The organism is Mammaliicoccus lentus, from assembly GCF_947036595.1.
Classification (GTDB): Bacteria; Bacillota; Bacilli; order Staphylococcales; family Staphylococcaceae; genus Mammaliicoccus; species Mammaliicoccus lentus.
This window is the reverse complement of the sequence record NZ_OX344834.1, coordinates 115,344-346,029: the sequence shown is the minus strand read 5'-3', so window position 1 is coordinate 346,029 and position 230,686 is coordinate 115,344. Positions and strand designations below refer to the sequence as shown.

Below are 230,686 nucleotides of genomic sequence, written 5' to 3'. Positions count from 1 at the left end.
TCTTCATTGCTGGTCTCAAATATGCTGTTGATGCAGAAACTCTTCTACCATTGTGAATTTGGCTGTCAAAAGGTCCAAATCCTTCTTGTCTAAATCCGTTAACATCAGGTGTTTTGTTATATCCCGCTTGTACACCTGCATCAAAGAATGCTTGGAATAATGGGTTCTTTGCTGGGCCTCTTCTTAATTTAATTGGACCATTTTTTCCTCGGAATTGATCAGACTTATCGGCACCAAATGTTTTTTCTAATTTTTTAAAGTAAGGAAGACAGTTAGCATATTTCCATGTTTCCATTCCTTCAACTGAACCCCAACCTTCATAGTCTAATGGGTTACCTCTTTGATAAATCATACCATTGATAGAACTTGATCCACCAAGCACTTTACCTCTTGTATGTGATACTTTTCTACCACCCATATGAGGTTCTCCTTCAGTTTCATACTTCCAGTCGTAAAAACGATTACCTGAAGGATACATTAATGCTGCTGGCATTTGAATAAGTAAATCCCAAGGGTAGTCACTTCTTCCTGCTTCCAAAACTAAAACTGTTTTATCTTTATCTTCACTTAATCTACTTGCTAATACTGAACCGGCACTACCTCCGCCGATAATAATGTAATCATAAGATTTTTTCATCATGTTATCCTCCTGCATTTTACACTTCATTGTTGTATTTTATTTACTAAACCAATTAACCGGTTCAGGTTTTGTATTGGTAAATATATGTTTTGAAATTAAATATTCTTCTAATCCTTCTTTACCTAATTCTCTACCAATTCCTGATTGCTTATAGCCGCCCCACGGTGCTTGAGCAAAATATGGATGGAAATCATTTATCCAAACTGTTCCCATTTTCAATTTATTAGCAACTCGATTTGCTTTAGCTATATCTTCAGTGAATACACCACCAGCTAAACCATAAATAGAATCATTTGCTAAACGTATAGCTTCACTTTCATCAGAGAACCCTTCGATTGTAACGACAGGTCCAAACACTTCTTCTTGGACAATTCTCATAGAAGTATCACAGTTTGTTATAACTGTCGGTTCAAAGAAGAAACCATCCTTTAAGTCTTCTCTATCTGGTCGCTTACCACCAACAGCAATTGTTGTACCTTCTTCTTTAGCGACTTCTATATATTTTTCAACTTTATCTCTATGTTCACTAGAAATAAGTGGTCCCATTTCTGTATCTTTATCAAAACCATTACCTAGTTTGATTTTTTTCACGCGATTAATAAAAGCTGTTTCAAATTCATCTTTAATGTCGTTGTGAACAATAATACGAGAACCCGCAGAACAAACTTGTCCAGCATGGAAATACCCGCCATTTAATGCTTGATCTACCGCTAGTTCAATGTCAGCATCTTCGAAAATAACATTAGGATTTTTGCCGCCAAGCTCTAACGCAATGTTTGTAACATGATCTGCAGCTTTTTTCATAATATGTTTACCTGTTTCAATTCCACCTGTAAATGAAACCAAATCTACATCTTTATGTGATGTTAATGTATCTCCTACTTCTGAACCTTTACCAAGAACTAAATTGATAACACCTTTTGGAATATTAGCTTCTTCCATTAATTCGAAAATTTTAATAGTCGTTAACGGTGTGATTTCACTTGGTTTGATTACTAACGAACAACCCGTCACGAGTGCCGGAGCTATTTTCCATGAAGCTTGTAGTAATGGATAGTTCCAAGGTGTAATTTGAGTTACAACCCCAACTGGCTCTTTCACTACTTTACTTTCTGAATTAGGGATAGGTGATTCGATAATTTCACCACCATCATTACCTCCTAGACCAGCAAAATACATAAACACATTATGAATATCATCCATGTCAGCATATGATTCTTCTAATGTTTTACCTGTATCTAATGTTTCAAGCTCTGCTAATTCATCTTTGTTTTCTTTAATTAAATCAGCGATTTCTCTTACTTTTTGACATCTATTTTCACTTGTTTCATCAGCCCACACACCAGATTCAAAAGCATTTTTAGCTGCTTGAATAGCTTTAGCCGCATCTTCTGCTGTACCTTCCGAAACAGTTAGAATTACTTCCTGATTATATGGATTTACGATGTCGCGAGTAGCATTATTTGAAGCTTCTACCCACTGGCCATCAATATATTGACGCGTAGACAAATTATTTACATATCCCATAAAACTTACCTCCGTTAACTTTGTTAAATTTTTATTTAACGAACTTTACAAACTTATGTTAGCATATAAATTGAAAGGTCGTCAAATTACCTTTTAATATTTGAAGCATGGCGTATCACTGTATTTCAAATAGACAAGCTAAACAAAAGCAACTACAATGTAAAAGAATTCATGATACAATTAAAGTAATTATTGGAGGTGTAGGTAGTGGCAAGTTCAGATAACTACAAAAAACAATTAGACCAAGCTAAAGATATCGTAATAAATGGCATCGGGGAGACGATGGATTTATACGGTGTTAATAGAAGTGTTGGCAACCTATATGGCACAATGGTTTTCCAAGGTAGTATGACACTAGATGAAATGCGGGAACAACTTCAAATGAGTAAACCGAGCATGAGTGCCGGCGTGAAGAAACTACAAGAGTTCGATCTTGTAAAACAACAATTCACTAGAGGCAGTAGAAAACAACACTTCATGGCTGAAAAAGATTTTTTCATATTCTTTAACAATTTCTTCCCTAAAAAATGGGATAGAGAAATTACGATTAATATGGATTCACTAAAAGAAGCAGTGGTATTACTCCAAAAAATTATTGATGCAGATGATGTTGACGCAGAAACTAAAGAGGATGCGATTGCTATTCACACACAACTAATAGAGTCCAAAAATTATTACAAGTGGCTCTCAAATATTAGTGAAGCCTTCAAAACAGGAGAAATTTATAAATACTTCCCAATACCAGAAGACGAAAACGAAGATTAATTTCAAATAAAAGCTCTACCCATTAGTTCGGATATCTAATGAGTAGAGCTTTTTTTATGTATCGTCTCAGTGTCGCGAGATATTGAATATTGCACGTGATACTCGGCTTGCAACTTAGACACCCAGTATGTTGCACGTGATGACCGTCTTGCAACTTAGGACACCAAAATGTTGCACGTGATACCCGTCTTGCAACTTAGGACACCAAAATGTTGCACGTGATACCCGTCTTGCAACTTAGGACACCAAAATGTTGCACGTGACACTCGTCTTGCAACTTAAGACACCAGTATGTTGCACGTGACACTCGTCTTGCAACTTAGACACCCAGTATGTTGCACGTGACACCCGTCTTGCAACATTACATCCCATTACATTCTGAATCCAATAAAAACAGAGAACATCCTTTACCGTCTCAGGAGGTCCTCTGTTTTCTATCTTATGGATTATTATTTAATATATTATTTAAGGGTTGCTTACTTGCCTAGGGGTATGGTTTCGTCTCTCAAGCTTCTTACTTACAAATATTTATGTTCTTTCAAATAAGCTACTATTTCTTCTACCGCTTCTTCTACGCTATGTTGTTCTGTATCTATTATAATTTCTGGATTAGATGGTTCTTCGTATGGTGCGTTGATTCCAGTAAATTCTTTAATTTCTCCGCTTCTTGCTTTTTTGTACAAGCCCTTTGGATCTCTTGCTTCACATTCGTCTAAACTGCATTTTGTATATACTTCTATAAACTCTCCATCTTCTAATATATCTCTCACGATATTTCTATCTTCTTCGTAAGGAGAAATAAATGCTGTCATTGTTACCACTCCTGCATCGACCATCAACTTCCCTACTTCGCCTATACGTCGTATATTCTCTTTTCTGTCTTCAGGACTGAATCCTAAATTTTTATTTAAACCGTGTCTAATGTTGTCGCCGTCTAAACGATATGATGTAATCTTCTGTTCAAATAGTGCTTTTTCTAACGCTACTGAAACTGTAGATTTTCCTGATCCGGATAATCCTGTGAACCATATTACGACGCTTTTATGTCCGTTTCTTTCTTGTCTCTCGGCTTTTGTAACTTCGGAATCATGCCACGTTATGTTAGTAGATGTACTCATACTTTTTATTCGCTCCTTGCAAGATTAATTTTCTTTCAAACCTCTAATTAATACTTCAGCTACTTCTGGTCTTGAAAATTCTTTCGGCAATTGTTCACCGTTGCGTAATTTCTCTCGAACTTTAGTACCGCTAAGATGTACATGATTTGATTTATCGTGAGGACAAGTTTTTGCTGTTGTCATGTTTTCACAAATTGTGCAGTAAAATGCATGTTCGAATTTGAATATATTAATATCTATTTCATCTTCATATTGTGTGATTAATTCTTGTGCTTCGTAAGTGCCATAATAGTCACCTACACCAGCGTGATCACGACCCACTATAAAATGCGTACAACCATAGTTTTTACGTACTAAAGCATGTAAAATCGCTTCTCTAGGACCTGCATAGCGCATTGCTGCTGGGTATATTACCAATCTTGCTCTATCTTCTGGGAAGTAGTGTTTTAAGATAACTTGATAACTTTCCATTCGAATGTCCGCTGGTATGTCATCTGACTTTGTTTCTCCAACTAATGGATTTAGCAATAAACCGTCTACCGATTCTAAAGCTATTTTTTGAATATATTCATGTGCGCGATGCACAGGATTTCTCGTTTGGAATCCTACTACTGTCTTCCATCCTAATTCTTTAAAAAGTGCTCTAGTCTCTGTAGGATCTAAATGAAAATCATTAAATTCGTCATGTTTAGGACGAGCCACTAATTGAATAGGACCAGCTAAATAAACATTTCCTTTTTCATATACACGTTTAACGCCTGGGTGGTCCACTTCTGTTGTACCATATACATTTTGTGCTTCTTTAGCTTTATCGTAAGTATATTTTTCCTCAAGTTTTATAACACCGTATAAATGGCCATCTTCACCATAAAGTGCAACGTCATCTCCAATTTCTAATTCATCAGCTTCTTCTTCTGTCACTGGTAAAGTAATAGGGATACTCCACACAAGTCCATTTTCCAGGCGTAAATTGTCTACTACACTTTCATAATCTTTTTGTCCTAGAAAACCTGTTAATGGACTGAAACCGCCTATAGCAATTAATTCCAAATCAGAGATACTCCATGGATTTAAAGTTATCTTCGGAAATGTTTGTGCTGCTTCTATTAATTGTTCTTTTTCGTTACCTTCAACTTGACGATTAATTAATTGACCACCGTGTGGCTTGATCGTTTCTTCTACAGTTTGAGTTGTTGATGTCATCATGCTTCACTCCTATTAGTTAATTTGATCTACTTTACTAGATTTTTGAGTTTGTACATTGAACGGGAATTTTTGATGTTGGTAAAGTGTAAATAATACTAAACCTGCCCATACTATAATGATGCCGATTTTGACGATTGTTATCGTTACAGCACTGTCTACAAAAGCATTTAAAAGTAAATTGCTATTTGTAAATATAATTAGCCCACCTACACATACAGCAAGTATGTATACAGGTAAAGTTTTTACTAACCATGCTGCGAATGGTGCCGCAACTACACCGCCTAAAGCTAAAGCCGCTACAAGTGCGATGTTAATCTGACTCCACCCAAGGAATATAATAAATCCAAGTGAAGTAGAAATCGTGACAAAAAATTCGCTCGTTGAGACTGTTCCAATAACATATCTCGGTTCTATTTTATTTCTAGATAATAGTAAAGGAGTGTTAACTGGACCCCAACCGCCACCACCAATCGCATCTAAAAAACCTGCAATAGCTCCTTGTGGAACAAGTAAAAATCCTGATAATTTACCTTCATTGAGCTCATTATTTTTTTGCTTTTTAAATACGAATTGATAAATGATATAAATCCCCATAGAGAGTAAAAATATTGCGATAAACGGTTTAATAAATTCACTGTGCAAATTGCTGAGCACGGCAGCTCCAATAAACCCTGTAATTGCACCAGGTAAAGCGAGTTTTAAAATAATCGATTTATCAACATTCTCAAACTTTAAATGTGATAGCCCTGATGCTGCAGTCGTTGCAACTTCTGAAAAATGTATCGTAGCAGAAGCAATTGCTGGTGCGATTCCAAATGTTAACAGCAATGAAGACGAGGTAGCTCCAAATCCCATTCCAAGAGATCCGTCAATCAATTGTGCTAAGAACCCCACGATTGCAAATATCGTTAATTTTCGCATATGTTACTCCTTTCTTTAGTCATTTTCGGTTGTAACGTTAACCACTCTATAAATTCTCGCTGTTTATTTTTATCAAAATATTTATCTGAAAGTATGATTTCTAATAAATGATTTTGTTCTAAACGTTCTATATTTAGTCCTTTAATGATTGATCGACAATTACTTAAAAAATCTACATATTCACCATAATCATCTGGATAATCATCTTCTAAATTTCTTAATATCGACGATACAAGCTTAGGGCTTGCTCCTCCGCTTGAAACACTTATAGTCAATTTACCTCTTTTAAATGTCCCGGGAAATATAACATCTCCCTCTTGAGCGTTACTCGTCATATTAAGCAAAGTGTGTTTAGGTACTTCCTCTTTCAGACGATTGTTTACATCTGCTTCATCTGTTGCGACAACCACTAAATCCGCATTCGTTAAATCGGTAGACGTTATTGCTTTTTTGTGCCAAATAATTTTTTGTTCACTTTGCATTCGATATATATAATTAGAAACGTCTGGGCTAATAACGTGAATTTTTGCGCCACTATTTATTAACTTTCTAACACGGCGTTCAGCAATGGTCCCACCGCCTGCTATAACAACTGTCTTATTGGATAAATCCATCAATATTGGCACGTAAGCCATCTACATCATCCTTTATTTAATGCAAATTCTCGAATTTCTTCATGGTGTATCGTTTCAAGCACTCGATCTTTCAATGCTTCTTGTATCGCTTCATGGTGACCTAAATGCTCACAAACAATGATATCGCTATTTGATTTATGATTTTGAACAGTGCTCTCAATATGTTTTTCCAGTACGCCTGTAAACCATAGATAAGGCGCAATATATATTTGAGAATGACCTTCATCAAGTGCGGATTCTAGCGCATCTTCAAAAGATGGTTCACATGCTGCTAAGTAACAAGCCTCTACATCATCAAATGGAGTCGTTTGATATAATGTTTCAGTTATTGCCGAAATATCAATTTTAGTTTGAGGATTATAACTACCCCGTCCAACGACTAACAGTTTTGCATCCGAATGAGGTAACACATGCGTTTCTTTAAGACGGTCATTAATGATATTCGTTAATCTAGGTTGAACGCCTAAAGGTTGACCATATGTAAACACTACATCTGGATGCTTCACTTTAATTTCGTTTAAAACTTCAGGTATATCTTTAAAATAATGACCAGCACTTAATAAAAGAACTGGTATGACAGATATTTCTGTCGCACCTTTTTCAATTAATTTATGCATACCTTGATGAATTGTAGGTTCTGCTAGTTCTAAGAAACATATTTCTTGAAGAGATACATCTACCTTCTCTTTCACTGTTTCAATAAAAGAAATTGCTTCTTCTGTTGCTTCTTTTATTCTGCTACCGTGACTGACGTATAGTACACCTTTCATTGTATCCCTCCGATTTAATGCATGAGTTCTGGAATATGTTTATCTTGAGCGACTTCTTCGAACCAATTTATTTTTTCTCTTAATTTAACGACTTCACCAATTACAATCATTGCTGGATTTTGGATTTCTCTTGCTCTATCAACAATATCTTTTAAAGTTCCTGTTACCGTAATTTGTTGATTGGATGTTCCGCAATGAATTAAAGCAACTGGCGTATTAGGATTTCTACCGTGTTTTATTAATATATTTTTTATTTCCGGGAGTTTTTTTACGCCCATATATATACATAATGTTTCCGGTCCCAGTGCTAGATGTTTCCAGTATTCATCTTCATCTACTGAGTCTTTAATAACGCCTGTTACAAAAGCAACTGAAGAACTATAATCTCTGTGTGTGACAGGAATACCAGCATATGCTGGAGCTGCTACACCAGCTGTTATACCTGGAACTACTTCAAATGGTATGTCATGAGACTTTAAAGTTTCCGCTTCTTCTCCACCTCTACCAAAGATAAAAGGGTCTCCCCCTTTTAACCTTGTGACTGTCTGGCCCTCTAAAGATAAAGTAACAAGTAATGCATTGATTTCTTCTTGTTTTAGTGAATGATTATCTGGGCTTTTACCACAGTATATGAGTTTCGTATCTTCAGACGCATATTCGAGTAATGCTTTATTTACTAGTCGATCATACATAATGACATTTGACTGTTTAATTGCTTTAATACCTTTAATTGTGATTAAGTCTGGATCACCCGGACCGGCGCCAACCAAATATACTTTGCCCATTTTTCCACCTCTTTTTATTGACTATGAAAATCTTGACCTGAGTATGTTTCTTTAATAATATCTTTACGAATAACAAAGTCTCCAAAATGTTCGCCTTCATCTTTTTCTTTTCCATACTGGATAAGAATTGGTTTTAGACTTTCTAATATTTCATCTTCACCAATATTTTCTTTAAATAATTTGTTTAAACGATCTCCTGCGAATCCACCGCCAAGGTACATATTATATTTACCTGGCGCTTTACCGATAAATGCAATTTCTGCTAGTGCTGGTCTTGCACATCCATTAGGGCAACCCGTCATACGAATTGTAATTTCCTCTTCATTTAAGCCAGCTTCATCTAACAGTCCTTCTATTTTATTAATTAAAGTTGGTAAATAACGTTCAGACTCTGCCATCGCTAAACCACATGTTGGAAAAGCTACACAAGCCATAGAATTTCTTCTTAATCCTGTGTAATGTTCACCATCAGTAATACCATATTCATCAATAATTTTTTGAATGTTATCTTTATTTAATTCATCAACATTAGCTATGATTAAATTTTGGTTTGGCGTTAAACGTAAATCACCGTCGTGAATTTCAGCGATTTTTCGAAGTGCTGTTTTTAACTGATAATCTTTAGTATCTTTAACTCGACCATTTTGTACAAACAGCGTAAAGTGCCATTTACCACTACCTTCAGTCCAACCATAACGATCACCATTATGTTCAAATTCAAATGGTTTCACTTCTTCAATTTCCCAACCTAAACGGTTATTCAGTTCATTTCTAATCCAATCAACACCGTATTTATCCACTGTATATTTGAAACGAGCGTTTAATCTGTTTGTTCTGTTACCATAGTCTCTTTGAATCGTTAAAATAGCTTCAGATACTTCTACCGCTTTATCTTTATCAATATAGCCTAATAATCTTCCAACTTGTGGGTATGTGTCTGTATTACCGTGCTTCATTCCCATACCGCCACCAACTGTTACATTAAATCCGACTAATTTATCGTCTTCAATGATGGAAATTAGACCAATATCTTGAGAATAAACGTCGATATCATTTGAAGGTGGAACTGCAATGCCAATTTTGAATTTACGTGGTAAATACGTTTTTCCATACATCGGTTCTACTTCTTCTTTTGTATCAACTACTTTTTCACCGTCTAACCATATTTCATGATAAGCACCAGTTCGAGGTGATAAATGATCGCTAATTTGGCTAGCTAATGTATCTACCTCTTTATGTACATCAGATTGATAAGGGTTTGGATTACACATTACGTTTCTGTTAACGTCACCACAAGCTGCTAGTGAGTCCATAACCGCTTGGTGAATACTTTGCATAGAACTTTTTAGATTTCTTTTCAAAATGCCATGAAACTGAAATGCTTGTCTTGTCGTTAACTTAATTGTTCCATTTGCGTATTGATCGGATATATCATCCATTGCAATCCATTGATCTGCCGTTGCTGTACCGCCCGGAACTCTTACTCTAATCATAAAACTATAAGCTGGTTCTAATTTCTGTCTTCTTCGTTCGTCACGTATATCTCTATCGTCTTGCATGTAACTACCATGGAACTTCAGTAATTTTGTATCATCATTTGCGATAGCACCAGTAATTTCATCATCTAAACCTTCTTGTATGCTACCTCTTAAGTAATTACTTCTATATTTTATATGCTCTAATTCATCTAATTTCTCAGATAGTTCTGTGTGAGTGCTCATATATTTTGCCCCCTCTTAATAAATATCTCTTTGATACTTTTTATCTTTCTTTAATTTCGTTAAAAATGTTTCCGCTTCTTCTTCGTTATAATGACCTTCTTTTTGGATAACGTTTAATAGAGATTGATGTACATCTTTCGCCATATTTTTCTCATCTCCACAAACGTATATTGCTGCACCTTCTTTAATCCATTGATAAAGTTCTTCGCCATTTTCTTCAATGCGATGTTGTACATAAACCTTTTCTTCAGTATCCCTTGAAAATGCTAAGTTCATCTTAGTTAACACACCATCTTTTAACCATGTTTGCCATTCTGTTTGATATAAGAAATCCGTTGTAAAGTGTTGTTCTCCAAAGAATAACCAAGATTTATTTCCGAGCTCTAATTCTTCTTTTTCTTGAATATATGATCTAAATGGTGCAATACCAGTACCTGGGCCAATCATAATAACTGGTGTATCTTCTGTTTTAGGAAACTTAAAGTTTGGATTCTTTTTCAAATAAATAGAAACTTTGTCTCCTGGCTCTAATCTTTCAGCAAATTGAACAGAGCATACACCTTTGCGATCTCGTCCATTGGCATGATATCTAACGGCTCCTATTGTAAGATGAACTTCATCTGTATTTGCTTCGTAACTGCTAGCAATCGAATATTCTCTCGCTGGTAATTTTCTAAGAATTTTATGCAGTGCTTCAGGTTGTAAATCTTCTGGTGGGAAATCATTGATTAAATCTATAAAATCTCGACCTTCTACATATCCATATATCCATCTATCTTTTTTCACTTTTTCTGATAGCACACCGTTTTCAAAAATGTCAGCTGCCTTTTTAATAATTGGTTTTGTTAATTTTGTAATTTCAAAGTAATTAGTTAAAGCATCACGTAAACTCAGCTTATCTCCATCTTCGTTAATCGGCACTTCTTCATCTGCATCCCATACGAGTGTTTCGATCAATTCTTCAACAAATTCCGGGTCATTTTTCGGGAAGATACCAATACAATCACCCGGTTCAAATGCTTCGCCAAAACCTTCTAACGATAACTCAATGTGTCTTACTTCTTTATTAGATCCACGTCCATTTAAATTAATGTTCTCAAGAATTTCAGCCTCGTAAGGATTTGTTCTAGAATAAGTCTGAGTTGTTGAAATATGTTCTGGATCGACTTGAGCTGGTATATCTGATGTATTACCTGCTTCCACTGCCAAAGCATTTAATATATCTTCCATCCATTTCTCAGCTGGTTCATCAAAATCTAAATCACAATCAATACGTGGATGTAACCTTTCAGCTCCTAATTCTTCTAACTTTTTATCGAAATCTTTTCCTGTTTGGCAGAAAAATTCATAAGATTCATCGCCAAGTGCAAGTACAGAGAATCTAACGTCATTTAACTTAGGCGCCTTCCTACTATGTATAAATTCATGGAATGTGATGGCATTATCTGGAGGGTCACCTTCACCGTGAGTAGCAGTAATAATAAATAAATCTTCTACTTTCTTTAAATTCTTTGGTTTGAAATCTTCCATACATTCAAGCTGAACATTAAATGACTGTTCTTTTAATTTATTTTCTAATGTTTCAGCTAATCCTTGTGCATTTCCTGTTTCAGAACCGTATAACACTGTAATATCTCTTTGTTTCGGTAGCGTTGCAACGCTCGTTTCTGTTGTAGGTTCTAATACTGCTTGATTTGAATCATTTTTAAATTGTGAAGCTGTCAAATAACCACTCAACCAAACTTTCTGTTCTGGTGTAAGTGTTGAAAGTAATTGAGTAATGCTTTCTGACTGCTGTTGATTAAATGGGCTATTCGTTACTGTTAACTCCAAAAATGTCACCTCATCCTGTCCAATTTTTATTTGAAAAACTAATTAATCTTATTGGTATACTATGTTTTAATGTTAAAAATTTTAGCTTGCAGTTTTACTTTGTGTGCAAGCCACATTCTGTTTTGTTAAAGTTTGTCCATCTACCTTCTCTAGAATCCCCTGATGAAGAAACTTGTGATGTACAAGGTATGCAACCTATACTCGGATATTGAAAATCATGTAGTTCATTGTAAGTTAAATCATGTTTTTCGATGTATTCCCACACATCATCCCATGTCCAATAAATTAATGGGCAAACTTTAATTGATTTAAATCTTTCATCTTTATTAATAAAATTTGTGTTTTGTCTGCTTGGAGATTGTTCTCTTCTCAATCCAGATACCCATGCAGTAGCACCAGATAGCACTTCTTCTAAAGGTTTTATTTTTCTAATATAACAACACTGATTAGGATTACTCGTCCATAAAGCAGGTTCATATTGATCAGCTTGTTCCTCTAGTGTGAGATCTGGTTTTTTAAGTTCAATATTTAGTTTTGGATATCTCTCTTTAACACGATCAATTAAGTCGTAAGTTTCTTGAAAGTGTAAGTCTGTATCTAAAAATACGATTTTAGCATCGTTTTTCACTTTAGATATTAAATCAATGAGAATCATACCTTCAGCACCAAAACTACATGAATAAACAATGGAATCTCCATAATGTTCATACGCCCATTTAATAATATGATAAGCGCCTTTTGTTTCGTCATCAGCATTTAAATTTTCAAACGGGTCCGTTTCAAAGCGTTCATAAGTTAACACTTCAGTCATGACTTAAATAACCTCCCTTTACATAAAAATGGTTTATTTTTAAACATAGCTATTTTCGAAAAATATTTTATTCTGATATGTTTACTAGGAATAATAAATTATGATGATTAGCTTACCCGATAGTTACATACATGTCAACAGTTCTTTTTTTAATTTTCTGTTAATTGAAGATTAGTAATACAAAAAAAGATTGTCAATAAGCCAATGTTTGACTTATTAACAACCTTAATTATTTTACAAATTATCATCTTCTCTTTTTTCTCTAACCTGTACAATCCTTAAAGAACGTCTTTCAACTTCTTTCAATTTATCAGCACGTTCTTCTAGTTTTATCCGATCGCCTGATAAAGTCCTTATAAAGGATATCATCATCATCACAAATATACCTATTAAAGGAACACTTGCTAAAATGGAAGCAGTTTTTAAAACTTCTAAAGCTTTTTCTCCTCCTACAAGCATTAAAGAGAATGGTAATAGACATAAAGCAAATGCCCAGAAAAGACGGTTCGCTTTAAGTGGTTCGTCTATAACTTTTTTCTGTGTTGCAGCAGCTAAAATATAAGAACCCGAATCAAACGTAGTTGCTAAATATAGAAACGCTGAGATTAAGAACAATACAACCATCACTTTAGGTAATGGTAATTGATGCATCACTTCAATAATGGTAGCTTCAGGCGTATGTTGATTTAAGAACTGAATAACATCGAATTGTCCTGATAATTGAAGGAATACTGCATAGTTACCTAAAATACCAAAGAATAATACGCACCCTAAAGTTCCATAAATAATTGTTCCTAAAATGACTTCTTTCAAAGTACGTCCTTTAGAAATTCTTGCAATAAATAGTCCTATGAATGGTGCATATACGAGCCACCATGACCAGTAGAACACAGTCCAGTCTTGTGGGAAGTTCGTTTCTTTTCTTCCTCCTATGCCACCAAATGGCTCTAGCCAAGTACTCATTTGGAAGAAGTTTTTCAACATATTACCTAAACTAGAAACTGTTGTTTCCATTATAAAGACTGTTGGTCCGATAATAAGCACGATACCTAAAATAATAAATGTTAGCCAAACATTTATGTCACTTAATTTTTGAATACCTTTCTTCAAACCAGTATACGAGCTAAATGCGAATATGACGGTAATGATGAGTAATATAATACTTCGCATCACCATGTTCTCTCCGTCTAGCCCTGTCAGTCGCTCTATACCAGCCGCAATCATTGGCACACCTAGCGCAAGTGATGTTGCCGCTCCGCCAAGCAAACCAAATATAAATAAAATATCTACTGTTTTACCAAGAAATTTATCAGTCTGACCTTTCAAAATTGGTCGACAAGCATGACTAATTTTATAAATGGGCTTTTTCTTAACGAATACTAAATACCCAATAGGCAATGCTGGTAATACATATATTGCCCAAGCAATTGGACCCCAATGGAACATGCCATACATCGTAGCATATTCTAACGCTTCATCAGTCATACCTCCTGCACCATAAGGTGGTACTTGATAATAATAAGCCCACTCTATAACGCCCCAATAAAGTATATCGGAACCTATTCCAGCACAAAAGAGCATAGAAGCCCAACTGAAATTATTGAACTCTGGTTTATCGCTAGCTTTCCCAAGTGTTACTTTTCCGTACTTACCAAAAGCTATGTATAACACAAATCCAAATACTACTAATCCTAGTAATAGATAGACCGAGCCTAATGAATTAGAAATCGTTTCATTAATCTGTGTAATAACATACTGACTCGTTTTTGGGAAGACTATCATCGGTACTACGGCAAATAATAATACTGCTACCGTACCAAGGAACGTCCACCAGTCCATAATTTTATATTTTTGCAATCCTGAACACCCCTCGTTGTCGGTTATTATGTATCGTAAATTGAAATCATGATCAATGATTAATGAATACGACAAAACAAATCACAATGATGAGGTTATACAAGTTTTAATAATAATGCAAATTTCATACAATCTATTTCTGATGTTATTTTGAATAATTATATAAATTACATTAATTAAAATGTGAACAAATATCGCTACAACAACTGTGTTAAGTTAAAATTTAACGTACTGAACAAATTTAATTAACTTTAATAACGTATTTTTATGCATATTATATGAATAAAAATTTATATTAAAAAAGAGCTAGAAAATGAATTTCCAGCTCTTTTATTCTGCTTCTGAAATTTCTGAACCTATATTATTATAATCAATATCTGCTTCTAAAAATGATTGATTATCTGAAGGTAAATGTTGTTCAAATGTATCAAAGTTTTGTATTTCGATACTACCTACTTCTAATTCAAAATCTAAAACATGTCCACCAAAACTTTCAAATTCATCAATAAAATGAACGTGAAAACCACTAGCTCCAATTCCATGGAATAGTTCTGGTGTATAGAAACCTATAATTGTTCCTCTAACTTCAGGAACTACTTTTTCAGGTTGGCGTCTTGCGGATTCTATTAAGCGTTGATATGGCGGTTCTTGCTTAGGCATCCATCTTACATGCATATTCTTAAATGTTCCTGTTATTTTTATAGCAGAGAACAAATTTTTACTTTTCATGTTGTTCAATATTTCATCAAATACTTGGTCAGATTTTTCGTGTGCAGCGTAATAAGTCTTATCTGCGCTGAATCTTGTAATTGTAGAAAATGGTGTCATTTCATTACCTTCTAATGCTTTAAACTCTCCAAATTCATTTGCATGAAATGCTCTTCCGTCTAAATATATAACTTCTCCATCTGATCCAGTTAATGTCCCTATACCTGAATCACCATGTTGTAAAATCTCATCAATTGTTGCTGTTCCTTCTAAGTGACCAGCCATCAAAGTAGCTAACGTGCCATGCTGATATAAAGTTTGCATAAATAAGACACCTCCTCTTTCGTACTATTTATATATAAGTTGTGATTAAATACATTAATGGCAGTATGACAGAACTGATTACAGCAGTTAATATCATACCAATCGTACTGAAAGCTCCTGCCTCAAAATTAGCTTCTAAAGCTTTTGCAGTACCAAATGCATGAGAGGCATTGCCGTATGTCATACCTTTTGCTAAATCACTTTGAAAACGTCCTTTTGTAATAAAGAAATTCCCTAATATACTACCAATAAGACCAGTAGCTATAATAAACATAACAGTTATCGTATCTGTTCCACCCATTTGTTCTGAAACTTCTATACCGACTGCCGCTGTCATAGATCTTGGTAGTACTGTCACAATCGTTTGACTAGGGTAACCCATTATATATAGCGCACCGTAAATGACTATAAAATTCATCATAATGCCTGTCATTACACTTGTAATAATAACTTTGAAATTTGCTAAAATGAGTTTTCTAAATTTATATAAGGGATAGGCTAAACTTACAACAGAACAATCCAAGAAATTATGAATCCATGTTCCGCCTACCATATAATCAGTGTAGTTCAAACCGAATATAAGTAAAACAAAAATGATTACGATTGAAGCAATTAAAGCAGGGTTCAATAGCGGATGCTTATATTTAACTTGCAGTTTCTTAGCTGCAATATAAGTTATTAATGTTAGTACAATCATGCCTATCGCTTGAATAATCATCACATGTCCTCCTTACTTGATGGTTTAATTTTTAATAATTTTTCACTAACATAACCTGAAGATAATGCCACTAAACTTGTACTAATAATGATTAATATCGCTAGAAAAATATATGTGGGATCAATTTGATTTGCGATATCCATTATGCCAACAATTGAAGGTACAAAAAAGAGCACCATCACATTGATCAGTTTATTAGCACCAACTTCTATCCAATGTTCAGGTATCACTTTAAATAGTAACAAACAAAATAATAATGCCAATCCGACAATACTACCTGCTATAGGTATATGAAGTAATTCTCTTAACCACATGCCTAATAACGTGATGCCATATATTAACGTGACTTGTAATATTATCTTTATAAGTCGTCTCATCATATTTAATCAATCCCTTTTACTTTAAACTCTTAATCTATATTATATGAGGTTACTATGTATTAATAAAATACATAATATCGATTTCTAGTATTCCGTTATGGAATACTTAAGTTTTAAAGAAATATATAAGGATAATAAACAGGACTAATGAAAGCGTTAAACCTATTGATGTATAAAGGTTTAACTCAGAGTTATAAAGTACATTTAAATTATCATATAATAATATTTTTTATGTTAGAAAAAATAAAAAAGAACTTAGGAAATAAACTCCTTGCTCTTTTTTTGAAGATGGAACTAATAAAAGTAAGAGCTGACACTGCTTTATTGGATTAAATATTGCACAAACTCACATAGAGCACTTCTAGTTGGATTAATGAGGTAGAAAATCCAATAAAAGTTGTCTATTTGGATTATTGTTATAGTAAATCCAATAAAGGTATATGTAGTTGGATTATTGTCGTAGTAAATCCAATAAAAGTGTGGTTAGTTGGATTATTGTTGTAGTTAATCCAATAAGAGTATAGTTAGTTGGATTATTGTTGTAGAAAATCCAATAAAAGTGTGTCTACTTGGATTATTGTCGTAGTAAATCCAATTAACCATTTCGTAAACTAACGAATTCACTTTTATTCTGATACAAATTTAAAAATAAGAGGCTGAGACATAAATACATGTCTCAGCCTCTTATTTTTAAAGGTCTTGCTTTAAGAATGCCATCCACTCTTCTGTTACTTGATTCATATATGAACCTTTTTTCCATATTAGGCCGAGGTGCCAATATATTTTCTCGCCTGCGAGTTCAATGGCTCTAACTTCGTCTCCCATTTGATCTGCGATACTCTTTGGTACAATCGAAATTCCTAGACCTCTTTTAATCATATTATCTATAAAAGTTAACTGTGAGATTTTAGCTACCGTTTTAGGATAAAATCCTGCTTTACGACAGTTTTCAATTATCATATCTCTTAAATAATAATCGTCGTGTAATAAAACGAACTCTTCATCTACAAGTTCATGTATAGCAACTTTTTTCTTATGAGAAAGTTTATGAGATTGATTTAGCACTAAAAAGAGTTCTTCTTTATAAAGCGGCATACTATTAAATTTTGAAGAGTCTACTGGTAAAGCAGTCACACCGATGTCTATTTCATCTTGGCTCAAGTAATTTTCGACTGCTTTACCGCCTCCTTCAAGCACTTCGTATGTTACATCAGAATATTTTTTATGGAATTTTTCGAGATTATCTGTAATCAAATTCACTTTTATCATAGGAGATAATCCTAACCTGATATGGCCTTTTTTAATTTCAAATATATCATTCAATTCCATTGTTAATTTATCAAATAATGTAAGGAATTCAACTGCTTTTTCGTAAAAAACTTCACCTGTATCTGTTAATTTGATATGGCGTTGTGAACGATCAAATAATGTAATATCAAATTCATTTTCTAAATTTTTAACGGCTTTACTTATTGTAGATTGAGCTACAAATAAATGTTCAGACGCTTGTGTCATACCACCATTTCTAACTATTTCTACAAAATATTTTAACTGTTTAAATTCCAAATTTTACACCTCATTTTTGGCATAACATCACGACTTTATAATGAGAAAATAAATACAATTATAATAATAATCGGTATAATATATCTCATTAAAACTCTCCATAATTTAAACCATTTTACAGATAAATGATTTCCCATACGGAATTCTTTTTCCACAAGTTCTGGATTCATTCTGAAAGATATAAATATTGCGATTAATAAACAACCTATTGGTAATAATATATTACTCACTAAATAATCTGTCGCATCAAATATAGATTTCCCAAATATTGATATGTCACTTAAAACACTATAAGACAATGTAGAAGGAATACATGCTATAAACGTCAGTAATCCTAATATCCAAACAATCTTCTTTCTAGAACGTTTACCATCTTTTTCAAATGCTGAAATAATGATTTCGAACTGACTGAATGAAGAAGTTAAAGTCGCGAATAAGAATAATAATAAGAACAATGTTAAGAATAAAGTGCCAAATGCCATTTGCCCAAAAACATTTGGTAACACAATAAATAACAATCCTGGCCCTTCAGTAGGTTCTAATGAAAAAGCAAATACGACTGGAAAAATAGCCATACCAGCTAAAATAGAAACTAAAATATTCATTCCTGATACTAATGCTGCTGATGTCGGTAAGCTTTCTTTCTTACTTAAATAAGAACTATATGTAACCATACAAGAAAATCCAACTGCTAGCGCAAAGAACGATTGACCAAGCGCAAATAGTATACCTTTTGCACTAAAATCAGAAAGATTAAATTTAAAGAAGAACGCTAATCCCTCAGATGCACCTTCTAATGTTACTGCTCTTACAACTAAAATAAGGAAAAAAATTAGTAGCAATGGCATTAAATATTGATTCGCTCTTTCGATACCATTTTTAATACCAAAATTTAATACGAGTACATTCATTAATATAAATACAAGTACACCTAATAATGCAATAAAGGGATTCCCAATAATTTCTTCGAACATTTTCCCGTAATTTGCACCATCTGAAATTAAGTTACCTGTGATACTCATCGTTGTATAAATCGTTATCCATCCACCTACAACACTGTAGAACGATAACAATAAGAAACAACCAATAACCCCTAATCTTCCTGTTATACGCCATGGTGACTTAGGTGCTAATGTGTCGTATGCCGATACAGCCTCTTTATTCGTTGAACGACCAATGATGAATTCTGAAATCAACATTGGTAAACCTATAAATAACGTAAAAATGATAAATATAAGTAAAAATGCGCCTCCGCCATACTGACCAGCAACGTATGGAAACTTCCATATTGCACCTATTCCAATCGCTGCGCCTGCTGCTGCCATCACAAAACCTAATTTAGAAGACCATTGATCTCGTTGTTCATTCATCTCATCACTCCATTCAAATCTCTTAGTAGAAGTATAACGTATAATCGTATACTACACAGTAAGAATTTTTATGAATCAATAAATATTTATCCTTCTAGCTTTAAATTTCACGTTTTTATAAAAAAGACATATTCATTCTCAAAAAGGTATATATAAATAAATCTCCTAATCCGTAGCTTTCCAACGAATTAGGAGATTTATTTTGAGTAAGGGATTGTTTAACCAAAACCATATAGAATTATGTTTAGAATAAATTAAAATATACGATAATATAATTAACTAACATAACTATTGCAATAATGGAATTGTTAATCATATGTACCATCATACTATCTTTAATATTATTTCTTCTAGTATAACTTAAATATAAAATAAGCCCCATTGTGAAATAAATTCCAAATGAAATTAAATTATTACTAACATGCATACCACCAAACACGATTGAAGTAATAATAAGTGGTAACCAGAACATTTCTCTTTTAAATAAAGTTTCTTTAAATATACCTCTATAAATAAGTTCCTCCATGAAAGGAATAATGATACCAATAGATAGTAAAAATACGACGAATGGAATGATATGCGCTAATTCTCCGCCCTTTTCATTTAAATCGCCCATTAATACTTTATCATTTTCAGTTTGAATATCTCCTGTAACCATAAACATCACATACGATCCTAGCGCAACAACTAGTCTCAATAGTACGGCCCAACCAATATTAATCCAAATGTCTCTTCCATTAAATTTAAGAGGTTGTTCCACGGAATGTTTTAAATAATAACGACGGATTAGCCATGCTATACCTAAAACAATAACGAGATAAATCGCAGTTAAAACGATATTAGTCCATAAACCCATTTGAGATGACATTCCAAGAATTCCGATAATAGCTATTAAAGGAATTTGACTTAAAATCATCCATCCAATTAAAATAATTGCACTTACGAATTTACTTCTTTTCTCCATCATCTCACTCCTTATATTTCAATTCTTTTATTATGTTATCATAGTTTCCACAAATTACCATTATCATTCAGTAAATTTTTACAATTTTATGTATTTTTTATGGAATTCCCTTATATTGATAATCATTCTCATATAATATAATTGAAATATCAAAATTGTAATTATTTCAAAGGAGGGCTTTTAAATGATCACTAAAGAACGCCATGTTGCAGATGTAGTAACAGATATACCACAATCCGCTGATGTTTTCCGAAAATACGGTATTGATTTTTGTTGCGGTGGTGATGTTTCAATCGAAAATGCAGTTTATTCTAGCAATAATGTTGATTTAAATACTTTATTAAACGAGTTAAATAATATTCGTCAATCAAGTATTAATGATGGATTTGATATAAAATATTTAAACGCACCATCACTTATTCAATATATTCAATCTCGTTATCATGAAACATTAAGATATGAATTAAAGAAACTTACCCCATATATTACAAAATTATCTAAAGTACATGGTGCTAACAATCCATATTTATTAGAATTAAAAGATTTATACTCTCAATTGAAACAAACACTTTTAACACACATTGAAGAAGAAGATCAATACTCATTTCCAAAACTACTTGATGCTTATTCTGGTCAACATGTAGATAATCTTTCTGAAACTATTATGTCTCTTATCGATGACCACGAAGAAGCAGGTCAATTATTAAGTAAAATTCGTTCAATCACAATTGATTATCAACCACCATTAGAAGCATGTGGTACATGGAGGCTTGTATACCAACGATTAGAACAATTAGAACGCGACACACACGCACATGTACATTTAGAAAACCACGTCTTATTCAAAAAATACAAACAATTTTTATGATTATTAAAGGAGTGAAAGAAATGAGGAAAGAAGCCGGACATACTTTTTTAGCTAAGTTAGGCAAAAAACGCTTAAGACCAGGAGGCAAAATAGCAACAGAGTGGTTAATTAATCAAGGACATTTTTCAAAAGATAAAAAAGTATTAGAAGTCGGATGTAACATGTGTACAACATCTATACAATTAGCTAAAACATACGGCTGCAAAATTGAAGGCGTTGATTTAAACTCAAAAGCTTTAGAAAAAGGTGCGCAAAATATAGCATACGAGCATGTATCACACTTAATTCATCTGCAAAAAGCAAATGCGATGAACTTACCATTTGAAGATGAGCAATTCGATATTATTCTTAACGAAGCAATGCTCACTATGTTACCGATAAAAGCAAAAGAACAAGCCTTAAAAGAATATTATCGCGTACTAAAACCAGGAGGTGTAGTACTCACACACGACATTGCTATTATTAACATCGATTCTAAAGACGAAATCATTCAGAATTTAAGTGACGCAATCAATATTAAAGTAACTCCATTACCAACTGCAGAATGGTACAAACTCTATAAAGAAGCAGGATTCAATAATATCAAATCTAAAGTTGGAGCATTAACACTTATGACACCATCAGGAATGATTCGAGATGAAGGTATTTTAGGAACATTAAAAATCATCAAAAATGCATTAAAAAAAGAAAATCGCTCAATGTTCATAAAAATGTTCAAAACAATGAAAAGATATAAAGCTGATATGAACTACATTGTTCATGCTGTTAGAAAATAAATTACACTTAAATATTCGGCTGAAATAAAAATCACTTGTTAAATCGACAAGTGATTTTTTGTCTTAAATAAATTAATATTATATAATTATTGTAAAAAAATAGGAGGTAGGTATATGGAATATGCCACTTATTTAAAAGCGCTAAACGGTCGCTTAGAACAAAATGAAACAACTCGAGAATTATTTAGACAAATAAAAGGAATAGAAGGCGAAGAATTAATTAAACAAATATTAGATCAAGAACTTAAGTTAAATTATGTGCATGATATCGAATTGGATATAAACAATAAAGTTCAAATTGATTTTTTAATTGTCGACGACGAAAAAATTATGAATTTAGAAATTAAACACTACAAAGGTGACTACTATATAATTGATAACCAACTTAAAAATAGCTATGGAAATATATTTCAAACACCTTTTCAGCAGATGAAGCGGGCTGAGTTTGAACTGGAACTTATGAAATCTAAACTTGATATCAAACGCACAGTTGAATCCTATCTCATCTTTACTAACCCTACATTTACGCTTCATACAGAAATCCCTCATCGCAATCAAGTACTACTACCTACAGAATTACACAAAATCCCAAAATTAATTAAAAATTATAAAATAGAAGAAAATAAAATTATTTTGAATAGAATAAAGACCTTGAAGAAAGATTTTTCGAAAATCTATCCAAAGAATTTATTACCTTTTGACCAAATAAATCCTGGATTAAGGTGCCCACAATGCAGAAAAATAGGACACATACAATTAAATAGTCATAAGAGGTTTGGAGAATGTATGTATTGTTCGAAGAAAATTGCAAGACAATTACTATATTTAGAAAACTTAAAAGAATTATATATATTGAAAAACGAACCTTTTACTTTGAAAGAAGCTCAAATATGGTGTGATGGAAATGAATGGGCAATTAGAAAATTATGTAACCAACACTTCAAAAAAGAAGGTCAACGAAAAATTCAATATTATATTTGATGTGTTCAATAAAAAGCACCATTGTTGTAAGAGCAGCATTCTTATTGGATTTTCTATCTCAATAATCCAAGTAGACATACCTTTATTGGATTTTCTATCTCATTAATCCAACTAACCACACTCTTATTGGATTTACTACAACAATAATCCAACTAACCACACCTTTATTGGATTAACTACGACAATAATCCAACTAACTACACTTTTATTGGATTTTCTACCTCAATAATCCAACTAACTACACCTTTATTGGATTTTCTACCTCAATAATCCAACTAACTACACTTTTATTGGATTTTCTATCTCAATAATCCAAATACACACCCTCTTATTGGATTTTCTATCTCAATAATCCAAATACACACCCTCTTATTGGATTTTCTATCTCAATAATCCAAGTAGACATACCCTTATTGGATTTTCTACCTCAATAATCCAACTAACTACACTTTTATTGGATTTTCTACCTCAATAATCCAACTAACTACACTTTTATTGGATTTTCTACCTCAATAATCCAAATACACACGTCTTTATGAAGTGCACCCAAAATTTCAACCTAAAATAAAACCATGACCTTAGCGAGTTTTACACGAGCTAAGGTCATGGTTTTCATCATGCCCACCAAATATTTTCGAGTTTTTCGTTTATATTTACTGATTGTAGATTTTGTACTGCTTTTTGGAAGCCTTCTTCTACGGACATTATAGGATCTTCATGTTCAATACTCACGACGTAATCATATCCATTGATTCTTAATGCGCTTATTATATCACCCCATACTTGAGGGCTATGTCCATAACCGACAGATCTAAATGTCCATGCTCTAGATTGTACGGAGCCATATGGTTGCATGTCTGTTAATCCGTACATATTTACATTTTCCTGATCAATGTATGTGTCTTTTGCATGGAAGTGATGAATAGCGTTTGCTTTGCCCAGTATTTTTATAGCAGCTACAGGATCAATACCTTGCCACCATAAATGACTTGGATCTAGATTCGCTCCTATTGCATCGTTAGTTGCTTCTCTTAATTTTAATAACGTATGTGGTGTGTGCACCGAAAATCCAGCATGTAATTCTATTCCGATTTTAACGTTATGATCTTTAGCAAATTGTGCCGCTTCTTTCCAATAAGGTATAAGCTTCTCTTCCCATTGCCATTCATAAATTTCTGAGTATGCTGTTGGCCATGGTGTAACTGGCCAGTTTGGATGTTTCGCATCTTCATCTGATCCTGGTATACCTGAAAATGTATTGACTACAGGCACTCCTAAAATCGATGCAAGTTTCACTGTTTTAATAAATGTATCGTGTGCTTGTTTAGCATGTTCTTCATTCGGTGAAACTGGATTATCGTGACAACTAAACGCACTAATTTCTAATCCGCGTTGTTTAATCGCATCCATGAAAGATTCACGTTTAGCTTCACTTTCTAATAATGCATCAACATCACAAAAATGATTTCCCGGGTTACCACCTGTTCCGATTTCTACCATCTTCAAACCTGAATTCGCGACATAATCTAACATTTCCTCAAATGATTTATCTTGAAAAAGTACTGTAAACACACCTATTTTCATATGTATCGCTCCTTTATATTTGATATTAAGTTAATCTAACACTACGTCCTTCTTCACTGCTTCTATATATTGCATCTATAATGAGACTGACTTTTCGAGCTTGTTCTGGTTGTACAATTAAAGATTCTAGTCCTAAACAACTGTTTACAAAATTCATGGCTTGTCTCTGTGCTGCTAAATCCTCATTATGTTCTGCTACAGCTTTTTCATTAAAAAAGTTACCAAATTTAGGTTGATATATTTCAAATGGATACACATTCAATCCTCCATCAACGCCTGAAATACTTAAATGTATGTTATCTTCTTTAATGTTCGCTGACCAAGAACACTCAAATTGCATAGTAGACTGATCGTCAAATGTAATAAAACTAGAAACATGATCGTCCACTTCAAAAGTACTACTATCAAATGTTCCCCAGTCATTAATTTGATTAGGTGTTTTACTTAATCGGTTATAAGTTTTACCTAATACTTCAACAGGTTGAACATCCTCAAGTAACCAAAGTGATAAATCTAATAAATGACAGCCGTAATCTATTAGACTTCCACCGCCTTGTAGTTCTTTATTTGTAAAAACTCCCCATCCAGGTACTTTACGTCTACGCATTGCTTGAACTCTTGTAACAAGAGGACTCCCTACAGTGCCACCTTCAATTGCTTTATGAGCTGTAATAGCAGCATCTGTAAATCGATAATGGTATCCAATAGCTAACAATTTATTTGCTCTATTAGCCGCTTCAATCATCGCATCACATTCTTCTTTATTCATGGCCATTGGTTTTTCACAAAATACATGAACACCTGCATTTAACGCCGCAATACTTATCTCTGCATGAAACTTATTCGGTGTGCATATTACAACTGCATCTACTTCGTTAAACATTTCTTCATAATCTTTAAACACATGAGGTATCATATGTTCTTTAGCTACTTGTTGTGCTAAATCATAGTTAATGTCTTGAACACCTACAATTTGAGCAGTACCTTTTAATTGTTTAAATGCAGGTATATGTCTGTTTTGAGCAATACCTCCAACGCCTATCATACCTAATTTTAATTTGTCCATAATTCACTCACCTATTTCTCACTGATATGCTCTAACGGTTGAGCATTACCATATTGATGTTTAGGAGTGTTACGGTTTTCAGCCCATTCCACTGCATTTTTAATAACGTGCTGTATTTGTGAGTTATAATATGTAGGATAGCTTTCATGTCCAGGTCTAAAATAAAATATTTTTCCGTTTCCACGTTTGAAAGTTGCGCCACTACGGAATACTTCTCCGCCTTCAAACCAACTTATAAATACTGTTTCATCTGGTGCTGGTATATCAAAGTGCTCGCCGTACATTTCTTCTTTTTCTAATTCGATATATGAGTCTAAACCTTCTGTTATTGGGTGAGTAGGATCTACAACCCAAAGTCTTTCTCTATCATCTGCTTCACGCCATTTTAAATCACATGTTGTCCCCATCAAGCTTTTAAATATTTTAGAGAAATGTGCTGAATGTAAAACAATTAATCCCATTCCATCTAGTACGCGCTGCTTTACTTTTTCAACAATTGAATCTTCTACTTCATCGTGAGCTTTATGTCCCCACCAAATTAAGACATCTGTCTGATTTAATACATCATCAGTTAAACCGTGTTCTCGTTCATCCAATGTTGCTGTTTTAACATTGTGTTTTTCACTTAAAAATTCAGCTATGACATTATGAATGCCTTTTGGGTAAACTTTCTTAATTTCTTCGCTTTCTACTTCGTGACGAAATTCATTCCATACTGTTATATTCATTTAGACATCCCCTTTAGTTATTATTCAAAATAAACAGCTTTTCCTGTTTTCGCAGATTTATATATACCTTCTAATATTTGAGTGATGACAATAGCTTCTTCAGGTTTTACGACAGGATCAGTATCATTCAAAATACTATCAATCCATGAACGCGCTTCCACTTCTGCTTCGTCAACTTGTTCTCCTTCATAAAAGTCCACGCCTTTATTTTCAAGTTCAACTTGAGTTGTATATAGTGAACCAAAGTCTTCACCATGTATTCTTAAGCCATCTTTCATGTCTGCTCCACCTTCAGTTCCTGAAAGTTCACATTTAGCTTCATCTACATTAAGTGAATTAAGCGCCCAACTTGATTCTAAAACGATTGTTGCACCATCTTTCATCTTGATAAATCCAAATGCAGAATCTTCTACAGTAAATTCCTTAGGATCCCATGGCCCCCAAGCATTTGCTGCATTTTCTTTTTTACCTAATTTATGAAAAGTTGACCCCATTACTGATTCAGGTTCATAGTTATCCATCATCCATAATGTTAAATCAAGTGCATGTGTTCCAATATCAATTAACGGGCCTCCACCTTGTTGTTCTTCATCTAAGAATACACCCCACGTAGGCACTGCTCTTCTACGTATAGCATGTGCTTTACCATAATATATATCCCCTAAATCTCCACGTTGTGTTACTTGACGTAAGTACTGGCTATCTGGTCTAAAACGATTTTGATAACCAATCGTTAATTTCTTACCTGTTCTTTTAGCTGCTTCAATCATTTCTTGTGCTTCTTCAGTTGTCTTAGCCATTGGTTTTTCACACATCACATGCTTGCCTGCTTCCAATGAAGCAATTGTTAATTCTTTATGCGAACTATTTGGCGTACAAACGTGAATAACATCAATCGTTTCATCTTTCAACAACTCTTTATAATCTGCATAAGCCTTTGCTTGTTCAGTACCGTAATAGTCTGCTGCTACTTCAGCCTTCTCTACATCTATATCACAAAATGCTACAATATTTACTTCTTCAATTTTCTGCAAGCTTGGTAAATGCTTGCCATTCGCTATACCACCACAACCTATAATACCTACATTTAATTGCATCGCTATTTCCCCTTTTCAATTATAATTAATTTTCATTTTAGCAAACGCTTACATTTAATGTTATAAAAATTTATAAATATTACTCTTTATACATATCGTAAATTAAATAATGATAAACACCAATCAATAACACTTGTTTAGAAACTTATTGTTCGTATTAGAATATATTTTCATCTGATGAAAATATTTCCGCGATTTTTTAGCTTATTCTCAATATTCTCGGACATAAATTCTAACTCAAAATAAATAAGCATATCACTTTTAAACTGAAATAATCAGTTAAGTGATATGCTTATTTTTATAATCTTACTTCAGATGTTTGAGTATACGTATCTTCTCCAAGGTTAATCATTGATTCTGAAATGTTCCTTGAATGATACCCTATACGCTCTAATATTGAAATCATATCTATATATACAAGACTGCCTTCTGGTGAACATTCGCCAGAACTTAAACGTTTAATATGTTTCTTTCTTAAGTCGTGTTCTAATAAATATGAATCTTCACTTCGTTTTACAACCTCATCTTTTTTAACATAATCATATACATCAAATGCTTCGAATGTTTTTTCATATGAAATTTTAACATGTTCATAAAGTCTATCTATACTTTGCTCAGCTTTTTCTGAGATTCGAATATCAGATGATTCTTTTTTCTGCAGTTCATCTAAATAAGATTCTGTTAGTGCTGATACTTTCAAAATTGTTCTATTCACATCATATAATACAGATAGACGTTCTCCGTCTTTTGCTGATAATTTTTTCTCTGACAATTTATTTAAATATTGTCTAACATTATCATACATATTCTCGATGGCAGCGTGTTTTTGTTTATGTTTTTTAACAGCTTTATCATCTGTGTGATCTACTTTTTCAAGCATAGACATTGATAACTTTCCGATGTTTCTAATTTCATCTTGCGCTTCTTGCAATGCAATACTCGGCGCTCTATTGATTAAGTTATTATCTAAATATTTAGGTTTATATTTTTCATTTAAATCTTCACCAGGAATAATTTTTGTAACTAACCACGCTAATACAAAAATAAATGGTAATTGAATCAATGTGTTTGTAATGTTAAATGTACCATGTGCAAATGCGATTACCATTTCTGGATTTAATCTAAATGCACCTTGCATCCATGTAACAGCCGCTTCATAAATCGGTAAAATTAATAAGAATATTGCCGCACCGATTAAGTTAAACAGTACATGTGTAACCGCAACGCGTTTAGCTGCTAATGAACCTGCTAAACTCGCTAATACAGCTGTAATTGTTGTACCTATGTTATCACCTAGTAAAATAGGTAACGCTCCGTGTAATGATATTAAATCATTCGCAAAGAATCCTTGCAATATACCAATTGTTGCACTAGAACTTTGAACGATTAATGTTACAAATGTTCCTGCAGCAACACCTAGTATCGGTGAATGAGACATACTTAGCATAATATCATGGAAACCATCTAAATTAGCTAAAGGTTTTACTGCGCCACTCATCAGCTCTAACCCATAGAATAAAGACCCGAAGCCAAAGAATATCATACCAACGTTCTTAACTTTACGTTTTTGAACAAAGAATATTAAAAATGCACCAATTGCTAAAATAGGTAAAGAATATTCCCCAATATCAATACCAATAATAAATGCAGTAACTGTTGTACCGATATTTGCACCCATTACGACACCAATTGCTTGTCTTAGCGTCATAAATCCTGCGCTTACTAAGCCTATCGTAATAACTGTTGTACCTGAACTACTTTGAATCAAAATTGTGACAATCATACCAGCTAATACACCCATTATTGGGTTGCTAGTAAATCTATTTAAAATACTTCTCAGTCTATCTCCTGCTGCAGCTTGTAACCCGTCTCCCATTTGCTTAATACCATAAAGAAATATACCTAAACCACCTATAAAAGTAAAGATAATTTCTAGAGCCGACAATTCCATAAGACACCTCAATTAAATTTTTTGTAACCATTGTGAATATTAAACGATAATTGTTAATCTAATGTAAATTTTATATTAAGTTTCGTTTAATTCAACTATTTTCTTTTAAATACAAAAGAACTATGAAATTGTCGCAAATAAACATGTACAAATCAACCCTATTTATTAAATAAATCTTCCACATTATTGTACATTTTAAAAATCATCATACGTTCGCCAGTACGGGAACTTAAATCAGTATGAAAACTATCAACTTTTTCATTAGTTATATTAAATATTATGTCATAAAGATGTGAAATATCTGATTCTACTAAAGTAGATCTTGTACGTTTGATGGAAAGTAAACCTTCCTTTGTTTCAGAGACTTTGTATTCAGCAGGTGTTAAAATACCTTGTAAATCTACAATAATCATATCTCTTAAAATATCTGTCTTCACTGACAATGAACCTCTACCTAAATATTCTTTTTCCCATTGTGTGATAGCTTTACTTATTGTAGATTCACAGTATCCTTTCGTCATGTCCATATCTTTCATCTCCTCACAAATTGATAAATACTCTTTAAGTTGTTTCTTGAATAATTGTTTCTGCATCATTTTCTTTGAATATTATCCCGGAAATTTTAATATTTTCCGGTACTAATGGATGGTTATAAATCTGGTTAACACTTTCTTCAATTCGTTTATGAACATCACGTTCACCATTTAACCAATCTATAATACTTTCACCATTCATTTCTGGCTTACAATTCTCAAATAAATAGTCTATCGTTTTTAAACGACTTTCCATGCTTTTAATCTTTTTAGGTAAGTCAATATTAGGTAAATTATAAGCCTCGTCTTTACCAATGATGTATATTTCTCGAATGTCTTTCTGATAAATCGATATAATGATTGATCTCATAACTTCTCCATATGCTTGCGCTATTTCTGATTGATAACTATTTATAGTAAACACATGAGCTGTCTTATCAAACACTTGTCTAACAAATTCGTCTTCTGAATGTGTATTTAATTCACCTAATATCAATATATTATTTTCTTCGTTCATCATTATACATCCTCTCAGCAAAAAATTGCTTTCTATCTGTTTACCATTTAATCCATTCTCCATGTTCATTAATACTTGAAATTAATAACCAACCATTTTTCAATTTGGTGTTTAACACTTCATTTTTATTTAATAAACGTTCAATGTAATGATTAGGTGCTTGTATAACGATTAATAGTCGAATTGGTGAATGATAAAAATCTTCATCTGATTTCATAACAGATTGCCACGGTAACCCTGTTAATAAATCACTAGCATTACCTTGCATTACACCAATGCCCGAAGTAACTGTTTGAGTCGCTTTACTGCCACTTCCATAAAAGTGTGGAGCAACTGTCGAAGCGTAATATTGTAGGTTTATCCATTGGGAAACAGTCGCTGGTCCTGTCAAAATAGTATTCAATAAAACGCCATCTTGATCCTTTCTCCAATCATAATTGTGCAAGAACGACCTTCCATTTAATTGTCGCTTCTTAGTTAATTGTCTTTGACCAATTATAAATGATGCATTTCGTGCTAATCCCCATTCAGGACGCACTTCACTCCAGTCACTAGATATTTTCTTAGCTTCTTTAGTAGCATTTTTCTTATCGTAATGAATGCCTGGTAATTGTGTTAATCTCAACTCGTTAGCTTTGCGACTCACTTCTGGAATTGTATTTTTTAATAATATATATGATTCTTCAGCTTCTTTCGATAATTCCGGAACATATATCCATTCAAGCTCATCAATTGTTGTACAATGTTCTGCTGCGATAAACACTGTCTCTTCAGGTATAAAAATATGATGTTTAAGCAGTCCTGTTCTAACTTCAGGTAAATTACATAACGTCGCTAGTACTTTAGCATTGAAACCACTTGCTGAACCGCCACAAGCACCACAATCTAGAGAAGCTGAATAAGGGTTGTTAGCTGTGTGACTACCATGACCGCATATCACAACTAGCGGAGCAAAACCTTCAGTTAAACTCATTAATTTTAAAGCTTCTGCCGTATAATTGATTTTTTCTTTTTCTGTAAAACCAATTGGCAAACTATCTTGTTGTCCATGATTATGTTCATGCTCGTTAATTGTTAATGTTGTTTCAGGTTTTTTCAAAAATGTATCGTTAAATTTATTAATGATACTACCTGAACTTTTCGGCATAAAGCTTCTTGTAATAGTTTGAATACTAAGCCATGGTCCAGTTAGTTCCGGTAATAATAAACTAGGTAATACATTTTGTTTCATCTTTTTAAAAGTATAAATTAAGGAAGATACTGTTTTCTTCTTATCCACATAATCATTTTCATTACTGTTCGCTTCAAATTCTTGAATTTTATGTAGCGGTTGGTTCATAACCGGTAATGAATTATGCGTATGTTGATGCCCTAATTCACATTTTTCTATTGGTAAACCGAAAAAACCCGCGATACCAATCGTTTCAAATGGTCCTTCCATTTCTAACTGTCTTCTGAAAGGTTCTGATCTTGTATCTATACAGAATGCCAATTGCGCTTTCGTTTCTTGTATTGGCATGTTATTAACATGTTGAGAGTTAATTTCTTGTCTTAAACTTAATTCATAAGTATCTTCCCATGCTTCTAACAATATTTTCTTACGTGTAATCTCATCAAAATCAAGAGAAAATCGTATATATTCCTTTTGTTTATCTTTTGGTAATGCTAGCCATTTTTCTAAAGTGAAATCTCCCCACTCTAACCATGCAACTATTGAAGTGTAATCAACTTCTTGTTCTAATAAATCTTCAGGTACGAGATTTCCGATTAGTGACCATTCTAGAGCTAGTCTAATCGTTAAATATTCTTGTAACAGATTTTTTGTTTGATTAGATTTTTCATCATACCAAAGCATCATACCAGCCCATCCTGGTAATGAGATTAAATGCGATTCTAAATAAGATTGAATATGTTGTTGTTCAATATTCAAATTATCTAAGCAACATTCCATTGCTTCAATTGAATCTTCAGGTAAATTTTTAAATTGTTGACGTATATTTTTATTTAATGCAGGATCCAATACGACCATCTTTTTCCAAGCATTATAAAAACTTTCATTATGTGTTGGCATCGACCAACCAGATTGAGCATTATCTAAATATAATTTGCACCATTTTATAATATGATAGTTCAATATATCACTGTATGGTTCACCTGATTTACTTTGTTGATAAGCACTCAACATTTTAACTTTCTTATTTTTAGATAGATTAAATTCATCTACAGTATAATGTTGTTTTAATTCTTTTTCGTATTGCTTAACTACTTCATCTTTTAAAGTTATGCCTTTTAAAGCTTTCTGTGCAAATTGGAGTAATTCTTCTTTATCAATTTTATAGTCTGCTTTTTCTAACCAATCTTCTAATTTATTTGAAATAAAATATTCATTGATTTCTTCTTTTTTAATAGCAGATTTAATAATATTTTTATTGGCATACATGTTAATTTCTTGTGTTTCTTTTATCCATCTTGCGACTTCTTCAAAAGTTTGTTCTTCCATATTAGCCCACGGGTGTCTAGCAGCAAAAATTGAAATCGGTGATAACGGCACGATAACTCGACTTGCTGATTGTATGATATTTTTTATATTTTGCGTATTTAAGATTACATTAACCATGTTTATAACCACCTTTTACAAAATGATCTTTCAAATATCTTGGATGACTTTCAACAGAGTGATATTTTGCTTCTCCGAGATGTACAAGCCATAAATATGTCATTAAGAATATGCGAGAAGATTTATTTCTTCCTATCCACATGCTCATTAAACTGCCTAACACCAACATTGCAATCATGACAGTGACAACAAAGAAAGGTGGTTCTGCAAGTTGAAATTCAAATTGTTGTAACCAATGATGAAAGAAGTTATGAATAGCGAAGTATACAACACCGATAGAGACTAATGCTGCTAAACCTATTATTCGTCCTAATTTTCCTTCTCCAAATGCAACAAGCTGTGTCCATGATACAGATAAGGACCAAGCTAATATAAGTGCACTTATGAATTGATAACTACTATAAGGGGTAATCAACCAAAAAGTGATACCTATAAATACAGCTAAGAAACGACCGACTAACACCCAAATATAAGATATGCTTTCATTCATTCTTGTAGGCACTTCAAAGTGTCTCACAGCCGATCCTGAACGTAAGAATAAAGTTGCTTTAAACAATCCATGTAATATGAGATGAATAATTGCAGCTGAATAAGCTCCTAAAGCACATTGAATAAGCATAAAGCCCATTTGCCCCATCGTAGATCCAACTAACTGCCTTTTATAATCTACATGGACTAAGCTGATGCCTGAACCTATTAATACAGAAACACTTGCAATAATAAGTAAAATTGATAACGTCCACTCGTTCATAAAAATCGGTGAAAATCTTGTTAAAATAACGCCACCCACATTTACAATTCCAGCATGCATAATTGCTGAAACAGGTGTTGGTGCTGCAACAGATTCTATAAGCCATCTATGGAACGGCCATTGAGCGGCAGGAATAATCACTGATAATATTAATAGAAGCTGTATGATAACACCTTGCCACGAATTAAATGATTTTAAATTTTCTACAGTAAATATTGCTGAAATTGCCCATTCTCCAGATAAATAATTCACGAATAATATCGCACATAATAAAGAAAGCCAACTCACTAAGAACAAAATACCTGTTATTTTAGATGCTTCTTTTGTCACTTTCCATTGTTTGTTCAATTTTATTAACATTGTTAAACAAAGTAGCGTGATGCCCCACAGTCCTGTCATAATTCTCAAGTCATCACTCAACCATGCTACAGAGGCGAAAGTTGTCATTATCGTAAACAATGTAAAATACTTTCGATAATGTGCATCTCCGTATAAATATCTCAATGAAAACCTTTGGATAATTAATCCAATCATCAATATAAAGAATGCAAGTAGCCAAGATAATACATCTAAATGCCATGGACCAATTTCTAGATTTTCTCGAATAAAAATCGTCCCAATTAAAGCAATAAATGTAGGAACCGAAAAAATGATTAAATGATATTTAGCGTAACGTAATGGTACTTTATGTATAAGAAATAACAATCCGCTTAAAATCGCTATAACTAATGTGATGAAAAATAATACTAATAAACTCATCATATTGACTACTCCTTTATATATGACTTAAAAATAAAAAAGCCGACAATTTAAAACAAATCATTCATAATGATTTGCTATAATTGTCGGCTTCAACCAAACATACTTAACGTTGTTTGTATTGCTTCCTTTATTATTAAAATATAGAATAATATTTATTATTTCCTGAGAAATAGTTCATTTTTTATTAATAGTTTTAGTAAACTTCTTTTTCAATTAACCAATATATATTAGCCAATTGCTAAAGAATCTATACCCAAGCTATTTTTTATATACTTTTATAACATATATTTATTTTGTAAAATTGTCAATAAAAAGTCCTAAATTATATGTTATAAGTTTTATTTATTCGTATTAAATAGTAATCATTGTTAAAATGTATAAATAATCTAAAGATATAAGGAGATAGTTATGGACAATTCAAATTTAATCGCACCTGAAACTTATAATATCGTTAATGAAATAGAAAAATATGCAGTGGAGCAAACAAAAGAAGCCATTGTTTTTGAAGATATATCAGGTGATGTACAACATATTACATATTCAGATTTAATGAAAAACGCAAATAAAGTCGGAAATGTTTTTAAAAACAACGGGCTTAAAAAAGGTGACAAAATATTAATACTGATGCCTAGATCGATTGTGACTTACGAAATTTATACTGCCGCATTAAAATCAGGGCTAATCATCATTCCAAGTTCAGAAATGTTAAGAACTAAAGATTTACAACATAGAATTACACACGGTGAAATAGATGCAGTCGTTTCAATCTCCAATTCTACAAATGAATTTTATAATATTAAAGAATATGAGCAATTAACGAAATTCATCGTCGGTGATGAAGAAGAAAATTGGATTCCTTTAGACAAAGAAAAAGCTGACGCGAGTGAAACATTAGAAGTAGACAAAACAAACCGCGATGATATTGCGCTACTTTCATACACGTCAGGTACAACTGGGCTTCCTAAAGCAGTCGTGCATACACATGGTTGGGGATATGCTCACATTCAAACAGCACCTAAACATTGGTTAAGCATTAGTGAAGGCGATACTGTTTGGGCAACTGCTGCTCCAGGCTGGCAAAAATGGGTATGGAGCCCATTCTTATCAATTTTAGGTTCAGGTGCTACAGCTCTTGTATACAACGGTAAATTTGACGCTAAAAAATATTTAGATTTACTAGAAAAACACGAGGTTAACGCGCTTTGCTGTACACCAACTGAATACCGTTTAATGGCTAAACTTCCTAACTTAGCTGATTACACTTTAAAAAATCTACATAGTGCTGTTTCAGCAGGCGAACCATTAAACAAAGAGGTAATAGAAAAATTCCAAGAAAACTTTAACATTAAAGTTAGAGACGGCTACGGTCAAACTGAAAATACATTGCTAATCGCATTCTTAAAAGACACTGAAAGCAGAATCGGTGCAATGGGTAAAGCAATTCCTGGCAGTAATGTCGCAATCATTGATGAAGATGGCGAACCAATTACAGACGGTTCAACAGGTGATATCGCTGTGTCATTAGATTCACCTTCTTTATTCCAAGGTTATTATAAAGATGAAGAACGTACTGAAGCTTCAAAAAGAGGCAACTACTATGTAACAGGCGACCGCGCAAGATTAGATGAAGATGGATACTTCTGGTTCAAAGGAAGAGAAGATGACATTATCATTAGCTCAGGATATACAATCGGGCCATTTGAAGTTGAAGACTCATTAACGAAACACCCTAAAGTACAAGAGTGTGCAGTCGTAGCTAGTCCAGATGAAATCCGCGGTAACATTGTGAAAGCTTTTGTTATTTTACAAGAAGGTGTTGATGGTGATGATGCACTTGTAAAAGAACTACAAACATACGTAAAACAAGACGTGGCACCTTATAAATATCCAAGAGCGATTGAATTTGTAAATACATTACCTAAAACTAATTCAGGAAAAATAAGACGCGTAGAATTAAGAGAAGCAGAACAAGAAAAATATAATAAATAACTAAATCTTATATAAACAAAAAGCTCCTAATCCATTAATTAAACACAAAGGATTAGGAGCTTTATTTTGTAACATATTATTTAGTTCTCAAATTTAATTTATCTTACATATTCAAAGATACCTGCTGCACCCATACCTACTCCAATACACATTGTGACCATTCCATATTTAGAATCTGGTCTTCTCTTCATTTCAGATAAGAGCTTAGCAGTTAGCATTGCACCTGTTGCCCCTAGTGGGTGACCTAATGCTATTGCACCACCGTTAACGTTTGTCTTGTTAACATCTAGACCTACTTTATTAATTGAAGCAACTGTTTGAGAAGCAAAAGCTTCGTTTAATTCAACTAAGTCAATATCTTCTACATTAAGATTTGTAAGTTCAAGTACTTCTGGAATTGCGTATGCTGGGCCAATACCCATTATTTTAGGATCAACACCTACTGCTTTAAACCCTACAAACTTAGCAATTGGTTTAACACCTAGTTCTTTCACTTTATCACCAGACATCAGCACTACAAATCCTGCTCCGTCTGTTAAAGGTGCTGATGTTCCAGCAGTTACCGTTCCATCTGCCTTGAATACGGTTCTTAATTTGGCTAATGATTCAAGATTTGTTTCTGGTCTGATTAACTCGTCTTCTTTGAATGTTTCTTTTGATACGACAGGACCGTTTTGGTCATAACTTACTTTATGAATGTCTAGCGGTATAATTTCATCATCAAATTTTCCCGCTTCACGTGCTTCATTAGCACGCTTATGACTTTCTACTGCATATTTATCCTGTTCTTCTCTAGAAACATTAAATTCATCTGCTACCATTTCAGCCGTTAATCCCATCGGATAAGAAACACCTGTATCTTGTTCTTGCAACTCTGGATTGTTCGTTGGCTCATTACCGCCCATTGGCACGGCGCTCATTAATTCTACACCGCCAGCAACTAACACATCTGCTTGTTCTGACATAATTTCATTAGCTGCTATTGCGATTGTTTGTAGTCCTGAAGAACAGTAACGATTCACAGTTTGTCCTGGCACTTCTTTAGGAAGACCAGCTAACAACGCGATTGAACGCGCCATATTTTGTCCTTGTAAACCCTCTGGGAAAGCATTGCCGAGTATTACATCGTCTACCATACTGTAGTCGAATGATCCTTCTATTTTATCTAATACACCTTTTAAGACTTGTGCACCAACTTCATCAGGTCTTTCATGGAATAACGCGCCGCCTGGCTTTGCTTTACCTGCTGCTGAACGTCCGTATGCTACTATATATGCATCTTGCATTGATATCCATCCTCTCTTTTTCAACTCATCATTAATTGCGTAAAGGTTTTCCTTTTTCTAACATATGTGAAATACGGTCATATGTTTTTTCGTTTTGTAAGAGTTGTAAGAATCCTTCTCTTTCTAATTTTTGAAGGTATCTTTGGTTTATAAATGTGTTGCGTGGCAAGTCTCCGCCAGATAATATATGTGCAACTTTCATTGTAATTTCGTAATCATAATCACTAATAAAGTGGCCTAAACGTTGTGCGTCCAATTGACCTTGAGCTAGCGCTTTAAAGTCTCTACCTAATGCAGTATATTGCGCTTTTGGTTTTGGAATATAATTTGTTTCTGATTCATATCTCGCTTTATTTAACGCTACTTCAACACGTTTTTCTTTATTGAATATGATAGAGTCTGTATCTCTTAAATAACCATAGCGTTTAGCTTCATATGCATTTGTTGAAACTTTAGCTAAACCTACGTTCATTAATACTTTTGAAATAGACTCTTGCTTATCATTTTCTTTATGATTTGTTCTTAGCACTCTATCAGAAAGCTCAGCTAATCCACCACCACTTGGTAATAAGCCTACACCTGTTTCAACTAATCCTATATACGTTTCACTTGCTGCTACCACGAATGGCGAGTGAAGCACAACTTCACAACCACCACCTAAAGCTCTACCATGCACGGCAGTTACGATTGGTTTAAGTGAATATTTCATTCTGTTGAAACTCTTATGCAAGTTATCAATGGCTGGACCAACTAAATTTTCCACATCTTTAGATTCGTGCGCTTGCTTCATTAAATATAAATTTGCGCCAACACTGAAATTATTACCATCAGCGTATATAACCATACTTGTATAATCTTCTTCTTCTAATAAATCTATAGCTTCTATTAAATCTTCAGCAAAACCATCTGATACGATATTATTTTTACTTTGTAATTTAAATAACAATTGATCTTTGTTTGCCACAGATAAATTAGAGTCTTCTTTATTCCAAATTTCACGGTCAATAAATTCCGATGTAGGCGTTACACGTTCTATTGTTTCTCCTTCTTTATAGAAACTTTCAGTTTGATTTTCAATCCACTCTGGTAACTCACCAAGCTCATCTTTCATACGTTTTTTAACTCTTTCGAAGCCCATTAAATCCCAAAGTTTAAATGGACCTGCTTTCCAGTTAAATCCCCAAACTAAAGCTCGATCAATATCTTTAAAGTCAGAAGCAGCTTTTGGTACATTAATTGCTGAATAATAGAAATTATTTCTTAATGTTTCCCATAAATATAATCCTGCTTTATCTTCTGCATTAAATATCACATCTAAATTTGATTTTAAATCTTTACTGAATTTAGATAAAATTTCTAATTGTGGTGGTTCAGGCTGTACGTATTCATCCGAATCTATATCATAAACTAAACGTGTCTTTTTATCTTTTTTATAAAAGCCTTGTTTTGTTTTACGACCTAACGAACCGTTTTTAACGAGCGTTTCTGCAATTTTTGTATCTTTGAAATAAGGCTCTTCTTCTGGAATTTGTTGTAGCCCTTTAATAACAGTGACCGCAATATCTAATCCGACTAAATCTGATAATCCGTAAGTTCCCGTACTCGGTCTACCGATAGCACGTCCTGTTAAAGCATCGACTTCAACAATTGAAAATCCTTGTTCTTCCCCTCGATACATAATGTCATTCATCGTTTGTGTTCCGACTCTGTTTGCTACAAATCCCGGAACATCGTTAGCGACAACAACACCTTTACCTAATATTTCTTCAGCAAATGTTTGTGTTCTGTCTATAACATCTTTTGAAGTATCTTTATTCGGTATAACCTCTACTAACTTCATAATACGAGGCGGATTGAAGAAGTGCATACCTAAGAATCGTTCTTTATCTTTTGGTTCAAACACTTTTGATATTGCTTCAATAGGAATACCAGAAGTATTTGTCGCAAATATTGCATCATCTTTAGCTACTGATGTTACTTGTTTCCATACTTGATGCTTAATCTCTAGTTCTTCTTTCACCGCTTCAATATAGATATCAGCATCATCTTCACCATTTAAATCATCTTGAAAATTACCGTAAGATAAGTTAGAAGCAAATTCTAAATTAAACAATAACGGTCTTTTTTTGTCTGTTATCGTTTCATATGCTTTTTTAGAAATTTTATTAGGATCTTGCTCATCAATTACTATATCTAATAGTTTTACTTTCAATCCTGCGTTTACTAATAGAGCAGCTATTTGACTTCCCATTGTGCCTGCACCTAGAACGGTTGCTTTTTTTATAGTCATAAAAAGTCCTCCAATATATTCTGTATTTCTTTACTTGTTATTGAATTAAAGAAAGGCTGAATCACCTGTTAATGCGCGCCCTATAACTAAAGCGTTTATTTCATGTGTACCTTCATATGTGTATACTGCTTCAGCATCCGAGAAGAATCTTGCAATATCATATTCAGCGAGAATACCGTTACCACCTGTAATACCTCTACCCATTGCAACTGATTCTCTAAGTCTCAATGAATTCATCATTTTTGCTGTTGAAGTTGCAACTTCATCATACTCACCATGGGCTTGCATTCGCGCAAGTTGTGCACAAGTTGCCATCGCTTGAGCTAAGTTACCTTGCATCATAGCTAACTTCTCTTGAATTAATTGATATTTACTAATTTCTTTACCAAATTGCTTACGCTCAGTCACATAATCCAATGTAGCGCGAAGTGCACCTGCTAATGCTCCAGTAGCCATGTACGCTACACCAGCACGTGTTGAATAAAGTACTTTTGCAATATCTTTGAAGCCATTAATATTTTGTAATCTATCTTCTTCTTTAACTTCTACATTTTTTAAACGAATTATTGTATTTGGTATAATTCTTAACGCTATTTTATTTTCAATAATTTCAATATCTACACCTTCTTGTTCAGGCTTAATAATGAAACCTTTAGGCTTACCTGTTTCAACATCTACTGCATAAACTGGTATAACATCAGATAAGTTTGCACCGCCTATCCACTTCTTCTCACCATTGATAATCCATTTATCTCCTTCTCTCTTTGCTGTTGTTTCTAATCCACCAGCAACGTCTGATCCATGTTCAGGCTCAGTTAAAGCGAAACATGTTCTCAATTCGTGAGATTGTAATTTAGGAATATAATAAGCGATTTGTTCTTTGCTTCCGCCAAACAAGAATGAATTGTGTCCTAAACCTTGATGTACACCTAATAGCGTAACTAGTGAAACATCAAATCGTGCTACAACATATGACATGAAAAATTGGAATAATTGACTCGGTGTTTTAGCACCTTCACGGCCTTCAAATAATAATGGATTATTAAAATAATCTAACTTACCCATATCATCAAAGAAATCTTCTGGGACTGTCGCATTTATCCAATGTTCATTAATAGTTGATCTATATTTTTCTTCTAACAAATCATTTAATTGTTTAAGAAATTTCAATTCACCGTCTGTTAAGTCTTTAGAAATATTGAGTATATCTTCTGGAAATAATTCTTTTAATGTTTCTTCTCTGTTTGTCATAATAGTAACCTCCATTTAAAATGATAACGCTTACAATAAGATTTAAAAAAATATAATGCTTTATTCTAAGTCATTTTCTTTATTATTTTGTTTCGCTTTCTTATTCATCATTTTTTGAATTTCTAATTTATCGGGTTTTGAAGTAGATGTTAATGGCATTTTCGTAACTTTCAAATACATTTTCGGAACTTTATATCCTGCTAAATGCTCCTTCATATGTTTATCTAATTTTTCTTCATAATCAGGATCATCTTCTGATAGTAACACAGCTGCAGATACGGATTCGCCAAATTTCTCACTCTCAAACCCTACGACTACACCTTGAGCTACTAGAGGATGAGATGCAAGGACCGCTTCAACTTCAGAAGGTAACACGTTTTCGCCGCCTGTAATAATCATTTCTTTTTTGCGGTCTACAATATAAATATCTCCATCTTCATCAACTCTCGCCAAATCTCCTGTTAAGAAATAACCATCTTTAAAGTTTTTCTCGGTCGCTTCAGGTTTATTCCAATAACCTGGCGTTACTTGTTTACCCTTAATTGCAAGCTCTCCGATTTCTCCTACTCCAACTTCTTCATAATCATCATTGTATATGCGTACTTTAACGTACATGACAGGTTTGCCAATACTCATTGGTTTCTTCACTGCATTTGTAGGTGTATTAACTAATGCCAACGGTGCTTCTGTTAATCCATAACCATTAATTAAATTTAAACCCATGCTTTGGAATTTTTTCTGCACGCCTGGAAGCGGAGCAGACCCACCTTGAACAAGAAAGTCTATATTTTCAAAGCTTTTCATATCAAAGTTTGGTGCTACTAACATCGCATAATACATCGTCGGAATAAGTGTTAAATAATTAGGTTGATACTTCTTCATTAAATCATTTAACTGTTCACCTTCAAAGTAGCGATGCAGTACAATTGTGCCACCTGCCATCAATAATGGAATTGTTAAATCATTAAAACCAAATACATGGAACATTGGTAATGATACGATAGTAGAGAAATCAGCGTTTACTTTATAAGTTAAAATCGTATTTACAGCATTTGTTGTGAATGATTCATACGTAAACATAACACCTTTAGGTAATCCTGTTGTTCCACTCGTATACATTAATGATGCTAAATCATCTTGCCCCACATCTACTGATTCAAATGGTCGATGATTTTTCGGATCCACTATTTCATCATATTCTTTAGAATCTATATCTAAATGTAAATACTCATCTGCTATACCTTGTAAACTACTCAGATGCCTAGTGGAATAAAATATCATTTTAATATTTGAATCTTCTATCACACTTTCGATTTCATTTGGTTTTAGACGCCAATTCATCGGAAAGTATACTGCGCCTATTTTAAATGAAGCAAACAATAAATCTAAAATTGACACATCGTTTGGCGCAAAAATACCAACGACATCACCACGTTTAACCCCTTGTTCTTGTAGGTGATTCGCTAAGTTTTCTGCCCTTATATTCAATTCTTGGTAAGTCCATTCCGTGCCTTTTAACGGATCGATGACTGCTGGTTTCTCTTCATCAAATTGCGCTCTCGTTTTTATCCAATCGTAATTCATATTAAACGCCCCCCTTAATAGTTTGAACTATTATCTTGAATACTTCTTTGCAAGCCTCCCCAATTTTCTTGATAAATGTCTCGATTTATCATTTTAAGATCATCAGCGATAATCGGTTGAAATGCCAAGTTAGCGAGTACATCTTTTTCTAAATCTAAACCTGGCGCAATTTCAATCAATTTCAGACCATCATCAGTTAATTGGAATACAGCACGTTCAGTAACATAATAAACTTCTTGTCCTAATTTCCTAGAATATGCAGCATTGAAGTCTAAATTTTTAACTTGTTCTACAAATTTCTTTGTATGACCTTCTTGTTCAATGACCAACTCATTATTGCTACAAGTAGACTGACTTCCTACTACCATCGTCCCTGAAAATACAATTCTCTTAACTGTTTGGCTAATATCAACGAATCCCCCACAGCCATTCATTCTATCGCCATACATCGAGACATTAACATTTCCATGTTGGTCGATTTCAGCAAAGCTTAAATATGCTACATCCAGTCCACCGCTATATATAAAGTCCCAAGTCATTTCATGTCTCATTCTTGCATCTAAGTTATAGTTCATACCGAAGTATTCCCTACTTCCTACCATTCCACCAAAGTTACCAGTATCAACGTTTAACTGCACTAAGTCATGTGCTTCTTCTTCTACTAGCATATTTGATAGTTCATTGTTGATTCCAAAACCAATACTGACTACATCATCTCTTTGTAGAAATTGTGCAGCTCGACGGAGAATAACTTTACGTGTATTAAACTCAATAAATGGTTCAAGCATTTTATTGATTCTGTATTCACCTGATAAAGCAGGGTCATAATATGCTTGTGGAAGTTGTCGATGATATTTCGGATTATCGTTCACAACTACATAGTCTACAAGTTCACCTGGTATAAATACTTCAGTCGGCTTGAAACTACCACTTTCCACAATTTCTTTAACTTGTACGATGACTTTCCCACCTTTACTATGAGCTGCTGCTGCAACGCCATAACCTTCACCTAAGTGTGCTTCATGATTCATAAAAATATTACCTTCACTATCTGCATATGTACCACGAAGAAGTGCAATATCGGTTTTAGGAAAATCATAATGTAAGTATTCTTCATGATTCACTTCTAGTAAACTAACGATATCTTTTTTAGTCACTTCATTCACTTTTCCACCTGAATATCTTGGATCTATGTTCGTATTAAGTCCTATTTTAGAAATCGTGCCAGGAAACAATTTTGAATCTCGTCTATAATGCGTCGCCATTAAACCTTGAGGCAACATGTAAGCTTCAATTTCATTGTTTTTTATCGCTTCAATCGTTTTAGGTGAACCAATAATAATACTTGCAATCAGTCGTTTAACCATCCCACGACTAACAAATGAATCTAAATCATAACCATCCCCACGGTAATCACTAATATCATTTGCCAACATAATAGTTAAATCATCAATTTGCCCAGTTTTCTCATGAGCCAAAGCAATATGTTTTAAAACATTAACCGGTAAATTAGCAACTGATAATGCAGCAATAGATATTACATCACCGGACTTTACAATATCTTTTAAATCATTGAACGAAATAATTTTCATTAGACTAACCCCCAACTATCTATGATGCAAACATTTCATAAAAGACCCCCTCAAATAAATGTAAGCCCTTACATTTATAAATATAACACATTGTAAATATAAAACAAAAGTAAAAAGGTATACGACAATATCTTTTCAATTATTAAATAATTGCTTATAACTAGAACTTAGTACCACATCACATACTGTAGTGATAATGCTTTTAGAAACAATTTTATTCCGCAGAAAAACGTAACTAAAATACAAAAATTAAATTATCAAAAATCACTTTTATATATGAATATAGTAATAAATTGATTTATAAAAAAATGAACTTATTAAGTTTTATATCAGAACGATTGATATTATAAGCATCATTTTTATAAATATTTAATAATATTCAGTATTTTTGTTTGATATATGAAGTAATTTTTTTCCTTAAATTATTTTATCGCTTTAATGGTAATATTTTACATATTATTACAATATTTTGTTATAATAAATTATAAATAAACTTAGGAGGAAACATTATATAATGAAATTTATTCAATTAAATCCAAATGAATTCGACGCATTTGCTCAAAAAAATTTATCTCATTATACTCAATCAAAAAGTCATTTTTTAAACAGGAAAAAAGTACAAAGGGGTTGTCATATAGTTGGTGTTAAAAATAATAAAAATGAAGTTATAGCAGCTTGTCTATTAACTGAAGCACGTTCTATGAAAGTATTTAAATACTTTTATACACATAGGGGTCCAATTATGAACTATGCTGATGTCGAACTTGTCACTTTCTTTTTTAAGCACTTAACAAAATATTTAAAACAAAATAATTGTTTATTTGTTTTAGTAGACCCATATATTATTGAAAACATAAGAAATCATGATGGTGAAATACTAAAAAGTTATAATAACCAACAATTGTATAAAACATTAAATAAATTAGGGTATGCACATCAAGGTTTTAGTGTAGGATATTCAAACAAAAGCCAAATAAGATGGCTATCTGTTTTAAATCTTGAAAATAAAAATATCGATGACATATTAAATAATATGGATTACAAAACGAGACGTAATATCAAAAAAACAGAGGAAATGGGTGTAAAAGTAAGAACCCTTAAAGAAGAAGAAATCCCTCTATTTTACAAACTTTTTCAAATGGCAGAAGAAAAACACGGATTTTCCTTTAGAGATGAATCATATTTCAAAAATATTAAAAACATTTATCCTGAAAATTCATTCTTTAAATTAGCTTATATTGATTTACAAACATATCAGGAAAAATTATTAAGTCAAAAAGAGCAAGCCCTCCTCGAATATCGTATCCTTACCGATAAAATAAAAGAGAATCCTAACTCTAAAAAGAGTAAAACAAAAATAAATCAAATCGAAAAACAAATAGAAAATATAGAAACGAATATCGATAATAGTAATCAGTTAATTCAACAACATGGTAATATATTAAATTTAGCTGCTGCGCTTTATATCTATAATCAGCATGAAGTCTATTATTTAGCAAGCGGCTCTAACCCCGAATTAAATAAGTTTATGGGTGCATATAAATTGCAGTGGGAAATGATAAAATTCGCTAAAAATAATAAGATAAATAGGTACAATTTTTATGGAATAACGGGTGATTTCTCAGATAAATCGGAAGATGCGGGCGTTATTAAATTTAAAAAAGGTTTTAATGGTCATGTTGAAGAACTAGTCGGAGATTTTATAAAACCTATTAGACCAATTTTCTATAATATTTATAAAAAGTTAAATTGATATGTTGCACGTGGTACCTCTCTTGCAACATGCGAGGACGTTAAAACTTCAATAAAAAAACAGCAATTCGTTTATAAGACGAATTGCTGTTTTTTATTTTCTTATGTTACTTTTACGCTTTATGATTCTAATTCAAGATCTTTGCTTGTAGCTTTTCTTGTTTTCTTCAATAAATCAGTATCTTCAATTAAAGATTCACCGTATGAAGGGATAATTTCTTTGATTTTTGGTTCCCATTTTTTGATATATTGTGGGAAGTTCTTTTCAAATACTTCTAAAGCTACTGATACTGATGTTGAAGCTCCTGGTGATTCACCTAATAAAGCAATGACAGTGTTATCTTTAGAGTTTACAACTTCAGTACCGAATTGGATAAAGCCTCTACCATGTTCTTCTGTATCTTTAATAACTTGAACACGTTTACCAGCAATGTGTAAATCCCAATCCTCATCTTTAGCATTAGGAACATAGCGGCGTAATTCTTTCATACGATCTTCTTTGTTCATAAGTACTTGCTGAATTGAGTATTTAACTAATGACATGTTTTTAACACCAGATGATAACATCGTTACCACGTTACTTGGATTAATAGATTTGAATAAATCTAAGTTAGAACCATTTTTCAAGAATTTTGGTCCAATTGCTGCGAATGGTCCAAATAAAAGACTTTCTTTACCTTGAATGTAACGTCTATCTAAGTGTGGAACTGTCATAGGTGGTGTGCCTGGTGGTTCTTTACCATACACTTTCGCATCATGTTCATTAACAATTTTCGGATTATTACAAACTAAGAATGCACCACTAATTGGGAAGCCTCCAAGATGTTTACTTTCAGGTATTTTAGTTTTTTGTAGTAATGGAATTGCATTACCACCTGCACCGATGAAGATATAATCAGCAACATGTGTTACAACTTCACCTGTTTCTAAATTACGTACTTCAACTTCCCATTTGCTGTCTTCACGTTGTTTGAAATTCACAACTTCTTGACGGAATTGTACTTCTGCATTGTCATGCTTTTCGATGTTTTTAACTAATTTACGTGTTAATTCACCGAAGTTTACGTCTGTACCTTCATCAATTTTACTAGCAGCTAGAGGTTCGTTAGAATTACGACCTTCCATGATTAATGGCATCCATTCAGCTAATTTTTCATGATCTTCTGAGTAATCTAACCCTTCAAACATCGGTAATGATTTTAAAGCTTCATAACGACGTTTTAAGAAATCAACATTGCGCATACCCATAACAAAACTGATATGAGGTAATGGACGGATGAATTCTTTAGGATTCTCTATCGCTTTGCTTTTAACTAAATGAGACCAAAATTGTTTAGAAATCTCGAATTGTTCGTTAATTTCTTTAGCTTTCTCTACATCGATAGAGCCATCTTCTTGTTCTACTGTATAGTTCAATTCACATAACGCTGCGTGACCTGTACCAGCATTATTCTTTTCATTTGAACTTTCAATAGCCGGTTGGTCTAAACGTTCAAAGATTTTAAGGTTCCAATCCGGTTCTATGTCTTTTAAGAAAGAAGCAAAAGTTGTACTTAGAATACCAGCGCCAATTAATATGACGTCTTTTGGTTGTGTATTATCCATTCATAATCACCTTTCTAAATTATAATCAATTATATTCTAAAATTTTTATTTGAATATAACGATAAAAAGCTTAAATAAATTATTGATTTACATAAGAAATGTATAAATAAAGCGCTTTATAAGCTAATATTAAAACAATAGTAAGGAAAAGTAAATTATAACATTTTTAATGATAGTAATATTTCCCTAACATTTTTGGGATATTATGGTTTTGAAGAAATCTATACATTATATGTTCCCTGTATATCGAAAAAATAACGTTTTTTATTATTTTGAGCAAAGGTATTGTGTTTTCTTCTGTGTAATAATACACTAGAATTACTAATAGTATTGAGCAGGTGATTATTTCTAAAGCACATTATGATTATTTTTCTTCCTCTTGTTTTAACGATATGAATTTTGTACGGATTTCGATCATTTCAAGGAGGTTTTATTATGGTTATTAAAGGTAAAAATTTAATTAAAGTGAATCGCCAAAATGAACAAAGATCATCCGGAATTTCAGTCATGATTGAAGAAGGTGGCTTAGGTGCTGATAATTACTACCAAATTATTAAATCTAACCCTGGTCATGAGGAATCAGAAGAAAACATTTTTCAATTTGAAGATGAAGTAAGTAATAAAAGTAATACAGCACTTATTGATTTGCTTATTTTAAATGCTCAAGAACACAACGCGGAAAATTATAAGGAAGCATTAAACATTATTAAATCTGAACTTCTTAAACGTATGGACTAAATTATTATAATTAAGTTCAAACCGCCTAGCAATTGCTAGGTGGTTTTTTTATTATAAATACGCAGCCTTTTATTTCCTTTTAATGTATAAATATGGTAAAAAATGATATAATTTTGTCTATTAAGGTTATTTTATATATTAAGGAGATTCGGAAATGATTTCTAAGAATCCAAAGACAGCTATGTCATTAAACACTAGGTATTTGCCTGGTTTGGACGGGTTACGAGCCATTGCTGTTATCGCTATAATTATTTATCATTTAAACCCTAAATGGTTGTCTGGTGGTTTTATCGGCGTTGATACTTTCTTCGTCATTTCTGGTTATTTAATTACAAGTTTATTGTTAAATGAATTTCAGCAAAATGGGTATATTAATTTATTACATTTTTGGGAAAAGAGAATTAAAAGATTATTACCCGCAGTATTGTTTCTCATTGCTAGTGTCTGTATTTATACATTATTATTTGAACCATCTATTATAAAAGATGTAAGACACGATGCTATAGCAGCAATATTTTATGTTTCGAATTGGTGGTATATTTTTCATCATGTAAGTTACTTTGATAGTTTCAAATTAATGCCTTTAAAACATTTATGGAGTTTAGCTATAGAAGAACAATTTTATATCATATGGCCAATTTTCCTTTCGTTGTTTTTTAAAAATGGCGTGTTTAATAAGAAGGCAGTCTTATGGACTTTTATTGTTTCTATTATATCAGTATTAATCATGATATTTTTAGCACAGCCTAATGCAGATAACTCTCGTGTATACTTCGGTACTGATACTAGATTACAAACATTATTACTTGGAGTGTTGTTAGCTTATATTTGGCCGCCATTTAGATTAAAGCATCATGTCACTATTCCATTAAAGTTAAGTATAGAATTCATTGGTTTAGTATCTTTATTTATTTTACTTTTCTTCATGTTCACAGTATCTTCAAGTGATAATTGGTTTTATTTTGGCGGTATTTATATAATATCTTTATTAACTTTACCAGCTATAGCAAGCAGTGTTCACCCAAGTACGTTGTTATCTAAAGCACTAGGTAATCCATTATTCTTATGGATTGGACAAAGATCTTACAGCTTATACTTATGGCATTATCCAGTTATAGTTTTTATAAATCGTCACTTTGTGCAAGGGCAAATTCCTATATACATCATAATAATAGAAATTTGTTTAACGATTTTATTTGCTGAATTTTCATATCGTTATGTGGAGATTCCATTTAGAAAATATGGGTTTAAATATTTAGTAATACCAAAAGGGCACCTCAAGTTTATATTTATGCGTATTACTATAATCATTTTATTAATCGGCGTAACATCTTTAACATTATTTGGACATTTTGATTACTTACATCAAAATAAAACGAAAGAAAATTTAACTTCTTTTCAAACTTCAGGTAAAGAAACCAATGATAAAAGTATCATCAAGCCTGTTCCACCAATTTCAGTAAACAAAGAACTAACTGATCACAAAAATACGAAATCTAATAAAGACGAGCCCGCACCATTATTTATAGGAGACTCTGTAATGGTCGATATCGGTAAACAACTTCATCAAAATTATCCTTCTTCCATAATAGATGGCAAAGTTGGTAGAAATTTAAATGACGCCATCCCATTGGTTAAAGACAAATACAGTAAATACACGACATCAAAACATAAAGTCGTAATTGAACTTGGTACAAATGGAGATTTTACATATGAAAAATTAAAAGAATTGGTTAATAAATTCGGAAAATCACAAGTCTATTTAGTAAACACACATGTACCAAGAGATTGGGAAGACGATGTAAACAAAAAATTAGACAAGCTTGCAAGTCAAAAAAATAATGTTCATCTAATAGACTGGCACAGCAAAGCTAAAGGACATTCTGACTACTTTGCATACGATGGTGTTCATCTTGAATATAAAGGCGTGAGGGCTCTCGTAGAAGAAATAGATAATCACCTCAATGATAAATAGATATAATTATAAAAAAATGAGTCTGGGACATAAATAATTGTCCCAGACTCTCTTTTTGTATTGGCAGTAGCTGACTGGTATGAAAATGCGCTTATAACAAGCTTTTTTCATACTTAGTCATCCTTGCCGGGGTGGGACTACGAAATCTTTTTAATAAAATGAGATTTCTGTCCCACTCCCATTTTTTAATTATTTCTTTGGGATAAATACTTCCGCTTCACTGTCAGAAGGATAATAAAACCCTTCTGGTACTGTTTGTAACTCTATCAAACTGCCCCATGGCGCTTTAACATAAACCGTTTTATTACCTGCAGTGTCTTCGTATTTTGTATTGTCATGTGGTTGTGAAATGGGTTCTCCACCTGCTTTTTGAATTTGTTCAAAAGCTTTTTCAAAATCATCTACATAAAATGAAATATGCGTAAAACCAATATCTTGCAACGAATCTGGTTTTGCTTGTTTAGCATCTTGAAATTCAAACATTTCTATATTCGGACCATTGCCAAATACCATCATTCTTTTTTTTATAATTTTTGCCCCTTCTTCTAACCCAAGAATATGTTCTACATGTTCTCCATCACGGGGGCTTTCATCTTTCTTCTGACTATCATAAGCAATTTTACCGTCTAGTCCTTCTTTAAAGAATTTTGTAGCATCTTCAATATTCGGGACCGTTAAACCTATATGATTTATACCTCTCGATATATCCAAAATGTATCACTCCTTATGAATTCATTCCCATTTATCATAACAATAAATATTATTTAATTAAAATAAAGTATTATAAATCTTTGTTACGTTCTTTTTTCTTTTTAGACCGTATTGTTTCTTCTATGATTGAGCCAACAACAAGCCCTACTGAGATGATTATTTTACCTATTAAAAGTAACATGCTCATCACCATCCTATTTTGATATTCATATAGCAAAATAATGAATACCTTTATAATAATACCTCTGCTATTAAACAATAAGAATTAAATTTATCATCTGGAGAATACGTTACCGTGTTTATCATAATTTCATCACACTCATATTCTTTTTCAAGTGCTTTTAATTGAGTCTTCACTGTTTTTTGGTCACCGATAATCATTTGTCGTTTCATATTTTCGATTTTTTCTTTCTCTTTATCAGTGAGTTCATATTGCTTAGCCGCTTCAATTGAAGGTACGCCATTTTCATCTTCTAATTTTTCTTTTTGAATAGACCAAATTAAACTGCTTAATGCCATTTCCTCCGCCTGTTTATTCGTTTCAGCACAAACAACTGATACTGTAAGAATGACTTCTGGTTCTTGGTTCTCATATCTTTTCACGAAATTGTCCTTATACGTTTGAATAATTTCAGTACCTTTATTGTCACTCATAAAATAACCAAAAGTATATGGCAATCCATTTTTAGCAGCAAGCTTCGCACTCTTTTCACTTGTGCCTAACAACCATGGTGTTGCAGACTTTTCTGGCTTAGGTAACGCTGATAAAGATTTAAACTCATGTCCATCTGGAAAACTACCATCTAAAAAATTCAACAGTTCTTCTAACAATTCAGGTAAAGCAAAGACTTTCTGCAAATAATTTGTAGACAAAGCATTAGTCGCTTCTGCTGAACCACCTGGTGCTCTACCGATACCTAAATCTATGCGATTAGGAAATAAAGTAGCTAAAGTATTGAATATTTCTGCCACTTTATAAGGTCTGTAGTGTGGCAGTAAAATAGCACCCGCTCCAATTCGAATCGTTTCAGTATGTCCACCAATATAACCTAACAACACTTCTGGCGTTGAACTTGCAAGATGTTGTAAATCGTGATGTTCCGTTAACCAATATCTCGTATAACCAAGTGACTCACCTATCTGAGCTAACTTCAAAGAATGATTTAAAGCTTCACGTGACGTTTGATTTGATGAAACTGGCGATTGATCCAATATGCTTAACCTCATAAACTCAGTCCTTTACTTCTTCTGGTACTTCAGTTAACACTAATCTATATTGCGCAATTTCTCCTTCTTTATACAAGTTTGTAAGTGAAGTTGAATAGTTATAAATCTTACCTCTAAACGAAATATCCTTTTCAGGAATACGAATATCGAACACTTCTTTATATAATAAAACGGCTATATCATGATATTCCTCACTCGTTACGTCAAATTCAATTGAAACCGTATAAGCACCGTTATCTTTCGAATCGTCAAAATGCGTTACTGAAATTAAAGTATCATCTATATATATTTCTTTAACCACATTATCTCTCCTTTTGTAGCCGCTTGACTATGTGCAGTTTGTTAATTAGTTTGCACATTACTTCTATATACTCAGTATAATATTTATATACCCTTATTACTTATATTTTGTTTATGGTGAATGAATGACACTACTTTTTATATTTTCAAATTTCACAAATATAAATTTATATATTTATTAACTTAGCTTGTTAAATAGAAAATTAATGATTAAAATTATATTGAATATGAAATATTTAAACATATTTAATTTAAAAGGAAACAAAGGGAGATGTAAATATGAAGATATTGGCTATAACATCTTGTCCTAACGGGATAGCGCATACTTATATGGCTCAAGAAAAATTAGAGCAAGCTGCTAAGGACATGGGTGTAGACATTAAAGTCGAGACGCAAGGTGGCGTCGGTGCTGAGAATGTACTTACGTCGAAGGAGATTAAAGAAGCTGACGGTATTATTATTGCTGCTGATAGACAGGTTGATTTATCAAGGTTTGATGGCAAATTATTAATCAACGAAAATGTTAGAGAAGGTATTCATAATCCACAAGGTCTCATTCAACGTATTATTGATAAAGATGCACATGTACATCATGTAAATCGTGATGAAAATGAAGAATATGACGAAGACGACAACAATAAAAGTGGTCTTCAAATGGTCTATCAACATTTAATGAATGGTGTTTCCTTCATGGTCCCATTTATTGTTGTTGGGGGTCTTCTTATCGCTATATCTTTAACTATCGGTGGTGAAACGACTCCAGGTGGTTTAAAAATCCCTGACGGCTCATTTTGGAAATCAGTTGAAGATATAGGTACTTTATCATTTAGTTTCATGGTCCCTATTCTCGCTGGTTATATCGCCTATAGTATTGCTGATAAACCTGGTTTAGTCCCTGGTATGATTGGTGGGGCTATTGCAGCTGACGGTAGTTTTTATGGAAGTGAAGCTGGTGCTGGTTTTATAGGTGGTATTATTGCTGGTTTCATCGCTGGTTATATAGCAAAATGGATTAAAAACATCAAAGTTCCTAAAGCGATGGCACCAATTATGCCTATCATTATTATTCCAATTATTTCATCCTTTATTGTTGGGCTCATATTTATATTCTTAATAGGCGCACCTATTGCGAGTATATTTGAAGGATTAACTTCTTGGTTGAAAGGCATGCAAGGCGCAAACATTGTTCTACTAGCCCTCATTATAGGTGCTATGATTGCATTTGATATGGGTGGTCCAGTAAACAAAGTAGCATTCTTATTTGGTTCAGCGCTGATTGCTGAAGGTAACTATGCTGTTATGGGTATGGTTGCTGTTGCGGTATGTACTCCACCTATTGGTTTAGGTTTAGCAACATTTGTAAACAGACGTAAATTTAACAAAAGTGAAATCGAAATGGGTAAAGCTTCATTTACAATGGGATTATTCGGTATTACAGAAGGCGCAATACCATTTGCTGCTCAAGACCCGTTACGTATTATCCCTTCAAATATGATTGGTGCAATGGTAGCTGCTGCTATCGCTGCAATTGGGGGCGTTGGTGATAAAGTGGCTCATGGTGGACCAATCGTTGCAGTGCTTGGTGGAATCGAACAAATATTATGGTTCTTTATAGCAGTTATTGTAGGTAGCCTTGTAACTATGACCGCTGCTTTAATGTTGAAAAAACCTGATAATTTAGCTACAGAAACAGCTGGTGTTGCCGACACAAGTGGCAGTACAAATGAATTTAGTCAAGAACAAAACACGACTCAAACGAATGAATCGACTGAAGATAGTAATGATGAAATGAACGTGTTTGATAAAAATATTATTTCTTTATCTGATGAATCAATGACGAGAGATCAAGTAATAGAAAACTTAATAACTCAATTAAAATCTCACGACTACATTGATGATGAACAAAGTTTACTTTCAGCAGTATTAGAAAGAGAATCACAATCTACAACAGCAATAGGTATGAACGTAGCCATTCCACATGGTAAATCATCAGCAGTAAAACAACCTGTTGTAGCTGTATTAAATAACAAGCATGGTGTAGATTGGGAAAGTTTAGATGGCACATTACCAAAATTAGTCTTCTTAATTGCTGTTCCAAGCGATAGTGATGATACACACTTAAAATTATTACAACGTTTATCACGTGCTTTAATGAATGATGACATCCGTAATAGTTTAATAGAAGCAAAAGATAATCAAGAAATTTATAATATATTACAAGAAATATAAAAATAAAGGATTAAGACAGAAAATTAATTTTCCTATACAGATATCTTAGTCCTACCCCGGCAATCCTGCCAGCTACTGCCAATATAATAAAAGAGCCTGAGACATTGATTATGTCCCAGGCTCTTATTATATATAAGGAAATTAGTCGGTTTTAACGGCGGGCTATAGTTCGTAAACAAGCACTTTAGCGCTGTAATGGTAATGATAATTTAATACATATACTTTTGATTTTATAAGTATATACATTTTAATACCGACATATAAATATTCCAAGACTGTTTTCTGTTAATCTTATTGTCACTTCTCACCAAACGTGTCAATAACGGTAGTCTTATTGCCACTTCTCACCAAACGTGTCAATAACGGTAGTCTTATTGCCACTTCTCACCAAACGTGTCAATAACGGTCCACATATTTCCATTTTTATTAAGAATATTGCAAATAAAAATAAGAGTCTAGGATTAATATCTAGAACTCTTATTATATTTTATGAAATTAGTAGTCTCTATGTTCTTAAAAAGGCTAACGTTTAGATAGATAGTCTACGTAAAAGACTATTAACTCGATTCATAATCTATGCATACTTTTTGAAAATCTTAAATATTTTTAATTTTTTACGAGCTCTTTTATTTCTGAATATTTTTCTCCAATTTTCTTAGCCGCTTCTCTTCCACCCATTATATTTCTAGCAAATGGTCCTAACTCTAAATCAGCAAGTCCGCCTGAAACAAATAAATTTGGTAACCATTCTAGATTTTTAGAAATTTCAGGATATCCGCATTCATTTAATGGTGCTTTATATTCATGAATCAATGTGTTTAGTATAGGTTGAGTTAATAATGTATTATCGAATCCTGTAGCTAATAAAATATGGTCATAATATATTTTTGTTCCGTCTTTAGTATGGATATGATGCTTTTTAATTTGTTCAATTTCATTCTCATGTATTGTTAACCTACCCATTTTAATATACCTTTTTAGTCTAAGGTATAACTCTCTAGGCATTGAACCTTTATGTCTTTCTTTTAATATGATATCCATCTTTTTATTAGCACAATTTACTTTCGAAAATTCCGTCATGTTTTTAGGGCCCAACCAACCTGGATCGGCATCAAAATCATGAACTTCAAGCGGTTTGTTCGTCCATAAATGTACATGTTTATCCTCATCATTATAAATCAATTTTAAGGTTAAATGAGCAGCTGAAATACCACTACCTATAACATGAGACGTTGATTTGTATTGAATATCTGTTTCTTCAAATATGTGTTGTATATCTTCTTGTCCTTTATACATACTAGGTATTTTAGGCTGATGATTACATCCTGATGCTATAACAACTACATCCGAATTTATTGCTTCACCGCTCTCTAGTCTAATTAACCAAGTTTCTTCAGTTTTCTTTATATCGACTGCTGAACCTTTAATATGACATTCAGTTAAATTGTAATGTTCTATCAGCTCATAAATATGATGCATGAACATTTCACGTTGTGGCCTTTTATATTGACCGTACACGCCTCCTGCATAATCATGCTTCTTATAATATTGTTTTAAATGAAAAGGATTTGGATGCACATGATGTACAATCGGAGATCTTAAGAACGGCATACTGATATCATTTGTTCGTTTATCAAATTGATGACAAAAGACATCGTGAGGATCTATAATTTTTAAATCTTTGTTGTTTAAACCTAAAGTCTTCAATTTAAGTGCAATTGTTATCGCATGTATACCTCCGCCAACAATGGTCCATTTCATATTATCACCTTTATTCCATTTATAATTACCTTTAAATCGTAACGATTATGATTTATATAATACCTTATTATATAAGCAATTTGCAAATGATTTTCAGAATAACGAAAAAGTCCGAGACTATTCTTTATGTCTCGGACTCATCTTCAATATTTTATTTTAAAAAATCATATGTGATAAATATATAACGATTACAACAGTGATAGCACTGAATAACGTTGATAAGAAGACCAATTCTGCAGCGAGTTCAGGATAATTATCATATTCTTGTGCGATAACTGAACTGTTAACTGAAGTCGGCATTGCAGAGGCAATAAATAACGTTTGACCTACAACACCATCGATTCCCATAATTTTAATAATAGCTAAAGCAATTAAAGGTCCTATAATAAGTCTAATAAAGATATAAATATAAGAAGATGTCCACTTAAAACTAAATTTAATATTAGCAATTTGAGCACCTAATAATATAAGTGCAATTGCAATCATTGCATCTGAAAGATAACTCACAGTAGTCCAAATAAAATCCGGAACAGCAACATCGTTATAATTTAAAATAACTGCTAAAACTAACGCGTAAATGATAGGCATTTTAAAATAATTTAACAATGCTTTTAGTTTACCAATTTGAACAGATTGAATCGCAAACACACCATATGTAAATGTAAAAATATTTTGCATCGTTAAGACAATAACTTGTGCAGACATCGCGACCGGATCACTTTTAAAGACTAAATCATTAACAGGCGCCCCATAATTCCCAGAGTTGAAAAAGAGAACACTATTATTAAGCGTTGTCGCTTTAGTTTTATCGAGATTTTGAACTTTAGAAATGGAATACGCAAACACATATAATAAGGCTACATATATAATGAAGAAAACCATAACGTAAAAAAGCATGTCTAGTGCCAAACTTGTTTTATAAAATTTAACAAAAATAAATCCTGGAACAAATACATTTATATTTAATTTAGCTAATGTACTTAAATCCAATTTAAATCGTTTTTGTAAAACATACCCCAATGAAATCATAATAAAAATAGGCAATAAGACACTCTTTAAAATAAAAATCATTTCAGCCATCCGAACACCCCTTTAAAACACATTAAATCCATAATATCATTCTTAATTAGTATAATGTAAACTTATTAGAAGAAATTTCATTTTAAAAGTATATTTACTTAAATGAAAAATAAATATAAAGTTTGCATTGTCATATGTGTAAAAACGTGTGCGAGCATGGCACTTTCTAAATAGTATTTATAATAAAGAAAACCATAAACTGTTCCTGCAAATGTATTAAGAGTAATAACTTTAAGAATGATTATAAAATAATGTTCATCTATTCCTACTAATGCTGAAGGAAGATGACCTAAAGAAAATATCACTGCTGATAATATGATACTTATTATATAAATGAAAGTTGTTTTTCTTTTAAAAATCTTAATTAACATAAATGTTATAAACGTCATTAACCCGAATCTCGTGATAAGTTCTTCTATTATACCTCCGTAAGATATCCCGCCAAGTAAATTAATAAAAGAAGCTTTTTCTACAATCATATCTTCTGGGCCACTATTAAAAACCAAATTCCCCATACCTAAACAAAAGCCAACTAACGCTCCGCTTATCACACTTACTAGTATCGTATCTTTAAAGTTCCCCTTTTCATAAATAATAGATTTTAGCTCTGTCTTTTCATGCAAGAAATGGCCTATTAATAAAGCTATTAAACTTAAAATAAGTGGATTAATCATGCTTAAATTAGTTAATGTTATCTCTGACAAATCTGGATCAATATGCATCATTTGAATTTGCATATTCACTAACTTATTAAAAAAAGGCCAACTAACTAAGAAACTTAAAATAATAATTGAAACATAAACTAGCAATGGTTTTAGATTGATTTTCATTTATAACACTCCTTGTCGAAATTTAAGACAAGTATAATTTATGACGTTACGTCATAAGCAATAGTTTTTTTAAATCACAAATAAAAAAGAGACGCCTGCTTATACAGGCGCCTCTTATACACTAGATAGTTATTATACTCATTATATTAATAACAGCTAATTCATATTATAACACCACTTTCCATTAAATACCAATTAAAACATATCCATACTTTTCCGATACTAATAATGTAGAAATATTATAATAAAGTTACTTATATTTCATTTGTAAGATGAGTCTTTTTTCATAATCTAATTCGCTTTTTTATTAAATTTCCAATATACTATTTATTAAATAACTTTTTAGAGTTTTTTGTAAATTCAGTTAATTATATTGAATTATTTTTTTATTCGTATTATTATTTACTTTAGTATGTTTTTTCTAGACAGAGAATAGGAGAGTCAACTATGAATGAAAATAGTAATTTAGTAACTTCTACACAGAGTATTGTAAAAGAGGCATTACATAAATTAGGTTACGATGATGGCCTTTATGAATTAATCAAAGAGCCAATGAAATTCTTTAAAGTTCGTATACCAGTTAGAATGGACGACGGTTCAGTAAAAACTTTTACAGGCTATCGTTCTCAACATAATGATTCGGTTGGACCTACAAAAGGCGGTATTCGTTTCCATCCAGATGTCGATGAAAATGAAGTTAAAGCATTATCTATGTGGATGACATTAAAATGCGGCATTGTTAATTTACCGTACGGTGGTGGTAAAGGTGCCATCCAATGTGACCCTCATGATATGAGTAAGACTGAGGTGGAACGTTTATCACGCGGTTATGTTAGAGCAATTTCTCAAATCGTCGGACCTACAAAAGACATCCCTGCACCTGATGTGTATACAGATGCACAAACTATGTCTTGGATGATGGATGAGTATAGTTTAATGAATAAAGTAAACGCGCCAAACTTTATTACAGGTAAACCACTTAGTTTAGGCGGTTCATTAGGACGTGAACAAGCAACTGCATTAGGTGCAGTCATCACTATTGAAGAAGCGGCCAAACGTAAGAATATTAATATAGAAGATTCACGTGTTGTTATTCAAGGTTTTGGTAACGCAGGTAGCTTTATTGCTAAAATTCTTCACGATAAAGGCGCTAAAATTGTATGTATATCTGAAAGTCGTGGTGCTTTATACAATCCAGATGGCTTAGATATTGATCATTTACTAGAACTTAGAAAAGAACACGGTCGTATTACACCACTGTTCGATGACCTTATTACAAACGAAGAACTTTTCGAAATTGATTGTGATATTTTAGTACCAGCTGCTTTAGCAAACCAAATCACAGCAGACAACGCACCAAAAATTAAAGCTAAAATTGTAGCAGAAGCTGCTAACGGACCTACTACACAAGAAGCAACGCGCATCTTAACAGAAAAGGATGTTTTATTAATCCCTGACGTTTTAGCAAGTGCTGGTGGTGTTACTGTTTCTTACTTTGAGTGGGTACAGAACAATGATGGCTTATATTGGTCTGAAGAAGAAGTCAATCGACTATTAAGAGAGAAACTAGTAGAAGCGTTTGATAAAGTATACGAAATTTCACAAAATAGAAACTTAGATATGCGTTTATCAGCTTATGTTGTTGGTGTTAGAAGAACAGCCGAAGCAACACGTTTCAGAGGTTGGGCGTAAGATAAACAGTTGATACAACTAGGCTTAATATATTTTTAAATGAACTATTAAACCCCTCACTATAGCTTATAGTGAGGGGTTTTTATTGGATCTTCTAAGACAATAATCCAACTACACACACTCTTATTGGATTTTCTATGACATTAATCCAAGTACACATACCTTTATTGGATTTTCTAAGACAATAATCCAAGTACACATACCTTTATTGGATTAACTACAACAATAATCCAACTACACACCCTCTTATTGGATTTTCTAGCTCATTAATCCAAATACATACCCTCTTGTTGGATTTTCTATTACAATAATCCAAGTACACATACCTTTATTGGATTAACTACAACAATAATCCAACTACACACCCTCTTATTGGATTTTCTAGCTCATTAATCCAAGTAAACAGCCTCTTATTGGATTAACTACAACAATAATCCAACTACATATCCCCTTATTGGATTTTCTACAACAATAATCCAACTACACATCTCCTTATTGGATTTTCTATCTCATTAATCCAAATACATCCCTCTTATTTCTTTCTCTCTAATTCAATAATAAAGCTGAAACACTAATAAATGTCTCAGCTTATTATCATTAATTTAATTTTTTATTCGCTTCGTCATCTACCGTTTTGTTACTACTCAAAATAATTATGCTTCTTTAAGAACTTTTCCGCTATAACAGCTGGTTCTTCTTTTTTACCATCTGCTCGGTAATTCAGTTCTTGCATTTTTTCAGTAGATACTTTGCCAATTAATTTTTCTATAGACTTTTTAGCTTTTGGATTCTTCTTCAAATACTCATTTGTTGCTAAAGGACTTGCATCATATGGTGGGAAGAAATGACGATCATCTTCTAATGTCACTAAATCATATGCTGCAATTCTTCCATCTGTCGTATAACCAAGTGCTGCATCGATGCTTTTATTCTTCAATGCATCATATACGAGTCCAATCTGCATTGTGCGTATATTTTTAAATTCAAATCCGTAAGCTTTTGCGAATGCTGGATAACCATCACCTTCACGTTTAATCCATGTAGCATCACTTGCTACTCTCAATTCATCTTTATGTTTCTCTAAATCTGATACTTTTTTCAAATTGTATTTTTCTGCTGTTTCTTTCGTCACAGTAAAAGCAAAAGTATTTTCAAATCCGTAAGAGTCGAAAAATGTTTGATTAAATTTATTTTGAAAACCAGCTTTAACCGCTTTTTCTGCTTTTTTAGTATCTGTAATAGGATCAGAATCTAATGCACCGACTAAATCTGTACCCGTATATCTTGTAGCAGAAATTTGAGCGTCATCATTCATGATTGCATTATGCTCAATAACAGCAGACCCGAGGTTATTTACAATAACTGGTTTAACTTCCCCATCAGTATCATGCTCAATTTGCAGTCGAATCATATGTGCCATAATTTGAGACTCACTTGTCGCAAGTGCTGTAATTTTCACAGTTTGAGGTGAAGCACCACCTATACCAGGCAATGTACAACCGCTTAATAATAGTGTACAAATCATAATTAAAGTAAATTTTCTTAGTTTAATAACTTTTCTCCTCCATAAGTTTTATATTTATATAATATTATATTATCACAAATAATTAATTTTGTTTTATAGCCTACATAGTGGACCGGTTAAAGACTGCCCATTATTATATTGTTTAGTTTATATTCAATATGACAACTGATATAATATGAATGAGATAAAAATAAAACATTTAACATATAGATGCATGGAGGATAAATGAATGGACGACTCATTAAGAAGCATTAGAAAGAATGAACATATACAATTAGCTTTAGATACTTTTCAAGCAACGGGAACTGATTTTGATAAGGTTCAGCTAATTCATCAATCCATTCCTTCAATTAACAAAAATCAAATAGATTTATCTGTTAAGCTCTCTCATTTTACTTTTAAACATCCTGTTTATATAAATGCGATGACTGGCGGTAGCGAGCGTGCTGCACTCATCAACAAACAACTCGCTCAAATTGCGAAGGCTTGTCAAATTCCTATGGCTGTTGGTTCTATTCATTCAGCGTTGAAAGACCCAAATGCCGAATATAGCTTTACAGTTGTAAGAGAAGAAAATCCAGACGGTATTATTTTTAGTAACGTTGGTGCCGATATTGGCTATAAAAATGCGCAAAAGTCTATCGACCTCTTACAAGCTGATGCATTACAAATTCATGTTAATGCACCTCAAGAGCTCATTATGCCTGAAGGTGATACTGAATTTGAACACTGGTTAACAAATATAAAAGAGATTAAAGAACATATAAGTGTACCCGTTATCATTAAAGAGGTTGGTTTTGGTATGAGCGCTGAAACTATTCAAAAAGTTAAAAATATCGGTATCCAATATGTTGATGTGAGTGGTAGAGGTGGAACAAACTTTGCAGATATCGAGAATCAAAGACGTCCTTTAAAAGACATGGCATTTTTAAATATGTGGGGACAAAGTACCGTACAAAGTCTAATAGAAGCAAAATTATTGGCGACAGACATTCATGTATTAGCTAGCGGTGGCGTTAAAAATCCTCTCGATGCTATAAAGTGTTTAGTATTAGGAGCAGAAGCGGTCGGATTATCAGGCTACGTCCTTAAACAACTAGATGAATTTGGATTAGAACATACAATTGATAACATGAAGCAATTTATAGAACAAATGTATATCATTGCGAATTTACTAAATGCCTCGAAAATATCTGATTTAAAAGCAATAGACTACGTATTTTCTCCAGATTTACAAAGTTACGTTGATCAACGTACAAAGTCCATTAATGATAAGTTAAAATAAACATATCAGGGACATAATTATGAGTTGTTCCTTTGCTATATAAACCAAACTATGAAGTACACTCCTAAAGTTCGACACCAAATAACTTTAGGAGTTTTTTCTTACTTATAAACAATATATATTACCTATGTATACATATTGTTTATAAGTAATATTTCAACATATTTTTTAATTTTTAATATATGATATTAAGTGATAATATAAAAGACATATATAGAAGATATCTTTTATTATTTACATAGATTTAAATGAATAATATAACGATAAAGGAGAATGTGTTATGACTCATAAAGAAATTCCAACTCTTTACTATACAGAAGCTTCTAAAAGTGCAGTACCACTCCTTTCAGGTGAACAAAATTTACAAACAGTTACAGCTGAACCATGGTTAAAAATTTCAGACGAAGGACTTCAACTTGAAGGTTTATGTTTCGACAGAGACCATAATTTATTTTTGTGTGAAGTTTTTGGTGGAAAAATATTTCGCGTTGATTTACCCGAGAAGAAAGTAAATACAGTCTTTCAATCTGAAAAAACAAACCCTGCTGCTGTAAAAATTCATAAAGATGGTCGTTTATATTTATGTTATTTAGGGAATTTTAAAGATTCCGGCGGCATTATTTCAGTTGACTCTGATGGCAAAAACCCTCAAAGTATAGTTTCAGATATAGACACTGAATATTGTGTAGATGATTTAGTATTTGATAGTAAAGGTGGATTTTACTTCACTGATTTTAGAGGTTATTCAACAAATCCTCTGGGTGGCGTATATTATGTATCGCCCGATCATCAATCAATCACACCAATCATTCAAAATATTTCTGTCGCTAATGGCATAGCTTTAAGTACAGATGAACGTGTACTATGGGTTACTGAAACGAATGCCAATAGATTACATCGCATTTCATTAGAAGAAGATGGTGTAACAATTGAGCCATTTGGTGCTTCTATACCTTATCACTTTACGGGTCACGAAGGTCCGGACTCATGCTGTATTGATAGTGACGACAATCTTTACGTAGCAATGTACGGTCAAGGTAGAGTGCTTGTATTTAATAAGCGAGGCTATCCAATTGGACAAATTTTAATGCCCGGACGTGACGAAGGTCACATGTTAAGGTCTACCCACCCTGCCTTTATTCCTGGTACAAACCAATTAATCATTTGTGCTAACGATATTGAAAGTGGCGGAGATTCTTGGTTGTTTACAGCAAAAGGATTTGCAAAAGGTCATAATAGTTACCAATTTCATTAATGAATAAATGGAAATTTTAAGGTAAGGTCTTTGAATATATTTGACAGTAGTTTTATAATGGTAAAGTGTTATTAAAAATGAAAAAAATTTGAAAGTGCTAAAGGTGATTGAAGTATGACACAAACAGGATACGGGGAAGCAAATGGGAAAGTTATTTTAATAGGAGAACACGCTGTAACATTTGGACAACCTGCAATTGCTATTCCCTTTAAATCTGGTGTAGTTAAAGCAACGATAACATCATTGAAAGAAAATGAACGTTCTTTTATTAATAGTGATGTATACGAAGGGTTTCTAGATGAAGCACCTGAACATATTAAATTAGTTGTAACCCGTTTCATTAATAAATATGAAATACCCCAACCTATTAATGTTACATTTGAAACAAACTTACCGCCGTCTAGAGGTCTAGGTTCTAGTGCAGCGATGGCAATAGCTTTTATAAGAGCAAGTTATAATTATTTAAACAAGCCTCTTTCTGATGAAAAACTCATTGAAGAAGCAAATTGGGCAGAAAAAATTGCACATGGTAAACCTAGTGGTATAGACACACAAACCATTGTTTCGAATAAGCCCGTATGGTTCCAACAAGGTGAAGTAACGACTTTAAAACCTTTAGCTATAGAAGGATATATGGTTGTAATTGATACTGGTGTAAGAGGTTCTACTAAAAAGGCAGTAGAAGATGTTCACCGTTTATGTGATAATAGTCAAGAATATATGCAATATGTAGAACATATTGGCGTGCTTGTGCACGAAGCGAATCAAGCAATCAACAATAATGACTTCAATCAATTAGCGCATATTTTTAAGCTTTCTCAAGAAAACTTACGCAAACTTACTGTTAGTCATGATCAAATAGAAGCACTTCTTGAATTAAGTCAAAATCAAGGTGCTATTGCTGGAAAATTAACTGGCGGTGGTCGTGGAGGCAGTATGATTGTATTAGCTCAAGATCTTGGAACTGCTGAAAAAATATCAGCCAGTGCTCTTGAATTTGGTGCACACCATACTTGGATTGAATATTTAGGAGGTTAATCAGATTGAACAACTGTGGTAAAGCGCGTGCCCATACTAATATTGCTTTAATAAAATATTGGGGTAAAGCAGACGAAGATTTAATTCTTCCAATGAATAATAGTTTATCGGTCACACTAGACCGTTTTTACACGGATACGAAAGTCACTTTCAATCCAGAATATACTAAAGATACATTAATATTGAATGGAGAAGAAGTGAGTGATGACGAAGCTAAGAAAATTTACCGCTTTATGGACCTCGTTAGAGAACGAAGCCAAACCTCCATGTATGCATATATCGAAAGTATAAATTATGTACCAACAGCCGCTGGACTTGCTTCGTCAGCAAGCGCATATGCAGCATTATCGGCAGCATGTAATGAAGCCTTACAATTAAACATGTCTAAGAAAGATTTATCTAGACTAGCTCGTAGAGGTTCAGGCTCTGCATCTAGAAGTATTTTTGGTGGATTTGCAGAATGGGAAAAGGGACATGATGATGAAACGTCTTATGCTCACGCTATCGATGCAAATGACTGGGAAAATGAACTCTCTATGGTTTTTGTCGTAATTAATGATAAATCTAAGAAGGTTTCTAGCCGTTCTGGTATGTCTCATACAAGACAAACTTCCCGCTTTTATCAATATTGGTTAGATCATGTTGATGAAGATATTCAATCTGTAAAAGAAGCAATTAACAACAAAGACTTTAAACATTTAGGTGAAGTTATAGAAGAAAATGGTTTACGCATGCATGCTACCAATTTAGGTGCTCAGCCGCCTTTCACATATTTAGTACCTGATAGTTATCTCGTGATGGAAATTGTTCACCAATGTCGCGAAGCCGGATACCCTTGTTACTTTACAATGGACGCGGGGCCGAATGTGAAAATTCTAACAGAGAAGAAAAATCAGCAATACATTTTAAATGCATTACTTCAACATTTTAAAGAAGAACAAGTAATTGCGAGTGATATCACGCACACAGGAATTGAAATTTTAGAATAAGGAAGAGATAAAATGATTCAAGTGAAAGCCCCAGGAAAATTATACATTGCTGGAGAATACGCAGTGACTGAACCTGGATACAAATCCGTACTAATAGCAGTAGATCGTTTTGTTACAGCCACAATAGAAGATACAAATGGAAATACAGGGTTAATACATTCCAAAACCTTGCATCATGAGCCTGTAACATTTATAAGAGCTGAAGATAATATTATTGTTTCAGATACTGATGCTGCTGAACAATTAAAATATATTACACAAGCAATCGAAGTCTTTGAACAATACGCGAAAAGTTTCAATATACCAATGAGACCATTCAATATTACAATTGATAGTAATTTAGACGATGCAAATGGTCATAAATATGGAATTGGATCAAGTGCTGCTGTATTAGTCTCTGTAGTCAAAGCTTTGAATGAATTTTATAACTTACAATTATCTAATCTATACATTTATAAACTCGCTGTTATCGCAAACATGAAATTACAAAGTTTAAGTTCTTGTGGTGATATCGCCGTCAGTGTATACACAGGTTGGTTAGTTTATAGTACTTTTGATCATGTATGGGTAAAAGAACAAATCGAAGCTACATCAGTCAATGAAGTACTTAAGAAAAATTGGCCTGGCCTTCATATAGAGCCGTTACAAGCCCCTGAACGTATGGAAGTATTAATCGGTTGGACTGGGTCGCCCGCTTCTTCACACCACTTAGTAAGTGAAGTGAAACGTTTAAAAGCAGATCCTATATTCTACAGTCAATTTTTAGAAAAATCTCAAATGTATGTAGAACAGCTCATCCATTCATTTAAGACAAATTATATACAAGGCGTGCAGGAGATGATTCGACAAAATCGAAAAATCATCCAAAAATTAGATTCACTTGCTACAATTGATATAGAAACAACACACCTTAAGAAACTATGTGATATTGGTGAGAAATTTGGTGGCGCAAGTAAAACGTCTGGCGCTGGCGGTGGAGATTGCGGTATTACAATAGTAGAAAATAATATTAACAAACAAAAAATATACGACGAATGGACAAAAAATTGTATCAAACCGTTATTATTTAATATATATCACGGACAATAACTAAAGTTTTTAAAACTAAAAACGCCACATAAAAAATGAAATAAATTCATTTTTTATGTGGCGTTTTATATTAACTTTGATACTTTTTTAACAATGCCCTAGGTATATGACAGTAGTCGTTTGGGTATTTAGTTAATCTATCTTGATGTTCTGGAGCGCTTGTTATGTAGTTAGTTAATAACTTAATTTCTATAGCTATTTGACTGGCATCATCTCTACTACTTATAAACGCTCTAGCTTCTTCTAGATGTGCTTGTTCAGTACTATATAGACCTGTTCTATACTTCAATCCTTCATCTTGACCTTGTTTATTAACACTATATGGATCAATAATTTCAAATAAATAATGCATTAAATCATTAATAGATACAATTTCAGGATTATAAATAACTTTCACACATTCAGCATAACCATCATACGGACCCTCTAATGTAGGACTCTCTCCATTCGCTCTACCAGCTTCTGTATCTATGACACCTGGTAAAGTTTTAAAGAAAGCTTGTACGCCCCATAGACAGCCACCTGCTATATATACAGTTTCCATAACTAATCCTTTCTTAATTAAAAATTAGTATTTAAATCCATTTTCCTCAACGAACGCATCTGAAACATCTCTTAATTCTCTCAATTCGCTAGGTGCATTATCTAAAGTCTTTTTACTCGCTTTTTCAAACATACGAGCGAACATTTCTAATTCAGCGTTATACAATTTTTCTGCTTGTTTATAGCCTTCTTCTGTTAAATCAATTAAAATAACACGTCTATCTTCTTTAGATGGCGTTCGATAAATCAATTCTTTCTTCTCAAGCTTATCAATAATATAGGTCATACTGCCACTTTTAATTAATACGTTTTTACTAATTGATAAGATAGACTGTGCGCCCCATTGATATAAAGCTCCTAATACTAAAAAATCATTAACTTTAATATTTTCTTCTCTACATATTTCAAAAAGCCCCTTTTGGACGTTTTGAGAAGCTTTTATAAGATTGACATATATGCTCTGTACTTGTCGATTCTCCATATTGCAAAAACTCCTTGATTATCATTTTCCATTCCAATGTTTTGTATATCTTATTTTTATTTTACTATAAATACCTAAACATTTGGTTAAACACCATTAAAATATAGAAAAAAGAGGTTAAAGAACCTCATATGTGTGAAATAATATCAACAACATGAGCACCTTAACCTCTTCAACTTACATATTATTTTATAGCTGAATAAGCAGCTCTTAAACCAAGTAAATAACTTTCCACTCCGAATCCAGTCATTTGACCTGTAACGATATCTGCAAAGACTGAATGATGTCTAAATGATTCACGTGAATGAATATTAGACATATGAATTTCTACAACTGGACATTCTAATATGGCTAATGCATCACGAATTGCATAACTATAATGTGTCCATGCGCCAGCATTAATTATAACGCCATCAACATTGTTCAAATATGCTTCATTTATTTTATTTACCATTTCGCCTTCAAAATTAGTTTGGTATTTTTCAACATTTACATTTAATTCATTTGCTAATTCATCAATCTTATCGTTGATTCCATCTAAAGTTATTGTCCCATACTGTTCAGGATCTCTGCGCCCGAACATATCATGATTCACACCATGTAACATTAAAAACTGTTTCATTAGTAATGACCTTCTTTCAAAATTTTAAATTATTTGCTGTCTTCACCGAACATAATTTTTACAATTTCTTCTCTAGGCATATCTACACCAGTAAATAGTTTAAATGCAATCGCGCCTTGCCATGACATCATGCCTAAACCGTTAATTGCCGTACATCCAGCGTCTTCAGCTTGTTGTAATAATTTAGATTTTTGAGGATTGTATACTACATCTGTTACGACTAAATCTTTTCTTAATACATCTAATGTTTCATCAACAATACTTAAATCGTCTAACGGTTTCATACCAAGACTTGTACCATTTGCAAGTACAACACTGTCAGCAATTTCCTTTCTGAATTGTTCTTTATCTTCTAATGGGAAAATATTAGCTTTAACGTTGAACTCTTTCATATCTTCGTTAATTTTTCTAGCATTTTCTTCAGCTTGTTTAAAATATTGATCATTTCTAGCAAAAATACTAATTTCTGAAACACCAGATTGTGCTAATTGAATTGCGATTGGTGTTGCTGCTCCGCCTGATCCTACTAGCGTAATTTTTTTACCTTCTATTTCAACACCATGATTTAATAAGTTTTCAACGTAACCTTGACCGTCAGTATTATGACCAATTAATTTACCATTGTCATTTACTACAGTATTAACTGCACCAGAATATTTAGCACTGTCATCTAATTCATCTAAATATTGGATGATTTCCATTTTATTAGGCATGGAAACATTAAAGCCAGCTGCATCTACAGCTCTCATGCCATTAACAGCTTCTTCTAAATTGTCATTACCTACTTCAAATGCAAGGTAAGCATAGTTTAAACCTTTAATAGAATAACCTAAATTATGCAATCTTGGTGATAAAGTGTGACCTATTGGTGTAGCTAATAATCCTACTAATTTTGTTCTTCCATCTATTTTTTCTAAGTTTTTTTCAAATTCCATGATTTGCTCTCTCCTTTAAAATTAAATATCAACGCGACCGCCTGTAATTGCTTTATATCTATAGAACACAACAACTGCTGCGATTAAACCAATAACTGATAATATAACTTCTAACCAAATAACTGATTGTATACCTATAGAACCTTCCATATAACCAGTTAGTGCTGGCATGATAATTACTGCAATACTTCCGGAAGTAGAAATAATTCCTGTCATAGCGCCTTTACGTTGCCAGAATATCGTTGTTATTGCTGTAATTGCTAACTGTAATACACCCGAAATAGATAAACCAACGATAAAGATTAGAATATTACTAAAGAATGACACCGGTAATAGTAATACTAATACGTAGCCAACAATTGTTAATACTGGATAAACAATCATTATATAAAGTACGCTAATTTTTTTCAGAAGTAATGTTAGTAATATAACTGATACAAAAGCACCAGCAGTATAATAACTAATAACTGAAACTGAAGCTGCTTGGCTCATACCTAATACAGATTGAGCTAAAGTTGGTATCCATAAAGGCGCAATCATAATAAGCGCAAGGGAAGTAAACCCAATAACAACTAAAGCTGCACCTTCTACCCAGAACTTAGGCTCTTCTATAAATTTACTTTGCTGAGTGGTTTCAGATGAACTGTCCACTGAGTTATTACTTGGGAATTTAGCAAATATTAATATTATTAATGCCACTACTGTCACGATTCCCGGAATGATAAATGACATTTTATAACTCATGTCGTTCGTTAGTAAGAACGTTATAAATAATGGTAGTAATATACCACCGATTGAGTTAAATACTTTCGATAACACGTTCGCTGTACCTGCCGAGTTTGGATAAGATTCTGTTAAAGCAGGATAAGAACCTGAATCTAAAGCAGAATTACCAATACCCATGATAATAGCAAGTATAAATGCCACTACATAACTAGATGTAAATGGAAAAGTAAATAAGAAAAATGCCATTAATACACTTGCGATAATAATGACTGGCTTTCTTCCGATTTTATCTGAAAGATAACCATTAATTGCGTAAGTCAGTAACTTACCAACACCAAAACCAGACAGCAACGTACTCACGCCTCCTGCTGTTGTTCCTAGTTGGCCAGTTAAACTATCCATATTTGACCCAAATATAATGTTGACCATACCTAAAATAAAGAAATTTAAATAAATCCCTGTAGTTGAGGCCAGATACGGTACTCTATTCATTTTTACATAACCCTCCAATTGATATTTGGATTAAAGATTCAGCTGAATTTAATCTTAATTAAATAATTATTAATTAAAGTATCTTTAATTCAAAGTATATTTTACTACGTTTTATGGGAAAGTCAACGTCTATGCTTATTAAAAAAGACATAAAAAAATAAAGAAGAGAAAACCTATAGATTTTCCTCTTCTTTATATGACTACTCTTTAAAATTTTGTACATTTTTTAATAACACAATTTTATTATTGTATCGGTTTTTTAAGTAAGGGATATATTTAAATAACCTAAACCATCTCCATCTATTTGGGTAACGTTCAAAATAGTTTATTTCATTCACGACATTTAAATGTTTAGGCAATATATTTTTTAGTTCTGAGATTTTATTATATCCATATTTAAATTCCAACTTACTAGATAATTTTGAGACAGAAGGATGTTTTTCCGAATGATTAGTCATTGTTTTTGAACAAAATTCTGCAGCAATTTTTACATTTTGATGCTGTAATGTTTTTGTAATTTCCCTTAGTAAATTTTTAATATCCAATTCTTCAAAATACATTAATACTCCTTCAAAAATGATTAATATATTTGAGTCTTCTTTAAATGAAGGATGACTTCTTATATCTTTCAACCAAGAATAATCAAACATAGATTTCCCAATCATTTTGTAATAATCTGTTTCATAAAAAAAGCGCCGTCTTGCATTTATGCTTTCAGGCAAATCGATGTCTATCCACGGTATTTTTTTTAAGTCTAAACGGCTTAATCTTGTGTCCAAGCCACACCCTATATTTATCACAAAAGGATTCTTAGATGTCGTAACAAAATCTAAAACCATTTCATCCAGTATTTCCGTTCTAATACATATACCAAGTTGTGACATCCAGTCCTTAGAAAAATTTTCAAAAGAATAATCCACTTCCCTCATTATATCCAGTGAATAAGGATCATAAATAATTGGAGAGGACTTATAATATTCATTTGCCTTTGCAGCAAGTGGAATTAACATGGATTCAGGTATCCCCTCAAGTTTTGACATCTGCCTTCCTCCTTCTATCTATTTTATTCCATTATTGCAGTGAAGGTAAACATTGTCAAAAATTTACAAAAGTAACATATATATATATATATATATATATATATATATATATATATGTTTCAAATAGATTTAGTCAACTATTTGAATGGTTTGAAAATTTTAAAAAAGTGAAGATATAATAATAAATCACTATATAAATTAAATGGGGGCAATAAAATGGAAAGTCTAGATTTAAATGGAGCAAAACTACATTATCATAAAATAGGACAAGGACCCGTGTTAATATTAGTTCCAGGCGCAAATGGTACAGGAGACATATTTTTACCTCTCGCAGAACAACTTAAAGATCAATTTACTGTAGTAGCAGTGGATAGAAGAGGTTATGGTCAAAGTGAGCTGACAGAGCCGCTTCCAGATAGAGCTAAAAATAAAGATGATGATTACCGTGTAAAACGTGACGCTCATGACATTGCTGAACTCGCAAAACATTTAAGCAATGAACCTGTGTATATACTTGGATCTAGTTCAGGCGCAATTGTCACGATGCATGTATTAAAGGATTATCCAGAAGTAGTAAAACAAATCGCCTTTCACGAACCACCAATTAACACATTCTTACCAGATAGTCAGTATTGGAAAGATCAAAATGCCGAAATAGTAGAAATTGCACTGTCTAACGGTTTAGAACCTGGTATGGCAGCATTCGCAAAAACATTAGACATTGCTAAAATAGATGAAGAAAGTATGTCACAACCTATATCAGCTGGCGATGAAAGCAAGAATAAGCGTTATGAAGAAATGATAAATTGGGTTAAATATGAAATTAGACAATACACACACTCAAATATTTCTTTAGAGGATTTAGAAAAATACAAAGATATTATTACACTACTAAACGGTACAGATTCAAAAGGATCATTTCCACAAAGCGTAAACTATTATATACACGAACAAACAAATATTTCGCTCGTCGATATTCCAGGCGGACATTTAGGTTATGTACAAAAACCTGACGAATTCGCCAAAGTTTTATTAGAATTGTGGAAATAAAGAATATATAAATAAGTGCTCCTAATTCGTTAACTAAAATTTCAACGGATTAGGAGCATTATTTCGAATAAGGAATCAATTCGCAACTTCTTTTTCTAAATGATGGTTTTGCAATTTCAATAATACTATTCGTATATTTCGATATACAGGTAGTATTGGTAAGTCAGTTTTGATTTTGATTGGTTGTTTTGTTTCTAATGTATATGCTAAATCTTCAAATAAAAATAAATATTTACTTATTAATTGTTCATCAAATGTTTCTCTGTTTTCTAAATGAATTGCTCTTTCTAGTAGGAAACTCAATTCGTCTAGTAAATAAATGCTAGAATAATAGTGTCTTATTTTCTTTTTATCATTAAATAGTTCCTCTATCGCACTATCATACATATTATGCATATTATTAATTTTTATGCTGAGTTCTAATGATATATTTTTCTTTTCTTCTTCACTAAATTGATAATTTTCTTTTGAGAACAATTTGAAAAATAATTTCGATTCTGTTCTTACGACATTTGCTATTGTGTTGTTAATGATGGTTGATGCTGCATTTCTACCGAATATTAATAAACCTATAGCTGCTATTACCACACCTGCGAATACATCTGTAATTCTTGGTAACGCGATAGATAATGAAATATCCTGTGATGCTATTCCATTTAATAATATGACTTGTATCGTAATAAAGGTCATCGCAAATCCGTAGTTAGCTGCTACTAATGTCTCTCCTATTAATGCTGATAATCCTAGAATGATAATCGCAATTACGATATTCGGATGGAAAGCTAAGATTATAGAAAGCAATATGACACCTACTACCGTTCCTAAAAACCTTAAACTTGCTCGTTCCATACCTTTTAATGTTGTACCACCTATCATTACTGTATTAGCAGATAATGGTACCCAGTATGCTTGATCAAATTTGAATACAAAAGCAATTGTGATAGCAGCAGACATAATGATTAAATATCTTAGTGTGGATATAAAAGCGTAAGAGTCTAATGTTAAGTTGTGAAATAGATTTTTACTATATATAGGTTTACGCATATCTACTTCATATTGAACTTGATCTTTCGGAATAGCTAACAAATCGTTAGCTCTAAATAAGTATTTCGTTAAATCATTATAAGTTTCGTCGTTATTTATAATATTTGTATCATCACTTTTTAAATATTGTTCTTTAGCAACATTTTCATTAATGTCTTGTAATAAATTATAAAAAGACTCTGGGATTTCCTTAACGCCACTCTCTTTTAACTCTAATAATTCAGCATATATACCTTGGGCTATAGAATGTAATAAATATAAGCGTTTCTTTTGTGAACTTTTCTTAGCACCCGCAGTAATAAATATTCTTTCTGTCGTCTTAAAATTATCTTTTACTTTTTTAGATAAAGCTTCAAATGAATCATTATTAAATTCAGACATCATTTCACAAAGGAATTTGAAATTTTGAACTACACTGCTACGTTCTACATTTTCTTTTTCTGATAATAAAGAAATGACAAGCACGCCTGTACCTACTAAACCACCTAGCAAGACTAGCCCACTTCTTAAAAATGCATCACTTGGCTCTACCGGTAAATTCATAGGTAGTGCAAATAGCACAATATAAAATGTAGAAGCTGGTCCTGGTATTTTTAAAGAAACAAAAACATAAAAGACCAAAGTCGAAATCAGGACGAGCAATATACCAAATAGAAGTTGGTTACCAACTGTCAAAGTACCTAAAAACATACAAATAGATAGCAATATTGCAGATACGAGTACAGTTTGTACTTTCGACTTGAACGTCCCTTTAATCGCATATATATGAGCTAATGTTCCTGTTGCTACAAGTAATCCTAAATCTGTTCTACCTAATAAATAACCAATCAAGATGGGAACAGCAATTAACAAACCTTGTCTAATACCTTTTTTCAAATTCAATCGTTCAGTATGTAATGTCATCAAACTGGAAAAATACTTACTTATCTTATGAACTAAATCTCTCACTGTATCCCTCCTTTTATAAGTGGTTTTATTTGTTAATTTACACATAAGTACACAAAATTATTGTAGAACAACTTATAAATCATTACAATAAAACTCCTTTCACAACATTTTACAAAATTAAACAATTGAAATATGCAACTTTTTTGATACAATATAATGAGGATAAAATATGCCCTCATTTAAAAGGGACAACTACAAATTATAAACACTTAAAAATTTTACACATAATACTATTTAAAATATAAGAGGAGAATGAAAATGGATTACAGAGTATTATTATTTTATAAATACACAACAATCGATGACCCTGAAACTTTTTCAGCAGAGCATTTAGATTTTTGTAAAGACTTAGAATTGAAAGGCCGTATTTTAGTTGCAAACGAAGGTATTAACGGGACTTTATCAGGTACTAAAGAAGCAACTGATCAATACATGGAACATATGAAAGCTGATGAACGCTTCAAAGATATCGTATTTAAAATAGATGAAGCTGAAGGGCATACTTTCAAAAAAATGCACGTTCGTCCTAGACCAGAAATTGTTGCATTAGACTTAGAAGAAGACGTTAACCCTAAACAATTAACTGGTGAATATTTATCACCAAAAGAATTTAAAGAAGCTTTATTATCTGACGACACAATAGTAATTGATGCAAGAAATGACTATGAATATGACTTAGGTCATTTCCGTGGCGCAATTCGTCCTAACATCACAAGATTCAGAGACTTACCAGACTGGATTAAAGAGAATAAAGAAAAATTCATGGACAAAAAAATTGTCACGTACTGTACAGGCGGTATTCGTTGTGAAAAATTCTCAGGTTTCCTATTAAAAGAAGGATTTGAAGATGTTGCACAATTAGAGGGTGGCATCGCTACTTACGGTAAAGATCCAGAAACTAAAGGCGAATATTGGGACGGAAAAATGTACGTATTCGATGAGCGTATTAGCGTAGACGTAAACCAAGTAGAAAAAACAGTAGTCGGAAAAGAATGGTTCGATGGTACACCTTGCGAAAGATACATCAACTGTAGCAATCCAGAATGTAACAGACAATTCTTAGTTACAGAAGAAAATGAAGCGAAATATCTTGGCGCATGCTCACACGAATGTGCAAGCAAAGAAAACAACCGCTATGTTAAAGCACATAACATTAGCGACGAAGAAAAAGAAAAACGCTTAGAAAACTTTAAAGAACTAGTTTAAAATATAATGATAAAGAGTTCGGGACATTGGTTAATGTCTCGAACTCTTTCTTTGTATTGGCAGTAATAGACTGGAGACTTATGTTGTACGTTCTTCTGTCAATAACGATGGTCTTATTGACTATTCTTACCAAACCTGTCAATAAGAGTAGCCTTGTTGCCTTTTCTCATCAAACGTGTCAATAAGAGTAGCCTTGTTGCCTTTTCTTACTAAACGTGTCAATAAGGAGACTGTTATATTGCACGTGCACCGCGTCTTGCAACTTTCGCTACTTTATTAACACAAACAAAACAGTCCGGGACGTCAATCATTGTCTCAGACTGTTCCATTTTATTATCATTTAATATGCTGCTTTTCTATTCCTACTACTATAAACCATTATTTTTAAAACACTTTATTAATAGTTTCTTCAAAAGCTTCATCTATATCTTGAGTGCCCATATCATTTAACCAGTTTTCAATGTCATTATCATAAATTTTTTTCCCTTTATTGATAAAAATAATTTTACTATCAGAATTATATAAATCTTGAAGTTGATGACTTGATATTAAAACTACTTTTTCTTCAGCTATAATCTTTAATCTCTTTATAATTAATTTTCTAGATAAAGGATCTATACCACTTGTTGGCTCATCAAATAAATATAATTTTCTATCCAAAGCTGATAATAATGTAATATATAACCATTTCTTTTCACCTTCTGACATTTTTCCTATCGTCATTTGAGTTAAATGTTCTAATTTTTCTAATTCTTTAGTCTCCAATTGTTCTGTAATTTTTTTATCAAAGTATCTACCTTCAGTTTTTGAACTCATCCCTTTGATAAGATTAATAACATCTTTACCAACACAATTAGGGGATAAAAAAATATTTTGAGTCATATAAACAATTGATTGCTGTTCAGGTAAAACATTATCATAAATAGTTTTATTTATTCCTGCAATGCAATCCATAATAGTAGTTTTTCCTGCACCATTTTCTCCTACTAAAACATTTAGTTTTCCATTAGTGAGAGAAAAACTTATATTACTTAAAGTGTTCTGTTTACTTTTTTTATATTTAAAAGACAAATTTTCTACTTTATACACTATTATCCCCCCTAAGTTCTTTGAATTTTAGAATTGATATCTAACTTAAATAAACAAATACTACCTATTATTAAATATAAAGGGAAAATAACAACAATTGGAAACCATGCAGTTGTATGAATTCCACTAATAAATAGTGAGAGTTTCATGAAGAAGTACACTGGGTTGATCCACTCTAAACCATTAAAATTGTTTGACGTATTTCCAGTAATAAAAAATAAAATGATAGTTGTTATATTAATAATAGTGGAAAGAGACTCTGACTTAACCGGCACAAAAGCTATTATTAAAAATGCAGGAGTCAATGGTATGACAAAAATCATATACAATAGCATATTAGTGAAAAGTTTTAATGATATTATATTCATAACCCCACCCAATACCACTGTATTTATAGTTACGGCTATTATCCCCATTATTATTTGAGATATAATAATTGATAATAGGAATGGATATTTTTTCCCAGATATAGAATAAAAAGTTTTCAGTAAACCGTGTTGTCTAATCACTGATGTTTGAGCTCCTATTCCATTAATAAAAATCATTATCAATGTAAATGACCAAAATATAGATAAATACATTATTTTTTCATTTAAAGTACCAAAATTATCTTTTTGTGGTAAATAACTTAATAAAGCTAGTACAAGTGGAAAAAGGATACTCCATAGTAAAGTTATTTTATCTTTAGAAATGATTTTAATATAATATATTAAAAAGGCGACAGTTTGTTTCATAAAAACCTCCTTATTAAGGAAATGGAATGATAGTGTAATCAGGTTCTAAGGAACTATTTGAATATATAGGTTGATTAAAAAGGGTATTTTTTATCTGGATACATATAAGGATACCCATCTGGGCTATATATTTTGATAATTCTTGTATGTGTATAATCAAATAATTTGATAATTTTCTTTATCATCATATATATAATGAATATCTAAATTTCTGTAAAGCTCTAAATCCTCTCTAAAAAATTGTTTATGTATTTCTAAAAAATGTTTATTGTTTGAATAAAGTATAATTTTTCTTATATTATAAGTCATTTCTTTTTAGTCACTATTCCAAACTGAATAAGAAAATATAAAACTTCTTCATAATCATTTCCAAATAACTCACACAATGTATAAGTGGATAAATTTCTTAAATTTTTATTATCAATATCTTCTAAAAATTTAATTAGTCTTTCATCGTCAATATTGACAATTGCCTTATCTGTTTGAACTAGTAAAGAATCGTAAATAATTTTATCTCTTCTTTCACAATCAAAAACACCCATATAAGTAATGGAAATCAGTAATACTGCTGATTTCCATTACTAAAAATTAATTATTAATGATGATTGAACATGAACAGCAACCTCCACCACCGTTACCCGAATCCAGCTCTTTTGAACGTTTTGAATCTTCTAAAATACCCCCTTACCATACTTATCATAATTAGAATTGATAATTATAAATTATCAAAAAATTCCGAATTTGTAAAATTTTAAATTGTTTTAAATTTCATCGTAGTAATGATTATTATTAAAACGAGCATGCCACATATTAAATACATCCATTTAAAGCCTACTAAATCAGATATTGGACCCATCATAGCACCACCTAACGATACTCCTAAGTCGGCACAAGCGATAAATAAGCCTAACAACATATTTCTACCTGCTCGTGGTAAGACGAAACTTAAGTATGATGTTAAAGTTGGATAAATCATTGCCTGGGCAATACCGATTAAGATTGCACTACCATAAAATACTCCTATGTATATGTATGGTCCAAAAGCAACAATGATAGCTGCTAACATTAGAATACCTAATACTTTTAACATAAACTTTGGATGCCACAATCCATCAGATGGTATAAATTTTCTTAAATAAAATCTTGATAACACAACAGCAATTGCTTGGATCGTCAAGTATATACCTGCATTAGCAAATCCATATTGGACTGTAAATAATGGAATAAATGTCGTAATAGCTCCAAATACAATGGAAGCTATAATCATAATAAGACCACTTTTAAATAACGCAGGATTTTTAAAAAATTGACCAAATACAGTTAAGCCATTGAATGGCGCTTTTTCTACAACAGGTTTCTCATCCGATGCGACATCACTAAACGTTGCGCTATAACCGAATATGCCTGTTGATAAGGCTATCACTATCATAACAATAGCAAATACACCCATGTTTTCATTATTCCATAAACTAACTGCGATTAACGGTCCAATTAGTGTAGGCAAAGTTGAGAAAAGAGAATATAAAGAAATACCTTCTGAACGATGTTTTTCTGGTAATGCATCAATTATGCCAAGTTGTAATGACATTGAGAAGAATGCTGTACAAACACCTTGCATTACTCTTGCTACAAAATACCCTTCTAATTCTGTAAATCCATATATTATTAACGCGATACCATTAATAATTAATATGATACGTAATATTTTAATCGGGCCTACTTTAGCAATGATTTGTCCAGCCCACGGTCTAAATACCATTGCTGTTAACATGTAAGCACCCATTACAATACCGATTGCCGTATTTGTAGCGCCTAAATCATGACCCCTTAATGGTACAAATACATTTAATATCGCATTAGCACTAAAGAACATAAGCGCTAATATATATAACCTTAAAAATGGCCATGCCATTGCACCTTTCATATTTTCACTCCTTAAAACGAAAGTTGTTTATCGATTAACGCTCTTGTATATTTATTTTCTGAAAGATGTAACTGACTCGTTTTAAGTTGTTCTACAATTTGTCCATCTTTAAAAATAATAAGTCTATCGCATAAATAAGTTGCTGCTTGAATATCATGTGTTATAAATATATAAGTAAGCGAACGTTTATCTTTTAATTCAATTAATAAGTCTAATATTTGAGTTTGTATCGACATATCTAATGAACTAATCGCTTCATCAAATAATATATATCTTGGATGAATAGCAAGTGCTCTTGCAATGGCTACACGTTGCGCTTCTCCACCAGATAAAGTATTAGGATACATATCTAAATATCCTTCACCTAAACCAACTTCTTCCATGAGTGTCGCCGCTTCATCTTGCATTTCTTGTTTGCTCTTACCACCGCAATCACACATGACTTCTAAGAGTATTTCTCTAACAGTCTGAAATGGATGTAAAGAAGACGTGTAATCTTGGAAAACTGCTCCAATTTGATGTTTACGAACTTTTCTTTTACAAATTGATTTGCCATCTAAAGTAACTAACCCTTTATCTGGTTTTTCTATACCTAGTATCATACGACTTAACGTTGATTTACCACTACCACTTTCGCCTATAATGGCAATGCTTGAGCCCATTTCACAATCAAAACTGACACCTTTTACTACATATGTCGATTGTTTTTTGAATAATTGTATACCGCCATAAGACTTTTCCACTGAATCAACTTTAAGCATTTTGTTCACCTCTTAACACTCGTTTAAAATGATCATTTACTTTTTTCTTTGTAGATAATAAGTAGGTTGTATAATCATGCTTTGGTCTATGAAACACATCTTCTTTAAAACCTTTCTCGACGATATTACCATCTTTCATTACAACTACACGGTCAGCGATATTATGAATGACTGTTAAATCATGAGATATAAAAATCATCGCACAATTTAACTCTCTCTTTATTTTGGCAAATGCTTCTAACACATCATACTGAGTAATTGTATCTAAAGCAGTAGTTGGTTCATCTGCTATAATAAGTTTAGGTTTCAAACTCAATGCTAAAGCAATCATCAAACGTTGTAACATGCCCCCTGATAATTCGTGAGGGTATGCTTTTAATATTCTCTTTGGATCTTTCAATGACATATATGTCATTGATTTAATAAGCGCTTCTTCGATTTCTTTTATCGATAAATCACTATGGACTCGCATCGTTTGATACATTTGTTTACCAACAGGGATGGATGGATTAAAGACACGACTACCTTGTTGCATGACCATCGCAATATCACGACCACGATGTCGTCTTATTTCTTTTTCTTTTAAATCTAGTAAAGATACACCTTCAAATTCAACGGTACCTGTTATTTTTAATCGATCTTGGTTAAGCCCCATAACAGACTTACAAGTTATCGATTTACCACTACCACTTTCTCCAATTAAACCTATTGTTTCAGCCTTTTTTACATCAAAGTTAATATCTGATACGAGTTGTTTTCCTGTCCAAGTATCCATAATACTAAGTTCTTTTACGTTTAATAGCGTCATACTTTAGCGACACCTCTCTTTAAAGGACTTATTTTATCCACTTGTGAAATTCTAGGGTCGATTGCAATCTGAAGTGAATCAGATAAGAAATTAAATGCCATTACAATGATGATAATTGCTAAACCAGGTGCAAACATCATTTCAGGGTGTGTAAACATCACTTTTCTAGCTTCATTCAACATCATGCCCCACTCTGCGGTCGGCGCTTTAACACCCAGTCCTAAAAATGAAAAGCCTGAGATTTGTAAGATCATTGAACACATTGAACTACTCGCAATTACAGCAATATCTGCTAGCGTAAGTGGAATAATATGTTTAATTATAATTTTGGAGTCTTTCATACCAATCGTTTTAGCAAAACGCACATGATCTGAAGTTGTATATTGCATAACGCTTGTACGTATTACTCGACAGAACCACGCCCATCTCGTCAATATAAATGCGAGAATAATATTTTCAACTCCCATACCAAACAGAGCAATAAGAGCTAATGTCACAACATAACTTGGAAAAGAAAGCATAATATCACAACATCTCATAATCACTACATCAATATAACCTTGGAAATAACCAGAAATAAATCCTAATGCTGCACCTATAAATACAGATATAAATAGCGCTATAAAGACATAGAGCAAACTAGGTCGAATAGCGTATATTATGCGTGTTAGTACATCACGTCCTAAATGATCTGTTCCTAATAAATGCGAAAAACTGATGCCACTATATTTATTAGCCAAGTCAACTTGAGTAGGATCATGTGGCGTAACAAAAGGTGCAAATACACCTAATATGATATAAATAATAATGATGGTTAAAGCTATCATTGCTCCCTTGTCTTTTAACAGACGTTTCAAAATCATCATGCTTTCCCCTCCCTTAACCTTGGATTTAAGAAAGCATTAATAATATCCGCCAATGTATTAAATATGACAAATAAAATAGCCACTATAAGTACGTAAGCTTGTATGACTGGAAAGTCTTGTTCTAATATTGCTTTTATACTTAATTGACCTAATCCTGGCCAAGCAAATATGTATTCAACGACAACTAAACCACCCATAATGATGGGGATAGACATGCAAAATATTGATACAGCAACTTGTAATGCGTTTCTTAATACATGTAAAACAATCATCCACGATTTAACACCACTTGCCTTCAAATATAAGACATAATCTTGATTTAATTGTTCAATCATTGAACGTCTTACATTTCTGAAATAAATTCCAGCAAACGTCAACGTTACAACAGTAACCGGTAATATATAGCTTTCTGGTCCCGTTAAACCAGATGTGGGTAATAAATTTATTTTTACGGATACATAAATGATTAACATCGATGCTACCCAATATGAAGGAAGTGCCGTTAAGAAAAAAGCAACAGACCTAATTGCACGATCAAGAAACTTCCCTCTCAATAAGGCACTCGCCACACCCAAGATAATGGATGTTATTATAACAACAATACTTGATACTATTGTTAATTTTAATGTGTTATTAAACGCAGGTAGTATTCGTTCGGAGACAGGTTCACCTGTTATATAACTATCTCCAAATTTAAGTTGTACTGCGTCTAATAACCAATTTTTATATTGGACAAAGATGGGATCATTTAAACCGTATTTTTTATTTGTTTCATCGATTAATTGTTGAGTCACATTTGGTACATCCTGAGCATGTAATATCGTTACGGCAGGGTTTTCGTTCGTAATATACATCATTACAAATGTGATAAAACTAATGACAATCATCAATGGAAACATCATTGCTACACGCTTTAAAATAAATTTAACCATCTTAACGCTCCTTATTTATAATGCATTTCATTGAATGGTAATTCATATTGAGATTGTGTAAATCGAACACCTTCTAAATCTTTAGGCGCTATAACAGTCATACCTCCAGATGAAACTGGAATAAAGACTGATTCTTCTTCTAATTGCGTTAATATTTCTTTATATTTCTCTGACCGTTTTTTATCATTTTGTAATTTGAATACTTCATCGATGTTTTCATATAATTTATTTTTATCTTCAATGCCAGATGTTGCTGCTGCATAACCATTTTTAGCTTTGAAAGATGAAACTGTACTTTGTGGGTCATATAATAATCCCCATGTTTGATTGAATAATAAATCATAGTCACCCGATGTTCTGCGTTCAGCAATTTTATCTGATGTTTCACCATTTAAATTCAATGCTACACCAATTTTCTTGAATTCAGATTGTAAAAATTCTGCTTCTTCTTTTTGATTTGAAGAACCATTATCATAGTAAATAGATAATTTTAAAGCTTTTCCATCTTTTTCACGTACTTTATCCTTACCTGCTTCTTTCCAACCCGCTTCGTCTAATATTTTCTTAGCTTTTTCTAAGTCATATTTACGCGTTGGTACATCAAAGTCAATATCAGATACATTTTTCGCAAATAATTGTGTTGCTGGTTTTTCTTCTCCATTAAGGATGTCTTTAGCTATTTTATCTCTATCTACAGCATGTGCTACTGCTTGTCTCACGCTTTTATCACTAATTGGGCTATCTTTCTTACCTGTATTAGCAACAATCATTTTAGTGTGCATTGGTTTACTATGATAAACTTTATAGTCACCTTTATCAGTTAATTGTTTGATAGAACTTTTATCTAAACTATCTGTTCCTCTATCATCAGTAAACGCAAAGTTTGTTTCACCTTTTTGCATAGATAAAAATGCAGTTTCACCTGCTGGCATTACTTTAGCCTGTACCTTTTCAATTTTAGATTTTTCGCCCCAGTAGCCTTTATTTGCTACAAATTCTGCAGACTCGTCTTTCTTATGATCCCCCATTTTAAAAGGTCCTGTACCATCAAAAGCTTTCACACCATTTTTTGTTGTACCTTCTTTAAAATCTTTTGGAGATACAAATACATATGGTCTTGGCATTGCAAACTCATTTAAAGCAGGTTGATATTCTTCAGAAAGCTTAATTTCGACAGTGTTCTTATCTATAGCTTTAACATCTTGAATTAAAGTCGAAACTTTAAGCCATGAATGCAATTCTTTGTTACTTTGAACTGCGTCTATATTTTTCTTAACTGCTTCTGCATCAAATTGAGTTCCGTCATGGAATTTAACGTCATCTCTTAAATGAAAAGTATACGTTTTACCATCTTTTGAAATATCCCATGATTTCGCTAACAATGGTTTAATACCATCTTTCGTATTTTCAACGAGAGATTCATAAATCATATCTTCAGCTGACATAGACCCACCATATACATGAGGGTTCATATCACCAATATCTTTAACTGTCGTATAAGTTAAAGTATTATCTTTCTTTTTTTCATCTAATCCTTTACTATTTCTGCATCCCGTTAAAATGAGACCCGATGCCATTGCAGCCAAACTAAGTTTAACTAATTTATTCATGTTGTTTCCTCACTTTTCTAATTCATAATGATTACTATTCTCAATTATTAGGTTTATGGAATTTTTTGTCAATGTTTTTAAGTGAATTTACTAAAATTGTCAATATATTATTTTTTGAAATAATCTTCTAATAGCGATATATCTTGCTGAGCATGTTCTATGTTAAAATCATGCGAAAATGTTTCTGATTTGTTTTTAGCTTTATATTCTGATACATACGAAATATAACGATTGAGAAATTGATCAATCATTGGTGTTTCGATAGACGATAACCGCCCTATTGCTTGAATAATTTTTGTTCTGTAAAAATCTTCACTTGGCATTCTTGGAATTTGAGTAACACCTTCATCATTTTTATATATAAAATGAAACGGTACAGCTGAAAAATCAAAATACTTGCCTTTATCATTCGGTTTAGAAAATGGATCGATTAAAATCCCTGTATAACGTACATATAATAAATACTCTTGATGTATATTTGTTAAAGTTTCAAATCGTTCTATATCTTGTTCATTCATTGTTTCAAGTCTTAAAGGATAATTTTCTTTGACCATAAACTTTAATAAATTAAGCGTAGGTAAATTAAGGGACTTTAAAATATTCATTACTTCTTGCCACATGAGACGCATTTCTCGTATCAAAGTCATTGTTATTGGCCCTTCAGGAAATAGCTTATAAACATAAACAGGAATATCATTACCATAAAATATAGTGTTTAAAGCAAACTCATTCATAAATAAAGCTGGATGAACATATAATGAACTATTTCTAGATTCCGCTATAAAAGGTGATTCAACTAATGTAAGTTGAATGCCGATTTTTTGAAATATACCTTTAATCTCATTTATCACTTTGGACTCTTCAAATGTAGAACCTATATAAACATTTTCTTTAACCCCAGTTGTTAACACATGGTTAGGCTGTTCAGTATTTGGAACTCTTGTATCTCCTAAATATGTAGAAAAAGAAATGACCTCAATGTTCAAATTTATATCTTCCATTAATTGCCGAACGATAATATGGGATCCAAATGTTGGTGATACGAGAATGATACATTTTAATGTTGATATTGCTTTCCTTGGTAAAGATACAAGAACATCACGGTAAGCATTAGCTGTACAGGCCATTACCAAGACATCATAAGTATCTTCCACAGATTCATAGTCTTTATAAATATTCTTTAATTTAGTCTGTCCAGATAAAGAGTTATGCTTTTCATTTTGTATGTGGACATCAATTTGGCCTTCTTCTTGATAAGCATCATAAAATTTTTTAGACTTGCTTGAAGCTGTCGCTCTACCTACCATACTCACTAAAGATTTAGTATACTCATTCGCAATATGTGCTAATTGGACACCGACTGGTCCTGTACCTGCTACGAGTATTTTATTCATGTTGCCTCACTTCTCCTTTATTAGCCTTGCGATAAAGAGCAATATCAAAAATTTGGTTATCTTGAATACAAGTTTGTATACATTCCCATTTCTTAGGATTAACATTTATTTTTGGGTAATTAAATATAGATTTAAATCCATTGCCATATCTCATTGCCACCACAACATCTTTGTTTGTTAATTGATATAATTCATCTAAAATTTCATATTTCATAGGTACAGTAGAACTAAATATAATATGTGTCACTTCACTAATATCTTCTAATTCACTCACCGATTGATTCGTTATGCGAATATCTTTATCAGGCGCTAATCTTTTTACAACAGCTTTCCCAAAAATTAAAGCGTCTTGATCGATATCTATACCAATAACTTGAGCATTAGTTCCTTCAGCGATTTGCACAAGCGTCATTGGATATGCACCTGAACCAATTAGCAATACTTTATCGTTACTATGTATTTCAAACTGCCCAAATTCCTCATTTATACAATGTTCGATATTATCAAAATAACCAGAAGTAGACACCTTACCGTCTAACAATCTTCTAGCACGAATATTTTCAACTTGTTTCACACATTTTGATGTCATATCAGCCAAAGTCATTGATATATGTGACTTCTCAGCAACATCATTCCATCTTAAATAAGCATCTTTATATCGTTCATCTAAAATAAATTCACTATACTCATCAATTAAAATCTCTAATTTTCCTATATAACTATAATCGTTTATGACTTTCTTATATAAATACTCAAATTTCTCTAAATAGTTAAGTAATGCAAGTTCAATATTTTTCTCTTTTTGTATTTCTTTCATCCTATTCTCCTATCCTAAATAAGCTTGTCCGATAGCAACGGTAGATACTTCACCTATAATAGAAGTTTCAAAATCATCTATATTTGAAGAAACCCAAATGCTGCCACCAGGTTGCTTTATTTCTAATTTATGAATTGTTTTTTGTTTGTACCAAGTTTCATAAATACCAATTGAAGCAGAACCAGAACCACAACTGTTTTCCCAGACAATACTTTTCACTTTTGGTATATAAATAAGAGGCACGAGATATTGAGTTGTTGTGTTAAAAAGCATTATGCCAATTGTCTTTAAATGATGAGACCATTTATAAGTTCGAACATAAGTTTCAACGCCCCTTTTTAATTGATCAGTAATTTCACTAACCGGAACAATAATATGAACATATGATTCATAAATCACTTCAATAGCCTCATAAGATACATTGCTTATATGTAAATCTAAATGCTGAATACTCAACGGCTTAGGCATATTCACTTCATATTTACCGTCATCACAAATTTTGCATTGAACGAGATCTGCTCGACCTGAAACTGAAAGTTCAATTTTAGAATGAGGCAATAAATTATGCTCATATAAATAATGCAAATAAGATATTGTGGCATTTCCACAAAACTCATGACCACTCATTTCCAATTTATATAAACCATCCCTCGTTGAAGAAACAAAACCAACCTGTTCACAACAAACATGAGAGAACTTCATCATACAATTCGCAATGTCAGCATATTCCGATGGATGATGTTTCGAATGTACAAGCACCGTCATATTTCCAGAAGGGTTATACTTCGAAAAATCAATGACTTTTTTCTGCATTTTTCCTCCTTTTAAAACTTTTTTAATTGATAATGGTAATCATTACCAATTAAAATAATTATTACATCAACTTGAAAAAAATGTCAATTTAAAAGGTGGCTAATATCTTATTAATATAGAAAGAATTAAGTTTTAAAGAATAAATGAGAGGAATATTGTTCGAAGAAAGTAAGGGAATATTGTTGTTTATTAAATTACAAAAGAGTACTGCAACTTCCCTACAACCGCCATTTTCATATTCAATATTTAATGTGAAAATATTCACAAATAATTCATAACTCACCCGGTACAAATCGATAAAAGTATTATAATAATAGTAGATAGAGAATGTTACATTTAGGAGGTAAATCAATATGAAAGCAATCGTAGTTAGTAAAGAACACAAACCACAGGTAACTGAGAAAACATTACGTCCATTAAAGTATGGTGAAGCATTATTAGATATGGAATGTTGTGGCGTTTGCCATACTGATTTGCATGTAACACATGCAGATTTCGGAGATGTGACAGGAAGAGTATTAGGACACGAAGGGATTGGTGTAGTTAAAGAAGTTGCAGATGGCGTGACGAGTTTAAAAGTAGGAGATCGTGCTAGTGTCGCATGGTTCTATGAAGGATGTGGTCATTGCGAATATTGTACTTCAGGGCGTGAAACATTATGTCGTTCAGTAAAGAACGCAGGGTATTCTGTAGATGGTGGAATGGCTGAAGAATGTATCGTTAAAGCAGATTATGCTGTGAAAGTACCAGATGGTTTATCATCAGAAGCTGCTAGTAGTATCACATGCGCTGGCGTTACAACATACAAAGCTATTAAAGAATCAGGTATACAATCAGGACAGTGGATTGTCATTTCTGGTTTAGGCGGTTTAGGAAATCTTGCATTACAATATGCGAAGAAAGTATTTAATGCCAAAGTTATAGCCGTAGATATCAATGACAGTCAATTAGAATTTGCAAAACAATATGGCGCTGATATCACACTGAACCCTAAAAACGAAAAAGTCAGTGAATATATACAAGAGCATCTAGATGGCGCACATGCTGCAGTCGTTACAGCAGTTGCAAAATCAGCATTTAACGACGCTGTTAATGCTGTACGAGCAGGAGGTACTGTTGTAGCAGTAGGTCTACCTACAGAATCTATGGATTTATCCATCCCACGCCTAGTATTAGATGGCATACGCGTAGTTGGTTCACTAGTAGGAACACGCCAAGACTTAAAAGAAGCATTCCAATTCGGAGCAGAAGGACTTGTCGTTCCAAAAACACAAACACGCCCGATGGAAGACATTCAAGACATATTTACAGAAATGGAAGAAGGTAAAATTAACGGACGTATGGTGATAGATTTCCGTTCGTAAGTAAAACGTAAAAACCTGACTAATATAAATATATTATTATAAAAAAGGACCTTTTCGTTAGATTTTATTCTAATGAAAAGATCCTTTTTGTGTTTAAAAATTATGATTCAATGTATATTGCCTATAATATGAATAAGATATAGACTATCACACATCCTACTCTACTATTTTCTAGAACTGTACAGATATTTTATAGAAATTAGAAAATATCTGTAATCATATCACTTTTTTCTTTATCATTTTTATCCATATACTTTTGTATTAGTTGATTATCTATATTTGCGATATTTTTTAAAAATTGAGGTTCCACCTTTAAATCATCTAATAAAAATTCAGGTGATATTACTTTTTTATTAAAAAACAGGTCTAAAAGACTGTTCATTTTAACAGGTCTTGATAATTTAATATCCTTATCTAATGGTTCAATCTTTTTATATCCTTTTTTATTAATTGAAGTCCAAAAATATCGATATTGGACGTCACTCAATAAACCTAAATAATAAGCTCTCATTCCTATTGCTTGAATAGAAACAAACCATTTTTCTTTCAATAACTTTAAATGATCTGGGTTTGACTTTTTCGATAATTGATTAAAATCTTCGATAAATTCATCTTCAGGCAATAAAAATTCAGCAGCAAACATGTCTGCCTCTTTTTCAATTGTTTTGTATTCTTCTTGAGATAAAGTGTCAAATTGTATGTGACGATGTAAAACTAAATGTCCTAGTTCATGTGCTATATCAAAGTTTCTTCTTACAGCAACGCCCTTGTTATTTCCAAGTACAATATATGGAATATTGTTATCTGACCAAAAACTAAAAGCATCAACATCTTCATCAATATTTTTTTCGTAAACTACAATTCCTGATTTCTCTATGAAAAATAATAATTCATTATTTCTATTTTTACCCATCAAGCATTTTCTAGATAATTTAGCACTTTTTTTAATAAAAACTTTCCTACTTATATCTTCATGATATTCGTTAAATACTTCTTGAATAAGATCTAAAATCAACATACTGGGTTTTTTCACATATGCAAAAAGATAATTTGTAACATTAGAAAGATATGTTGCCTGATGATACTGTCTATTTAATATTTTAGTAGAAGCTTTATGATTTTTAGCTCTAAAGGCAATAGAATGTTTATCTACTGATTCATTTTGTAATAGACTAGGTTGTTCAGAAATAAAATACGTAGTTTTAACGTTAAATAATTTAGATAACTCATAAATTTTATTTATTTCTGGCATCATATTTTTAACTTCATATTGCCAAATCGCTTGTTCACTAACTTTAATTTCATCCGATAACTCTTTTCTACTAAACCCACATAACGTTCTGATATTTTCAAGATTTTTACCTATAAACACTTATCTCACCTATTCCTTTATTTCAAACCTTCCTCTTCTACTTCTTCAAGTACAAAACTGAAGTCCTTTTCAGCATCTGCTGAAGTTTTTTCTGATTCCATATCAGATTTAAGCACTTCTAAATCATCACTATCTATAGAATATGTTTCATCACTTTGAAGAATATCGTTTAACTCTTCAGTTAAATCTCGTAATATAATAGCTTTATTGTCTTTCGGATTAGGCATCCAAAGTTTAACAGAATTTAATTGAGCAGATAGTACATCTATATTATACGTAACAATATAGAATTCCTCTCCTTCATTAACTTTTTTGTTTTTTTGCGGTTTAAATAGTATATCATCTGCATTAGGTTGATATACACTCTTATATTCTTCTCTTTTAGCTTGAAAATCAACATCAATATTCTTTTCAACATAGTCAGCTAAGTATTTCTTTTCATTCTTTTCTTTATCACTCAAAGCATTTTTACCAAAAGTAACATTATTTTTATCAAAATATCTTTCGTTTTTCAAAATAAAAACCATGCGTTTTTCATTATAATCACTTTGCTCTTTAAACTCTAAGAATTTCCATGCGGGTCCTGCACTACGTTTTTGAAAATCTATATAACTTTTCACGTGGCTAGCTACTTCGCTATCTATATGGTTAGATTTTATATAAGCATACGCATCGCTAATATATAATTTTTTATTAGCTTCTTTACGAATTTCAATATAATCCTTATAACCAGAAACAATACCTTTAACAATAGAATTTAATAACTCATCCTGATTTAAAATCATCGAAAAACCTCCGATACTCAAAGTAATTAATATAAATATAAATCACGATTACTGAAAAATCAATTATTTTTTTAAAGTAAATACGCTTAAACACTTAATTATTTTAAATAATCCAAAATTTTTATATAAAAACTATAAAGCAATACATAAAAAACCTGACGCTTTTGCATCAGGTCTTTACTTTCATTCTATGTTCTATATTTCTACGATTTCATCGAACGTTGTGTTTTGTATAATGCCTTGTTCAAAGTTCATTCTTGTAGGGCTCTTATCTAATGCTTCTGTTTCGACGAAGCTCCATGCGCCTTCGTCATAGTATTGCCATGCTTTTTCGATTGCTTTTTCATATGTTCCTTTTATTAAAATTTTCTTCCCGAATTGTGGTAAGTTTTCAAACCAGCTTGTTGTTGTGTTATTTACGATATCTCCGATAAGTATCAACGCGGGTGATTGTTCATTGATTCCTTCTATATCGTTGATTATTGTGCTTACTTTGCCTTTATATGTTTGTTGTGTTGCTAGTGAAACGTTTGAAATGATGGCTACGTCATAGTTTGTTTTTGATTGTGTTTGTATTTCTTTGATTAAGTTAGGCAATCTCTTTAAACCCATGTATACGGCTATTGTTCCTCCATTTAATAAGGCGTCTATTTTTATTTGTTCTTCTCTTCCTTGTTGAAAATGTCCTGTCACAAATGTAATTTGATTAGCTGTGCCTCTTTTTGTTAATCCATGGCTTTGATATGATGCTGCAGCGCTAGCAGTAGTAATGCCTGGTATAATTTCATATGAAATATGATTTTCTTCTAACACTGCGATTTCTTCATCTACTCTCCCGAAAATAGCTGGATCGCCGCCCTTTAATCGAACTATATTTTTGTTAGTTTGACCATATTGTACGAGGAGTTTATTTATTGCTTCTTGTTTTATTTGTTTTTGATATGGTGTCTTACCTACATTTAATAATTCTACTGATTGGTTCGCTAATTGTATGATAAACGGATTTACGAGTCTATCGTATAAAATGACGTCTGCTTGTTTAATTAATTGTTCTGCTCTTCTTGTAATAAGTCTAGGGTCTCCTGGACCTACTCCAACTAAATAAACTTTACGAGAATTTACAGACATATAAATACTTCTCCATTTATAATTTCTGTTTCATAAGCTTCTACACAACCAGTATCTGGTGCTTGTACTTCTCCTGTATTCAAGTCTATTTTACGATCATGTAAAGGACAGTAAACATATTCTCCGCTCACTGTTCCTTCTGATAAAGGCCCTTGTTTATGCGGACATATATTGTGAACAGCTTTAACTTTTCCTGATTCTAAAAGGAATAATCCTATTTCTATATCATTGACGATTACTTTCTTACCGATTAACGGTACTAATTCATTTAGATTAGTTACTTTAATTTTTTCTGCCGCTTTCACCTATCTCACCTTCTCTACTTCAAATATTCTTCTAGATTCTTTATCGTTAATAATATTGTTCCATGGTTCTTCGCTCACAGCCTGCTTCGCTTCCATAATTCTGTTATATAAAGCTTCTTGTTTTTCCGAATCTAACAAGACTTCTTTTACATTTTCAAACCCCATTCGATTTATCCAAGGTGCTGTTCTTTCAGCATAAATGCCAGTTTCTCTGTAATACTGCATCAATGCACCACATAACTTAATCACTTCTTCTTCAGTTTTTACTGTTGTCAGTAACGTTCCTGCTACAACATCAGTACCACCGTTACCTCCAATATATATTTGGAATCCGTTCTCTACACCTATTACACCAAAGTCTTTAACACCTGACTCTACACAACTTCTCGGACAACCTGATACACCCATCTTAAATTTATGTGGTGTATCGATGTATTCAAATGTCTGCTCTAATTTAATACCGAGTTTTGTTGTATATTGTGTACCAAATCGACAAAATTCTTTACCTACACAACTTTTAACACTTCTTGTCTTCTTACCATATGCTGAAGCAGATCTCATATCTAATTCTTCCCATATTTCAGGTAATTCTTCTTTCTTTACACCGTATAATCCGATACGTTGTGCACCTGTAATTTTAACTAACGGTACGTCATACTTTTTAGCGACTTCACCTAATCTTATGAGTTGATCTGCGTTCGTTACACCACCTTGCATTTGAGGTATAACAGAGAACGTCCCATCATTTTGAATGTTTGCATGATATCTTTCATTTGCAAATCTAGATTCTTTTTCATCTTGATGTTCATTTGGATAAATCATATTTAAATAGTAGTTTAATGCTGGGCGACATTTCGGACAGCCATCTTTATCTTCGAAATCTAAAACATGACGTACTTCTTTTGATGTCTTTAATCCTTTCGCTCTAATTTGTGTAACGATTTGGTCTCGTGTTAATGATGTACAGCCACAAATACCTTCAGGCTTGTTCACTTCAAAACTATCACCCAGTGTATATTCCAACAGCTCTCCAATTTGTCCTTTACACTTACCGCAAGAGTTACCTGCTTTCGTCATTTTAGTGACTTCAGAAACTGATGTTAAACCTTCTTCTTTAATCGCTTGAACAATTGTCCCTTTAGACACGCCGTTACAACCACAAATTGTTTCTTCGTCATCCATATCACCAACGTTAAAAGTAGCTTCCCCTTCACCCACTTTATGTAAGAGTGAAACGAGCGTATATTCTTCTATTGTTTCATTTTTCTTCATCATATTGTAATAGCGGTTGCCATCAGCTGTTTCGCCGTATAGTACTGCACCTACTATTTTGTTATCTTCTACAAATATTTTTTTGTAAACATTATCTACACTGTTAAATGTTTCGATACCTTTAATACTTTCACTTGTATGAATTTTACCTGCACTAAACAAATCACAACCTGAAACTTTTAAAGATGTAAATGTAGTAGAACCTTTGTATCCCTCTGTTTCATTACCTGTTAAATAGTCAGCTAACACTTTCCCTTGTTCGTATAAAGGTGCGACTAAACCGTATACTTTAGAATTGTGTTCACAACATTCTCCGACAGCAAAAATGTTTGGATCACTAGTTCTCATAAAATCATCAACGATAATACCACGCCCAATTTCTAATCCTGCCGCTCTTGCTTCTTTAGTAATCGGTCTAATACCAACTGCCATCACAACCATATCCGTTTCTAATATTCGTCCGTCAGATAATTGGATAGCTTCGACTTGGTCTTCACCTAATATTTCTTGAGTGTTTGCTTGCAACTCAAATTTCATACCTTGTGCCATCAAGTCTTGTTTAAGCAATTCTCCAGCTTTCTTATCTAATTGCATTTCCATTAACCATTCAGCTAGATGTACGACTGTTACTTCCATACCTTGGTCAAGAAGCCCCCTCGCACACTCCAAACCTAGCAATCCGCCACCGATAACGACTGCTTTCTTTTTAGTTTTAGCCATTTCGATCATTTTCTTTGTATCTTCTATCGTTCTCCATCCGATCACACCATCTAAGCGAGAACCATTGATTGGTAATATAAACGAATTAGATCCTGTAGCGATAATACATTTATCGTATGCTACTTTAATATTATGTTCAGTCTTTACAAACTTATCTTCTTTATTGATTTCATCAACTTTATCTCCATTGATTAAACGTATACCATGCTCCTCATACCATTCATAAGGATTCATAATCGTCTCATCTATCGTCATCTTTTTTTGAAGAATATTAGAAAGCATAATACGGTTGTAGTTTGGATAAGGTTCTTTACCTATGACTGTAATTTCATATTTATTTGGATCTCTTATTATAATTTCTTCAATCGTACGGATACCTGCCATTCCGTTTCCGATCATCACTAATCGTTCTTTAGTCATTTCGACTCCTCCTTAAGCATTGCCCATAATTTATTACTTACTGCTTTCGTTTGTTTTACATCTTTACCTGATGAACTAATACTGATTTCGCATGATTGATATTGAAAAGTTTTCACGTTATAAAAATCAGATTGGTCCTTGTCCCCTGTATGATTAATAAGTTGATGACACGTTGCGTGCTGTCTTATTTGATCGTTTACTTTTGGGTTATTAGTTGAGATAAACACGATATTAGCTCCCTCTATATCGCCTTCTTTATACGTCCTTCTTATTAAGGTCAGTCGATTATCTTGTACTTGTTCAAATGCTTCTATAAAAGTAGGACTGACGACATTTATCGTGATGTCTTCATTATTAAGTGATAAATATTTTCGATATGCAATCTTTCCACCACCTACGATTACAATATGATATCCATCGATTTTTAATTGGATATTATACATAGCTTATCTCCCTCAATTTTTGAAGATGGTCACGAATCGCTTCTTGCATCCCCTCATCAAAATTAATAGCATCTGTATATGTGATTTCAGTATTTAACGCCATTTCTTTTATTTCAATTTTTGTCTTATTTACAAGAAAACCATCAAACATAAAATAAGGGACGATAAGTATTTTAGAATAGAATTTATCGAGGTCTGGTAAATATTTTTTATAGTTTAATGAACCATAAATAGTTAGTGGATAAACTGGATTTTGTATGTCTTTACACAAATCCTTCAGTGCAGAATCAGGCTCTTTATAAATAGAACTTCCATGTGCTAACACAACTACTGCCATATCTGATTCTTTATGTTGGTTTATTTTCGTTATGAGATGCTTCTTCATACTTAGATGATTACCAATTGGTTTAGATAAATGAACTTCGATATCTTTATGTTCTCTCTTTAAATCGTCGATTACATTAGGAATATCTATAAGAAAATGCTTAGCCTGAAACAATAAAACCGGCACTATATAAAACGTCCGAGTACCTTGTTGAATATTCGATTGCATCACTTGATCCAAGTTTTCTGTTTCACTTTCCAAAAAAGCTATTTCATAACCTTCGTATATATTATGAAATGAACTATATATAAATGACTTTAGTCTTTCATTAATATCGCCAGACCTCATACCGTGCACAACAAAAATAATTTTAGACATGACATCATCCCTTTCAAGTACATTATACTGTTAAATGTGATTATTTTCACAAATAAAAGCGAAGATAAGGGGACTCCCTAATAGAAAATCGGGAATCCCCGTAAATATTTTTCATACAAAAAAACAGGCCAGGACATAACTGTCCCAGCCTACTATATTCTTCATTTATTGTGATAACGCTAATTTAATATGCGCTAAATGGTGTTCTTCATGCCATGATAATTTTGCTACTTTAAATGCTACTGAAGTTTCTCCGTCATCTTCATGCGTAAATTTACGTTTCAATTGTTCTTCACTTAAGTTTCTACCAATTGCTACAATACGTTCATTCATTCCTTCAAGCATTCTAATTGAACATTCGACTGGTAATTCATTGTCTGGTGTTTCTATCCATTTTTGCTGATCAAATGCTGGCACAGTCGGCTTTCTATCATCCGTTAAAGCTAGTTTTAAACGTTGATACATATTCAACTGTGAATCTGCTATATGATGCACAAGTTGTCTTACTGTCCAACTGCCTTCCCTGTATTTCTTGTTCAATTCTGAAGGGCCTAATTCGTCTACCGTTTCTCTTAAGCGATTTGAATAATTCCCGATTTCATCCAGCCATTGTTGGATATGATCAAATGTTACATGTTCTGGAAACTGTAGTTCACCTATTGGAAACCTTGCATCCATCTTTATCACCTTTTCTCTTTTTATATGAAACATTTTGATTACACTACTAATATTCTCTATTTTAAAGAATTTAAACGTAGTGTCATAAATAGAACCATATTAAAATGGATTTTTATTTAGCCACTGTCCGCCATCCATCGTCATACAAGCTCCATTTATATAACCCGCTTCATCTGAAAAAATATAACGTGCTAATCCAGCAATTTCTTCAGTTTGCCCAAATCTTTTTAAAGGTACACTATTCAGTGATTGTTGGCGTGCTTCTTCTGAAAGTGATAACTTTTTAGAGCCACCTGTATTTTCAATAGGACCCGGTGCAATTGCATTTACTGTGATGCCATATTTAGTTCCCCATTCCACTGCAAGTGTTCTTGTCATAGCGAGCACACCTGCTTTTGCGCTGGCCGAATGGATAACACCAGCACCTGCACCCCATGAATATGTTGCAACCATATTGATGATGCGGCCTTTATGCCCAGTTTTAATCCATTCTTTACCTACAGCTTGAGAGCAATACCATGTACCATTTAGCACAATATCTATAACGGAATTCCACCCATTAATCGACAAATCTTCAGCTGCACATAAAAAGTTTCCAGCTGCGTTATTAACTAGCCCATCTATTTTCCCAAAAGTCTTAACTGTTTCATCAACTGTATATTGAACTCTTTCTGGGTCTCTAACATCCATATCTATACAAAGGATTTGGCCTTCATACTGCTCAATCTCTTGCTTTGTCTTCTCGAGATTTTCTAATTTACGGCCTGTAATAACGACTTTTGCACCTTCTTCAGCGAATCTTTTCGCCATCCCTTTTCCCATTCCACTACTGCCACCTGTTACAATAATCACTTTATCTTTCATATATACTCTCCTTAGTAATACAAAATATAATTCTTATAGTAAGCGCTTACACATAAGTGTACAACATGTTTTCAGAAAGAACAATTGTAATTCATTATAGCAGTATATTAAAAAACAGAAGACACTCTTTTATAACCTCAAGAATGTCTTCTTCTATAATTAAAAGAATAAAATGGAGTCATTAGTTTAGTCGATATCCGAAGTGAAACACAAATAAACATTAAAAAAAGATAAGTTAAAAAATAATTAATGTGTTTAAATATCTTTTTAAACTTAAATGGTTATGAGTTAGAAGTTAATACAAAAGAAGCTATAAATTTTACTGTTATGATAGCATCACATGATCTACAAGAAGATGATATTGAACAATGGATCTTAAAGTACATAAAAATAAAGTGAGTTTACTGAAGAAATATTCTCATAGAAAAACACCTTTGCACAATTCATTTTAATATGAATTGTACGAAGGTGTTTTTAATTTATTCTCCTGAACCTACTTCTTCGCCATCTTCATCGTATTCTGTAACGACACCGTCTTCATCAATAATATAAGAACCTGCTAAGTTACCGTCTTTATCTAAGAATGAAAAGCCCCATTCTCCGTCATCATTTTTTTCTGGTTCTTTAAATGTATATTTGTCGGTATCTAACTCTTCTCCTTCATAAGATTCTACTTTATCTATCACATTGTCTCGCGTAACTTCTTCATTTTCATCGTCTTCATCCATATCATTGGATTTATTTTCTTCTTTAGTTGTACCATCAAACATTTCTACTACTCTTTCTATTTCTTCATCTGATGCATCATATAATTTCACAACTTTCGGGTTGTTTATAATGCTTTCAGATTCTTTTTGTGACCAATCATCATCTTCCAACCATTTTTTATCATGGAAGTGTGATGGCACATCATAAATTGAAATAGTACCATCATTATTATTTTTATAAACTACTTGCCCAGCAGCTGTAGGCGTACCTGCCAATCGTTGTACCCCTTTAGGATATTTGATAGTATGCTCTTTGTTATATGGATTTAAATATTCGCCTTCTATTGAATCATGGCTTAGTTCTGGTTTCATGCCGCTAGAATTGTCTGAATCTCTATAGCTTGGTAAAGCTGTCAGCCATACTTGGGCATAATATTCATCACTATTCGTATCTTCTTGAGATGTACTACTGTCATTCTTTGTCTCCAAGCTTTCTCCATATTTAATTTTATTTTCTAGCTCTGAAATTTTATTGTTATCTTTATGATTATTATATAAATCCGCAATATTAAAACTCGCGAATGTCTCACTATCTTTCACATCATTATAATCTGAAATAGGAGATTGGGTATATATGTAAACAACTTGGTCTTTATTTATACCTACTATTGTTGCGTAACTACCTTTAGAAGGTGACATTCCATAGAACTTCATACCATCAGGTTTATTCGCCATTTTTCCTAATTCTGGACTTTCCGATAATTCTACTTTATCTACAGAATGTTTTATTTCTTCACCAGCTCCAGTTTTTTGTGTATAGCTGCCAGATAATAATTCATCTGCAGTTATGACTTCAGAATCTATTTCAGGTTCTAACAAAGTCATCGCAACACTTTGTGTTTCTGAAATGTTAGTTACTTCTTTATCTGAATTCGATTTAGAAGTTTCATTATTGCTGTTACTATCTTGTGCATTTTGATTCTTTTGTTCGCTTTTTTGTTCATTGTTACTTGAGTCTTTATTCTCAGGTTCATTACCTATACTAATACTACAACCTGCAATTGTTACCGATGACACTAATACAATGCCAAAATAAAATATTTTTTTCATAAAAGGCATCCCCTTTTTTAATTATTAGAAAATATTCACATCTATTGTAACAAAGATAATGGTTGTGAAATGTATAAATCATAATATTTAAAAATTATTAAAGACATATTTTAGGAGAATCGATGATAAAAAAAGAAGCTGAGACATTTATAAATGCCTCAGCTTATCTTTGGGAATAGGTACTCTAATACCTAGTTTTATGAGTTTGTAATTCTACTTTGAGTAGATACCCAAACAGTAACACGTTTGTTTTGTTTTGTAAATATTTACTAATTTATATTTTATTAAAATACAATTTGAAAATTCTAATCATCTTTGTTAAAGTATTAGGCGTTGTTTTTAATACTAATAAACGAGGAGGTTTATTTTACTTATGGAATCTCAATTGAACGAAAATAAGCCTAAAAAAGGTTATTCGCTAGTATTTACAATCAGTTCCGTAATCGTTGCTATAATCGTTTTACTAGGCGCAGTTTTTCCAGTTAAATTTAATGACATTGGTGATAAAGCCACTGCCTGGATAACTGAAACACTTGGCTGGTATTACATGATTGTGGTAATAGCCATGATTTTCTTTTGTATTTTCTTAATGCTAAGTCCAATAGGGAAATTAAAATTAGGGAAACCTCATGAAAAACCAGAATTTAATACTGTTTCATGGTTCGCTATGCTATTCAGTGCTGGTATGGGGATCGGGTTAGTATTCTGGGGAGCAGCTGAACCTATTGCTCACTTCGCTGCACCTCCAAAAGCAGACCCTAAAACTACTGCAGCATATGCAGAAGCATTACAATCTGTATTCTTCGATTGGGGCTTCCATGCATGGGGCGTTTATGGTGTAGTAGCTCTAGCATTAGCATATTTCCAATTTAGAAAAGACGAACCGGGATTAATTTCTAAAACATTACGTCCTGTATTCGGAAGATATGTAGATGGACCACTAGGTATTGTGATTGATGTATTATCTGTTATCGCTACTATCGGTGGTGTAGCCGTATCACTTGGTATGGGTGCGTTACAAATTAACGGTGGTTTAAATTATTTATTCGGCGTACCAAATAATATTGCCGTACAATCTATTATCATTATTATTGTAACGATTTTATTCTTAACAAGTGCTTGGTCAGGATTAAATAAAGGTATTCAAATTCTAAGTAACGTAAACATTAGTATTGCAGGTTTATTATTAATCGCTGTACTTATTATCGGACCATCAATACTTATGTTAAATGCATTTACAACTACAACAGGTAACTTCTTACAAACATTCCTACAAAACAGTTTCGACACAGGTATGTTTAATTCACAAAAAGCAGATTGGATGTCTGATTGGACATTCTTCCAATTAGCTTGGTGGATAAGTTGGAGTCCATTCGTTGGGGTGTTTATAGCACGTGTATCAAGAGGACGTACAGTACGTGAATTCATCGGTGGCGTTATGCTTGTACCTGTTCTTATCAGTTTCATATGGTTCAGTGTATTTGGTGTACTAGGTATTGAAACTGCTAAGAAACATCCAGCAATTTTCGATATGCCACCAGAAACAGCATTGTTTGGTGTATTTAATGAAATGCCATTAGGATTAATACTATCTATTATTACACTAGCATTAATCGCAACATTCTTTATTACATCAGCAGACTCTGCAACATTCGTATTAGGTATGTTAACGACACGAGGTTCATTAAACCCAAGCTCATTTATAAAAAACGTTTGGGGTGTCGCACAATCACTAATCGCGTTTATACTATTATTCACTGGCGGAGATAACGGACTAAACGCATTACAGAACACCGCCATAATAACCGCATTGCCGTTCTCGGTTATTATTATATTTATGATGATTAGTTTCTATAAAGACGCAAACAGAGAACGTAAATTCCTCGGTCTTACATTAACGCCAAAAAGAACCCGAGAAAGTCAAAAACTAGCAAACCTCTCAGATCAAGAACTATTAAACTTAATTAAAAACGAAAGAAAACAAGATAGATAATAATAAGAAAAGCTCTTCATTAGTATACAGACTAGTGAAGAGCTTTTTATAACCTAGGAAATTAAATTTTATTATTTCTTACTTTTTAATCACGTATGCCGCATGCTTCTGCTACGACTTCAACTATATGTTTGACAGTTACTTGTTTGCTTAACCCTTCTCTTTCTACTCCTAATTGCATTTGCATATGACAACCGGGATTTGAAGTAATAATCATATTAGGCTTTGCTTGTTGAACATGCTCCATTTTATCATCCAAAATTTTCATAGATTCATCAAAATGTATAATATTATAAATACCAGCCGAACCACAGCATAATGATTGTCCTTCCATATCTACCATATCAAGGTCAGGTACCTTACCTAAGACGCTTTTTGGTGATTTAAATACTTTTTGTACGTTTTCTAAATGACAAGATGGTTGATATACAGCTTTGTATGGCATTTTATAATTAAATTCTAATGATAAATCGTCCATTATTTCTGAAATATCTCTTACTTTTTCAACAAATTTTACTGCTCTTTGATGCCAATAGCTGCCTTTTTTAAATAACTTGTCATATTCTTTAAGCGATGCACCACAGCCTCCAATCGTATTAACGATATAATCTATATCGGTATCGGCATATGCTGCTATATTCTTTTTAGCCAATTCGATAGTATCATTTGTTTCACCTGCATGATGTTGTAAAGCACCACAACAAGTTTGATTTGGTACTTCATGAACTTCTATATCATGTTGTTTCATAATTTTAATTGCTAAGTTATTGATTCTAGAGAAAAAGGCATCCATAATACACCCTTGGAAAAAGGCAACTTGTGTTTTTGTTTGTGTCTTAGTTTTATTTACTTTTTCATTATCATGGATTTTACGTGTTTTTTTCACATCGGGTAAAGCTAAATTTAACTTACCATATTTTGTTTCTTTTCCTAAAAGATGATTTTTGTTTATTAAGTTTTTAGCACCTAGCTTCTCATAGTAATATAATGCATAATTTATTTTTCGAATGACACCTTTTTTAGGTAAAATATGTTTGAACGTTACATTTCGAGCTAACTTTTCACTTAAGCCCATCTTTTTATCTTCTTTTATGACTTCAACTGCTGACATTAATATATCTCCGTATTGAACATTTGTTGGACATACTGTTTCACATGCTCGACAACCTAAGCATAGATCAATACCTTCACTCATATCTCCGATTGAGACCTTACCTTCAGCAGCCATTTTCACCAGATTAATACGTCCACGCGGAGAATGTTTCTCCTTTTCAAAAGCTATATAAGTTGGACATACTGGTAAGCAATATCCACATTGAACACAGTCAAACGTTGCTTGATAATCTAATTTGTCCACTAATGTATTATTCATTTCGCAACACTAACCTTTCTTCTCCCTTTTCAGGAAATATCTTTCCAGGGTTAAGAATATTCTTAGGGTCTAATGCTTTTTTAATCATTTGTTGATAACGTACCCCCGCTTCACCCATTTCTTTTTTGATAAATGCTTTTTTCATGACGCCAATACCATGTTCCCCCGAGAGCGTTCCACCTAATTCAATCGCATAATTAAAAATTTCTTCCACAGCATCTTCTGTCTTACGTACTTCATTTTCATCTCGCATATTTGTATTAATTGTCGGATGTAAATTACCATCACCTGCATGTCCAAATACAACGATATTTAAATCATATTTAGTTTTAATCTCATCGATTTTCTTAAACATTTCCGGAATTTTACTTAGTGGTACTGTTGCATCTTCTGAAATTTTAGTATAACCACTTTCAACTACTGCAGGTGAGACAAGTTTTCTAACTTGCCATAATTTATCTTCTGCTTCTTTAGATTCAGCAATTTCAACATTTTCAACATCTATTTCTTTTAATGCTTTTTTGATAGTATCCAATTCATCACCTAAATTCTCTGGATTACCATCGACTTCAATTAATAATATAGCTGCTGCATCTCTAGGCAAATCTAATCCTGCATAGTCTTCAACTTTATTTAATGCATTATGATCTAAAATTTCCATTTTCGAAGGTCTGACACCTGATGTTAATATTTTGGATATAGACTTTCCTGCTGTGTATAAATCATCAAATATAACCATCGCTGTTTTTGTAGCTAAAGGCTTAGGTATTAAGCGTAACGTAGCTTCAGTAATAATACCTAGTGTACCTTCTGAACCTATTAACAATTTTGTTAAATCATATCCTGTGACATTTTTAATCGTTTGGCCACCAGTGCGTATAACTTCTCCATCTGCCATAACAACTTCTAATCCAATAACATAATCTTTTGTTACACCATATTTTATACCACGCGGACCTCCAGCATTCTCAGCTAAATTACCAACAATTGTGCATACCACTGAAGAAGAAGGATCTGGTGGATACATTAAATTATGCTTTTCTGCTAAAGCATGTATTTTTCCTGTAATCACACCAGGCCTTGTCTTTATGATTAAATCATCAGGATATATTTCAAATTCATCATTCCACTGAGAAAAATCAACTACTATACCACCTTTAACTGGCAAAGCTCCCCCTGACAAACTTGTGCTTGCACCTCTAGCATAAATAGGAATGATATATTCATCTGCTAATTTCACTACATTTTGGACATCTTCCGTAGATAACACTTGAACTACATAATCCGGCATATATTGACCGAACGATGCATCAAAACCATAAGAAACAAGATCTGAAACATCCATAAGTAATCTGTCCGCGAAAATTTCTCTTAATCTCTGTTCAATCTCCTTGCTTTTCACATTTATCACCTACACCTTTTATCTCCCAATTTTTGCATTATATTCGTCTTGATAAGTTCTAGAACTGAAATCCCCCTACCATAAAGAAAACGCTTTCACTTGTATAACAAGCTTATATTCCAAAGTTACTTTTTTCAACTTATTTCTGGATGCTTTTTCAATTAATTGTATAAATAAGTGGTGTTAACCCCATTATTATATGAGTTGAATTATAAAATTTTCTTTTTATTTTCTTTTAAATATTTGCATTAAACAACCATCTCAACGCTCTCGCTGCCTATTTGTACAACAATAGGAAAATAAATACAGTTAGGAATTATTTTTATTCAATTAGGGAAAATATGACAAATTTTCAATTTTTACCTTTATAATGAAGTTAATTCAAAAGTAAAGGAGGTACTTGAAATGGGTATCGCTGAAGTAGTAGGTGGAATTGTAGACCTAGTAAAAACTATCATTGAAAAATTCGCTTAATAACTAGTTTTTCTTTTAACATTATATAAAAGAGGAGATCATTAGTTGGGTTTATGATCTTCTCTTTTTCTTTTTTTATTATCAACTTTAAATTAATTGTATAAATTCTGCTTTAATTATTTTTATGCCTATTTGTACAACAATAGGAAAATAATTACAGTTAGGCATGTTTTTTGCTCAATTAGGGAAAATATGACAAATTTTCAATTTTTACGTTTATACTAAAGTTAATTCAAAAAGAAAAGGAGGTCCTTCAAATGGGTATCGCTGAAATCGTAGGTGGAATTGTAGATATTATTAAAACTATCATTAACAAATTCGCTTAATAACTAGCTTTTCTTTTAACATTATAAAAAAGAGGAAATCATCAGTTGGGTTGATGATTTCCTTTTTTTAATTTTGGCTATACATTTTAGCTTCCAAATAAATCTCTGACAATTCTTTCGCTTGATTTGCCATCCTGATATTTAAAGTGCTTGTCTAAGAATTTTGGCACCTTTTCTTCTTCAAAGTCTTTGTTATCTAATGATTCTATCAGTTCCTCGAAGGTTTCTATGATTTTACCAGGCACAAACGTTTCATATGGCTCGTAAAAATCTCTTGAAGTAATATAATCTTCTAAATCAAATGCATAGAATAACATTGGACGTTTGAACACAGCAAATTCATAAACTAGCGAAGAATAATCACTTATTAGAATATCTGTGACAAACAGTATGTCATTTACTTCTCTAAAGTCTGATACATCTACAAAATATTTTTTATATTCTCTAGGAATGTTCAGTTTATTCTTCACAAACGGATGCATTTTAAATAAAACAACCGCATTGTTTTCACGACAATAGCGTGCAAAACGAGTTAAGTCAATTTTGAAAAATGGGTAGTGAGCACTTCGATGACCATTTCCTCTAAATGTTGGTGCAAAAAGGATAACTTTTTTCCCTTTAATAATCGGTAATTCATCTTCCATTTCTGCTATAATTTTTTGTTCATAGTCTTTATCAAATAAAATATCCGTTCTTGGTACACCAGTAGGTATAATATATTTTTCTTTAATACCAAATGCTTCACCATAGTATGGGATATCATTTTCTGATGAAACATAAGCTTTTGTATAGTTTCTATGGTTAGGAGAATTGAAAAAAGGGCCTCCTTTTTTACCTGTACGACTAAATCCGACTGTTTTAAATGCACCCACTGCATGCCATAGTTGAATGATTTCTTGGCTCTTTCTGAATTTAATAGTATAAAGAAGTGGATGATAGTCATCAACAAATATATAATCAGCTTTTCCTAATAAGAATGGAAACCTAAATTTATCAATTAACTTTCTTCTTTCTGTAATATCAGATTTGAAAATCGTATGAATTTTATATTTTTCATCTAATTTTTTATCTAACATTTCATTATAAACAAATTCAAAGTTACCAGACATTTCTGCACGCGAATCTGAAGTAAATAATACTGTGTTCCCTTTTTTTAAGTGAAAGAATTTTGTAATATTAAATATTGTTTTAAAGAAAAAGTTACGTACTTTAAATGATCTTTTGCTATATTTACCTCTGTACTCTTTATATTTAGTTACTATCTTCTTTTCTTTTGGTTTTGGAGCTTGGAATTTAATATCTAGTACAAACTCGTTAACTTCTCTAGAAATTTTAGGTATTACTTTGTAAGTTGTTTTTTTAGAGTCGCCGCCTCTTTTAAATTCATGCTTAAAATAGCTTAATAAATAATTATTTTTTCCATTACGCGTTTCTATTTCTTCATAATGCTCTAATTGTTCTTCATCTAATTCATATTTTAATGGGTCTAATAATGTTTCATTAACATTTGCAATATAATCAAATTTACCTTTATAAACAAGCAAATATTGATCAGATGGTAAATAATTTCCATCATCTAATATAGCAACATTAAAACGTGCTATAAAATGATTACCATCTATTTTCACATCATTTGCCTGTAATTCTTTTGTTTCTGTTAAATTTCTAAGAATGAATCCATTACTTACTATTTCTATATCTTCAGCATAACCTTCGATAAAAAGTTGGATTCTTTCCCAATATATATTTACAACTTTTAACTTATACTTACTCAACTTTTCTTTTCACTCCTAAGCTAATCTCAGTCGTTACATTACCCACTTTATAACCGTTTTACCCCAAGAGGTTGACAGGTCAGATTCAAAAGCATCAACTGCATCATTTATAGTTCTTACTTCAAATTCTTGGCCTTTAAGTAAAGATAATTTTTCTATAACGTCTGGATATGTTCTATAAAATTCAGCAATATCTTTAAAATCTTGCGCACCACTTCTACTACTGCCTATCATCGTAATGCCTTTTTCCAACACTAAACGCGTGTTTACTTCAATAGGGTATTCGCTAACACCTAGTAAAGCAATACTGCCTTCTGGTGAAATTAAATTAATAATTTGATCGACTGCAGATTGACTACCTTTTCCACCGACACATTCAAAAGCATGATCAATTATTAAATCTTCTGGTACACGGTTAATATAAAATACCTCATCTACAAATGAGAAATGACTTAACTTAAAATCCGTTTTCCCAAACACGTAAATTTTCGCTTCTGGATATAACTTACGTAATAAAATAGATGTTATAAAGCCTAAATTACCGTCTCCCCATATGCCAAAACTGCCTTGTGTTTCTATAGATTTCTTCTGAAATCGTTGTATAGCGTGCCAACTTACAGACACGAGTTCTGAATATGAAACAACACTCAAATCTATATCATCCGGTAATTCAACGATTCTATCATGTTCCATAAAGACATAATCTTGCATAAAACCATCAAAACCACTTGATCTAAATTTACTACTTGGTAAATAGTTTTCACTGATGACTTCGCTTTTTTCAATAGGTGTATTCGGTACCATAATCACTTTCGTCCCGACTTTATACTCGCCTTTGTTATCGTATACAACCTCTCCTACGCCTTCATGTACTAATGACATAGGGAGTTTCTTTTCAAGAACTTGTTCATTACGACTACCAGTATAGTATCGTTGGTCAGCCGCGCAAATTGATAAATATAAAGGTCGTACGATAACTTTATCACTCTTAATATTCTCATTATTATAAGTCACTTCAAATTGACGGGGCGCTACAAGTTGATAAACCTGATTAATCACTCAACATCCCACCTTTAATAATAGAATTGGCAACTTTTAAATCATAAGGTGTTGTAATTTTAATATTGTAAAGTTCCCCATCTACTAATTTCACTTTTTTATTTAAAACAACGAGTATTTTACAAGCATCTGTTAAAATTTTTTTATCTTCATCAGATAAGTTATAGTAACTATTTTTCAATAAATTAATGTTAAACGATTGTGGCGTCTGACCTTGATACATATGATCTCTTACAGGAATACATGAAATATCTTCTTTATTTTCAGATTCGATAATTGTATCTGTTGCAGGAATAACAGTATCAACTGCACCATGTTCAAGAACTAGATCAATGTTCTCTTTAATAATACGTCTTGTTAGGAAAGGACGAACTGCATCATGCGTTACAATAACATCTTCATCCGTTACTGATTTAAACTCTGAAATTGCTGCAATGATATTCATAATTGTTTCATTACGGTCTTCTCCGCCTTTTATTACTTCAACTCTATCGTCGTTAATATTAAATTTATTTAATGTGTCTTTGGTGTGAGAAATCCACTTTTGCGGTGTCGCAATATAGATTTTATCAAACTCTCTTGTTAATAAAAATTTCTCAACTGTATGTATGATGATTGGTTTGCCATCAAGATCTAAAAATTGTTTTGGCAAAGGAACGTTTCCCATTCTAGAACCGATTCCACCTGCTAATATTCCAGCATATATCATTTAATTAACCCCCGCTTTTATATATTTTGATGATTTATTAAACTTAAATCCTAATAACCTAAGATTTAAATCTTAGGTTAAAAGCTTACTCCTTTTTGATTTTTCCTTTTATAGTTGAAAGTGCAGTACCTACACTTATACCCATACGCGTAGATTTTCTCTTTAATACTCGTGTTAGGTTATCAATTTGTTTATATTCTTTCTTAATTATTGCTTGTTGTTTTTTTACTTTCTTTCTTAATTCTTTATTCGTTTTATTAGTTTTATTTTCTTTTGACTCAGCTAATTCAGTATACCCAATTAACCTATTTGAAATTTCAATTGGTGATAACTTATTAATAGGTTCTAACATATTAGGTAATTTGATTTTTTCTAATTGTTTATCTAATGGTGGATTATTATAGTATTCATAATTATATATATGATCTAAACCATTTTTATTCAAAAATTCTATAAAGTTATCAAAGTTTCTAGCTTGCACTTTTTCAGGCGCATGAAAGTCAAGTCGCTCTACTAGCTCATCCAATGTTACTCCAGATTTTAATTCTCTCTCTTCTATATGTGTTAAATTATGATATTCAGCTAACTCTTTCATACGCGCATCTTTTGTTAACAGTAAACTAGGAGTGCCTGCAATTGTAGCTGTTATATTACCATGTAGTCTTGCCCCTACTGCAAAATCCATTTCTCCCATAAAATCTATCCATGATTTAGCATTTAAAGGATATCTCACTTTATCTTCTTCATAGTATCTATCATTTATAGTATTAGGATAAAAATCAGTATTTTCACCTAATTTTTGATTACCTAAATATGTCATTTTGAATTCTTTCATCCATTGAGGAATAAAATAATAATTATCATATTTATCAGTAACACTTGTTATGAATTTCAAAACATGTTCTGGTGAAAGTTTAGAAGAATTTATTGCCACAGTAGAGTTTTCATGAAGATTTAAATCTTTGATTTTTAAATCTCTGCCAAAAGCATACATAGATGGACAGCCTATAACCACATGGTCTACTCCTTCTTTAAATCCAAGTGAAGTTAAGTAATCAGCTGTAATTTGTCCCCTTAAGCCAATTATGTTCGAACGCTCCAATACAGCATTAACAAAATCTTTAACTTCTTTATCAAATGAAAATCCATCTTCAACATTTTTATCTATAGGAGCTTTAACACCTGCACCAATTACAATGACTGGGATATTCAGTTTTTTAAATAATTTTGTATAAGCTTTTAAACTTGCAACAAATGTATCACGAAATGCATCAGCTAATGGGATAATATAAGCATCATAATTTTTATTAATATAATCAGCATCATTTTCGTTTATTCTATATCTATCAGGAACAATTTCTACATTTTCAGTTGTTAAGTTTCTATAAATACTATAGGCGTAAATTAAATTACCTATATTCCCTCCTATTAAATTATTAAGAATCATCTCTTCAGGCGCTTTAATTTCATTTGGAGCTATACCTGAACGTATTAAGTATCTCTTCAAAAACTTCCCCTCCTAAATTATGCACTTATTACATTTTATATCATTAGTTAACAAAAATAAAATGAATTACATATAATTTAAGTAGATATATAAAGTTTTTCATACGTTTTATAATAACTTAAATATTTAAATACTATACTAATAAAGTTATTTCCTTTTTGAATTTATTGATTTTACTTTAAAAACTAAAAACGCCATAATGTATCCATTTAGGCGTTTTACTTTTTTACTATTAACTTAAAATTAATTGAGTAAGCTCTGCTGACGTAATATTACCAAAGTAATATTTTAAGTTTATGTCATCTAACGCTTTAATAAGTTCTGCTTTGACTACTTTTGTGCCTATTAATGCTTCTTCTACTTCTGTGATATCTCCTTGACCAAAGAAATCTCCATAAATTCGACATTTGGCAATTCGATTTTGTTCTATGGATAATGTTATGTCGACTGTGCCACAATTGAATCGGTCACTGCGATTATATTCATATTTAGGTGAACGTCCGTAGTTCCAATCCCAGTTTTTATATTTTTTCGCTGCAAGTTCATCAATTGCATCCCAATCTTCTGCGCTTAATTCATATCGTTTCGCTTCTTTAATATCATCAATACCCATAATTTGTTCGACCATTAAATTTTTAAATTCGTCTATCGTAACATTTTGATATTTTTCATCTAAGTAATCACGAATATTGCCAACGCGAGCACGTACGGATTTTATACCTTTAGATTCAATTTTTTTACGATTTGGTTTAAGTACATTTACCATTGGCTCATAATCGACATCTAATAATAAAGAATAGCCGCCATATATACGATTGTTAATAAGCGTCATAGCTGCTCCTGATACTTTTTTACCATGAATTGCTAAATCATTACGACCGCTTTGAATCACTTCTGTAGCTCCTAAATTATGTAACGCTTCGATTGCTGGCTCGTAAAACCTTTGAAAATCTCCATAAATAGAAGTATCTTTTTCAAGAATACAGCACATATTTACAGCACCCCGATCAACATATACTGCGCCTCCCCCTGTATCTCGGCGGACAACTTGTATATCATGTTCGTCTACATAATCTTGATTAATTTCTATAGCTGTATTTTGGAAACGACCAATCTCGACTTTCGGGTCACAGTAATATGGAAACAAAATATCATCATCCAAGAAAATATTCTGACTTACATAAACTTGCATTGCTAAGGCTATTGCGCCGTCTGCAATATATTCTCCATTACGAATAGGTTCAATTAAATACATATCATCACTCCTAATTTTGTAAGATTTGTTGTGCATCTGTTATTAAAGTAGAAATGTCTTCTGTTAAATGTATCGTTCTATCTTCTATATTTTTAGGAATGCGATACGCTTTTTTGTTTAAAGTCATATAAACTGCATTTTCGTTATGACGTGTCATACGTTGGAAAGGATGTTTAACAAATTGAGGTGTTGTGTAACCAATGCCAATTTCTATATAAAGAACTTTGTCATCTTGATGTTTTTCTAAAAATGCATTATACCGATCTAGCTGTGCATGAAAGTCAGCATCTTCTACCATACCTACTTGTGCTTTACGTTTATTTATTTCCATAGGTGCATCACATTTCGGACAATGCGGAATGAGGTCCCAAGGGATTTTCATATCTTCTTGTTGTTCTACCATTTGTCTAATTGCATCATCATCTCGATACGTTTGAGCATGACAGTGTTGACTACATTGCCATAAAATATATTTACCTTGGATGTGGAACACTTTATCCATATCATATTCAGCTATATCAAAAGCATTATCCGCATTAGTTGTTATAATATGGTGTTCTTTATCTTTAAGCATTTCTTTTAATGCAATATATGACTTACCTACAGGTTGATCTATATAATTTAATTTTACAAATCGACTTTCAAAAGCCCAATATTCTTGCCAACTTTCAAAAGGATGTAAACTCGCTTGTAACATATCAAAAAATCCATACTTTTCGATAAAGTCTGGAAAGTTCTTTGTAAAACGATCGCCAATATACGTGAAGCCATCAGAAGCTGACATACCAGCACCAATACCAACTACGACCGCATCCGCTTCTTTAAAAGCTTGAGCAATTACTTCAGCTTGGGTATTGTCGGTTTGGTTCAATGTTAATGCATCCCATGTTTCTTTATTCATGTTGACTGAGTGCCTCCTTGTATAATTGGAAATCTTTATCTTTAAAAACATTAAAAATAACTTTTATAGGTGAATTTGTTTCGTTTAAATAATTTAACGTTGTTTCTATGGCAATTTTTGCCGCCTCTTCTTGTGGAAATCCAAATACACCAGTTGAAATACAGCAGAATGCTAAATGCTTCAATCCATTTTCATCAGCCAGTTTTAAACAACTTCGATATGATTTCGCAAGCAAGTCTTTATTCATTTGTGAGACAGGTTTTCTTTGAACTTGTGGTCCTACTGTATGAATCACATATTGGGACGGTAAATTATATGCTGACGTAATTTTAGCTTTACCTACGCCTTCTTTTTTACCTTGTTTTTTAATAATTTCATCGCATGCTAAACGAAGCTGTACGCCAGCTTTTGTATGAATAATATTATCAATACAATTATGGTTAGCCTGCATACAACCTAAGAACTTACTATTAGCAGCATTCACAATACCATCTACTGCTAATGTAGTGATATCACCTTGCCATAAATAAATATTTTGGTTTAATTCTGGCTCCAAATCTTCAATATATGTTACATGCTTTTGGTTAAGTTCTGATAAATAAGCATCTTGTACTTGGATAAAAGCATCATCTATTGGTTTAGGGGGACGAACATTTTGGAGTCCGCGATACAGCTCCCACTTACTTCGTCCCTCATCAACAATAGGATTGTCTCCATGTGCTTCATTCCATAAATAAGCTGTGAGATAAGCGAGTCTCTCATCTTGTGTTTGTTTCATTTATGCCTCAGGTAATGCGTTAAATGCAGCTTCGTCTACATTTTCTAATTTAACTAACCAATTTTCTTCAGGTTTTTCAGAGTTTAAAATTGTTGGCTCATCTTCAGCTTTTTTATTACGTTCCACGATTGTACCTGCTAATGGAGTTTGTACATCTAACACTGTTTTAGATGCTTCAATACTTACAATTTCATCGTCTACATTTATGTCGTCTGGTCCCATAAATTCTACATAACCTACAGTTCCAATATCATCTTGTAACTCCGGTGTCATTCTAAAAACATATTGATTATTTACTTTCTCTACCCATAAGTAATTCGCTAATTTTTTCATTAAAAATCTTCCTTTCATTTATAAATATATTTCTGATAATAACTCTAAAGTTCTACATCTCTGTTTAATTCCTGGATGTAATGGTACTAATAAAACTTCATTTGCTTGGAAATCTTCGACAAGTCGATCTATTTTAAGTTTAACTTGTTCTTTCGTCCCTGCAATAACACGTGCACGATGTTGTTCAATCAAACGTTGATCTCGTTCACTTAATTTATATGATTTAGCAGTTTCAATAGATGGAAATCGACTGAATTCAGCAAACTGTTTTTTGCCTAGTAACCATACATCTAATGATTGTAACAAGTCTTCAGCTTCTTGTTCAGTATCTGTAACAATAACAAATGTTGTTATCATAACAGTGGGGCTCATATTTAATGATGTGCGATTAAAAGCTTTGCGATAAGTATCGACACTTTCTTTTGCACTATCAATTTGAGCTTGATTAGGTAATAAAAACGTACCTAACGTCAAGCCTATTCCTTGCTCAGCTGCAATCTGAGCTGATTCAGCACTTGTACAAAGTAGCCACATATCCGAATGATGAGATAAATGAGGTTGAGCAATTAATCCTTTATAGCGCTGACTTTCATCTTGATTCGTAATATAATGACGTATATCTTTGATGCTTTGCTCATAATCTAGGAAGTCTGTTTTACCTTCATTCAAAGCACGTTTAACAATCGCAGTTCCTAAATTGCTACCAATGCCTAAATCCGTTCTATTTGGAAACAAACCTTCTAACAATCTAAAGTTCTCTGCTATTTTATACGGGCTATAATGTGGTAACATAACGCCACCAGAGCCTAATTTAATTCGCTTTGTTTCTGATAATAAATGCATCATCATTAATTCAGGACTACTGCAGGCAAACGCTGGCACATCGTGATGCTCTGTTAACCAAAATCTCTTAAAGTTAAGCTTGTCTGCTAACTTAACCAGTTTCACAGTATCTTGCAAAGCTTCTTCAGCGCTTTTCCCTTCATCTATCACAGCGTAATCCAATACACTTAATTCAACCAAACCATCATCTCCAAGATTACTTACATCACTGCTAAAATCATGTTCGACTATATTATGCATGATGATGTATGAAATATCACATTTATTGCTTAATCCCTTTTTGTCCAATATATATTATAACTTTTTTATCAGTATTTTGTTAACCATTTATGCAATTATTAAATTTCCGGCATATAAATATTCATTTAGCTATTTGTTTATTGATTATTAAATTTTTCAATGTTAATTTGAAAGTAATGAAAAGCGCGAAAGAGGATGTTATAACATGAATAAATACTCACCTTTATTAGAATCACTTCAATTGCCTAATGGCGTTGTATTATCAAACCGTTTTGTACTTTCACCGATGACAACAAATTCATCTACTAAAGAAGGTCATATTACAGAAGAAGATTTAAATTACGCCAAAAGACGTGCAGATTCAGCACCTTTGCAAGTAACTGGCGCAGCATACATAGAACCTTACGGACAATTATTTGAATATGGATTTAATATTTCTGACGATGCTTGTATACCGGGGTTAACTAAAGTTGCTAAAGCAATGAAAGGTTCAGGCAATAAAGCTATTTTACAACTTGCACACGCAGGTCGTTTTTCTAATCATGCTATTTTAAAATATGGACAAGTTTATGGCCCAAGCCCAATGTCATTAAATTCACCTATTAAACATGAAGTACTAGAAATGTCAGTTTCTAAAATAAATGAAGTAATACAACAATATGCTGACGCAACTTCGCGTGCTATTCAAGCAGGATTTGATGGTGTCGAAATATCTATAGCACAACGTTTACTTATACAGACATTCTTTTCTACATTCTCAAATGAACGAACAGATCAATATGGAAGAAACACATTAGAAAACAGAGCAAGATTCGGATTGGAAGTCATGGAAGCTGTCCAAAAAGTAATCGATAAAGAAGCACCTGATGATTTTATTTTCGGTTATAGAGCGACTCCTGAAGAAACACGAGGAGATAAACTTGGTTATACAATCGATGAATTTAACCAACATTTAGATTGGGTATTAGAAGTTGCAAACATTCATTATTTAGCTATCGCTAGTTGGGGGCGTCATATTTACCAAAATACAACGCGCACACCTGGTAAATATTTTGGCAAAAGAGTAAATCAAGTCGTATATGAACATTTAAATGGAAGAATACCACTTATCGTTAGTGGAGGTATCAATTCTCCTGAAACAGCTTTAGATGCACTCCAAAATGCAGATATGGTCGGGATGTCTTCACCTTTCGTTACAGAACCTGACTTTGTTCATAAATTAAAAGAAGGCAGACTCGAAGAAATTAATTTAAATGTTACATCAGAAGAACTTGAATCATTAGCAATTCCAAAAGCAGCTTTTAAAGACATCGTACGCATGATGGATTATGGGGAAGGTCTAGAAAAGAAAGCACGAGACGAATTACGAAAATTAGAAAAGAATTATGATGACTAAATTTCCTTAACAAAAGCTCCTAACCCGTTAAATAAAGTTTAACGAATTAGGAGCTTTTTTGAAAAATAGAGTTTCTTGCCCTCTTATATTCCCCATTTTATTAATGAACTTGAATATGTCAAACCACCGCCAAAACCAAATAACAGTAGTGTTTCGCCTTTTTTAATATCTCCTCTGTCTACTGCATCATCTATAGCAAGTGGTATCGTAGCTGAAGATGTATTGCCGTAATAAACTAGACTATGTAGCGTTTGTTCAAATGGATATTCACTTCTCTTACAGATGTTCTGTATCATTTTCAAGTTTGCACTGTGTGGTACAAACCAATCTACATCTTTCAATTCTACATTTGCTTTTTCAGCTACTTTTTCTATTTCTCTTGGTACCATTTTAATTGCCCATTTATACACTTCTTTACCATTTTGATTTACAAAACCGATTTGTTCTAAATCTTTTCCGAACATCGTTTTACTTACATCTGTACAGTATAAACTTTCAGCTAATTTTCCTTCTGAGCCACTTGTGGACGTGATAAAACTTGATTCTTCATCATTTTCTATTAAAAATGCACCCGCGCCATCACCAAATAAAACACATGTATTACGGTCAGAATAATCAGTGATTTTAGATAAAACTTCACCTGCAACGACAATAATTTTATTGTACATACCTGATGATATATATGCATTTGCCATATTAATACCATATACAAATCCAGCGCACGCTGCATTAACATCTATTGCAGCAGCATTTTCAAGACCTAGTCTACCTTGTACATATGAAGCTACACTTGGCGTTCTATAGTCCGGTGTTAAAGTTGAGACAATTATTAAATCCACATCGCTAATGTCTTTATTATATTTCTTTTCTAAATTTTTAATAGCTTCATAACATAAATCAGATGTAAATTCGTCATCTGCTGCTATACGTCGTTCTTTAATACCTGTACGTGAAATAATCCAATCGTCACTTGTTTCAACTAGTTGTTCCATATCTTCGTTTGTTAATACTTTTGAAGGCTTATATGAGCCAACAGCTGTAATTTTTGCATGAGTCATCTTTTCCCCACCTCATCTTGATAGAATTCTTATTTTCTTTTTAAAATAATACTTTTGTTATTCATTAAATGATGTGAACTACTTTTTTTATTATCGTACTATAAACAACTATACTCCTAGATTTTAAATTAATAAATGGTCATATTATATATTTTTTGTGTATAAAGTATGTTATTTGGTTTTTTCTTTTGCTCTGAATATGATTAAATCAGGATAATACGGGAATTAATAAATGGTCATATAAGTTTAAGGAGGTCACCTTATGAAGGCTATAACAGTTGGATTGATTCCTTCTCCAGATATGCCAAATAAATTGATTGATAAAGTAATCAATCAACTAGAGGAAACTTTCAAATCTAATATAGATTCAAACGTGGATTGGCACTTTGAACAGGAAGTAGCTCCTATGATTGGTACATCTGAGCATATGGATGAAACACTCGATTTAATAAAAGATCAAAAAGATCAAAACAATTGGGATTATGTTATTTGTGTAACTGATTTACCGAGTATTTCTGGTAAAAAAGCAGTCGTATGCGATATAAACACAGACACACATTCAGCATTTCTTTCTTTACCAGCTCTTGGTGTAATTAATTTAAAGAAGAAATTGAAAAGCTTTCTAGCTTTTGTGCTTAATTACATGTATCGCAAAGAAGACGATGTTGATTTATTAAAAAATAAAGGATTTAAATTTGCCAAAATATCTAAAGTAACACCTAATGAGGACAATTCAACCCAAACTGTACGAATTATAATAGAATCTGCTGCTATAGGTTGGATTCATATTATTGCTGGGATGACTTATGCTAATGAACCATGGTCAGCAATAGGTGATTTCAAAAAGATTATATCTGTTTCATTTGCGACAGGTACGTATGTTTCTATTTTTTCAACGCCTTGGGATTTAAGTATTTCATATGATTATTGGCGTTTTATTTTATTAACGCTTTTATCTTTAATAGGGATGACTGCATGGTTAATTTATTCTTATAAGCTTTGGGAGCATCCTTCTACAAAAACACAAAGGATTTATCGAAATGCTTATAATTTAACAACATTTATGACGGTAGGCTCGATTACTATATTCCACTACCTTTTACTTTTTGTGTTACTCGGAATAAGTGCGTTACTTTTCGTACCACCTGAGTTATTTACATCATGGACTTCTTTAAATAGCATACACCCAACTTTCATAGATTATGTTAATTTAATTTGGTTCATTACTTCACTAGGCTTTTTAGCAGGAGCTTTAGGTTCAACTGTTGAGAATGCTGAAAAAATTCGTCGCGTAACGTATTCTTACAGACAATACTATCGTTACGAATACATTTCTCAAAGTCAAAGTGAAGATGATAAAGAAAATGAAGAACAATATGAAGGTGAAAAACAATCGCATAGAAAGGAGGAGAAATAAGATGACTAAAAATAAAATAGTCGTAGGTATAGTTGCAGCCCCTGGCCTCCCTGAAAATTTAGCTTATCAACTTGAAAATGAACTACCTGAAACTTTGTCTAAATATATAAATTCAGATGTTGAATGGAAAATTAGTTTAACAATCGATCCTTTAACGGGTTCAGCAGAATCTGTTGAACGAATCTATGAAAAAACAAATGACTACAATCATTCTAACGAATGGGCTTATACGATATGTATAACCGATTTACCAGTCTTTCAAGAAAAATATGTTGTAGCTGTCGATATTAATAAAGACACTGGTACAAGTCTTATTTCTCTCCCTTCATACGGTTGGAGACCAATGAAAAAAAGAGCGAAACATACTATCGTTGGCATTATTAAAGAAGTAAATGAGTACAAACATAAAAATAAAAATAAAGAACCAGAAACAAGCCATGAACTGATGAATAGCCAATTTCCTTTATCATCTCTTAAACGTACATCACACTATATAGAAAATACTAAATCAGAACACGTTCAATATTTAGTATCCAATAAAACATTTGGGGCATTTAGATTAATAAGTGGTATGACTTTTGCGAACAACCCGCTCAATATGATGTCTAGTTTAAGTAGTGTTGTGGCAATAGCTTTTACAACTGGGGCATTCGGTATCGTTTTTACAACAATGTGGAATTTAAGTTATGTTTATACAGAGTGGCGATTATTTTGTATGACGATTGTTGCAGTTTTAGGTATGATGATTTGGACAATTGTAGCACATCGTTTGTGGGAGCCTATTAAACAAAGTGAAGATCGTCGCATTACGAGGTTGTATAATTTTACAACGGTTTCTACTTTAGCAATTTCATTGATTATTTATTATGTGACGTTATTGATTTTATTCTTAGTAGCCGCCCTTGTGATTTTACCGCCTGATTATCTCGGTCAAACATTGAAGATGGGCAGATCAGCAGACTTCATAACTTTCTTTAACCTTGCATGGTTCGCAGCATCAATTTCTACTGTTGCCGGAGCAATTGGCGCAGGCTTAAATAATGAAGAATTAATACTCGAAAGTACTTATGGCTATAGACAAAAAATGCGTTACAAACGCATCAAAGAATTACGAGAAGAAAAAGAACAACAAGAAGCTGAAATCGAAGAAGAAGACAAAGCAGAGCAACAAGAAAAAAAACAAGACAATAAAGATCAAACAGTCTATAACACGGATAAAAATCAAGAGAAATAAGACTACCCGTATCAGTACGGTCAGACAACCCTTAGACTCCCTCCATGTAAATTCGTCTATAAATATTAAAATTGTCTCACGTGAAACAGAAATATTAAAAAAAGCCTTAGCTTAAAACCTAATTACATTAGTAGGTTTATAGCTAAGGTTTTTTATGAATTTGATAAATGAATTAATTTATCAGCGTTATCTGTGAAGATACCATCTATTCCCCAATTTGCGAGTTGATTCGCACGGGATGCTTTATTAACAGTCCAAACGTTAATTTCATATCCTGCTTCTTTAATCACACTTATTTTAGATTGCGTTAACTGAGATGAATCTTGAACATTAACAGTTTTAGAATGACAATAATCTAAAATTGTTCTCCAGTCTTCTCTGAAAGATGTTGTCCAGAATAAACAAGCTCGTTTATATTCCGGCATTATTTCATGTGATAACTTGATTAATACAAAATTAAAACTTGAAATAAGAACTTCAAGATTAGAGTTTAACTGAGCTAACTTTTCTTTAACTTGTTTAACCATACTATTGGAAAGTGCAGTTCCATTTGGTCCAGTTACACCTTTTAATTCTACATTCAAATTCATATTATATTCATTTGCTATTTCAATCACATCGTCAAATGTTGGCAAAACTTCATCTTTGAATTTCGAACTATACCAAGATCCGGCAGATGCAGATTTAATGTCACTATAATTATATTGAGTTATTTCCCCGGTCATATTTGTCGTACGATCTAAATAATCATCATGAATAATAATTAATTGTTCATCTTTCGTAATGGCTACATCAAGTTCCAACCATTTTACATCCTCAATTTCGGATGCTGCTTTGAAAGATGCAATCGTATTTTCTGGAGCTTTACTAGGCAGCCCTCTATGTCCATAAACGGTAAGCATATCTTCACTCCTTAACTATATTGAAGGTTCTATTAATCTACTACCCTCTTTTTTTGTATTTTAGATATAAAGAACGTCCAACACAAGAAATATGAGTCTCTTGTAAAGGTCATTCTATTAGTTTATTAGCGGTTTAAAGCAAGTTATGTATTTTAACAACATCTTAATATTAATTTAACATCCCATTGCTATAATTCGAAGTAATCATACATAGGAGGTTCTTAAAAGATGAAAAGTGGAAGTTTGTTAAAGTTTGTCACAGCAAGTACAGCAAGTGTTATGTTACTCTTACCTGGTTCACAATATGCAGATGCAAGTGGAGCGGGAAAAGCACCTGAGCAAAACAGTTCCCAAGCCCAAAGTAATCAATCTATCAAGATTATGCAAGAAAAACCTCAAGTAGCGCCCGTGCCTACAAATAACAACCCAAATCGTATAATCGCTAATTTTAATGGTGATACAAGAACACAAATGGGTTTTAGTTGGTACACGACAAATAAGTTTAATGATGCAAAAGTATGGATATCAGAAACGGGAGATTTTAGTGACGCGCAAGTAGTTAATTCAAAGCCTAAAAAAGTAAATTCTAAATATGTCGAACGAGATAAAAACGGGAATTTCATTTTTGCTGATGTAGAGAAAGACGATGAAGGCGAAATTATTAAAGATAGTAATGGTAAAGAAAAAATTAATGGCTATTATACTGATGAGAATGCTAGCGGTGCGGAATGGACTAGCGGTGATAAACACGGTAAGTCTGAATTAACTACCGTTCCAGAGTATACATATAAAGCTAAAGCTCAAAATTTAAAGCCGAATACAAAATACTATTATAAAGTTGGTAGTGCGAGTGGTCCACAAAGTGAAGTTGGTCAATTCAAAACATCTGGTAACAGTGGTGATGAATTTAAATTCGTACAGTATACTGATACACAAAATGCTTACTGGAATGAACATGTAAGAAACGAAGCTCAATTCGGTGCTGATACAATTCAACAAGCAATTCAAACAGCAGGAGATCCAAATTTCGCATTACACACAGGTGATTTTGTTGAAACTGCTGAAGTTGAAGATGAATGGGTAGATTTATACGAGCGCTCAAGACCTTCATTTTTATCTGTTCCAGTCGCTTCTGCTCCAGGAAATCACGATGAATATGCTTTAAGTGAAGACGATGACAAATTATTAGGTCAATTTAACAAACACATGAACGTGCCAAAAGAAAATAATGCAGTAAATGGTGGTTCTTATTACTCATTTGATTACAACGGTGCACACATGGTTGTAGCAAATACAAATGACAACAAAAAATCTAAAGATAATCCTGATGAAAAAGCAATCGGCAAAGAACAAATGGATTGGATTAAAAAAGATATTAAGCAAGCAAAACAAAACGGTGCAAAATGGATTATTTTAAACCTGCATAAACCAATGTATTCAAAATCTTATCATGCACTATCCGATGAAGATGTTAATAAAATTAGAAATGAACTGACAAAAGAGATTGATGAATTAGATGTGGATTTAGTATTACAAGGTCACGATCATGTTTTATCACGAACTAAACCATTGGAGCATACTTCTACTAAAAATAGCTTTGTAAACGCAAAACCTGAAGATGCACCACAAGTTTTAGGAAAAGACCATGTAGAATATTATGATAATCCAAATGGTTCAGTCTATGTGTTGCCAAACACAGGTGGTACAAAAGCTTATGATGCTATTTATGATCGTTCATTAGAACACATCAAAAAAGTACGTCCTGAATTAGGCGATTTAACACAACAACAATTAGATCATTACAACAGCTTGTTCGCACTTGGCAATCAACCACATAAATCTAAAGCTTTTGATACTAGTCATGAAAATAATCGCGATTCATCCGAGCAAAACTTCTCAGTTTACGAAGTATCAGGAAACAAACTTAAAGTGAAAATTTATCAACTATACGGAGATATTAGCAAAGGAGAACAACGTGAAGTAAAATTAGTCGATGAATTTGGTATTTTGAAAAATAAGCAAAATAAATAGTTATGAATGAATTGGGAGTGGGACAGAAATCTTATTTTGATAAAAAGATTTCGTAGTCCCACCCCCTTATACATAAAGGAGTTTATTTATGAAAGCAATATTCAAATACATTTTTCTTACAATTAGCATCGTCGTTTTTACCGTCGGTTGTAGTAGCCAAAGCCAATCTCAACAACACGTTAAATCAGCACATACAACTCAAGCCCAAAAAACAGATATTAATTCATCAGATAAGAAAAAAATTAAAAAATCTATCATGAAATCATTAGATAAATATGCTCAAGAACAATCTTTAGCAATCTCTAATCGTTATTTGAGCTTCGGTGATTATGCTACTGGTGATGCATATACACTTACAGATGATGGTGAAATTCAAGTTAGTGATAAAGGCAAACCAGGCAAAAAAGCATTTGATATACACAATGTTGTTGGGGCTGTCTCATATCATTCAAGTAATGGCACAACTGGGTTTGATAAAGCAGCAGAAAATTTATCTAATATTGAAGGCTATCAAAATGTAGCAAATATGAATAAGCCTATTACAAAATATTTGTTTGCTGATAATGGTAAAGTTTATGCACACACATTTAATTCAGAAGATGACATTACTCTTTCAACAGGGTTCGCAGCAAAAGATCATAATGACAAAGACCCAAACTTAAAACCTAACTTCATTTTCAAAGAAGTAAAAAATGAGAACTTAACAGAAGATTGGAAAAAAATTCTAAATAATAAATGATATTAAAAGGAATTTTTACACTTTATCACTCATATAAAAAGCTTATCTTTTGGTCGTAACCAATAAGATAAGCTTTTTACTATTTTATTCAATTGTTTTTGTTTCTGATAGCTTCTTATACCAATATGCACTTTTCTTTGGATATCTTTCTTGTGTATCAAAGTCTACGTAGAATAATCCATATCTTTTTTCATAACCGTTTGACCAAGAGAACACATCCATTAATGACCAGATAAAATACCCTTTAACATTTGCACCATCTGCTATAGCGTCTGATATTACTTCTAAATGTTTCTTAACATAATCAATACGAGCATCATCATAAACTGTATTATCTTCAAATTTATCTTTATACCCTAGACCATTTTCAGTAATATAAATTTTCTTATAGTTTGGGTAATCTGCTTTCACTCTCATAATTTGATCATAAAGTCCTTTAGGGTATATCATCCAATCCCAATCCGTGCGTGGTACATCTACATCAAACTCACGTTGCCCTATACCTTTAAGTTGATATTTAGATCCACCTTTATTGCCTTTCGAATTATGTGTAATTTCAGATTCACCGTCAAATGCTTTCATCCAATCACTCATATAATAATTGATACCTAAGAAGTCATTTAAGTCTTTTGAATCATTTAATATTTTTAAATCTTCATCGCGAATATCAAGTTCTCCTCCATTGACTTCAAGAATGTGCTGAACACCTTGCATTGTTTTGTCTGAGTACTCGCCCAAGTATGTTGCATCTAAAATAAATTTATTATGGATAATATCTTCAAGTTCCGCTGCTCTCACATCTTCAGGGTTACTTGGATCATATGGATATTTAGTAGGAAGTGCATGAACAATCCCAATTTCTCCTTTATCCCCTTTTTCTTTAAATATTTTAATTGCTCTTGCGTGCGCTATCATCATATTGTGATGAGATTGAAATACTTTTTCGAAATCATATTTAATACCTGGAGGGAATTTACCTACTAAGTATTGACCATCTCCTATAGGTCCAATTTCATTAAATGTAGTCCAATAATTCACTTCTTCAAATTCATTAAAGCAAAAATCTGCATATTCAACGAAATAATCAATATTTTGACGGTTTAAAAAGTCTCCGTCAGAATGTAACGTTTCAGGTGTATCAAAGTGATGAAGCGTTACAAACGGTTCTACATTTCTTTTTTGACATTCTTTAAATAAATTATGATAATATTCAACACCTTTAGAATTCACTTCACCGTATCCATCTGGAAAAATTCTTGACCATGCTATCGAAATTCTAATTCCATTAACTCCAAATTTTTCACTAAGCTCTAAATCTACTGGATAACGATTATAAAAATCACTTGCTGGCTCTGCCGTATACCAATAATTCTCTTCTAAATAAGTGTCCCAAGCTACTCTTCCTTTTCCATCTGTTTGAGTTGCTCCTTCAGCTTGATATGCTGCAGTTGCGCCACCAAAAATAAAATCCTCAGGTAATTTTTTCATATATATCTCTATTCCCTTCTAATTATTGAATTGATTTTTTACAAACTCTAATGCGCCTTTACCATCACGCGTTAATTTAATGTATTCTGCACCTTCTGTTTTTGCTAATTTAAGACCTAATCTATCAACGTCTTGTTTAATATCTTCGTAGTTTGAAGCTACTTGTGGTGCAAGAACGATTAAATCATAGTCTTTCATAATGTCCATATGAGCACCATAACTTCCAGCTGCTGCCGTAACGTGTGCTCCAAATTCTTTAGCTGCTTTGTTTAAAGCGTTAGCAAGTAATCCACTCGTACCGCCACCTGCGCATAATACTAATACATTTTTGGCTTCATCGTTGCTTAAGTCATTATTACTTTGTTCTTCATCATATTCTTGAGTTTCATTATTATTAGAACTACTTATAATACTATCAGCTTTACTTGTATCAAAATTTTCCTTAACTTTATCTTGTAGATTCTCAGCTTGATTGAGTCCAGAAATTTCTTCTTCAACAATTTGTCTATCGTACACTCTAAGGAATGGGTAATAAATAATAATATCTACTATCACTAAAGTAATCGCTAAAATAAAGGACCATACTCCTAATCCTGTTCCCATCACAATTCCGAGAGGCGCTGGCGTTGTCCATGGAAGGTTAACACTAAAACTATGCATACCAACTAAATCAACAAATATTTTAAAAATCCATACGTTTGCAATTGGCGCTAATATGAATGGTATGAAGAACACAGGGTTCAACACTAATGGCGCACCAAAGAGAATAGGCTCATTCACTCCAAAGAATGTAGGTACTACAGATGCTCTTCCAATCGCTTTATTACGCTTAGATTTAGCTAACCACATAAACATGAATGGCACGACTAAAGTAGCACCTGTTCCACCCATAGTTGCAATAAACATTTGTGTTCCAGAAGTTATGATTTTGTCTGCATGAGCACCGGAACTTAATAATTGATAGTTCGTTTCAATATTAGCATAAGTTATAGCAGCTATTGCCGGTTCCACTATTGAAGGACCATGAATTCCAACGAACCAAAATAATGCAAAAGCTCCAAATATAATAGTAATACCGACATAGCCGTCTGCTGCCGTAAATAATGGTGCGAAGAACTTGATGATAGCGTGAGCAACATTTGATCCTAATGCTGCTCTACTTAGTAAATCAAAACCATATAACACTAAAATAACTAAAGCGAATGGGATAATATCTTTAAATACTTGTGAAATATTTGGTGGAACTTCTTCGGGCATTTTTATCGTGACGTTTTTCTTAACACAAATGTTATATATTATAACTGTTACGAATGCAGATAAAAATGCTGTTAATAAGCCTTTAGTACCTAGAAATTCACTCGCAAATCCGCCCTCTTTTATCGAATCAGAAGCTAAAAATAAAAAGCCACAAATCGATGCTAACATAGTAGATATAAAGTTAATTTGCTTTGTGTTTTCTAATCTTCGGTTATACGAATCGGTTAAAGATTTAGCAGTAGTACCCGCAACTAACAATGCTACAATACCCATCGTGTATTGATAAGGCTTCATAAGTGCAGCTTCAATACTCTTGCTCCATGTAAAACCAAATACGTTTGGTACATAAGCTATTAATAAGAAAATACTTGAAAATAAAATTACAGGCATTGCTGAAATAAAACCATCACGGATAGCTCTTAAATAAATATTTCGAGAAATTTTTTCAAAAAGTGGCTTAGCTTTTTCAATTTGTGCGATAAGTGCTTCCATAATTATCAGCTCCCTCTTTTATATAGTTCAACGATATGCTTCATCATGTCTTTCAGAAGCAGAGTAGTCATAAGGTGGTCTTGACCATGCATCATCGTTACACTATATGCAATGTCTTCGCCAGATGCTTCTTTAGCTAGCAAATCGGTTTGTGCATTATGAGCACTTACAATACATTGATTAGCTCCTTCTATTAATTGTTCTGCTTCATTGAAATCCCCTTGTTGTGCAGCGTTTAATGCTTCTAGTAATTTTGATCTAGCGTCTCCTGCATAAGCGACTATTTCAAAACCTAACATTGTTGTTTCTTCACGATTCATGGTTAACACTCCTTTAATTCGTTCTTATAATTTCTCCTTAACTGAAACAGCTGTTTGTTTAATCACATTATTCAATGCATTAATATTATTAAAGCCTTCTGTTTGCAACCATTTTCTAGCCGCTTCTTCCCCTTTTTCTATGTAAATAGGTACGACTCCTGCCCAAGTTGCTCGTCCACAAAGTACACCATTGAATTTAGCACCTGATGCATGTGCAAATTTCAATGTTTCTTGGAATAATTTTGCAGATACACCTGCACTTAAGTAAATGTATGGAAGGTGTGTGGCATCCTCTTGCTCTCTGAAATATTGCATAGCTTCTTCTTTCGTATATACAATTTCACTTTCTCCAAATCCTTCAACGTAATTCATGTTTACAGGAACTTCTACTTTTAATACATCCACATTAAATCTCTCTTCTGAGAATACTTTCATAGCGCCATTAACCTTTCTAGGTTTAACTTTAGCGAATTCAACACTTCCGTTATCAGGAATATTATCGTCATAAGTTAATACTTCTAAGAAAAATGGAATATTTTCAGCTACACACTCAGAACCAATCCTTTCTATATATGCCTTTTTCTTAATATTGATACTTTCAGAATCATCAATGTCATAATATAGAAGGAATTTAACAGCATCTGCACCTTGCTCTTTAATCCTTTTAACCGACCAATCTTCTAAACAATCTGGCAATCGCCCTTTAGTGTTCACATCATAGCCTGTTTTTTCATAAGCTAATAATAATCCTGATTCACTATTACGTACTTTAGAAGCTGGTAAACCATATTCTGGATCTAGCAATATTGAAGAAGCATATTCTGTTAAAGCTTCAGAAACTAATGTCTTTAAATTTTCTATTTGCTCTAAAGTTGGTTCTGTATCTTGATACTTAGCCATCATACGTTTTAAAGCGCCTCGTTGATCGAACGCTAAAGCTGATATGATACCTTTCTCATCGCTTAAACGCCTTAATTGTTCAAATTTATGATCTATTTTATTCATTTGTTCACACCTCAATAATTTTGATTTTGTTATAAAGGTCATCGTAGTTCTTTAAATTGATATAACCCGTAACTGTTTCTTGTGCGTTTAACATACCTAGAGTATTTGCCTTTTTAAGTATTTCTTCATTCGTTGCTTTATTAATTAAAGCAGACGCAAAACCAGCTATCATTGAATCGCCTGAACCAACAGGATTCACAACTTGTATTTTAGGTATGTCCACTTTGTAATATTTATCTTTATGTTTAGCGAATACACCATTTGAACCTAAAGACACAACAACCCATTCGATATTTTTAAATATTGGATTCGATACTGCTTGTTTCAATGAATCAATATCTTCATTTATTTGTTCTCCAAGTAATTCAGCGATTTCATCGATATTCGGTTTAATCAACAATGGTTTATATTGACCTCTCAATACTTCTGTAAGCGCTTTATTAGAACAGTCTAAAATTGCTGGAACAGAGTGTTTATCACAGGTCTTTATTAAACTTGAATAAAAATTTGGTTCCACGCCTTTAGGTAAACTTCCGGATATCACAGCAACGTCAGATTTACTCACGAGTTCTTCAAAATGTTCATTAAAGCTTTCTATTTCTTCAGTACTAATAGTAGGTCCACCTTCAAGTATTTCTGTTTGGTTTCCTTCGTGTAATATAGCGATACAATTTCTTGTATTGCCTTGAATTTCAAAAAAGTGATTTGCTATATTATGATCATTCAAAGATTGTTCAAGAAATTCTCCGAGTTTACCACCTTTTAAACCAGAAGCCACAACTTGTTCATTTAACTGGTTTAAAACTCTCGTTACATTTAAACCTTTTCCACCAGCGGTTTTATTCAATTTATTTGTTCTATTAACATGATTGATTGATAAATTATCCAATTGATATGATATGTCTACTGAAGGATTCATCGTAATCGTTAAAATCATAATAATATTCCTTTAATCATGATATTCACCTTTATCCCACTTCTCTAAAAATTCATCAAAGAAATGAGCGTCTGTTTGGCTTTCACTTTGACCTTCTAAATATTTAATTTTAGAAATAAGCTTTTTATTCTCTTCTGTAGGTTTATATTCAGCTTCAATAAAAGCTTCAATAATATCGCACATTAATAATTCACCAATGATTTTGCCTCCAAATCCAATCACGTTCGCATTTAATTCTTCTTTAGCATAAATAGCAGAAGTCATATCTCTTACTAGAGCAGAACGTACACCTGGAACTTTATTAACAGCATTATTTATACCAACGCCAGTCCCACATATACATACACCCAAATCTGCTTCTCCAGTTGTTACTGCTTCTCCGACCTTTTTTCCGTAAATAGGATAATGTGTTCTCGCAAAATCATAAGTACCACAATCAATCACTTCATGACCAAGCGTTTTTAAAAATTGTGAAACTGCCATTTTTGTATCTGTAACAATATGATCACAACCAATTGCAATCTTCATCTATATTTCCTCCTCATTTAGCACATTTTATTTAACATATCGACACGAATTTGATGTCTTCCACCATCATATTTAGCGTTAATAAACTCTTGAACAATGTTAATTGCGAGTTGTTCTCCAACAATTTCTGAACCTATCGTAATCATTCTCGAATTATTATGTTCCCTTGTCATATATGCTGATCTTTCTTCGGAAACTTCAGCAGCAATCATGCCTTTAATTTTTGTTGCTACCATGAAACTGCCTGCTCCGTATGCATCTATTGCAATACCTAAATTTTCTTCATTTGTTTGAACTTCTTTAACAACAGCTAAGGTCGCATCTACGAAGTCAACATCATTACCTTCTGTAGCATCTACAACTTTATAATTGTTTTTCAATAAATATTGTTTGATACGTGATTTTAGATTTTTCCCATGCTCATCTGAACCAATTACGACATTCATTCAAATCTTCCTTTCTATTTGTTTATTTCTTGTTTCTTTAAACAATATAAACGCTTACAAAATGATTATGTTTAGATTATAAACGTAAACGAACATATAATCAACATTTATTGTTCGATTTTGTTTAAATAATATAAAAAAAGACAAAATCTGTTTAGATTTTGTCTTTTATCGTTTAGTTCTTGTTTATATAATGACTTCTGTATAATCTGCTATTATTTTATTTTTGTCTTCGTCTTTACCATCAGTTATGACACCGTTTAATGATTTCAAATCACAAAATGAAACGAAATCTTCTTTTCCTATTTTTGATGAGTCAACGAGCAAATATTTCTCTATAGAATTTCTAAGCGCTAATTTTTGAGTGTATGCTTCTTCATGTGAAGATGTCATAACATCCATTCCTTTTACGCCATTAGCGCTGAAGAACATTTTACTAAATCTCATTGTTTCTAATGCACTATTCGTCATATCTCCTGCAAATGATTCTGTAATTTCTCTCATTTCTCCACCAATTAAATAGACTTTGAAATATTCATTTTTCTTTTTAAACAAAATATTAAATACAGGCAAACAGTTTGTTATAACTGATAAATTTTTATTATGAATTTCTTCCGCTAATAATTCTACAGTTGTACCTGGCCCTAAAAACACTGTGTTTCCTTCTTCAATAAGAGTAGCTGCCTTTTTAGCTATTTGTTTTTTCTCTGCAATATATTGTGTATGTTTCTCTTTATGTGACATTTCTTTATATTGAAATGCTGAGTTACTTCTTGCCCCACCATGTATTTTGGTTAATATGCCTTGTTCATCTAATTCAGCTAAATCCCGTCTTATTGTCATATCAGAAACATTGAGTTCTTCAACTATTTCAGCAATTCTTATTGATCCTTTTCGATTAACTAAGTCAGTTATTTCATCTAATCTATCATATTTATTCAATTCTTATGACCCCCTTTATATTATTGTTCGTTTTACAATAAAGTTGTTTGAAAAAGAAACATTTACTTATTAATATATCAGACTTTGTTTGATTATGTTTAATTTTTATTAATATTTAACAAATTAATTACTTTTATAAAACTAACTTCATTTGTTGTTACTAATTTTCATTTTTCAATACTTATCCATACATTTTTACTTGAATTTATAAATTAAATGCCAACAAACTTCTAAAAGTGTTGCATTATTCAACACAAGTTTAAAATTATTGGTGTCTTCTTATTGTATAGAGTGTTAGGGTAATCTTATCAAACCGAAATGAAGTATGAAGTGGTGCGCTATTCATAAATATGGATAGTTTTTTTAATTTACCATTCAATTTGTACTGACATTTAAAAATATTTTAGGAGGAAATCGTTTTGGCGAAATTTTTATACAAGCTAGGAACATTTATAGCTCAGAAAAAATGGTTAGCGGTATTTGCTTGGATTATACTAATAGCAGTTATCGTATTACCTTTAACGTTAAATGCACCAAAGTTTGATGATGATATTCAAATGAATGGTTTAAAATCACTAGATACTAATGAAAAAATTAATAAAGAATTTCATCAGGATAGTGAAAAAGCATCAATGCGTATTGTCTTTCATTCCCAATCTGAAAATGGGATAAATGATAAAGACACTAAAAAAGATATTGAAAAAACGTTAGACGATATTAAACAAGATGATGATGACATCTTAAATGTCTCTAATCCTTATGAAAGTAAACAAATCAACGACGACAAAGATACTGCAATTGCAGATATTAATTACGTTGTATCGCAAACTTCATTAAAAGATTCTTCTAAAAATAATATCATGCACGAATTAAATAAATTAGAAGATGATCATAATCTACAAATTGAAACGACAGAAGGCACATCATCTGATGTAGATATCGGTGGTATGTCTGAAGTTATCGGTGTCATTGTAGCATTTGTTATTTTACTTATAACATTCGGTTCATTAATCGCTGCTGGTATGCCAATTATCAGTGCTGTAATCGGACTAGGTTCTAGTATTGGTTTAATAGGGCTACTGACTTACGTGTTCGATATACCTAATGTCACACTGACACTGGCAGTAATGATTGGTCTTGCCGTCGGTATTGACTATTCACTATTTATTCTATTTAGATATAAAGAAGTATCCCAAACTGAAAAAGATCCACTTAAAGCAATAGGTATGGCAGTTGGGACAGCTGGTAGTGCCGTTATCTTTGCTGGTATCACAGTAATTATTGCTGTTTGTGGTTTATCTCTAGTAGGTATCGAATTCCTAGCAGTAATGGGTTATGCATCAGCTATCAGTGTTCTATTCGCTGTATTAGCAGCATTAACATTATTACCAGCGTTTATCAGTATATTCCATAAACATATTAAAATTAAAAATAAGAAAAATACAGATAATAAAGGGTACGATACACCATGGTCTAACTTTGTAGTTGGCAAACCTGTTATCGCTGTTATTTTAAGTTTAGTTGTTTTAGGTTTAGCGATTATACCTGTCGCACAAATGCGCCTAGGTATGCCTGATGACGGTATGAAACCTGCAGATTCATCTGCATATAAAGCAAATGAATTAGTCTCTAAAGAGTTTGGAGAAGGTTATAACGGTCAAATTGTTATGTTAATCAATACAAAAGACAATGGTAGTGAAAATACAATTAAACGTAATCTAGATAATGTTCGAGACGACTTAGAAGATCTAGATAGCGTCGACAAAGTATCTTCACCACAGTTAACAAACAACAATAACTATGCATTGTTAGCAATAACACCTGAAGAAGGTCCTAATGCTGTTTCAACAAACGATTTAGTTTATGACTTAAGAGATTATGATGACCAAGCACAAGACAAATATGACTTTAATACTGAAATTTCTGGACAAAGTGTTATTAACATAGATATGTCTAAAAAATTAAATGATGCTATACCAGTATTCGCTGGCGTTATCGTAGCTCTAGCATTCGTACTATTACTATTCGTATTCCGTTCAATCCTTGTACCATTAAAAGCTGTTCTAGGCTTTGTTCTATCATTAATGGCAACATTAGGATTCACAACATTCGTTATGCAAGAAGGTTTCTTAAGCGGATTATTCGGAATTGATGCTACAGGTCCAATCTTGGCATTCTTACCTGTAATTACAATAGGTCTCTTGTTCGGTTTAGCAATAGACTATGAATTATTCTTAATGTCACGTGTTCACGAAGAGTTCAGCAAAACAGGAGATAACGCACATTCTATTAAAGTTGGTATTAAACAAAGTGGTCCTGTAATTGTTGCAGCAGCACTTATTATGTTCAGTGTATTCATCGCATTCGTTTTCCAAGATGATGTAACCATCAAGTCCATGGGTATTTCTCTAGCATTTGGTGTGTTATTCGATGCATTCATCGTTCGTATGACACTGATACCAGCACTTACAAAACTATTCGGTAACGCTTCATGGTATATGCCTAAATGGTTAGACCGTCTCTTACCTAGAATAGATGTTGAAGGTCACGCTTTACAAGAAGGTTCAGAAGAAGATACTCATAATAGTACTTATAACTTTGGCGTAGACCCAAATAATCAAAATGTTGAACAAAGAACAACTAATTTATTCAAAGATTTATCAAATGATTCTTCAGATCAAATGATACTATTCAATGCATTAATGCTTTACGCAAAAGAATATAATCCTTCCGTTTATGACAAATATATTAATCAGGAAGATTTAAAAGAAGATAATCAAGAAGACTTGAATGACGATAATAATGAGTAAAGGAGGTTCTCAGATTGTTTAAAAATAGTAAATTCAAAATAATTGGCCTCGTCACAACACTAATGATTGCAATGATATTAAGTGCTTGTGGAAGTGGAAGTTCAGAAGAAAATTCATCTACTGATCTAGGCGGAAAAGAAATCGAAATTCCGTATAAAGGGGATAATTCAGCAGCACGTTCACTTGTTATCGCTGAAGTATTAAAAGATGTAGGCTATGATGTCGTAACTACGCCGGTACCTGCTAGCGGACCATTGTATTCAGCAACATCAGAAAACTCTAACTCGTTTAACGCAGCTGGTATTTTTCCGTCAACAGACAAAAGTTATTTAAATAAATATGATAACTTAGAAGTTTACGATGACAAAAATATAATTGATGAAGCAAATGTTTCATTGGCAGTGCCTAAATATATGAAAGATGTAGACTCAATTGATGATTTAAAAAATGATAATGATTTAGGAAAATCAGTAGATTGGACAATCACGGGTACAGATAATAGAAACGGTGTTATGAAAGAAACAAATGAAGCATTAAAAGATAATGATTTCAGTGATTGGAAACTTGATAAATCTTCAGATGAAGAAATGTTAAAAACAATTCAAGAAAAATATAAAAAACAACAACCCATCATCTTCACTGGAACTCAACCCCACTGGATATTCGAAGAAATGGATTTCAAAATGTTAGACGATCCGGATAAAATATATGGCAGTGGTAAAGAACACGTAAACTTAGTATTCAATAAAAACTTCAAAAACAATCATCCAGCAGCTTATAAAATAGCGACACGTATTGCTAATGATTGGAATGAAGATGACGAAAAAGAGTTATCTAAAAAAATCTATGTGGCTAACGAAGACCCACAAAAAGTAGCTGAAGATTACGTTAATAATCATGAAAGTAAAAAAGATAAATGGACTGAAGGCATAAAAGAAAATTAATGTTATAGGTCTAGAGAGTAAGATTGAAAAAATTTGATACAATCACTTTTTCAATCCAGTCGCCTACTGCCAATTTAATGATAGAGCCCGAGACAATTGTTTATGTCTCGGGCTCTTCTTTTTGTATTTTATTTAATTTCTTATTTTATATAATGGATTTTATTTGTTATAAGTCGATGAATACATTAATATAAGCTTATGAATTCCGTAACCAAAAAGGAGAATTTTACAGTGTATTCGTCTGCGCAAAAAAGAACAGTCCAACACATTACTCAAATTTCTTTTGACTTATTGCATGAAACAGATTTTGATCAACTAACTGTTCAAAAGATCTGTAAAGAAGCAGAAGTTAATCGAAGTACATTTTATCGTTACTTTGAAGATAAATTCGATTTACTCTATCATATTACACAATACATAGCAGAACTTTTATATAACGAAGTAAAAGCTTCACGTTATGATTCGTTATTCGAAGCTACAATCCATTATGTATATAACAATAGAGAGCTACTTAATCACGTAATTAATACATCACATCACGTAGATGTCTTTAATGAATTAACCAAAATAAGTAGTAGACTTTTACAAGAGTTTGCTCCGGTTAATGATGACCCGATATGTAAAAAAGTACGAAACTCAAGCCATCCAGATTTAGTAAGTGATTTCTATGGCAGTGGGATTATACATGTAATCAAACAATGGCATAACAATAAATATGATTATACTATTGAAGAACTATTAGAAATAGTAGAAGAAGGCCCAGACAGTATTTTTGAGTAGAAAACACTACCTCAAAAATACTGTTTTTTTAGGGCTTGAAATTTTATTAATGATTCTGAATGTTGCACGTGATGCTCGTCTTGCAATATCCTGACCTTATATGTTGCACGTGGCACTCGTCTTGCAACATCCTGACCCTCTATGTTGCACGTGGCACTCGTCTTGCAACATCCTGACCTTATATGTTGCACGTGATGCTCGTCTTGCAATATCCTGACCTTATATGTTGCACGTGATGCTCGTCTTGCAATATTCAGTGCCTTTCTACCTCCAGATTTCCCAACGCTTATACTTAATACTATATTACAATAAATTCACCTAAGTCTTCTTTCTTTTTTTATAACATTCTTATTTCTCTCAAAACCTTATTGACTTGAATGTCTATAAAAATATAAGATAGTTCATATACAATGCAGTTTGTAATTAATTTATTCATAATTAATTATATTATTACAACTTTTTTGTAATTTTATAGGTTGTAGTGAATAAAAATCACTTACTATTCCGCTAAAATAATAATGGAGGATACATACAAATATCATGAAAACAAAATTAACAATAAAAGAGAATATTTTTATTGGATCCATGCTATTTGGTTTATTTTTTGGGGCAGGCAATTTAATCTTTCCGCTTCATTTAGGTCAATTAGCTGGTTCTAACGTATTTACCGCGAATTTAGGGTTCTTAATTACTGCAATTGGTTTACCTTTCTTAGGTATTGTTGCTATTGGAATATCTAAAACAAGCGGTATTTTTGAGATATCTTCCAGAGTCAGCGTGATCTATGCTTATATATTCACGATTGCTCTATATCTCGTAATCGGACCATTCTTTGCTTTACCAAGGTTAGCTACGACTTCTTTTGAAATTGCTTTTTCACCTTTTATTTCAAGTTCGTCTAGTACATTATACTTATCTATTTTTAGTATTTTATTCTTTGCAATAGCTTGGTTTTTCGCAAGAAAACCTTCCAAAATTTTAGATTATATTGGAAAGTTTTTAAACCCAATATTTTTAGTTTTACTTGGTATTGTTATTCTTTTATCTTTTATAAATCCTATGGGTGGTATTTCAGAAGCTCCGATTAATCCTAAATATGACAAGAGTTCATTATTATCTGGTTTCATAGATGGTTATAATACACTAGATGCTTTAGCTTCACTAGCTTTCGGTGTAATTATAGTCTCAACAATTAAAAAATTAGGCATAACAAGTCCGAATGGTATTGCTAAAGAAACAATTAAATCTGGGACAATTAGCATTGTTTTAATGGGTGTTATTTATAGCTTATTAGCTTTTATGGGAACAATGAGTCTTGGCCACTTCAAAATCAGTGAAAATGGCGGTATTGCTTTAGCTCAAATTGCTCAATATTACCTAGGAAATTACGGCATTATCATTTTAGGTTTAATTATTATTGTCGCATGTTTAAAAACAGCTATCGGTCTTATCACTGCTTTTTCAGAAACATTCGTAGACCTATTTCCAAAACAAAATTACTTAGTATTAGCTACAGTAGTAAGTATTATGTCATGTGTGTTTGCAAACGTTGGATTAACTAAAATCATCACTTATTCAACACCTGTACTGATGTTCTTATATCCACTTGCAATCACTTTAATATTACTAACACTATTCAGTCCTTTATTTAATCATTCAAGAACGGTCTATCGTTTCACTACATATTTCACAATGATTGCTTCTTTTGTAGACGGAGTTCAAGCGAGCCCTGAAGTATTCTTAAACACAAAATTTGCTCAAGTTGTTATCTCATTCGGTGAAAAATGGTTACCATTTTTTGATATTGGAATGGGCTGGCTACTTCCGTCTATTTTAGGTTTTGTAATTGGTTTAAGCGTATATAAACTAACTAAAAATCAAAATAAAGAAATTCCTGCTTAAGAATAATAAAACGCGCTTTCAAATTGAAAGCGCGTTTTATTATCTTTTTATAAGTGCAGTTAATTCTGCTTGGTATACTTTTATGTTTTTATCATTAAATGTTGATAAAAGAACAGTGAGTAACCCTTGTTCATCATTTAATACTTTCTTGTTAATGACTTCGGCTCGTACACTTAATACATCTGTTGGATATACTGGCTTAATAAATTTAACAGCTTCCATCTTAGTCCCGGCAATCACATCATCACCATACTTACCCTCTTCCACCCATAATTTGAATGATAAAGCGAGCGTATGAATACCTGATGCTATAATACCTTGAAACATACCTTGACTAGCTTTTTCATGATCTAAATGCATGTATTGCGGATCAAACTCACTAGCAAATTTTTTAACATCATCTTCAGTTAAAGCATATGGTTTTGTTTCAAATATATCACCGATGGAAAATTCATCTAGTTTCATGATTCATTTCCTTGTTGTTTATAGTTTCTAATATGACCTTCGATACTATCTAAATATACTTTTGTATATGGATCTTGCGTTAATTCTTGCTCAAGGTCAAATTCTCCATTATCAAAGCGATTAAAGAAATGTTCGTATTCTTCTACAGTCAGTTCTTTTCGAGATTTAAGCATATCTAAATGTCTTTCTTTATCTAACATTTTCTCATAGCCCGGTACAAGTGAACCGCTGAATATTTCCCCTACTGCTCCTGATCCGTAACTAAATAAACAGATTTTTTGGTCATCTTTAAATTCGTGATTTTCAAGTAAAGATATTAAACTTAAGTATAATGAACCTGTATAAATATTCCCTACATCACGGTTATAGTTAACAGAATCTTGATATGCATCCATCAATCTATTTTTTGTTGAATCTTCTACGTTTTCGCTTAAAATAGTCTTAAAGGCTTTTTGTCCCATTTTAGTAAATGGCACATGGAAACAGAATGATTCAAAATCATTTAAACCATATTTAGTTCTTTTAGTGTATTCATTCCAAAGTGTATTGAAAGAATCAATATATGCGTCTTTAGATAAAGCTCCATCAACTACTGGATATTTTTCAGACGTTGGACGCCAGAAATCATATACATTTGTTGTATGTGCAACACTGTCGTCGTTTAACGTCAAAATTCTAGGGTTGTGGCTAATTAGCATTGCTACTGCACCAGCACCTTGTGTAGGTTCTCCACCAGAGTTTAAACCATAACGTGCAATGTCTGAAGCAATGACAAGAACTTTCTTGTCTGGACGATTAGATAAGAAATCTTTAGCTAATTGAATAGCTGCTGTAGCTGAATAACATGCTTCTTTCATTTCTATACAACGTGCAAATGGTTGTATATTAAGCATGCTGTGTATTTCTATAGATGCTGCTTTAGAATGATCAACACCAGATTCTGTAGCAACGACTACCATTTCGATATCTTTTTTGTCTTCTTCAGTTAACATATTTTGAGCTGCGTTGACACCCATAGAGATGATATCTTGGCTCACGGGATTTACAGCCATTTTTGTTTGGCCAATTCCAATCGTAAATTTTTCTGGTTCTATTTGACGTGCTTTTGCTAAATCAGTCATACTGACATAGAAGTTTGGGATATAAAAATCTAATTTATCAATACCTATTATCATAATAAATTCCTTTCGAGGTTTATTTTATAATAAAATCATATCAAATGAGGGTATTTAATTACAAATATTAATTAATAAATTTATAAAAGGAGATACAATTCATGAAAAAAGTTGTTATCGTAAGTGCTCAAAGAACACCTGTAGGAAAATTTAGAGGGAAATTAAGCCGTTATTCAGCGGTGGAACTTGGCACTTTTGCCTTAAAATCTGCTATAGATAAAATTCAAATAGATCCAGCTCAAATACAAAATATTATTTTCGGGAATGTTATTCAATCTGGCAGTGGTCAAAATCCTGCTCGACAAATCGGTATTAATTCAGGCGTCCCATACAAGACGCCAGCAATGACAGTAAATGAAGTATGTGGATCTGGCCTAAAATCTATTATTTTAGGTAAACAACTCATACAGTTAGGAGAAGCTGAGGTTGTAGCTGTTGGTGGTATCGAAAGCATGACAAATGCTCCAGAACTTATTTTAAAAAAGGACACTGCCCCTGTAAAAAGTTTTATGCATGATGGTTTAACAGATGTATTTAATCAAATACCAATGGGTTTAACTGCTGAACGTATTGCTGAAAAGTATGAAGTAAGTCGTGTAGACCAAGATGAATTTGCGTTAAATTCTCATTTGAAAGCTCATGAAGCAATTCAAGCAGGTAAATTTGATAAGGAAATTGTTCCACTCGAAGATACAAACGGCGAAATGATGAATGCTGACGAATTAGTTAGACCTGAAAGTAACATGGAAGATTTAGGTTCTTTAAAAACAATCTTTAAAGAAGACGGTACGATTACAGCTGGAAATGCATCAGCATTAAGCGATGGCGCATCTGCTTTAATCCTAATGGATGAAGACTATGCTAAAGAACACAATTATACAATTTTAGCTACGTTAGGAGAACATTCAGAAATAGGTTGTGACCCTTTATATATGGGATACGCACCTTTTTATGCAGTTGAAGCATTGCTCAATAAAGTTAACAAAACTATCGAAGATATAGATTTAGTAGAAATGACTGAGGCTTTCTCAGCTCAAAGTATACCAGTTAAGAAAAATTTAAATATTCCAGATGAGATTTTCAACATATATGGTGGCGCAATTGCTTTAGGACATCCGTTAGGCTCCACAGGGTCAAGATTGGTTACAACTTTATCTTATGCACTACATCAAGAGAATAAACAAACTGGTATCGCGACAGCTTGTATCGGTGGTGGCTTAGGTATTGCTTTAATGATAGAAAGAGGAGCAGATCAATAATGGAAAAATTAACAAAAGACTTTAGACATTTATCTCGATTAGAGAAAATTGAACAACTCAAAAAACATGGTTGGCTAAATGAAGAATCTGAACAAATCCTACACAATCATTCTGTAATAGATAAAGAACTATTAGATAATTTAATTGAAAATGTTATTGGACAAGGTACTCTGCCAATAGGTATATTGCCAGAAATAATAGTAAACGATAAAGCATATGTTGTTCCTATGATGGTTGAAGAACCTTCAGTCGTAGCAGCTGCAAGTTATGGTTCAAAACTTTTTAACAATACGGGCGGTCTAAAAATCATTAAGACTGGAACAACTAAATTAGGACAAATTGTATTTGATCAAGTAAACAATACAACAGAATTAAGCAAAAAAATATATGCATTAGAAGAACAAATTCATAAAGTAGCTGACAAAGCGTATCCGTCAATCAAGAAAAGAGGCGGCGGATATCAAAAAATAGAAATAGATGAATTCCCTAAAGAACACATGCTTTCCTTAAAAGTCCATGTGGATACATGCGATGCAATGGGGGCTAACATTATCAACACTATACTTGAAGGTATTGCGAGCTACTTAGAAACAGAACTCGATAACAATGAAATATTGATGAGCATCCTTTCCAATTACAACACAACATCTGTTGTACGTATCGAGGGTAAAATCAACATCAAAGATTTAGAGAAAAATGGTATGAGTGGAGAAGAAGTTGCATATCGTATGGAAAGAGCATCTGTATTAGCTCACATAGATCCATATAGAGCTGTCACACACAACAAAGGAGTTATGAATGGTATTAGCTCAGTCGTGTTAGTTACAGGCAATGATACAAGAAGCGTAGAAGCAAGCGCACATGCATATGCTAGTAAAGATGGACAATATCGAGGATTAACAACATGGAAATTTGATAAAGAAAACAAACAACTTATCGGCAGTATTGAACTACCACTAGCAATCGGAACAATAGGTGGTGGTATCGGGCTGTTACCAGCATCAAAAGTTGCATTAGACATACTAAACGTACAAACATCACAAGAACTAGGACACGTAATGGCAGCAGTTGGGTTAGCACAGAACTTCTCAGCATGTAGAGCGCTCGTTTCAGAAGGCATACAACAAGGACATATGAACCTACACTATAAATCACTCGCGATTAAAATAGGTGCCAAAGGAGACGAAATACACGCTGTAACAACAGCCTTAAAACAATCATCTAACCCAAATCTGACTACAGCTGAAGAAATATTAAAAGAAATTAGAAGTAAATAGTAAGAAAAAGAGCTAGGGATATAAATCCTTAGCTCTTTTTTGGATGGGATTAATCAAAAAAGTAAGAGTTGTTACTGTTGTTGGATTAAATATTATGTGAATACACGTAGAGGATCTCTTATTGGATTTTCTATCTTATTAATCCAAGTAGACACTCTCTTATTGGATTTTCTTCCTCATTAATCCAAGTAGACACCCTCTTATTGGATTTTCTTTCACATTAATCCAACTATGAAGTGCACCCTAAAAGTTGAACCAAAAATAAACTTTTAGGGGTGTTCATTTTATGAATAAAAAATATAGCTTAAAATTTAAATTAAAACTAGTTAAAAGATATAGAGAAGGCACTAATAGTGCTACTAGTATAGCTCGTGAATTTGGCATTGGGCGATCATTATTATTTTGCTGGAATTATCAATTTGAATATTTTGGAGAAGCAGGGTTATCTCCTAATAAAATTTCTAGGTATTATACTGACGAAGAAAAACTTCATATCTTACGATATAGAAAGAAATATCAATTATCTTATAGAGAAACAGCGATTCATTTTAAAATAATTAATTATTATTTAATAAGTCAGTGGCAGTCTAAATTTGATAAGTGTGGTATTCTTGGCATAAATAACATGCGTGAAAGTGAGAGACTGCCAATGAATAGAAAAAATGAAAATAAGAAGCTCAACGATAGTGAGAGAGCCGAATTAGAATATTTACGTGAACAAAATAAGCGATACGAAATACTTATGGCGTACGAAAAAAAGTTAAACACCTTAATTCAAGAGGATCAAAAAAACAAAAAGTGATAGCTATTAATGAATTAAGGTCACAAACAAATTATAAACTGAAAGATATATTAGATGTGGCTCAAATTGCCCGTAGCGTCTATCATTATTGGATAAAGAAGTTAGAGTCTAAAAATGGTGTTTATAATAAATTAGTTAATTTAATTAAAAAAATTGTACATGATAATAAGATGAGATATGGATATAGACGCGTTACGCTAACACTAAAAAAATTAGGTTTCATTATTAATCATAAAAAAGTACTTAGAATTATGAGAGAGAATAATTTATTATGTACAAAATTTACACGTCGCTCACGCTCTTTAAAAACATATAAAGGACAAATTGGAAAAGTAGCTAAGAATATGTTAAATCGTAGATTTAAAACCGATCGCCCATTACAAAAATTAGTGTCAGATGTTACACAATTCAATATAAAAGGCTCAAATGTAAAGCTCTATCTTTCAACTATTCTTGATATATATTCTGGTGAAGTTATTTCATTTTCGATAAGTAAATCGCCTCAATTGTCTTTCGCCATGGAATCGTTAATTACTTGCATTGATAAACTAAAAAATTTGAGCTATCGAACTACTATTCATACAGACCAAGGGTGGCATTATCAACATAATTCCTGGGTTTCTACTTTAAAGGAAAATAATATATTCCAAAGTATGTCCCGTAAGGGAAACTGTTTAGACAATGCGCCAATGGAAAATTTCTTTGGATTACTCAAACAAGAAATGTTTTACGGTATGAAATATGATAGTTACGATGTTTTAAAAAAAGATATAATTCAATATATTAAGTATTACAATCATGATCGTATCAAGACGAAATTAAATGGAATGTCACCTGTAGAATACAGGGAAAATTTCAAAGTAAATATATTATAAAAAAGTCCAACTTTTAGGGTTCACTACACTACATACCTTCTTATTGGATTTTCTAACTCGTTAATCCAAGTAAACATCTTCTTATTGGATTTTCTTCCTCATTAATCCAACTAACCATACCTTTATTGGATTTTCTATCTCATTAATCCAACTAAACACCCTCTTATTGGATTTTCTATCTCATTAATCCAACTAAACACCCTCTTATTGGATTTTCTATCTCATTAATCCAAATACATACCTTCTTATTGGATTTTCTAACTCGTTAATCCAAGTAGACACCTTCTTATTGGATTTTCTAACTCATTAATCCAAGTAGACACCTTCTTATTGGATTTTCTAACTCATTAATCCAACTAAACACCTTCTTATTGGATTTTCTATCTCATTAATCCAACTAAACACCCTCTTATTGGATTTTCTATTTCATTAATCCAAATAAACGCCCTCTTATTGGATTTTCTAACTCATTAATCCAAATACATACACCTTTATTGGATTTTCTATCTCATTAATCCAAGTAAACGCCTCTTATCGAATTTCTTCAATATGTGGTTCTAATAAATACCATAATTTATTACTTAATTCATCTATAGAACATGGTCTAGATTTTTCTATCCACCAAACAATTACGCCTACAATCGCCGATGCTAGGAATTGTATTGTTATTTCATTATTTTCTTGTTTAATATTCGACTTAAATTTATCTGTTAGTGTCTGTTTCAGTACGTTTAAATCTGATTTTTGTACCAATTTCATAAGTATTTCGTATTGTTTATCTATAACTTTAAATATTTCACGGAGGCTTTCCTGTGCATCATCTCTCTCGGACATGAAATTAGCACATTTTTCAATTCCCTCTGCCATTATAAAATCTATTGCGTGGTCAAGGATGTCATATTTATCGATAAAATTTAAATAAATAGTACCTCTATTAATATTAGATTCTTCTGCTATATCTTTCATAGATATTTTAGCAATATCCTTTTCTTGCATTAATTTTATAAAACTTTCAATAATAAGTTGTTGTGATTTTTCTTTCCTCTTATCCATAATAACTCCTTTTTTCTCAACAATTTTTAATATGTGTGCATTAAACATCATTATCTACTTTTTGTTTATTGAGTTTACTCTTTTACAATGATAACTTCAAGTTAATGAACAAATGTTTATTAACTGAGAGGAGAACAAAAATGAATATACTCATATATGGTGCTGGTGTTCAAGGACAATTTTTGGCACATGCACTAAACAAACGTGACAATAATATTACTATACTTGCAAGAGGTAAGACTTACGAAAACCTACAAGAAAGAGGTGTCAGATTAAAGCACTTTCTACAAAAGAAAAATTCAATCGACCATTTTAACTATATAAGTGAATTATCTGAGACTGACCAATATGACATTATATTTGTGACAATGAAATACTCGGACTTCTATTCCGTTGTACCTGTATTAGCAAAAAACATTACCCAAAACATTATTTTTGTCGGGAATAACACTAATCCACAGAAACTTCGTAAAACAGTTCTTGAACAATCAAATACAGACAAAAATATTTCTTTTGGCTTTTTAATGACTGGCGGTAATAGAGATAAAGCAAAGACAACTGTTCTTAGATTTAATGCCGGAGAGTTAAAAGTAAGTCATCTTGAAGGACAAATACCATTTCATAATATACTCGATGAGATATTTAAAGACTTATCTATAAAATTAACTTACGAAGCTAACTTTGAGGATTGGCTTATGTCACATGCAGCAATGATTATACCTCTGAATACCGGTATAATGTTGAAAAATCAATATAAAGGAAGACAAAAGCAACTTATTAAGAAAATCATAAATTCATACAACGAAATACACTTATTATTAGAACACAGTAACTATAAAATCATCCCAAGAGCACAAGCTACGCTATTTAAGAAATTTAAATTTATCGCATACCCTTTACTGAAAATAATTTTAAACATTAAAATTATGAATCAAGTCCAAGGTTCAATGAGTGAAGTAGATTCACTATATGAAGATGTTAAATTATTAAATAAGCATAGTGTATCAACAACTAGTCAATTAGATCAGATAGTTAAAGAAGTAAATATACTAACTTAACATTCTCGTTCATAGACATGATTTAAATAAACAAGTGAATTAAATATAAAAATTGTTGAGCGGTAATTTTTTATAATAAATTATATAAAATTGATGAACTTACCACTAAATAAAAATACTTTTGCATATGCAAAAGTATTTTTATTTTTTCGAATTTTTATTTTGGTTATATTTTATAGAAATAGCAGAATTTATCAAACTAAAATGGCATTAATTATTCAAAAGGACACAATATGTCTTTTTGAAATGTTAGTTTATTTTTATTAGTTAATTAAATAAATTTTAAATTAAATTTCTTATAACTAAAATTATATGAAAGGAAGAACTAATAATGTCATTATTTGATAATACGTGGAATAATATCGAAGAATTTTGGAATAAGACAAATATTAATAATATATCTGAGCAGTATATTAACTTAAAAAATGAAAATATTAATAACTTAAATAACAAATTTTCTTGGATTCATGACGAAGATAAACCTTTTATCAATACCGATAATTGCAAAGCGGCTGATTGGGGCATACCTAATCAAGTGTTAGGTAATCTTGAAAATGCAAAAATCATCATTGGACTATTTAACCCTAAGAGTCATATGTCGAATAGCCAAGCTAATAAATGTTTATCTGTAAATGAATATATCAAGAATGAGTTAGCTGAAAGTCAAAATGATTATAATTTAGAAGCTCACGAATTCTTTATAAATATTGAAGATTATAAAAACCACATCTTTTCTAAAGATAATGTTATATCTCAAGAACTTAAAAGTTTATATAAACTACATAACGAATCAGTGCCTATTCTAGATCAAAAGCAAACAGAAATAAAAAAAGTAGCTTATTATTATAGTTTATATTTTAGTAAATCTTTTAATAAGCCTTTTAGAGAAGTAAATACTTATTATAAAAATATGTTCGATAAAATAAATAAATTAAAAAGTTATTCAAGCTCTAACTATGACATTGAAAATGAATTTTATTTTCATTTAAGCACTATGAGAATATGTAATGTAGAACTTGTACCATACCGGAGTAAAAATAAAAATGACTTGAAAGTAAAAACTGATAAATTACCAAGTAGTATATTTATTGCGAAACAGATAATTAATTGTATTTTAAATGAAAAAGACATTAAGAATAAACCAAAAGTAATTCTTCGTTCTATTAAAGATTGGGTAAATGTTATGCAAAAAATATGCGAAAAGCTCGACATCAACTTTAATAAGGAGATTGCTCCATATTTGTATTCATTTAAGTCTCAAAATGCTGCTTTATCTCAAAATAATATATTACCTTATACCACTAAAAATCAAAATGTTTCAGAAGTTATTAACCTTATTTATCAAGAAATTTCATTAACTAATTTTTATCAGATAATATCTCAACGCTTAGAAGATATAAATTAAGTGATTATTTTTAATATCATTTTTGTTACAATTTATTATTTATGATATTTTTTTATTAAAAAGACACATTTTGTCCACTTTAATTTTTATATTATATATTAGGAGTTGTTTACGTTGGATAAAGCGACACGTGTACTAACACTACTTACTCGTTTATTAAATGATGATGTAGTAAATACTTTTGAGTTTAGTAGAATTGCTGGGGTATCAAGCAAATCGATTCAAAGAGATATCAATGATTTAAATAATTTCTTTTATGAAAGTGATTATTGGAATAATAAACATACAAAAGTTGTATATAGTCGTAACTTAGATGGTTATCAACTTTCTAATGGCTCTTATTCGAAAAATAGTTTAGCTTTATTAAGTTTATTAATTACAATTAAAAGTTTAACACCTATTCTACATAATAATGTATACAATTTATTCTTGGATGAAATTTCTAAAAATCGTTTAGAAGATAAATTTGTGTTAAAAAGCGTATTAAATCATTTTAATATACGTCCCGATATTTTACCTGGTGAACACCTTATGACTTTGCAAAAAAGTATCGCCAAAAAATTAATGGTACGTATTACTTTAGATAAAAAAATTGTAATAAAGCCTTTATCACTAATATATATGCATTATGACTATTGGTTTACATATGAATATCAAAATAATATTTATACTATTAAAGTTCGAGATATTCTTGATATCCGATTATTAGAATCAAAATTTGACGAAGCCAAAAATAATAAACCTTTCAAATTTGAAATAGACAAATCTATTTGGAAACAATTTGAACAACAATATTCTATTCAAAAAATTTTAAAAAATGAAGGCAATAAAATTATTACCGAGGTATCATGCACTGATTTAGATGCCTATTATATCGCTTACCAACTTGCACCTTTAGCACGTATGTTAGCACCAAAGTCTTATATCAATAGCTTTATTGATCGTTTAGAAACAATAAAAGGTCTATATAGTTAAAGGAGATGAAAATGTTGAATAAGGAACAAACATTGCATGATTTAGGATTTTTAATTAATGCACATCAAAAAGTTATAGCTGAACAAGATACTATACGTGCTTGTAGAAATACAATAGCCAATGAAAAAGAAGCAATCAATTATAAACATCGTCGCAAGCAAATGATCATATTAAATTGGGTATGTCTTCCACTATTATTTTTTACTTTTATAGGTTGGAAATTTTTCGTCATTCTTTTAATTTATATTATTTTATTTAAAAAATTTAAATTAAAACCTTTTGCCACAAAAAAATACAAAAATGAAATGAATGAACTAGAAAATACTGTTGTAATACCTAGTTTAAATCAAATCAAAAATTCTGAACAACTTATCCCAAGGATTAATAATCTTATTTTACAATCTTCTGAATATCAGCGTATTCCAAATTCATACTCTCACTTAAATGCACTTGTAAATTTATTTATATATTTAAGAGATGGTAGAGCTGATAACTTAAAAGAAGCAATTAATTTATATGAAACTGAACAACATAGAGCACGTATGGAACAGAATCAGCAAGTTATGATTAGTAATACAGAACAAGCTGCAATTGATGCATATGCCGCTAGACAAAACTCTGAAATAGCAGCTGCTCAAAGTGCTGATGCTGTGAATAATAGTAGAAAGGCCAGTGCATATGCGAGTGACAATAATGATTTATTAAATAATAGAAAACAACCAGAATATAGGAGGTATTAATAATGAACAAGTTATTCATTCTTTGTTTATCAAGCTTATTTTTATTAACTGCATGTGGTAGTAAAGTTGATGGTACTTATTCAAATAACGATATGAGCATTACTGCAGACAGTGAATCAGGTAATGCTTCATTACACCTTAATGCAATGGAATCTGAAGGGTTTTTAGGTATAGGTGAAAGTGATGGAACAATTGATGGTAACATTAATCCTGATGAAAAAGTTATGACCTTTAGCTTAGAAGGAGAACAGATGAAATTAAATTATAAAGTTAAAGGTGATAAATTAGTCATAGAAAATCCAACACAATACGGTAATGAAGACGACACGTTAGAATTAACAAAAGAGGAATAAAACTCAACATTGAATAAATAAGATACAAGAGTAACATGCGCAAACATGTTACCCTGACAAGCACGTTCGAAAGACGGTGCCTTTGTGTGATTTTGTAATAACCATCCGCCAAAGTTGGATGGTTATTTTTTTGTTGCATTTTGATAATTGCGACCACTAGACTAATCAGTGTTAGTATGAATATACTAATATTGATTAGTTTTTGTCTCAATAAATATTTAAGGGTGTATATCAATGCTTACTGATCTAATAATTGCTATCGTGTTAATTACTGTTTCAACAATTCTTTCTATATACATATCAATAACAAAGAACCTCAATATAATCTCAGGTATTGAATCAGAGAAAATACCGGCAAATAAAATTAATACTGTTATCAAAATTTTTAATACTTGTTTGTTAATTTCTACTATTCTAATAGCTATTAGTTTTTTATTTATTGAAAACAATGTGGTGTTAGGAATAATATTTTTGTTTACTGGTATGGTTGTCTTATATTTGTTTTATATTTACTACATGAAAATCATAAAGAATTAATTTTTTTATTTCTAATGATTACGAATACGATGTTAAGTATACTTATTAATATTCCAGCTAATATAACGAAGTTAGATCCTAATGACGCTATAAAAATACCACCTAAGAAAGTTCCTACTGTTGTTCCTAAGTTAACAGAAGATAGAAAGATCCCATTTGATAAGTCAGGTGCATCTGGAGCCGACGATGTAATGACATATTGTGTAACGTTAGCAGATATTCCTGCTAATGTTCCCCATATTATTGAAATAACAATCATTAAAGCAAAGTATTTTCCTAAACTAAACATAAGTATATAAGTTACGATTAGCCCAATTGGCAAGAAAAATATAGCTTTTTTGGGGATACTCGTTAATAGACGACCCGCTATAATGTTACCTACTATATTAGATGCTCCATACAGAAACAGCACTGCAGTTACTGAACTACTTGATGCTTGTGTAACAATATTTAAATAATCTGTTAAATAACTGTATACACCAAATACTGCCGCATTAAATAGAAATGATACTGTAATTGAAATCCATGTTAAAGGGCGTTTCAATACACTTAGTTGACCACCGTAACTTGTTGAAGTTTTCGCTGGCATTTTTGGAACAAAGAGCAAAGTCATAATAAGTACGATTATATTAACTACTCCAAAGAATAGTAAAGCTACTTGTAAATTAAATTGTGTAGCTAAGAAATTCACGATTGGAACACCAACAACCATCCCCGCTGATACTCCTATAAATACACGTGCCACTGCTTTAGGTGCATCTTTTTTATCTACTGAATCAGCAGCGACTGAAAAAGCTAACGATATATATACTGGATGAAATATAGCCGGAATTATTCGAGCAATCAATAATACTGTAAAGCTCGATGTAAATAATGTTACAAAGTTACTAATAATAAAAATGACAAGTACAAAAATCATAACTTTCTTTCTGTTTATTTTTGATAATAACAAAGGCATAACTGGACCTGATATTGCTATACCTATAGCAAAGCTAGAAACAAGCCATCCTGCAGTTGATACACTTACATCAAACGCATCTGCAATAATAGGTATGAGTCCAATAAAACCCATCTCTGTGTTCAAAATACCGAATACACCTATAGTGAGTATAGGAATAACCAATTTATTATGTTTCAATACATCACCACTCCTGAATTTCTTGATATATAAAGTGTAGTGTGTAAAATGAGTTATAACAAATACTTTTAAATCATCATTAGAAATGCCTAAAAAGTATAATGAGGTGTATAAATGGAATTAAGAATACTAAAATACTTTGTCACCATAGCTAAAGAAGAGAATATTACAAGAGCCGCGAATTCATTACATGTTACTCAACCTACCTTATCTCGACAAATTAAAAAATTAGAAGAAGAACTAGGTGTATCTTTATTTAAGAGAAGCAATCACAATATACATTTAACAGAAGAAGGACAACTTTTTAAAAAGAGGGCCGAAGAATTACTAGCTATGTCACAAAAAATGCAAGATGAATTTAAAGTGATAGATAAACAAGTAGAAGGCGATATTTATTTAGGATGTGGCGAGACGAAAGGTATGCAATTTATTGCTCAAATCTTTAAAAATATACAAACTACCTACCCGAATATCAATTTACACATATACAGTGGTAATGCTGATGATATTGCAAATAGATTAGATAAAGGTTTATTAGATTTCGGTATCCTTATACAACCTGCTAATTTAACAAAATATAAAGCATTAACATTACCTTCATACGATAAATGGGGAGCAGTCGCTAAAAGAAATAGTCAATTAGCAAAAAACAAAACCGTAACTAAAGACGATTTGATAGACTTACCATTATTATGTTCTAGACAAGCAATCGATCCAACTATCGTTAATAATGAATTTACCGGATGGTTTGGAGATATGTTCGACCAATTAAATATTGTATCTACTTTTAACTTAGCTTATAACGCCGGACTGATGGTTAAAGAAAACGTAGGATATGCATTAACTTTAGACAGCATCATCAATACATCAGAAGAAAGTGACTTATGCTTCATACCATTCGAACCAGAACTTATAGCAAAACATAACATCGTATGGAGAAAAGACCATAGTTTCTCCAAAGCCGCACAAGTATTTCTTGATAAGGCAAAAGAGCTTGAAACGACTTTTTAAAGTTATTTCAAGCTCTTTTTATCTATACTTTATTTTGTGATTTTTACTTTCCCTACTGAATTGTCTTTACTTTTTGCTGCTACTTCAAATTTTAAACCATGGTTCGGCACTAAGACGCCTGCGTCTTCTTGACCTTTATTTGAATAGTCTTGGCTATCATCGAATAATGGATTTTTCTTCGTTTTATTATCGTGTAGTTCGTATCCTTCTTCATTTTTTAATTTTAATTTTGGTTGGTGATCTAAGCTAAATGCTGCATCTCTAATTTGGAATTGCGTTGCTGCCGGGTCATCTTTGAGACCTTTTTTCTTCCAGTTTAATGTGTTTTGATCTGCATCCACTATACTTATAAATCCTTGTCCTGGATGGTCTTTTACATTATTATCAGAAAAGCTTTTATCTACGTACCAAACTGTTAATCCGGCATTATAAGCCATCGTTCCGCCACCGCGTTTAATGTTCTTTAATCCTTTGTCTGGTCCAGTATAGTTTCTCCATTGTAATAAGTAATAATTTTCATCGTAGCGATTTCCATCACTTTGGGTAAATCCTTGTAGTTCAAAATCAGATTCACTTTCTGCATCATCATTTAATATTTCTTTTCCATCTTTTGATGTTACTTTAATTTGGTCGATAAACCAGCCTGGATATGTTTCATATTTATCTGTAACGTATGAGAAGCGCAGTTTAATCTTTTTACCATCGTATTTAGATAAATCGAATTTAGCATCTTTATACTCGTTAGATTTACCGTCTATACCGTTACCTTGGTTTTGTCCGCTTCCTTCTGGATCATCATTGTTTGTTATATTGCCTTTAATATTCTCCCAATTTTCACCGTTGTCTGTTGATACTTGTACGTAACCATAATCAAACCCTTGTTCAATATCGTACCAAGTTTTGAAGTTTAACTCGCTTGTCTTAGCTGAAGTTAAGTCTAAATCTGTTTCCATCGAATATTGTGTATCATCTTTCGCGCCACTCCAATATGCTTGCTTACCTTGTACAGGTTTTTGGAGCAGAGTTGATTTGTCAGGAAGATTAACTTTTATTGCGTCGTTATTCGTACCTTTCGTTGCTGCTTCATCTATTAACTCTGAAGTTTCACCTTTAAATTCACTTGCATTAATTTCACTTCCCGTTTGCCAATTACCACCGTGTTGTTCTTGCAACATTTCTTTCATATATGGATCAAACCCAGTAGGTTCTGTTCCTGGTATTGCACCAGCCCAACTGCCTGAAGACATAATTGACCAGAATGATACCGGCTCACCTTTACCTGTATATTCTGTGTCATATTCGTCTGGTAATCCTAAGTCATGTCCGTATTCATGGGAAAATACGCCGGCTGCCCCATCTTCTGGTTGTATCGTATAATCAATAGCTGCTAATTTACCATCAAATTGGTCTAATCCTGAATTAGTTCCTGGTATTGTATAAGGCTCACCTTTTTCATCAAAATCAAGCGACCATCTATGTGACCAAATTGCATCTGTTCCAAGTTTACCACCACCTGATTCTTCACCTGGACCAGAGTGCACAATCATAATATGATCGACAATTCCATCTTTTTCGTCATACACTCCATCGCCATCTATATCATCACGATCCCATTGGTCATAATCACTTAAATCGATACTAGGGTCTTTTGCTGCTTGTTCCAATGCTTCTTGCACTAATTCTTTCGGTTTACTATCGCTACCACCTTCGTCTGGTGCGTTACCCCCATAATAACTAGCTGGGTGTTTTGCTTTATACCAACCGTGTACTTGACCATCTATATCATAGCTGCCACCTGATTTATTTTGATAATATTGCTTCATGCTCATCAAGTTTTTACCATTTGGGCCTTTATATCCTTTCTCTCCAAACACCATATCTTGAAAATGAGAAACAGGGTATTCGTCATAATACATATCTGTTTCATCTTTTGTAATAGAGCTATTTGGATAATCTGGAAATTCCATTGCTATAACTAATACTTTATCTTTACGAACTTTACCAGTATATTTTTCTTCTTGAACTTTATCTACTCGTTTACCATTATTCTTTTTCTTATACATTTCTTTTTCATTTTTGTTCAATTGACCTAAACGTTTACCATTATTACCTTTTTTATAGCGCTTATCAAAAAGTCCTTTATTAGGTATGTATTTTTGATGATATTGTTCTCCTTTACCATCCATATATCGTTTTAATCTTTCTTCTTTTTCTTCAGGCGTATTCGTAGATTCAATAACACCTTCTTGTTCTAAAGTTTCAAGTAAACGATCTTCATTTGGTGCGACTTGGTTAGCAGAAGCGCCTTGTGATAAAAAAGGAAGTGCTATTATTGTGCTTAAAGAAACACATGTTAATTTTTTAAACCATGAATTCACTAAAAATCCCCCTTATTTGTGTAATATAAACATATTATATACAATAATCCATAAAATAGTAATGAAAAATTCAAATAATTCAAATAATTATTTTTAGTATATAAAAATAATACACCTCCATATTAATTCGTTATTATACGAAAAATATGGAGGTGCTTTTATAGATTAAAATTCGATTTTTATTCCACTATAAATTGATGTGCTTTTAAATCTCTCACAGCATTATCTAGAATCTTTTCAGTATGCGCTGAAATCGTATGCAAATGTACATTGTCCGTTAAATGAGCTAACATTTGTCCTTCAAATTTATTCATTGCATGTATAAACTTATCTAAATCGTCTTGTGTTTCTATCATTAAGTTTGCTTTTATATTCCCATACACAGGATGATCAATTGCTACATCATCAATCATGGCCCCGTTATCTATAATTAATTGTAGTTCTTCTTCCATTCTTTCATTGTTATGCTGGCATACAATAACACGTTTATACGCTTTACCTTGAGGCGTATTATTAATCACATATCCTCTGCTTGTAGAATTAATAATATGTTCTTGAGATTTGAGAATAGAGATATCTTTCACAATAATTTGTCGTGAAACACCAAATTGTTGGCTCAACTGTTTACCACTAATTGGCTCATTTGTTGATTCGAGTAACTGCAGAATTGCTTTCCTGCGATTAAAGGGATTATTCATGTCGCTAGTCTCCTCTTAAGATTGTTTTTAAATGTACAAAGCAATTATCTATATCTGCTTTTGTCGTATATTTACTAATTGAAAAACGAATATATTGGTCATACGTCTTTTCTGCTATTGTATCTATTTTAACTTGTAAACCGTCACTTAACAATGCTCCGTGACCACAAGCTGTACCTGTCGATATACATATATTTCTATTAGATAAGTATTGCATAATATATTGCCCTTCAAACTTTGGAGAAAGTAAAGCTAAAATATGAGGTGCTTCCTCATTGTATACTATGGGTGTAAACCTTAATTCGACAGCTTGATTCAATAAATATTGCTTCATTTTCTTCATATGATTAATATCATCATCAATCGATAATGCTTTTGTCATGGCTACAATACTTGGTGAATCTATCGTGCCATTTTGTGTATTCATCTCATGAAAGTAATAATCATTTAATGGTTTTACATATTCGTGGTTTATTAACAAGCTACCCGAGCCCTTAGTTCCGTGAAATTTATGACTAGAAAAAGCATATGAAGTAAACAATTGTACGTTTATATCTTCTAATTTATGAACAGCTTGAACGCCATCAACATGTATAGGAATATGATTTTCCATTGCAATGTTACTCAAATCATTTATCGGCAAAATATACCCAGTCTCTGAATTCACATGTTGTGTAATAATAAGAACAACTTCATCCGTTACCAGTTTTGTTGTTTTCTCCACATCAATTTCTCCGTTACCGTCTAAAGGCAAGTCTAAAATTTCGAATTTCGACTTATACAGTTCTAATGCAGCATGTATAGAAGGATGCTCGTATGGTGATACAAGTATTGTTCCTCTTTCTTGATATTCTAAATAACTACGTATTGCAATTTCATTTGCATGAGAACCGCTTCTTGTAAAAATAACTTCCTTATCAGTTTCAAAATATTTTTTAATATATTGTTTACATGATTCTAATAACTGATTTGTATGTTGTCCACCTATATGTAAACTCTCTCCATTATAAAACGCTTCTCTTTGAACATCTTGATACACACTTAACACTTCATTATCAGGTATCGTAGTTGATGCATTATCTAAATAAATCATTTCAAAACTCCCCTTGTTATTTATCTTTACATGTGTCAATATAATGTATATAAAATATAACATATATGTAAAGTAAGGTGTAAACTTGAGAAAAGTTATAGTGATAGGTTCAGGAATTGCTGCATTATCAGCCATTAAAGCCTTAGGTCCAAATGTCCAAATTCATTGTATTACGAAAGATAAACTTAATATGCATAATAGCAATTTAGCTCAAGGCGGTATTTGTTTTTCAAAATATGAAAATGATTATGGGAACGCACATATACAAGATACATATACTGCTGGAAATGAATTAGGTGATTTAAGCATCATCCAATCAATGATTCAACAAAGCCATAACATTATCCAAGAGATGATAGATGATGGCTTAAATTTTGATAAAAAATCCGAACAAACTTCTTTAGATTTTGCTATGGAAGGTGCTCATTCGAAAGCACGTATTCTACACATAGGAGGCGATCAAACAGGTTTTTATATTACTAAATATCTCATTCAACATTTACCGTCAGAAAATTTAACTATTTACGAAGAAACTGAAGTGATTGACTTATTAAGAGACGTTTCACATGAAATATCCGGTGTCGTTGCGCTTGATAAGCATGACAACAAATTAGAAATCATCGCTCATGACGTGATTTTAGCTACTGGTGGTTACAGTAACTTGTTTCCTATCAATTCTAGCGCGTCTCAAACAATAAACTCAGGTCATATAGTTGCATATCATAGCAACATCCATCTAAGACATATGGAAATGATACAATTTCACCCGACTTTACTAGGCACTAACAACGAAACATATGGCTTAGTTTCAGAAGCAGTAAGAGGGCACGGCGGTATATTAGTCAATGAAATTGGTCACGAGTTTATGAACGACTTACATCCGCTTAGTAGTTTAGCACCACGAGATGTGACGAGTAGAGCTATTTTCCAGCAACAAAAAGAAGGTCACCAATGTTATATCAACATAAAACATATTGACCACTTCACTACTAGATTTCCAACGATATATAAAAATCTAGTTAAACATTTTCCGGATGCATATCATAATCAATTGATACCTGTTTCTCCAGGTGCACACTATACAATGGGTGGCGTTAAAGCGCATTTAGACGGTACAACTGAAGAACCACACTTCTATGCTATTGGTGAAGCCTGCAATACAAATTTTCATGGTGCTAATCGATTAGCTAGCAATTCACTTTTAGAAGGTCTTGTTATGGGAAACCTTTGTGGAAGAAAAATAAAAAATACTCCAATAAGAGAAATACAAAGCATTCAACTATGTAGGTTACAAATACCTCTCATTACAGCACAAGATTTTCATGCGTTACGAAATCAAAGTTTTGAAGTATTAGGTATAGAACGTAATGGTCAAAATATTCAACGCTACTTAAAAGATATTCAACTTTGTCTTAGAAATTCAATGGTTACAGATGAATGGAATAAAGAAAATTGGCAAAGGTATGTAGAAATAAAAACTTTAGAAATGGTAAGTTTATCAGCTTTAAATAGAAATGAATCTAGAGGTGTTCATTTTAGAACGGATTACCCGCATAGCCAACCTCAATTACAAACTATTGATATAGAAATCACAATGGAGGATAAATTTCATGCTAAACAAGTTGTATGTCCAAGAAAAGCTCAAACAATTTTACCTTGAGGATAATCATTATGGTGATTTATCTTCAAGTGTTTTTGATTTAAATCAAAAAGGTGAATTAACTCTTATCAGTAAAGCTCAAGGTATTTTTTGTGGAGAAACAATCATTCAAGAAAGCTTTAAACTAATTGAAAGCAATGTTCATACGAATATATTAGTTAAAGACGGTGAAATTGTAGAAAAAGGACAAAAAATCGCAATTATAAAAGGTTCTATCACAACTTTACTTACGATGGAACGCATCACTTTAAACTTAATACAACGCATGTCAGGCATTGCCACATCAACTCATCACATCGTACAAAAAGTTCAAGATACAAACGTTAAAATAGTTGATACAAGAAAGACAACACCGAGTCTCGGTATGTTTGAAAAACATGCTGTTCACGTGGGCGGTGGATACAATCATCGTCGAACTTTAAATGATGGATTGATGTTAAAAGATAATCATATTAGTTTTAGCGAATCTATACAAGACCTCGTGTCAAAAGCAAAGCAACTAGTCGGTCCAATGGATAAAATAGAAATCGAAATAGAAGATATAGATTCATTACAAGAAGCAATTAAAGCAGAGGTAGATATCATTATGTTTGATAATTGCAAACCTGAATGGATAGCACAGCATATTCAAGATGTACCTAGTCATATTAAGACGGAAGCTTCTGGAAACATCAATATTGATAATGTTCTAGAATATGCTCAAACAGGTGTTCATTATATTTCGATAGGTTCTTTATTTTACAATCAACAAGCATTAGACATTTCAGCAAAGGTGGTTATTTAATTGTTTAATCCTACAATAGAAAAAGCACAGTCTATACCAGATCAATATTTAAATATGACAACCGAACAACTAGAAGAGAAAATACGAACAATCAAAGCTAAATTAGGTGACCAATTATTTATGCCAACACACCATTACCAAAAAGATGAAGTCGCACAGTTTGCAGATATAATGGGAGATTCTTTAGAACTAGCAAGAATATGTAAAGAAAATACAAAAGCTAAATACTTTGTATTTAACGGTGTACATTTTATGGCTGAGACTGCAGACATACTAACGCACGATAATCAAAATATATATTTACCAGATTTATCTGCAGGTTGTTCAATGGCAGATATGGCAAATATCGACCAGGCATTATATGGCTATGAAGTATTAACACAGCGTTTAGGTGATAACATTTTACCTCTTACTTACGTTAACTCTACAGCAGCTATTAAAAAATTTGTAGGAGAAAATGGTGGTTCTTGTGTGACAAGTGGCAATGCTGATAGCGTTATAGAGTGGGCATTGGACCAAGGTAAGCGTATTTTATTTTTACCTGATCAACATTTAGGTCGCAATACAGCATATAAACTAGGAATAAAACTTGAAGAAATGGCAGTTTGGGACCCTATTCAAAAGGTATTAGATTATGATGGCAATGAAGATGATATTAGAATTATATTGTGGAAAGGTCATTGTTCCGTTCACGAAAAATTTTATCCAATACACATTGAACAAGCACGTAAAAAAGATCCAAATGTAAATGTCATCGTACACCCTGAATGTCAATTCGACATTGTTCAAATGGCAGACTACGCGGGGTCTACTAAATATATTATCGACAAGATTAAAAACGCTCCAAAAGGCTCTAATTGGGTAATAGGAACTGAAATGAATCTCGTTAACCGTTTAAAAACAACATATACTGATATCACCATAAACTCACTTAACCCACTTATGTGTTCATGCTTAACGATGAATAGAATCGACTTACCACATCTAGCATGGTGCCTAGACAAAATACAACAAGGTCATCTTGAAAACATCATTAAAGTTGATGAAGAAACGGCATATTATGCAAAGCAGTCATTAGAACGTATGCTAAGTATCGTTTAAGATTTAACTCATATATACAGGGTATAGTTACAGTGAGGTGATAGAAATGGATAAAACTGAAATCCAAGATAAAATTGAAAACATTTTAAATCAATCACGAGTAGGTGTATTATCTACAGCTCATAATAACGTACCAAACAGTCGTTACATGATGTTTTATAACGACGATTTGACACTATATACAAAAACAAGCAAAGAAACGACAAAAGTTGAAGAATTCAGGGATAATCCGAAAGCACATGTATTACTAGGATATAATGAAACAACGAACCATAGCTTTTTAGAAATAGATGCTGACGCAGAAATTATAGAAGATCAAGAAACAATAGATTGGTTATGGCAAAACCAAGATAAAACATTCTTTGATTCTAAAAAAGATCCAGATTTATGCGTTATAAAGATTAAACCTAAAACTATAAAACTTATGAATGATGACGATGTAGAGACACCACAGGTTATCACTCTATAATAAAGCTTTTATATTAAATAAAACCTGAAAAATCTTTTAAGATTTTTCAGGTTTTTTATTACTAATCACTTCAAGTAACTACGTGTCACAATAATGTTTAACAAGTATAGAAATAATATATGACCCACTATCCAAATAACATGTTCATTTAAGCTATATTGAAATATATCCCTTTCTGACATTTTTATAAGAATTGGATATAAAACAGTAAATATAATAAAGAGAGTTGTTAAAAAAATAATTTTCAATTTATTGAAATTAACGTAAATAACAATAGTGATAATTACTATTATTAAAGTAGTTAAAAAATGATAACTCAATTCTTCTATTAAAGTTATATTTTGATAATTTCTTACAAAATCTACGTTTAATAACAAGTCAGCAGTATGGTAATTTGTTATTAAATCAATAATTACGAATAAAAAATACGTAATACATGTAAGTATTAAACTGATAAATAATGGCATTATAATTAAACGTGCTTTACCCATTCATACATCTCCGATACACAAAACAAAATTTTAAATCATTAGACATTGAGCCTTTTACTACTCTGCTTATTATATTGATTTATTCTTTTCGGCCTCACACTTTTATACCATTTTAAACACATTAAAAATATAATAAAGAGTTCTATTACATCTCCACCATAGTACATGACCATTGCGCCTTTTTCTGCTTGATTCGTCTCTACCCCTGAAGGAGGATAAGGATAAAATGACTTAGATAATATTTGGTGCAAAGTGACTGAAATCATCATAACAATAGCCCTGTAACGAAATGAATAAGGATTTCGTACTGGATCTATATATAGCATGATAGACGTAAATAAGTATCCTGCTAGAAAAATATGAATATGAACTAAATAATAAATTAAAGCAGAATGATGCATGTACATGAATAAATCAGTCCTATACAATAACCATAAACCGCCAGTATTTAAGACAAGTGCTGTTACTGGATGCATTATAAATTTGACGTAACCAGTATTCATAAACGAAGTTAACTTTCTCGCGCTTTTTGTAGGTAATGATTTTAATAACAACGTTATCGGAGCTGCAAGCACCATTAAAAGGGGTGCTAACATTCCTAATAGTATATGCCCATACATGTGGTTAACAAAATGATGATGCATTAAACTCGCCATTGGTTCAATCATTACAATTGAACCACTACAAACACCAATTACCCATAAACATGTTCTATAAAATGGCCAACTTCGTTCTTTCAATGCCATTCCAATATACGAACCAATTAAGGATAACGCTATGATAATAATAGGCAAAGAATTAAGAATTATCATGCTTTATCATCTCTCTTTTTCGAGACATTAAATACCCAACGATAATCATTAAAGAACCTGTAACAATCCAAACTATATCATAAGTAATGACATTATCTACGTAGCGAATTTGGTGCATTCTCAAAATTTTATGATTAATAATGCCGTCATATACCTGGAATGTGCCCATTCCCATTAATACTCGACCAATCCAAAATATCCAATTCGTGCTGAATTTCCGTCTCGCATCTGCCAATAAAAACAAACCAAAAATAATAAAAAATCCACACATTGCGTTTAACACACCATCAGAAAATAAGCCTACTTCTCTCGTCATTTGATCATAAAAATGATGCCACTGTAAAAACTGATGAAAAACCATTTCGTCTATAAAACCCGCTAAACCAAAGCCAAACATAAGTCCGGACCACCTATGTTTTTTATCGTAAAGTTGGCGTTCATTATGCATCAAAATACCCCCTCGAAAATAGCTCTTATTCTAACAAATACCCTCATATGTTTAGCGTAATCTCTCTCTATTTTAAGAATACTCATCTAAACCATTCGAATTGCTGTACAGGGAACTGTACAATAAAGTGAATGATATATAAATCGGTAAGGTAGTTAATTTTTATACATAGTTATTCGGATAATATTATTTATACTCATAACTTTTATCATTTAACATTTACACTCAAAGGGTATATATTTACTATAAACAGCTTCTGATTCAACATATTTGTATCTTCATTAAAGTGTGCAAACATATTTTTAGGAGGGGACGGGTATGACAAATGAAACAATCACAATACATACGAAACAAGATATCGTCGATTATGTAAATGAGCGAAAAACAACAAAACGTACGTCACTACTACTTATTATAGTATTAGGGACTATTTTTTTAGACGCTTACGATTTAACGATTTTAGGTACAGCTACTGATCAGCTTACAGAAGAATTTAATTTATCCGCAACATATTTATCTTTTGTTATGACTGCTATGCCTTTTGGTGCTTTAATTGGTGCAGCTATTGGTGGTTTTTATGCTGATAAATTGGGCCGCAAGCTTATTCTATCCATTTCATTAATCTCCTTAATTATAGGCGCTCTCGGTGCAGCGTTATCGCCTACCCCATTCATATTACTCTGTTTCAGATTATTGATGGGATTTGCAATCGGTATGGACAGCCCTGTTGCTTTCACATTCATTGCAGAAATCAGTAATAAAAAGGATAAAGGTCGTAACGTCAATTATTGGCAAGTTGTCTGGTATATTGCAGTGGTATCATCTGCACTGATTGTGATTCTGCTATATGAATTAGGTACTGGCACTTGGTTATGGCGTTATTCAGTAGGTCTTGGTGCTGTATTTGCAACGATTATACTTGTTTTGAGACTCTTTTATTTAAGTGAAAGCCCTACTTGGTCGATGAAAAACAAAACACTTACTCAAGCTACAAGAGAACTTGAAAAGAACTACAATATTAAAGTGAAACTTGAACCGAATAAAGGTGAAGATGAATCTTACCGTAAAACAGAAGTAAAACATCCTTTAAGAACATTATTCAACAAACGTTATCGTAAAAGAACAATATTAGCGACTTCAATAGCTACATTGCAAGGGATGCAGTATTATGCAATTGGATTATATATTCCTTTAATTGCTATATACATTATTGGTGACAATAAAATTGAATCATTATCAGGTACAGCTTTGATTAACGTTGCTGGTATCATTGGTGGTTTAGTAGGTGCATTACTTACAACTAAATACGGCGCACGCAAACTAACGATGATTGGTTTTAGTATTGTAGGTTGTTCAATGTTAGTCATCGGATTCTTTTACGGACACACATATACATGGTTAATTGCACTCATGGTAGCATTCTTCCTATTCGGTCATGCAGGTGGTCCAGGCACACAAGGTAAAGCAATTGGAGCCTTATCTTATCCGACTATTTTAAGAGGTAAAGGTACCGGATTTGTTGAATCAGTTAGTCGATTCGGCAGTATGTTTGGAACATTTATATTCCCAATTATTTTAGCTAACTTCGGACTAAATAATACAATGCTATTTTTAGCCGCTGTGCCTATACTTGGTTTAATTATTACTACTGTTATTAAGTGGGAGCCAGTTGGTAAAGATGTAGAACATGAAGACCAATATATTGAAAAAATATAATAACAAAAGGGAGCGGGACAGAAATCTCATTTTAATAAATAGATTTCGTAGTCCCGCCCCGGCAAGGATGACTAGGGTTGGAAAAAACTTGATATAAGCGCATTTTCAATCCAGTCAGCTACTGCCATTATAATAAAAGAGGCTGAGACATGTATTTATGTCCCAGCCTCATTTTTTCTACTTCGTAACTGTATTTTCATACGGTACATTTCCGTATTCTTCAGTTTGTTTATTCTCGTTAGGCTTATCTTTTTCCCATATACTTTCTAGTTCTTCTAAAGTTTTACCTTTAGTTTCAGGAATGAATTTCCAAACAAATATTCCTGACAGTATACTCATTGTTGCATAAAAACCATAAGTCATTGTACCGCTGATATCCATCATAAATGGATAAGTTGATGTGATTGTAAAGTTCGCTAACCACTGAACTGCTACTGCTATAGCCATCGCACTACTTCTAATACGGTTCGGGAATATTTCTGATAATAATACCCAAATAATTGGACCCCAACTCATCATAAATGAAGCAGTATAGATGACCATAAATAGTAATGTGATTACACCGAATATTCCATTTGCTGTTAATATACTCATGCCTATCATACCGATAGCCATTCCTGTTGATCCAATGATAAGTAACGGTTTACGTCCAAATTTATCAACATAAATTATAGCAATTAATGTGAATACCACATTTACTAATCCCATAACGACAGTTTGAATCATTGAAGCATCACTACCTGCACCAAGGGTTTCGAAAATTCTCGGTGCATAATAAAGTGCTACGTTTATTCCAATAAATTGTTGGAATATAGATAGTAATATTCCGATGATAATGACTGTTTTACCAAAACTAAATAATGGTGCTTTTGTATCATTTTTCTTACTTTTTGTAGATAATATATCTTTCAATACTTTTTTAGCATGCTCATTTGATGAATAAATTTTATTCAGAACAGTTAATGCGTCTTTATCTTTATTAGCTAATATTAAATACCTAGGTGTTTCTGGTACCAAGAATAGCAATACAAAGAATACGACAGCTGGTATTGCTTCAGTCATAAACATATAACGCCAACCTATTACATCAACCCAATTTTGTGATTGACCAAATGTAATACCATAGTTTACAAAGTATACGACTAACATACCAAATATAATTGCGAACTGGTTCCAAGATACGAGTCGTCCTCTAATTGATGAAGGAGAAATTTCACTAATATACATTGGAGAAATAGCAGAAGCTAAGCCTACTCCTATCCCACCTATAACACGGTATATATTAAACATGACTAACAACCCTAAACTTGATTGTCCTGCATCAAAGAATAGAAATTCTGGATATCCTGATAAAATTGCTGATACTATAAATAAGATTGCAGCAACTTGTAAAGATTTTTTACGACCTAAACTTCTTGAAATATTTGAAGACAATAATCCACCTATAATACACCCGATTAAAGCACTTGATACTGTTATTCCGTGGATAAAACTACCATAACCTGATGTAATATACTTTTGTAATGATTGTTCTGCCCCAGAAATTACTGCTGTATCATAACCAAATAATAGCCCACCAAGCGTTGCGATTAGTGCAATTTTAAAGATAAATCTCTTATTATCATAACTACTCATTACCCCATCTCCCTAATTCGTTATTTAAATTGAGCTAAGTGTTTCGTTAGTGGCTGAGTTGCAGTATAAATTTGTTTATATATATTAAATAATTTTTGATATGATTCATTATTTTTTGAATCTGGCGTGACTTTTTCATGATAGTTAATCCATGATTGGCTATTATCTTGAAATGTATCAAACCAGTTTTCGCCCATTGCAGCTAACATTGCAGCACCGTATGCTGGCCCTTGTTCTTCTGTCCTAGTCATAATAGGCGCATTAAAGATATCCGCTTGTATTTGTAACCATTCTTCATTTTTTGCGCCTCCACCAATAGAAACAATTTCTTTTATATCGACATCTTGATTTTTCATAATCTCGATACTTTCATTAATAGAGTAAGTAACACCTTCAAGTACTGAACGTTTAATATCCTTTTGCGATGTATTAGCATCTAGCCCAATAAAGCTACCCCTGACAGATGCATCGTTATACGGTGTACGTTCACCTAATAGATATGGTGTATACAAGAGTCCATTTGCCCCTATTTTAGATTGTGAAATATCTTGTAAGAATGTACTAAAGTCTTCATCTGGGTTAAGCAATTGCTTCAGCCATTCTAAACTATAGCCAGCTGAAAGTGTAACACCCATAATATACTTTTGATTTGGCACACAATGACTAAAGTAATGCATGTTACCGTCATTTTCGTAATGTTCACTGTTCTCAATAGAAAGTGCAACGCCCGATGTACCAATGCTTACAAGTTGTTTTGTTTCATCTGTTATACCAGAACCAAGTGCACCACAGGCATTATCTGCGCCACCTTGATAAATATTTATTTCCCAGTCAATATTTAATTGATTCTTAATATCTTCTTTTAACACACCACTTTTTTGATGAGAAGGAATCACTTCTGGGCAAATGTTCGAATCAATATCTAATTGATTTAATAATGTTTCAGACCATTTTTCAGTTTTGATATTATACATAATCGTTCCAGCAGCATCTGATGGTTCTGTGAAAATATTACCCGTCAATTTATAGACAACATAATCTTTCGGCAACATAAATTTATGAATCTTTTTATAATTATTAGGTTCATTATTTTTTAGCCAAATTAATTTCGGAAGTGTGAAACCTTCAAGTACAGTATTTTGTGTTTGTTTAAGTAAGAACTCCATACCTAAAGCTTCTTTAATTTCTTCCACTTCTTGTGAAGTACGTGTATCATTCCATAAAATAGCTGGCCTTATACTATCACCAGATTCGTCAACAACGACTAATCCATGCATCTGTCCTGAAAAGCTAATACCTGTGATTGATTGTTTATCAAATTTCTTTAATAAGTGCGTTAAGCTATTCACTGTTGCTTCGTACCAAACATCTGGATCCATTTCACTATAACCAGACTTTGGATGCGTCGTTTTATAACTGATGCTATGAGAATCAACGACCTCACCATCTTTATTAACAACTATGGACTTTAATCCACTTGTACCAATATCAACGCCAATTACATAAGTCATAATTATCATTCTCCATTATTGATATTTAGAATATATTGATTGATTTGTGATTTTATTACTTCTAAGTGATCTGAATCATTTTCAATTTTTTCTATTTTATGTGCATATTTTTCTAATTCTTTAAATGAAGTTGTTCCTTCTACAATTTCCTTACCGATACCTTCACTAAATGATTTATATTTTTTATTAATGATATTTTCGAAGAAGTTATCTTCAATCATTTTATGAGCGACTCTTAATCCAAGTGCAAATGTATCCATACCTGCAATGTGCGTTAATAGTAAGTCTTCTTGTTTAAATGATGTTCTTCTTGGCTTAGCATCGAAGTTTAGACCACCTGGGCTTAAACCATCATTTTTAAGTATTTCGTACATCGCTAATGTCGTGTCATACACGTCTGTAGGGAATTCATCAGTATCCCAACCTAGTTGAGGATGACCTTGATTGGCATCCACTGATCCTAACATTTGATTATCGCGTGCATATCTTAGTTCATGTTGGAATGAATGACCTGCTAAAGTAGCGTGGTTTGCTTCAATATTAAATTTAAATACATCATCTAAGCCATACTTCTGTAAGAAAGCATGAGCTGTTGCAACGTCTGTATCATATTGATGAGTAGTTGGTTCTTTAGGTTTAGGTTCAATTAAGAATTGTCCTTCAAATCCTATTTCTTCAGCATAACTTTTAGCCATCTTGAAGAAGTTTGCTAAATTATCTAGTTCTAACTTCATATCGGTATTTAATAAACTTTCATAACCTTCACGACCACCCCAGAATACAAAGTTTTCTGCGCCTAACTTTTTAGCAATTTCTAAAGATTTTTTCACTTTCGCTGCAGCGTATGCATATACTTCAGCGTTAGAAGATGTAGCTGCTCCGTGTACAAAACGTTCATGTGTGAAATTATTAGTAGTATTCCATAATAATTTCTTGCCTGTTTCGTCCATTTTTTCTTTAATAAGATCGACTATTACGTCTAAGTTTTCATTTGATTCTTTTAAATTAGAACCTTCAGGAGCAATATCAATATCGTGGAAACAGAAATATTCAAGATTTAATTTTTCCATGAATTCAAAAATAGCATCCACTCTTGCTTTAGCTTTGTCCATCTCATTTAAGTTATCCCATTCACGTTCAGCCGTGCCTACACCAAATGGGTCTGAAAGATCTGCAGTAAATGTATGCCAATAAGCGACACTAAACCTTAAATGTTCAGCCATCGTTTTATCGCCTATTTTTTCTTCCGGATTATAATATTTAAAACTATAAATGTTTTGTGATTTTGAACCTTCGTATTTTACTTTATCTATGTCGAAATATGTCATTGTAATCCTCCTAATGATAGTTGGTTAGTTTATTAAACAAACTAACTTTAAAAATAATATATCATATACTATCATTTATGTAAACGCTTTCTACATTAAAAAAAGAACTTGTTAGAAATCTTTTATAAGATTTCTAACAAGTTCTTTTTAAATATGAATATCTAATTGAATGTCTTCAATTTGTAGCACTTTTTGAATGATTGCTAAAGTTCCACCTAACAAAGTAGCATACTTCACATTAGAATTTAGCTTGATTTGAATTTCATTTCGAGAATACTGTTTAAACTGTTCTTTAATTTCTTCTAAAATTTCTGGCATTTCATTAATTAACGGACAGTTAACATAAAAAGCATTTGGATTAAATTGCGTGTTTAAGTTATGTATTAATATAGCAATCTTATTAATAAATTGCTCCATCTCTTGCACAACTACAGAGTTTCGCTCTTTATAATATTGAATTAGTTTACTAAGTGTTAACGTCTCACCTAATTGATGGCTTAAATTTTGTAGTAAAGCTTCTTGAGAAAAAATATCTTCAATCTTATGATAAGTTTCCACATTATTGCTTACTTTTGATACAAGTGTTTTTCCAATCTCACCCGCTTCACCATTGGCACCGCGATACAATTTATTATTAATAATTAAGCCCGCACCAATACCTTTATGAATACTAAGCGCTATAAGGTTATTAATCGATAAACTATGCTTAAAATTACGTTCATACAATGCAGAAAGATTTGCCTCATTTTCGATCATCACAGGAACTTGGGCAAATTCTTTTAGCATTTCTGTTATAGAAACCCCGTCTGTCTTGTGGAATGGTAAATAAATGACATTTTGATCATTATCAACGACACCATGTATAGATACAGACATACCTAATAAACCGTGAATAGTGTCATGTTTCTCACGAACATCAACGTGCTCTTTCAAAATATCTAATATACTACTTACATTGTCATTCGGTAATTTATAAGATTCGTGTTGAATCACATTACCATCAAAGTAGTTATACATCACTTCAACTGAACTATACGTCAAATCTAACGAAATAAAGTAGCCATACAGATGATTAACCTTAAGTAAGATCGGTTTCCTTCCGCCACTTTTCGTACTGTCACCTTCACCAACTTCGCGCACTAAAGATTTACTCTTCAATTTATTTAAAATACTAGAAATGGTCGCTTTATTAATTCCTAGATTCTTTGATATTTCTGTGCGTGAAATATTTTGATGATTAAAAATTTCTTTTAGCACTAATTTTTCATTACTATTTATATTTAAAAATAAGTTATTTTCCATAATTTAAGACCCCATATGCACTTTGAATGTTCTATTTTAAATATCCATTTTATTATATTTATTATTTTAACACATATTAAAATAGCCAAAAGTTTTATCCTTATTTAATATATACCCTCTATTATTCATATTTGTACAATTTCTTGTATGATATCATTGATATTATATACATCAATCTAAAATCACTTTTTATATAACTGAAAAGGAGCATATAAATTTATGAATATTTTAATTTTAGGAGCAACTGGTCGTGTTGGTCATGAGATTTTAAATCATGCGATTAATGACGATCACCATATAAATGTATTAGTTCGTAATAAAGAAAAATTAAAAACTAAATATAACCAACTCAATATAATAGAAGGCAATGTGTTAAACAAAGATGATATTGCCCAGGCAATAAAAGGTGTAGATGTTGTATTCAGTGCATTAGGTACTGATGGTACAACTACATTAACAGAAGCTATGCCTCTTATTATTGAAGCAATGGAACAAGAAGGCGTTAAGCGTATCATTACTATAGGTACAGCTGGCATATTACAAAGTAGAACTGACATCGATCTTCTACGTTATGAATCAAACGAATCCAAAAGAAAAACGACTCGTGCAGCGAAAGAACACCGCAAAGTATATGAACTACTCGACCAATCTTCACTTGAATGGACAATTGTTTGTCCTACGTATTTACCTGATGGAGAAAGAACTGGCGAATATCGAACAGAGAAAAATTATTTACCTGAAGATAGCGTTAAAATCTCCGTACCAGATACTGCAGAATTCGCTTATCAACAGTTGAATAACAATGAATATGTTAAATCGCGAGTCGGTATTGCGTATTAAATAGAAAAGCCCGGGACATAAATAATTGTCCTGGGCTTTATTTTTGAGAATAGCTGAAAAGTTTTTTTGAAATAAAAAATAAGTGATTTGTTGTTCATTATTTTCAGCTCCAATTTTTTATCAACATTTCTTTTTTATAAAGTTCTTGGAAGGCTTGTTATCACTATTTATTGTAAACCATGATTGTAGTTATTGAACAATAAAATTAACAAAAAATCATTTTACTATATACCTATAGGGGGTATGTGTTATACTTTAATTATCAACTAGTTGTTCTATTAAATTTTATAAATTAGGAGGTTCATTATCATGAATAAAGATAACAAGCATGATCATGAGCATCATAGTCATCAAGGACATGAAAATCATGAAGACCATGATAATCATAGTGACCACGCTCACCATCATGGTAATTTTAAAAGTAAATTCTTTATTTCATTAATTTTCGCAATACCCATCATCATTTTATCACCAATGATGGGCGTAAAATTACCGTTTCAAGTTTCATTTACAGGTTCAGATTGGATCGTATTAATTCTAGCTACAATTTTATTCTTTTATGGCGGAAAGCCATTTATTACAGGTGCTAAAGATGAGATTTTAAGTAAAAAACCTGGAATGATGACGTTAGTTACACTAGGTATTTCAGTTGCATATATTTATAGTTTATATGCATTTTATATGAATAACTTTAGCTCTTCGTCGTCCCATACTATGGACTTTTTCTGGGAGTTAGCTACTTTAATTGTCATTATGTTATTAGGTCACTGGATTGAAATGAATGCAGTTGGTAATGCTAGCAATGCTTTAAAGAAAATGGCGGAACTTTTACCTAATACCGCTATAAAAGTAATCGATGAAGACCAACGTCAAGAAGTGAAAATATCAGATATTGATATTGATGATATCGTTGAAGTTAAAGCTGGTGAAAGTATACCTACTGACGGTATCATCGCACAAGGTGAAACTTCGATTGACGAATCATTAGTAACAGGGGAATCAAAACTCGTTCCTAAAGCTTATAACGATGAAGTTATTGGTGGTTCCATCAATGGCTCAGGAACTATTCAAGTTAAAGTTACTGCTACCGGCGAAAACGGCTACCTTTCTCAAGTAATGGGATTAGTGAACCAAGCACAAAATGATAAATCCAAAGCTGAATTATTATCGGATAAAGTAGCAGGTTATTTATTCTACTTTGCAGTAAGTATCGGCTTAATTTCGTTTATTGTATGGATGCTTATTCAAAGTAATGTTGATTTTGCACTTGAACGTCTTGTAACAGTACTTGTCATAGCTTGTCCTCACGCATTGGGGTTAGCGATTCCTTTAGTTACAGCACGTTCTACATCTATAGGTGCACACAATGGTTTAATTATAAAAAATAGAGAGTCTGTAGAAACAGCTCAACATTTAGATTATATTATGATGGATAAAACAGGTACATTAACTGAAGGTAATTTCTCAGTTAACCATTATGAAAGCTTTAATGAACAATTAACAGATGAAGAGGTATTGAGTCTATTTGCTTCATTAGAGAGCAATTCCAATCACCCTCTTGCTACTGGTATAGTCAATTACGTTAAAAGTAAAGACATATCCTATTCTAGCCCTAAAGAAGTTAACAACTTACCAGGTGTAGGTCTAGAAGGTACTGTTAATAATAGAAAATTAAAAATAACAAATGTAACTTATTTAGATCAAAATAAATTTGATTACAACAAAGAACAATTTACCGATCTTGCTAAAGAAGGCAATTCCGTTAGTTATTTAATTGATGACAACCAAGTTATTGGCGTTATCGCGCAAGGTGACAAAATTAAAGAAAGTTCAAAACAAATGGTTTCTGATTTATTATCTAGAAATATCACACCTGTCATGCTTACAGGTGATAATAATGAAGTTGCTCAAGCAGTTGCCAAAGAGTTAGGTATCGATGATGTACATTCACAATTAATGCCGGAAGATAAAGAAAAAATCATTAAAGATTATCAATCAAAAGGTAGTAAAGTTATGATGGTTGGTGATGGTATTAACGATGCGCCAAGTCTTATTAGAGCCGATATTGGTATGGCTATAGGTGCAGGTACAGATGTAGCCGTTGAGTCTGGCGATGTCATACTTGTTAAAAGTAACCCATCAGATATTATTAGTTTCTTAGATCTTTCTAAAAACACAATGAAAAAAATGGTTCAAAATCTTTGGTGGGGTGCTGGATACAACGTCGTTGCTGTACCTCTAGCAGCTGGAATATTAGCTGCAATAGGATTAATTTTATCCCCTGCTGTTGGCGCAATACTCATGTCATTCAGTACGATTATCGTAGCAATTAATGCTTTTACACTAAAATTAAAATAAAAGATAGGAGCTTTCAAATTATGATTAAGAAATTCAGTTTTATTATACTAGCATCAGGACTCGTATTATCCGCTTGTTCATCAGATAAAGAGGCAGAAGATAAAAAATCTAACAATCATAAAGAAGAAGAACATATGGAGCATAAAAGCGATAGTAAAACACCAGAAAACATGAAGAGTACAAACGATGGCAAGTTTAAAAAAGGTGATAAAGTTACAATTACAGAAGGACATATGGCAGGGATGAAAAATGCCAAAGGTACAGTGAAAGAAGCTTATAAAACTTATGCTTATGAAGTAAGTTACACACCTACAAACGGTGGCGACAAAGTAAATAATCATAAATGGGTCGTTAACGAAGAAGTAGCCGACGCACCTGAAGATGGTTTCAAAAAAGGCGACACTGTTAAATTAGAAGCTGACCATATGTCTGGCATGAAAAATGCAGAAGCTAAAATTGATGATGTAGAAGAAACAACTGTTTATATCGTAGATTATCAATCAACAGATAATGATAAAATGGTTAAAAATCATAAATGGATGACGGGCGATGAACTAAAAACACGTTAAAAATATCGGAATAAAAGAGCTAAGGACATAAATCCTTAGCTCTTTTTTGTATGGGATTGATCGGATATTGTTGTTGGATTTTCTACAACATTAATCCAATTACATGAACCTTTATTGGATTTTCTATCTTATTAATCCAAGTAAACACCTTCTTATTGGATTTTCTAACACAATAATCCAAGTAAACATACCTTTATTGGATTTTCTAATACAATAATCCAAGTAAACACTCTCTTATTGGATTTTCTAACTCGTTAATCCAGGTAAACACCTTCTTATTGGATTTTCTAGCTCATTAATCCAAGTAAACATACCTTTATTGGATTTTCTAACACAATAATCCAGGTAAACACTCCTTTATTAGATCCACCTTTACGTAAAATCACGAATTAACTTTTTCTTCCGTTTCATAGCTAATCTTTGTATGTTTTTGTTTAATTTATTGTTAACCGAGTATATATAAATACTATGAGTAGAAGTTAAACTGAATATGCTTTAAAGTTTTCAGTAGTACTACTAATTACGCTTACTTAATTTATTAGCCAATTAAAATTTATATTTTTACAATAAGTATTATTAACCTTTTGCAAATCACTCTTTTATATCGGAAGAAGGGATATTATGCTATTTCAATTAGACTTATTTTTAAGAATTTTTTTGGCCGTATTATGTGGTGCGATAATTGGTTATGAACGGTCACAAAGACTGAAAGCAGCTGGTATTAGAACGCATATACTTGTATCCGCCGCTTCAGCGTTGTTTATTATCATTTCAAAATACGGGTTTAATGATATTTTAAACTATTCAAACGTTGAGCTAGATCCATCAAGGGTAGCTGCTCAAGTTGTAAGTGGTATCAGTTTTATTGGTGCTGGTACAATATTGATTAAAAATCAAAATATTAACGGGCTAACAACTGCTGCTGGACTATGGATAACTTCAGGAGTAGGTATGGCTTTAGGTTCGGGACTTTATTTCATCGGGATTCTATCAGCAATTTTAATTGTCATTATCCAGTACTTTTTGAGAGAAAATTTTATATACGAAAAAATTGTTAAAAAAGAAAGAATACAAGTAAATATTGAAGCTTATTATTCAAACTATTTAAAACAGGATATATACAATTTACTTAAAGAAAATAATATTGAAAATATTTCATTTTACGTATATAAAATAGACCAGGATATAATTTATTTAAGCGTAACAGGTAAAGTTGTTTCTAAAACTTATAATAACAATGAACTTATGGAAAATTTATTCAGCTTAGAAGATGTTAGAGCAGTTAATTAAATAGAAGTAGAATCGTATCGAAAAAACACGCATATACTCATTTCAGTACATGCGTGTTTTAGTTTTCGTAAACACAATTATTTATCATTTGGTACATATTCTGGGTTATCTTTATTTAATACCCAGTTACCAGTTGTTAAGTAAGATGCGAAAGTACACCATGCCACATAAGGGATTAATAGTAGCCCTGCAGTCTTCTTAACTTGATAAAACTTAACTGTCGTAATAATAACAGCACTAAATAAAGCAAAGCTTTCAATCAATGCAGTACCTCTTAATTTATATTTAAAGTAAAGTATAGACCATAAATAATTCAGACCTAATTGAAGAGAGTATATACCTTTAGTACTCTTACTTGCATTATTATTAGAAACTAAAGAATAAGCTATGCCCATACTAAGATAAAGTAGTGGCCATACTATAGGAAAGATATAACCTGGCGGAGAAAATGGTGGCTTTTTATTTCGTTTATAATCTTGTCGCGCATTTTTGCTCGTATACTTACCTATCAAATTACCCCCAACAAACGGAAATCCAATCGCAAAAACTTGTTTCATTATGCCTGTAAGTCTCATTTAATCATGCCCTTTCAAACAGATTTTTTATCCTTACAATTAAAAATACCCTCAATTTGTAAAATAAATCATTAGTAATTTAATAAAAAAGAGAGCTATTTAAAATAGACTCTCATAATTTATGTATAAAGTTGCGTTAAATATTTATAGTTTCTTGATTATTCTAATGTTTCCTTTCTTATATTAAACTGTAATAATAACAACAACACGATTAACAAAATAAATGATGGTAACCAAACTAAACTTAAATTTTGAACTCCTAAGTAAATACTTATAGATAATATTAATAAACTATACGCGTTTCCTATTGAATATACCCTTTTAACTGTATTGCTTGAATACTTTGTTACAATCAATTTCCTGAACACTATTCTTGCACCACCAAATGATATACCGAATAGCAACATTAATAGAAACTTAATGATTAAATTGTCATTTAGAAAATACCATACTATCGTAATCATTATGCTTATATAAAAAAACAAGTTTATCCAACTATTAAATAAATACTTACTTAATATTATTCCAATGCATGCCATACCTATTCCTAAAGCGCTGTCTAACAAAGCTACTTCATACACTTGTCCATTATTGAAAGTTGTAAATGTAGGTAACGTAAAGTTTATTGTTCCTAATATTGGCCACATAAGCATACTCATAACCAAGTGTGTGAGTTTAATTTTCTCCTTATTAGATGATTCATTTGTTAATTGATCAACACATTTAGTATGTTTATTTGAATTAATACTAAAATATAGAAATAAATATACTAATCCATATACGATGAATATCCAATACAATTCGATATAATTCATGACTATCGATACTACTAAGGGACCAACCATTAATGCAACTTGGTTAACAGTCATTGAAATTGAACTATATTTATTGATATATTCTTCATTTTCTTTAGCTACCAATTCAGAAAACCAAAACTCTAAACTTGTTTCTAATAAGAAAAAGACTATCCATATAACAAAATTTAAAAATATTAAAATAAGCGTATAATCATAAAAGTATGCTATACATAGCACTATTAAAAATACCAATAAGAAAGATAATTTAGTAATACTACTTCCTGAACAATTATTTAGAAATGAGTTTATTATAAAAGGAATAAATATTGCTGGTACAAAAGAAAGTACCGTAGATATCGCTAAATCTTTAGTAGATTCAGGATTAGCTAGCTCCCAATTTATTGCAAGAATTAATCCCCCGCATAAAAATCTATATAAAGCTGTAATAATCAAATATTTATTCATTACTTATATCACTCACAGTAAAAATATCATTTGATAACTTTTTAGCTTTATTAATATGTCGAAAATCTTTTTCAGTAACCAAACCATCCCAATTCATTTGAATGATCCCTTCTCTATTACTCCAATTCTCTGGCTCTCCTGCAACATCTCCAATATTATTCAACAAACTAATTCGTTTAATTTCCTCATCCTTAGAAACATCTGGATATTTTATATCAGTTATTATTCCTTTTTCAGCTTTCAAAAAAGCTATTGCAGATGTTCTTTTCGGTACAAAATCTTCAATTATTTTCTCTTTATTGTCTATATACATAGCTACGTGAAGTTTATATGGGTTTATTTCATACGACGATTCTATTAAATCCATAATAGCATCGCCTCCTGGCCTTGCAGCAGCTTCAATAACATACAGATTATTTTCTTTTATCTTTATCTCTACGTGAGCAATTCCTCTATTTATACCTAAAGCTCGGCATGTATCTATCGCAAGTTTTTTAATTTTATCATCTTGATATCTATGGCTAGGTACTAGATGTCCCATTTCAGTAAACCACGGTTTGGGCGATAAATATTTTTCAGTTACTGTTATCACTTCATAAAAACCATCACCACATAACACCTCTACTGAAACTTCATCTTCACTATCAATGAATTCCTCTATCAAAAATTTACTTTTAGAAACATTAAAACTATCAGCATAAATTTCCATTATATTTTTAGATTTATGATACGACTCGACACATTCTTTTATATTGTTTGCTAAATAAACACCCCCGCTTCCACCAAATTCTAACGGTTTAATAATCACAGGAAATTTAAATTCTTTTACCATATCATTTAGTTGTTTTTCACCTTCAAATTCCATCGATTTTGGTGTCGAAACTTTATTTTTAATAAAATGAGATTTCATTAGTTTTTTATTTCTACAAGCATTAACTGTTTTCTCATTTAAAAATGGCAGACCAAAATTTTTATTTAATTTATTTGCCACCTTAAGCGTCCAGTCATTTAAAGGGACTATTGCCTTAGGTTCAAATCCTTTTTCTTTATATTTTTCAATATTTTGTTTTAACTCCTCATAGTTTAAAGAATCTGCATCCATACAAAAATCAAAGTAAGCATTATATTTATATTTAGCATTTTTTATGGCAGTCCACACTTCAAAATCTCCAACTGATTTAGCCCCAGAATATGACCTTTCCCTAAGAAATTGATCTGCTCCTAACAACAATAAATATTTTTTCATAATAACCCCCCATGTATTTTTTCATCAATACAAATCATCAAGGTATCTTTGAAGTATTTTCATTACAAAATAAAGCGTACAGAACAAAACATTCTGTACACTTTATTTATCTCTATATTTAAGTTGTAATTTTTAAATTATATAATCATTCAAAAACCTATATAAATTATCTCATTTAACATACATATATACTGTGATATACATCACAACAATGTCATTTTTATATTTGAGTTATATTAGTATAAATTATATACTTATTAATATATTTTAAAAGACGGCAATAAAATAGTTCTTAGTACTATTTTATGTACGTATACGTAAGGATGGGGTTCTATGGCTAAAATTTGTAAATATGGATTTGATGATTCAATTATAAAAAATGAAAGAGATTTATACGGCATAGGATTTACTCAAAATTTATTAGCAGGACGCTGGAAATATTTTATATTGTGGTTTTTAAAAGAAGAGCCTAAACGATATAGTGATATTAAACGATTTTTATCAGGTATATCCCAAGGTTCATTAACAAAACAATTAAAAGAACTAGAAGCTGATGGTCTTATTAATCGTAATGTATATCCAGAAGTCCCACCAAAAGTAGAGTACTCCTTAACAGACATGGGTGAAGAAATATTACCAATTCTAAAAATGATGGAAGAGTTCGGTAAAAAACATGGTAAACAAATAGATGAAGTGCTTTAATTCTTATTTATATATAAAAATGCCTCGACACTATTTTCCTAACTAGTGTCGAGGTACTTATTATTTCTTCAATAATTCAATGATTAAATCGTTAATTTCATGTTTTTTCTCTACGAATAATGCGTGTCCTACATCTGATACACGTGTTAGTTGATAATTAGGCATTGTTTTTTCTAGTACTTCAGAAAATTCGATTGGGCATGCCGCGTCGTCTGTACCGTGTATTCCGTATACTGGTAAGTCTATATTCTTCACGTCTTCTCTAAGGTCTTCGTTACGAAGGGACTCTAATAATTTAACTGTACCTATTAATGATGATGTTAGCGTTAATTGAGTGAAATAGTTTTTGTATTCATCTGATACGTCTGTGTTAGAACTGAAGAATGTGTCTCCAAATTCTGTAATTGCTTTTGGTTGATCGTCAGAAATAGACTTCATTAAATCTGTTACATCGTCTACTTCCATACCGTAAGGGTAGCCTTCTCTCTGTGTAAAGCTAGGTCCTGCTGGTCCAAGTAGTATCATTTTTTCTAAATCTGGATTGTTATGCTTAGCTGCATATTTTAGTGCTAATGCACCACCTACTGAGAATCCAACAACGACATAATTTTTAAGGTTTAATTCATCGACTACTTTTTGAACATCATCTACAATTGTGTCGTAATCATAACCAGAAGCAGTCGTATCAGATAATCCGAAACCACGATGATCAATACCTATATAACGGTAGCCATTATTTACAACATGTTGTGCTTGATATTCAAACATTTTATTATTAGCCGGCCATCCGTGAAGAAATACAATCTGTTGACCTTCACCAAAGTCTTCTACATTAAGATATGCATTTTCTTCTATTTGAATTCTATGTGTCATATTTATCTACTCCTTTGTTTAGTACTTTCCTTTTTGCTTTCTTCTTTAAACATTAGGCTCAGATTAACTCAACAATTCTTTAACAGAAGCACCTACTAAATTAGCAGATTGTGGATTTTGTCCTGTTACTATTTGACCATCAACGACTACTTTAGGACGAAATGGTATATGAGATTTTTCATAACGTGCACCTTGGACTTTCAATTCGTCTTCAAGCTTAAATGGCACAATCTTCATCTTATTGGCCAAAAGCTCTTCTAAGTTTGAGAATCCTGTAATTTTCTTCTGATCAATTAAAAATCTTCCTTTTTCATTTTTTACATTTAATAGACCTGCAATACCATGGCAAACTGCAGAAACAACTCCGCCTTTCTTATAAATTTCATTTATAGCTTTTTTAGCATATTCATTGTCAGGAAAGTCATACATTACACCGTGTCCACCTGTGAAATAAATTGCATCATATTGTGCAGCATTTGCTTCGCTAATAGGTTGTGAATATTTTAATTTATTCATAAAATCTTTATTTTGATAGTAGGTTTTTGTCGTCTTATCCAACATTACTTTTCCTAAACTCATTGGATCAAGTGGTGTATTTCCTCCTGTAATGTTGAAAAAGTCTACTTGATAATCATCACTCTTAAAATGTTCATAAAAATGAACAAGTTCACCTAGCCATAAACCTGTTGGCACTTGAGTTCCTTCAAAAACATCCGAACTTGTATTTACAATCATAATTCTTTTCATGATATGTCCGCCTTTCTTATTTGCTGTCATCCATTTTTACAATAATTTTACCTTTTGCCCTTCCACTATTTGAATATTCTAGAGCTGCTTCTGTATCTTTAAAGTCATAAACTTTATCAATGATTGGTTTAATTTTATCTTGTTCGATTAAATCTTTAATAATCGTTAATTGTTCACCGCTCGGCTTCATAAACAAAAATTCATAATTTGCATGATATTTTTTAGCTTTTCTTGTATATTTTGAAGAAGCTAACTTAAATAACACTTGTTTAGCGGCACCTAAATTCATGCTTTTCGCAACTTTAGCTGTTGGCATACCTGATATAGATGTAACTGTACCGCCTTCTTTTAACACTTCAAAAGAATGTTCTAAATTTTCTCCTCCTAAAGTATCGAAAACACCGTTATATCCTGATAAGACATCCCAAAATTTTTCTTCTCTATAATTAATAATTTTATCTGCCCCTAGTGAACTGACAAGGTCATACCCTCGAGAACTCGCTGTTGTAGCAACATATAAGCCCATCGCTTTAGCCAGTTGTATAGCGAATGTTCCAACTCCACCTGAACCAGCTTGAATTAATACTTTATCACCTTGTTTAAGTTGCATAACATCATTGAGTGCTTGATATGCCGTTAATCCCACTAACGGTATACTTGCCGCTTCTTCAAAAGTTAAATTACTTGGTTTTAAAGCAATATCATTCTCATCGACAGCTATATATTCTGCAAATGTCCCTATCTTATTTTTTTTAGGACGGGCATACACTTCATCCCCGACTTTAAAACCTTTAACCTTACTACCAACTTCAGTAATCACACCTGAAAAATCATTACCAAGAATAAGAGGAAAGTCATATTTCAATAAAGGACGTAAGCCTCCCTCTTTAATTTTATAATCTATAGGATTAATACTAGCTGCTTTAATTTCCACACGTACTTCAGTAGGATTCATATTCGGTATTGGCATGCGTTCTAATGCTACTGGTACATCACCATATTTATGAATTACCATCGCATTCATATCCGTTATCATATAATTCTTTCCCTTCTTTTTTAACGTTCATTTTATCTTCTATATATATATTACCTATTACACGCTTGGCTAAACTTTCGAAAACAGTCAAAAAGGCACACCATTATGCGTATTAGCTAATGGTATGCCTTGATTTAAATCGTATTTAACGTGCTATATGAGACGCCTTAGCACCTTTTTTATTATACAAAATAATATACAAGATAATTGCAAATACAATAACTAATGACAGTACTCTATACATACCTGTATATCCTAAAGCTGGGATAATAAATCCAAGTGCATATGGTCCAATTCCATTACCTAAATCCATAAATATCATAAATGTGGATGTGGCTAAGCCGACGTTCTTTGGATCAGCATTACTAATAGCGATGGTCTGTGTTATTGAAGATATATTACCAAATCCTAACCCAACAAGTATTGCAGATAACAACATTACCCAATTGTTATGACTGAAACTTAACATGATTAAACCTAATGAAAAAAGAATTAATGCAGGATACATAATAACGTTAGGACCATGTATATCGACAATTTTCCCTGTAAATGGTCTAGAAAATAAGACGAACATTGTATATACAATAAAGAAAAAACTAGCCGCTTTTATAAGGTCAATCTCGATTGCATACAAATTAATATATGACACTATACCTGAAAATGAAAGTGCGCTTAAAAATATAATAAATCCTATAGGAAGTGTTTTTTTATCTAATAAATTTTTAAATGATACTTCTTTTTTGTTGTTATTTTGTGGAACATTTATTAAAAATGAAAATACTAAACATATAATTCCAAAAAGTAGACTTATATAAAAAATGTTCATGAAATTTGAATCTTTTGTTAGAGATATACCTATAAATGGACCTAAACCTGTAGCTAAAGCTGTACTAACAGCAAAGTAACTTATCCCTTCTCCTTTACGATGTTGAGGGATGACTAACGCGACTATTGTACCAACGATAGTTGTTGTAACACCAACAGTTATACCATTAAAAAAAAGAACGAGAATTAAGAAAGACTCTTCTAATTTTACGAAATATAATATTATCGTTAATACAAAAAGCAACATATTTATAATAAACATTTTCTTTGTTATTTTGAAAAATCCTATAATTAGCCTTCCTAACAACGCTCCTACAATAAAAATACCAGCTATTAAACCCATCATTGTACTAGATGCATTAAATTCACTCTGTGCATATGTCGTTATAGTCGCATTTAATAAAAAGTATACTAATATTAATAAAAAATTTATAATTGAATAAACTATGAAATCTTTTGTCCATATTTTATTATTCATAATTTTTCCTTTCTAAAAGTAAACAACATAAGACTGAGTTATTACACTTGTCTTATGTTGAACATTTCATATTTTATTTTTAAAACTCATAACTATCCCCGTCGTTTGGTATGAAAATTTGTGAATCAATATTTTTTTCAACTGCAAATTCTTTCAGACGGTTTCTAGATAAATTCCAATGGTTTACTGCCTCCATATGAACGACCACTATTTTCGAATGAGGTGCTTCTTCAGCCACTTTATAAATGTCATGCTCATTCATAATAAGTGAGCCAGTTCCATAGAACAGGTTGTCACCACCATTAATAACAATAACGTCTGGATTAAATTCATTTAATATTTCTTTTACTTGGCTATACCAAACCGTGTCACCAGCTACATATAATTTCTGTTCTGCTGGGTGTTCAAAAATTAAGCCACATACTTCGCCTATACCTTCTAATATTTCTCCTCTACCATGTTGACCAGGCGTTTTAGTTAGTTTAATATCATTAAAACTCGTTGCTTCAGTCAATACTTCAATATTTTTAAATCCTGATTCACGAATTTTAGCAGCATCTTCTTCATTTTGAACAAAGACTTTCAAATCTTTATCTAAAATCTCTTTAGCTCTTTCATCAAAGTGATCTAAGTGTAAATGTGTTAATATAATTGCATCGATGTTTTGCGTTATTTCATCCAAAGATATTGGTAAATCAACTAAGGGATTATTTTGGTCTTCTCTTGGTCCACCAGGAAATGAAGGAAATGAACCTTTTTCACCTAACATTGGATCTATTAAAAATCTTGTATTTGCATATTCAACTATGATTGTTGCGTTTCTAATATGATTAATTTTCATAAATATACCTCCGATTAAATTTTATATACTTAACCTTATAGAGTTTTTAACAATCATTAAATACAAATTTGAAAAACATTTTGACTAAATACTTGAATTTTGAAAGTGAGGCATGAAAAATGGACGAATTAGATAGAAAAATAATCTCAGAATTAAAAAGTAACAGTAAAGTTTCAATGAAAGAATTAGGAGAAAAAGTAAATTTAACCGGACAAGCAGTAAATAATCGAATTCAAAAATTAGAAGATAATAATGTAATTACTGGCTATACAATTTCGTTAAATCAAGAAGCTATGGACTGTAAAGTTCACGTATTTATTAACGTATATACTCATAAAATTTCACACAGTCCGTATCTTGATTTCGTAAAAGAAGAAAACATTTTTATATTAAATAATTATAAAGTTATTGGTAAATCATGTTACTTATTAGAATGTAGATTCCCTGATAAAAACTATTTAAATGATTTTCTTGAAAGATTAAATAAACACGCCAACTATGAAGTGTCAATGACTATATAAACTCAAGTGAAGATTAGTAACGTTTTTATACAACCATCACCCTAATATTTCACTTTTCGTAAACTGAAAAATTTCATTGTTTAGCATTAAATCGTTATTTTCATCACGCTTTAGTTTTATATTTTTATACTGTTCTAATAAAGTGGCAATGACGCCATCGTGTGTGATAATCACATTATTCTCATCATCTTTTATATATTTTTTTATAAAATGTTGAAATTCTTTAATAAATGATTGGTGTTTTAAATCATTAGGGTGCTTATTATTTAATGAGTTAATAGTAGATATGTTTTTGTCGTTATAATTTGAGCATATCTGATCACATATATTCATTTTTCCTTTTCTATGTGGGTACACTCTTGGACCTAAAATATCTACGACCTTGATTTTATTGTTATGACTTAATAACATAGCAGTTTCAATTGTTCTAACTGTTGGACTTACCCAAAATTGAGAGTCTTGGTCAATATATTCACTTATGTTTTTTGTATCTCTTCTACCTTTATCAGTCAATTTTGGGTCTTTTAAATTAAAGCTTTCCGGCTCATTCATGTTATGTTCAGCTTGGGCATGTCTCATAATCTTTATCATCTCGACTCATCCCCTTTAATCAACTTATATTACTTTACCCCTCATTATACATTTCCATGGAAATATTTTTTAATATACTGCCAAAATAAAAAAGCTGCTATCCATCAATTCTTCTAAATTTATTAGAAAAATGAAGGAATGCAGCTCAATAATTATTGATTATTAATGTTTAAAATATATTGGTTAATTTCTGATTTAATCACTTCTAAATGATCAGACTCATTGTCTATTGTTGTTAAATTTAAAGCATGATTTTCTAATTCTTTAAATGATACTTCGCCTTCGACAATTTGCTTACCGATACCACTTGCAAATGATGAATATTTCTTCTCTACAATTTTTTCAAAGAATTCATCTTCAATCATTTTAGATGCAACTCTTAGACCTAATGCAAAAGCATCCATACCGGCAATATGAGTAAGTATTAAGTCTTCTTGTTTGAATGAAGTTCTTCTTGGTTTAGCATCGAAGTTTAACCCACCTGGAGCTAGTCCACCATTTTTTAAAATTTCATACATTGCTAAAGTTGTATCATAAAAATCTGTTGGAAACTCATCAGTATCCCATCCTAGTTGAGGATGACCTTGGTTTGCATCCACTGATCCTAACATTTGATTATCTCTAGCGTAACGTAATTCGTGTTGGAATGAGTGACCAGCTAATGTTGCGTGGTTTGCCTCAATATTAAATTTGAAATGCTTATCTAAATCATATTTTTGTAGAAACGCATGAGAAGTTGCTACATCTGTATCGTATTGATGTGTAGTTGGTTCTTTAGGCTTTGGTTCAATTAAAAATTGACCTTTATAACCAATTTCTTCTGCGTAAGCGATAGCCATTTTAAAGAATTTAGCTAAATTATCTAACTCTAACTTCATATCTGTGTTTAACAGGCTTTCATACCCTTCTCTTCCACCCCAGAAGACAAAGTTTTCTGAACCTAATGTTTTAGCAATTTCTAAAGATTTTTTCACTTTTGCAGCTGCATAAGCAAATACATCTGCGTTAGAAGATGTCGCAGCTCCGTGCACAAAACGTTCATGAGTGAAGTTATTTGTAGTATTCCAAAGTAATTTCTTACCTGTTTCATTCATTTTCTTTTTAATTAATTCTACAATTTCATCTAAATTTTTATTAGATTCTTCTAATGTATTTCCTTCAGGAGCAATATCAACGTCATGGAAACAAAAATATTCAATTCCTGTTTTATCCATAAATTCAAAAATAGCATCAACTCGTGCTTTAGCTTTTTCCATTTCATCTAATGAATCCCAATCACGTAATGCAGTACCTACACCAAAAGGATCAGATAGATCTTCAGTGAATGTATGCCAATAAGCTACACTAAAGCGTAAATGTTCAGCCATTGTTTTACCATTAATTTTTTCATCAGCATTATAATATTTAAAACTAAATGGATTTTTTGATTTAGGACCTTCATATTTCACTTTTTCAACATTAAAGTAAGACATTCTTAACTCCTCCTTGAATTGTGGTTTAGTTAGTTTGTTTATTAAACTAACTAACATTGAGTTAAATATAACACCTTAATTAATTTTTGTAAACGGTTTCTTTAAGTAAAATAAAAACAGGCTGTGACATAAATGAATGTCTCAGCCTTCTCTAAATTAAAAGTTAAGTTTAATGTTTTCTATATCTAATATTTTCTGGGTAATAGCGAGTGTAGCTCCAAATAAAGTTGCGAATTTAACATTTGAAGTTAAACTAATTTCTATTTCTTTTTGTGTATATTGGTTAAAAGTCGTTTTAATATTATCTAAGAGATCGGGTATTTCGTTTATTAATGGACAATTAATATAAATCACTTTTGGATTAAGCTGCATATTTAAGTTGTACATCAAAATTGCAATCCTTATTGAAAATTGTTGTATCTCTTCCAGTACAATTTCATTTCGTTCATAATACATCTTCTTAAGCTCTGATAATGTATTTTGTGTATTTAATCTTTTATTAATCTTATTAACTAGTGCATCTTGAGAACATAAATCTTCAATTTTGTGATATGTTCTCTCGTTATCTTCAATAGATGATACGAGTGTCTTTCCTATTTCTCCCGCTTCACCATTTGCACCTCTATATAATTTCTGGTCGATAATTAAACCTGCACCGATACCTTTATGTATGCTAAGTGTAATTAAATTATTGATTTCTAAACTATTATTAACATTACATTCATAAATAGCAGAGAAATTGGCTTCATTTTCTACGATAACAGGCACGTCTGCGATTTCCTTAATACTCTCAATCATAGAAACTTTTTCTAATTCGTGAAACGGTAGATGTATAATTTCTTGTTCATTATTAACTATTCCATGGACAGAAATGGCGATACCTAGTAAACCAAAATGTGTTCCAAAGTTTTCATCAGCATTAATATGATATTTTAACAATTCCAACACATGCGTTATTTTTTGATTAGCCAATGGTATAGATTCATACTTTAATAATTCTCCATTGAAGTAGCTATAGATTATTTCAATAGAATGGTATGCAATATCCAAAGAAATGACATAACCAAAATTTTTATTGATCTCTAATATTATTGGTTTACGCCCACCGCTTTTAGTACTCTTACCTTGCCCTACTTCATTAACAAGCTTTTTCTCTTTTAATTTATTTAGAATACTTGAAATGGTGTCTTTATTAATCCCAAGATTTTTAGATATTTGTATTCTTGAGATTAGTTCATTATTAAATATTTGTTGTAAAACTAACTTTTGATTTGAATCTAAATTTGTTACATCTAATTTCTCCAAACTAACACCACCTCAATAAAAACAATTTAAACTAATTAAAACGTTCACTATTTAATTGCACAGATTTGGTTTAACTATAGCATAAAATATATCTGCAAACATCATATGTCTATGTATAGATTATTTATAGAAACTTTTAAAAGAGAAATAAATAGTAATATTTTAATAACCTTCTAACCCTTGATTTAAACACACTTGTTAAAGATTGAAATATTATAATAATAAATAATACATAAGAAAGCGTTTACAAAAATATGTTCAATGGTAATATTTCACTTAAGTTAGTTTGTTTTAAAAACTAACCAACTTATTTGGTTTTTAAACAGGGGGGATATTATTTATGAATGAAACTGTAGAAGCTCAATCTAGTGAACAGATTTTACAATCTAATAATAATGAGAAATTGCATATGCCTGAAAAAATCGTTTTCGGTATTGGTGACTTTGGCGCTAACTATGGTTGGACCTTCATCGCATCATTTATCACTATCTACATGACAGATGTAGTTGGCATTGCTGGCTCAGTTATTGGAACGATTATACTTTTTTGTCGTTTTGCAGATGGGTTTTCTGATTTATTTATGGGAAGCATTATCGATAATACGAATACTAAGATGGGTAAAGCGAAACCTTGGGTCTTTTGGACAGCACCAATTCTAGGGGTATTAACTTTTATGTTGTTCAACGTTCCAGATTTCTTTGGTAATACAGGTAAAATCGCATATATTTTCATTGTTTATTTCTTAATATCAGTTATTTTTTACACTGCTAACAATGTTGCATACTCATCTCTTATCTCATTTATGTCTAAAGACGAAAAAGACAGAGTTTCATTAGGCAGTATTCGTTTTATTTTTTCAAATATTAGTGTACTTTGTATTACAACTTTCACTACATTTTTAGTAACAAGCTTTGGTGAAAACCAGCAAGGTTGGACTTATACAGCATTAATTTATGGATTTTTATGTGCAGTACCTTTAATGATTACAGGATATTTTGTTAAAGAAAGAAACGTAGCTAAAAAACAGTATACAAGCAACGGTAAGGCAAAACGTATTCCATTTACCTTAATACTTAAATCATTACTAACTGAAAAATATTTTATTATAACAATTATTCTTTATCTATTATGGTATTTACGTCAAACTGATAATGGTATGAGAGTTTACTATGCTACCTACATTTTTGATAATGCCAATGTCATGGCAATTCTTAGCGTAGCGACATTGCTACCTACAATTTTAGGACTGTTAATCGCACCTAAATTTGCAGAAATAGTTGGTATTAAAAACAGTATTATAATTGGGTTAGTTATTTCTATAATTTCGTACATTGTTATGGCATTATTCTCAGAAAACTTACCATTCCTCATTGTAGGTTTAGTTATAAATGGTATAGGTCTTGTACCATTTACTGCAGCATTAAGTGGAATCGTTGCAGATGTTGGTGATATTATTTATTGGAAGACTGGCGTACCCGTACAAGGTTCCATTTTTAGTTTGGCTAGCGCAGGCATGAAAATCGGTTCTGGATTACAATCCGCTATCGTGGGCTGGTCACTATCTATTGGAGGCTATGTCGCAGGAGCATCTGTACAATCAGAAAGTACTATATTTGCAATTAAATCTATGCAAATATACTTTCCATTATTAACAGTAGTACTCATTTGTGTCATTACTTTCTTCTTAAATTATGAAAAGTTTATTACACAAATTAAACAACAAATTCGTTCAAATAATGTTGGCGAAATGAGATCAAAACAAATATATAAATAAAAGGAGTATTTCAAATGACTAATTTAATACATGTAGCTAAAAACGGTTCAGATTATGGGTTAGGAACTGAAACATCACCCTTCTTAACTATTGATAAAGCCGCTTCAGTAGCGTTACCAGGAGATTCAGTAATCGTACATGAAGGCATCTATAGAGAACAAATCACTCATATTAATAGTGGCTTAAGCGAAGCTAGAAGAATTACTTTTAAAGCTGCAGATAATGAGAAAGTAGTAATTAAAGGTTCTGAAGAAATAAAAAACTGGGAACATGTAGAACAAAATATATGGAAAGTGGATATTGATAATCAATTTTTCAATCATTTCAATCCATTCGATACCAAACTATTTGGTGATTGGTTAGTTGTTGATAATAATAAAACATTAGGACAAGTTTATATAAACGGGCAAGCATTATTTGAAGTGAATGATTTTGATTCTCTGAAAAATCCACAGCCTATACATGAAACATTAGACCATTGGACTAATAAACAAGTCTCTTTTGATTATACAGATGAATCAGTATATGTATGGCATGCAGATGTTCAAGAAGACCATACTACTATTTATGCTAATTTCCAAGATTATGATCCAAATAATGAAACAATCGAAATTAATGTGAGAGAAAATGTTTTTGCTCCCGTTAAAACACATACAAATTATATAACTATTCAAAATTTCGAAATTGCACATGGTGCAACACAATGGTCACCTCCTACAGCTAAACAAACTGGAATAATTGATACAAATTGGAGCAAAAATTGGATTATAGAAAATAATCTTATTCATGATTCTATGTGTAGTGCAGTAGCAATTGGTAAAGAAATATCAACTGGTGATAACTTTACTACTTATAGAAAAGATAAACCAGGATACCAATACCAAATTGAAACTGTTTTTAAAGCAGTTAATAGTGATTGGAATAAAGAAACGATTGGTTCTCATATCATTAGAAATAATACAATTCATGACTGTGGACAAAACGCAGTTGTCGGACATTTAGGATGTGCTTTTAGTCATGTATATAGTAACCACATTTATAATATTGGAAATAGAAGAGAATTCTTCGGTCATGAAATTGCAGGCATAAAATTACATGCAGCATTAGATACACAAGTTTATGATAACTACGTTCATAATTGCTCTTTAGGTATGTGGTTTGATTGGCAAACTCAAGGCACAAGAATAAGTAAAAATATTTTCGCAAATAATACAAGAGACCTATTTGTTGAAGTAACTAGTGGACCTTATATTGTAGATAATAATATTTTAACAGCAGACTATGCACTGGATAACCATGCACAAGGCGGAGCTTATATTAACAACATTATTAACGGTGAAATCGTACATCGATTAATGTTAGATAGATCAACACCTTACCATGTACCACATAGTACTTTAGTAGCTGGATTTGCACCTGTTTATGGTGGAGATGACCGATTTTATAATAATATATTTGTTGGTAAACCAAGTGTATCTAACATTGGCACGCATATATTTAATGAATACACAACTTCATTAGAAGAATATAAAGACTTAGTATCCAAAGAAGAAGGAGATCACGAAGCCTTCCATAAAATAAAACAACCAGTGTTCATCAACCATAACGCATATTTAAACAATGCCGAACACTTCAATAGAGAAGAAAGCTTCATTGAAGATAATTCATTCGATCCGAAAATTTCAATAACAGAAGATGAAAATGAAGTTTACTTAAATGTAACATTGCCAGATTCATTATTAGAATTCAAAGGAGATGTACACTCTACCACTTCACTACCTAAAGTAAGATTAGTCGACGCAGACTTTGAAAGACCAGATGGAAACGAAGTTGTTATTGATTCAGATTTAATCAATGATACTAGAAACGAATTTGCCGTGTTAGGCCCAATCCAAAATTTAAAACCAGGTGAAAACCGTATATCTATATGGAAAAAATCTTAATTTAAGAAGAATATATTTAATATACAAAAACCAGTGAAATCTATGTTTTATCAAGAATTTCACTGGTTTTTAATATTATAAAATTTTTCAGCCAATAGTTTACTACAATATAATATTTATTTTACTGGTGCTAATAAAATCGCTTGGTTCAATGCTTCATTCATACTTCTCTCATCAACTATACCTTTACCAGCAATATCAAATGCAGTACCATGATCTACACTCGTTCTAATTATAGGTAATCCTACTGTAATGTTCACACCCGCTTCTAAACCTAAAACTTTAATAGGTCCATGTCCTTGATCATGATACATTGCTATTACAATATCAAAATCGCCTCTTTGTGCTCTAAAGAATAATGTGTCAGCTGGCAAGGGCCCCTCAACATTGATATTTAAATCTTTTGCTTGTTTTATTGCTGGGTTAATTTTTTCTTCTTCTTCACCATTTCCGAACAATCCATTTTCACCTGCATGTGGATTAATGCCACACACTCCAATTTTAGGATTTTCAATACCGCTATTTTTTAAAGTTACATCCGCCATTTTTATTACATCAAAAACTCTTTCAGGTTTTATTTGATTAATAGCTTCAATCAGACCAACATGAGTAGTAACATGTATAACTTTCAATTTTGGTGAAGATAACATCATTGCATAATTATCCGTGTTAGTTAAATCAGCTAATATTTCTGTATGACCAGGATATAAATGCCCAGCTTTTTGCATTGCTTCTTTATTTAATGGTGCGGTACAAATTGCATCTAACCTCTTAGAATTCGCTAAATTTATCGCTTTTGATAAATACTTAAAAGCAGCATCTCCTGATGTTAGATTAATTTGACCAAATTCTATATTATCTGGGAGTAAATTTAAATCTAGACATTTGATTTCACCAAATTTTGTAGTCTCAAAGTCATCATTCTCACTGATACTTTTCACTTCTAAATTTAAATTTAGAATTTTTATAACTTCTAACACCCTTTTACTATCACCAATAACAATAGGATGTGACCTATTATAAAGTTCTTCATTATTTAAACTTTTAACAATAATTTCAGGTCCAACTCCTGAGGGGTCGCCCATTGTTATACCAATAATTGGTTTTTTCATATTATCTCTCCTTCTAAATAATTTATAGTATTTAAAATCGTATTTTGATTTCCAAATGCTCCAGCTTTAGTAACTATGTTAATCTTACCATTATAAGAATTTGTAGAACTATAAGGTACTCCTTCTTCTATTTCGCCTAATAATTTTAATGAATTTATTTTAAGTTGAGTTAAAACTTCATTAGCTGTATCTCCACCGATTAAAATTATTGAATCACATTTTATATTTTTAAAAATTTCTATAAAAATATTTGTCACTGACTTTACAATAATTTTGCTTACATCATCACTAGAAATATTATGGTTTTCTATATAATCATTTAAATCTTGATTAGAAATTTCATCATTTTCTGCATAAATAATAAGATGCTTATATTTTTTTAAGTGATTAATTCCAATGTTCACATAATCTAAATAGTAATTTTCATTATATCTTTTTACTAACTCATAGACATTAATACCTAAACCAATTGTTTCAACGCTATTATTAGTTGCCTGTTTTATTTGGGAAATAGAAATATCAGACATACTGCTACTGATAGTAATTGTTTGCGATGAATTTGGGCTTGAATGATTATGATTTAATTCACTTTTTTCAGGAGTTAAATGTTTTATTAATCCTGCTGAACCAACCCACAATACTTTTTTAAAGTTTTTCTTAATATTATTAATTAATAATTTGAAATCATTTTCTTCCTCTATATCACTTATAATATATTTTATTGTATTTTGTTTTATATAACCGATTCTATCATCAAATGCTTTTTCATCGCGTATATTCTCTAAATATAAATTATTGACTTCTATGTTGTGATTGGCATTTAATAATGTTTTTATCTCAGAGTCATATATAGGAAATATCGGATCATTTTTAAAACCAGTATCAGCAATCAGTTGTTTGTGTACAAAATGCTTGCCATTCTTTGTAGTTCTATTCATTTCCGGAAAAGCCGGCGCTATTATTATTAAATCAAAGTTTAAAACTTCATTTACTGCCTCAATCTCAGAAATTATATGCCCTCTAAGCGTAGAATCAATTTTTTTATATATTAAATCAAAATCATTATTTTTAATTTTTTGTGCAATTTTTTTATTTATTTCATAAGATTTATTTTTATTCATTGCCCTAGAATTACTATTAAAAACATAACTAGAGTTATCAGTTATATCAGCATTTCCTTCATTCAATATAACTTTAGTTTCAAAACCATTTTGAGCTAGCTTAATGCCACAGTCATTTGCTCCTGTTAAATCATCAGCTATAACACTAACTCTATATTCCAAATATATACACCTCTCGCTAACTATTTAAAATCTCCAGGCACTTTATAACCTTTTTTATTTAATAATTTCACTAAAAATCCAATATATAATGGTAATAAAATTGCGCTTACAACCACTGCTGCTGCGACCTGTACTGTTGCTAAATGAACATTAGCAGAAAATGCAGGAGAAGCTGTGGCTATTGCTGCTGGTGTGGCAACTGCATTACCTGCAGTAGAACCCTCAGCAGCTCCAGCTATAGGATTCCACTTAAACCATCTGAATACTAAATAACCAGTTGTGCCTGTTATAAATACTGTTATCACACCTAATATTATTCCTGATAATCCACCATCTATAATACTTTTAAAATCTATACCCATTCCTAATGAAAAAGCAAAAAATGGTATTAGTACTGCACTAGATCTCTCAAAGAATTCTCTTAATTCATTGTCTAAATTCCCTAATATCATACCAATAATAATTGGTAATAGTACTGATATAAAGGAAACGGGTGAAAACACACCTTCGACAAAACCGATTGTACCAAATATTGCTAAAGCTACCATAATTAAAAATGGTCCATCATTAAGAGCTAATAAAGAGTATGCAGCTCTATCTGTTTTATTACCATATTGACCTACCATAGCAACATATAGTCCGCCATTACTATTTGTTAAAGCTGCTATTATTGCTACTGGAACCATGCCAAGGAATAGTCCATTAACACCACTAATCATTATCGCTAACAAACCTATTAAAATGCCAACAAGCCATTTAACTATTAATAAAGTGGCGCCTTTTTTTAAACTTAATCCTACATTTTTAAAATTAATTTGTGCTCCAGTAAATAATAAGAATAAAGCTATTAAAGTACTCGATCCATCAACAAATAATGCTTCTGTAAAATTTCCAATTCTTAAAATTTCCGGAAAAAGAGTATTGATTACTGCTCCTAAAAGAAGTGGAACAATCATCATTCCTCCAGGAAACTTTTCTAAACTTTGTTTAATTTTCATACAAAACCTCCACGAAAAAAGATTTTGAAAACGTTTTCTAGTTCATGATAGTATTATTTGGTTAATTTTTAAACATTTATAACAAAATAAAAATGAACAATTTCAAAACTGTTCATTTTTTAAACAAATAATTCTATTTTTCTAGTTTTTTTAACTTTTTCCATAAAGTTGTTCTCGTTATATTTAAACGTTCAGCTGTTTTGGTTTTGTTATAATTTTCTAATTCATAAACTTTTAATATGATTTCTTCTTCTATTTCTTCTAATGTAGCTCTTGAAGAGATTAATTCGTAAATATTATCAAATGTATCTGCTTTCCATTTTTTCACGGCTCTTTGTACATCACTTTCATTAATATAATTACTAGGTGATATTTTAGTTAGCTGATATATTTTATTTTTTAATTCTTTTAAATTATCTTCCCAAGGGAGAGTTTTTAATATATCCAATGCACTATTGCTTACTCCTATAATTTTAGTACCATAATTTATATGTAAATCTGTTAAAATGATGTCAATATTAGGTTTTAAATCATTAACTCGATTCGCCAACTTTGGAACAAATATTTTAGGAACATCAAAACTTTCTATTTTATTCATAGATATTTCAATTGGTGAATGAACATTTATAATCAAATCACAACTATCATTTATTGATTTTTTTAATTCTTTTAATAAATTTAAGTGTGACTCTTTTTCTATATTAATAAATAAAATAGTAGCTGTATTTATTGTTGATAATTTCCACATCAGTAAATCTAAATTATTAAAATTTACCTTGGAAAAATCTAATTCATACAAATTGTTATTACTTTTTTTATTTTTGACTAAGTAAATAGCTAGATTTCTCTTACTAGTATATTTTTCACCATAAATAAGAAGCTGTTGTAAATTTGCATATTCATTTTTATTTCTAAAAATTTTTTCAGCCCAATCGCTAGATCCGACAAATTTATGGGCTTCATTTAAATCATCTAGCTTTGATAATTCTTTGAGAGTAGCTATCTTTTGTATTGTGTAAGATAGATACTCTTTATTTAAAATAGATTGCTGTTTTAATTCATAAATATGATTTTGAAAATTTAATCTTATAATACCATTTTTATTTTCATTGGAACTTTTAAGTGTGTTTTGTAAATTCATTATTAAATCATCGTTATTATTTAAATTAGTATTTACAACTTCAAGAGAATTTCGTTTTAAGATGATATATTTAGTATCTAAAGCCTTAAACATTTCATCATGTAAATTATTTATATTTAATAATTCGCTATATAAATTAAGAAACCTTTCGCCTTCACTTAAAGACTTTAATATAGCTTCTTCCCCAGAAGTTAATAAAATACCTCTAATACCATAATGTCGAGCTTTATCAACAGTTATTACATCTCCTATTACAGTTGATATATTTCTCTCCTTTAATTTTCCTAATATACCTTTTAAATCATCTGTCTTTTGAATTTGGTATATTTCAACATCATATTTTAATATATCAGAAATCATATTTGCTCCTCTAGTAAAGTTTTCATAACCTATTAGAGCTATATCGTCATCTATATTCTTAGTTAAACTTAATACTCTTGCAATATCATAACTATTTATATCTATTTCAATCACTGGAATGTTTACAACTTCTTTTACTAATTTCGCAGTCCCACCTCTAGTAATAATGAAATCATAATTTTTTTCATACTTAATTGAAGTGTCTACAGCGTTTTCTAAGTTTGCAACAATAATATCAATATTAAAATTTTCTATTGGTAATAAATCTTTTAGAGTTTCAGCCATGCCCTTATAAGGAGCTATAAAAAGTACTTTAATCATATAAGATTCCCCTTGTGTAATAATTAAAATAATGAACTATTTCAAATTATAACATTATGATACTAATACAGTATTTAAATTAGTTAACTAAATACATCCACTTTACATATTTTTTTAAAAAGTATTATAAGATTAATGATATTAGTAAAAAAAATTAAAAGCTAACCTCAAAATGAGATCAGCTTTTAATTTTTTATAACTTTTGTACCATATTTTTCTACATCATTTACAAATTCATCTGTTATTCCTCTATCAGTAATAAGTATATCTATATCTTTCCAATCACTAACTTTTTCTAGATGGATTTTACCTTCTTTTGAACTATCAGCCAGTACTATTACTTTTTCACTGTTTGCAATAACTTCTTTTTTTATATCGGCTGAAAAAACATGATTTTCACTAATATAACTCTTATCAATTCCGCTAATACTGATATATGCAGTTTGGAAGTGGTAGTTTTTTATTTCTGATACTGCTTTAGGTCCTACAACTTCTTGTAGTGCACTTCTTATCGTCCCTCCAACTATATGCACATGTGCGTTATTTAATTGACTAGCTTCTATGGCTGTATGTAATGCACAAGTTACTAAATTATAATGGAAATTAATTGGTAAATATTGAATCATAGCACTAATAGAAGTTCCAGCATCTAAAAAAATCGTATCATTTTCTTGAATATATTTTGTTGCCAATTCTCCAATTTGATTTTTTTCTTTTCTATTAACTTTTTTTCTATCTACATAGGGATATTCATACTGATTTCTATTTTTTTGAATTGCTCCACCATGAACTCTTTGTATTTTATTTTCTTCTTCAAGTGCTCTTAAGTCATTACGTATAGTAGGTCCTGAGACATCAAACTTTTTTACAAGTTCTTCAACCGTAATACGACCTTGTTCATTTACAAATTCAATAATTTTATTCCTTCTATCCCAAAATGACATAAAACCACTTCCTTTAACAATATATACACTTATATGATACCCTCTCTTATTGTTAAATTGAAATCTTTTTTTAATTCTAATAAATCATTATCACTTAAAGTATTATTTAAATCACCATTTGCTAGTAAATAGATCTTAGCTGCTTTATTTACTGTTTCAATCAATCCAAATCCATCACTAAAGGATGTACCTGCTGAAAAAATACCGTGTTGTGGCCAAATTACCACTTTATGATTTAATAATTTTTCAGCAGACTTTTCACCTATTTTTCGATTTCCACATACCATCCAAGGAATTAAACCAACACCTTCTGGAAATAAAATGATACATTCTGTACATAATTTCCATAAAGTTTTCGTAAACTTTTGTTCATCAAGTTCATGTTTAACAGTCATTGCAACAATTTCTGTAGCATGATTATGCATAATGATTTTATGATTTGAATCTACTTCAATTCTTTTCGAGTGTCCTAACAAGTGAGTATAAAGCTCACTTGTGGGTTTATTAAAGTTTTCGAAGCCATAAACTATTTCAACTTTACTTAAATCATCAACCACTCGTATAATACCGGTAAACTGTTTCAAATTATCTCTAATTACCCTAAAATGACTACCTGATGCTGTTATAGCTACATATCTATTTTTTAAATTTTTCGGAATATCTTCAAATTCAATGTAACGCCCTGTGGAAGTAATATTAAATTCTTTTATTTCTTCGTCATCAAGTAAATAACTTACATTGCCAGCATTATATTCATCCCATCCTTTTTCCCACATTTGAAAAGTAATATTGCCAATTTCATTTAGAACATTCATTTTTATTTTGCTCCTTTCTATTACTTTTTCCAAAAATATCTTCATATTTAAAATAGTAAAGATATAAACCTATGATTAGGCAAAATAAGCTAATAACCACTTGATTTGTAATAAAGCTATAAAGAAGTAAGACTGCTGCTAAGAGTAATAATAATTTATTAAAAGTTTTCATATTTATCATACCTCTTGATCAGTATATAGTTTGGCTTTTTTGACCATACCTTTATACATCCAGTAAAATGCAGCTAACCATATAATTGCTAATAAAATAAATATAATATTTCCGTTTGCTGCTAAACCGAATATATATCTAAAGTCTGGACCTTCAAAGGTAGACCAAGTTAATTGCGTACCTTCTTTCACTTTAACTACACCAGTAGAATTAGCTAGGTCTGTGATATATGGTGCAAAGAAAGTAGCTGCATATAAGAATATTGGAGTTGTAATAATACCCATTATAATCATTCTTAGCAAATTACCTCCTGTAATTAAGAAAGCAGCTACAAAGAAGGATATATTAATAATACCTGCGAAAGGTAATACTTTATTACCCGGTAAAGTAATTGCAAATAGAATTGAAATAGGAATTAAAATAATAGCCGTTACCCATAATTCATTTCTACCAGCTAAAACTGGCCAGTCTAGACCAATAAAAACTTCTCGACCACTGAATTTTTTTCTCATAAATTCAGATACTGCATCTGAAATTGGTGATAACGCCTGCATAAATAATTTAGAAACCATAGGAAATAATGTCATTGCTGCTGCAGCTTTTATTGCTAAACCTAAAGATCCAGAAACACCATACCCTGCTGCAAAACCTAGTAATAACCCTATAATCCCTCCCATTATATGATTTTCGGCAAAGACACCAATCTTTTCCTTTAATGCATCTGCATCCATTCTTTTATTTAAAAATGGAACAAAATCCATTAGTCTATTTAAAGGATACAAAATGACTGCTAATAATGTAATAAAATGTGGAACAGTAATTCCAGGAATTCCAGTTAGTCTATTTATGTGGTCCCCCCATGCATCACCGACTTTCAGCTCAAGCACAACTTGGATACCAGCGACTACAAACCCCATAATCATGCTACCTGATATTGCTGAAACCATTACTGCAGTGAATATTTTATTCCACACATTCCACATATCAACATTTAAAGTTTTTGTTAAATTTAATACTAGCATTATAATATTTATCCCAACAGTTAGTGGAAACATTAAAAATGCGTACGGCCAAGCCCATGAAATACTAGCCATTCCTGTCCAGCCACCATCAATAGCAGTTAAAGTTATACCTGTAAGTTTTGCTAATTCTTTTGCTGCCGGACTAATTGCATCAAGCATAAATTCAACTACTAGCATCATCCCTGTAAAAGCTACACCTAATGTAATGGCGGATGAAAGTGCATCTTTAAATTTCATCCTTACAACTATTCCAATAAAAAGCATAATTAAAGGAACAAAAACTGCTGCTCCTAAATCTAAAACATAATTAACCACCATCTTTAATATTTCCATATTCACAACCCCTTTACACGGACTAAGTTATCAGCTAATTGCATCAATTATTTTCTGTAATTCTTCTTCTTGACCCATTCCAGTTAAAAATGCAATACCGTCAATTACTGGTATATCGTACTTTTCTTTTGGTTTTGTTATAGCTACATAAACATCTGCTGACTTTATAAACGTATTAATAGACTTTATATCTACCGCTTCTACTTCTGCTGAAACTTTTCTTTCTTTTAATAATTTATCAACTTTTGAAGCTACTGTTTGCGAAGTTGCTACACCTGATCCACACGCTACGATTACTTTTGCCATAATTATTCTCCTCCAATAAAGCCGTTTACGACTTTTTCAATTTTGTTTTTTTGATTTTCATTAATTATTAATTTCATTTCATTTTCTTGCATAAATAAATTCATTAATCTTGAAAGTACCTCTACTTGTCCTCCATCTTTCATTACGCCTAAAACAAACAATAATTGAGCCTGACTTTGTTCTACTCCCATCCCCATATGTGTAAATGATATTGGCTTTTTCAATCTAATAAGTGATATAAAAGGCTTATTAATATGATTAGGATCGGTATGAGGAATAGCCAATTGACAAGTTTGAGTAATTAATCCTGTTGGGTATTGTTTTTCTCTCTCTTTAATACTCTTATTAAATGTTTGTTTAACATAGCCTTTTTGGTACATTTCTTTTGAGAACCAATCAAAAAAACTTGTCTGACTTTCAAATTCATAATCTAAATAAATTAAATCTTTAGTAAGTAAACTCAATTAATCACATCCTTCAATTCAAATTTAACCTTAACCACTCTTTATATTTTTTAAAAAGTTTTTTATATTGAGTGTTTGAGTCATCAGGTTTAATAATTTTATTTATATGAATCATATTATTTTTAGCTTCGGATAAGCTATTATATAAGGTTTGTGAAGCGGCTATTAATACGGCTCCAAATGCAGCATTAGGATTTTCTGTCACTATTAATTGTTTGTTTAAAATAGAACTTCTTATCTGCAACCATGCTTCACTTTTTGTACCACCCCCAGCTACAAAAACTTGTTCAATATCAGATTCTGTAATTTTTTCGATACTATCGAAAGCCATTTTTTCAATATAGCCCACTGCTTCAAGTCCAGCTAAATATCTTTGTTTATCATTTAAGTACTTATCGTCTATTAAGTTTGCTTCTTCACATTGGAACGGAAATCTTTCTCCTTTTATTAAAAGAGGATAAATAAATTTTTCTGAAGGATATTCTTGATTAGCATATTTGTTTAAATTCATTAGTTCATCTTTCGTATACCATTTACTTATCCAGTCATCTCCCATATTCGATGCTCCTCCGGGTAGATAATAACCATCTGGATGTTTATGAGAATAAAATACTTCGTTTTGTATAAGTTTTTCTGAAACTCCTTTTAAAACTAAAGTGGTTCCTATAGTCGAACTCCATTGCCCAATCTCACAAGCACCACTCGCAAATTGAGAGGCACAACCGTCTGTTAATCCAGCTACAATTTGAATATTTTTATCTAAACGTAACAACTCGGACAATTCAGTACTTATATTCGATACTAAAGAGCCTGGAGCGACAACTTTGGGTAAATGATTTACATCTAAACCAATTTTATTTATATTAATCCACTTTAATTCACTAACATCAAAGCCAGATTTTAAAGCATTTGTATAATCTGTAATAGAATATATCCCTGTTAGTTTACCGATAATGAAATCAGTTGCATGTACCCATTTTCTAACTTCTCTATATTTTTGCGGGTAATTCTTTTTAAACCAGAGCATTTTAGATAATGAATAAGAAGGTTTAACATTAACACCTAATATCTCTTCTATTTCTTTTGATTCAACCGATGATCTTGTGTCGGAATACATCAAAGCATCGTGCAAAGGATTATTATCATTTCCTAAAGGTATGATAGTACCTGAAGTAGAGGTCACTGAAATTGATTTTAAACCTATGCAATCTTCCCTTATTTCTTTTAAACAAGACAATGTTGATTTCCACCAAATATTAGGATCTTGCTCTATCCTTCCATTTTCAAAATCAAAATCTTTATTTATTTCTCTAATAACTACTCCCTTACTATCTGTTAGAAGTAATCTTGCACCTTGTGTTCCAATATCGATGCCTAATAATTTATCCAAAGACAAATCAACCTCCTTTTAATAGTTGTTGTCTATATTTCTCAGCATCCAAATTTAAAATATCTGCAATTTCTTCATTTGTTAATATTCTTGGAGAACCAACTGATTTAGCATGTACATATACTTCAGCTGCTGCTTCAGCTATTAATGTTCTAGTCATAGCTTCCTTTGCAGTTGAGCCAACAGTTATTAACCCATGATTTTCTAGCAATAGACCTGTTCCACCAATAATTTGACAATTTTCAACTTCTTGAGCCAATTCTAAAGAGCAAGGTTTTATATATTTTACACATGGTAAATTTCCAGTTATAGCAACATGATCTGGGAATAAAAATGGTATATCTTTATATCCAGAACTTAATAAAGCTAAGATATATATAGGATGTGTATGAACAATAAAATTTATAGAATTATCTTTTAAATACATTAACCTGTGCATTTCAACTTCTGAAGAAGGCTTTAACGATTTATTTAGTAAAGTTCCTTCTACTTTATCTATTGGAACCCATTCATCTTTTTTTATTTCATCTAAATTAACACCACTAGGTGAAATCCACATTACACCGTTTTCAATTGCACTTATATTTCCTCCTGGACCTGCTGCTAATTTTTGATTAATAATTTTTTTACCTAAATAGCTAAGATAGTTATGTAAGTTTTCTGAAATATTCATTCTGTCACCCCATTAATATTTATTGATATAATCAATTCTTATATTTCCACCATTGATGTCTATCTTTGTAATAGACGCATTATCAATTTTTATTCTACGATAATAGCAATTCGGTATTTCTAATAAAGATACAAGTAAAAGTCTTATAAATGTATTGTGTGAAAAAACTAAGATATTTTCTTCTTTATTATCCGAAAAATCAAAAATAAAATCTAAAGCTCTATTTTTTATTTCTTTATATGTCTCGCCTGTGTTACCAATCCTAATATCTTTGTCTTCCTTTAAATTGACCCACTTTTTCCAATTATCAGGAAAACGCTTCCAAACTTCTGGTTTAGTTAATCCTTCCCATTGTCCAAAATCAACTTCAATAACACGTTTATCTGTTTCAAAATTTGTGTTTCCTGACATTAATTCAGCTGTTTGTTTGGCTCTTAATAAAGGGGAGGATATCGCTCTTGTATATTCAATTCCATTTAATAAGTACTTATTTTTAATTACCTGCTCCTTACCGTAATCAGATAAGCTAATATTTGTTAATCCACAATACATATCGCCTTTAGCATTCCACTCTGTTTCGCCATGGCGTATAAAATAAAAAGTAGTCAATAATTATCACATCACTTTCATTTGATTATCATTTTATTATTAATATGATAATATACCGAAAATTCTGATAAGTCAATACAAGTTCATATTTTTATTTAAAACATTAAAACGCTTAAATCTTTTTATCTGATTTAAGCGTTTTAAAATTATTTTTCTCTTTTTTTATGTTTTATTAACGAGTTTCACCTTCCTCCTTCGAAGGTAAATAAATCCAACATATGAATAACAGTACAAGTATTATAACTGGTATTAAAAAGCCTATTTGATAAGCTAATACGGCGTTATTTGGTGATACGAAGGTGCTTCTTGTCATCGTAGCAACTACTGTAGCTATAATTGCTGATCCAAAACTTGCTCCAATATTTTCAACAATATTTATTGTGATACCAGCTTGTGGTAATTGTGAGTCTTTAAGTCCAACATACGTGTTTGTAGTAAGTGGCAATAGTATACCTCCAACACTTACACCTCTCATAAATAGGATAATACTCATAGTTAGTATAGTCGTTTGACTTGTTACAAATACTAATGGTATTGATGCGAGTAGAGATACTATTAAACTAATAAAAATAACTTTTTTTGCGCCATATTGATCTGTTAATTTTCCTATCATAGGTCTTGCTATTAACATACCTATACCTTGTGGCATTAATGCAGTGGCAGCTTCTATCGTATTAAAATTCTTAAATTGCTGAAAAAATAAAGGCAATATAATCATTGGACCCATGATTGCAATATTTGCTAAGAATAATCCACTACTAGACGTTGCAAAATTTCTATATTTAAATAGGTTTGTCGGTAATACTGTTTGATAATTCTTCATTCGATTGTAAATAAGATAGATGATTATAAACAGTCCGCCTACGACTAACGAAATAATGGTTTCTTTATTTATAAACGTAGTATTTTCAGTTGCTTTAGTAATACCGTATATGATTGTAAAGCTTATTAAAGATAAGTTTGAAATACCAAACCAATCTAATTTTTTCTCTTTGTTAAATGGCATAAATGAAGGTAATTTCTTAATCATAAGCGGAACGATGAGAACTGTAACAAAAATATTAATATAAAATATCCATTTCCATGAAGAGAAATGAATAATAAATCCTCCAATAACTGGTCCAAGTATCGGTCCTAAAATCATAGGTATACTCACGATGGCCATAACACGTCCTAATTTATCGTGACCGGCTGTTTTTACTAGTAGCGTTGACATGAGTGTTGATATAATACCTGCACTAAACCCTTGTAATACTCTAAATAAGATAAATAAAGATATGCTTTCACTCAATCCTGTTAAGACTGATATTACTCCAAATAATGCTACTGAAGAAATATATACTATCTTGCTATTAAATTGATCCATAAGCCAACCTGAAAATGGGACTGCAATTGCCATAGCTAAAATATATCCTGTAACTCCCCACTGAATCATATTCAATGAAACATCAAAATATTGCGTTAAGTCATCAATTGCTATATTAATCATTGTTGAATCTAACATAGGAGCAATAGCGCCTAAAGCTATAGCCCATGCAGCCAACATAGTACTTTTTGGAATTTTATCTAATTGTTTTGCTGACATTATTATTTACCTCTCTTTTTTGTTTCCTAAGAAACATTATATGAACTTATTGTTTCCTAGTCAACAAAAATATTTCAATAAAATAGGGATAAGCATCACATATGCCTATCCCAAATATACATTTTACTTTTCTTTTTTTATTTCTTGATCTAAATAATCGCTGTATTTTTCAAAAAAGTTATTTAATACTTTAAATTCTTCATCTGATATATTATCGAAAAACGGTTTGTCTCTATCAAGAAAAACTTGATGTAATTTTAAATGACGTTGATAAACACGTTCACCTTCTTCAATTAAACGAAAATAGATTTCTTTTTTATTTTCTGATTTTCTATAACTTTCAACAGCATTTTTCTTAATTAACTTTTTAGTTAATTTGCTAATAGCACCACGCGTCATAAACATTTCATCTGATATCTTTTTCACGTTAGGGTCTTGAATGTTTTTAATAGCCTCTATACAATGCACTTCTGACGGTGTGTATCCTTCTAATTCTTTTTCCATTTTTGGCTTATTGAGCCATATTATTCTATCTTGTACACGTCGCATTAGATAATTTAATTCTTTTACTTTATTCATAATATAAACTCCTTATATTATCACCAAAATAAGATTAGTACCGTACGCAATAATCCCTTATTATATAGTTTATCACTTACAATAGTAATTCTTAAATTATTATTCGTGGATGCTCTATGTAATTATTTTATCATGCAGCATAATTATTAGAATTGGTTAAGAAATTTACTATCCAAATCACAAAAAACTACTAGTCTCAAATAAACTAGTAGCTTTAATTAACAACTTGATTATTTAATAAACAAACTTAAAATCATTACAACAGCAAATCCTACGAAACCTACAATTGTTTCCATAACTGTCCATGTTTTAAGGGTTTGTTTTTCTGTCATTCCGAAGAATCTATTTACTAACCAGAACCCTGAGTCATTCACGTGTGAAACGGCTGTAGATCCTGCTGCGATAGAAATTGTAATTAATCCTAATACTGGTTGTGACACTGACATATCGGCTATGATAGGTGATACTAATCCTGCTCCTGTAACCATTGCGACTGTTGCTGAACCTTGTGCTACACGAACAAATAACGCTATTAGAAATGCGACCATTACGATTGGTAAGTTAGATTGTGCCATAAACTCACCCATCACCTTACCTACGCCACTGTCTATTAACGTTTGTTTGAACACTCCACCTGCACCAGTAATTAAAATGATAATACCGGCTGGTTCTAAAGCTTTAGTTGCAATCTCCTGAATATCGCTTTTAGTGTAACCTCTTCTAGTTCCTAATAACCAAAATGTTAAAAGTACTGTAATAATTAAAGCGATAAATGGATGTCCAATAAACGTTAGAATATCCTTAGCAAGACCGCCCGGTAAGACTACCCCCGACACAGTGTTAATGAGTATTAGTATTAGCGGAATTAAGATTAGACTTACTACTAAAGCAAAGCTAGGTAAGTCTTTTTCTGATTTTATATCTTTTACTTCTCCATGTAATTTAGCGATGTCTGGCATATCTAAGTGTACTTTTTTACTTATAAATGTTCCAAAAATAGGCCCCGCTAAAATCATAGCAGGAATACCGGCTATAATACCAAATAGAATAACCCACCCCAAATCTACTCCTAGCATTTTTGCTACCGTTATAGGACCAGGCGTTGGAGGTACGAATGCATGTGTAACTGCCAACCCAGCTAATAAAGGGATACCATAGAATAAAATTGGCTTTTTAGCTTTCTGGGCTAAACTATAGACGATAGGAATTAATATCACTAATGCCACATCTAAAAATACCGGAATGGAAACAATGAAACCTGTTATACCTAGTGCCCATTGTGCTTTATTTTCTCCAAATTTATTAACCATCGTTAAAGCTAACCTTTCTGCACCACCAGAGACTTTTAATACTTCTCCGAACATAGCGCCGAGGCCAACTACTACAGCTATAAAACCTAATGTTCCTCCCATTCCTTCTTCAACAGTTTCTACAATTTTGTTCAAGTTCATACCTGAAGCTAGTCCAATAAGAATACTAGAAATTAAAAGAGCAACAAACGCCTGCATTTTTGAGACCATTACTAAATATAGTAATAATCCTATACCTAGTATTGTGATTAATATCAACCATAAATCACCATTCATTTTACCCCTCCTCATTTATGCTATCTCTTTTTATAAATGATTCTCCCATCTTTTATTGTTTATTTTTATATAGAAATAAGAGGCTGGGACATAAATACATGTCTCAGCCTCTTTTATTATAATGGCAGTAGCTGACTGGATTGAAAATGCGCTTATATCAAGCTTTTTCCAACCCTAGTCATCCTTGCCGGGGTGGAACTACGAAATCTATTTATTAAAATGAGATTTCTGTCCCACTCCCTTAAAATAAAAATTTAATAATTTTTAGCTTGTTCAACTGTATATAATCCATTTACTTTGCTTAAATTTTATTCAACTTCACCTGTTGATGGGTTAAATTGTTTAATTGATTGTTTTCTTAGCTGATCTTTTTCTTCGTCGCTAATATCATAGTTGTTGTTATACAATGTTGCTTCAAAGCTTCCATACATAGGATTTGGGAATATAATGTATTTCTTACCGAAATCATCTTTATGTTCTTGAATGAATTTTTCACGTTCTTTAGCAGTTGGTTTTTCAGGGTCACCGAAGTCTAAAATGTTATCTCCAAATAACATCACAAGTTTATGATCTTTTTCCACTTGTTTTCTACGTGGTTCTTTACTCTTATCATCTTTGCCTTTTAACATGATATGATCATCAGTTGCTTGTGGAATACCTTGTTCTTTTAAGTTTCTTTTAGTTGCTTCGAAGTCTTTATCTTCATCTCTGTCAGTTATGTAGTAAATGTCTACACCTTTTTTATCTGCATATTCTAAGAAAGATTTAGCACCGTATACTGGTTTTGCTTTTGCTGCTTCTATCCATTCATGCCAACCTTCTGGATGCTCTTTGTTGTTTAATGTCGCATATCCTTGATAAGGCGAATTATCTAAAACTGTTTCATCTAAATCAAGTGCGATAGCAAGTTTTTCTTTCCCATCATTCTTCTTAATTTCTTTATCCAGTTGCACTTTAGCACTATTGTACCCCTGTAAATATAGAGCTTTAGCTTCTACTGAATTTTGATACCATGAAACAGCCATGATATTCTCAGAACCAAGATCGGTTTGTTGCTGCTGTTTCTCCTGTTCCATCGTTGGTGCACCTGATCCGCTTGCATTCGCTACAGGTGAGTATGTAGAGAGTGGTGCTGAAACTGTGAAAGCTCCCGTTAATAAAGCCGTTACAACATATTTCGAAAACTTATTCATGTGCTCACTCCTTTAAAATTTAATTTCCAATACAATTTAAATGATATAACAAATTAAACGAAATGTGAATAGTTACAATATTGTGAATTATATAATTTTCAGTTATTTAACATGAATGATTATTTAATTTTTTAAAGAACTTAAATATAAAGAAGTTTTTTTACACTGAAACCTTTATACTGTATTTAATATCTTTGATTGGGGGTTATGTTGTGAAGCGCACGAATTTACAAACATATATCATGACAATGTGTGGCGCGGGTTTATGGGGAACTATTGGATTATTTGTTAATCCTTTATACAAAGAAGGGTTTACTGCATGGGAAGTCGTGGCTATTCGAGGTGTATTCACATTTGTGTTTTTGTTTATTTTTATGTTGATACGATATCCTCATCTCTTAAAAACAAATTTAAAAGATCATATTAACTTTGCATGTGCAGGTATTTTAAGCACAGCGTTGTTTAATTATTTTTACTTTGAAGTTTTTTCTCAATCAACACTTTCTTTAGCGGTAACACTGCTATATACAGGGCCAATTTTTGTCACGATTTTAAGTAGAATATTTTTCAAAGAAGCATTTACTATTAAAAAGATATTAGCATTAATCATAGCTGTCTTTGGTTGTAGCTTCGTTGTTGGATTTTTACCAAATGGTGATATAGAAGTTTCTATAAGTGTACTCATACTTGGACTGTTATCAGGGTTTTGTTTCGCACTGTACACTATTTTCAGCAAACCTATCACACGTAAATATTCAGCATTAACAATCACAACTTATAATTTCTTATATACTGCTATTTTCATGCTTATCTTTAGTGATATCACAACAAAAGCCAATCAATTTACTAAAATAGAAGTACTAACTCCGTCAATAGCATTGTCACTAATCGCTACTGTTCTAGTATACCTATTATATACATCTGGTCTAAAAAACCTAGAAGCATGCACAGCATCCATTTTATCAACGATGGAACCAATTATAGCTATACTATCTGGCGTAATTTTCTTAGGTGATGTATTAAATATATGGCAAATTATAGGTATATTATTAGTTATCACCTCAGCAGCAATCATAGGTAATTTAAACTTAAAAATAAGACGAAAAAACTCAAAAAATAAAGTAATATGAAATAAGGGCTAAGACAAAAATAAATGTCTTAGCCCTTTACTTATTGAATTAACTTCAACGTTGACTCACGTAACACAACATTATTGTTCCTTAAGATATTAACACTTTCATACATAACTCAAATTTATATGTTAAACAAATTATTAACTAAATGAGCTACTAGTATCAATAGTATAATTGATACTAGTATTACTTTGATTAAATCTATTAATAGCTTATTTTCTTTCTCTCTTATATTATATAGCTCAGAGGCTAGCATAATTCTTGATGGTGTAATCATTGTAGCATTTGATGCACTTGCATTTTGAAGTCCAGCAATTAAGTTTGAAGATATATTTACTTGGTTAGCAATTTGAATTTGTAATTTCATAAACATTGCATTGGCGCCGGTATTGCTCCCTGTTAAAAACCCTCCTAAACTACCAATAAATGCTGACACCACAATGAAACAGTTATCAAAAGTGTCTCCTAAATTATTGGATATCACTTTAATCATTCCCGCCGAATCCATAATTTGAGATAGTGCTATAAAAAGGGTAGTAGATACAACAAATAATCTCCATTGTTTAATAGTTTTTTTGAAAGATATTTGTATTAGGTTTTTAGATATTTTAAATTTAAAAATAGTATATATACAAGCTATAATCAACCAAAATCCAGGTGAATAGAGTAAAGGTAATTGATAATTAAATTTAGTTGAAATTAGAACAAAATTATTTTTAAGAAAGTCATCTATAATTGGAATCGTCCTTGTTATAAAAACTAATAGTGTGAGTAATATATACGGGCTTAGCAAATTTAAAAGAGACTTATAATCAATAATCTTCGTACTTTTTGATTTTATGTATATTATTCCAATTAAAAGAGTAATTAATGAACTAAAAACACCTGATAATTCTACACTTATGAAATAGTTGAATATAATATTAGTTAAAGTAAATGTTACAGAATATAATAAAATCTTATATTTATTTTGATTAACTGCTTTTTTGCCACCCAATATAAATATACATAATGCTAAAAAATATATGATAGTTGGAATTGTTAATAGCGCTGTTATAAATCCTACTTTCTTTAAACCTAAACCAACCAGTTCTGTACCAATAACAGTACCTGTTGCTAACGCTCCCCACGGGACAGCTATTAGACTTAGAATCCCAATAAAAGTAGCTTTATAATTTTCAATTCCCAAAGATATTAAAATAGGTGTAATAATTAAAAAAGAAGTACCAAATCCACTTGTTGATTCAATAAGTGGAGATATGCCGACGACTAAAATTATAACTTTTAAAGCTTTATCATTTGTCAGTAATTTTATTTTCTGGGAAATTAGATCTATATTTTTAGTTTCATTCATTAAATGAAACAGTAATATACCAAAAAATATTACATAGGCAGCTATAGAAGAAATTAATATTCCTGCGATTATTGAATCCAGTAATTCAGAAAGCGAAAGTTCAAAATTTACACCTACTAATACCAAAGCCGAAGTAAACAAAAATGCTATTAACCCAGAATATAAAGCTGATAATTTAAATATAAATAAACAAATAAATATCATTATCAATGGAATAAGAGCTATCAATAAATCCATATTTCCACCTACTATTCAATATGTCATTTTAACAAACGAGAAAATTGTAATTGAATTTCTACTATAGTAGAATTAACATAAATATAATATAATTAGTGTATAAAAACAAGAAAAATTTCTACCAAAGAAGAAAAAAGAGGAGATACTATGGAATTTTTTGAAAATGTTAAGAAAAGAAGAATAAGTAAAGGTTATTCTTTAGATGTTCTATCTGAAAAATCAACAGTAAGTAGAGCAATGCTGTCTAAAATCGAAAGAAATGAGAAACAACCTACTATAAAAGTAGCCGCTCAAATAGCAGAAGCTTTAGATACTACTATCTCAGAACTATTGGGAGAGAAACGAAATGATCAAACTATAAAAATAGAATCTAATAAACATCTTAAATATGTTGACCCAGATAGCGGATTTGAACGAGTTTTATTATCACCAAACATTGGTTCTAACATTGAATTAATAATCAACAAACTACCTGCACATAAAGAAACAGGTTATTTTCCAGCTCATACACTAGGAACCAATGAATATATATACATACTAAAAGGAGAAGTTGATGTTGAATTAAAAGATAATAATAGTGAGGTACAAAAATATAAATTATTAAAAGGAGATTCCTTTTATTTTGAAGCACACAAAAGTCATCGTTTTATTAATAACCATGATGAAAAATGTGAATATATCTTAGTTATAGATTCACATAAATCAAACAGAACATAATCTTAAACTATAATTAAAAAAAGCGTATCCACTTACGGATACGCTCTTTCTTTTTATTGTTTTACATTTATTCGATTACTAAAAGTATATAAATTACCGTAATTATAATATTGAGTATTATTGAAATCATTTTTAACGATATTTTTAGTATCAAATATAATTTTATCTCTCATACCTTCGAATTCATTATCTGTTAATGTTTTAAATTTAGAGTAATCGCTTAATATTAATTTAAACAAAAACTTATTTTTATTATAACAGATTCCTTTACAATAGAATCTTGTGTTAAAAAAGTTATTAATGATAAACGTGCAATTGTGGGATCATCATTTTTTTCGTAATTTAAACCTATTGCCTATTTCCCATCTTTCATATCTTTCAGCATTTCTTCGACTGTAATTTTTGCGCTTGTAAGTACGATTGGTACGCCAGCGCCTGGGTGTACGCTTGCGCCTGCGAAGTATAAGTTAGCATATTCTCTACTTACATTGGGTGGTCTATAATAATTACTTTGTGCCAATGTTGGCATTAAACCGAATGCTGATCCGAATTTAGCATTGTATTTATCTTTGAAATCTTCTGGGGTAAATATCATTTCTGTCACTATATGTTCTTCTATGTTGTTTAATGATTTTACAGTTGATAACTTTTTATAAATGATATTTTTCGCGTGTTTGATGGGTTTCTCATCTGACCAATCGACTTTACCTGTTTTTAATTCTGAAACAGGCATTAATACATATACACCTGTTTTTCCTTCTGGTGCTAATGTTTCATCTTCTACGCTAGGAGCGTATACGTAAATGGATGGATCTTCTGATAGTTCCCCTTCGAAAATCTCTTCAATGTTATTGCTAAAATCTTCTGAGAAAACAATATTATGTATCAAAAGTTCATCTGTTAAGTCTTTGTCTAAACCTAAATACATTAAAAATGCTGAACAGGAATATTCCATATTATTAATTTTTTCAGTAGTATATTTTTTAGGCTGGTTTTCTTTTTTTATTAATTCTGATTTAGCATAAGGAAAATCTGCCGTGCATAATATTTTGTCATATTTTTCAATTTTATCATTTATTTTTAGACCTTCCGCACGCTTAAACCTTTGATCAATTATGATTTCATCAACGCTTGAATTCGTATAAATTTGAGTGCCTAATTCTCGATTTAACTGTTCAAGTGCATTTACAAAACTATACATGCCACCTTTGATAAAGTGAACTCCAAACATAAGCTCAATCATAGGTATAATTGAATATAAAGAGGGGCTACGTTTTGGATCTATACCAATATACAACGTTTGAAATGCTAATAACTTTTGAATTTTTTCATTATCTACATATTTTGCAATAAGCTTATCAGCAGTATCGAGTGTTTTTAATTTCGAGCCTTGGTACAAAGTAAATGGATTATAGAAATCTGTTGGCTTTCTAAAAGCACGCTCCAAAAAGTATTTTCGAGCAATTTCGTATCTTTTGTATATGTCAGTTAGAAAAGACATGAAGCCATGTGTGGAACCAGGTTCAATACCTTCTAACATGTCTTTTAGTTGAGCTAAATCCGTCGGAACTCTTACTTTATCATCCTCACTAAAATAGACATCATAAATGTAAGGTAACTGTTTAATTTCTAAGTATTCATCCATGTTTCTATTTGCGTAACTGAATACATCACGATATATTTCAGGCATCATGACAATAGTTGGACCCATATCAAACGTAAATCCATCTTGTTTGATTTGGTTCATTCTACCACCAACTTGCTCCCCTTTTTCATATAGATCAACTTGATGTCCGTTTGCAGATAACCTTGCTGCAGCAGCCAAGCCTGAAACGCCTCCACCTATAATTCCAACCTTCATGGTGTTCCCCTCCTTTTATATTTTGACATGATTTCATTATATATTGATATCTTTCTCACTTTATTTACATAAACTTTTGTATGCAAAGTGTAATTCGATTTTCTTACTTCTTCTAAAATTTCAAAATAAGCACGAGCAGCCAATTCAATAATATATTGCACATCTTCATCAAAATATTTAATTCTATTTAAAGCTTTTTCATACAATAGACGTGCTTCATAAGCATAACTCTCCCATAGATTGATATAGGATTTTGTAACACCATGTTGATAAATGTTTGATAGTTTTATTTCATATTGATTTAACTTCTCTTCACTTATATAAACTCGATTTTCTTTAAAATCTTCCCCAACATCTCTTAATATATTAGTGATTTGCATTGCTTTACCTAAATCAATACCAGCTTCTCTTGCTGATGAATAATTACTATAATTTTCCGAAGCTAATATAGGTATCAATAGTTCTCCAACTGTACCCGCCACACCGTAGCAATAATTAAAGAACTGTTCTTCCGTCTTAATTTGACGTAATTCTAAATCATTTTTAACATATTGGATTAATGTTAAGAGAGGTTGATGTGGTATAGCATAATGTTTCAGTGTGTCTTTAAATGCTCTCATAATAGCAACATTACTTTCAAAATCTTTAGAATCATCATTATAAATAGCATCTAAATCGGACTCTATTTTTAATAACTGATTTAAGTCTTGATCTCTATCAATACTATCGTCTATAATGCGACAAACCGCATAAACAGTCCAAACTGCTCTTTTTTTATCTATTTTCAAAAAATCAAAAGCATAAGAAAAAGTTTTTGAGTGGGTCTTCATAATGTTATGACAATAATTATAGTCTTTATCTAACTGTTTCATTTCTTCTCACCTCTAGATTCCAATTTAGCATTCAAATCTATTTTTCTATCTTTCCATTTAACTGTTTTAAACACATGTATATCCATCCATGATTTTGCGTGAATGATGACAAAGCATAATGAAAAAACAGGATGTAATAGTGATATTACTTTATTAAAATTCCCTACTCTTTTAATTAAAATTAGAAATTGTAACGCATAACTTCCATACATTATTAACGATATTATCAGAGCTTTCATACTTTTCTTTAACCCAAATATTATGAGTAAGACAGATGTAATTGATCCAAATAACCAACTCATCGTCATAAACATCACACTTCGTTTCGTGATAGATGAACCTGAAGCAAAATGTTTAGACCACCCATTGACTAAGCTTGATAATCCTTCTGGATACATTCTAAAGTTAACGATATTTGCTCCTTCATATATTTCCACAGGTAAGCCTAACTTGTCATAAGCTTTGCTAATTGCAAAACCTTCTATAATAGCTCCTTGTGCGTTGAGATGGCCTTCAGTTGTTAAATAATCTTGTTTATTTGTAAATACAACTGGTCCAAAAGCTCCTATATTTTTATTGTTGTGATGCTTATATGAAAATGCGTTCATACCGACTAATGTAAATAAATTAAAGATAGCTGATAAATTTTCATATTTATTCTTAATCATATGGTATGGCTGAATAGATAATAGGCCTTTACATGACTGCTTCTCATATTGTCCGTATATACGTGACAAACTTTCTTTTGCTGTCAATTCAACGTCAGCATCTATAAAAAGTAAAAATGAATGACTAGCTTGTAATGCTCCTTGCCAACATGCATTAGATTTACCTTTATATTTAGAGTGCCCGCTCACTTGGATTGCCTTGGCACCATATGCTTCAGCGACTCCAAGAGTATCATCAGTAGAGTCATCATCAACGACTATTACTTCAGTCTTTGTATTGTTTGCATTGATAGATTTTAATAACTTCGGAAGATTAGATTGTTCATTTCGAGCAGGTATAATAATACTAATTGGCGGTGTTTCTGCTGTCATTTGGTTAACATCAATCAATCTTCTGTAAAGGAACATCAACTTGCCGCTAATCATCGACCAAATAACAATCATTAATGAAATAAAATAGTTTATTCCGATCATTTAATCACTGCTTTCTTTCTTTTGAATCAGCATATCTGCAACTTGCATTCCACTTAAAGTAACCATTGGCATACCTGCTCCAGGGTTAACTGTTCCACCAACAAAGTATAAATTATTAACGTATTTACTATGTTTAGGAAATTTAAAACCTTTATTTTTCTTACGATCAGATACTACTCCGTATATAGCCCCTTTATGAGAACCGTACGTTAAAGCAATTCTATTGGGCGTCCAGATATCTTCATATACGATATGTTTCCTTAAATCTGTTAAACCCATATTTTCTAACTTATCCAGAATTAACTCATAGAATGCTTTGTATTGTGCTTCAGTAAAAGGTTTATCTTGTATATAAGGTATATGCGGTAAAATTTTTATATTTTCGTACCCATTAGTTGCTTGAGTAGCGTCCGTTTTATTAGGATTTACAACATAAATCGTTGGATCTTGAGGTAATTGATATTTATGAAACACTTCGTCATAGTTCCTTTTAGAATTCGATGAAAAGAAAAAGTTATGATGCTTTAATTGAGGATACAGTTTATTCACGCCTAAATGGATAACATAACCTGAGCTAGCAGGTTCGTACTTTTTTTCTAATTTATCTATTTTGTTTTGTTCGAAATTTAATAATTTTTGATATAAAGGCAATACTTCCATATTTGAAATAAAGTAATCAGCATAAATTGTTGGACCGTTTTCTAAAATGATAGATTCAATATCTTTAGAATCATTCAAATGCATATCAATCACTTTCTCTCCTAAATGAATATTCACGCCTGATTCTTCTGCAAGTTGTTTCATCGCATCTGCTAATTTGTGAATACCACCTTCTACGTACCATAAGCCTTCTTCAAACTGCATTTGAGGTAAAAGTGTTAAAACTGCTGGGGCATCATAGGAAGAAGACCCAACATATTTAATGAAATAACCAAGAATTTCTCTTAAATATTCATTAGTAATCCTCTTGTTAATGGCTTGTTGCATCGTATGAAAATAATCGAATTTCTTTAAAGCTTCAAAAGGACCATGATATTTAACAATAGAAGTTAAACTATCTAAACCCTCATTAAAGTAGCCTTTTTCTGCAATATCATGAATGCTTTTCGCATAATTCATAAAATTGTTGAGTTCTTTTGCATCTTTTTCAGTTACCATTTCATTATTTTTTAAAATATCTTCTATTTGATCATAAAAATCTAAAACCGTGCCATCTGGAAAGAAATTTCTAATTTGTAAATCAAGCTTTTTAATAGTGACATAATCTTCTAAATTACGGTTACTATAATTAAAAAGTCGCTTAAATATTTTAGGCATCGTTAAAATAGAAGGCCCTAAATCAAATCCAAAGTCTTCAACATCTAAGCGATTTACTTTCCCACCAATATGATTATTTTGTTCATATAAATCTACTGTATAGCCTTCTTGAGCCATTCTAATGGCAGCAGAAATACCACCTAAGCCACCTCCAATGACAACTATATTTTTATTCATTGTGTTCCCCCTTTCTTTCAACGAACTTTTTATAATAAAACCTTTCTAATTTCGGCCTATTATAACGTTGGACAATGATAATAGGTACATTAGAAACAATTGCGTATACAATATTTATAAATTTAACTTTTCTAGATGATTTCAAGAATACTGAAGCTGGCAACATAGATAACAGATGTATAAATTCAGCCCTTCTCGTTTCTAAAATAAAATCATTGATGTACTGTTCAGATTCTAATTCTTCTATAGTCTTTTTACTTTTAATTGCGTGATTCATTTTGTGTCCATCTGGAAGTAATTTCTTCCAAGATTTCACTTTAAATAACTTTTCCCATAGCCTTCCTTCTGATTCAATTGGCCATGATTTAAATAAAAAATGATATTTTTCGAAGTAACGTTTATCTATTAAAGTACCCAATGTAGAAATAATCATTTGTACAACAAACCAGTACACAGAAATGGATAGTATTAGCCTTTTCATTATTTATTCTCCTAATGAGTTTTATGTTAATTTAAAATTCGTTTGTGATTAAAAAAAGCGAGTCAGGACTTTAATCCCTCTAACTCGCTTTCATGGTGAATAACTTGGCAAGAGCTCTAATCTCTTGTTTAAATAGTACCCTATATATACTTATGTAAACTATTATTAAATAAAATTATTATTTAAAATATAACTTAAAAAATAATTTGAAAAACATTGGTTATAAATAGAAAATATTTTAAATATTTATATAAAATAAAAACATCAAACCGTTACTTTTAACTAACAGCTTGATGTTTTTAACTCTTGTATTTTAGAACTTTTCTTGTGGACGGAAGCTTTCTATATACGCTTCATCTTCTGAATAAGAAACATTTGTAGGTCCAACTTTATCCATATCAACAATAATAAAAGCAGGTTTATTAAGTTGTAGTGCGTACTCGAAAGTTTTATGGAATTCGTCTATATTTTCAACTACTTCTGCATGTATACCTACAGACTCACTTAGCATTTTAAAGTCTGGTGTATGAAGATCCACACCTTCGTTATAATCATAAGCTGCACTTTGTAAATAACGTAAAATACCGTAGCCACCATCTTTAAATAGCAAAGTGATAACTGGTAAATCTTGTTCAGCAAGTGTAGCTAATTCTCCAGCATTGACCATAAATCCTCCGTCACCAGCCATATTAACTACGCGACGTTGTTTTGTGCCCATTTGTGCACCGATAGCTAATGGCAAACCTTGTCCAATACCACCGCCTACTGTATAAACTGATGTGCGAGGTTTCGTAAATTGAATTAAATGATTGCCCCACCAGTATGCTGGCACAGTGACATCTCTTACGACAACATCATCATCTGCAAGCAATTGATTCATACTTTCAGCAATTTGGTTGTAAGGTGAAACATCATCGCTTAATGCTTTATACATCTGAGCTTTAATATTAGCAATTTGTTTAACATAACTTTCATCAATTTGTACATGCTTTGATTTAAGTGCATGATTTAATGATTCTAAAACTGTGTTTGCATCCCCAATGATTGATTTAGATGCAATATAGTTCTTATTGATGTGTTCTGGGTTTGAATTAATATCAATATGTGTTTGCGGTAATTCGAGCTCCCAATTCAGCGTATCTTCACCACGCAAATGCGTTCCTATTGTAATTAAAACATCTGATTCTTTCAATAATTTCGTAACTTCAGGATGTACTGAATTATTTGCTAAACATAGATCTGAAGTTTCTGGATATGCACCTTTACCTGATTCGCTCGTAATCACTGCGGCCTGCAATTTATTTACAAGGTGTTGTAAAGCGTCTGTCGCACCTGCTTTAATTACACCGCCGCCTACCCAAATGATTGGTTTTTTCGCATTTACAATCATTTCTATAACTTCTTCAGGTATCACAATATCTTGTTGTTCAACTTGAGTAGCTGTTTCTATTACTTCATGCTTCGGCAGTTTCACATGTTGTAAATTCGTAGGAATAATTGCTGTAATTGGTCCCGTTGGGGTATTTTGTGCTTCTTTTATAGCATGAGACATAAAGTCATGAATTTGATATGGTGAATCTAATTGATAAGCAGCTTTACTTGCAGCTTCCATCATGCCTAACTCATCTTTACATTCATGAATGTAACGCTTATGTTTACCGATATAGTTTGAATCAATCTCACCCGTAATATGTAAAAGCGGTGTTTCTGCATTCCAAGATTCTGTTAAAGATCCCGCACCATTTCCAGCACCTGCACCAGTACTTGTAAGCACTACACCCATTTTTCCACTCGTACGTGCATAACCATCTGCCATATTTACAGCACCACTTTCACCACGCGCTGTAACAAGCTTGATGCGCCCATCTTGGGCAATCGCATTATAAATCGGCATATTATGTATACTGACAATCCCAAAAATTGTATCGACATCTGCCTCTATTAATTTATCTACTATGACATTTGCAACTGTATAATCAATTTTATTATTCATATTAATAACCCCTTTTATAAAATAATTAATAAAATCTAAAAGCTAGTAATCGAACTGACTATATTATGGTAACACTGTTTATTATTAATTCAACTTTCCATACTTTTATTTTTGTAGCATTATACAAATAATATTTTTAAAATGTATTATATCAACTCATTTCACATATATATCAGTATTTTGAACTTATATGTGATTTTGTGCAATTTGCTAAAAAAACTAATTTTATCTAGTATTATAGTGAACAACATTTTGGGAGGTTGCAAATATGGGACGATTACAAATGTATATAGATGGAAATTGGCGAGATGGTTTAAAAACTAGAGAAATTATAAATCCAGCGACAAGTGAAGTACTTGCGCAAGTTGCAGAAGGGAAACGTCAAGATGCTAAAGATGGGATTAAAGCTGCAAGGCAAGCGTTTGATTCTTCAAATTGGTCGGAGTTAGATGTGGAGATACGCGCAAATTATTTAGAAAAAATTGCCGATCAAATTGAAGCGCATGAAGATGAACTTGCTAAAATAGAAACTTTAAATAATGGAAAAACTTTAGCAGAATCCCGTTATGATGTCCAAGATTCAGCAAGTTGCTTTAGATATTATAGTGAATTAATTCAGAATGAAACACAGGAACAAACAATTGATAATGACGAAACAGAAAGCTTCATTGTTCACGAACCTGTTGGAGTAGTGAGTTTAATTGTGCCTTGGAACTTCCCTCTTTTAATGGCTGTTTGGAAAATCGCACCTGCACTCGCAGCAGGTAATACGATTGTCGTAAAGCCAGCAGAAAGCACACCAATGACATTACATCGTTTATTTGAAATATTTGAATCGGTTAGTCTACCGGACGGTGTTGCAAACTTGATTATGGGCGATGGCGCAATTATAGGAGATGAAATGACATCTAATGATGATGTGGATATGATTTCATTTACTGGAAGCACAAAGACTGGCCAACATATTATGAGAAACGCTACAACTACACTTAAAAATGTATCTTTAGAACTTGGTGGTAAATCACCTAATATCATATTTGAAGATACAAATATTGATGCAGCGGTAGATATAGCGCTATACGGTATTTATATGGGTGCTGGACAAGTATGTACATCAGGTTCACGTATTTTATTACATGAAAATATTTATGATGTATTCGTAGAAAAGTTTACTGAGCGCGCAAGCAAAATTAAAGTAGGACCAGGTATGGATGAAAATTCAGAAATGGGTGCAATTACTAATAAAGATCAATATGAAAAGATATTAAATTATATTAATATCGGACAAAATGAAGGTGCCAAACTATTATGTGGAGGTTATCCATTAACAGAAGATGAACATCAAAATGGATACTTCATCGCTCCTACAGCATTTGGTGATACTACACCAGAAATGCGTATAGTCCAAGAAGAAATTTTCGGACCGGTCGCTGTATTCCAAAAATTCAAAACTGAAGCTGAAGCAATACAACTTGCCAATAATACAAAATACGGATTAGCAGGCGCTGTGTTCACAGACGATCAAGAGCGCGCCCTTCGTGTTATTCGTAAAGTAAAAGCAGGTATCACGTGGGTTAATGATTACCATACTGCTTTCAATGAAAATCCTTGGGGTGGCTATAAACATTCTGGTATAGGCCGAGGGTTAGGTACTTACGGTTTAGAATCTTTCCAAGAAGTAAAACAAATCAATATTAGTAAGCAATTAAATAAAATAAATTGGTTTAGCGAGTAATTAATAAAATACAATTTCAAATAGCCTCTTTCAAAGTAGACATTAAAACTTCGTTCTTTGAAAGGGGCTTTTTCTATTGAAAATCGCAAATATAAAATAGAAAGGTATTCTATTTTAATATACTGATATACCTATTACTATCGCTTTTAGAGATATATAAGACCAAATAAATATAGTGATATAGTAAAAATATTATTGAATTGATTTTGAACATGGGTTATGATAACGGTATTGATTATTATAGTACATGGCGTGTACTAATAGATAAGGAGTTGTGCTTTTGAAAAAACCATTTGAAATTTTTATAGAAGACATTAAAAATATAAGACGTGTGCCGTTTGTAATTATATTATTATTAGGGCTTTCAATTTTGCCATCATTCTATGCTTGGTTTAATTTAAGTTCTACATGGGACCCTTACAACAATACTGAAGGTATTAAAATTGCGGTCGTAAACGAGGATAAAGGTGCCAAAGTTGAAGGGAAAGATATTAACGTAGGTGACCAATTAGTTAAACAGTTAAAGAAAAACGATAAGTTCGGATGGGAATTTGTAAATCGTAAAAAGGCTGACAATGGTGTAGAAAAAGGTGATTATTATGCCTCTATATATTTACATAAGACTTTTTCTGAAGAAGTCACAAGTATATATAATAAAAAACCAAAGAAAGCAGTCATCGATTACAAAGTAAACGAGAAATTAAATGCTATTGCACCTAAAATGACCAACGCTGGTGCATCTTCAATTGTAGATTCTTTAAACAAAGAATTTGGCGAGAATGCTACGCAAGCATTATTAAAAGAAGCGAATCAAGTCGGTTTAGACATTGAAAATGAATTACCTACTATGAGTAAAATTAAAAATGCTGTATTTACCGCTGAAGATAATCTTCCTAAAATAGAAGAATTTAAAGAAAAGGTAATAGAAATTGACGAACATCAAGATGACATCACTCATTATAAAGATGAATTCGAAGCGCTAGGTAATTACAAAGGAGATATTAATGAAGGTGTAGACAAGATTAATGAAGTAAACAGTAAAATGGGTGAGATTAACCAAGCTGCTAAATTAATTACTGCGCTTAATGCTAAAATGCCTGAAATTGAAAGTGCATTAGCAAAAGCTAATAAAGTACAAGAGCAATTTCCTAAAATAAATAAAGGTGTTCCTCAAGGTATTGAAGCATCTGAAAAAGCATTAACGGCTATCAATAAAGCAGAACAATACTTGCCTGAATTAAATAATAAATTGGATAAGTATGAAGCAGATGCTAAAAAAGCTCAGGAAAAAACTGAAAAAGCTAACGAAAAATTGAAATCAGAAGAAGACAAAGATAATAAAGATAACAAAGAACAATCAGATTCAAATAAAGAAGAACCTAAAGATAATCAAAATAAAGAGCAACAAGATAGTAATAAAGAAAACGATGATAATAACAAAGAAAACGATGATAATAACAAAGAAGAAAATAAAACTGAAGAACAACCTAAAGAGCAATCAGAAGAACAAAGCGAAGAAGATAATAACACTGATCAAAGTGCTGAGGAACAAGAAAATAATAAAGAAAAATCAGATGCTTCAAAAGAAGAAACAGAATCAACTGAAGAGAATGAAAATGGAAATGATATCGTAACAACTCAACAAGCTTACGATGAAGATGGAGAAAACGCTAATAAAGAAGACAATCCAGACAACAATCATTCTTCTAAAGAAGTATTAAATGATCAAGAATTAAAAGAAATGAAATCAGCACTTAGCGAATCATTAACAGCGCTAGCAGACTACAGCAATGAACAAGCAACAATGAATAAAAAAGATTTAGAAAGTATGCAGTCAATCAATCAAAGTATATTGATGAGTCAAGACAGCAAACAACTTGCAGATACTGTGAAAAATAATCAATCACGATTAAAACAAGGTGTAGAATTTAATAATTCAATGATTGATATTTTAAATGAACTTAAGAAATCTGAAGGTATTGATACTTCAAAAGCAATTTCACAATTTGAATCAGCTAACAAAGATTTACAAAGCGTAATTAATGGCCAAAGCAACCTTATTAACGCTTTAAATGACGGTAAATCTGGAAAAGAAGAAGTATTGGCATTAGATAAATTAATAGATTCTAATTTACTATCTTTAGATAATTTAATGAAATATACGAGCAGTGATTTTAAAACTACCTTAATGGAAGGCGTCAATCAAATTGATCAAGCGTTAAATAAAGGTATCGACGATATCTCTACTATCAGAAGTTCAATGAACATGATAGAAAATGTCATTCAAACTGGAAAAAGCTCATTACAAAATGGGCACGATTTATTAGTAAGCATTAATAATGAATTACCAGAACTTGAAAGAAAGTTTAATAACATTAATGAAGTTGCACAGACAAACTTCCCTAAATTTAAAGAACAAGTAGGAAAAGGTGCTTATTACGTTGAAAATGAACTGCCAAACGTTCAATCAGAAGTAGAAAATTTAGCACAGTTTTCAAATAATGATTTACCAGCAATGATTGATAAATACGATCGCGCTGTTCAATTAGTAGATGACAACTTGCCAGAAGCACAAAAAGAAATTCATGACTTAGCAGAATTTGCACGAAATGATTTACCAGGTATTGAAAAAGATATTAAAAAAGCTGCAAACAAAGTTAGAGAAATAGATGAAGATGATACTGTTCATGAACTTATAAAATTATTAAAAAATGATTTGAAGAAACAAGCAGATATTATCGCACATCCAATAGAATTAAAAGAAGAATCGTTATTTAGTGTTCCTAACTACGGAACAGCTAGTACACCTTTCTATACATCTTTAGCTATTTGGGTAGGTGCTTTACTATTATCTAACTTATTAACGACAGATATTAAAAATCCAGAAATTAAGAATAAGTATTCATTAAGACAAACATTCGTTGGAAAGAGCTTTATATTCATAATTATAGGTGTTATGCAATCAATCATCGTGTCACTAGGAGATATGTTTATCTTAGGCGCTGCTATTGATAATAGACTATTATTTATATTACTATCTGTACTCGTTTCGATAGTATTTATCAGCATAGTATATACATTAGTATCTCTATTCGGTAACGTTGGTAAAGCTTTAGCAATCGTTATAATGGTATTACAAATTGCAGGAGGCGGTGGAACATTCCCTATACAAGTTACACCAAAATTCTTCCAGGCAATACACCCATTCTTACCATTTACTTATGCTGTAGATGCATTAAGAGAAGCGGTTGGTGGTGTAGTACCAGAAATTTTAATTTATAATATAATATTCCTTGTATTATTTGGAGTCGTTATATTCACAATAGGATTTATCGTTAAACCGATACTGGATCCATGGAAAAACAAAACAAGTAAACGCGCTGAAGATAGTTATTTAATGGAATAACTTCATGTAGCAAAATTAGTCGCCCAATCCGTAGAAATTAACTACTGGATTGGGCGATTTTATTTATAATATTAATCTTGAAAGTGCATATATTGCAATATCTAAAATTCTATAAAGTGATTTATATCATATTATCTTTTAAATATATAAGATAACAGGTTCTGTTGCAAAGTTAATTTTAAAGTATAATTTAACAAAAAGGAGTCTTCTGTATGAACAATTTCAGATATAAACAGTTTAACAAGGACGTCATAATTGTAGCCGTTGGCTACTACTTAAGATACGCATTAAGTTATCGTGATATATCTGAAATATTAAGAGAACGTGGTGTTAATGTTCATCACTCAACAGTCTACCGTTGGGTTCAAGAGTATGCACCTATTTTGTATCAAATTTGGAAGAAAAAGCATAAAAAAGCGTATTATAAATGGCGTGTTGATGAGACATATATCAAAATCAAAGGGAAATGGTGTTATTTGTATCGTGCGATTGATGCCGATGGATATACACTAGATATTTGGTTGCGTAAGCAACGAGATAATCATTCTGCATATGCGTTTATAAAACGCCTTATAAAACAGTTCGGCAAACCTCAAATGATTATTACAGACCAGGCACCTTCAACGAAGTTAACAATGACTAAAGTAATTAAAGAGTTTAAACTTAACCCTAACTGTCATTGTACATCTAAATATCTCAATAACCTCATTGAACAAGATCATCGTCATATTAAGTTGAGAAAGACAAGGTATCAAAGTATCAATACGGCAAAGAATACTTTAAAAGGTATTGAATGTATTTACGGATTATATAAAAAGAACCGCAGGTCTCTTCAGATCTACGGATTTTCGCCGTGCCACGAAATTAGTTACATGTTAGCCAGTTAAGAGAACATTGACATGATAAAATGGTGATTAGCTATATTTTTTCTGACTTTGCAACAGAACCAAAATTGCTTTCAAATCTCAATTCTGAAAAAATCTACAAAGAAAGATTTATATAAAATTATTTTTTGATACTCGAAGGCTATTTTAAGTTTCGCTCTTATATCATCATAAGGAAGTTACAAAATAAAACGCTAATTAGAAATTGTCTCTTAAAGGCAATAAATAAAAGGAAAATGGTAGGTCTAATTGCTGCCTAAGATTTGTAGGACATCAAAGAAATAATCAAATAAGTATAACTTTTTTACTATAAAATTTAATGGTTCTGTTATTTATTAACTTATAGTAATTACTCTTTTTTATTAAATGTATGAAACAAAGTTATTGTTACAAAATTTTACATATCTCTAGCATTTATATTACTATGTAAAAGATTTAATGGTAGAATTTTGAAAGATTCTATATGTTGTTTACTTCCTAAATATTTATTAGAAATTTCAAATGAAATATTCTTAAAGTGCTTTTTTATATCTACTAAGTATTCATAAGTAAATTGGCTTTTATGTTCACCAATTGCTGAAAATTTAATATCTTTATATTCTTTGATATTAATAAAAGTATTTGGATTACTTGTTGAATAATAAGCGATAGCACTAACCTTATGAGTTTTTATTCCTTCTCTAAAAAGTTCAGGATAAAAAAGGTGATTTGAACTAGTTCTGGCAGCAAAAGAAACTACTTTTCCAGTATTGATATGATCTAAATGAGTTTCATAGTCTAGCCAAGGATCTACTGTGAATATAATATCAGGTTTAATTATCCTTATATATTTCACTATATCTTTTCTAAAAGATTCATTATCATATATACTTCCATCAGGATAATTTAACCAATGGAAATTAGTTACTCCTAAAATATTTCCAGCTTTTATTTGTTCTTTAATCCTAATTGCTTCTATTTCATGTTCTAATAAATTTTTATATATGGATCCTTTTCCTCCATTTGTTATGGATAAATAGTGAACTTCAATATTATTATCAACTAATTTTGCTACAGTCCCTCCTGCAAATAATTCATTATCATCAGGGTGAGGTTGTATAAATAATATTTTATTAGCTGTAAAAATATCAATCTTCTCATGACTTATCACAATGAACCTCTCCTCATTTAAAAATAAATTCCTTTTGATAAGAAATTAAAGCATCTCTTTTAGAATTGTAATCTTCTAAATTTTCAGATTGAAAAGAACATACGATTGTATTTTCAACTGCATTTTGAGATTTTGAATAGTAAAAGCCTTTTTTGACAAAATTATAAGCATTATATATCCAATCGTATTCTTGTAATGTCTTTGAAGGGCTTTGTATTAAGGTACCTTGCTTCCTATACCCTAAAAATGTACATGCTATTTTTGGATAGGAATATGTTGAATTTTGCTTATTTTTATGGGAAAAATTTCATTCCAGAATATTTCTTTGGCATTTTTATTTTGTTATTAATATAACACTATCAAAAGTCTTGGTCTAATTGATTAAGGCTTTTTTTATGCCTTAAATACTTTATCTTCTCCTTGATACTTACTTAAATACTCTTTATTAATCAACATAGAAATAGCCTGCGATTTACTTAAACCCATTTGTTCTGCAATTTCTTCAAGTCTTTTCAACGTATCTTCTGTTAATGTTATACCTACTTTTGTACGAACCATTTTTATTCCCCTTTTCCAACTATTAATAAGTCTATTCTATTCTGTAAAAACTAAAACAAGATAAGAAAAAACAGTTCAAAATCCAAAATATAAACTAAGATATTTCTTAATGTTTAATCTCCTAAAAAACGAAAATGATTATATTAACACATATATAAAAGGGATGAATTTATGAAAAGCAATATTATTTCAAAAGTATTATTAAGTACAAGCATTTTAACGGGAAGTGTAGTTGGAACTAATATAATACATACAGATTCTATCCAAGCATCACAAGAAACAAACAATCAAAATGTTGGAGAATTCCAAGCAATCAACGAATTACAAGCTTTTATAAAACTAAATAAAAATATTTCTTATGAAATCAAAGACAATGGCACTGCTAAATTAACGGATAATTCAACTGGTAAAACAGAAGAATTACCTTATGAAGCTAAAGATAAAAACGGAGACCCAGTAGCACTATCATATAAAAAATGGTGAAAATATACAAGTTGATGTTATTAAAAAAGTGTTCAAACTAGAGGTTGGAAAGAAGGATTAAAATGTAGACTAGGTACAGGTGCTCTAGGTGGTGCTGCTGCAGGTAGTGCTCTACCTGGAGTTGAAACAGCCGCCGGAGGAATAGTTGGAGGAGTATCTGGAGGTATGACAGGAGCCGCAGCTTCATGTTTCTAACAAAAAATTGTGGGTGATGTTAATGGAAATTTCTATACTTTGGAAAGTTAATGTTATACCAGTTTATTTCATCGTAGCATTTTTATCTTTTTCACTTTTTTATTTTTATATAAAAACAGACGTATATTCAGTATATCTACTCCCATTAATAATAACTGGAATAGGTATCGCATCTTTAATATACAACTAAAAATTTATTAAAGGAAAATGTAATAATAGAATTTAACAATAAATATTATTTGTCTGAAAAAATGGGAAAATTTTAGAAAATCATTAAAAATATTCTTTCTTTTTTAATACAACTCTATACAAAACAGCTACTTCCTAATATATAGAAAGTAGCTGTTTTGTATATTGATGTCGTTCTTCGTTAAATAGTTGTTCTATTTTAAAGTCGTCTAGTATTTCTCCTTCTTTCATAACGATAATACGATCTACGAATTGATTTAAGAAGGCTATGTCGTGTGAAATCATAAGCATGCCTTTATTTGTTTGTTCGTAATAGGCTTTTAGAACTTTAATCATTCTTTGTTCTGCTATTACATCTAGGCTTGCTGTAATTTCATCGCATACTAGCATGTCTGGTTCTAACATTAATGTGCGTATTGTATTAAATCTTTGTAATTGGCCACCGCTTAGTTCGTCTGGAAATCGCTCTAATAGTTTTTCGTCTAATTGCATATATTTCATCAACGTTTCTAGACGTTCACGAACTGTTTCTGATTGGATGTTTTTATAGTATCTTATAGGTTCTTCTAGTGATGTTTTAATTTTAAATTTTGGATTAAAACTATTATATGCGTGTTGGAATATTGGCAACATACTTAAACCATTTGTTGAATAATCACCTTGATAATTTTTTAATAGTCCTAACATTATATGTGCTAATGTTGTCTTACCAGAACCACTTTCACCGACTATTCCAACTTTTTCATCGGGTTTAATTGTTAGATTAATATCTTTTAAAACGGGTGTTTGTTTATACGCAAAGTTAACATGTTTCATTTCAATCATGCGTTTCACCCTTTCTTAATTGACTACGTGCATTAAATAGCTCTAGACTATATGGTTTTACATTTTCATCTTTAAAAGCTTGAACATGGTTTGAATCGACTAATTTTCCGTTTTGGATAACATTAATCCAATCACTAAAATCAAGTACGTGTGATAAATTATGCGTAATCATTAATAAAGTCACTTGATGTACTTCTGCTAAATGCTTAATTAAATTCATCACATTATATCCTGTTATAGCGTCTAATGAGGATGTTGGTTCATCTGCAATAATTAAGCTTGGATTTAACATCAAGACGCTCGCAATCTGTACTCTCGCAAGTTGACCACCTGATAAGCTGAATCGATACCGCTTCAAAATTTGTTCTGGATCTAAATCAACCCATCCGAGCGCTTGCTTTACATATTTAATGGCCATTGCTTTATCAACTTTATAATGCATTCTATAAATAGCAACGAGCTGTTTACCTAATTTAGTATGATCATTAAAGCTGTGAGTATAATCTTGGGATATAAACCCTATTTCTTTTCCTAGTAATTTACGCATGTCCGTCACTGATTCATCTTTGTATTTCAATGTATCAAAATGTGTTTCTAATGATTTTGGTACTTGTTGTACAAGTGCTTTTGCAGTCAAACTTTTACCAGATCCACTTTCACCTACTAAAACGTTAACTTTACTTTTACGTAACGCCAAATCAAGATGTTGTACAAGTGATTCTCCAGCACTATCTTTTATTGTTAAGTTAGATATTTCTAAAATGTTAACCATCGGCATCATGCTTTCCTTTTAATAATTTATCTCGCAATGCATCACCAGCTAAATTGAACAATAAAATTGTTAAAGTGATTAAAAATGCTGGTACGAGTAATAATAACGGATATGAACTAATATAGTCTCTGCCTGCATTAAGCATTGCCCCCCACTCTGGAGAAGGTGGTTGTGCACCTAAACCTAAGAAAGATAGTGATGATATATATAAGATAATTTTACCAAAATCAACTGTCATCAAGACGATAATTGAAGGTGTGACTTGTGGTAAAAAATGCTTAAAAATAATTGTACGTGTTGGCACATTGAATAGCTTTGCCATTTGGATGTATGGCTTACCTATTTCACTGCTTACAATTGAACGTGTAAGCCTAGTATAAGTCATCCATTTTATAATGGTAATCGCTATGACTAAGTTCCAAATACTCGGTTTAAAGAAACTTGCTAAAGCTATCATCAATACAAATTCAGGAATGCTTAAACCGACATCAATAATTCTCATAATCACCGTATCGACAATGCCTTTTTTATAACCAGCTAAAAGACCAAGTGGCACGCCAATAACAACTGTTATAAGTAAAGTGATTAAACTGATAATCAATGTATATCTAGCGCCTATTATGACTCTTGATAATAAGTCTCTACCGTAATCATCAGTACCTAACCAATGCGACATACTTGGAAGCTCCAAAGTACTACCAAGGTTTACTTCAAGTGCACTATCCGTTGAAGCTAAGAATTGAGCTACAACAAGTATCAGTAAATAAATTATAAATATATCAAATATCAAATTTTGTTTATTTATACGTTTCATTATATTTCACCGTCCTGACTATTACGCTTGTTTGAACGGCTACTTTTATTATATCGACGTTTCGGGTCCAACCATAAGAGCAGTAAGTCACTAACAGTATTAGCAAGTACTACAAAGAAACCAATCATGATTACTACACCTTGTACTACTGGATAATCTCTTGCTCTAATGCTATCTACGAGGAAATAACCTATACCTGGAATGCCAAATAAGTTTTCAATAACAACTGTTCCACCGATTAAACTACCTACAGACATACCTAGTACAGTAATTACGGGAATAATCGCTGGCTTAAATAAATCTTTCCATAGAATATATCGTTCTGACATCCCTCTTAACCTCGCCGCTTCTACTTCTTTAGAATTGTACAGTTCTACTAAGTTTGAACGCATCAATCTTACATAGTATGCGCTCATACTTACACTTAGCGCTATGACAGGCATAATATACCCTGCCATCGAGTCTAAACCAGATGATGGTAATA

Annotated in this window: 205 protein-coding genes (2 of these 205 only partly in view); 58 read left to right on the top strand and 147 right to left on the bottom strand. The window is 31.8% G+C overall.

The annotated features are described in order from the left end of the window. Positions 1–637: the beginning of a choline dehydrogenase gene (gene betA / locus ACNMOQ_RS01530; protein WP_017000091.1), read on the bottom strand. The gene continues 1,046 nt to the left of window position 1, outside the view; 637 of the gene's 1,683 nt are visible here — the first part of the coding sequence; it begins with the start codon at positions 635–637; its stop codon lies beyond the left edge, outside the window. Between the two features lie 39 nt (positions 638–676). After that, complete coding sequence (gene betB / locus ACNMOQ_RS01525) at positions 677–2,167, bottom strand: betaine-aldehyde dehydrogenase (RefSeq protein ID WP_017000090.1); 1,491 nt, start codon at positions 2,165–2,167, stop codon at positions 677–679. A 207-nt stretch (positions 2,168–2,374) separates the two neighbouring features. Between betB and cudC the strand changes: the two genes are divergently transcribed. Then, positions 2,375–2,932, top strand: coding sequence for a choline uptake/conversion transcriptional regulator CudC (cudC, locus tag ACNMOQ_RS01520; RefSeq protein ID WP_017000089.1), 558 nt, complete (start codon positions 2,375–2,377; stop codon positions 2,930–2,932). Positions 2,933–3,450: 518 nt separating this feature from the next. Here the strand turns inward: cudC and cysC are convergent. The 16 genes from cysC to ACNMOQ_RS01440 form a co-directional block, all read right to left on the bottom strand. After that, positions 3,451–4,050 (bottom strand): adenylyl-sulfate kinase, encoded by a 600-nt coding sequence (gene cysC, locus ACNMOQ_RS01515; protein WP_017000088.1) that lies wholly within the window; start codon positions 4,048–4,050, stop codon positions 3,451–3,453. A gap of 24 nt (positions 4,051–4,074) precedes the next feature. After that, positions 4,075–5,253 (bottom strand): sulfate adenylyltransferase, encoded by a 1,179-nt coding sequence (sat, locus tag ACNMOQ_RS01510; protein ID WP_064211723.1) that lies wholly within the window; start codon positions 5,251–5,253, stop codon positions 4,075–4,077. Between the two features lie 15 nt (positions 5,254–5,268). Next, entirely contained in the window at positions 5,269–6,177 is a 909-nt protein-coding gene (locus ACNMOQ_RS01505) for a sulfite exporter TauE/SafE family protein (RefSeq protein WP_017000086.1), read from the bottom strand. After that, complete coding sequence (locus ACNMOQ_RS01500) at positions 6,165–6,812, bottom strand: NAD(P)-binding protein (protein ID WP_416350167.1); 648 nt, start codon at positions 6,810–6,812, stop codon at positions 6,165–6,167. The genes ACNMOQ_RS01505 and ACNMOQ_RS01500 overlap by 13 nt, the downstream gene beginning before the upstream one ends. A gap of 5 nt (positions 6,813–6,817) precedes the next feature. Beyond that, the gene (locus tag ACNMOQ_RS01495) at positions 6,818–7,582 is read right to left on the bottom strand and encodes a sirohydrochlorin chelatase (RefSeq protein WP_416350166.1); all 765 of its coding nucleotides are present in this window, start codon (positions 7,580–7,582) and stop codon (positions 6,818–6,820) included. A 14-nt stretch (positions 7,583–7,596) separates the two neighbouring features. Beyond that, on the bottom strand, positions 7,597–8,367 hold the full coding sequence (cobA, locus tag ACNMOQ_RS01490) for a uroporphyrinogen-III C-methyltransferase (RefSeq protein WP_017000083.1): 771 nt from the start codon (positions 8,365–8,367) through the stop codon (positions 7,597–7,599). Between the two features lie 14 nt (positions 8,368–8,381). Further along, entirely contained in the window at positions 8,382–10,088 is a 1,707-nt protein-coding gene (gene cysI / locus ACNMOQ_RS01485; RefSeq protein ID WP_416350165.1) for an assimilatory sulfite reductase (NADPH) hemoprotein subunit, read from the bottom strand. Positions 10,089–10,103: 15 nt separating this feature from the next. Further along, positions 10,104–11,921, bottom strand: a complete 1,818-nt coding sequence (locus ACNMOQ_RS01480; RefSeq protein WP_416350164.1) for an assimilatory sulfite reductase (NADPH) flavoprotein subunit — start codon at positions 11,919–11,921, stop codon at positions 10,104–10,106. A gap of 94 nt (positions 11,922–12,015) precedes the next feature. Then, positions 12,016–12,732, bottom strand: a complete 717-nt coding sequence (locus ACNMOQ_RS01475) for a phosphoadenylyl-sulfate reductase (protein WP_017000080.1) — start codon at positions 12,730–12,732, stop codon at positions 12,016–12,018. Between the two features lie 234 nt (positions 12,733–12,966). Next, positions 12,967–14,589: a BCCT family transporter gene (locus ACNMOQ_RS01470; protein WP_064205066.1), complete on the bottom strand. Its 1,623-nt coding sequence runs from the start codon at positions 14,587–14,589 to the stop codon at positions 12,967–12,969. 330 nt (positions 14,590–14,919) lie between these two features. Next, a complete protein-coding gene (gene budA / locus ACNMOQ_RS01465) occupies positions 14,920–15,621 on the bottom strand; it encodes an acetolactate decarboxylase (RefSeq protein ID WP_017000078.1) in 702 nt (233 codons plus the stop codon). 28 nt (positions 15,622–15,649) lie between these two features. After that, complete coding sequence (locus ACNMOQ_RS01460; protein WP_017000077.1) at positions 15,650–16,339, bottom strand: LrgB family protein; 690 nt, start codon at positions 16,337–16,339, stop codon at positions 15,650–15,652. Next, entirely contained in the window at positions 16,339–16,719 is a 381-nt protein-coding gene (locus tag ACNMOQ_RS01455; RefSeq protein ID WP_017000076.1) for a CidA/LrgA family protein, read from the bottom strand. Before ACNMOQ_RS01455 ends, ACNMOQ_RS01460 begins: the two co-directional genes overlap by 1 nt. A gap of 690 nt (positions 16,720–17,409) precedes the next feature. Further along, complete coding sequence (gene cidR, locus ACNMOQ_RS01450) at positions 17,410–18,285, bottom strand: cidABC operon transcriptional activator CidR (RefSeq protein WP_017000885.1); 876 nt, start codon at positions 18,283–18,285, stop codon at positions 17,410–17,412. Positions 18,286–18,320: 35 nt separating this feature from the next. Continuing rightward, positions 18,321–19,655 carry a sodium-dependent transporter gene (locus ACNMOQ_RS01445; RefSeq protein WP_017000886.1) on the bottom strand — a complete coding sequence of 445 codons (1,335 nt, stop codon included), beginning with the start codon at positions 19,653–19,655 and terminating at the stop codon, positions 18,321–18,323. A 244-nt stretch (positions 19,656–19,899) separates the two neighbouring features. After that, positions 19,900–20,619, bottom strand: a complete 720-nt coding sequence (locus ACNMOQ_RS01440) for a CPBP family intramembrane glutamic endopeptidase (protein WP_257504775.1) — start codon at positions 20,617–20,619, stop codon at positions 19,900–19,902. Between the two features lie 184 nt (positions 20,620–20,803). Here ACNMOQ_RS01440 and scdA point away from each other — a divergent pair, with 184 nt between their 5' ends. From scdA to ACNMOQ_RS01425, 3 genes are all read left to right on the top strand, one after another. Beyond that, positions 20,804–21,487, top strand: a complete 684-nt coding sequence (gene scdA, locus ACNMOQ_RS01435) for an iron-sulfur cluster repair di-iron protein ScdA (protein ID WP_218688700.1) — start codon at positions 20,804–20,806, stop codon at positions 21,485–21,487. Between the two features lie 20 nt (positions 21,488–21,507). Then, on the top strand, positions 21,508–22,263 hold the full coding sequence (locus ACNMOQ_RS01430; RefSeq protein WP_218708182.1) for a class I SAM-dependent methyltransferase: 756 nt from the start codon (positions 21,508–21,510) through the stop codon (positions 22,261–22,263). Positions 22,264–22,377: 114 nt separating this feature from the next. Next, a complete protein-coding gene (locus ACNMOQ_RS01425) occupies positions 22,378–23,244 on the top strand; it encodes a nuclease-related domain-containing protein (RefSeq protein ID WP_315296311.1) in 867 nt (288 codons plus the stop codon). Positions 23,245–23,859: 615 nt separating this feature from the next. Here the strand turns inward: ACNMOQ_RS01425 and ACNMOQ_RS01420 are convergent. The 9 genes from ACNMOQ_RS01420 to ACNMOQ_RS01380 form a co-directional block, all read right to left on the bottom strand. Then, positions 23,860–24,828, bottom strand: coding sequence for a sugar phosphate isomerase/epimerase family protein (locus ACNMOQ_RS01420; RefSeq protein WP_415363948.1), 969 nt, complete (start codon positions 24,826–24,828; stop codon positions 23,860–23,862). A 25-nt stretch (positions 24,829–24,853) separates the two neighbouring features. After that, positions 24,854–25,894, bottom strand: coding sequence for a Gfo/Idh/MocA family protein (locus tag ACNMOQ_RS01415; protein WP_194200415.1), 1,041 nt, complete (start codon positions 25,892–25,894; stop codon positions 24,854–24,856). An 11-nt stretch (positions 25,895–25,905) separates the two neighbouring features. Continuing rightward, a complete protein-coding gene (locus ACNMOQ_RS01410; RefSeq protein WP_017001009.1) occupies positions 25,906–26,622 on the bottom strand; it encodes a ThuA domain-containing protein in 717 nt (238 codons plus the stop codon). Between the two features lie 20 nt (positions 26,623–26,642). After that, positions 26,643–27,719 (bottom strand): Gfo/Idh/MocA family protein, encoded by a 1,077-nt coding sequence (locus tag ACNMOQ_RS01405; RefSeq protein ID WP_416350163.1) that lies wholly within the window; start codon positions 27,717–27,719, stop codon positions 26,643–26,645. A gap of 298 nt (positions 27,720–28,017) precedes the next feature. Continuing rightward, positions 28,018–29,670: a Na/Pi cotransporter family protein gene (locus ACNMOQ_RS01400; RefSeq protein ID WP_218708211.1), complete on the bottom strand. Its 1,653-nt coding sequence runs from the start codon at positions 29,668–29,670 to the stop codon at positions 28,018–28,020. 158 nt (positions 29,671–29,828) lie between these two features. After that, complete coding sequence (locus ACNMOQ_RS01395; protein WP_218708213.1) at positions 29,829–30,197, bottom strand: Na-translocating system protein MpsC family protein; 369 nt, start codon at positions 30,195–30,197, stop codon at positions 29,829–29,831. Between the two features lie 34 nt (positions 30,198–30,231). Next, positions 30,232–30,720, bottom strand: a complete 489-nt coding sequence (locus ACNMOQ_RS01390) for a carbonic anhydrase (RefSeq protein ID WP_416350162.1) — start codon at positions 30,718–30,720, stop codon at positions 30,232–30,234. A 40-nt stretch (positions 30,721–30,760) separates the two neighbouring features. Beyond that, positions 30,761–33,337 carry a DUF2309 domain-containing protein gene (locus ACNMOQ_RS01385; protein ID WP_282862059.1) on the bottom strand — a complete coding sequence of 859 codons (2,577 nt, stop codon included), beginning with the start codon at positions 33,335–33,337 and terminating at the stop codon, positions 30,761–30,763. After that, positions 33,330–34,850: an NADH dehydrogenase subunit 5 gene (locus ACNMOQ_RS01380; protein ID WP_282862060.1), complete on the bottom strand. Its 1,521-nt coding sequence runs from the start codon at positions 34,848–34,850 to the stop codon at positions 33,330–33,332. Before ACNMOQ_RS01380 ends, ACNMOQ_RS01385 begins: the two co-directional genes overlap by 8 nt. Positions 34,851–35,258: 408 nt before the next feature. Between ACNMOQ_RS01380 and mbcS the strand changes: the two genes are divergently transcribed. Next, positions 35,259–36,839, top strand: a complete 1,581-nt coding sequence (gene mbcS / locus ACNMOQ_RS01375; protein WP_416350161.1) for an acyl-CoA synthetase MbcS — start codon at positions 35,259–35,261, stop codon at positions 36,837–36,839. 98 nt (positions 36,840–36,937) lie between these two features. Here the strand turns inward: mbcS and ACNMOQ_RS01370 are convergent, their stop codons facing one another. From ACNMOQ_RS01370 to fadX, 5 genes are read right to left on the bottom strand one after another with little or no spacing between them, the layout of a single operon-like run. Beyond that, positions 36,938–38,125 (bottom strand): thiolase family protein, encoded by a 1,188-nt coding sequence (locus tag ACNMOQ_RS01370; RefSeq protein WP_064204427.1) that lies wholly within the window; start codon positions 38,123–38,125, stop codon positions 36,938–36,940. A gap of 31 nt (positions 38,126–38,156) precedes the next feature. Continuing rightward, positions 38,157–40,415, bottom strand: coding sequence for a 3-hydroxyacyl-CoA dehydrogenase/crotonase FadB (gene fadB / locus ACNMOQ_RS01365; RefSeq protein WP_070045044.1), 2,259 nt, complete (start codon positions 40,413–40,415; stop codon positions 38,157–38,159). Between the two features lie 45 nt (positions 40,416–40,460). After that, on the bottom strand, positions 40,461–41,666 hold the full coding sequence (gene fadE / locus ACNMOQ_RS01360) for an acyl-CoA dehydrogenase FadE (protein ID WP_017000995.1): 1,206 nt from the start codon (positions 41,664–41,666) through the stop codon (positions 40,461–40,463). 60 nt (positions 41,667–41,726) lie between these two features. Beyond that, entirely contained in the window at positions 41,727–43,250 is a 1,524-nt protein-coding gene (fadD, locus tag ACNMOQ_RS01355) for a long-chain-fatty-acid--CoA ligase FadD (protein ID WP_103269203.1), read from the bottom strand. A 14-nt stretch (positions 43,251–43,264) separates the two neighbouring features. After that, the gene (gene fadX / locus ACNMOQ_RS01350; protein ID WP_416350160.1) at positions 43,265–44,842 is read right to left on the bottom strand and encodes a fatty acid degradation protein FadX; all 1,578 of its coding nucleotides are present in this window, start codon (positions 44,840–44,842) and stop codon (positions 43,265–43,267) included. 514 nt (positions 44,843–45,356) lie between these two features. Here fadX and ACNMOQ_RS01345 point away from each other — a divergent pair. Then, complete coding sequence (locus ACNMOQ_RS01345) at positions 45,357–46,595, top strand: aminoacyltransferase (RefSeq protein WP_416350159.1); 1,239 nt, start codon at positions 45,357–45,359, stop codon at positions 46,593–46,595. 119 nt (positions 46,596–46,714) lie between these two features. Here ACNMOQ_RS01345 and mqo read toward each other — a convergent pair whose 3' ends face one another. Then, a complete protein-coding gene (gene mqo, locus ACNMOQ_RS01340; protein ID WP_070045041.1) occupies positions 46,715–48,199 on the bottom strand; it encodes a malate dehydrogenase (quinone) in 1,485 nt (494 codons plus the stop codon). Between the two features lie 435 nt (positions 48,200–48,634). On the opposite strand from mqo, the gene ACNMOQ_RS01335 reads away from it, so the two are divergent. Together ACNMOQ_RS01335 and ACNMOQ_RS01330 are read left to right on the top strand one after the other, a co-directional pair. Beyond that, positions 48,635–48,937, top strand: coding sequence for a hypothetical protein (locus ACNMOQ_RS01335; RefSeq protein WP_017000990.1), 303 nt, complete (start codon positions 48,635–48,637; stop codon positions 48,935–48,937). Between the two features lie 154 nt (positions 48,938–49,091). Continuing rightward, the gene (locus ACNMOQ_RS01330; protein WP_416350158.1) at positions 49,092–50,912 is read left to right on the top strand and encodes an acyltransferase family protein; all 1,821 of its coding nucleotides are present in this window, start codon (positions 49,092–49,094) and stop codon (positions 50,910–50,912) included. 189 nt (positions 50,913–51,101) lie between these two features. On the opposite strand, the gene ACNMOQ_RS01325 is transcribed toward ACNMOQ_RS01330, so the two are convergent. The 3 genes from ACNMOQ_RS01325 to ACNMOQ_RS01315 form a co-directional block, all read right to left on the bottom strand. After that, complete coding sequence (locus tag ACNMOQ_RS01325) at positions 51,102–51,623, bottom strand: VOC family protein (protein ID WP_064204420.1); 522 nt, start codon at positions 51,621–51,623, stop codon at positions 51,102–51,104. Positions 51,624–51,854: 231 nt separating this feature from the next. Continuing rightward, a complete protein-coding gene (locus tag ACNMOQ_RS01320) occupies positions 51,855–52,850 on the bottom strand; it encodes an LLM class flavin-dependent oxidoreductase (RefSeq protein ID WP_026023756.1) in 996 nt (331 codons plus the stop codon). Between the two features lie 4 nt (positions 52,851–52,854). After that, positions 52,855–53,151 (bottom strand): DUF3219 family protein, encoded by a 297-nt coding sequence (locus ACNMOQ_RS01315; protein WP_416350157.1) that lies wholly within the window; start codon positions 53,149–53,151, stop codon positions 52,855–52,857. Positions 53,152–53,429: 278 nt separating this feature from the next. Between ACNMOQ_RS01315 and ACNMOQ_RS01310 the strand changes: the two genes are divergently transcribed. Next, positions 53,430–55,379: a fructose-specific PTS transporter subunit EIIC gene (locus ACNMOQ_RS01310; RefSeq protein WP_416350156.1), complete on the top strand. Its 1,950-nt coding sequence runs from the start codon at positions 53,430–53,432 to the stop codon at positions 55,377–55,379. A 606-nt stretch (positions 55,380–55,985) separates the two neighbouring features. Here ACNMOQ_RS01310 and ACNMOQ_RS01305 read toward each other — a convergent pair. The 3 genes from ACNMOQ_RS01305 to ACNMOQ_RS01295 form a co-directional block, all read right to left on the bottom strand. Then, on the bottom strand, positions 55,986–57,140 hold the full coding sequence (locus ACNMOQ_RS01305) for an FAD/NAD(P)-binding protein (RefSeq protein ID WP_416350155.1): 1,155 nt from the start codon (positions 57,138–57,140) through the stop codon (positions 55,986–55,988). A gap of 156 nt (positions 57,141–57,296) precedes the next feature. Beyond that, on the bottom strand, positions 57,297–58,220 hold the full coding sequence (locus tag ACNMOQ_RS01300; RefSeq protein ID WP_416350154.1) for an AEC family transporter: 924 nt from the start codon (positions 58,218–58,220) through the stop codon (positions 57,297–57,299). Between the two features lie 98 nt (positions 58,221–58,318). After that, positions 58,319–59,050, bottom strand: coding sequence for a CPBP family glutamic-type intramembrane protease (locus ACNMOQ_RS01295; protein ID WP_416350153.1), 732 nt, complete (start codon positions 59,048–59,050; stop codon positions 58,319–58,321). A gap of 447 nt (positions 59,051–59,497) precedes the next feature. Here ACNMOQ_RS01295 and ACNMOQ_RS01290 point away from each other — a divergent pair, with 447 nt between their 5' ends. After that, complete coding sequence (locus ACNMOQ_RS01290; RefSeq protein ID WP_416350152.1) at positions 59,498–60,742, top strand: Glu/Leu/Phe/Val family dehydrogenase; 1,245 nt, start codon at positions 59,498–59,500, stop codon at positions 60,740–60,742. Between the two features lie 640 nt (positions 60,743–61,382). Here ACNMOQ_RS01290 and ACNMOQ_RS01285 read toward each other — a convergent pair. Beyond that, positions 61,383–62,267, bottom strand: a complete 885-nt coding sequence (locus tag ACNMOQ_RS01285; RefSeq protein ID WP_016999720.1) for an osmoprotectant ABC transporter substrate-binding protein — start codon at positions 62,265–62,267, stop codon at positions 61,383–61,385. Positions 62,268–62,496: 229 nt separating this feature from the next. Between ACNMOQ_RS01285 and fni the strand changes: the two genes are divergently transcribed. The 5 genes from fni (at position 62,497) to ACNMOQ_RS01260 (ending at position 67,923) form a co-directional block, all read left to right on the top strand. Further along, positions 62,497–63,552, top strand: a complete 1,056-nt coding sequence (gene fni, locus ACNMOQ_RS01280) for a type 2 isopentenyl-diphosphate Delta-isomerase (RefSeq protein ID WP_416350151.1) — start codon at positions 62,497–62,499, stop codon at positions 63,550–63,552. Between the two features lie 280 nt (positions 63,553–63,832). Continuing rightward, a complete protein-coding gene (locus tag ACNMOQ_RS01275; protein WP_064204412.1) occupies positions 63,833–64,807 on the top strand; it encodes an SMP-30/gluconolactonase/LRE family protein in 975 nt (324 codons plus the stop codon). Between the two features lie 114 nt (positions 64,808–64,921). After that, the gene (gene mvk / locus ACNMOQ_RS01270) at positions 64,922–65,845 is read left to right on the top strand and encodes a mevalonate kinase (protein WP_064204411.1); all 924 of its coding nucleotides are present in this window, start codon (positions 64,922–64,924) and stop codon (positions 65,843–65,845) included. Between the two features lie 5 nt (positions 65,846–65,850). Continuing rightward, positions 65,851–66,834 (top strand): diphosphomevalonate decarboxylase, encoded by a 984-nt coding sequence (gene mvaD / locus ACNMOQ_RS01265; RefSeq protein WP_016999724.1) that lies wholly within the window; start codon positions 65,851–65,853, stop codon positions 66,832–66,834. Positions 66,835–66,846: 12 nt separating this feature from the next. Continuing rightward, the gene (locus ACNMOQ_RS01260) at positions 66,847–67,923 is read left to right on the top strand and encodes a phosphomevalonate kinase (RefSeq protein ID WP_064204410.1); all 1,077 of its coding nucleotides are present in this window, start codon (positions 66,847–66,849) and stop codon (positions 67,921–67,923) included. Between the two features lie 70 nt (positions 67,924–67,993). On the opposite strand, the gene ACNMOQ_RS01255 is transcribed toward ACNMOQ_RS01260, so the two are convergent. From ACNMOQ_RS01255 to ACNMOQ_RS01230, 6 genes are all read right to left on the bottom strand, one after another. Then, on the bottom strand, positions 67,994–68,467 hold the full coding sequence (locus tag ACNMOQ_RS01255) for a peptide-methionine (S)-S-oxide reductase (protein ID WP_416350150.1): 474 nt from the start codon (positions 68,465–68,467) through the stop codon (positions 67,994–67,996). Positions 68,468–68,491: 24 nt separating this feature from the next. Beyond that, on the bottom strand, positions 68,492–68,947 hold the full coding sequence (locus ACNMOQ_RS01250) for a MarR family transcriptional regulator (RefSeq protein WP_016999726.1): 456 nt from the start codon (positions 68,945–68,947) through the stop codon (positions 68,492–68,494). A 184-nt stretch (positions 68,948–69,131) separates the two neighbouring features. Beyond that, positions 69,132–69,569, bottom strand: coding sequence for a type II 3-dehydroquinate dehydratase (gene aroQ / locus ACNMOQ_RS01245; RefSeq protein ID WP_135032017.1), 438 nt, complete (start codon positions 69,567–69,569; stop codon positions 69,132–69,134). A gap of 29 nt (positions 69,570–69,598) precedes the next feature. Then, positions 69,599–70,504: a shikimate 5-dehydrogenase gene (locus ACNMOQ_RS01240; RefSeq protein WP_016999728.1), complete on the bottom strand. Its 906-nt coding sequence runs from the start codon at positions 70,502–70,504 to the stop codon at positions 69,599–69,601. 21 nt (positions 70,505–70,525) lie between these two features. Then, a complete protein-coding gene (locus ACNMOQ_RS01235) occupies positions 70,526–71,722 on the bottom strand; it encodes an MFS transporter (protein ID WP_416350149.1) in 1,197 nt (398 codons plus the stop codon). Positions 71,723–71,922: 200 nt separating this feature from the next. Next, positions 71,923–72,762, bottom strand: coding sequence for a class I SAM-dependent methyltransferase (locus ACNMOQ_RS01230; protein ID WP_416350148.1), 840 nt, complete (start codon positions 72,760–72,762; stop codon positions 71,923–71,925). Positions 72,763–72,978: 216 nt separating this feature from the next. On the opposite strand from ACNMOQ_RS01230, the gene ACNMOQ_RS01225 reads away from it, so the two are divergent. Next, the gene (locus tag ACNMOQ_RS01225; RefSeq protein ID WP_416350147.1) at positions 72,979–73,812 is read left to right on the top strand and encodes an alpha/beta fold hydrolase; all 834 of its coding nucleotides are present in this window, start codon (positions 72,979–72,981) and stop codon (positions 73,810–73,812) included. A 75-nt stretch (positions 73,813–73,887) separates the two neighbouring features. Here the strand turns inward: ACNMOQ_RS01225 and ACNMOQ_RS01220 are convergent, their stop codons facing one another. Further along, on the bottom strand, positions 73,888–75,804 hold the full coding sequence (locus tag ACNMOQ_RS01220) for an FUSC family protein (protein WP_194200390.1): 1,917 nt from the start codon (positions 75,802–75,804) through the stop codon (positions 73,888–73,890). Positions 75,805–76,062: 258 nt separating this feature from the next. On the opposite strand from ACNMOQ_RS01220, the gene trhO reads away from it, so the two are divergent. Continuing rightward, positions 76,063–77,010 (top strand): oxygen-dependent tRNA uridine(34) hydroxylase TrhO, encoded by a 948-nt coding sequence (gene trhO / locus ACNMOQ_RS01215; protein ID WP_016999734.1) that lies wholly within the window; start codon positions 76,063–76,065, stop codon positions 77,008–77,010. Between the two features lie 384 nt (positions 77,011–77,394). Here trhO and ACNMOQ_RS01210 read toward each other — a convergent pair whose 3' ends face one another. From ACNMOQ_RS01210 to cntK, 12 genes are all read right to left on the bottom strand, one after another. Beyond that, on the bottom strand, positions 77,395–78,099 hold the full coding sequence (locus ACNMOQ_RS01210) for an ATP-binding cassette domain-containing protein (RefSeq protein WP_416350146.1): 705 nt from the start codon (positions 78,097–78,099) through the stop codon (positions 77,395–77,397). A gap of 11 nt (positions 78,100–78,110) precedes the next feature. Next, positions 78,111–78,833 (bottom strand): hypothetical protein, encoded by a 723-nt coding sequence (locus ACNMOQ_RS01205; RefSeq protein ID WP_323710865.1) that lies wholly within the window; start codon positions 78,831–78,833, stop codon positions 78,111–78,113. A 305-nt stretch (positions 78,834–79,138) separates the two neighbouring features. Then, complete coding sequence (locus tag ACNMOQ_RS01200; RefSeq protein WP_315295765.1) at positions 79,139–79,375, bottom strand: hypothetical protein; 237 nt, start codon at positions 79,373–79,375, stop codon at positions 79,139–79,141. 209 nt (positions 79,376–79,584) lie between these two features. Then, complete coding sequence (gene cntE / locus ACNMOQ_RS01195) at positions 79,585–80,757, bottom strand: staphylopine family metallophore export MFS transporter CntE (protein WP_416350145.1); 1,173 nt, start codon at positions 80,755–80,757, stop codon at positions 79,585–79,587. Positions 80,758–80,768: 11 nt separating this feature from the next. Beyond that, positions 80,769–81,518 (bottom strand): ABC transporter ATP-binding protein, encoded by a 750-nt coding sequence (locus ACNMOQ_RS01190; RefSeq protein WP_416350144.1) that lies wholly within the window; start codon positions 81,516–81,518, stop codon positions 80,769–80,771. Further along, positions 81,511–82,326 (bottom strand): staphylopine uptake ABC transporter ATP-binding protein CntD, encoded by an 816-nt coding sequence (gene cntD / locus ACNMOQ_RS01185; protein WP_416350143.1) that lies wholly within the window; start codon positions 82,324–82,326, stop codon positions 81,511–81,513. Before cntD ends, ACNMOQ_RS01190 begins: the two co-directional genes overlap by 8 nt. Further along, the gene (gene cntC, locus ACNMOQ_RS01180) at positions 82,323–83,192 is read right to left on the bottom strand and encodes a staphylopine uptake ABC transporter permease subunit CntC (protein ID WP_257504470.1); all 870 of its coding nucleotides are present in this window, start codon (positions 83,190–83,192) and stop codon (positions 82,323–82,325) included. Before cntC ends, cntD begins: the two co-directional genes overlap by 4 nt. Then, complete coding sequence (gene opp1B / locus ACNMOQ_RS01175) at positions 83,189–84,124, bottom strand: nickel/cobalt ABC transporter permease (protein ID WP_416350142.1); 936 nt, start codon at positions 84,122–84,124, stop codon at positions 83,189–83,191. Before opp1B ends, cntC begins: the two co-directional genes overlap by 4 nt. Before the next feature lie 11 nt (positions 84,125–84,135). Beyond that, positions 84,136–85,734, bottom strand: coding sequence for a staphylopine-dependent metal ABC transporter substrate-binding lipoprotein (cntA, locus tag ACNMOQ_RS01170; protein WP_416350141.1), 1,599 nt, complete (start codon positions 85,732–85,734; stop codon positions 84,136–84,138). A 107-nt stretch (positions 85,735–85,841) separates the two neighbouring features. Next, positions 85,842–87,128 carry a staphylopine biosynthesis dehydrogenase gene (cntM, locus tag ACNMOQ_RS01165; RefSeq protein WP_416350140.1) on the bottom strand — a complete coding sequence of 429 codons (1,287 nt, stop codon included), beginning with the start codon at positions 87,126–87,128 and terminating at the stop codon, positions 85,842–85,844. After that, positions 87,121–87,945, bottom strand: a complete 825-nt coding sequence (cntL, locus tag ACNMOQ_RS01160) for a staphylopine biosynthesis enzyme CntL (RefSeq protein WP_416350139.1) — start codon at positions 87,943–87,945, stop codon at positions 87,121–87,123. The genes cntM and cntL overlap by 8 nt, the downstream gene beginning before the upstream one ends. Positions 87,946–87,954: 9 nt before the next feature. Continuing rightward, entirely contained in the window at positions 87,955–88,758 is an 804-nt protein-coding gene (gene cntK / locus ACNMOQ_RS01155) for a histidine racemase CntK (protein ID WP_416350138.1), read from the bottom strand. A 353-nt stretch (positions 88,759–89,111) separates the two neighbouring features. Between cntK and adhP the strand changes: the two genes are divergently transcribed. Continuing rightward, positions 89,112–90,122, top strand: a complete 1,011-nt coding sequence (adhP, locus tag ACNMOQ_RS01150; protein ID WP_135032045.1) for an alcohol dehydrogenase AdhP — start codon at positions 89,112–89,114, stop codon at positions 90,120–90,122. Positions 90,123–90,321: 199 nt separating this feature from the next. On the opposite strand, the gene ACNMOQ_RS01145 is transcribed toward adhP, so the two are convergent. The 10 genes from ACNMOQ_RS01145 to ACNMOQ_RS01100 all read right to left on the bottom strand — a co-directional run bounded on the left by ACNMOQ_RS01145 (position 90,322) and on the right by ACNMOQ_RS01100 (position 100,629). After that, positions 90,322–91,494, bottom strand: a complete 1,173-nt coding sequence (locus ACNMOQ_RS01145; RefSeq protein ID WP_416350137.1) for a spr1629 family repressor/antitoxin — start codon at positions 91,492–91,494, stop codon at positions 90,322–90,324. A gap of 17 nt (positions 91,495–91,511) precedes the next feature. Next, a complete protein-coding gene (locus ACNMOQ_RS01140) occupies positions 91,512–92,279 on the bottom strand; it encodes a spr1630 family ClpXP-sensitive toxin (protein WP_218708502.1) in 768 nt (255 codons plus the stop codon). Between the two features lie 195 nt (positions 92,280–92,474). Next, the gene (gene cobA / locus ACNMOQ_RS01135) at positions 92,475–93,407 is read right to left on the bottom strand and encodes a uroporphyrinogen-III C-methyltransferase (RefSeq protein ID WP_416350136.1); all 933 of its coding nucleotides are present in this window, start codon (positions 93,405–93,407) and stop codon (positions 92,475–92,477) included. After that, the gene (locus ACNMOQ_RS01130) at positions 93,398–93,712 is read right to left on the bottom strand and encodes a nitrite reductase (NAD(P)H) small subunit (RefSeq protein WP_416350135.1); all 315 of its coding nucleotides are present in this window, start codon (positions 93,710–93,712) and stop codon (positions 93,398–93,400) included. The genes cobA (ACNMOQ_RS01135) and ACNMOQ_RS01130 overlap by 10 nt, the downstream gene beginning before the upstream one ends. Further along, positions 93,713–96,124 (bottom strand): nitrite reductase large subunit NirB, encoded by a 2,412-nt coding sequence (gene nirB / locus ACNMOQ_RS01125; RefSeq protein ID WP_416350134.1) that lies wholly within the window; start codon positions 96,122–96,124, stop codon positions 93,713–93,715. Beyond that, positions 96,121–96,567 carry a precorrin-2 dehydrogenase/sirohydrochlorin ferrochelatase family protein gene (locus ACNMOQ_RS01120; RefSeq protein ID WP_218708510.1) on the bottom strand — a complete coding sequence of 149 codons (447 nt, stop codon included), beginning with the start codon at positions 96,565–96,567 and terminating at the stop codon, positions 96,121–96,123. The genes nirB and ACNMOQ_RS01120 overlap by 4 nt, the downstream gene beginning before the upstream one ends. Continuing rightward, entirely contained in the window at positions 96,560–97,270 is a 711-nt protein-coding gene (locus tag ACNMOQ_RS01115; protein ID WP_416350133.1) for a sirohydrochlorin chelatase, read from the bottom strand. Before ACNMOQ_RS01115 ends, ACNMOQ_RS01120 begins: the two co-directional genes overlap by 8 nt. A gap of 165 nt (positions 97,271–97,435) precedes the next feature. Further along, positions 97,436–97,948 (bottom strand): YfiT family bacillithiol transferase, encoded by a 513-nt coding sequence (locus tag ACNMOQ_RS01110; RefSeq protein ID WP_416350132.1) that lies wholly within the window; start codon positions 97,946–97,948, stop codon positions 97,436–97,438. Between the two features lie 99 nt (positions 97,949–98,047). Continuing rightward, on the bottom strand, positions 98,048–98,812 hold the full coding sequence (gene fadH, locus ACNMOQ_RS01105; RefSeq protein ID WP_070045032.1) for a 2,4-dienoyl-CoA reductase: 765 nt from the start codon (positions 98,810–98,812) through the stop codon (positions 98,048–98,050). 479 nt (positions 98,813–99,291) lie between these two features. Next, the gene (locus ACNMOQ_RS01100; RefSeq protein WP_416350131.1) at positions 99,292–100,629 is read right to left on the bottom strand and encodes a hypothetical protein; all 1,338 of its coding nucleotides are present in this window, start codon (positions 100,627–100,629) and stop codon (positions 99,292–99,294) included. Positions 100,630–101,002: 373 nt separating this feature from the next. Here ACNMOQ_RS01100 and ACNMOQ_RS01095 point away from each other — a divergent pair, with 373 nt between their 5' ends. Then, a complete protein-coding gene (locus ACNMOQ_RS01095; RefSeq protein WP_416350130.1) occupies positions 101,003–102,622 on the top strand; it encodes a BCCT family transporter in 1,620 nt (539 codons plus the stop codon). A gap of 85 nt (positions 102,623–102,707) precedes the next feature. Here the strand turns inward: ACNMOQ_RS01095 and ACNMOQ_RS01090 are convergent, their stop codons facing one another. The 11 genes from ACNMOQ_RS01090 to ACNMOQ_RS01040 all read right to left on the bottom strand — a co-directional run bounded on the left by ACNMOQ_RS01090 (position 102,708) and on the right by ACNMOQ_RS01040 (position 115,536). Next, positions 102,708–103,994 (bottom strand): (Fe-S)-binding protein, encoded by a 1,287-nt coding sequence (locus ACNMOQ_RS01090; RefSeq protein WP_416350129.1) that lies wholly within the window; start codon positions 103,992–103,994, stop codon positions 102,708–102,710. Further along, positions 103,987–105,339: an FAD-binding oxidoreductase gene (locus tag ACNMOQ_RS01085; RefSeq protein WP_416350393.1), complete on the bottom strand. Its 1,353-nt coding sequence runs from the start codon at positions 105,337–105,339 to the stop codon at positions 103,987–103,989. Before ACNMOQ_RS01085 ends, ACNMOQ_RS01090 begins: the two co-directional genes overlap by 8 nt. Before the next feature lie 943 nt (positions 105,340–106,282). Beyond that, positions 106,283–107,971 (bottom strand): teichoic acid ribitol-phosphate polymerase TarL, encoded by a 1,689-nt coding sequence (gene tarL, locus ACNMOQ_RS01080; RefSeq protein ID WP_416350128.1) that lies wholly within the window; start codon positions 107,969–107,971, stop codon positions 106,283–106,285. A gap of 33 nt (positions 107,972–108,004) precedes the next feature. Then, positions 108,005–109,030 (bottom strand): alcohol dehydrogenase catalytic domain-containing protein, encoded by a 1,026-nt coding sequence (locus ACNMOQ_RS01075; RefSeq protein ID WP_064204395.1) that lies wholly within the window; start codon positions 109,028–109,030, stop codon positions 108,005–108,007. After that, positions 109,023–109,739 carry a D-ribitol-5-phosphate cytidylyltransferase gene (locus ACNMOQ_RS01070; protein ID WP_416350127.1) on the bottom strand — a complete coding sequence of 239 codons (717 nt, stop codon included), beginning with the start codon at positions 109,737–109,739 and terminating at the stop codon, positions 109,023–109,025. Before ACNMOQ_RS01070 ends, ACNMOQ_RS01075 begins: the two co-directional genes overlap by 8 nt. Positions 109,740–109,824: 85 nt before the next feature. Beyond that, positions 109,825–111,246 (bottom strand): polysaccharide pyruvyl transferase family protein, encoded by a 1,422-nt coding sequence (locus tag ACNMOQ_RS01065; RefSeq protein WP_416350126.1) that lies wholly within the window; start codon positions 111,244–111,246, stop codon positions 109,825–109,827. A gap of 232 nt (positions 111,247–111,478) precedes the next feature. Then, positions 111,479–112,501, bottom strand: coding sequence for a lipoate--protein ligase (locus tag ACNMOQ_RS01060; protein WP_416350125.1), 1,023 nt, complete (start codon positions 112,499–112,501; stop codon positions 111,479–111,481). A 10-nt stretch (positions 112,502–112,511) separates the two neighbouring features. Further along, positions 112,512–113,402, bottom strand: coding sequence for an SIR2 family NAD-dependent protein deacylase (locus ACNMOQ_RS01055; RefSeq protein WP_016998957.1), 891 nt, complete (start codon positions 113,400–113,402; stop codon positions 112,512–112,514). Continuing rightward, a complete protein-coding gene (locus tag ACNMOQ_RS01050; RefSeq protein ID WP_064211381.1) occupies positions 113,395–114,180 on the bottom strand; it encodes a protein-ADP-ribose hydrolase in 786 nt (261 codons plus the stop codon). Before ACNMOQ_RS01050 ends, ACNMOQ_RS01055 begins: the two co-directional genes overlap by 8 nt. Beyond that, positions 114,181–114,513, bottom strand: a complete 333-nt coding sequence (locus ACNMOQ_RS01045) for a glycine cleavage system H family protein (protein ID WP_416350124.1) — start codon at positions 114,511–114,513, stop codon at positions 114,181–114,183. A gap of 18 nt (positions 114,514–114,531) precedes the next feature. Continuing rightward, a complete protein-coding gene (locus ACNMOQ_RS01040) occupies positions 114,532–115,536 on the bottom strand; it encodes an LLM class flavin-dependent oxidoreductase (RefSeq protein ID WP_416350392.1) in 1,005 nt (334 codons plus the stop codon). A 265-nt stretch (positions 115,537–115,801) separates the two neighbouring features. Between ACNMOQ_RS01040 and ACNMOQ_RS01035 the strand changes: the two genes are divergently transcribed. Further along, positions 115,802–116,992, top strand: coding sequence for an NADH-dependent flavin oxidoreductase (locus tag ACNMOQ_RS01035; protein WP_214269603.1), 1,191 nt, complete (start codon positions 115,802–115,804; stop codon positions 116,990–116,992). A gap of 83 nt (positions 116,993–117,075) precedes the next feature. Here ACNMOQ_RS01035 and ACNMOQ_RS01030 read toward each other — a convergent pair whose 3' ends face one another. Next, complete coding sequence (locus ACNMOQ_RS01030; RefSeq protein ID WP_064204387.1) at positions 117,076–118,050, bottom strand: ketoacyl-ACP synthase III; 975 nt, start codon at positions 118,048–118,050, stop codon at positions 117,076–117,078. A gap of 262 nt (positions 118,051–118,312) precedes the next feature. Between ACNMOQ_RS01030 and ACNMOQ_RS01025 the strand changes: the two genes are divergently transcribed. Both ACNMOQ_RS01025 and ACNMOQ_RS01020 read left to right on the top strand, forming a co-directional pair. Then, entirely contained in the window at positions 118,313–119,467 is a 1,155-nt protein-coding gene (locus tag ACNMOQ_RS01025; protein ID WP_369917018.1) for a hypothetical protein, read from the top strand. Between the two features lies 1 nt (position 119,468). Further along, positions 119,469–120,701 carry an MFS transporter gene (locus ACNMOQ_RS01020; RefSeq protein WP_216683590.1) on the top strand — a complete coding sequence of 411 codons (1,233 nt, stop codon included), beginning with the start codon at positions 119,469–119,471 and terminating at the stop codon, positions 120,699–120,701. 152 nt (positions 120,702–120,853) lie between these two features. Here ACNMOQ_RS01020 and ACNMOQ_RS01015 read toward each other — a convergent pair whose 3' ends face one another. Beyond that, on the bottom strand, positions 120,854–121,603 hold the full coding sequence (locus ACNMOQ_RS01015) for a glycerophosphoryl diester phosphodiesterase (protein ID WP_064204384.1): 750 nt from the start codon (positions 121,601–121,603) through the stop codon (positions 120,854–120,856). Positions 121,604–121,882: 279 nt separating this feature from the next. Here ACNMOQ_RS01015 and ACNMOQ_RS01010 point away from each other — a divergent pair, with 279 nt between their 5' ends. Both ACNMOQ_RS01010 and ACNMOQ_RS01005 read left to right on the top strand, forming a co-directional pair. Next, complete coding sequence (locus ACNMOQ_RS01010) at positions 121,883–123,634, top strand: purple acid phosphatase family protein (protein ID WP_228064687.1); 1,752 nt, start codon at positions 121,883–121,885, stop codon at positions 123,632–123,634. Positions 123,635–123,722: 88 nt separating this feature from the next. After that, entirely contained in the window at positions 123,723–124,373 is a 651-nt protein-coding gene (locus ACNMOQ_RS01005) for a hypothetical protein (protein ID WP_147640692.1), read from the top strand. 84 nt (positions 124,374–124,457) lie between these two features. Here the strand turns inward: ACNMOQ_RS01005 and lacG are convergent, their stop codons facing one another. From lacG to ACNMOQ_RS00965, 8 genes are all read right to left on the bottom strand, one after another. Then, the gene (gene lacG, locus ACNMOQ_RS01000) at positions 124,458–125,861 is read right to left on the bottom strand and encodes a 6-phospho-beta-galactosidase (RefSeq protein WP_416350123.1); all 1,404 of its coding nucleotides are present in this window, start codon (positions 125,859–125,861) and stop codon (positions 124,458–124,460) included. Between the two features lie 18 nt (positions 125,862–125,879). Continuing rightward, on the bottom strand, positions 125,880–127,613 hold the full coding sequence (locus ACNMOQ_RS00995) for a lactose-specific PTS transporter subunit EIIC (RefSeq protein ID WP_257504513.1): 1,734 nt from the start codon (positions 127,611–127,613) through the stop codon (positions 125,880–125,882). Between the two features lie 2 nt (positions 127,614–127,615). Continuing rightward, positions 127,616–127,930 (bottom strand): PTS lactose/cellobiose transporter subunit IIA, encoded by a 315-nt coding sequence (locus tag ACNMOQ_RS00990; RefSeq protein WP_016998946.1) that lies wholly within the window; start codon positions 127,928–127,930, stop codon positions 127,616–127,618. 24 nt (positions 127,931–127,954) lie between these two features. Then, positions 127,955–128,935, bottom strand: a complete 981-nt coding sequence (gene lacD, locus ACNMOQ_RS00985; protein ID WP_016998945.1) for a tagatose-bisphosphate aldolase — start codon at positions 128,933–128,935, stop codon at positions 127,955–127,957. A 4-nt stretch (positions 128,936–128,939) separates the two neighbouring features. Then, positions 128,940–129,872 (bottom strand): tagatose-6-phosphate kinase, encoded by a 933-nt coding sequence (locus ACNMOQ_RS00980; RefSeq protein WP_147640689.1) that lies wholly within the window; start codon positions 129,870–129,872, stop codon positions 128,940–128,942. A 12-nt stretch (positions 129,873–129,884) separates the two neighbouring features. Then, the gene (lacB, locus tag ACNMOQ_RS00975) at positions 129,885–130,400 is read right to left on the bottom strand and encodes a galactose-6-phosphate isomerase subunit LacB (protein ID WP_064204377.1); all 516 of its coding nucleotides are present in this window, start codon (positions 130,398–130,400) and stop codon (positions 129,885–129,887) included. 17 nt (positions 130,401–130,417) lie between these two features. After that, positions 130,418–130,846, bottom strand: a complete 429-nt coding sequence (gene lacA, locus ACNMOQ_RS00970; protein WP_016998942.1) for a galactose-6-phosphate isomerase subunit LacA — start codon at positions 130,844–130,846, stop codon at positions 130,418–130,420. A 186-nt stretch (positions 130,847–131,032) separates the two neighbouring features. After that, entirely contained in the window at positions 131,033–131,788 is a 756-nt protein-coding gene (locus ACNMOQ_RS00965) for a DeoR/GlpR family DNA-binding transcription regulator (RefSeq protein WP_135032093.1), read from the bottom strand. Positions 131,789–132,207: 419 nt separating this feature from the next. On the opposite strand from ACNMOQ_RS00965, the gene ACNMOQ_RS00960 reads away from it, so the two are divergent. From ACNMOQ_RS00960 to brnQ, 4 genes are all read left to right on the top strand, one after another. Next, positions 132,208–134,598, top strand: a complete 2,391-nt coding sequence (locus tag ACNMOQ_RS00960; protein ID WP_416350122.1) for an MMPL family transporter — start codon at positions 132,208–132,210, stop codon at positions 134,596–134,598. A 14-nt stretch (positions 134,599–134,612) separates the two neighbouring features. After that, positions 134,613–135,542: a glycine betaine ABC transporter substrate-binding protein gene (locus ACNMOQ_RS00955; RefSeq protein ID WP_416350121.1), complete on the top strand. Its 930-nt coding sequence runs from the start codon at positions 134,613–134,615 to the stop codon at positions 135,540–135,542. Between the two features lie 231 nt (positions 135,543–135,773). Next, a complete protein-coding gene (locus tag ACNMOQ_RS00950) occupies positions 135,774–136,322 on the top strand; it encodes a TetR/AcrR family transcriptional regulator (protein ID WP_147640685.1) in 549 nt (182 codons plus the stop codon). Between the two features lie 537 nt (positions 136,323–136,859). Continuing rightward, positions 136,860–138,224, top strand: coding sequence for a branched-chain amino acid transport system II carrier protein (gene brnQ / locus ACNMOQ_RS00945; RefSeq protein WP_416350391.1), 1,365 nt, complete (start codon positions 136,860–136,862; stop codon positions 138,222–138,224). A gap of 39 nt (positions 138,225–138,263) precedes the next feature. On the opposite strand, the gene ACNMOQ_RS00940 is transcribed toward brnQ, so the two are convergent. Further along, positions 138,264–138,689 carry a MaoC family dehydratase gene (locus ACNMOQ_RS00940; protein WP_416350120.1) on the bottom strand — a complete coding sequence of 142 codons (426 nt, stop codon included), beginning with the start codon at positions 138,687–138,689 and terminating at the stop codon, positions 138,264–138,266. Then, positions 138,686–139,864, bottom strand: a complete 1,179-nt coding sequence (locus ACNMOQ_RS00935) for a hydroxymethylglutaryl-CoA synthase (protein WP_070045018.1) — start codon at positions 139,862–139,864, stop codon at positions 138,686–138,688. Before ACNMOQ_RS00935 ends, ACNMOQ_RS00940 begins: the two co-directional genes overlap by 4 nt. A 101-nt stretch (positions 139,865–139,965) precedes the next feature. On the opposite strand from ACNMOQ_RS00935, the gene ACNMOQ_RS00930 reads away from it, so the two are divergent. The 4 genes from ACNMOQ_RS00930 (at position 139,966) to ACNMOQ_RS00915 (ending at position 144,077) form a co-directional block, all read left to right on the top strand. Continuing rightward, positions 139,966–141,123, top strand: coding sequence for a thiolase family protein (locus tag ACNMOQ_RS00930; protein ID WP_218708558.1), 1,158 nt, complete (start codon positions 139,966–139,968; stop codon positions 141,121–141,123). Beyond that, on the top strand, positions 141,123–142,400 hold the full coding sequence (locus ACNMOQ_RS00925) for a hydroxymethylglutaryl-CoA reductase, degradative (RefSeq protein ID WP_239752683.1): 1,278 nt from the start codon (positions 141,123–141,125) through the stop codon (positions 142,398–142,400). The genes ACNMOQ_RS00930 and ACNMOQ_RS00925 overlap by 1 nt, the downstream gene beginning before the upstream one ends. Positions 142,401–142,686: 286 nt before the next feature. Then, complete coding sequence (locus tag ACNMOQ_RS00920) at positions 142,687–143,202, top strand: transposase (protein ID WP_282861942.1); 516 nt, start codon at positions 142,687–142,689, stop codon at positions 143,200–143,202. Next, a complete protein-coding gene (locus tag ACNMOQ_RS00915) occupies positions 143,199–144,077 on the top strand; it encodes an IS3 family transposase (protein ID WP_082892532.1) in 879 nt (292 codons plus the stop codon). The genes ACNMOQ_RS00920 and ACNMOQ_RS00915 overlap by 4 nt, the downstream gene beginning before the upstream one ends. Positions 144,078–144,608: 531 nt before the next feature. On the opposite strand, the gene ACNMOQ_RS00910 is transcribed toward ACNMOQ_RS00915, so the two are convergent. Next, positions 144,609–145,130, bottom strand: a complete 522-nt coding sequence (locus ACNMOQ_RS00910) for a TetR/AcrR family transcriptional regulator (protein WP_416350119.1) — start codon at positions 145,128–145,130, stop codon at positions 144,609–144,611. 140 nt (positions 145,131–145,270) lie between these two features. Here ACNMOQ_RS00910 and ACNMOQ_RS00905 point away from each other — a divergent pair, with 140 nt between their 5' ends. The 5 genes from ACNMOQ_RS00905 to ACNMOQ_RS00885 all read left to right on the top strand — a co-directional run bounded on the left by ACNMOQ_RS00905 (position 145,271) and on the right by ACNMOQ_RS00885 (position 149,661). Further along, positions 145,271–146,188, top strand: a complete 918-nt coding sequence (locus ACNMOQ_RS00905; RefSeq protein WP_416350118.1) for a ketopantoate reductase family protein — start codon at positions 145,271–145,273, stop codon at positions 146,186–146,188. 331 nt (positions 146,189–146,519) lie between these two features. Continuing rightward, a complete protein-coding gene (locus tag ACNMOQ_RS00900; RefSeq protein WP_017000013.1) occupies positions 146,520–147,593 on the top strand; it encodes a hypothetical protein in 1,074 nt (357 codons plus the stop codon). Positions 147,594–147,707: 114 nt separating this feature from the next. Continuing rightward, positions 147,708–148,568, top strand: coding sequence for a WYL domain-containing protein (locus ACNMOQ_RS00895; protein WP_017000014.1), 861 nt, complete (start codon positions 147,708–147,710; stop codon positions 148,566–148,568). Between the two features lie 14 nt (positions 148,569–148,582). After that, the gene (locus tag ACNMOQ_RS00890) at positions 148,583–149,308 is read left to right on the top strand and encodes a hypothetical protein (protein ID WP_147640677.1); all 726 of its coding nucleotides are present in this window, start codon (positions 148,583–148,585) and stop codon (positions 149,306–149,308) included. Between the two features lie 2 nt (positions 149,309–149,310). After that, positions 149,311–149,661, top strand: a complete 351-nt coding sequence (locus tag ACNMOQ_RS00885) for a hypothetical protein (RefSeq protein ID WP_017000016.1) — start codon at positions 149,311–149,313, stop codon at positions 149,659–149,661. A gap of 218 nt (positions 149,662–149,879) precedes the next feature. On the opposite strand, the gene ACNMOQ_RS00880 is transcribed toward ACNMOQ_RS00885, so the two are convergent. Continuing rightward, positions 149,880–150,110 carry a hypothetical protein gene (locus ACNMOQ_RS00880; RefSeq protein ID WP_416350117.1) on the bottom strand — a complete coding sequence of 77 codons (231 nt, stop codon included), beginning with the start codon at positions 150,108–150,110 and terminating at the stop codon, positions 149,880–149,882. 74 nt (positions 150,111–150,184) lie between these two features. Continuing rightward, positions 150,185–151,336 carry an MFS transporter gene (locus ACNMOQ_RS00875; RefSeq protein WP_416350116.1) on the bottom strand — a complete coding sequence of 384 codons (1,152 nt, stop codon included), beginning with the start codon at positions 151,334–151,336 and terminating at the stop codon, positions 150,185–150,187. 114 nt (positions 151,337–151,450) lie between these two features. On the opposite strand from ACNMOQ_RS00875, the gene ACNMOQ_RS00870 reads away from it, so the two are divergent. Continuing rightward, positions 151,451–152,347, top strand: coding sequence for a LysR family transcriptional regulator (locus tag ACNMOQ_RS00870; RefSeq protein WP_416350115.1), 897 nt, complete (start codon positions 151,451–151,453; stop codon positions 152,345–152,347). A gap of 29 nt (positions 152,348–152,376) precedes the next feature. Here ACNMOQ_RS00870 and ACNMOQ_RS00865 read toward each other — a convergent pair whose 3' ends face one another. The 3 genes from ACNMOQ_RS00865 to ACNMOQ_RS00855 form a co-directional block, all read right to left on the bottom strand. Continuing rightward, on the bottom strand, positions 152,377–154,725 hold the full coding sequence (locus ACNMOQ_RS00865; RefSeq protein ID WP_416350114.1) for an immune inhibitor A domain-containing protein: 2,349 nt from the start codon (positions 154,723–154,725) through the stop codon (positions 152,377–152,379). 179 nt (positions 154,726–154,904) lie between these two features. Then, positions 154,905–155,423, bottom strand: coding sequence for a transcription repressor NadR (locus ACNMOQ_RS00860; RefSeq protein WP_103269222.1), 519 nt, complete (start codon positions 155,421–155,423; stop codon positions 154,905–154,907). Between the two features lie 4 nt (positions 155,424–155,427). Next, complete coding sequence (locus ACNMOQ_RS00855) at positions 155,428–156,516, bottom strand: cysteine desulfurase family protein (RefSeq protein WP_416350113.1); 1,089 nt, start codon at positions 156,514–156,516, stop codon at positions 155,428–155,430. 85 nt (positions 156,517–156,601) lie between these two features. Here ACNMOQ_RS00855 and ACNMOQ_RS00850 point away from each other — a divergent pair, with 85 nt between their 5' ends. Genes ACNMOQ_RS00850 through ACNMOQ_RS00835 form a run of 4 tightly spaced genes read left to right on the top strand, consistent with a single transcriptional unit; the run spans position 156,602 to position 160,530 of the window. Then, a complete protein-coding gene (locus tag ACNMOQ_RS00850; RefSeq protein ID WP_416350112.1) occupies positions 156,602–158,176 on the top strand; it encodes an L-aspartate oxidase in 1,575 nt (524 codons plus the stop codon). Beyond that, complete coding sequence (gene nadC, locus ACNMOQ_RS00845; RefSeq protein ID WP_416350111.1) at positions 158,127–158,960, top strand: carboxylating nicotinate-nucleotide diphosphorylase; 834 nt, start codon at positions 158,127–158,129, stop codon at positions 158,958–158,960. Before ACNMOQ_RS00850 ends, nadC begins: the two co-directional genes overlap by 50 nt. Next, positions 158,961–160,061, top strand: a complete 1,101-nt coding sequence (nadA, locus tag ACNMOQ_RS00840; RefSeq protein ID WP_282862130.1) for a quinolinate synthase NadA — start codon at positions 158,961–158,963, stop codon at positions 160,059–160,061. A 46-nt stretch (positions 160,062–160,107) separates the two neighbouring features. Further along, complete coding sequence (locus tag ACNMOQ_RS00835) at positions 160,108–160,530, top strand: pyridoxamine 5'-phosphate oxidase family protein (RefSeq protein ID WP_416350110.1); 423 nt, start codon at positions 160,108–160,110, stop codon at positions 160,528–160,530. Positions 160,531–160,595: 65 nt separating this feature from the next. Here the strand turns inward: ACNMOQ_RS00835 and ACNMOQ_RS00830 are convergent, their stop codons facing one another. The 3 genes from ACNMOQ_RS00830 to ACNMOQ_RS00820 are packed head-to-tail and all read right to left on the bottom strand — an operon-like array spanning position 160,596 to position 162,281. After that, positions 160,596–161,021 (bottom strand): hypothetical protein, encoded by a 426-nt coding sequence (locus ACNMOQ_RS00830; protein WP_416350109.1) that lies wholly within the window; start codon positions 161,019–161,021, stop codon positions 160,596–160,598. Positions 161,022–161,059: 38 nt separating this feature from the next. Continuing rightward, a complete protein-coding gene (locus ACNMOQ_RS00825; protein WP_416350108.1) occupies positions 161,060–161,833 on the bottom strand; it encodes a cytochrome c oxidase assembly protein in 774 nt (257 codons plus the stop codon). Then, entirely contained in the window at positions 161,820–162,281 is a 462-nt protein-coding gene (locus ACNMOQ_RS00820; protein WP_017000043.1) for a DUF2243 domain-containing protein, read from the bottom strand. The genes ACNMOQ_RS00825 and ACNMOQ_RS00820 overlap by 14 nt, the downstream gene beginning before the upstream one ends. 318 nt (positions 162,282–162,599) lie before the next feature. Here ACNMOQ_RS00820 and ACNMOQ_RS00815 point away from each other — a divergent pair, with 318 nt between their 5' ends. After that, on the top strand, positions 162,600–163,997 hold the full coding sequence (locus tag ACNMOQ_RS00815; protein ID WP_135022327.1) for an MFS transporter: 1,398 nt from the start codon (positions 162,600–162,602) through the stop codon (positions 163,995–163,997). A 177-nt stretch (positions 163,998–164,174) separates the two neighbouring features. On the opposite strand, the gene xylE is transcribed toward ACNMOQ_RS00815, so the two are convergent. The 4 genes from xylE to ACNMOQ_RS00795 all read right to left on the bottom strand — a co-directional run bounded on the left by xylE (position 164,175) and on the right by ACNMOQ_RS00795 (position 169,773). Further along, complete coding sequence (xylE, locus tag ACNMOQ_RS00810; protein WP_064204730.1) at positions 164,175–165,632, bottom strand: D-xylose transporter XylE; 1,458 nt, start codon at positions 165,630–165,632, stop codon at positions 164,175–164,177. Between the two features lie 20 nt (positions 165,633–165,652). Next, the gene (gene xylB, locus ACNMOQ_RS00805; protein ID WP_416350107.1) at positions 165,653–167,143 is read right to left on the bottom strand and encodes a xylulokinase; all 1,491 of its coding nucleotides are present in this window, start codon (positions 167,141–167,143) and stop codon (positions 165,653–165,655) included. Between the two features lie 5 nt (positions 167,144–167,148). After that, on the bottom strand, positions 167,149–168,471 hold the full coding sequence (gene xylA, locus ACNMOQ_RS00800) for a xylose isomerase (protein WP_416350106.1): 1,323 nt from the start codon (positions 168,469–168,471) through the stop codon (positions 167,149–167,151). A 147-nt stretch (positions 168,472–168,618) separates the two neighbouring features. Beyond that, positions 168,619–169,773 carry an ROK family transcriptional regulator gene (locus ACNMOQ_RS00795; RefSeq protein WP_017000386.1) on the bottom strand — a complete coding sequence of 385 codons (1,155 nt, stop codon included), beginning with the start codon at positions 169,771–169,773 and terminating at the stop codon, positions 168,619–168,621. A gap of 219 nt (positions 169,774–169,992) precedes the next feature. On the opposite strand from ACNMOQ_RS00795, the gene ACNMOQ_RS00790 reads away from it, so the two are divergent. From ACNMOQ_RS00790 to ACNMOQ_RS00775, 4 genes are all read left to right on the top strand, one after another. Continuing rightward, positions 169,993–170,613, top strand: coding sequence for an NAD(P)-dependent oxidoreductase (locus ACNMOQ_RS00790; RefSeq protein WP_416350105.1), 621 nt, complete (start codon positions 169,993–169,995; stop codon positions 170,611–170,613). A 309-nt stretch (positions 170,614–170,922) separates the two neighbouring features. Then, on the top strand, positions 170,923–172,971 hold the full coding sequence (locus ACNMOQ_RS00785; protein ID WP_135022319.1) for a heavy metal translocating P-type ATPase: 2,049 nt from the start codon (positions 170,923–170,925) through the stop codon (positions 172,969–172,971). Between the two features lie 20 nt (positions 172,972–172,991). Beyond that, on the top strand, positions 172,992–173,540 hold the full coding sequence (locus ACNMOQ_RS00780; protein WP_017000389.1) for a YdhK family protein: 549 nt from the start codon (positions 172,992–172,994) through the stop codon (positions 173,538–173,540). A 621-nt stretch (positions 173,541–174,161) separates the two neighbouring features. After that, positions 174,162–174,830, top strand: coding sequence for an MgtC/SapB family protein (locus ACNMOQ_RS00775; RefSeq protein WP_017000391.1), 669 nt, complete (start codon positions 174,162–174,164; stop codon positions 174,828–174,830). 77 nt (positions 174,831–174,907) lie between these two features. Here ACNMOQ_RS00775 and ACNMOQ_RS00770 read toward each other — a convergent pair whose 3' ends face one another. The 3 genes from ACNMOQ_RS00770 to ACNMOQ_RS00760 form a co-directional block, all read right to left on the bottom strand. Further along, on the bottom strand, positions 174,908–175,405 hold the full coding sequence (locus ACNMOQ_RS00770; RefSeq protein ID WP_416350104.1) for a TspO/MBR family protein: 498 nt from the start codon (positions 175,403–175,405) through the stop codon (positions 174,908–174,910). A 158-nt stretch (positions 175,406–175,563) separates the two neighbouring features. Next, complete coding sequence (locus ACNMOQ_RS00765; RefSeq protein ID WP_323710822.1) at positions 175,564–176,667, bottom strand: MFS transporter; 1,104 nt, start codon at positions 176,665–176,667, stop codon at positions 175,564–175,566. After that, on the bottom strand, positions 176,660–177,913 hold the full coding sequence (locus ACNMOQ_RS00760) for an ATP-grasp domain-containing protein (protein WP_135021156.1): 1,254 nt from the start codon (positions 177,911–177,913) through the stop codon (positions 176,660–176,662). Before ACNMOQ_RS00760 ends, ACNMOQ_RS00765 begins: the two co-directional genes overlap by 8 nt. 333 nt (positions 177,914–178,246) lie before the next feature. Between ACNMOQ_RS00760 and ACNMOQ_RS00755 the strand changes: the two genes are divergently transcribed. Then, positions 178,247–178,615, top strand: a complete 369-nt coding sequence (locus ACNMOQ_RS00755; protein ID WP_214269627.1) for a winged helix-turn-helix transcriptional regulator — start codon at positions 178,247–178,249, stop codon at positions 178,613–178,615. Between the two features lie 60 nt (positions 178,616–178,675). Here the strand turns inward: ACNMOQ_RS00755 and ACNMOQ_RS00750 are convergent, their stop codons facing one another. From ACNMOQ_RS00750 to ACNMOQ_RS00725, 6 genes are all read right to left on the bottom strand, one after another. Then, the gene (locus ACNMOQ_RS00750; RefSeq protein ID WP_416350103.1) at positions 178,676–179,488 is read right to left on the bottom strand and encodes an alpha/beta fold hydrolase; all 813 of its coding nucleotides are present in this window, start codon (positions 179,486–179,488) and stop codon (positions 178,676–178,678) included. A gap of 63 nt (positions 179,489–179,551) precedes the next feature. Further along, positions 179,552–180,235 carry a type 1 glutamine amidotransferase domain-containing protein gene (locus ACNMOQ_RS00745; RefSeq protein ID WP_416350102.1) on the bottom strand — a complete coding sequence of 228 codons (684 nt, stop codon included), beginning with the start codon at positions 180,233–180,235 and terminating at the stop codon, positions 179,552–179,554. 16 nt (positions 180,236–180,251) lie between these two features. Next, on the bottom strand, positions 180,252–181,259 hold the full coding sequence (locus tag ACNMOQ_RS00740) for an NADP-dependent oxidoreductase (protein ID WP_416350390.1): 1,008 nt from the start codon (positions 181,257–181,259) through the stop codon (positions 180,252–180,254). Next, positions 181,237–181,362, bottom strand: coding sequence for a hypothetical protein (locus ACNMOQ_RS00735; protein WP_416350101.1), 126 nt, complete (start codon positions 181,360–181,362; stop codon positions 181,237–181,239). The genes ACNMOQ_RS00740 and ACNMOQ_RS00735 overlap by 23 nt, the downstream gene beginning before the upstream one ends. 54 nt (positions 181,363–181,416) lie before the next feature. Next, positions 181,417–182,574, bottom strand: a complete 1,158-nt coding sequence (locus ACNMOQ_RS00730) for an MFS transporter (RefSeq protein ID WP_416350100.1) — start codon at positions 182,572–182,574, stop codon at positions 181,417–181,419. Between the two features lie 79 nt (positions 182,575–182,653). Then, the gene (locus ACNMOQ_RS00725; protein ID WP_323710821.1) at positions 182,654–183,415 is read right to left on the bottom strand and encodes an MBL fold metallo-hydrolase; all 762 of its coding nucleotides are present in this window, start codon (positions 183,413–183,415) and stop codon (positions 182,654–182,656) included. 119 nt (positions 183,416–183,534) lie between these two features. Between ACNMOQ_RS00725 and ACNMOQ_RS00720 the strand changes: the two genes are divergently transcribed. Further along, on the top strand, positions 183,535–183,936 hold the full coding sequence (locus tag ACNMOQ_RS00720) for an Lrp/AsnC family transcriptional regulator (protein ID WP_218707513.1): 402 nt from the start codon (positions 183,535–183,537) through the stop codon (positions 183,934–183,936). A 36-nt stretch (positions 183,937–183,972) separates the two neighbouring features. Here the strand turns inward: ACNMOQ_RS00720 and ACNMOQ_RS00715 are convergent, their stop codons facing one another. The 3 genes from ACNMOQ_RS00715 to ACNMOQ_RS00705 all read right to left on the bottom strand — a co-directional run bounded on the left by ACNMOQ_RS00715 (position 183,973) and on the right by ACNMOQ_RS00705 (position 187,304). After that, positions 183,973–184,527, bottom strand: coding sequence for a histidine phosphatase family protein (locus ACNMOQ_RS00715; protein ID WP_064211429.1), 555 nt, complete (start codon positions 184,525–184,527; stop codon positions 183,973–183,975). A 152-nt stretch (positions 184,528–184,679) separates the two neighbouring features. Beyond that, positions 184,680–185,999 carry a xylose isomerase gene (xylA, locus tag ACNMOQ_RS00710; RefSeq protein ID WP_394877543.1) on the bottom strand — a complete coding sequence of 440 codons (1,320 nt, stop codon included), beginning with the start codon at positions 185,997–185,999 and terminating at the stop codon, positions 184,680–184,682. Positions 186,000–186,155: 156 nt separating this feature from the next. Continuing rightward, positions 186,156–187,304 carry an ROK family transcriptional regulator gene (locus ACNMOQ_RS00705; protein WP_416350099.1) on the bottom strand — a complete coding sequence of 383 codons (1,149 nt, stop codon included), beginning with the start codon at positions 187,302–187,304 and terminating at the stop codon, positions 186,156–186,158. Positions 187,305–187,644: 340 nt separating this feature from the next. Between ACNMOQ_RS00705 and ACNMOQ_RS00700 the strand changes: the two genes are divergently transcribed. Together ACNMOQ_RS00700 and ACNMOQ_RS00695 are read left to right on the top strand one after the other, a co-directional pair. Continuing rightward, entirely contained in the window at positions 187,645–189,078 is a 1,434-nt protein-coding gene (locus tag ACNMOQ_RS00700) for an MFS transporter (protein ID WP_416350098.1), read from the top strand. Between the two features lie 14 nt (positions 189,079–189,092). After that, the gene (locus ACNMOQ_RS00695) at positions 189,093–191,021 is read left to right on the top strand and encodes a right-handed parallel beta-helix repeat-containing protein (protein WP_107565655.1); all 1,929 of its coding nucleotides are present in this window, start codon (positions 189,093–189,095) and stop codon (positions 191,019–191,021) included. 116 nt (positions 191,022–191,137) lie between these two features. Here the strand turns inward: ACNMOQ_RS00695 and pdxA are convergent, their stop codons facing one another. The 16 genes from pdxA to ACNMOQ_RS00615 all read right to left on the bottom strand — a co-directional run bounded on the left by pdxA (position 191,138) and on the right by ACNMOQ_RS00615 (position 207,907). Next, positions 191,138–192,133: a 4-hydroxythreonine-4-phosphate dehydrogenase PdxA gene (pdxA, locus tag ACNMOQ_RS00690; protein WP_416350097.1), complete on the bottom strand. Its 996-nt coding sequence runs from the start codon at positions 192,131–192,133 to the stop codon at positions 191,138–191,140. After that, entirely contained in the window at positions 192,130–193,416 is a 1,287-nt protein-coding gene (locus tag ACNMOQ_RS00685; protein ID WP_119489467.1) for a four-carbon acid sugar kinase family protein, read from the bottom strand. The genes pdxA and ACNMOQ_RS00685 overlap by 4 nt, the downstream gene beginning before the upstream one ends. 20 nt (positions 193,417–193,436) lie before the next feature. Further along, the gene (locus ACNMOQ_RS00680; RefSeq protein ID WP_416350096.1) at positions 193,437–194,414 is read right to left on the bottom strand and encodes a 2-keto-3-deoxygluconate permease; all 978 of its coding nucleotides are present in this window, start codon (positions 194,412–194,414) and stop codon (positions 193,437–193,439) included. A gap of 133 nt (positions 194,415–194,547) precedes the next feature. After that, complete coding sequence (locus ACNMOQ_RS00675; protein WP_416350095.1) at positions 194,548–196,236, bottom strand: PrpR N-terminal domain-containing protein; 1,689 nt, start codon at positions 196,234–196,236, stop codon at positions 194,548–194,550. A 185-nt stretch (positions 196,237–196,421) separates the two neighbouring features. Beyond that, positions 196,422–197,180 carry a DeoR/GlpR family DNA-binding transcription regulator gene (locus ACNMOQ_RS00670; RefSeq protein WP_416350094.1) on the bottom strand — a complete coding sequence of 253 codons (759 nt, stop codon included), beginning with the start codon at positions 197,178–197,180 and terminating at the stop codon, positions 196,422–196,424. Between the two features lie 29 nt (positions 197,181–197,209). Then, positions 197,210–197,995 (bottom strand): rhamnulose-1-phosphate aldolase, encoded by a 786-nt coding sequence (gene rhaD / locus ACNMOQ_RS00665; RefSeq protein ID WP_416350093.1) that lies wholly within the window; start codon positions 197,993–197,995, stop codon positions 197,210–197,212. Positions 197,996–198,172: 177 nt separating this feature from the next. Beyond that, a complete protein-coding gene (locus ACNMOQ_RS00660; RefSeq protein WP_416350092.1) occupies positions 198,173–199,522 on the bottom strand; it encodes a PTS galactitol transporter subunit IIC in 1,350 nt (449 codons plus the stop codon). 30 nt (positions 199,523–199,552) lie between these two features. Next, positions 199,553–199,828 carry a PTS sugar transporter subunit IIB gene (locus tag ACNMOQ_RS00655; protein WP_416350091.1) on the bottom strand — a complete coding sequence of 92 codons (276 nt, stop codon included), beginning with the start codon at positions 199,826–199,828 and terminating at the stop codon, positions 199,553–199,555. A 2-nt stretch (positions 199,829–199,830) separates the two neighbouring features. After that, positions 199,831–200,292 carry a PTS sugar transporter subunit IIA gene (locus ACNMOQ_RS00650; protein WP_416350090.1) on the bottom strand — a complete coding sequence of 154 codons (462 nt, stop codon included), beginning with the start codon at positions 200,290–200,292 and terminating at the stop codon, positions 199,831–199,833. A 13-nt stretch (positions 200,293–200,305) separates the two neighbouring features. After that, positions 200,306–201,682: an FGGY-family carbohydrate kinase gene (locus ACNMOQ_RS00645; RefSeq protein WP_416350089.1), complete on the bottom strand. Its 1,377-nt coding sequence runs from the start codon at positions 201,680–201,682 to the stop codon at positions 200,306–200,308. Between the two features lie 7 nt (positions 201,683–201,689). Then, complete coding sequence (locus tag ACNMOQ_RS00640) at positions 201,690–202,355, bottom strand: class II aldolase/adducin family protein (protein WP_416350088.1); 666 nt, start codon at positions 202,353–202,355, stop codon at positions 201,690–201,692. A 12-nt stretch (positions 202,356–202,367) separates the two neighbouring features. Then, positions 202,368–202,964: a histidine phosphatase family protein gene (locus ACNMOQ_RS00635; protein WP_416350087.1), complete on the bottom strand. Its 597-nt coding sequence runs from the start codon at positions 202,962–202,964 to the stop codon at positions 202,368–202,370. A 172-nt stretch (positions 202,965–203,136) separates the two neighbouring features. Next, positions 203,137–204,549 carry a DHA2 family efflux MFS transporter permease subunit gene (locus tag ACNMOQ_RS00630; protein ID WP_416350086.1) on the bottom strand — a complete coding sequence of 471 codons (1,413 nt, stop codon included), beginning with the start codon at positions 204,547–204,549 and terminating at the stop codon, positions 203,137–203,139. 123 nt (positions 204,550–204,672) lie between these two features. Continuing rightward, complete coding sequence (locus ACNMOQ_RS00625) at positions 204,673–205,128, bottom strand: MarR family winged helix-turn-helix transcriptional regulator (RefSeq protein ID WP_194200323.1); 456 nt, start codon at positions 205,126–205,128, stop codon at positions 204,673–204,675. Between the two features lie 230 nt (positions 205,129–205,358). Then, on the bottom strand, positions 205,359–206,714 hold the full coding sequence (locus tag ACNMOQ_RS00620; protein WP_416350085.1) for a GntT/GntP/DsdX family permease: 1,356 nt from the start codon (positions 206,712–206,714) through the stop codon (positions 205,359–205,361). A gap of 308 nt (positions 206,715–207,022) precedes the next feature. Then, positions 207,023–207,907: a 5'-nucleotidase, lipoprotein e(P4) family gene (locus ACNMOQ_RS00615; RefSeq protein ID WP_017000413.1), complete on the bottom strand. Its 885-nt coding sequence runs from the start codon at positions 207,905–207,907 to the stop codon at positions 207,023–207,025. A 212-nt stretch (positions 207,908–208,119) separates the two neighbouring features. Between ACNMOQ_RS00615 and ACNMOQ_RS00610 the strand changes: the two genes are divergently transcribed. Beyond that, positions 208,120–209,037 (top strand): DMT family transporter, encoded by a 918-nt coding sequence (locus ACNMOQ_RS00610; RefSeq protein WP_416350084.1) that lies wholly within the window; start codon positions 208,120–208,122, stop codon positions 209,035–209,037. Between the two features lie 124 nt (positions 209,038–209,161). Here ACNMOQ_RS00610 and ACNMOQ_RS00605 read toward each other — a convergent pair whose 3' ends face one another. Further along, a complete protein-coding gene (locus tag ACNMOQ_RS00605) occupies positions 209,162–210,631 on the bottom strand; it encodes an L-lactate permease (protein ID WP_257504326.1) in 1,470 nt (489 codons plus the stop codon). Positions 210,632–210,778: 147 nt separating this feature from the next. On the opposite strand from ACNMOQ_RS00605, the gene ACNMOQ_RS00600 reads away from it, so the two are divergent. Then, positions 210,779–211,348, top strand: a complete 570-nt coding sequence (locus ACNMOQ_RS00600; protein ID WP_257504325.1) for a helix-turn-helix domain-containing protein — start codon at positions 210,779–210,781, stop codon at positions 211,346–211,348. Between the two features lie 53 nt (positions 211,349–211,401). Here ACNMOQ_RS00600 and ACNMOQ_RS00595 read toward each other — a convergent pair whose 3' ends face one another. The 7 genes from ACNMOQ_RS00595 to ACNMOQ_RS00565 all read right to left on the bottom strand — a co-directional run bounded on the left by ACNMOQ_RS00595 (position 211,402) and on the right by ACNMOQ_RS00565 (position 219,191). Then, the gene (locus tag ACNMOQ_RS00595; RefSeq protein ID WP_416350083.1) at positions 211,402–211,587 is read right to left on the bottom strand and encodes a Rossmann-fold NAD(P)-binding domain-containing protein; all 186 of its coding nucleotides are present in this window, start codon (positions 211,585–211,587) and stop codon (positions 211,402–211,404) included. A 116-nt stretch (positions 211,588–211,703) separates the two neighbouring features. After that, positions 211,704–213,209, bottom strand: coding sequence for a phytoene desaturase family protein (locus ACNMOQ_RS00590; RefSeq protein ID WP_416350082.1), 1,506 nt, complete (start codon positions 213,207–213,209; stop codon positions 211,704–211,706). Continuing rightward, positions 213,206–214,081: a phytoene/squalene synthase family protein gene (locus tag ACNMOQ_RS00585; protein ID WP_416350081.1), complete on the bottom strand. Its 876-nt coding sequence runs from the start codon at positions 214,079–214,081 to the stop codon at positions 213,206–213,208. The genes ACNMOQ_RS00590 and ACNMOQ_RS00585 overlap by 4 nt, the downstream gene beginning before the upstream one ends. Continuing rightward, positions 214,078–215,223, bottom strand: a complete 1,146-nt coding sequence (locus ACNMOQ_RS00580) for a glycosyltransferase family 2 protein (protein ID WP_416350080.1) — start codon at positions 215,221–215,223, stop codon at positions 214,078–214,080. Before ACNMOQ_RS00580 ends, ACNMOQ_RS00585 begins: the two co-directional genes overlap by 4 nt. Continuing rightward, complete coding sequence (locus tag ACNMOQ_RS00575) at positions 215,224–216,717, bottom strand: phytoene desaturase family protein (protein ID WP_416350079.1); 1,494 nt, start codon at positions 216,715–216,717, stop codon at positions 215,224–215,226. Then, positions 216,710–217,198: a glycosyl-4,4'-diaponeurosporenoate acyltransferase CrtO family protein gene (locus ACNMOQ_RS00570; RefSeq protein ID WP_416350078.1), complete on the bottom strand. Its 489-nt coding sequence runs from the start codon at positions 217,196–217,198 to the stop codon at positions 216,710–216,712. The genes ACNMOQ_RS00575 and ACNMOQ_RS00570 overlap by 8 nt, the downstream gene beginning before the upstream one ends. Before the next feature lie 313 nt (positions 217,199–217,511). Beyond that, complete coding sequence (locus ACNMOQ_RS00565; RefSeq protein WP_416350077.1) at positions 217,512–219,191, bottom strand: thiamine pyrophosphate-binding protein; 1,680 nt, start codon at positions 219,189–219,191, stop codon at positions 217,512–217,514. A 268-nt stretch (positions 219,192–219,459) separates the two neighbouring features. Here ACNMOQ_RS00565 and ACNMOQ_RS00560 point away from each other — a divergent pair, with 268 nt between their 5' ends. The 3 genes from ACNMOQ_RS00560 to ACNMOQ_RS00550 all read left to right on the top strand — a co-directional run bounded on the left by ACNMOQ_RS00560 (position 219,460) and on the right by ACNMOQ_RS00550 (position 225,219). After that, a complete protein-coding gene (locus ACNMOQ_RS00560) occupies positions 219,460–220,926 on the top strand; it encodes an aldehyde dehydrogenase family protein (protein WP_416350076.1) in 1,467 nt (488 codons plus the stop codon). A gap of 280 nt (positions 220,927–221,206) precedes the next feature. Next, a complete protein-coding gene (locus ACNMOQ_RS00555; protein WP_416350075.1) occupies positions 221,207–224,332 on the top strand; it encodes a YhgE/Pip family protein in 3,126 nt (1,041 codons plus the stop codon). Between the two features lie 212 nt (positions 224,333–224,544). Then, the gene (locus ACNMOQ_RS00550) at positions 224,545–225,219 is read left to right on the top strand and encodes an IS6 family transposase (RefSeq protein ID WP_416350074.1); all 675 of its coding nucleotides are present in this window, start codon (positions 224,545–224,547) and stop codon (positions 225,217–225,219) included. 394 nt (positions 225,220–225,613) lie between these two features. Here ACNMOQ_RS00550 and ACNMOQ_RS00545 read toward each other — a convergent pair whose 3' ends face one another. Beyond that, a complete protein-coding gene (locus ACNMOQ_RS00545; RefSeq protein WP_416350073.1) occupies positions 225,614–226,366 on the bottom strand; it encodes a PIG-L deacetylase family protein in 753 nt (250 codons plus the stop codon). A gap of 393 nt (positions 226,367–226,759) precedes the next feature. Beyond that, positions 226,760–226,924 carry a ribbon-helix-helix domain-containing protein gene (locus ACNMOQ_RS00540; RefSeq protein WP_416350072.1) on the bottom strand — a complete coding sequence of 55 codons (165 nt, stop codon included), beginning with the start codon at positions 226,922–226,924 and terminating at the stop codon, positions 226,760–226,762. 171 nt (positions 226,925–227,095) lie between these two features. Here ACNMOQ_RS00540 and ACNMOQ_RS00535 point away from each other — a divergent pair, with 171 nt between their 5' ends. Both ACNMOQ_RS00535 and ACNMOQ_RS00530 read left to right on the top strand, forming a co-directional pair. Continuing rightward, positions 227,096–227,407: a hypothetical protein gene (locus ACNMOQ_RS00535; RefSeq protein WP_416350071.1), complete on the top strand. Its 312-nt coding sequence runs from the start codon at positions 227,096–227,098 to the stop codon at positions 227,405–227,407. 217 nt (positions 227,408–227,624) lie between these two features. Next, the gene (locus ACNMOQ_RS00530; protein WP_416350070.1) at positions 227,625–227,792 is read left to right on the top strand and encodes a hypothetical protein; all 168 of its coding nucleotides are present in this window, start codon (positions 227,625–227,627) and stop codon (positions 227,790–227,792) included. 134 nt (positions 227,793–227,926) lie between these two features. Here the strand turns inward: ACNMOQ_RS00530 and ACNMOQ_RS00525 are convergent, their stop codons facing one another. The 4 genes in view from ACNMOQ_RS00525 to nikB are tightly spaced (each overlapping or abutting the next) and all read right to left on the bottom strand, a layout consistent with a single transcriptional unit that may run on beyond the window. Next, positions 227,927–228,616: an ATP-binding cassette domain-containing protein gene (locus tag ACNMOQ_RS00525; protein ID WP_257504312.1), complete on the bottom strand. Its 690-nt coding sequence runs from the start codon at positions 228,614–228,616 to the stop codon at positions 227,927–227,929. After that, positions 228,609–229,388, bottom strand: coding sequence for an ATP-binding cassette domain-containing protein (locus ACNMOQ_RS00520; protein ID WP_416350069.1), 780 nt, complete (start codon positions 229,386–229,388; stop codon positions 228,609–228,611). Before ACNMOQ_RS00520 ends, ACNMOQ_RS00525 begins: the two co-directional genes overlap by 8 nt. Next, the gene (gene nikC, locus ACNMOQ_RS00515; protein ID WP_416350068.1) at positions 229,381–230,202 is read right to left on the bottom strand and encodes a nickel transporter permease; all 822 of its coding nucleotides are present in this window, start codon (positions 230,200–230,202) and stop codon (positions 229,381–229,383) included. Before nikC ends, ACNMOQ_RS00520 begins: the two co-directional genes overlap by 8 nt. Beyond that, a protein-coding gene (gene nikB, locus ACNMOQ_RS00510) for a nickel ABC transporter permease (protein ID WP_147640513.1) crosses the window boundary here: on the bottom strand, positions 230,202–230,686 show its final stretch. The gene runs 493 nt beyond the window's last position; 485 of the gene's 978 nt are visible here — the last part of the coding sequence; its start codon lies beyond the right edge, outside the window; it ends in the stop codon at positions 230,202–230,204. The genes nikC and nikB overlap by 1 nt, the downstream gene beginning before the upstream one ends.

Excerpts from the sequence above, each read along its gene's own strand:
- betB (WP_017000090.1), bottom strand. The coding sequence starts at position 2,167 with ATGGGATATGTAAATAATTTGTCTACGCGTCAATATATTGATGGCCAG.
- cysC (WP_017000088.1), bottom strand. The coding sequence starts at position 4,050 with ATGAGTACATCTACTAACATAACGTGGCATGATTCCGAAGTTACAAAA.
- sat (WP_064211723.1), bottom strand. The coding sequence starts at position 5,253 with ATGACATCAACAACTCAAACTGTAGAAGAAACGATCAAGCCACACGGT.
- ACNMOQ_RS01505 (WP_017000086.1), bottom strand. The coding sequence starts at position 6,177 with ATGCGAAAATTAACGATATTTGCAATCGTGGGGTTCTTAGCACAATTG.
- ACNMOQ_RS01500 (WP_416350167.1), bottom strand. The coding sequence starts at position 6,812 with ATGGCTTACGTGCCAATATTGATGGATTTATCCAATAAGACAGTTGTT.
- ACNMOQ_RS01495 (WP_416350166.1), bottom strand. The coding sequence starts at position 7,582 with ATGAAAGGTGTACTATACGTCAGTCACGGTAGCAGAATAAAAGAAGCA.
- cobA (WP_017000083.1), bottom strand. The coding sequence starts at position 8,367 with ATGGGCAAAGTATATTTGGTTGGCGCCGGTCCGGGTGATCCAGACTTA.
- cysI (WP_416350165.1), bottom strand. The coding sequence starts at position 10,088 with ATGAGCACTCACACAGAACTATCTGAGAAATTAGATGAATTAGAGCAT.
- ACNMOQ_RS01475 (WP_017000080.1), bottom strand. The coding sequence starts at position 12,732 with ATGACTGAAGTGTTAACTTATGAACGCTTTGAAACGGACCCGTTTGAA.
- budA (WP_017000078.1), bottom strand. The coding sequence starts at position 15,621 with ATGCAAACTTTATATCAGCATGGCACGTTAGCTACTTTGATGGCTGGT.
- ACNMOQ_RS01460 (WP_017000077.1), bottom strand. The coding sequence starts at position 16,339 with ATGATTATTCAAGCGATAGGCATGATTGTACTAACATTAATAACTTAT.
- ACNMOQ_RS01455 (WP_017000076.1), bottom strand. The coding sequence starts at position 16,719 with ATGATGAGACGACTTATAAAGATAATATTACAAGTCACGTTAATATAT.
- ACNMOQ_RS01445 (WP_017000886.1), bottom strand. The coding sequence starts at position 19,655 with ATGAATGAACAACGAGATCAATGGTCTTCTAAATTAGGTTTTGTGATG.
- ACNMOQ_RS01440 (WP_257504775.1), bottom strand. The coding sequence starts at position 20,619 with ATGGAGAAAAGAAGTAAATTCGTAAGTGCAATTATTTTAATTGGATGG.
- scdA (WP_218688700.1), top strand. The coding sequence starts at position 20,804 with ATGATCACTAAAGAACGCCATGTTGCAGATGTAGTAACAGATATACCA.
- ACNMOQ_RS01430 (WP_218708182.1), top strand. The coding sequence starts at position 21,508 with ATGAGGAAAGAAGCCGGACATACTTTTTTAGCTAAGTTAGGCAAAAAA.
- ACNMOQ_RS01425 (WP_315296311.1), top strand. The coding sequence starts at position 22,378 with ATGGAATATGCCACTTATTTAAAAGCGCTAAACGGTCGCTTAGAACAA.
- ACNMOQ_RS01420 (WP_415363948.1), bottom strand. The coding sequence starts at position 24,828 with ATGAAAATAGGTGTGTTTACAGTACTTTTTCAAGATAAATCATTTGAG.
- ACNMOQ_RS01415 (WP_194200415.1), bottom strand. The coding sequence starts at position 25,894 with ATGGACAAATTAAAATTAGGTATGATAGGCGTTGGAGGTATTGCTCAA.
- ACNMOQ_RS01410 (WP_017001009.1), bottom strand. The coding sequence starts at position 26,622 with ATGAATATAACAGTATGGAATGAATTTCGTCACGAAGTAGAAAGCGAA.
- ACNMOQ_RS01405 (WP_416350163.1), bottom strand. The coding sequence starts at position 27,719 with ATGCAATTAAATGTAGGTATTATAGGTTGTGGTGGTATAGCGAATGGC.
- ACNMOQ_RS01400 (WP_218708211.1), bottom strand. The coding sequence starts at position 29,670 with ATGGAATTGTCGGCTCTAGAAATTATCTTTACTTTTATAGGTGGTTTA.
- ACNMOQ_RS01395 (WP_218708213.1), bottom strand. The coding sequence starts at position 30,197 with ATGGACATGACGAAAGGATACTGTGAATCTACAATAAGTAAAGCTATC.
- ACNMOQ_RS01390 (WP_416350162.1), bottom strand. The coding sequence starts at position 30,720 with ATGAACGAAGAAAATAATATATTGATATTAGGTGAATTAAATACACAT.
- ACNMOQ_RS01385 (WP_282862059.1), bottom strand. The coding sequence starts at position 33,337 with ATGGTTAATGTAATCTTAAATACGCAAAATATAAAAAATATCATACAA.
- ACNMOQ_RS01380 (WP_282862060.1), bottom strand. The coding sequence starts at position 34,850 with ATGATGAGTTTATTAGTATTATTTTTCATCACATTAGTTATAGCGATT.
- mbcS (WP_416350161.1), top strand. The coding sequence starts at position 35,259 with ATGGACAATTCAAATTTAATCGCACCTGAAACTTATAATATCGTTAAT.
- ACNMOQ_RS01370 (WP_064204427.1), bottom strand. The coding sequence starts at position 38,125 with ATGCAAGATGCATATATAGTAGCATACGGACGTTCAGCAGCAGGTAAA.
- fadB (WP_070045044.1), bottom strand. The coding sequence starts at position 40,415 with ATGACTATAAAAAAAGCAACCGTTCTAGGTGCAGGCACAATGGGAAGT.
- fadE (WP_017000995.1), bottom strand. The coding sequence starts at position 41,666 with ATGACAAACAGAGAAGAAACATTAAAAGAATTATTTCCAGAAGATATA.
- fadD (WP_103269203.1), bottom strand. The coding sequence starts at position 43,250 with ATGAATTACGATTGGATAAAAACGAGAGCGCAATTTGATGAAGAGAAA.
- fadX (WP_416350160.1), bottom strand. The coding sequence starts at position 44,842 with ATGAAAATTATTTCGTTCAATGATTTAAAAGATATTGTAAAGTCCGGT.
- ACNMOQ_RS01345 (WP_416350159.1), top strand. The coding sequence starts at position 45,357 with ATGAAATTTATTCAATTAAATCCAAATGAATTCGACGCATTTGCTCAA.
- mqo (WP_070045041.1), bottom strand. The coding sequence starts at position 48,199 with ATGGATAATACACAACCAAAAGACGTCATATTAATTGGCGCTGGTATT.
- ACNMOQ_RS01335 (WP_017000990.1), top strand. The coding sequence starts at position 48,635 with ATGGTTATTAAAGGTAAAAATTTAATTAAAGTGAATCGCCAAAATGAA.
- ACNMOQ_RS01330 (WP_416350158.1), top strand. The coding sequence starts at position 49,092 with ATGATTTCTAAGAATCCAAAGACAGCTATGTCATTAAACACTAGGTAT.
- ACNMOQ_RS01320 (WP_026023756.1), bottom strand. The coding sequence starts at position 52,850 with ATGAGGTTAAGCATATTGGATCAATCGCCAGTTTCATCAAATCAAACG.
- ACNMOQ_RS01310 (WP_416350156.1), top strand. The coding sequence starts at position 53,430 with ATGAAGATATTGGCTATAACATCTTGTCCTAACGGGATAGCGCATACT.
- ACNMOQ_RS01305 (WP_416350155.1), bottom strand. The coding sequence starts at position 57,140 with ATGAAATGGACCATTGTTGGCGGAGGTATACATGCGATAACAATTGCA.
- ACNMOQ_RS01300 (WP_416350154.1), bottom strand. The coding sequence starts at position 58,220 with ATGGCTGAAATGATTTTTATTTTAAAGAGTGTCTTATTGCCTATTTTT.
- ACNMOQ_RS01295 (WP_416350153.1), bottom strand. The coding sequence starts at position 59,050 with ATGAAAATCAATCTAAAACCATTGCTAGTTTATGTTTCAATTATTATT.
- ACNMOQ_RS01290 (WP_416350152.1), top strand. The coding sequence starts at position 59,498 with ATGAATGAAAATAGTAATTTAGTAACTTCTACACAGAGTATTGTAAAA.
- ACNMOQ_RS01285 (WP_016999720.1), bottom strand. The coding sequence starts at position 62,267 with ATGATTTGTACACTATTATTAAGCGGTTGTACATTGCCTGGTATAGGT.
- fni (WP_416350151.1), top strand. The coding sequence starts at position 62,497 with ATGGACGACTCATTAAGAAGCATTAGAAAGAATGAACATATACAATTA.
- ACNMOQ_RS01275 (WP_064204412.1), top strand. The coding sequence starts at position 63,833 with ATGACTCATAAAGAAATTCCAACTCTTTACTATACAGAAGCTTCTAAA.
- mvk (WP_064204411.1), top strand. The coding sequence starts at position 64,922 with ATGACACAAACAGGATACGGGGAAGCAAATGGGAAAGTTATTTTAATA.
- ACNMOQ_RS01260 (WP_064204410.1), top strand. The coding sequence starts at position 66,847 with ATGATTCAAGTGAAAGCCCCAGGAAAATTATACATTGCTGGAGAATAC.
- ACNMOQ_RS01255 (WP_416350150.1), bottom strand. The coding sequence starts at position 68,467 with ATGGAAACTGTATATATAGCAGGTGGCTGTCTATGGGGCGTACAAGCT.
- ACNMOQ_RS01250 (WP_016999726.1), bottom strand. The coding sequence starts at position 68,947 with ATGGAGAATCGACAAGTACAGAGCATATATGTCAATCTTATAAAAGCT.
- aroQ (WP_135032017.1), bottom strand. The coding sequence starts at position 69,569 with ATGAAACAGTTTTTAATGTTACATGGTGTGAATCATGATATGTTCGGG.
- ACNMOQ_RS01240 (WP_016999728.1), bottom strand. The coding sequence starts at position 70,504 with ATGGAATTTGAAAAAAACTTAGAAAAAATAGATGGAAGAACAAAATTA.
- ACNMOQ_RS01235 (WP_416350149.1), bottom strand. The coding sequence starts at position 71,722 with ATGAATAGAGTACCGTATCTGGCCTCAACTACAGGGATTTATTTAAAT.
- ACNMOQ_RS01230 (WP_416350148.1), bottom strand. The coding sequence starts at position 72,762 with ATGTCAAAACTTGAGGGGATACCTGAATCCATGTTAATTCCACTTGCT.
- ACNMOQ_RS01225 (WP_416350147.1), top strand. The coding sequence starts at position 72,979 with ATGGAAAGTCTAGATTTAAATGGAGCAAAACTACATTATCATAAAATA.
- trhO (WP_016999734.1), top strand. The coding sequence starts at position 76,063 with ATGGATTACAGAGTATTATTATTTTATAAATACACAACAATCGATGAC.
- ACNMOQ_RS01205 (WP_323710865.1), bottom strand. The coding sequence starts at position 78,833 with ATGAAACAAACTGTCGCCTTTTTAATATATTATATTAAAATCATTTCT.
- ACNMOQ_RS01200 (WP_315295765.1), bottom strand. The coding sequence starts at position 79,375 with ATGGGTGTTTTTGATTGTGAAAGAAGAGATAAAATTATTTACGATTCT.
- cntE (WP_416350145.1), bottom strand. The coding sequence starts at position 80,757 with ATGAAAGGTGCAATGGCATGGCCATTTTTAAGGTTATATATATTAGCG.
- ACNMOQ_RS01190 (WP_416350144.1), bottom strand. The coding sequence starts at position 81,518 with ATGCTTAAAGTTGATTCAGTGGAAAAGTCTTATGGCGGTATACAATTA.
- cntD (WP_416350143.1), bottom strand. The coding sequence starts at position 82,326 with ATGACGCTATTAAACGTAAAAGAACTTAGTATTATGGATACTTGGACA.
- cntC (WP_257504470.1), bottom strand. The coding sequence starts at position 83,192 with ATGATGATTTTGAAACGTCTGTTAAAAGACAAGGGAGCAATGATAGCT.
- opp1B (WP_416350142.1), bottom strand. The coding sequence starts at position 84,124 with ATGGTTAAATTTATTTTAAAGCGTGTAGCAATGATGTTTCCATTGATG.
- cntA (WP_416350141.1), bottom strand. The coding sequence starts at position 85,734 with ATGAATAAATTAGTTAAACTTAGTTTGGCTGCAATGGCATCGGGTCTC.
- cntM (WP_416350140.1), bottom strand. The coding sequence starts at position 87,128 with ATGAATAAAATACTCGTAGCAGGTACAGGACCAGTCGGTGTCCAATTA.
- cntL (WP_416350139.1), bottom strand. The coding sequence starts at position 87,945 with ATGAAAGAAATACAAAAAGAGAAAAATATTGAACTTGCATTACTTAAC.
- cntK (WP_416350138.1), bottom strand. The coding sequence starts at position 88,758 with ATGCAGAAAAAAGTCATTGATTTTTCGAAGTATAACCCTTCTGGAAAT.
- adhP (WP_135032045.1), top strand. The coding sequence starts at position 89,112 with ATGAAAGCAATCGTAGTTAGTAAAGAACACAAACCACAGGTAACTGAG.
- ACNMOQ_RS01140 (WP_218708502.1), bottom strand. The coding sequence starts at position 92,279 with ATGATTTTAAATCAGGATGAGTTATTAAATTCTATTGTTAAAGGTATT.
- cobA (WP_416350136.1), bottom strand. The coding sequence starts at position 93,407 with ATGTCTGTAAATTCTCGTAAAGTTTATTTAGTTGGAGTAGGTCCAGGA.
- nirB (WP_416350134.1), bottom strand. The coding sequence starts at position 96,124 with ATGACTAAAGAACGATTAGTGATGATCGGAAACGGAATGGCAGGTATC.
- ACNMOQ_RS01120 (WP_218708510.1), bottom strand. The coding sequence starts at position 96,567 with ATGTATAATATCCAATTAAAAATCGATGGATATCATATTGTAATCGTA.
- ACNMOQ_RS01115 (WP_416350133.1), bottom strand. The coding sequence starts at position 97,270 with ATGTCTAAAATTATTTTTGTTGTGCACGGTATGAGGTCTGGCGATATT.
- ACNMOQ_RS01110 (WP_416350132.1), bottom strand. The coding sequence starts at position 97,948 with ATGGATGCAAGGTTTCCAATAGGTGAACTACAGTTTCCAGAACATGTA.
- fadH (WP_070045032.1), bottom strand. The coding sequence starts at position 98,812 with ATGAAAGATAAAGTGATTATTGTAACAGGTGGCAGTAGTGGAATGGGA.
- ACNMOQ_RS01100 (WP_416350131.1), bottom strand. The coding sequence starts at position 100,629 with ATGAAAAAAATATTTTATTTTGGCATTGTATTAGTGTCATCGGTAACA.
- ACNMOQ_RS01095 (WP_416350130.1), top strand. The coding sequence starts at position 101,003 with ATGGAATCTCAATTGAACGAAAATAAGCCTAAAAAAGGTTATTCGCTA.
- ACNMOQ_RS01090 (WP_416350129.1), bottom strand. The coding sequence starts at position 103,994 with ATGAATAATACATTAGTGGACAAATTAGATTATCAAGCAACGTTTGAC.
- ACNMOQ_RS01085 (WP_416350393.1), bottom strand. The coding sequence starts at position 105,339 with ATGGATGTTTCAGATCTTGTTTCTTATGGTTTTGATGCATCGTTCGGT.
- ACNMOQ_RS01070 (WP_416350127.1), bottom strand. The coding sequence starts at position 109,739 with ATGATATATGCTGGAATATTAGCAGGTGGAATCGGTTCTAGAATGGGA.
- ACNMOQ_RS01060 (WP_416350125.1), bottom strand. The coding sequence starts at position 112,501 with ATGTATTTAATTGAACCTATTCGTAATGGAGAATATATTGCAGACGGC.
- ACNMOQ_RS01055 (WP_016998957.1), bottom strand. The coding sequence starts at position 113,402 with ATGAATAAAGAAACATGGGATGCATTAACATTGAACCAAACCGACAAT.
- ACNMOQ_RS01050 (WP_064211381.1), bottom strand. The coding sequence starts at position 114,180 with ATGAAACAAACACAAGATGAGAGACTCGCTTATCTCACAGCTTATTTA.
- ACNMOQ_RS01045 (WP_416350124.1), bottom strand. The coding sequence starts at position 114,513 with ATGAAAAAATTAGCGAATTACTTATGGGTAGAGAAAGTAAATAATCAA.
- ACNMOQ_RS01035 (WP_214269603.1), top strand. The coding sequence starts at position 115,802 with ATGAATAAATACTCACCTTTATTAGAATCACTTCAATTGCCTAATGGC.
- ACNMOQ_RS01030 (WP_064204387.1), bottom strand. The coding sequence starts at position 118,050 with ATGACTCATGCAAAAATTACAGCTGTTGGCTCATATAAGCCTTCAAAA.
- ACNMOQ_RS01025 (WP_369917018.1), top strand. The coding sequence starts at position 118,313 with ATGAAGGCTATAACAGTTGGATTGATTCCTTCTCCAGATATGCCAAAT.
- ACNMOQ_RS01020 (WP_216683590.1), top strand. The coding sequence starts at position 119,469 with ATGACTAAAAATAAAATAGTCGTAGGTATAGTTGCAGCCCCTGGCCTC.
- ACNMOQ_RS01015 (WP_064204384.1), bottom strand. The coding sequence starts at position 121,603 with ATGCTTACCGTTTATGGACATAGAGGGCTGCCTAGTAAAGCTCCAGAA.
- ACNMOQ_RS01010 (WP_228064687.1), top strand. The coding sequence starts at position 121,883 with ATGTTACTCTTACCTGGTTCACAATATGCAGATGCAAGTGGAGCGGGA.
- ACNMOQ_RS01005 (WP_147640692.1), top strand. The coding sequence starts at position 123,723 with ATGAAAGCAATATTCAAATACATTTTTCTTACAATTAGCATCGTCGTT.
- lacG (WP_416350123.1), bottom strand. The coding sequence starts at position 125,861 with ATGAAAAAATTACCTGAGGATTTTATTTTTGGTGGCGCAACTGCAGCA.
- ACNMOQ_RS00990 (WP_016998946.1), bottom strand. The coding sequence starts at position 127,930 with ATGAATCGTGAAGAAACAACAATGTTAGGTTTTGAAATAGTCGCTTAT.
- lacD (WP_016998945.1), bottom strand. The coding sequence starts at position 128,935 with ATGAATAAAATAGATCATAAATTTGAACAATTAAGGCGTTTAAGCGAT.
- ACNMOQ_RS00980 (WP_147640689.1), bottom strand. The coding sequence starts at position 129,872 with ATGATTTTAACGATTACGATGAATCCTTCAGTAGACATATCATATCAA.
- lacB (WP_064204377.1), bottom strand. The coding sequence starts at position 130,400 with ATGAAGATTGCAATTGGTTGTGATCATATTGTTACAGATACAAAAATG.
- lacA (WP_016998942.1), bottom strand. The coding sequence starts at position 130,846 with ATGAATGTCGTAATTGGTTCAGATGAGCATGGGAAAAATCTAAAATCA.
- ACNMOQ_RS00940 (WP_416350120.1), bottom strand. The coding sequence starts at position 138,689 with ATGAAACTAGATGAATTTTCCATCGGTGATATATTTGAAACAAAACCA.
- ACNMOQ_RS00935 (WP_070045018.1), bottom strand. The coding sequence starts at position 139,864 with ATGATAATAGGTATTGATAAATTAGATTTTTATATCCCAAACTTCTAT.
- ACNMOQ_RS00930 (WP_218708558.1), top strand. The coding sequence starts at position 139,966 with ATGAAAAAAGTTGTTATCGTAAGTGCTCAAAGAACACCTGTAGGAAAA.
- ACNMOQ_RS00925 (WP_239752683.1), top strand. The coding sequence starts at position 141,123 with ATGGAAAAATTAACAAAAGACTTTAGACATTTATCTCGATTAGAGAAA.
- ACNMOQ_RS00920 (WP_282861942.1), top strand. The coding sequence starts at position 142,687 with ATGAATAAAAAATATAGCTTAAAATTTAAATTAAAACTAGTTAAAAGA.
- ACNMOQ_RS00910 (WP_416350119.1), bottom strand. The coding sequence starts at position 145,130 with ATGGATAAGAGGAAAGAAAAATCACAACAACTTATTATTGAAAGTTTT.
- ACNMOQ_RS00905 (WP_416350118.1), top strand. The coding sequence starts at position 145,271 with ATGAATATACTCATATATGGTGCTGGTGTTCAAGGACAATTTTTGGCA.
- ACNMOQ_RS00900 (WP_017000013.1), top strand. The coding sequence starts at position 146,520 with ATGTCATTATTTGATAATACGTGGAATAATATCGAAGAATTTTGGAAT.
- ACNMOQ_RS00885 (WP_017000016.1), top strand. The coding sequence starts at position 149,311 with ATGAACAAGTTATTCATTCTTTGTTTATCAAGCTTATTTTTATTAACT.
- ACNMOQ_RS00870 (WP_416350115.1), top strand. The coding sequence starts at position 151,451 with ATGGAATTAAGAATACTAAAATACTTTGTCACCATAGCTAAAGAAGAG.
- ACNMOQ_RS00860 (WP_103269222.1), bottom strand. The coding sequence starts at position 155,423 with ATGAATAATCCCTTTAATCGCAGGAAAGCAATTCTGCAGTTACTCGAA.
- ACNMOQ_RS00855 (WP_416350113.1), bottom strand. The coding sequence starts at position 156,516 with ATGATTTATTTAGATAATGCATCAACTACGATACCTGATAATGAAGTG.
- nadC (WP_416350111.1), top strand. The coding sequence starts at position 158,127 with ATGCTAAACAAGTTGTATGTCCAAGAAAAGCTCAAACAATTTTACCTT.
- ACNMOQ_RS00835 (WP_416350110.1), top strand. The coding sequence starts at position 160,108 with ATGGATAAAACTGAAATCCAAGATAAAATTGAAAACATTTTAAATCAA.
- ACNMOQ_RS00830 (WP_416350109.1), bottom strand. The coding sequence starts at position 161,021 with ATGGGTAAAGCACGTTTAATTATAATGCCATTATTTATCAGTTTAATA.
- ACNMOQ_RS00825 (WP_416350108.1), bottom strand. The coding sequence starts at position 161,833 with ATGATAATTCTTAATTCTTTGCCTATTATTATCATAGCGTTATCCTTA.
- ACNMOQ_RS00820 (WP_017000043.1), bottom strand. The coding sequence starts at position 162,281 with ATGCATAATGAACGCCAACTTTACGATAAAAAACATAGGTGGTCCGGA.
- ACNMOQ_RS00815 (WP_135022327.1), top strand. The coding sequence starts at position 162,600 with ATGACAAATGAAACAATCACAATACATACGAAACAAGATATCGTCGAT.
- xylE (WP_064204730.1), bottom strand. The coding sequence starts at position 165,632 with ATGAGTAGTTATGATAATAAGAGATTTATCTTTAAAATTGCACTAATC.
- xylB (WP_416350107.1), bottom strand. The coding sequence starts at position 167,143 with ATGACTTATGTAATTGGCGTTGATATTGGTACAAGTGGATTAAAGTCC.
- xylA (WP_416350106.1), bottom strand. The coding sequence starts at position 168,471 with ATGACATATTTCGACATAGATAAAGTAAAATACGAAGGTTCAAAATCA.
- ACNMOQ_RS00795 (WP_017000386.1), bottom strand. The coding sequence starts at position 169,773 with ATGGAAAATAACTTATTTTTAAATATAAATAGTAATGAAAAATTAGTG.
- ACNMOQ_RS00790 (WP_416350105.1), top strand. The coding sequence starts at position 169,993 with ATGAATATTTTAATTTTAGGAGCAACTGGTCGTGTTGGTCATGAGATT.
- ACNMOQ_RS00785 (WP_135022319.1), top strand. The coding sequence starts at position 170,923 with ATGAATAAAGATAACAAGCATGATCATGAGCATCATAGTCATCAAGGA.
- ACNMOQ_RS00780 (WP_017000389.1), top strand. The coding sequence starts at position 172,992 with ATGATTAAGAAATTCAGTTTTATTATACTAGCATCAGGACTCGTATTA.
- ACNMOQ_RS00775 (WP_017000391.1), top strand. The coding sequence starts at position 174,162 with ATGCTATTTCAATTAGACTTATTTTTAAGAATTTTTTTGGCCGTATTA.
- ACNMOQ_RS00770 (WP_416350104.1), bottom strand. The coding sequence starts at position 175,405 with ATGAGACTTACAGGCATAATGAAACAAGTTTTTGCGATTGGATTTCCG.
- ACNMOQ_RS00765 (WP_323710822.1), bottom strand. The coding sequence starts at position 176,667 with ATGAATAAATATTTGATTATTACAGCTTTATATAGATTTTTATGCGGG.
- ACNMOQ_RS00760 (WP_135021156.1), bottom strand. The coding sequence starts at position 177,913 with ATGAAAAAATATTTATTGTTGTTAGGAGCAGATCAATTTCTTAGGGAA.
- ACNMOQ_RS00755 (WP_214269627.1), top strand. The coding sequence starts at position 178,247 with ATGGCTAAAATTTGTAAATATGGATTTGATGATTCAATTATAAAAAAT.
- ACNMOQ_RS00750 (WP_416350103.1), bottom strand. The coding sequence starts at position 179,488 with ATGACACATAGAATTCAAATAGAAGAAAATGCATATCTTAATGTAGAA.
- ACNMOQ_RS00745 (WP_416350102.1), bottom strand. The coding sequence starts at position 180,235 with ATGAAAAGAATTATGATTGTAAATACAAGTTCGGATGTTTTTGAAGGA.
- ACNMOQ_RS00740 (WP_416350390.1), bottom strand. The coding sequence starts at position 181,259 with ATGAATGCGATGGTAATTCATAAATATGGTGATGTACCAGTAGCATTA.
- ACNMOQ_RS00730 (WP_416350100.1), bottom strand. The coding sequence starts at position 182,574 with ATGAATAATAAAATATGGACAAAAGATTTCATAGTTTATTCAATTATA.
- ACNMOQ_RS00725 (WP_323710821.1), bottom strand. The coding sequence starts at position 183,415 with ATGAAAATTAATCATATTAGAAACGCAACAATCATAGTTGAATATGCA.
- ACNMOQ_RS00720 (WP_218707513.1), top strand. The coding sequence starts at position 183,535 with ATGGACGAATTAGATAGAAAAATAATCTCAGAATTAAAAAGTAACAGT.
- ACNMOQ_RS00715 (WP_064211429.1), bottom strand. The coding sequence starts at position 184,527 with ATGATAAAGATTATGAGACATGCCCAAGCTGAACATAACATGAATGAG.
- xylA (WP_394877543.1), bottom strand. The coding sequence starts at position 185,999 with ATGTCTTACTTTAATGTTGAAAAAGTGAAATATGAAGGTCCTAAATCA.
- ACNMOQ_RS00700 (WP_416350098.1), top strand. The coding sequence starts at position 187,645 with ATGAATGAAACTGTAGAAGCTCAATCTAGTGAACAGATTTTACAATCT.
- ACNMOQ_RS00695 (WP_107565655.1), top strand. The coding sequence starts at position 189,093 with ATGACTAATTTAATACATGTAGCTAAAAACGGTTCAGATTATGGGTTA.
- pdxA (WP_416350097.1), bottom strand. The coding sequence starts at position 192,133 with ATGAAAAAACCAATTATTGGTATAACAATGGGCGACCCCTCAGGAGTT.
- ACNMOQ_RS00680 (WP_416350096.1), bottom strand. The coding sequence starts at position 194,414 with ATGAAAATTAAACAAAGTTTAGAAAAGTTTCCTGGAGGAATGATGATT.
- ACNMOQ_RS00675 (WP_416350095.1), bottom strand. The coding sequence starts at position 196,236 with ATGATTAAAGTACTTTTTATAGCTCCTTATAAGGGCATGGCTGAAACT.
- ACNMOQ_RS00670 (WP_416350094.1), bottom strand. The coding sequence starts at position 197,180 with ATGTCATTTTGGGATAGAAGGAATAAAATTATTGAATTTGTAAATGAA.
- rhaD (WP_416350093.1), bottom strand. The coding sequence starts at position 197,995 with ATGAATGTTCTAAATGAAATTGGCAATATTACTTTTCAAATGTGGGAA.
- ACNMOQ_RS00660 (WP_416350092.1), bottom strand. The coding sequence starts at position 199,522 with ATGGAAATATTAAAGATGGTGGTTAATTATGTTTTAGATTTAGGAGCA.
- ACNMOQ_RS00655 (WP_416350091.1), bottom strand. The coding sequence starts at position 199,828 with ATGGCAAAAGTAATCGTAGCGTGTGGATCAGGTGTAGCAACTTCGCAA.
- ACNMOQ_RS00640 (WP_416350088.1), bottom strand. The coding sequence starts at position 202,355 with ATGAATATTTCAGAAAACTTACATAACTATCTTAGCTATTTAGGTAAA.
- ACNMOQ_RS00630 (WP_416350086.1), bottom strand. The coding sequence starts at position 204,549 with ATGTCAGCAAAACAATTAGATAAAATTCCAAAAAGTACTATGTTGGCT.
- ACNMOQ_RS00625 (WP_194200323.1), bottom strand. The coding sequence starts at position 205,128 with ATGAATAAAGTAAAAGAATTAAATTATCTAATGCGACGTGTACAAGAT.
- ACNMOQ_RS00620 (WP_416350085.1), bottom strand. The coding sequence starts at position 206,714 with ATGAATGGTGATTTATGGTTGATATTAATCACAATACTAGGTATAGGA.
- ACNMOQ_RS00615 (WP_017000413.1), bottom strand. The coding sequence starts at position 207,907 with ATGAATAAGTTTTCGAAATATGTTGTAACGGCTTTATTAACGGGAGCT.
- ACNMOQ_RS00605 (WP_257504326.1), bottom strand. The coding sequence starts at position 210,631 with ATGGATTTATTGATAGCTCTTATTCCATTGATAATGATATTTATTTGT.
- ACNMOQ_RS00600 (WP_257504325.1), top strand. The coding sequence starts at position 210,779 with ATGGAATTTTTTGAAAATGTTAAGAAAAGAAGAATAAGTAAAGGTTAT.
- ACNMOQ_RS00590 (WP_416350082.1), bottom strand. The coding sequence starts at position 213,209 with ATGAAGGTTGGAATTATAGGTGGAGGCGTTTCAGGCTTGGCTGCTGCA.
- ACNMOQ_RS00585 (WP_416350081.1), bottom strand. The coding sequence starts at position 214,081 with ATGAAACAGTTAGATAAAGACTATAATTATTGTCATAACATTATGAAG.
- ACNMOQ_RS00580 (WP_416350080.1), bottom strand. The coding sequence starts at position 215,223 with ATGATCGGAATAAACTATTTTATTTCATTAATGATTGTTATTTGGTCG.
- ACNMOQ_RS00575 (WP_416350079.1), bottom strand. The coding sequence starts at position 216,717 with ATGAATAAAAATATAGTTGTCATTGGAGGTGGCTTAGGTGGTATTTCT.
- ACNMOQ_RS00570 (WP_416350078.1), bottom strand. The coding sequence starts at position 217,198 with ATGAAAAGGCTAATACTATCCATTTCTGTGTACTGGTTTGTTGTACAA.
- ACNMOQ_RS00565 (WP_416350077.1), bottom strand. The coding sequence starts at position 219,191 with ATGAATAATAAAATTGATTATACAGTTGCAAATGTCATAGTAGATAAA.
- ACNMOQ_RS00560 (WP_416350076.1), top strand. The coding sequence starts at position 219,460 with ATGGGACGATTACAAATGTATATAGATGGAAATTGGCGAGATGGTTTA.
- ACNMOQ_RS00550 (WP_416350074.1), top strand. The coding sequence starts at position 224,545 with ATGAACAATTTCAGATATAAACAGTTTAACAAGGACGTCATAATTGTA.
- ACNMOQ_RS00540 (WP_416350072.1), bottom strand. The coding sequence starts at position 226,924 with ATGGTTCGTACAAAAGTAGGTATAACATTAACAGAAGATACGTTGAAA.
- ACNMOQ_RS00535 (WP_416350071.1), top strand. The coding sequence starts at position 227,096 with ATGAAAAGCAATATTATTTCAAAAGTATTATTAAGTACAAGCATTTTA.
- ACNMOQ_RS00530 (WP_416350070.1), top strand. The coding sequence starts at position 227,625 with ATGGAAATTTCTATACTTTGGAAAGTTAATGTTATACCAGTTTATTTC.
- ACNMOQ_RS00525 (WP_257504312.1), bottom strand. The coding sequence starts at position 228,616 with ATGATTGAAATGAAACATGTTAACTTTGCGTATAAACAAACACCCGTT.
- ACNMOQ_RS00520 (WP_416350069.1), bottom strand. The coding sequence starts at position 229,388 with ATGGTTAACATTTTAGAAATATCTAACTTAACAATAAAAGATAGTGCT.
- nikC (WP_416350068.1), bottom strand. The coding sequence starts at position 230,202 with ATGAAACGTATAAATAAACAAAATTTGATATTTGATATATTTATAATT.